General features: G+C 47.3%; 226 protein-coding genes, 7 tRNA genes and 4 pseudogenes (2 of these 237 cut by a window edge). 114 read left to right on the top strand and 123 right to left on the bottom strand.

What is annotated here, in order from left to right; all coding sequences use genetic code 11:
* The 6 genes in view from fabG to yceD are tightly spaced (at most 29 nt apart) and all read right to left on the bottom strand, a layout consistent with a single transcriptional unit that may run on beyond the window.
* A protein-coding gene (gene fabG / locus H4F65_RS04875; RefSeq protein WP_010276180.1) for a 3-oxoacyl-ACP reductase FabG crosses the window boundary here: on the bottom strand, positions 1-400 show its 5' portion. 335 nt of this gene lie to the left of the window's left edge; the window shows 400 of its 735 coding nt (coding positions 1-400); the start codon lies at positions 398-400; its stop codon lies beyond the left edge, outside the window.
* A gap of 14 nt (positions 401-414) precedes the next feature.
* Positions 415-1,344, bottom strand: a complete 930-nt coding sequence (gene fabD, locus H4F65_RS04880; RefSeq protein ID WP_010276177.1) for an ACP S-malonyltransferase — start codon at positions 1,342-1,344, stop codon at positions 415-417.
* A 17-nt stretch (positions 1,345-1,361) separates the two neighbouring features.
* On the bottom strand, positions 1,362-2,315 hold the full coding sequence (locus tag H4F65_RS04885; RefSeq protein ID WP_010276174.1) for a beta-ketoacyl-ACP synthase III: 954 nt from the start codon (positions 2,313-2,315) through the stop codon (positions 1,362-1,364).
* A gap of 6 nt (positions 2,316-2,321) precedes the next feature.
* Complete coding sequence (gene plsX, locus H4F65_RS04890; protein WP_010276171.1) at positions 2,322-3,368, bottom strand: phosphate acyltransferase PlsX; 1,047 nt, start codon at positions 3,366-3,368, stop codon at positions 2,322-2,324.
* A 29-nt stretch (positions 3,369-3,397) separates the two neighbouring features.
* Positions 3,398-3,568, bottom strand: coding sequence for a 50S ribosomal protein L32 (rpmF, locus tag H4F65_RS04895; protein WP_005970518.1), 171 nt, complete (start codon positions 3,566-3,568; stop codon positions 3,398-3,400).
* A 16-nt stretch (positions 3,569-3,584) separates the two neighbouring features.
* Positions 3,585-4,106, bottom strand: a complete 522-nt coding sequence (gene yceD / locus H4F65_RS04900) for a 23S rRNA accumulation protein YceD (protein ID WP_005970520.1) — start codon at positions 4,104-4,106, stop codon at positions 3,585-3,587.
* 140 nt (positions 4,107-4,246) lie between these two features.
* Here yceD and H4F65_RS04905 point away from each other — a divergent pair, with 140 nt between their 5' ends.
* Positions 4,247-4,831 (top strand): Maf family protein, encoded by a 585-nt coding sequence (locus H4F65_RS04905; protein WP_010276149.1) that lies wholly within the window; start codon positions 4,247-4,249, stop codon positions 4,829-4,831.
* A gap of 77 nt (positions 4,832-4,908) precedes the next feature.
* Here the strand turns inward: H4F65_RS04905 and rluC are convergent, their stop codons facing one another.
* On the bottom strand, positions 4,909-5,865 hold the full coding sequence (gene rluC / locus H4F65_RS04910; protein ID WP_010276147.1) for a 23S rRNA pseudouridine(955/2504/2580) synthase RluC: 957 nt from the start codon (positions 5,863-5,865) through the stop codon (positions 4,909-4,911).
* A 594-nt stretch (positions 5,866-6,459) separates the two neighbouring features.
* Here rluC and rne point away from each other — a divergent pair.
* Positions 6,460-9,804, top strand: a complete 3,345-nt coding sequence (gene rne, locus H4F65_RS04915; protein WP_039319774.1) for a ribonuclease E — start codon at positions 6,460-6,462, stop codon at positions 9,802-9,804.
* Between the two features lie 59 nt (positions 9,805-9,863).
* On the opposite strand, the gene H4F65_RS04920 is transcribed toward rne, so the two are convergent.
* Positions 9,864-10,151: a putative quinol monooxygenase gene (locus tag H4F65_RS04920; RefSeq protein WP_010276140.1), complete on the bottom strand. Its 288-nt coding sequence runs from the start codon at positions 10,149-10,151 to the stop codon at positions 9,864-9,866.
* A 184-nt stretch (positions 10,152-10,335) separates the two neighbouring features.
* Here H4F65_RS04920 and pyrC point away from each other — a divergent pair, with 184 nt between their 5' ends.
* The 6 genes from pyrC to H4F65_RS04950 all read left to right on the top strand — a co-directional run bounded on the left by pyrC (position 10,336) and on the right by H4F65_RS04950 (position 14,186).
* The gene (pyrC, locus tag H4F65_RS04925; RefSeq protein WP_010276136.1) at positions 10,336-11,379 is read left to right on the top strand and encodes a dihydroorotase; all 1,044 of its coding nucleotides are present in this window, start codon (positions 10,336-10,338) and stop codon (positions 11,377-11,379) included.
* A 106-nt stretch (positions 11,380-11,485) separates the two neighbouring features.
* Complete coding sequence (dinI, locus tag H4F65_RS04930; protein WP_010276133.1) at positions 11,486-11,725, top strand: DNA damage-inducible protein I; 240 nt, start codon at positions 11,486-11,488, stop codon at positions 11,723-11,725.
* Positions 11,726-11,813: 88 nt separating this feature from the next.
* A complete protein-coding gene (locus H4F65_RS04935; protein ID WP_010276130.1) occupies positions 11,814-12,071 on the top strand; it encodes a hypothetical protein in 258 nt (85 codons plus the stop codon).
* A gap of 241 nt (positions 12,072-12,312) precedes the next feature.
* A complete protein-coding gene (gene bssS, locus H4F65_RS04940) occupies positions 12,313-12,567 on the top strand; it encodes a biofilm formation regulator BssS (RefSeq protein ID WP_010276127.1) in 255 nt (84 codons plus the stop codon).
* Between the two features lie 459 nt (positions 12,568-13,026).
* On the top strand, positions 13,027-13,581 hold the full coding sequence (locus H4F65_RS04945; protein WP_010276123.1) for a cytochrome b: 555 nt from the start codon (positions 13,027-13,029) through the stop codon (positions 13,579-13,581).
* Between the two features lie 29 nt (positions 13,582-13,610).
* A complete protein-coding gene (locus H4F65_RS04950) occupies positions 13,611-14,186 on the top strand; it encodes a YceI family protein (RefSeq protein WP_161503050.1) in 576 nt (191 codons plus the stop codon).
* Between the two features lie 73 nt (positions 14,187-14,259).
* On the opposite strand, the gene trhO is transcribed toward H4F65_RS04950, so the two are convergent.
* The gene (gene trhO, locus H4F65_RS04955) at positions 14,260-15,339 is read right to left on the bottom strand and encodes an oxygen-dependent tRNA uridine(34) hydroxylase TrhO (protein ID WP_010276116.1); all 1,080 of its coding nucleotides are present in this window, start codon (positions 15,337-15,339) and stop codon (positions 14,260-14,262) included.
* Between the two features lie 216 nt (positions 15,340-15,555).
* Between trhO and H4F65_RS04960 the strand changes: the two genes are divergently transcribed.
* Positions 15,556-16,650, top strand: a complete 1,095-nt coding sequence (locus H4F65_RS04960; RefSeq protein ID WP_010276112.1) for an NADH:flavin oxidoreductase/NADH oxidase — start codon at positions 15,556-15,558, stop codon at positions 16,648-16,650.
* A 258-nt stretch (positions 16,651-16,908) separates the two neighbouring features.
* Complete coding sequence (locus H4F65_RS04965; protein ID WP_010276108.1) at positions 16,909-17,829, top strand: Kdo(2)-lipid IV(A) acyltransferase; 921 nt, start codon at positions 16,909-16,911, stop codon at positions 17,827-17,829.
* A gap of 117 nt (positions 17,830-17,946) precedes the next feature.
* Here H4F65_RS04965 and mdoH read toward each other — a convergent pair whose 3' ends face one another.
* Positions 17,947-20,511 (bottom strand): glucans biosynthesis glucosyltransferase MdoH, encoded by a 2,565-nt coding sequence (mdoH, locus tag H4F65_RS04970; protein ID WP_010276103.1) that lies wholly within the window; start codon positions 20,509-20,511, stop codon positions 17,947-17,949.
* Positions 20,504-22,006 carry a glucan biosynthesis protein G gene (locus H4F65_RS04975; protein ID WP_085996918.1) on the bottom strand — a complete coding sequence of 501 codons (1,503 nt, stop codon included), beginning with the start codon at positions 22,004-22,006 and terminating at the stop codon, positions 20,504-20,506. The genes mdoH and H4F65_RS04975 overlap by 8 nt, the downstream gene beginning before the upstream one ends.
* Before the next feature lie 443 nt (positions 22,007-22,449).
* Between H4F65_RS04975 and H4F65_RS04980 the strand changes: the two genes are divergently transcribed.
* Positions 22,450-22,950, top strand: coding sequence for a DUF2946 domain-containing protein (locus H4F65_RS04980; protein ID WP_072013571.1), 501 nt, complete (start codon positions 22,450-22,452; stop codon positions 22,948-22,950).
* 102 nt (positions 22,951-23,052) lie between these two features.
* The gene (locus H4F65_RS04985) at positions 23,053-24,576 is read left to right on the top strand and encodes a PepSY-associated TM helix domain-containing protein (protein WP_010276094.1); all 1,524 of its coding nucleotides are present in this window, start codon (positions 23,053-23,055) and stop codon (positions 24,574-24,576) included.
* 109 nt (positions 24,577-24,685) lie between these two features.
* Here the strand turns inward: H4F65_RS04985 and H4F65_RS04990 are convergent, their stop codons facing one another.
* From H4F65_RS04990 to H4F65_RS05000, 3 genes are all read right to left on the bottom strand, one after another.
* Positions 24,686-26,350 (bottom strand): methyl-accepting chemotaxis protein, encoded by a 1,665-nt coding sequence (locus tag H4F65_RS04990; protein ID WP_039319769.1) that lies wholly within the window; start codon positions 26,348-26,350, stop codon positions 24,686-24,688.
* 857 nt (positions 26,351-27,207) lie between these two features.
* On the bottom strand, positions 27,208-27,489 hold the full coding sequence (locus H4F65_RS04995) for a hypothetical protein (RefSeq protein ID WP_010276086.1): 282 nt from the start codon (positions 27,487-27,489) through the stop codon (positions 27,208-27,210).
* Between the two features lie 140 nt (positions 27,490-27,629).
* The gene (locus H4F65_RS05000; protein ID WP_072014205.1) at positions 27,630-27,947 is read right to left on the bottom strand and encodes a hypothetical protein; all 318 of its coding nucleotides are present in this window, start codon (positions 27,945-27,947) and stop codon (positions 27,630-27,632) included.
* 155 nt (positions 27,948-28,102) lie between these two features.
* Between H4F65_RS05000 and H4F65_RS05005 the strand changes: the two genes are divergently transcribed.
* A complete protein-coding gene (locus H4F65_RS05005) occupies positions 28,103-28,288 on the top strand; it encodes a GhoT/OrtT family toxin (protein ID WP_010276082.1) in 186 nt (61 codons plus the stop codon).
* A gap of 67 nt (positions 28,289-28,355) precedes the next feature.
* Here the strand turns inward: H4F65_RS05005 and H4F65_RS05010 are convergent, their stop codons facing one another.
* The 4 genes from H4F65_RS05010 to H4F65_RS05025 form a co-directional block, all read right to left on the bottom strand.
* Positions 28,356-28,784 carry a universal stress protein gene (locus tag H4F65_RS05010; protein WP_010276079.1) on the bottom strand — a complete coding sequence of 143 codons (429 nt, stop codon included), beginning with the start codon at positions 28,782-28,784 and terminating at the stop codon, positions 28,356-28,358.
* A gap of 165 nt (positions 28,785-28,949) precedes the next feature.
* The gene (locus H4F65_RS05015) at positions 28,950-29,405 is read right to left on the bottom strand and encodes a GNAT family N-acetyltransferase (RefSeq protein WP_010276075.1); all 456 of its coding nucleotides are present in this window, start codon (positions 29,403-29,405) and stop codon (positions 28,950-28,952) included.
* A 4-nt stretch (positions 29,406-29,409) separates the two neighbouring features.
* Entirely contained in the window at positions 29,410-29,934 is a 525-nt protein-coding gene (locus H4F65_RS05020) for an isochorismatase family protein (protein ID WP_010276073.1), read from the bottom strand.
* 87 nt (positions 29,935-30,021) lie between these two features.
* Positions 30,022-30,444, bottom strand: coding sequence for an NUDIX hydrolase (locus H4F65_RS05025; RefSeq protein ID WP_010276071.1), 423 nt, complete (start codon positions 30,442-30,444; stop codon positions 30,022-30,024).
* Positions 30,445-30,928: 484 nt separating this feature from the next.
* On the opposite strand from H4F65_RS05025, the gene H4F65_RS05030 reads away from it, so the two are divergent.
* Positions 30,929-31,183, top strand: a complete 255-nt coding sequence (locus H4F65_RS05030; RefSeq protein ID WP_010276068.1) for a biofilm/acid-resistance regulator YmgB/AriR — start codon at positions 30,929-30,931, stop codon at positions 31,181-31,183.
* Between the two features lie 387 nt (positions 31,184-31,570).
* On the opposite strand, the gene H4F65_RS05035 is transcribed toward H4F65_RS05030, so the two are convergent.
* Positions 31,571-31,658: transfer RNA gene (locus H4F65_RS05035), tRNA-Ser, on the bottom strand.
* A 280-nt stretch (positions 31,659-31,938) separates the two neighbouring features.
* On the opposite strand from H4F65_RS05035, the gene yccA reads away from it, so the two are divergent.
* A complete protein-coding gene (yccA, locus tag H4F65_RS05040; RefSeq protein WP_010276064.1) occupies positions 31,939-32,598 on the top strand; it encodes an FtsH protease modulator YccA in 660 nt (219 codons plus the stop codon).
* Between the two features lie 110 nt (positions 32,599-32,708).
* On the top strand, positions 32,709-33,038 hold the full coding sequence (tusE, locus tag H4F65_RS05045) for a sulfurtransferase TusE (protein ID WP_010276060.1): 330 nt from the start codon (positions 32,709-32,711) through the stop codon (positions 33,036-33,038).
* 10 nt (positions 33,039-33,048) lie between these two features.
* Here tusE and yccX read toward each other — a convergent pair whose 3' ends face one another.
* Complete coding sequence (gene yccX, locus H4F65_RS05050) at positions 33,049-33,327, bottom strand: acylphosphatase (protein WP_010276055.1); 279 nt, start codon at positions 33,325-33,327, stop codon at positions 33,049-33,051.
* A gap of 226 nt (positions 33,328-33,553) precedes the next feature.
* On the opposite strand from yccX, the gene hspQ reads away from it, so the two are divergent.
* Positions 33,554-33,862, top strand: coding sequence for a heat shock protein HspQ (hspQ, locus tag H4F65_RS05055; protein WP_010276051.1), 309 nt, complete (start codon positions 33,554-33,556; stop codon positions 33,860-33,862).
* 82 nt (positions 33,863-33,944) lie between these two features.
* Here the strand turns inward: hspQ and H4F65_RS05060 are convergent, their stop codons facing one another.
* Positions 33,945-34,358 (bottom strand): CoA-binding protein, encoded by a 414-nt coding sequence (locus H4F65_RS05060; RefSeq protein ID WP_010276047.1) that lies wholly within the window; start codon positions 34,356-34,358, stop codon positions 33,945-33,947.
* 194 nt (positions 34,359-34,552) lie between these two features.
* On the opposite strand from H4F65_RS05060, the gene H4F65_RS05065 reads away from it, so the two are divergent.
* Together H4F65_RS05065 and H4F65_RS05070 are read left to right on the top strand one after the other, a co-directional pair.
* Positions 34,553-35,077 carry a DUF2057 family protein gene (locus tag H4F65_RS05065; protein ID WP_010276044.1) on the top strand — a complete coding sequence of 175 codons (525 nt, stop codon included), beginning with the start codon at positions 34,553-34,555 and terminating at the stop codon, positions 35,075-35,077.
* A 137-nt stretch (positions 35,078-35,214) separates the two neighbouring features.
* Complete coding sequence (locus H4F65_RS05070) at positions 35,215-35,673, top strand: methylglyoxal synthase (RefSeq protein WP_010276040.1); 459 nt, start codon at positions 35,215-35,217, stop codon at positions 35,671-35,673.
* Between the two features lie 77 nt (positions 35,674-35,750).
* Here the strand turns inward: H4F65_RS05070 and helD are convergent, their stop codons facing one another.
* Positions 35,751-37,808, bottom strand: coding sequence for a DNA helicase IV (gene helD / locus H4F65_RS05075; protein WP_010276036.1), 2,058 nt, complete (start codon positions 37,806-37,808; stop codon positions 35,751-35,753).
* A 197-nt stretch (positions 37,809-38,005) separates the two neighbouring features.
* Between helD and H4F65_RS05080 the strand changes: the two genes are divergently transcribed.
* Positions 38,006-38,452: a YccF domain-containing protein gene (locus H4F65_RS05080; RefSeq protein ID WP_010276031.1), complete on the top strand. Its 447-nt coding sequence runs from the start codon at positions 38,006-38,008 to the stop codon at positions 38,450-38,452.
* Positions 38,453-38,472: 20 nt separating this feature from the next.
* Positions 38,473-40,608 (top strand): YccS family putative transporter, encoded by a 2,136-nt coding sequence (yccS, locus tag H4F65_RS05085; RefSeq protein ID WP_010276026.1) that lies wholly within the window; start codon positions 38,473-38,475, stop codon positions 40,606-40,608.
* Between the two features lie 14 nt (positions 40,609-40,622).
* Here the strand turns inward: yccS and H4F65_RS05090 are convergent, their stop codons facing one another.
* Positions 40,623-41,243 (bottom strand): TfoX/Sxy family DNA transformation protein, encoded by a 621-nt coding sequence (locus H4F65_RS05090; protein ID WP_010276020.1) that lies wholly within the window; start codon positions 41,241-41,243, stop codon positions 40,623-40,625.
* Positions 41,244-41,466: 223 nt separating this feature from the next.
* On the opposite strand from H4F65_RS05090, the gene sulA reads away from it, so the two are divergent.
* Entirely contained in the window at positions 41,467-41,973 is a 507-nt protein-coding gene (sulA, locus tag H4F65_RS05095; protein WP_010276016.1) for an SOS-induced cell division inhibitor SulA, read from the top strand.
* A 362-nt stretch (positions 41,974-42,335) separates the two neighbouring features.
* On the top strand, positions 42,336-43,421 hold the full coding sequence (ompA, locus tag H4F65_RS05100; RefSeq protein WP_010276011.1) for a porin OmpA: 1,086 nt from the start codon (positions 42,336-42,338) through the stop codon (positions 43,419-43,421).
* 152 nt (positions 43,422-43,573) lie between these two features.
* On the opposite strand, the gene matP is transcribed toward ompA, so the two are convergent.
* A complete protein-coding gene (matP, locus tag H4F65_RS05105; RefSeq protein WP_010276007.1) occupies positions 43,574-44,032 on the bottom strand; it encodes a macrodomain Ter protein MatP in 459 nt (152 codons plus the stop codon).
* A 177-nt stretch (positions 44,033-44,209) separates the two neighbouring features.
* On the opposite strand from matP, the gene H4F65_RS05110 reads away from it, so the two are divergent.
* Together H4F65_RS05110 and fabA are read left to right on the top strand one after the other, a co-directional pair.
* Complete coding sequence (locus H4F65_RS05110; RefSeq protein ID WP_039319764.1) at positions 44,210-45,979, top strand: AAA family ATPase; 1,770 nt, start codon at positions 44,210-44,212, stop codon at positions 45,977-45,979.
* A gap of 91 nt (positions 45,980-46,070) precedes the next feature.
* Positions 46,071-46,589, top strand: a complete 519-nt coding sequence (gene fabA, locus H4F65_RS05115) for a bifunctional 3-hydroxydecanoyl-ACP dehydratase/trans-2-decenoyl-ACP isomerase (protein WP_010276001.1) — start codon at positions 46,071-46,073, stop codon at positions 46,587-46,589.
* Positions 46,590-46,683: 94 nt separating this feature from the next.
* Here fabA and H4F65_RS05120 read toward each other — a convergent pair whose 3' ends face one another.
* The 4 genes from H4F65_RS05120 to betI form a co-directional block, all read right to left on the bottom strand.
* On the bottom strand, positions 46,684-47,337 hold the full coding sequence (locus tag H4F65_RS05120) for a tellurite resistance TerB family protein (RefSeq protein WP_010275999.1): 654 nt from the start codon (positions 47,335-47,337) through the stop codon (positions 46,684-46,686).
* Positions 47,338-47,483: 146 nt separating this feature from the next.
* Positions 47,484-49,163: a choline dehydrogenase gene (gene betA, locus H4F65_RS05125; RefSeq protein ID WP_010275997.1), complete on the bottom strand. Its 1,680-nt coding sequence runs from the start codon at positions 49,161-49,163 to the stop codon at positions 47,484-47,486.
* A 19-nt stretch (positions 49,164-49,182) separates the two neighbouring features.
* Positions 49,183-50,655 carry a betaine-aldehyde dehydrogenase gene (gene betB, locus H4F65_RS05130; protein ID WP_039319761.1) on the bottom strand — a complete coding sequence of 491 codons (1,473 nt, stop codon included), beginning with the start codon at positions 50,653-50,655 and terminating at the stop codon, positions 49,183-49,185.
* A 68-nt stretch (positions 50,656-50,723) separates the two neighbouring features.
* Positions 50,724-51,311: a transcriptional regulator BetI gene (gene betI, locus H4F65_RS05135; RefSeq protein ID WP_010287197.1), complete on the bottom strand. Its 588-nt coding sequence runs from the start codon at positions 51,309-51,311 to the stop codon at positions 50,724-50,726.
* Positions 51,312-51,663: 352 nt separating this feature from the next.
* On the opposite strand from betI, the gene H4F65_RS05140 reads away from it, so the two are divergent.
* The 3 genes from H4F65_RS05140 (at position 51,664) to H4F65_RS05150 (ending at position 54,858) form a co-directional block, all read left to right on the top strand.
* Positions 51,664-53,697, top strand: a complete 2,034-nt coding sequence (locus H4F65_RS05140; RefSeq protein ID WP_010287194.1) for a choline transporter — start codon at positions 51,664-51,666, stop codon at positions 53,695-53,697.
* A 215-nt stretch (positions 53,698-53,912) separates the two neighbouring features.
* On the top strand, positions 53,913-54,551 hold the full coding sequence (locus H4F65_RS05145) for an RpiB/LacA/LacB family sugar-phosphate isomerase (RefSeq protein ID WP_010287191.1): 639 nt from the start codon (positions 53,913-53,915) through the stop codon (positions 54,549-54,551).
* A 217-nt stretch (positions 54,552-54,768) separates the two neighbouring features.
* Positions 54,769-54,858 (top strand) — tRNA-Ser (locus tag H4F65_RS05150).
* A gap of 263 nt (positions 54,859-55,121) precedes the next feature.
* On the opposite strand, the gene phoH is transcribed toward H4F65_RS05150, so the two are convergent.
* The 11 genes from phoH to H4F65_RS05205 form a co-directional block, all read right to left on the bottom strand.
* Complete coding sequence (phoH, locus tag H4F65_RS05155) at positions 55,122-55,910, bottom strand: phosphate starvation-inducible protein PhoH (protein ID WP_010279663.1); 789 nt, start codon at positions 55,908-55,910, stop codon at positions 55,122-55,124.
* A 531-nt stretch (positions 55,911-56,441) separates the two neighbouring features.
* Positions 56,442-56,957 carry a flagella biosynthesis regulatory protein FliZ gene (fliZ, locus tag H4F65_RS05160; protein ID WP_010279662.1) on the bottom strand — a complete coding sequence of 172 codons (516 nt, stop codon included), beginning with the start codon at positions 56,955-56,957 and terminating at the stop codon, positions 56,442-56,444.
* Positions 56,958-57,161: 204 nt separating this feature from the next.
* Positions 57,162-57,884, bottom strand: coding sequence for an RNA polymerase sigma factor FliA (locus H4F65_RS05165; RefSeq protein WP_014915881.1), 723 nt, complete (start codon positions 57,882-57,884; stop codon positions 57,162-57,164).
* Positions 57,885-58,408: 524 nt separating this feature from the next.
* Positions 58,409-59,158, bottom strand: a complete 750-nt coding sequence (locus tag H4F65_RS05170; RefSeq protein WP_010279658.1) for a class I SAM-dependent methyltransferase — start codon at positions 59,156-59,158, stop codon at positions 58,409-58,411.
* The gene (locus H4F65_RS05175) at positions 59,155-59,607 is read right to left on the bottom strand and encodes a GNAT family N-acetyltransferase (RefSeq protein WP_010279655.1); all 453 of its coding nucleotides are present in this window, start codon (positions 59,605-59,607) and stop codon (positions 59,155-59,157) included. The genes H4F65_RS05170 and H4F65_RS05175 overlap by 4 nt, the downstream gene beginning before the upstream one ends.
* A complete protein-coding gene (locus tag H4F65_RS05180; protein ID WP_010279653.1) occupies positions 59,595-60,563 on the bottom strand; it encodes a glycoside hydrolase family protein in 969 nt (322 codons plus the stop codon). The genes H4F65_RS05175 and H4F65_RS05180 overlap by 13 nt, the downstream gene beginning before the upstream one ends.
* Entirely contained in the window at positions 60,563-61,522 is a 960-nt protein-coding gene (locus H4F65_RS05185) for a glycoside hydrolase family protein (RefSeq protein ID WP_010279651.1), read from the bottom strand. Before H4F65_RS05185 ends, H4F65_RS05180 begins: the two co-directional genes overlap by 1 nt.
* 2 nt (positions 61,523-61,524) lie before the next feature.
* Entirely contained in the window at positions 61,525-62,226 is a 702-nt protein-coding gene (locus H4F65_RS05190) for a WbqC family protein (protein WP_010279650.1), read from the bottom strand.
* Positions 62,227-62,345: 119 nt separating this feature from the next.
* Positions 62,346-63,458, bottom strand: a complete 1,113-nt coding sequence (locus H4F65_RS05195; RefSeq protein WP_010279649.1) for a DegT/DnrJ/EryC1/StrS family aminotransferase — start codon at positions 63,456-63,458, stop codon at positions 62,346-62,348.
* Positions 63,459-63,773: 315 nt separating this feature from the next.
* Entirely contained in the window at positions 63,774-67,193 is a 3,420-nt protein-coding gene (locus tag H4F65_RS05200; RefSeq protein WP_039319757.1) for an O-linked N-acetylglucosamine transferase family protein, read from the bottom strand.
* Between the two features lie 225 nt (positions 67,194-67,418).
* Positions 67,419-68,291, bottom strand: coding sequence for a flagellin N-terminal helical domain-containing protein (locus H4F65_RS05205; protein WP_010279647.1), 873 nt, complete (start codon positions 68,289-68,291; stop codon positions 67,419-67,421).
* 268 nt (positions 68,292-68,559) lie between these two features.
* Here H4F65_RS05205 and fliD point away from each other — a divergent pair, with 268 nt between their 5' ends.
* The 3 genes from fliD to fliT are packed head-to-tail and all read left to right on the top strand — an operon-like array spanning position 68,560 to position 70,805.
* A complete protein-coding gene (fliD, locus tag H4F65_RS05210; RefSeq protein WP_010279642.1) occupies positions 68,560-69,984 on the top strand; it encodes a flagellar filament capping protein FliD in 1,425 nt (474 codons plus the stop codon).
* A 30-nt stretch (positions 69,985-70,014) separates the two neighbouring features.
* Positions 70,015-70,425: a flagellar export chaperone FliS gene (gene fliS, locus H4F65_RS05215; protein WP_010279640.1), complete on the top strand. Its 411-nt coding sequence runs from the start codon at positions 70,015-70,017 to the stop codon at positions 70,423-70,425.
* Positions 70,425-70,805 carry a flagella biosynthesis regulatory protein FliT gene (gene fliT, locus H4F65_RS05220; protein ID WP_010279637.1) on the top strand — a complete coding sequence of 127 codons (381 nt, stop codon included), beginning with the start codon at positions 70,425-70,427 and terminating at the stop codon, positions 70,803-70,805. The genes fliS and fliT overlap by 1 nt, the downstream gene beginning before the upstream one ends.
* A 270-nt stretch (positions 70,806-71,075) precedes the next feature.
* Here the strand turns inward: fliT and fliE are convergent, their stop codons facing one another.
* Positions 71,076-71,390: a flagellar hook-basal body complex protein FliE gene (gene fliE / locus H4F65_RS05225; protein ID WP_010279635.1), complete on the bottom strand. Its 315-nt coding sequence runs from the start codon at positions 71,388-71,390 to the stop codon at positions 71,076-71,078.
* A 260-nt stretch (positions 71,391-71,650) separates the two neighbouring features.
* On the opposite strand from fliE, the gene fliF reads away from it, so the two are divergent.
* The 13 genes from fliF to fliR all read left to right on the top strand — a co-directional run bounded on the left by fliF (position 71,651) and on the right by fliR (position 82,532).
* Positions 71,651-73,375 (top strand): flagellar basal-body MS-ring/collar protein FliF, encoded by a 1,725-nt coding sequence (gene fliF, locus H4F65_RS05230; RefSeq protein WP_010279633.1) that lies wholly within the window; start codon positions 71,651-71,653, stop codon positions 73,373-73,375.
* A complete protein-coding gene (fliG, locus tag H4F65_RS05235; RefSeq protein WP_010279631.1) occupies positions 73,372-74,364 on the top strand; it encodes a flagellar motor switch protein FliG in 993 nt (330 codons plus the stop codon). Before fliF ends, fliG begins: the two co-directional genes overlap by 4 nt.
* Positions 74,357-75,082, top strand: a complete 726-nt coding sequence (gene fliH, locus H4F65_RS05240) for a flagellar assembly protein FliH (protein ID WP_010279630.1) — start codon at positions 74,357-74,359, stop codon at positions 75,080-75,082. Before fliG ends, fliH begins: the two co-directional genes overlap by 8 nt.
* Positions 75,082-76,452, top strand: coding sequence for a flagellar protein export ATPase FliI (gene fliI, locus H4F65_RS05245; protein ID WP_010279628.1), 1,371 nt, complete (start codon positions 75,082-75,084; stop codon positions 76,450-76,452). Before fliH ends, fliI begins: the two co-directional genes overlap by 1 nt.
* Before the next feature lie 8 nt (positions 76,453-76,460).
* Positions 76,461-76,907 (top strand): flagellar export protein FliJ, encoded by a 447-nt coding sequence (gene fliJ, locus H4F65_RS05250; RefSeq protein WP_010279625.1) that lies wholly within the window; start codon positions 76,461-76,463, stop codon positions 76,905-76,907.
* Positions 76,904-78,199: a flagellar hook-length control protein FliK gene (locus H4F65_RS05255; RefSeq protein WP_010279622.1), complete on the top strand. Its 1,296-nt coding sequence runs from the start codon at positions 76,904-76,906 to the stop codon at positions 78,197-78,199. Before fliJ ends, H4F65_RS05255 begins: the two co-directional genes overlap by 4 nt.
* A 155-nt stretch (positions 78,200-78,354) precedes the next feature.
* Positions 78,355-78,834 carry a flagellar basal body-associated protein FliL gene (gene fliL / locus H4F65_RS05260; protein ID WP_010279620.1) on the top strand — a complete coding sequence of 160 codons (480 nt, stop codon included), beginning with the start codon at positions 78,355-78,357 and terminating at the stop codon, positions 78,832-78,834.
* A gap of 5 nt (positions 78,835-78,839) precedes the next feature.
* Entirely contained in the window at positions 78,840-79,853 is a 1,014-nt protein-coding gene (gene fliM / locus H4F65_RS05265; RefSeq protein WP_010279618.1) for a flagellar motor switch protein FliM, read from the top strand.
* On the top strand, positions 79,846-80,259 hold the full coding sequence (fliN, locus tag H4F65_RS05270) for a flagellar motor switch protein FliN (RefSeq protein WP_010279616.1): 414 nt from the start codon (positions 79,846-79,848) through the stop codon (positions 80,257-80,259). Before fliM ends, fliN begins: the two co-directional genes overlap by 8 nt.
* On the top strand, positions 80,259-80,681 hold the full coding sequence (fliO, locus tag H4F65_RS05275) for a flagellar biosynthetic protein FliO (RefSeq protein WP_014915900.1): 423 nt from the start codon (positions 80,259-80,261) through the stop codon (positions 80,679-80,681). The genes fliN and fliO overlap by 1 nt, the downstream gene beginning before the upstream one ends.
* A 77-nt stretch (positions 80,682-80,758) precedes the next feature.
* The gene (gene fliP, locus H4F65_RS05280; protein WP_172645005.1) at positions 80,759-81,454 is read left to right on the top strand and encodes a flagellar type III secretion system pore protein FliP; all 696 of its coding nucleotides are present in this window, start codon (positions 80,759-80,761) and stop codon (positions 81,452-81,454) included.
* A gap of 20 nt (positions 81,455-81,474) precedes the next feature.
* Positions 81,475-81,744, top strand: coding sequence for a flagellar biosynthesis protein FliQ (gene fliQ / locus H4F65_RS05285; protein WP_010279609.1), 270 nt, complete (start codon positions 81,475-81,477; stop codon positions 81,742-81,744).
* Between the two features lie 2 nt (positions 81,745-81,746).
* Positions 81,747-82,532 (top strand): flagellar biosynthetic protein FliR, encoded by a 786-nt coding sequence (fliR, locus tag H4F65_RS05290; RefSeq protein ID WP_010279590.1) that lies wholly within the window; start codon positions 81,747-81,749, stop codon positions 82,530-82,532.
* A 384-nt stretch (positions 82,533-82,916) separates the two neighbouring features.
* Here fliR and flgL read toward each other — a convergent pair whose 3' ends face one another.
* The 11 genes from flgL to flgB form a co-directional block, all read right to left on the bottom strand.
* The gene (flgL, locus tag H4F65_RS05295; RefSeq protein ID WP_010279587.1) at positions 82,917-83,870 is read right to left on the bottom strand and encodes a flagellar hook-associated protein FlgL; all 954 of its coding nucleotides are present in this window, start codon (positions 83,868-83,870) and stop codon (positions 82,917-82,919) included.
* Between the two features lie 31 nt (positions 83,871-83,901).
* On the bottom strand, positions 83,902-85,596 hold the full coding sequence (gene flgK, locus H4F65_RS05300; RefSeq protein WP_010279584.1) for a flagellar hook-associated protein FlgK: 1,695 nt from the start codon (positions 85,594-85,596) through the stop codon (positions 83,902-83,904).
* A gap of 125 nt (positions 85,597-85,721) precedes the next feature.
* The gene (gene flgJ / locus H4F65_RS05305; RefSeq protein ID WP_010279581.1) at positions 85,722-86,684 is read right to left on the bottom strand and encodes a flagellar assembly peptidoglycan hydrolase FlgJ; all 963 of its coding nucleotides are present in this window, start codon (positions 86,682-86,684) and stop codon (positions 85,722-85,724) included.
* Positions 86,684-87,793, bottom strand: a complete 1,110-nt coding sequence (locus tag H4F65_RS05310; RefSeq protein ID WP_010279578.1) for a flagellar basal body P-ring protein FlgI — start codon at positions 87,791-87,793, stop codon at positions 86,684-86,686. Before H4F65_RS05310 ends, flgJ begins: the two co-directional genes overlap by 1 nt.
* Positions 87,794-87,809: 16 nt before the next feature.
* Positions 87,810-88,523: a flagellar basal body L-ring protein FlgH gene (flgH, locus tag H4F65_RS05315; RefSeq protein WP_010279575.1), complete on the bottom strand. Its 714-nt coding sequence runs from the start codon at positions 88,521-88,523 to the stop codon at positions 87,810-87,812.
* 180 nt (positions 88,524-88,703) lie between these two features.
* Positions 88,704-89,486, bottom strand: a complete 783-nt coding sequence (flgG, locus tag H4F65_RS05320) for a flagellar basal-body rod protein FlgG (RefSeq protein ID WP_010279572.1) — start codon at positions 89,484-89,486, stop codon at positions 88,704-88,706.
* A 27-nt stretch (positions 89,487-89,513) separates the two neighbouring features.
* Positions 89,514-90,269 carry a flagellar basal body rod protein FlgF gene (locus H4F65_RS05325; protein WP_010279568.1) on the bottom strand — a complete coding sequence of 252 codons (756 nt, stop codon included), beginning with the start codon at positions 90,267-90,269 and terminating at the stop codon, positions 89,514-89,516.
* A 21-nt stretch (positions 90,270-90,290) separates the two neighbouring features.
* Positions 90,291-91,493 carry a flagellar hook protein FlgE gene (flgE, locus tag H4F65_RS05330; protein ID WP_010279564.1) on the bottom strand — a complete coding sequence of 401 codons (1,203 nt, stop codon included), beginning with the start codon at positions 91,491-91,493 and terminating at the stop codon, positions 90,291-90,293.
* Between the two features lie 74 nt (positions 91,494-91,567).
* Positions 91,568-92,251 (bottom strand): flagellar hook assembly protein FlgD, encoded by a 684-nt coding sequence (gene flgD, locus H4F65_RS05335; protein WP_010279557.1) that lies wholly within the window; start codon positions 92,249-92,251, stop codon positions 91,568-91,570.
* Positions 92,252-92,266: 15 nt separating this feature from the next.
* Entirely contained in the window at positions 92,267-92,671 is a 405-nt protein-coding gene (gene flgC / locus H4F65_RS05340) for a flagellar basal body rod protein FlgC (RefSeq protein WP_010279553.1), read from the bottom strand.
* A 28-nt stretch (positions 92,672-92,699) separates the two neighbouring features.
* On the bottom strand, positions 92,700-93,116 hold the full coding sequence (gene flgB / locus H4F65_RS05345) for a flagellar basal body rod protein FlgB (RefSeq protein ID WP_010279550.1): 417 nt from the start codon (positions 93,114-93,116) through the stop codon (positions 92,700-92,702).
* A 165-nt stretch (positions 93,117-93,281) separates the two neighbouring features.
* Here flgB and flgA point away from each other — a divergent pair, with 165 nt between their 5' ends.
* The 3 genes from flgA to H4F65_RS05360 all read left to right on the top strand — a co-directional run bounded on the left by flgA (position 93,282) and on the right by H4F65_RS05360 (position 94,832).
* A complete protein-coding gene (flgA, locus tag H4F65_RS05350) occupies positions 93,282-93,950 on the top strand; it encodes a flagellar basal body P-ring formation chaperone FlgA (protein WP_010279546.1) in 669 nt (222 codons plus the stop codon).
* Between the two features lie 142 nt (positions 93,951-94,092).
* Positions 94,093-94,389 (top strand): flagellar biosynthesis anti-sigma factor FlgM, encoded by a 297-nt coding sequence (gene flgM, locus H4F65_RS05355; protein ID WP_010279542.1) that lies wholly within the window; start codon positions 94,093-94,095, stop codon positions 94,387-94,389.
* A gap of 5 nt (positions 94,390-94,394) precedes the next feature.
* Positions 94,395-94,832: a flagella synthesis protein FlgN gene (locus H4F65_RS05360; protein ID WP_010279539.1), complete on the top strand. Its 438-nt coding sequence runs from the start codon at positions 94,395-94,397 to the stop codon at positions 94,830-94,832.
* A gap of 55 nt (positions 94,833-94,887) precedes the next feature.
* Here the strand turns inward: H4F65_RS05360 and H4F65_RS05365 are convergent, their stop codons facing one another.
* The 15 genes from H4F65_RS05365 to H4F65_RS05435 all read right to left on the bottom strand — a co-directional run bounded on the left by H4F65_RS05365 (position 94,888) and on the right by H4F65_RS05435 (position 111,359).
* A complete protein-coding gene (locus H4F65_RS05365; RefSeq protein WP_010279536.1) occupies positions 94,888-95,295 on the bottom strand; it encodes a flagellar protein FlhE in 408 nt (135 codons plus the stop codon).
* 8 nt (positions 95,296-95,303) lie between these two features.
* Positions 95,304-97,301: a flagellar biosynthesis protein FlhA gene (gene flhA / locus H4F65_RS05370; protein WP_205536102.1), complete on the bottom strand. Its 1,998-nt coding sequence runs from the start codon at positions 97,299-97,301 to the stop codon at positions 95,304-95,306.
* Positions 97,294-98,445: a flagellar biosynthesis protein FlhB gene (flhB, locus tag H4F65_RS05375; protein WP_010279529.1), complete on the bottom strand. Its 1,152-nt coding sequence runs from the start codon at positions 98,443-98,445 to the stop codon at positions 97,294-97,296. Before flhB ends, flhA begins: the two co-directional genes overlap by 8 nt.
* A gap of 244 nt (positions 98,446-98,689) precedes the next feature.
* On the bottom strand, positions 98,690-99,334 hold the full coding sequence (gene cheZ, locus H4F65_RS05380) for a protein phosphatase CheZ (RefSeq protein ID WP_010279523.1): 645 nt from the start codon (positions 99,332-99,334) through the stop codon (positions 98,690-98,692).
* Positions 99,335-99,343: 9 nt separating this feature from the next.
* Positions 99,344-99,733: a chemotaxis response regulator CheY gene (gene cheY, locus H4F65_RS05385; protein WP_010279519.1), complete on the bottom strand. Its 390-nt coding sequence runs from the start codon at positions 99,731-99,733 to the stop codon at positions 99,344-99,346.
* A gap of 38 nt (positions 99,734-99,771) precedes the next feature.
* Positions 99,772-100,824: a protein-glutamate methylesterase/protein-glutamine glutaminase gene (locus H4F65_RS05390; protein WP_010279517.1), complete on the bottom strand. Its 1,053-nt coding sequence runs from the start codon at positions 100,822-100,824 to the stop codon at positions 99,772-99,774.
* The gene (gene cheR / locus H4F65_RS05395; RefSeq protein WP_010279513.1) at positions 100,824-101,696 is read right to left on the bottom strand and encodes a protein-glutamate O-methyltransferase CheR; all 873 of its coding nucleotides are present in this window, start codon (positions 101,694-101,696) and stop codon (positions 100,824-100,826) included. Before cheR ends, H4F65_RS05390 begins: the two co-directional genes overlap by 1 nt.
* A 512-nt stretch (positions 101,697-102,208) precedes the next feature.
* Positions 102,209-103,894, bottom strand: coding sequence for a methyl-accepting chemotaxis protein (locus H4F65_RS05400; protein ID WP_010279510.1), 1,686 nt, complete (start codon positions 103,892-103,894; stop codon positions 102,209-102,211).
* 135 nt (positions 103,895-104,029) lie between these two features.
* Positions 104,030-104,527: a chemotaxis protein CheW gene (gene cheW, locus H4F65_RS05405; RefSeq protein WP_010279509.1), complete on the bottom strand. Its 498-nt coding sequence runs from the start codon at positions 104,525-104,527 to the stop codon at positions 104,030-104,032.
* A 31-nt stretch (positions 104,528-104,558) separates the two neighbouring features.
* The gene (gene cheA, locus H4F65_RS05410) at positions 104,559-106,562 is read right to left on the bottom strand and encodes a chemotaxis protein CheA (RefSeq protein WP_172645003.1); all 2,004 of its coding nucleotides are present in this window, start codon (positions 106,560-106,562) and stop codon (positions 104,559-104,561) included.
* A 39-nt stretch (positions 106,563-106,601) separates the two neighbouring features.
* Positions 106,602-107,657 (bottom strand): flagellar motor protein MotB, encoded by a 1,056-nt coding sequence (gene motB / locus H4F65_RS05415; protein WP_010279505.1) that lies wholly within the window; start codon positions 107,655-107,657, stop codon positions 106,602-106,604.
* Positions 107,654-108,541 carry a flagellar motor stator protein MotA gene (gene motA / locus H4F65_RS05420; protein ID WP_010279501.1) on the bottom strand — a complete coding sequence of 296 codons (888 nt, stop codon included), beginning with the start codon at positions 108,539-108,541 and terminating at the stop codon, positions 107,654-107,656. Before motA ends, motB begins: the two co-directional genes overlap by 4 nt.
* 134 nt (positions 108,542-108,675) lie before the next feature.
* A complete protein-coding gene (gene flhC / locus H4F65_RS05425; protein WP_005970730.1) occupies positions 108,676-109,254 on the bottom strand; it encodes a flagellar transcriptional regulator FlhC in 579 nt (192 codons plus the stop codon).
* A 3-nt stretch (positions 109,255-109,257) separates the two neighbouring features.
* Complete coding sequence (flhD, locus tag H4F65_RS05430) at positions 109,258-109,608, bottom strand: flagellar transcriptional regulator FlhD (RefSeq protein WP_010279486.1); 351 nt, start codon at positions 109,606-109,608, stop codon at positions 109,258-109,260.
* Positions 109,609-110,426: 818 nt separating this feature from the next.
* Positions 110,427-111,359 (bottom strand): DMT family transporter, encoded by a 933-nt coding sequence (locus tag H4F65_RS05435; RefSeq protein WP_039311745.1) that lies wholly within the window; start codon positions 111,357-111,359, stop codon positions 110,427-110,429.
* Positions 111,360-111,668: 309 nt separating this feature from the next.
* On the opposite strand from H4F65_RS05435, the gene H4F65_RS05440 reads away from it, so the two are divergent.
* Entirely contained in the window at positions 111,669-113,390 is a 1,722-nt protein-coding gene (locus H4F65_RS05440) for a methyl-accepting chemotaxis protein (RefSeq protein WP_010279482.1), read from the top strand.
* Between the two features lie 159 nt (positions 113,391-113,549).
* On the opposite strand, the gene dsrB is transcribed toward H4F65_RS05440, so the two are convergent.
* Positions 113,550-113,753 carry a protein DsrB gene (gene dsrB / locus H4F65_RS05445; protein ID WP_010279481.1) on the bottom strand — a complete coding sequence of 68 codons (204 nt, stop codon included), beginning with the start codon at positions 113,751-113,753 and terminating at the stop codon, positions 113,550-113,552.
* Between the two features lie 210 nt (positions 113,754-113,963).
* Between dsrB and H4F65_RS05450 the strand changes: the two genes are divergently transcribed.
* The 3 genes from H4F65_RS05450 to H4F65_RS05460 all read left to right on the top strand — a co-directional run bounded on the left by H4F65_RS05450 (position 113,964) and on the right by H4F65_RS05460 (position 116,453).
* On the top strand, positions 113,964-115,379 hold the full coding sequence (locus tag H4F65_RS05450; protein WP_039311747.1) for a diguanylate cyclase: 1,416 nt from the start codon (positions 113,964-113,966) through the stop codon (positions 115,377-115,379).
* 275 nt (positions 115,380-115,654) lie between these two features.
* A complete protein-coding gene (locus H4F65_RS05455) occupies positions 115,655-115,873 on the top strand; it encodes a KTSC domain-containing protein (protein ID WP_010279476.1) in 219 nt (72 codons plus the stop codon).
* A 223-nt stretch (positions 115,874-116,096) separates the two neighbouring features.
* The gene (locus tag H4F65_RS05460; RefSeq protein ID WP_010279475.1) at positions 116,097-116,453 is read left to right on the top strand and encodes a hypothetical protein; all 357 of its coding nucleotides are present in this window, start codon (positions 116,097-116,099) and stop codon (positions 116,451-116,453) included.
* Positions 116,454-116,568: 115 nt separating this feature from the next.
* On the opposite strand, the gene H4F65_RS05465 is transcribed toward H4F65_RS05460, so the two are convergent.
* Together H4F65_RS05465 and H4F65_RS05475 are read right to left on the bottom strand one after the other, a co-directional pair.
* Complete coding sequence (locus H4F65_RS05465; protein WP_010279472.1) at positions 116,569-117,798, bottom strand: GIY-YIG nuclease family protein; 1,230 nt, start codon at positions 117,796-117,798, stop codon at positions 116,569-116,571.
* Positions 117,799-118,110: 312 nt separating this feature from the next.
* The gene (locus tag H4F65_RS05475; RefSeq protein WP_199559759.1) at positions 118,111-118,311 is read right to left on the bottom strand and encodes a hypothetical protein; all 201 of its coding nucleotides are present in this window, start codon (positions 118,309-118,311) and stop codon (positions 118,111-118,113) included.
* Between the two features lie 65 nt (positions 118,312-118,376).
* On the opposite strand from H4F65_RS05475, the gene H4F65_RS05480 reads away from it, so the two are divergent.
* Positions 118,377-118,541: a hypothetical protein gene (locus H4F65_RS05480; protein WP_010279468.1), complete on the top strand. Its 165-nt coding sequence runs from the start codon at positions 118,377-118,379 to the stop codon at positions 118,539-118,541.
* Between the two features lie 687 nt (positions 118,542-119,228).
* On the opposite strand, the gene H4F65_RS05485 is transcribed toward H4F65_RS05480, so the two are convergent.
* The 8 genes from H4F65_RS05485 to H4F65_RS05520 form a co-directional block, all read right to left on the bottom strand.
* Complete coding sequence (locus H4F65_RS05485; protein WP_010279463.1) at positions 119,229-120,062, bottom strand: DUF4942 domain-containing protein; 834 nt, start codon at positions 120,060-120,062, stop codon at positions 119,229-119,231.
* 117 nt (positions 120,063-120,179) lie between these two features.
* Positions 120,180-120,500, bottom strand: coding sequence for a TA system toxin CbtA family protein (locus tag H4F65_RS05490; protein WP_010279460.1), 321 nt, complete (start codon positions 120,498-120,500; stop codon positions 120,180-120,182).
* A 69-nt stretch (positions 120,501-120,569) separates the two neighbouring features.
* Positions 120,570-120,905 (bottom strand): type IV toxin-antitoxin system YeeU family antitoxin, encoded by a 336-nt coding sequence (locus H4F65_RS05495; protein WP_010279457.1) that lies wholly within the window; start codon positions 120,903-120,905, stop codon positions 120,570-120,572.
* A 39-nt stretch (positions 120,906-120,944) separates the two neighbouring features.
* Positions 120,945-121,418, bottom strand: a complete 474-nt coding sequence (gene radC / locus H4F65_RS05500; RefSeq protein ID WP_010279454.1) for a RadC family protein — start codon at positions 121,416-121,418, stop codon at positions 120,945-120,947.
* Between the two features lie 205 nt (positions 121,419-121,623).
* A complete protein-coding gene (locus tag H4F65_RS05505) occupies positions 121,624-122,229 on the bottom strand; it encodes a hypothetical protein (protein ID WP_010279451.1) in 606 nt (201 codons plus the stop codon).
* A 28-nt stretch (positions 122,230-122,257) separates the two neighbouring features.
* The gene (locus tag H4F65_RS05510) at positions 122,258-122,812 is read right to left on the bottom strand and encodes a hypothetical protein (RefSeq protein ID WP_010279446.1); all 555 of its coding nucleotides are present in this window, start codon (positions 122,810-122,812) and stop codon (positions 122,258-122,260) included.
* Positions 122,813-123,109: 297 nt separating this feature from the next.
* Positions 123,110-123,985 (bottom strand): GTPase family protein, encoded by an 876-nt coding sequence (locus H4F65_RS05515; RefSeq protein ID WP_010279443.1) that lies wholly within the window; start codon positions 123,983-123,985, stop codon positions 123,110-123,112.
* Positions 123,986-124,058: 73 nt separating this feature from the next.
* A complete protein-coding gene (locus H4F65_RS05520) occupies positions 124,059-124,880 on the bottom strand; it encodes a hypothetical protein (RefSeq protein WP_010279440.1) in 822 nt (273 codons plus the stop codon).
* A gap of 812 nt (positions 124,881-125,692) precedes the next feature.
* Here H4F65_RS05520 and H4F65_RS05525 point away from each other — a divergent pair.
* The 13 genes from H4F65_RS05525 (at position 125,693) to H4F65_RS05585 (ending at position 137,305) form a co-directional block, all read left to right on the top strand.
* Complete coding sequence (locus tag H4F65_RS05525; protein WP_010279436.1) at positions 125,693-126,286, top strand: inovirus Gp2 family protein; 594 nt, start codon at positions 125,693-125,695, stop codon at positions 126,284-126,286.
* 189 nt (positions 126,287-126,475) lie between these two features.
* Entirely contained in the window at positions 126,476-126,682 is a 207-nt protein-coding gene (locus tag H4F65_RS05530) for a helix-turn-helix transcriptional regulator (protein WP_010279434.1), read from the top strand.
* A gap of 585 nt (positions 126,683-127,267) precedes the next feature.
* Positions 127,268-127,786, top strand: a complete 519-nt coding sequence (locus tag H4F65_RS05535) for an Hcp family type VI secretion system effector (protein WP_005967076.1) — start codon at positions 127,268-127,270, stop codon at positions 127,784-127,786.
* A 121-nt stretch (positions 127,787-127,907) separates the two neighbouring features.
* Entirely contained in the window at positions 127,908-130,217 is a 2,310-nt protein-coding gene (locus H4F65_RS05540; RefSeq protein WP_010279424.1) for a type VI secretion system Vgr family protein, read from the top strand.
* Positions 130,218-130,226: 9 nt separating this feature from the next.
* Positions 130,227-130,838, top strand: coding sequence for a DUF4123 domain-containing protein (locus H4F65_RS05545; RefSeq protein ID WP_010279422.1), 612 nt, complete (start codon positions 130,227-130,229; stop codon positions 130,836-130,838).
* Positions 130,825-131,235: a hypothetical protein gene (locus H4F65_RS05550; protein ID WP_010279420.1), complete on the top strand. Its 411-nt coding sequence runs from the start codon at positions 130,825-130,827 to the stop codon at positions 131,233-131,235. The genes H4F65_RS05545 and H4F65_RS05550 overlap by 14 nt, the downstream gene beginning before the upstream one ends.
* Positions 131,236-131,244: 9 nt before the next feature.
* Positions 131,245-132,210 (top strand): HNH endonuclease, encoded by a 966-nt coding sequence (locus H4F65_RS05555; protein WP_010279417.1) that lies wholly within the window; start codon positions 131,245-131,247, stop codon positions 132,208-132,210.
* The gene (locus H4F65_RS05560; protein WP_010279414.1) at positions 132,211-132,735 is read left to right on the top strand and encodes an SMI1/KNR4 family protein; all 525 of its coding nucleotides are present in this window, start codon (positions 132,211-132,213) and stop codon (positions 132,733-132,735) included.
* A gap of 46 nt (positions 132,736-132,781) precedes the next feature.
* Positions 132,782-133,546, top strand: coding sequence for a cell division cycle protein 123 family protein (locus H4F65_RS05565; protein WP_010279411.1), 765 nt, complete (start codon positions 132,782-132,784; stop codon positions 133,544-133,546).
* A gap of 8 nt (positions 133,547-133,554) precedes the next feature.
* Positions 133,555-133,854 carry a PAAR domain-containing protein gene (locus H4F65_RS05570; protein WP_010279407.1) on the top strand — a complete coding sequence of 100 codons (300 nt, stop codon included), beginning with the start codon at positions 133,555-133,557 and terminating at the stop codon, positions 133,852-133,854.
* A 437-nt stretch (positions 133,855-134,291) separates the two neighbouring features.
* Entirely contained in the window at positions 134,292-135,746 is a 1,455-nt protein-coding gene (locus H4F65_RS21995) for a flagellin N-terminal helical domain-containing protein (protein WP_039319750.1), read from the top strand.
* Between the two features lie 49 nt (positions 135,747-135,795).
* On the top strand, positions 135,796-136,341 hold the full coding sequence (locus H4F65_RS05580; protein ID WP_010279401.1) for a helix-turn-helix transcriptional regulator: 546 nt from the start codon (positions 135,796-135,798) through the stop codon (positions 136,339-136,341).
* Positions 136,342-136,429: 88 nt separating this feature from the next.
* The gene (locus H4F65_RS05585; protein ID WP_010279399.1) at positions 136,430-137,305 is read left to right on the top strand and encodes a phosphorothioated DNA-binding restriction endonuclease; all 876 of its coding nucleotides are present in this window, start codon (positions 136,430-136,432) and stop codon (positions 137,303-137,305) included.
* Between the two features lie 95 nt (positions 137,306-137,400).
* Here the strand turns inward: H4F65_RS05585 and H4F65_RS21830 are convergent.
* Both H4F65_RS21830 and H4F65_RS05595 read right to left on the bottom strand, forming a co-directional pair.
* Positions 137,401-137,634 (bottom strand): annotated as a pseudogene (locus tag H4F65_RS21830) (transposase); the annotation flags it as partial.
* 520 nt (positions 137,635-138,154) lie between these two features.
* Complete coding sequence (locus H4F65_RS05595; RefSeq protein WP_010279394.1) at positions 138,155-141,670, bottom strand: AAA domain-containing protein; 3,516 nt, start codon at positions 141,668-141,670, stop codon at positions 138,155-138,157.
* Positions 141,671-141,916: 246 nt separating this feature from the next.
* Between H4F65_RS05595 and H4F65_RS05600 the strand changes: the two genes are divergently transcribed.
* The 4 genes from H4F65_RS05600 (at position 141,917) to H4F65_RS05615 (ending at position 149,321) form a co-directional block, all read left to right on the top strand.
* Positions 141,917-142,699, top strand: a complete 783-nt coding sequence (locus H4F65_RS05600) for an HNH endonuclease (RefSeq protein WP_010279391.1) — start codon at positions 141,917-141,919, stop codon at positions 142,697-142,699.
* Between the two features lie 140 nt (positions 142,700-142,839).
* Positions 142,840-144,012 (top strand): DNA cytosine methyltransferase, encoded by a 1,173-nt coding sequence (locus tag H4F65_RS05605; RefSeq protein ID WP_010279388.1) that lies wholly within the window; start codon positions 142,840-142,842, stop codon positions 144,010-144,012.
* A 483-nt stretch (positions 144,013-144,495) separates the two neighbouring features.
* Entirely contained in the window at positions 144,496-147,522 is a 3,027-nt protein-coding gene (locus H4F65_RS05610) for an ATP-binding protein (RefSeq protein ID WP_146235392.1), read from the top strand.
* On the top strand, positions 147,519-149,321 hold the full coding sequence (locus tag H4F65_RS05615; protein WP_039319748.1) for a response regulator receiver domain: 1,803 nt from the start codon (positions 147,519-147,521) through the stop codon (positions 149,319-149,321). The genes H4F65_RS05610 and H4F65_RS05615 overlap by 4 nt, the downstream gene beginning before the upstream one ends.
* A gap of 147 nt (positions 149,322-149,468) precedes the next feature.
* On the opposite strand, the gene H4F65_RS05620 is transcribed toward H4F65_RS05615, so the two are convergent.
* The 7 genes from H4F65_RS05620 to uvrY all read right to left on the bottom strand — a co-directional run bounded on the left by H4F65_RS05620 (position 149,469) and on the right by uvrY (position 154,454).
* Complete coding sequence (locus tag H4F65_RS05620; RefSeq protein ID WP_010279377.1) at positions 149,469-150,728, bottom strand: tyrosine-type recombinase/integrase; 1,260 nt, start codon at positions 150,726-150,728, stop codon at positions 149,469-149,471.
* A gap of 202 nt (positions 150,729-150,930) precedes the next feature.
* Positions 150,931-151,017 (bottom strand) — tRNA-Leu (locus H4F65_RS05625).
* A gap of 8 nt (positions 151,018-151,025) precedes the next feature.
* Positions 151,026-151,099, bottom strand: a tRNA-Cys gene (locus H4F65_RS05630).
* A gap of 51 nt (positions 151,100-151,150) precedes the next feature.
* A tRNA-Gly gene (locus H4F65_RS05635) sits at positions 151,151-151,226 on the bottom strand.
* 139 nt (positions 151,227-151,365) lie between these two features.
* Positions 151,366-151,914 (bottom strand): CDP-diacylglycerol--glycerol-3-phosphate 3-phosphatidyltransferase, encoded by a 549-nt coding sequence (pgsA, locus tag H4F65_RS05640; protein ID WP_010279374.1) that lies wholly within the window; start codon positions 151,912-151,914, stop codon positions 151,366-151,368.
* 58 nt (positions 151,915-151,972) lie between these two features.
* Positions 151,973-153,805: an excinuclease ABC subunit UvrC gene (uvrC, locus tag H4F65_RS05645; protein ID WP_010279371.1), complete on the bottom strand. Its 1,833-nt coding sequence runs from the start codon at positions 153,803-153,805 to the stop codon at positions 151,973-151,975.
* On the bottom strand, positions 153,798-154,454 hold the full coding sequence (gene uvrY / locus H4F65_RS05650; RefSeq protein WP_010279369.1) for a UvrY/SirA/GacA family response regulator transcription factor: 657 nt from the start codon (positions 154,452-154,454) through the stop codon (positions 153,798-153,800). The genes uvrC and uvrY overlap by 8 nt, the downstream gene beginning before the upstream one ends.
* Before the next feature lie 643 nt (positions 154,455-155,097).
* On the opposite strand from uvrY, the gene H4F65_RS05655 reads away from it, so the two are divergent.
* Entirely contained in the window at positions 155,098-155,322 is a 225-nt protein-coding gene (locus H4F65_RS05655; RefSeq protein ID WP_010279363.1) for a DUF2594 family protein, read from the top strand.
* A gap of 93 nt (positions 155,323-155,415) precedes the next feature.
* Here the strand turns inward: H4F65_RS05655 and H4F65_RS05660 are convergent, their stop codons facing one another.
* On the bottom strand, positions 155,416-155,703 hold the full coding sequence (locus H4F65_RS05660) for a basic helix-loop-helix domain-containing protein (protein ID WP_010279359.1): 288 nt from the start codon (positions 155,701-155,703) through the stop codon (positions 155,416-155,418).
* A gap of 467 nt (positions 155,704-156,170) precedes the next feature.
* Positions 156,171-156,246, bottom strand: a tRNA-Lys gene (locus H4F65_RS05665).
* Between the two features lie 336 nt (positions 156,247-156,582).
* Here H4F65_RS05665 and cycA point away from each other — a divergent pair.
* The gene (gene cycA / locus H4F65_RS05670; protein WP_010279356.1) at positions 156,583-157,995 is read left to right on the top strand and encodes a D-serine/D-alanine/glycine transporter; all 1,413 of its coding nucleotides are present in this window, start codon (positions 156,583-156,585) and stop codon (positions 157,993-157,995) included.
* Between the two features lie 171 nt (positions 157,996-158,166).
* Here the strand turns inward: cycA and iraP are convergent, their stop codons facing one another.
* Both iraP and H4F65_RS05680 read right to left on the bottom strand, forming a co-directional pair.
* Complete coding sequence (gene iraP / locus H4F65_RS05675; protein ID WP_010279353.1) at positions 158,167-158,433, bottom strand: anti-adapter protein IraP; 267 nt, start codon at positions 158,431-158,433, stop codon at positions 158,167-158,169.
* 392 nt (positions 158,434-158,825) lie between these two features.
* Positions 158,826-159,095 (bottom strand): annotated as a pseudogene (locus H4F65_RS05680) (LysR family transcriptional regulator); the annotation flags it as partial.
* Between the two features lie 379 nt (positions 159,096-159,474).
* On the opposite strand from H4F65_RS05680, the gene H4F65_RS05685 reads away from it, so the two are divergent.
* A tRNA-Asn gene (locus H4F65_RS05685) sits at positions 159,475-159,550 on the top strand.
* A gap of 161 nt (positions 159,551-159,711) precedes the next feature.
* Positions 159,712-160,983 carry a tyrosine-type recombinase/integrase gene (locus H4F65_RS05690; RefSeq protein WP_039319747.1) on the top strand — a complete coding sequence of 424 codons (1,272 nt, stop codon included), beginning with the start codon at positions 159,712-159,714 and terminating at the stop codon, positions 160,981-160,983.
* Positions 160,984-161,116: 133 nt separating this feature from the next.
* Here the strand turns inward: H4F65_RS05690 and H4F65_RS05695 are convergent, their stop codons facing one another.
* Both H4F65_RS05695 and H4F65_RS05700 read right to left on the bottom strand, forming a co-directional pair.
* On the bottom strand, positions 161,117-161,431 hold the full coding sequence (locus H4F65_RS05695) for a helix-turn-helix domain-containing protein (RefSeq protein ID WP_039319744.1): 315 nt from the start codon (positions 161,429-161,431) through the stop codon (positions 161,117-161,119).
* Between the two features lie 185 nt (positions 161,432-161,616).
* Positions 161,617-161,931 (bottom strand): helix-turn-helix domain-containing protein, encoded by a 315-nt coding sequence (locus H4F65_RS05700; RefSeq protein ID WP_039319862.1) that lies wholly within the window; start codon positions 161,929-161,931, stop codon positions 161,617-161,619.
* A gap of 147 nt (positions 161,932-162,078) precedes the next feature.
* Here H4F65_RS05700 and H4F65_RS05705 point away from each other — a divergent pair, with 147 nt between their 5' ends.
* From H4F65_RS05705 to H4F65_RS05730, 6 genes are all read left to right on the top strand, one after another.
* Complete coding sequence (locus tag H4F65_RS05705) at positions 162,079-162,351, top strand: helix-turn-helix domain-containing protein (RefSeq protein ID WP_010287755.1); 273 nt, start codon at positions 162,079-162,081, stop codon at positions 162,349-162,351.
* Positions 162,352-162,768: 417 nt separating this feature from the next.
* Complete coding sequence (locus H4F65_RS05710) at positions 162,769-163,683, top strand: hypothetical protein (RefSeq protein ID WP_159398230.1); 915 nt, start codon at positions 162,769-162,771, stop codon at positions 163,681-163,683.
* A 153-nt stretch (positions 163,684-163,836) separates the two neighbouring features.
* A complete protein-coding gene (locus tag H4F65_RS05715) occupies positions 163,837-164,031 on the top strand; it encodes an AlpA family transcriptional regulator (protein WP_025918863.1) in 195 nt (64 codons plus the stop codon).
* Between the two features lie 16 nt (positions 164,032-164,047).
* Complete coding sequence (locus H4F65_RS05720; protein ID WP_159398231.1) at positions 164,048-164,632, top strand: DUF2857 domain-containing protein; 585 nt, start codon at positions 164,048-164,050, stop codon at positions 164,630-164,632.
* Positions 164,622-164,831 carry a TraR/DksA family transcriptional regulator gene (locus H4F65_RS05725; protein ID WP_039320792.1) on the top strand — a complete coding sequence of 70 codons (210 nt, stop codon included), beginning with the start codon at positions 164,622-164,624 and terminating at the stop codon, positions 164,829-164,831. The genes H4F65_RS05720 and H4F65_RS05725 overlap by 11 nt, the downstream gene beginning before the upstream one ends.
* Positions 164,832-165,116: 285 nt before the next feature.
* Positions 165,117-165,905 carry a hypothetical protein gene (locus H4F65_RS05730; protein WP_010287209.1) on the top strand — a complete coding sequence of 263 codons (789 nt, stop codon included), beginning with the start codon at positions 165,117-165,119 and terminating at the stop codon, positions 165,903-165,905.
* A gap of 385 nt (positions 165,906-166,290) precedes the next feature.
* Here H4F65_RS05730 and H4F65_RS05735 read toward each other — a convergent pair whose 3' ends face one another.
* Positions 166,291-168,477 (bottom strand): AAA family ATPase, encoded by a 2,187-nt coding sequence (locus H4F65_RS05735; RefSeq protein WP_010287203.1) that lies wholly within the window; start codon positions 168,475-168,477, stop codon positions 166,291-166,293.
* A gap of 497 nt (positions 168,478-168,974) precedes the next feature.
* Here H4F65_RS05735 and H4F65_RS05740 point away from each other — a divergent pair, with 497 nt between their 5' ends.
* The 16 genes from H4F65_RS05740 (at position 168,975) to H4F65_RS05815 (ending at position 183,574) form a co-directional block, all read left to right on the top strand.
* A complete protein-coding gene (locus H4F65_RS05740; RefSeq protein ID WP_010287613.1) occupies positions 168,975-169,196 on the top strand; it encodes a hypothetical protein in 222 nt (73 codons plus the stop codon).
* A gap of 68 nt (positions 169,197-169,264) precedes the next feature.
* On the top strand, positions 169,265-169,930 hold the full coding sequence (locus H4F65_RS05745) for a lytic transglycosylase domain-containing protein (protein ID WP_010287612.1): 666 nt from the start codon (positions 169,265-169,267) through the stop codon (positions 169,928-169,930).
* Positions 169,927-170,208: a TrbC/VirB2 family protein gene (locus H4F65_RS05750; protein WP_010287611.1), complete on the top strand. Its 282-nt coding sequence runs from the start codon at positions 169,927-169,929 to the stop codon at positions 170,206-170,208. Before H4F65_RS05745 ends, H4F65_RS05750 begins: the two co-directional genes overlap by 4 nt.
* A 9-nt stretch (positions 170,209-170,217) precedes the next feature.
* Positions 170,218-172,965, top strand: a complete 2,748-nt coding sequence (locus H4F65_RS05755; RefSeq protein WP_205536103.1) for a VirB4 family type IV secretion/conjugal transfer ATPase — start codon at positions 170,218-170,220, stop codon at positions 172,963-172,965.
* A 23-nt stretch (positions 172,966-172,988) separates the two neighbouring features.
* Positions 172,989-173,705, top strand: a complete 717-nt coding sequence (locus H4F65_RS05760; RefSeq protein ID WP_010287000.1) for a TrbJ/VirB5 family protein — start codon at positions 172,989-172,991, stop codon at positions 173,703-173,705.
* Positions 173,706-173,715: 10 nt separating this feature from the next.
* A complete protein-coding gene (locus H4F65_RS05765) occupies positions 173,716-173,940 on the top strand; it encodes an EexN family lipoprotein (RefSeq protein ID WP_010286998.1) in 225 nt (74 codons plus the stop codon).
* Positions 173,941-173,951: 11 nt separating this feature from the next.
* Positions 173,952-174,992, top strand: coding sequence for a TrbL/VirB6 family protein (locus H4F65_RS05770; RefSeq protein ID WP_010286997.1), 1,041 nt, complete (start codon positions 173,952-173,954; stop codon positions 174,990-174,992).
* 87 nt (positions 174,993-175,079) lie between these two features.
* Positions 175,080-175,220 carry a hypothetical protein gene (locus H4F65_RS05775; protein ID WP_010286996.1) on the top strand — a complete coding sequence of 47 codons (141 nt, stop codon included), beginning with the start codon at positions 175,080-175,082 and terminating at the stop codon, positions 175,218-175,220.
* Positions 175,213-175,896 (top strand): VirB8 family type IV secretion system protein, encoded by a 684-nt coding sequence (locus H4F65_RS05780; protein WP_010286993.1) that lies wholly within the window; start codon positions 175,213-175,215, stop codon positions 175,894-175,896. Before H4F65_RS05775 ends, H4F65_RS05780 begins: the two co-directional genes overlap by 8 nt.
* A complete protein-coding gene (gene virB9 / locus H4F65_RS05785) occupies positions 175,896-176,786 on the top strand; it encodes a P-type conjugative transfer protein VirB9 (protein ID WP_010286991.1) in 891 nt (296 codons plus the stop codon). Before H4F65_RS05780 ends, virB9 begins: the two co-directional genes overlap by 1 nt.
* On the top strand, positions 176,783-178,006 hold the full coding sequence (virB10, locus tag H4F65_RS05790) for a VirB10/TraB/TrbI family type IV secretion system protein (RefSeq protein WP_159398232.1): 1,224 nt from the start codon (positions 176,783-176,785) through the stop codon (positions 178,004-178,006). The genes virB9 and virB10 overlap by 4 nt, the downstream gene beginning before the upstream one ends.
* Positions 177,996-179,012: a P-type DNA transfer ATPase VirB11 gene (virB11, locus tag H4F65_RS05795; protein WP_159398233.1), complete on the top strand. Its 1,017-nt coding sequence runs from the start codon at positions 177,996-177,998 to the stop codon at positions 179,010-179,012. The genes virB10 and virB11 overlap by 11 nt, the downstream gene beginning before the upstream one ends.
* A 43-nt stretch (positions 179,013-179,055) precedes the next feature.
* Positions 179,056-179,358: a TrbM/KikA/MpfK family conjugal transfer protein gene (locus tag H4F65_RS05800; protein WP_010287717.1), complete on the top strand. Its 303-nt coding sequence runs from the start codon at positions 179,056-179,058 to the stop codon at positions 179,356-179,358.
* A gap of 725 nt (positions 179,359-180,083) precedes the next feature.
* Complete coding sequence (locus H4F65_RS05805; protein WP_159398234.1) at positions 180,084-181,946, top strand: type IV secretory system conjugative DNA transfer family protein; 1,863 nt, start codon at positions 180,084-180,086, stop codon at positions 181,944-181,946.
* A gap of 8 nt (positions 181,947-181,954) precedes the next feature.
* Positions 181,955-182,701 (top strand): MobC family replication-relaxation protein, encoded by a 747-nt coding sequence (mobC, locus tag H4F65_RS05810; RefSeq protein ID WP_039320867.1) that lies wholly within the window; start codon positions 181,955-181,957, stop codon positions 182,699-182,701.
* 378 nt (positions 182,702-183,079) lie between these two features.
* Positions 183,080-183,574, top strand: a complete 495-nt coding sequence (locus tag H4F65_RS05815; protein WP_010287542.1) for an Lrp/AsnC family transcriptional regulator — start codon at positions 183,080-183,082, stop codon at positions 183,572-183,574.
* On the opposite strand, the gene H4F65_RS05820 is transcribed toward H4F65_RS05815, so the two are convergent.
* Entirely contained in the window at positions 183,571-184,431 is an 861-nt protein-coding gene (locus tag H4F65_RS05820) for an EamA family transporter (protein ID WP_010287540.1), read from the bottom strand. The two genes, H4F65_RS05815 and H4F65_RS05820, sit on opposite strands and share 4 nt — an antisense overlap.
* Positions 184,432-184,616: 185 nt before the next feature.
* Between H4F65_RS05820 and H4F65_RS22125 the strand changes: the two genes are divergently transcribed.
* The gene (locus tag H4F65_RS22125) at positions 184,617-184,871 is read left to right on the top strand and encodes a hypothetical protein (protein WP_039320862.1); all 255 of its coding nucleotides are present in this window, start codon (positions 184,617-184,619) and stop codon (positions 184,869-184,871) included.
* 33 nt (positions 184,872-184,904) lie between these two features.
* On the opposite strand, the gene H4F65_RS05830 is transcribed toward H4F65_RS22125, so the two are convergent.
* The 3 genes from H4F65_RS05830 to H4F65_RS05840 form a co-directional block, all read right to left on the bottom strand.
* Positions 184,905-185,219 (bottom strand): CcdB family protein, encoded by a 315-nt coding sequence (locus H4F65_RS05830; protein WP_010287537.1) that lies wholly within the window; start codon positions 185,217-185,219, stop codon positions 184,905-184,907.
* 2 nt (positions 185,220-185,221) lie between these two features.
* Positions 185,222-185,458 carry a type II toxin-antitoxin system CcdA family antitoxin gene (locus tag H4F65_RS05835; RefSeq protein WP_010287535.1) on the bottom strand — a complete coding sequence of 79 codons (237 nt, stop codon included), beginning with the start codon at positions 185,456-185,458 and terminating at the stop codon, positions 185,222-185,224.
* Between the two features lie 319 nt (positions 185,459-185,777).
* Complete coding sequence (locus H4F65_RS05840) at positions 185,778-186,722, bottom strand: ArdC family protein (protein WP_159398235.1); 945 nt, start codon at positions 186,720-186,722, stop codon at positions 185,778-185,780.
* Between the two features lie 385 nt (positions 186,723-187,107).
* Between H4F65_RS05840 and H4F65_RS05845 the strand changes: the two genes are divergently transcribed.
* The 5 genes from H4F65_RS05845 to H4F65_RS05865 all read left to right on the top strand — a co-directional run bounded on the left by H4F65_RS05845 (position 187,108) and on the right by H4F65_RS05865 (position 193,308).
* Positions 187,108-187,830 (top strand): MurR/RpiR family transcriptional regulator, encoded by a 723-nt coding sequence (locus tag H4F65_RS05845; protein WP_072014229.1) that lies wholly within the window; start codon positions 187,108-187,110, stop codon positions 187,828-187,830.
* Between the two features lie 177 nt (positions 187,831-188,007).
* Positions 188,008-189,435 carry a glycoside hydrolase family 1 protein gene (locus tag H4F65_RS05850; RefSeq protein WP_010284508.1) on the top strand — a complete coding sequence of 476 codons (1,428 nt, stop codon included), beginning with the start codon at positions 188,008-188,010 and terminating at the stop codon, positions 189,433-189,435.
* 44 nt (positions 189,436-189,479) lie between these two features.
* On the top strand, positions 189,480-190,841 hold the full coding sequence (locus H4F65_RS05855) for a PTS transporter subunit EIIC (RefSeq protein ID WP_010284507.1): 1,362 nt from the start codon (positions 189,480-189,482) through the stop codon (positions 190,839-190,841).
* Positions 190,842-191,464: 623 nt separating this feature from the next.
* Positions 191,465-192,031, top strand: coding sequence for a TetR/AcrR family transcriptional regulator (locus H4F65_RS05860; RefSeq protein WP_052051620.1), 567 nt, complete (start codon positions 191,465-191,467; stop codon positions 192,029-192,031).
* A gap of 80 nt (positions 192,032-192,111) precedes the next feature.
* Complete coding sequence (locus H4F65_RS05865) at positions 192,112-193,308, top strand: MFS transporter (protein WP_039320401.1); 1,197 nt, start codon at positions 192,112-192,114, stop codon at positions 193,306-193,308.
* Positions 193,309-193,542: 234 nt separating this feature from the next.
* On the opposite strand, the pseudogene H4F65_RS05870 reads toward H4F65_RS05865, so the two are convergent.
* Positions 193,543-194,532 (bottom strand): annotated as a pseudogene (locus H4F65_RS05870) (IS630 family transposase).
* A 458-nt stretch (positions 194,533-194,990) separates the two neighbouring features.
* On the opposite strand from H4F65_RS05870, the pseudogene H4F65_RS05880 reads away from it, so the two are divergent.
* Positions 194,991-195,304, top strand: a pseudogene (locus tag H4F65_RS05880) (helix-turn-helix domain-containing protein).
* 33 nt (positions 195,305-195,337) lie between these two features.
* On the top strand, positions 195,338-196,225 hold the full coding sequence (locus H4F65_RS05885) for a L,D-transpeptidase family protein (protein WP_039320398.1): 888 nt from the start codon (positions 195,338-195,340) through the stop codon (positions 196,223-196,225).
* A 305-nt stretch (positions 196,226-196,530) separates the two neighbouring features.
* Here H4F65_RS05885 and H4F65_RS05890 read toward each other — a convergent pair whose 3' ends face one another.
* Positions 196,531-197,550, bottom strand: a complete 1,020-nt coding sequence (locus H4F65_RS05890; protein WP_010284496.1) for an alpha/beta hydrolase — start codon at positions 197,548-197,550, stop codon at positions 196,531-196,533.
* 314 nt (positions 197,551-197,864) lie between these two features.
* Between H4F65_RS05890 and H4F65_RS05895 the strand changes: the two genes are divergently transcribed.
* Positions 197,865-199,015, top strand: a protein-coding gene (locus H4F65_RS05895) for an IS3 family transposase (RefSeq protein WP_085996947.1) whose coding sequence is annotated in 2 segments (ribosomal slippage) — positions 197,865-198,123 and positions 198,123-199,015 — 1,152 coding nt in all. Because the reading frame shifts where the segments join, the coding sequence is not laid out codon by codon here.
* Between the two features lie 837 nt (positions 199,016-199,852).
* Here H4F65_RS05895 and H4F65_RS05900 read toward each other — a convergent pair.
* From H4F65_RS05900 to H4F65_RS05950, 11 genes are all read right to left on the bottom strand, one after another.
* Positions 199,853-200,812, bottom strand: a complete 960-nt coding sequence (locus tag H4F65_RS05900; protein WP_010284481.1) for a YbgA family protein — start codon at positions 200,810-200,812, stop codon at positions 199,853-199,855.
* A gap of 13 nt (positions 200,813-200,825) precedes the next feature.
* Complete coding sequence (locus H4F65_RS05905; protein ID WP_010284469.1) at positions 200,826-201,353, bottom strand: DUF3833 domain-containing protein; 528 nt, start codon at positions 201,351-201,353, stop codon at positions 200,826-200,828.
* Positions 201,350-201,877, bottom strand: a complete 528-nt coding sequence (locus H4F65_RS05910; RefSeq protein WP_010284468.1) for a hypothetical protein — start codon at positions 201,875-201,877, stop codon at positions 201,350-201,352. Before H4F65_RS05910 ends, H4F65_RS05905 begins: the two co-directional genes overlap by 4 nt.
* Positions 201,874-202,359: a DUF2878 domain-containing protein gene (locus H4F65_RS05915; RefSeq protein ID WP_010284465.1), complete on the bottom strand. Its 486-nt coding sequence runs from the start codon at positions 202,357-202,359 to the stop codon at positions 201,874-201,876. Before H4F65_RS05915 ends, H4F65_RS05910 begins: the two co-directional genes overlap by 4 nt.
* Positions 202,356-203,576, bottom strand: coding sequence for an SAM-dependent methyltransferase (locus H4F65_RS05920; RefSeq protein ID WP_010284461.1), 1,221 nt, complete (start codon positions 203,574-203,576; stop codon positions 202,356-202,358). Before H4F65_RS05920 ends, H4F65_RS05915 begins: the two co-directional genes overlap by 4 nt.
* On the bottom strand, positions 203,573-204,295 hold the full coding sequence (locus H4F65_RS05925; RefSeq protein ID WP_010284459.1) for a DUF1365 domain-containing protein: 723 nt from the start codon (positions 204,293-204,295) through the stop codon (positions 203,573-203,575). The genes H4F65_RS05920 and H4F65_RS05925 overlap by 4 nt, the downstream gene beginning before the upstream one ends.
* Position 204,296: 1 nt before the next feature.
* Positions 204,297-205,559 carry an NAD(P)/FAD-dependent oxidoreductase gene (locus tag H4F65_RS05930; protein WP_010284457.1) on the bottom strand — a complete coding sequence of 421 codons (1,263 nt, stop codon included), beginning with the start codon at positions 205,557-205,559 and terminating at the stop codon, positions 204,297-204,299.
* Complete coding sequence (locus H4F65_RS05935) at positions 205,556-206,275, bottom strand: SDR family NAD(P)-dependent oxidoreductase (RefSeq protein ID WP_010284455.1); 720 nt, start codon at positions 206,273-206,275, stop codon at positions 205,556-205,558. The genes H4F65_RS05930 and H4F65_RS05935 overlap by 4 nt, the downstream gene beginning before the upstream one ends.
* Positions 206,272-206,706: a nuclear transport factor 2 family protein gene (locus H4F65_RS05940; RefSeq protein WP_010284451.1), complete on the bottom strand. Its 435-nt coding sequence runs from the start codon at positions 206,704-206,706 to the stop codon at positions 206,272-206,274. The genes H4F65_RS05935 and H4F65_RS05940 overlap by 4 nt, the downstream gene beginning before the upstream one ends.
* A 228-nt stretch (positions 206,707-206,934) precedes the next feature.
* Positions 206,935-207,663 carry a MerR family transcriptional regulator gene (locus H4F65_RS05945; RefSeq protein ID WP_010284450.1) on the bottom strand — a complete coding sequence of 243 codons (729 nt, stop codon included), beginning with the start codon at positions 207,661-207,663 and terminating at the stop codon, positions 206,935-206,937.
* A 98-nt stretch (positions 207,664-207,761) separates the two neighbouring features.
* Complete coding sequence (locus tag H4F65_RS05950) at positions 207,762-208,652, bottom strand: oxidoreductase (protein ID WP_010284449.1); 891 nt, start codon at positions 208,650-208,652, stop codon at positions 207,762-207,764.
* A 290-nt stretch (positions 208,653-208,942) separates the two neighbouring features.
* Here H4F65_RS05950 and H4F65_RS05955 point away from each other — a divergent pair, with 290 nt between their 5' ends.
* A complete protein-coding gene (locus tag H4F65_RS05955) occupies positions 208,943-209,278 on the top strand; it encodes a gamma-glutamylcyclotransferase family protein (protein WP_010284448.1) in 336 nt (111 codons plus the stop codon).
* Positions 209,279-209,405: 127 nt separating this feature from the next.
* Here H4F65_RS05955 and H4F65_RS05960 read toward each other — a convergent pair whose 3' ends face one another.
* Positions 209,406-209,651: a YmjA family protein gene (locus H4F65_RS05960; protein ID WP_010284447.1), complete on the bottom strand. Its 246-nt coding sequence runs from the start codon at positions 209,649-209,651 to the stop codon at positions 209,406-209,408.
* 452 nt (positions 209,652-210,103) lie between these two features.
* Between H4F65_RS05960 and H4F65_RS05965 the strand changes: the two genes are divergently transcribed.
* Positions 210,104-211,081: a DUF1852 domain-containing protein gene (locus tag H4F65_RS05965; protein ID WP_010284445.1), complete on the top strand. Its 978-nt coding sequence runs from the start codon at positions 210,104-210,106 to the stop codon at positions 211,079-211,081.
* A gap of 30 nt (positions 211,082-211,111) precedes the next feature.
* Positions 211,112-212,143 (top strand): methionine synthase, encoded by a 1,032-nt coding sequence (locus H4F65_RS05970; RefSeq protein ID WP_010284442.1) that lies wholly within the window; start codon positions 211,112-211,114, stop codon positions 212,141-212,143.
* Positions 212,144-212,255: 112 nt separating this feature from the next.
* Here H4F65_RS05970 and H4F65_RS05975 read toward each other — a convergent pair whose 3' ends face one another.
* The 5 genes from H4F65_RS05975 to H4F65_RS05995 all read right to left on the bottom strand — a co-directional run bounded on the left by H4F65_RS05975 (position 212,256) and on the right by H4F65_RS05995 (position 217,229).
* Entirely contained in the window at positions 212,256-212,795 is a 540-nt protein-coding gene (locus H4F65_RS05975; protein ID WP_010284440.1) for a DUF2058 domain-containing protein, read from the bottom strand.
* A gap of 179 nt (positions 212,796-212,974) precedes the next feature.
* The gene (locus H4F65_RS05980) at positions 212,975-213,457 is read right to left on the bottom strand and encodes a cold-shock protein (RefSeq protein ID WP_010284438.1); all 483 of its coding nucleotides are present in this window, start codon (positions 213,455-213,457) and stop codon (positions 212,975-212,977) included.
* Between the two features lie 562 nt (positions 213,458-214,019).
* Positions 214,020-214,628 carry a hypothetical protein gene (locus H4F65_RS05985; RefSeq protein ID WP_236146231.1) on the bottom strand — a complete coding sequence of 203 codons (609 nt, stop codon included), beginning with the start codon at positions 214,626-214,628 and terminating at the stop codon, positions 214,020-214,022.
* Between the two features lie 506 nt (positions 214,629-215,134).
* Positions 215,135-216,571 carry a glycoside hydrolase family 1 protein gene (locus tag H4F65_RS05990; RefSeq protein ID WP_010284433.1) on the bottom strand — a complete coding sequence of 479 codons (1,437 nt, stop codon included), beginning with the start codon at positions 216,569-216,571 and terminating at the stop codon, positions 215,135-215,137.
* 202 nt (positions 216,572-216,773) lie between these two features.
* Positions 216,774-217,229 carry a helix-turn-helix domain-containing protein gene (locus H4F65_RS05995; protein WP_039320430.1) on the bottom strand — a complete coding sequence of 152 codons (456 nt, stop codon included), beginning with the start codon at positions 217,227-217,229 and terminating at the stop codon, positions 216,774-216,776.
* A 66-nt stretch (positions 217,230-217,295) separates the two neighbouring features.
* On the opposite strand from H4F65_RS05995, the gene H4F65_RS06000 reads away from it, so the two are divergent.
* Complete coding sequence (locus H4F65_RS06000; protein WP_010284426.1) at positions 217,296-218,531, top strand: MFS transporter; 1,236 nt, start codon at positions 217,296-217,298, stop codon at positions 218,529-218,531.
* Between the two features lie 49 nt (positions 218,532-218,580).
* On the opposite strand, the gene H4F65_RS06005 is transcribed toward H4F65_RS06000, so the two are convergent.
* Both H4F65_RS06005 and H4F65_RS06010 read right to left on the bottom strand, forming a co-directional pair.
* A complete protein-coding gene (locus H4F65_RS06005) occupies positions 218,581-219,216 on the bottom strand; it encodes an NAD(P)-dependent oxidoreductase (RefSeq protein WP_010284424.1) in 636 nt (211 codons plus the stop codon).
* 56 nt (positions 219,217-219,272) lie between these two features.
* Positions 219,273-219,698, bottom strand: coding sequence for a DoxX family protein (locus H4F65_RS06010; RefSeq protein ID WP_010284422.1), 426 nt, complete (start codon positions 219,696-219,698; stop codon positions 219,273-219,275).
* Between the two features lie 89 nt (positions 219,699-219,787).
* On the opposite strand from H4F65_RS06010, the gene H4F65_RS06015 reads away from it, so the two are divergent.
* A complete protein-coding gene (locus H4F65_RS06015) occupies positions 219,788-220,180 on the top strand; it encodes a winged helix-turn-helix transcriptional regulator (protein ID WP_010284420.1) in 393 nt (130 codons plus the stop codon).
* 15 nt (positions 220,181-220,195) lie between these two features.
* Here the strand turns inward: H4F65_RS06015 and H4F65_RS06020 are convergent, their stop codons facing one another.
* Positions 220,196-220,534 carry an ArsR/SmtB family transcription factor gene (locus tag H4F65_RS06020; protein WP_010284418.1) on the bottom strand — a complete coding sequence of 113 codons (339 nt, stop codon included), beginning with the start codon at positions 220,532-220,534 and terminating at the stop codon, positions 220,196-220,198.
* A gap of 52 nt (positions 220,535-220,586) precedes the next feature.
* Between H4F65_RS06020 and H4F65_RS06025 the strand changes: the two genes are divergently transcribed.
* The gene (locus tag H4F65_RS06025) at positions 220,587-221,591 is read left to right on the top strand and encodes a threonine ammonia-lyase (protein WP_010284416.1); all 1,005 of its coding nucleotides are present in this window, start codon (positions 220,587-220,589) and stop codon (positions 221,589-221,591) included.
* A gap of 37 nt (positions 221,592-221,628) precedes the next feature.
* On the opposite strand, the gene H4F65_RS06030 is transcribed toward H4F65_RS06025, so the two are convergent.
* Entirely contained in the window at positions 221,629-221,931 is a 303-nt protein-coding gene (locus H4F65_RS06030; protein ID WP_010284412.1) for a helix-turn-helix domain-containing protein, read from the bottom strand.
* Positions 221,932-221,935: 4 nt separating this feature from the next.
* A complete protein-coding gene (locus tag H4F65_RS06035; RefSeq protein ID WP_010284411.1) occupies positions 221,936-222,289 on the bottom strand; it encodes a type II toxin-antitoxin system RelE/ParE family toxin in 354 nt (117 codons plus the stop codon).
* A 437-nt stretch (positions 222,290-222,726) separates the two neighbouring features.
* Between H4F65_RS06035 and yghU the strand changes: the two genes are divergently transcribed.
* Positions 222,727-223,566: a glutathione-dependent disulfide-bond oxidoreductase gene (yghU, locus tag H4F65_RS06040; protein WP_010284408.1), complete on the top strand. Its 840-nt coding sequence runs from the start codon at positions 222,727-222,729 to the stop codon at positions 223,564-223,566.
* 59 nt (positions 223,567-223,625) lie between these two features.
* On the opposite strand, the gene H4F65_RS06045 is transcribed toward yghU, so the two are convergent.
* Positions 223,626-224,870: a multidrug effflux MFS transporter gene (locus H4F65_RS06045; RefSeq protein WP_010284407.1), complete on the bottom strand. Its 1,245-nt coding sequence runs from the start codon at positions 224,868-224,870 to the stop codon at positions 223,626-223,628.
* A 93-nt stretch (positions 224,871-224,963) separates the two neighbouring features.
* On the opposite strand from H4F65_RS06045, the gene H4F65_RS06050 reads away from it, so the two are divergent.
* Together H4F65_RS06050 and H4F65_RS06055 are read left to right on the top strand one after the other, a co-directional pair.
* Positions 224,964-226,250, top strand: coding sequence for a TetR family transcriptional regulator (locus H4F65_RS06050; protein WP_039320386.1), 1,287 nt, complete (start codon positions 224,964-224,966; stop codon positions 226,248-226,250).
* Positions 226,251-226,432: 182 nt separating this feature from the next.
* Positions 226,433-228,622 (top strand): TonB-dependent siderophore receptor, encoded by a 2,190-nt coding sequence (locus H4F65_RS06055; RefSeq protein ID WP_010284403.1) that lies wholly within the window; start codon positions 226,433-226,435, stop codon positions 228,620-228,622.
* A 160-nt stretch (positions 228,623-228,782) separates the two neighbouring features.
* Here the strand turns inward: H4F65_RS06055 and H4F65_RS06060 are convergent, their stop codons facing one another.
* Positions 228,783-229,748, bottom strand: coding sequence for a chemotaxis protein (locus H4F65_RS06060; RefSeq protein WP_010284402.1), 966 nt, complete (start codon positions 229,746-229,748; stop codon positions 228,783-228,785).
* 541 nt (positions 229,749-230,289) lie between these two features.
* Here H4F65_RS06060 and H4F65_RS06065 point away from each other — a divergent pair.
* Positions 230,290-230,686, top strand: the 5' portion of a protein-coding gene (locus H4F65_RS06065; RefSeq protein WP_039320383.1) for a DUF3313 domain-containing protein. It continues 266 nt past the right edge of the window; the window shows 397 of its 663 coding nt (coding positions 1-397); the start codon lies at positions 230,290-230,292; its stop codon lies off the right edge, out of view.

Consider the following 230,686-nt stretch of genomic DNA (forward strand, 5'->3'; position numbering starts at 1 on the left):
TGATCCGGCCAAAACGTTTCTTCATCATGGCACGCATCACTGCTTTAGACATGCGGAATACCGACGTTAAATTGGTATCCAGAATATCGTGCCATTCATCATCTTTCATGCGCATCAGCAGGTTATCACGTGTGATGCCCGCGTTATTGATAAGAATATCAATTTCCCCGAATTCTGCGCGAATTTCTGCTAATACGCTTTCTACTGATGCTGCATCAGCAACATTCAGCATATAACCTTTACCGTTCTCACCCAGCCAGCCGCTAATAGCTTCAGCACCTTTTTCGCTGGTTGCGGTACCAATGACTTTTGCCCCGCGGGCAACCAACGTCTCGGCGATGGCACGCCCAATACCACGGCTTGCACCGGTAACCAGTGCAATTTTCCCCTCAAAACTCATTGTCTTCTCCGTTCTTATTTCTCAATCGCCGCTGATAGAGAAGCAGGATCGTTCACCGCAGCTGCTGTCAGGGTATCGACGATTCGTTTGGTTAAGCCAGTCAATACTTTACCCGGCCCGACTTCTAACAGCGACTCGATGCCCTTAGAAGCCATAAATTCAACACAGTCAGTCCAGCGTACCGGGCAATGAAGCTGGCGCACCAGCGCATCGCGAATGGCTTCCGGCGTGGTTTCGATGCGTGCATCAACATTATTGACAACGGGGATGACCGGAGAATTAAACGTCACGGATTCCAGCGCAACAGCGAGTTTCTTCGCTGCTGGCTCCATCAACGCACAGTGTGACGGTACGCTGACAGGCAGCGGCAGCGCACGCTTCGCCCCCGCTGCTTTACACGCAGCACCAGCACGCTCAACGGCGTCTTTATTGCCCGCAATCACCACCTGACCCGGTGAATTGAAGTTTACCGGAGACACCACCTGCCCCTGCGCGGATTCTTCACACGCTTTGGCAATGGCCTCGTTATCAAGCCCGATAATGGCATACATCGCACCCGTGCCTTCTGGCACGGCTTCCTGCATCAGTTTGCCACGCAGTTCAACCAGACGGACGGCCTGTTGGAAATCCAGCACACCCGCGCAAACCAGTGCGGAATATTCGCCGAGGCTATGACCAGACATCAGAGCAGGCGTTTTTCCTCCCTGCTGCTGCCAGACACGCCAGATAGCAACAGAAGCGGTCAGTAATGCAGGCTGCGTCTGCCAGGTTTTATTCAACTCTTCAGCCGGCCCTTGCTGGGTAAGCTGCCACAAGTCATAACCTAACGCTTCAGAAGCCTGAGCAAACGTTTCAGTAACGATCGGGTATTCTGCTGCAAGTTCAGCTAACATCCCTACCGTCTGCGATCCCTGACCGGGAAACACCATTGCAAATTGCGTCATATCACAATCCTGTTTAATTAAAAACGAACCAGCGCGGAACCCCAGGTAAAACCGCCACCGAAGGCTTCAAGCAGCACCAGTTGTCCTGGTTTAATACGCCCATCGCGCACCGCTTCATCAAGTGCTGAAGGCACAGAGGCTGCGGAGGTATTACCATGACGATCTAGCGTCACAACCACCTTGTCCATCCCCATACCCAGTTTTTTCGCCGTGGCACTAATGATGCGCAGGTTAGCCTGATGAGGCACCAGCCAGTCTAATTCACTTTTATCCAGTTGAGCCGCTTGCAGCGTTTCTTCAACGATATGTGCCAGTTCAGTCACTGCCACTTTGAAGACTTCATTACCCGCCATCGTCAGGTAAGCAGGCGTATCAGTATGATTACGATCCTGATGCGGCAGCGTCAGCAGTTCGCCATAACGGCCATCGGCGTGCAGGTGGGTAGAAAGAATACCCGGTTGCTCTGACGGCGTTAACAGCACGGCACCCGCACCATCACCGAACAGAATCAGCGTGCCGCGATCTTCAGGATCCAATGTACGAGACAACGTATCAGAACCGATCACCAGTGCATATTTCACCGCACCACTTTTAACATATTGATCGGCAACGCTCAGCGCGTAGGTAAAACCTGCACACGCAGCGGCCAGATCGAAGGCAATCGTATCTTTGATCCCTAGCAGTTGCTGAACCTGACAGGCGGAGCTAGGGAAAGCATGGCTTGATGATGTTGTAGCAACAATCAGAAGACCGACTTCAGAAGGATCGACATTCGCCATTTCTAGCGCTTTCTGCGCGGCACGATATCCCATGGTCGCCACGTTTTCATCCGGCGCAGCAATACGGCGCTCACGGATTCCAGTACGTGTGACGATCCATTCGTCCGTCGTTTCCACCATCTTTTCTAAATCAGCGTTCGTCCTGATTTCTTCAGGCAGGTAGCTGCCCGTTCCGATTATTTTTGTATACATGTACGCTTAGTCACTCTTGGGTAATATCGCTTCTAGACGAGCGGCAATCCGCTCAGGAAGCTGCCGCCGTACCGTCTGCATTGCCTGTTCAATAGCAACCGCAAACGCTCTCTGGTTTGCTGCACCATGGCTTTTGATTACAGTTCCCCGTAATCCTAGCAGGCATGCGCCATTATATTGATCGGGATTCAAATGACCGAAACGCTTTGATAAGCGTTTTTGTAACAAACGTCCTAACCATTTCAACCACCAGGATCGTTTTTGTTTTTGCCCTGGGCCTGAAGCTGAAGATTTCAGCAGTGACAGGAACATCCTTACCACGCCTTCCACCGTTTTCAGTGTGACATTACCGACGAAGCCGTCACAGACCATCACATCCGTTTTCCCAGTCAGCAGATCGTTGCCTTCCAGATAACCGATGTAATTGATTGATGGTGCCTCTTTTAGCTGTGCCGCTGCTTCACGGATAGTGCTCAGCCCTTTGCTTTCTTCTTCACCGATATTCAGCAACGCGACCCGAGGATTTGTCAGTTCCAGCACTTCTTCTGCCATCACTGAACCCATCACGGCAAACTGAACCAGCATCGTACTGTCACAGTCAACATTCGCCCCCAGATCCAACACAACTGTTTTTCCGTGTTGCTGGTGAGGTAATACTGACACCAATGCGGGTCGCTCAATTCCTTCCAGTGGCTTAATCAAGAGCTTGGCTAGCCCCATAAGCGCACCCGTGTTGCCAGCGCTCACACAGGCCTGTGCCCTACCGTCTTTAATCAACTCAAGTGCTATACGCATTGAGGTACCACGGCTCGCACGAATAGCCTGCGATGGCCTCGCATCACTAGCAATAACCGACTCCGCCGGAACAATCTCTAAGCGGGAAAGTAAATCAGAATCGACTTTGGCAAGTAATGGCGTTATTGCAGCAGGATCGCCGACTAATAACAAATTGAGAGCTGGATTAGAAGCCAGTGCCTGCAATGCAGCAGGCACTGTTACGCAGGGACCAAAATCCCCGCCCATCGCATCTAACGCCAGAGTTAGGCGTGTCAAGGTATTGCCTTGCAAATAATTCGCAAGAATTACTTAGCAATGACCTTGCGACCGCGGTAGTAACCATCCGCAGTGATGTGGTGACGCAGGTGAGTTTCGCCAGAAACTTTATCTACGGATACAGAAGCGGTAGTCAGCGCATCATGTGAACGACGCATACCACGTTTGGAACGGCTAGGTTTGTTTTGTTGTACGGCCATGGACCTTACTCCTTAATTACTTACGCTTTAAACTGGCTAATACGGCAAACGGATTCGGTTTTTCCGCCTCTGCAGGCAGTTGACCAAATACCATATCCGCTTCGGACACTTCACAGTGTTCAGAATCATGCACCGGGGCGATAGGCAACATCAGAATTATTTCATCTTCAATCATTGCCAGCAGATCGACTTCGCCAAACTCATCAACACCGATCGGCTCATACGCTTCCGGTAACGCTTCGGCCTGCTCATCATTGACGACCGGGCTGAAACAGAATGTCGCATGGACTTGATGTTCAAACGGCTTTCCGCAACGCTGACACATCAGTGTGACCGTAACGTCAGCGTTACCGTCAATCACCGCCAGACGCTGATTATCAATATTGAAAGATAAAGAGGCCTGAACATCACTATCCACACTCACCACTGATTCGGCAACACGCTCTACTTGTTCAGCTGAATAGATACCAACGTAATCTAAACGCTTCTGAGCAGTGCGGACCGCATCAAGGGTTAAGGGTAATTTTACCTTTTGCATAGGGCGCGCATATTAACGTCGTAACGACATAGAGTCAAAGAAAAAGGCAGTGATGCACCACCTTTCACCAATATTCGCTTCCAGAGCGGCGCACAGTTTAAAATGCCTTTCATCATTACGCTACGGTTTATCAAAAAATTATGCAGCAGATTATTCTCGCCTCAACCTCACCTTATCGCCGGGCCTTGTTGGAAAAGCTGGCGCTCCCCTTTATTTGCGCATCGCCAGACATCGATGAAACTCCTTATCCCGGCGAAAACGCCGTTGATCTTGTGATCCGTCTTGCTGAAAACAAAGCGCAAACACTGGCCGCGCACTACCCTAATCACCTGATTATCGGTTCCGATCAGGTTTGCGTTCTTGAGAACGCAATAACAGGAAAACCACATAATAAGGGTAACGCCACACGTCAGTTACAGCAGGCCAGCGGAAAGTGTGTTTCCTTCTTTACGGGTTTAGCGCTCTTCAATAGTGCAACTCAGGAAATACAGAGCATTGCTGAATCATTTGACGTGTATTTCCGTAGGCTAACGGAAGCGGAAATTGACGGTTATCTGGAGAAAGAACAGCCGTGGAACTGCGCGGGCAGCTTTAAAAGCGAAGGATTGGGCATTACCCTTTTTGAACGACTATCCGGGCGCGATCCTAATACACTCATTGGATTGCCATTGATCGCGCTAACGCAGATGCTACAAAAGGAAGGCGTGAATCCGCTGACGATGTAAATTGACGATGTAAAGTAAATCGGGATAGCCCAATAAAGCGGCTATCCCGACAGATAAAAGCATATAGGTGTATGTGGTTATGCTTTTGTCTTACGCAGCACCTGCAGACAGCGACGCAGTCCGCTATCCAATGGGGCTTCGACTCTCAGTGTCTCACCCGTATTCGGGTGTTCAAAACGTAGCGCCTGCGCATGCAGGAAGAGACGTTTTAAGCCCGTGTCCGCCAGTTGCTGATCGAATTCGCGATCGCCGTAACGGTCATCGAACGCTATCGGATGCCCAGCATGTTGGGCGTGTACACGAATTTGATGCGTACGCCCGGTAACAGGGCTCGCCCGCACCAGCGTCGCGTGTTCAAAACGTTCTTCTATTTTAAAGCGCGTTTCTGACGGTTTACCGTCGCTGTTTACCCGTACGATGCGCTCACCGCTTTGCAGGATATTTTTCAACAGCGGTGCCTGAACAACCTTGCAGTGAGACTGCCACTGACCGCGAACCAGCGCCAGATAGTCTTTTTGCATACCTTTCAGCCGCAGCTGTTCGTGCAGAGAACGTAAGGCCGAGCGTTTTTTTGCAACCAGCAAAACGCCAGAGGTATCGCGATCGAGGCGGTGGACTAACTCCAGAAAACGCGCTTCCGGGCGTAAAGCACGCAGCCCTTCAATCACGCCGAAACTTAGACCACTGCCGCCATGCACGGCCGTCCCCGAGGGCTTATTAAGCACCAACAGGTAGTCATCTTCATAAATAATGCACTCGGCCAACGCCGCCACTTTACCAAGACTGGCAGAAACAGGGGTTTCATCGCGTTCGGCCTGTCGAACAGGCGGAATACGGATGACATCACCATCGAGCAATTTATACTCCGGTTTGACCCGTTTCTTATTTATCCTTACCTCACCTTTTCGCAAGATACGGTAAACCATGCTTTTAGGCACACCCTTTAAGTGGGTATGCAAAAAATTATCGATGCGCTGCCCCGCTTCATCTGCGGAGATCGTCACAAATTGTACTGAAGGATTATCTGTTTTCATGATGCGCGATTCTAAATAGAGCAACCCGATAGCGCCACTTCTTTTTCTGTGCTTAACTGTGTGTCTGACTTATGAAGATATTGTTGCATTGTCGAGTAAGTGGACAGGTGAGTTGGGCTGTAGCATCAAACCCTGTCCGTTTTGGTGATAACAACAGAACTATCTTTATACAGACAGGCAAAGTCACCTTGCTATAACGGTATCAGCAGTGGAATAATGCTTTTGCGTTTCCCACGCGGATTTCCGATAAAACAAGGGGAAATTGCGAAATTATTAAATTTGCCTGATGACGCACACACGCAGCAATGGCGTAAGACGTAATGTGAAATCAAGCAGTTAGCGGGCTGCGGATTGCAGCTTGGCCGGCAAATGGAATCAGATCTGGCGACATAATTCAGAAGCTGTTCCCTCAGTAAATGCGCTGTTTTCCATCAGGAAACACAGGCTACCGAAACATGCGTCTCTATGCAGGCGACAACCGGGAGGTTGACGTCCCTGCGATAAGCCACGAGGCCATCGGTTCACTCCGGTCATGCGGTTCTTTTGTCCGCAGCTCTATCAATAATGCAAGTAAAAATAACGAGTAAGTTGAAGATGAAAAGAATGTTAATTAACGCAACTCAGCAGGAAGAGTTGCGTGTTGCCTTGGTTGATGGTCAACGGCTGTATGACTTGGATATCGAAAGTCCGGGTCATGAGCAGAAGAAAGCAAATATCTACAAAGGTAAAATCACTCGTATTGAACCTAGTCTTGAAGCGGCTTTTGTTGATTACGGCGCTGAAAGACACGGTTTCCTCCCTCTTAAAGAAATCGCCCGCGAATACTTCCCTAGCAACTATTCTTCCCACGGTCGTCCTAACATCAAAGACGTGTTACGTGAAGGTCAGGAAGTCATTGTTCAGGTAGACAAAGAAGAGCGTGGCAACAAAGGCGCTGCACTGACCACCTTTATCAGTCTGGCAGGCAGCTATCTGGTCTTAATGCCAAACAACCCTCGTGCAGGCGGTATTTCACGCCGTATCGAAGGTGACGATCGCACCGAGCTCAAAGAAGCGCTGGGATCGTTGCAACTGCCCGATGGCATGGGGCTCATTGTTCGTACCGCTGGTGTGGGCAAATCCGCCGAAGCGCTGCAATGGGATCTGGCTTTCCGTCTGAAACACTGGGACGCGATCAAAAAAGCCGCCGAAGGTCGCCCTGCACCGTTCCTGATCCATCAGGAAAGTAACGTGATCGTCCGCGCCTTCCGCGACTATCTGCGCCCGGACATTGGCGAAATCCTGATCGACAACCCAAAAATTCTCGATCTGGCGAAAGAGCATATTTCTGCGCTGGGTCGCCCTGATTTCAGCAGCAAAATCAAATTGTACAGTGGTGAAATTCCGCTTTTCAGCCACTATCAGATCGAATCGCAGATCGAATCGGCTTTCCAGCGTGAAGTTCGCCTGCCGTCCGGTGGTTCTATCGTTATCGATACGACCGAAGCGCTGACAGCAATCGATATCAACTCCGCCCGTGCGACGCGCGGTGGTGATATTGAAGAAACCGCGTTCAATACCAACCTTGAAGCCGCAGACGAAATTGCCCGCCAGTTGCGCCTGCGTGACCTCGGTGGCCTGATCGTTATCGACTTCATCGATATGACTCCGGTTCGTCATCAGCGTGAAGTTGAAAACCGCCTGCGTGACTCCGTGCGTCAGGATCGTGCACGTATTCAGATCGGCCGGATTTCCCGCTTTGGCCTGCTGGAAATGTCGCGTCAGCGTCTGAGCCCTTCACTGGGTGAATCCAGTCACCACGTCTGCCCACGCTGTAGCGGTACCGGTACGATTCGTGACAATGAATCACTTTCACTGTCTATTCTTCGTCTGATCGAAGAAGAAGCGCTGAAAGAAAACACCAAAGAAGTCCACGCGATTGTTCCAGTCCAGATTGCATCTTATCTGCTGAACGAGAAGCGTGATGCCGTTAACGCCATTGAGAAACGTCAAGGCGGCGTGCGCGCAATCATCGTGCCACACGACGGTATGCAAACGCCGCACTACTCCGTTGTTCGCGTCCGTAAAGGCGAAGAAAAACCGACGCTCAGCTATTTACTGCCTCAGCGTTTGGAAACGGAAACGCAGCAGTTGCAAGACGAACAGACTATCGAGCGCAAACAGCCTGAACAACCCGCGTTAGCAACGTTTAGCATGGCTGAAATGCCAGAGGAAACTGCACCGTCGATTGCCAAAGCAGCGCCTGCGGCGGCGAAACCGGCGGAAGTCGCTCAACCAGGCCTCGTTAGCCGCTTGTTCAGCGCCTTAAAAAGCGTCTTTGCTTCCGAGCCTGCGGTAAAAGCAGCGGATAGCGTTGACGATAAGAAGGCCGAAGAAGAGAAGTCCACCGAAGGTCAGCGCCCTGAACGCCGGAACTCACGCCGTCAGGGTAATAATCGCCGCGATCGTGGATCTCGTGACAATCGTGACAATCGTGACAATCGTGACAATCGTGAACAGCGTGATGAGCAGCGCCGTAATAAGCGACAAAACGAGGAAGCGATTACTGACACCCGCGCTGCGGAAAATGCGGAGAAGTCCAGTTCGGAAGAACAGCCGCGTCGTGAACCACGTGCTGAACGTCAGCGTCGTCGTCAAGATGATCGCCGTCAGGCTCCAACTGAGGCAAAAGCACAGCCGGTTATTGATGATGCTGATGACAGTGCAGCCGAGCAGGATAAACCGACTCAGGTTATGCCGCGTCGCCAACGCCGTCAGTTGACGCAGAAAGTACGCGTTCAGTCCGATGCTCAACAAGATACCCTCTCCGATAGCACCGCACCCGTCGCTGCACCATCTGAGCAGGTTCAAACTTACGTCAAGCCAAGCGATGCTGCGGTAGACAATAACGAGGTCGATAACGAGCAGAACGATGCAAATCGTGCCAATGGCGAGAATGGCGGTATGCCGCGTCGTTCACGTCGTTCTCCGCGTCACCTGCGAGTCAGCGGCCAGCGCCGTCGCCGCTATCGTGACGAGCGTTACCCGTCTCAGTCGCCAATGCAGTTGGAGTTTGCCGCTGCATCACCGGAAATGGCATCAGGAAAAGTGTGGGTTAGCTATCCTCTTGCACAACCACAGCAGGCTGAAAGCCAACAGCAGGACGAGAACGTTGCAGCAATTGAAACACCGCTGTTACCTGCCGTTGTCGAAGCCGCAGTGACTGCACAAGCTGACACAGCAGAATCCAACACAGTTGAAAACGTTGCGATTACTGAAGCCGTGGTTCAGGAAGAAGCCGCTGTAACCGCTACAGCACAATCTGCCGACGTTATTCAGGATAGCAATGTAGTGGATGTCGAGGTGAGTACTGCAGGCGAAGAAACCGTCGAGCCAGTTACCGAGAACACCGCTATCGATGATGCTATCGCTGCCGTTGCTGTGAATGCCATTGAGGAAGTACAACCTGCTGATACTGTGGCGACTCAGGTCGCTGAAGAAACCGTTGACGCTGTTGCTTCTGAAAATACAGTGGCTGAAAACGCAGCTATCGAAGCGGTCGCAGAAGAGCAGCAAGCAGATAGCATCGCTGATTCAACTGAGAAAGCCGATCTGGCAGAGCCGGTTTCTACCCCTGCGGTTTCCGCAGTACAGGAAGTCAGCTCGCCGCAACACATTCAGGATGAGCCGGCACCTGCTATCAGCGCACAACCGATTGTGGAAACGTCTGTATCGAGCGTAGCAAAAGCAGCAGGCGTTGCTGAGCAACCTCGTTATAAACTCCATGCGACAGCACCAATGACTAAAGCGCCAGCACCGGCATACCAGGCGGAGCCTGCTCGACACAGTGATTGGGTTCGTCCTGCCTATCCTTTCTCAGGAAAAGGTTCAGCAGGTGGTCATGCCGCAGTTAACCAGTCAACTGCGCCGGCAACCAAGCCTACACCGGCCAGCGAGTAATTCTGGTTTCTATAGACAAAACCCGCCAATTGGCGGGTTTTTTTATGAATAGCGTTTTGTTAGCCTAAAAGATTCAATAGCTTGATATCCACACTGTCCGTTTTGCCATCCAGCTCCGCCAGCAGATTTTTGAAGTGATCGCTCTGCTCATGTGATGCCAGCGCATCTCGATCTTTCCAGCGTTCGAAAAACACAAACGAACCGGGTTTATCCACGACTTCATGCAGATCATACTGCACATTACCCACTTCCTGTCGGCTAGGTGCCACCACGCGTTTCAGCGTTGCGGTAACGTCTGCAACGAACTCTGTTTTTGCCTGAATAGTAGCGACAATACGAATTTCCATATACATCCCTTATTTATCAATGAAAAGATAATGCTATCAGATGCCAATCCACGGTTAATTTCAAGCATTCATCAACAAACGGATGCATTCAAATAGCTTTGCGCTTATCCTTATCCCCCGCCGTATCAGTCCCAAAACCGACCGAAAGATGATGTTTTTCTACTGACCGCCGGAGCGCAATTCCATGACCGCACAGCCCACTATTCTTAAAATCCGTCGCCCTGACGATTGGCACATTCACCTGCGTGACGATCGGATGCTGGAAACCGTTCTCCCCTATACCAGTCGTTTCTTTGGCCGTGCGATTGTTATGCCTAACCTGACGCCACCGATTACCAGCGTAGCCAGCGCAATAGCGTATCGTGAGCGCATTTTAGCCGCGGTCCCGCAGGGTGATGATTTTCATCCGCTGATGACGTGCTACCTAACTGATGCGCTTGATGTCAACGAAGTCGTGAGTGGTTTTGAGCAAGGCGTCTTTACCGCAGCCAAGCTCTATCCAGCCAATGCCACAACAAACTCCAGCCATGGGGTCACCAGCGTCGCCAATATCTCTGGCATTCTGGAACAAATGCAGAAGATTGGCATGCCGTTACTCATCCACGGCGAAGTGACCGACTCTGCCGTCGATATTTTCGATCGAGAAGCACGCTTCATCGAAACGGTGCTGGAACCATTACGCCAACAGTTCCCTGAGCTGAAAGTCGTTCTCGAGCACATTACGACGAAAGAAGCCGCGCAGTATGTTGTTGAAGGTAATGATTATCTCGCCGCAACCATTACACCGCAGCATCTGATGTTTAACCGTAATCATATGCTGGTTGGTGGCGTTCGCCCTCACCTATATTGCCTGCCTATCTTGAAACGCAATACACATCAGCAGGCACTGCGTGAAGCCGTCACTAGCGGCTGTGACCGGCTTTTCCTCGGCACTGACTCCGCGCCGCATGCAAAACACAGAAAAGAGTCCAGCTGCGGCTGTGCCGGTGTGTTCAATGCTCAGGCTGCATTAAGTACCTACGCCACCGTTTTTGAAGAAATGAACGCGCTAGATAAACTCGAAGCATTCTGCTCCCTGAATGGCCCGCGTTTTTATGGCCTGCCGGTGAACAACAGCTGGATTGAGCTTCATCGTGAAACCGTCACGTTCCCTGAAGAAATCACTCTCGGCGACGAGTCGCTAATCCCCTTCCTGGCCGGACAAAGCCTCAACTGGTCAGTCCGTTAACCGACAAGCCCATCCGCATTGTGCCGATGGGCTAAATTTTATTGCGCGTCTTGTTCTCCACTTGCAATAACTGTATAAATAAACAGTTTAAACTTTGGAGGTCAGCATGCGCGTAGAAATCACTCTTGCAAAGACAACGCCTTTACCCGCCGGTGCAGTCGAAGCACTCAGGCATGAGTTGGAAAAGCGTATTCACAAAATTTATCCCGACACGCCCATTCAGGTGCGTTATGCGTCCGCAAATAACCTGACAGTCATGGGAGCTGGCAAAGAGGACAAAGATCGTATCTCTGAAATCTTGCAGGAAACGTGGGAAAGCGCCGATGACTGGTTTACCGCAGAGTAATCTAAAGCTTGAAAAATAACGAAGATATAGGCTGTAATGGCAGCTTAAAGCGGCATTTCGCCATGTGCTATGACCGAGGGTATCTGTTATGACGGTAGAAAAACCAGAAGAGGCAATGACATTTGGGGAATTGCTGGAGCTGATTGGCGAGCAACAACGCAAGATCGACGCTCTGGAACTTGCCTTTTCATCGTTGGCATTCTGCCTTGATGAGAAAGCAAACAAGCTGATGGTTCACAATCTGGCACTCGAATCTCAAAATGAGAATCGGGATCCAGCGATGAAGAAATACCTTGCCAGGCTTGCTGCCGCATTGGAGAAAAATGCAGGCTCTGGCGTGGAATAATGTTCTGCCGCTCCTGCTAACAACACCTTCGGGATGAAAGATTATTCGTCCCGATATTTTATCCGATGCATCGCTCCCCCCTTTATCTATACCGTCTGTGTAATATTTTTTACGAAAAACTGAAAATATTTCCCATAAATTAAATAAGCAGCAGTATACTGATAATGCTCGTTTAAAAATAATGATCCACCTGAAGCCTCGTTAGTCACTCATGTTAGTAACTAGTCAATAAGGGGTATTTATGGATAGAAAAAATGAAGTTATTCAGACACATCCTCTTGTAGGTTGGGACATCAGCACCGTTGACAGTTATGATGCCATGATGATCCGTTTACACTATTTATCCACCTCGGATCAAGCACCAGATGAAGCACATGTAGACCGGACACTTTGGCTAACGACCGATGTTGCACGGCAGTTGATACACATACTCGAAGCCGGTATTGCAAAAATCGAATCAACAGACTGTGACGCCAGTGATTATCGAAAACATTAGTAATTGATAACGTTATTAATATTATATTCAATACCATTGATTTTCTTAAAAAATAACAACACCGCTAATAAAGCGGTGTTGTTATTTTAGGGCTATTCTCATTTCTTTTTATATCAGTCAATACATTCATTCGTGCCTATCTGTTTTTATACTATCACCGCCCTGATACTAATAATCACCCGCTATATCATTATTCACCTAATAGAGTCGTTTTCCAGTGCAATTAATTTATCTCACTGCCGTCTTTATTCATCTTTCTCCTGAAAACAGGCATTAGAAATATCTATTTCCAGTAAAGAACTTCCATAACCAAACTGAATAAATTATGAATTTAAATTCAAAAAAATTGTTCATGTTTATGATAATGTTACAATTTGAAAGTTTATATTGATTTTATGTTTCTTCCTGTTAAATTTCGCCGAATTGACTGCGTTACCGATCTGATAAGGAGTTATCACCATGCTTTGGCGTAATACCTCTTCTCGTTATGGCCATATCAGCATTCTTTTGCACTGGATTGCAGCGTTAACCGTTTATGGCATGTTCGCTTTAGGGCTGTGGATGGTCACATTAGGGTACTACAATATTTGGTATCACCGTGCCCCAGAGATTCACAAAGCTATTGGCGTGTTGTTCTTTGCCATCTTAATCTTTCGCGTGGTGTGGCGTTTTATCTCCCCACCGCCTCCGCCGTTGAAAAGCTACTCCACATTAACCCGCGTCAGCGCGACGCTGGCTCATATTGCGCTTTATGTCATTCTTTTCGCCATTCTCATTAGTGGATATCTCATTTCCACTGCCGAAGGGCATTCCATTTCAGTTTTTGGCTGGTTTTCTGTTCCGGCCATTGTCAGCGGCTTGACGGATCAGGCCGATATAGCAGGCGACGTGCATCTTTATCTTGCATGGGCGGTGGTTGCCTTATCAGCGCTGCACGGTTTAGCCGCATTAAAACACCACTTTATCGATGGTGATAACACGTTGAAACGGATGTTGGGTCGCAACGTTCCTTAACTTTCTGGATTTATGGAGAAATACCAATGCTGAAGAAAACACTACTGAGCCTGACCGCAGTATCCATGCTTGCCTCTGCCGGTTCTGCACTGGCGGCAGAATACAAGTTCGATAAAGAAGGCCAGCACGCGTTTATCGAATTCCGCATTAAACACCTCGGTTACAGCTGGCTTTACGGCAGCTTTAACGACTTCGATGGTGCCTTTACCTTTGATGAGAAAAACCCATCAGCGGATAAAGTGAATGTCACTATCAACACCAACAGCGTTGACACTAACCACGCTGAACGTGACAAGCACCTTCGCAGTGCAGAATTTTTAAACGTTACCAAGCATCCGCAAGCAACGTTTACGTCCACTGAAGTGAAGAAAGACGGTGAAGATTACGATATTACTGGCAACCTGACCTTAAATGGCGTCACTAAGCCCGTTAAGCTGGATGCCAAACTCATTGGTCAGGGTGATGACCCGTGGGGTAACTATCGTGCTGGATTCCAAGCCGAAGGCACTATCAAGCTGAAAGATTTCAACATTACGACCGATTTAGGTCCAGCTTCACAGGATGTAGAACTGATTATTGCCGTTGAAGGCGTTCGCCAGAAATAAAGCAGCACCACGCATCAACACGACACAGCCCTTTCCGTTGGAAAGGGCTTTTTATTGCACGATAAGCCGTTCGCTATTCAGCCTTATCTTTCGCTGCAGGGGCAGGGGCAGGGGCAGGAATATGCAACGTTGACTGCAATAATCCTTTGGATTTATTGAAGATCTTCATTCCATTCTCACGCCCGCTGCGTATCGCCCTTTGTTCTTCCAGCGGAAGCTTCATCTCGTCCTGACACTGCGTACTGCAACAGCCTTCGTATTTTGCGGCACAGCTCGGACATTGGATAAACAGAAGATGGCACCCTTCATTACGGCAGTTAGTGTGGCTATCACACGACGCTCCGCACTGATGGCAATGCGCGATGACGTCATCAGAGATACGCTCTCCCATCCGTTCATCGAACACGAAATTCTTACCGATAAACTTCAGCGGCAAGCCTTGGGCTTTAGCCTGACGCGTATACTCAATAATACCGCCCTCGACGTGATACACGTTCTTAAAGCCGTGATGCAGCATGTAGGCACTGGCCTTTTCGCAGCGAATACCGCCCGTGCAGTACATGACAATATTTTTATCACGCGCCTCGTCCAGCATTTCAACCGCCATCGGTAGCTGCTCACGAAAGGTATCCGAAGGCACTTCCAGCGCATTCTCGAAATGCCCGACTTCATATTCGTAATGATTACGCATATCGACAAACACGGTATCAGGATCGTCAGCCATCGCATTGACCTGATCGGCTTTCAGGTATTGCCCGACATTCGCTGGGTTGAATGTCTGATCGTCAATCCCATCGGCGACAATCCGTTCGCGTACTTTCATACGCAACACCCAGAACGATTTCCCGTCATCTTCCAAAGCGATGTTTAAGCGAATCTGATCGAGTGCCGGATGTGCACTGAACAATGCGGTTTTAAAAGCATCGAACTGATTATTAGGTACGCTGATTTGGGCATTAATTCCTTCAGTGGCAATATAAATGCGTCCGAAGACCTTATATTGCTCAAGCTGAATATACAGACGATCGCGAAAGGCTTTTGGATCGTCAATCGTAAAATATTTATAGAAAGAAACTGTGGTACGCGGCTCGGTTTCCGCAAGCATACGCGCCTTCAGTTCCTCATTAGAAATTCGGTTATGTAACACTGGCATGGTGTACGTTCCTGTCTTCATTGAGGTTAGCGTGTGACATTCATCATCGAGCGATGGCTCGACATACTGAATCGCCCGGCATCATACCTGATAGCGCTGAGGCTGTCAGGGCATGAAATGAATAGCGCAACGAGAAAGAGTGATCTACCGTAACCCCATGACCTCTGGGATTCATTTTCTCTTTCATGAAGTATCATCATCGAAGGATCTGTCATTATGAGTCAGCTTTTCTCCCCAGTATCGCTGGGTAAACTCGAACTGCCCAACCGAATCATCATTGCCCCCATGTGTCAGTATTCAGCGGAGGATGGCAAGGCGACAGCCTGGCATACCATGCATTTAGGTAACCTGTCACATTCTGGCGCTGGGCTACTCATTATTGAGGCGACCGCAGTCTCACCAGAAGGGCGGATTTCCCCGCACGACCTGGGTTTGTGGGATGATGCGACGGAGCAGGCTCTTGCTGGTGCGGTTCACGCAGTCAAAACCTATTCTACCATGCCTCTGGGCATACAGCTGGGGCACGCGGGTCGCAAAGCATCAACAGGCGTGCCGTGGAGCGGACGAGCATTTCTGCGCCCGGAACAGGGCGGTTGGCAAACTATTGCACCATCGGCTGTTCCTTATAATGCCAGTGATGCGCCACCTCAGGCCATGTCAGAACCGCAAATCCGTGCGCTAATTGACTCGTTCGTTGACTCCGCTAAACGTGCGGATCGTCTGGGCTTTGATCTGATAGAGATTCATGCTGCCCACGGCTATTTACTGCACCAGTTCCTCTCACCGCTGACAAACCAGCGCACGGACGGCTACGGCGGATCGCTTCAAAATCGGATGCGTCTGGTCATTGAAATTTACCGTGCGATACGCGACGTTTTCCCTGAACATAAAGCCGTCGGCGTACGTATTTCTGCAACAGATGGTGTGGAAGGCGGTTGGGATCTGGAACAGTCCGTACAGCTCAGTAAAGCGCTGCACGAATTGGGCTGTGATTTCATCCATGTCTCCAGCGGCGGGCTATCGCCGTTACAACAGATTCATCCTGCGCCGAATTATCAGGTGCCCTATGCGCAGCGGATTAAGCAAGAGGTGGGTATTACGACCATCGCCGTTGGATTGATAACCGAACCCGAACAGGCAGAAGCGATCGTTGCGACCGGTGAGGCAGACGCTATCGGGCTGGCTCGTGCGATACTCTTCGATCCTCGCTGGCCGTGGCATGCAGCCGCCAGACTCGGCGCACAGGTCTCCGCCCCTGCACAGTACTGGCGTAGTGAACCACGCTACGCCAGAGGTATTTTCAAGCAGTAACGATGAATACGATGTGTCAGGCGATCCTATCTGGGTCGCCGCTTCCCCCTATCACCACGCGGTATGCCAACAAAAGTTAAAACTCATTCTCTGAAGATGGTACGATCAAGTCCGCTTTTTGTATAAAAATCAGTCAATAACACAACGGTAATTTGTTTTATTGGCAAAGCACCGCAATAATCTATCTTGCAGTTGACCATTAACTCTTTTTTTAACGGTTCGCGTGCTGACCAGCACCAAAACATTGATATTGAGGCCATGACACAAATCCCTTCTTTTAATAGTTCATTGCTACATCCGCGCTACTGGCTCACCTGGTTGGGCATCGGCATCCTGTACCTTATCGTTTTGCTTCCCTACCCCGTTATTTATCGTATCGGTACCGCACTCGGCTATCTGGCTATGCGTCTGCTGCCAAAGCGCGTCAAGATCGCTGCCCGCAACCTTGAACTGTGTTTCCCCGACATGCCACAGGCTGAGCGTGATGGATTAGTCAGGAAGAATTTCGAATCTGTCGGCATGGGCGTAGTTGAAACAGGCATGGCCTGGTTTTGGCCGAATTGGCGTATCGAGCGCTGGTTTACGGTGACAGGCGTTGAACACATCCTTCCTGAGAACGAACGGAAGCAAGGGGTACTGCTTATCGGGCTGCATTTTTTAACATTGGAACTCGGTGCGCGAGTTTTTGGCATGTACAATCCGGGGATCGGCGTCTATCGTCCGAATGATAACAAGCTGATTGACTGGTTACAGACGTGGGGAAGAATGCGGTCCAATAAATCCATGCTGGACCGAAAAGATCTGAAGGGCATGATTCGCGCTCTCAAACAGGGCGACATTATCTGGTATGCCCCAGATCATGATTATGGCCCACGCAGCAGCGTATTCGCACCTCTGTTTGCCGTAGAGAAAGCAGCGACAACCCGCGGCAGTTACATGCTGATAAAAACGGCACGCCCAGCAGTCATCCCTTTCGTGCCTCGCCGACTGCCTGACGGCAAAGGCTATGAACTACTGATCCAGCCAGCGGAACAGGATGCACCTGTAGATAATGAAACGGCGACTGCCGTTTGGATGAACAACGTGGTTGAACGGAACATTCTGCTCGCACTGGATCAATACATGTGGCTGCATCGCCGTTTTAAAACACGCCCGGAAGGCGAACCGTCCCTTTATTAACGAATGCACTCCTGTAGTTTCGGAGCTGCGACACCTTATGACAGTCGAAAAAAAAGCAACGGCATTGATTGCCGTTGCTTTATCTTTCACACCACTCATTTTCTACACTACAAGCAGTTAGCTTTTGATATGAGGTGCAGGAAGTTTCTGGTAAGACTCAACCCACGCAGCATACGTTTCCGGCTTTTGCCACACATGGTAGTGCAGGCGCGAGATCGTCACAGGATCGCTAAGCAATGCCAGACGCTGATTATTGCTCACCTCTTCAGGCTTGCGATTCAAGGCATCATGCACATTCTGCTCACGTACGTCTTCAATCGCTCGGCTGAAGCGATGTCGCGCCGTCGCCATTGCACTGGCAAGGGCGTTAATTGACGGATCAAAGACAGCCTGCATAAACCCGTTATCGAGTCTACGCTGGTGGTTCAACCGGCAATATTCATCCGTAGCGACCAGTTCGCGCGGCGGATTAAACTCTTCCGGTATCATCAACAGCTTGGCACGCTTACAACCCAGACCCAATGACGCGCGGCTCGAATAAACCGAAACGAACGGCGACAAAATCAGCGAGAAGACAATCGGAGCCAGCCACCACAGGAAGCGTAGATCCAACCATGCCATGCCAATCGCCCAGACCAGACCCAGAATCAACTGAGAACCGTGGCGCACAAACGCCTCACTCCACGGGGTCGCATCGTCGTCACGCTGTGGAGAATTCCACTGTACCGACCAGCCGAGAAACGCACTGACAACAAATACCGTGTGGAACAGCATTCGAACCGGAGCCAGCAGAACCGAGAACAGCATTTCCAGCAGCAGAGAAAGGAATACCCGGACAGCGCCGCCGTACTCTTTTGCCCCTTTCGCCCACACTAGAATCACACTCAACAGTTTTGGCAAGAACAGCAAGACCAATGTCGTCGAGAAGAGCGCGATAGCCAGTTCCGGCCGCCACTGTGGCCAGACGGGGAACAGCTGCCGAGGCTGCAAGAAGTACTGTGGTTCCATCAGCGTATGTACAACCTGTAAGGCTGTAGAGAGCACCAGGAACATAAACCACAGCGGTGCAGACAGATAAGACATCACACCGGTAAGGAAAACGGCACGGTGAACCGGATGCATACCTTTAACCAGGAATAACCGGAAATTCATCAGGTTACCATGGCACCAGCGACGGTCACGTTTCAGTTCATCCAACAGGTTAGGCGGTAGCTCTTCATAGCTTCCCGGTAGGTCGTATGCAATCCATACGCCCCATCCCGCACGACGCATCAGCGCAGCTTCAACGAAGTCGTGAGACAGAATCGCACCAGCGAACGAACCTTCACCCGGCAGCGGTGCCAAAGCACAGTGCTCAATGAACGGTTTAACGCGGATAATGGCGTTATGTCCCCAGTAGTGCGACTCACCCAGTTGCCAAAAATGCAGGCCCGCGGTGAACAGCGGCCCATAGACACGCGTTGCAAACTGCTGGCAGCGTGCATATAGCGTATCCATACCCGATGCTTTCGGCGAGGACTGGATGATACCAGCGTTCGGATTTGCTTCCATCAGTCTGACCAGAGACGTCAGACATTCACCGCTCATCACGCTATCGGCATCCAGAATCACCATGTAGCTGTACTGGTTACCCCAACGGCGGCAGAAATCATCGATATTACCGCTCTTACGTTTGACGCGACGGCGACGGCGACGATAGAAGATACGCCCTGCTCCACCAACATCACGACACAGCTCCATCCAGGCTTTTTGCTCTGCTACGCAGATATCGGGATCGTTACTGTCGCTCAGGACGTAAATATCAAAATGCTCAAGGTTGCCCGTCGCTTCAACTGATTCATACGTCGCACGTAATCCCGCAAACACCCGTTCTACGTCTTCATTACAAATCGGCATGATTAACGCAGTGCGATGCTCGGGATTCAGCGCCTCGTCACCCACTGTCGTGGAAGAGATACTGTATTTATCTCGACCAATCAGCAGTTGCAGGAATCCCATCAGTGCGGTCCAGAATCCGGCCGACACCCAACAGAACAGCACCGCGAACAGAACGAGTATGCCGCTTTGCAACACATAAGGCAGCAACTGCATCACCGAGCGCGTCCACGGCTGACCCGCCATTTCAAACGGATCGATCAGCGCCCAGCCCTGATAAGGAAGGATGGTTTTCATGTACCAGGTGGCGATCGCCGTCTGGAACAACGTCAACACCAGCAGAATATAGCGGCGGATTGTCCCCACCAGACGCCAGCGGTTTTCGGAAATTTTCTCTTCCGGGCTGTAATGAGGACGAGGCGGCACGGTACGGCCCAACAGACTTTCCCACCAGCGGATCAGTGGATTCGTCCGCCAGACATCAGGGAACATCGAAGCGCGGGTAATAACAGGCATAGCTTTTAACGCCGTCCGCCCTTCCCTGTCTGTGCCGAGCTGCTTACCGTTGTCCAGACCATCAGCCCAGGCCATTTCAAGACGAGCCTGCACAGAATGCAGCGCAGCATCGTCTTCTGCCTGAACATTGACCTGGCTGCCTTCAGACTGGCTACCTTCAGACAAAGCCTGATGCAAAACGGCCTGATCGTTCCAGGCCGCTTGCGGTAATTTTTCGCGAAGAACCTCTGCCTGCGGAGCAGGCAGAGGTAGTTTCTCAATATAATCGAGAGAAGAAGTTGACTTATTCATTAGCAGGCAGCTGATTGCTCCAGGTTTCAGTCAATGTCGTCTCGCCATTAACCAACGCAGCTCTCATTTCGGTCGGCTGTTTCGCATCTTTCACACGCAAACGCAGCGTCAGACGCCAACCATGAGTTACCGGGTTATAGCGAACATTATTTTCTACAATCTCGCCGTTGTCGCCAATGCTGACCTGAGAGGCTACTGGAGCGTTCTCATCCAACTCTTTTAAATTCGGTCCAACAAAATCCACAATGTAAGCGATCGTGCCGTCAGGCTGGCGGATCAGGTTAGATTGTTTAACATCACCGGCAGAGCGGCGAGTCTGTTGAACATAGGCAATGTTCGGGGAATGCAGTTGATCTTCGTCGCGCGTGAAGTGCAGACGATATTTAATATCCAGCGGTTTGCCCGTTTCTGGCAACACGTCCGGTGTCCAGAAGGCAACGATATTGTCGTTGGTTTCATCCGCGGTAGGGATTTCAACCAGCTCAACTTTTCCTTTGCCCCACTCGCCTTTTGGCTCAACCCAGCCACTTGGACGCAGATCGTAACGGTCATCAAGATCTTCGTAAGCGGCGAAATCACGGCCACGCTGCAGCAGACCAAACCCTTTCGGATTTTCTACCGCATACGTGCTCACGGACAGGTGCTTAGGATTATTCAGCGGACGCCAAATCCATTCGCCATTACCAGCATGAATTGACAGACCGTTAGAATCGTTCAGTGCCGGACGGTAGTTCAGCGTTGGCGACGGCTGGTTCGGCCCAAACAGATACATACTGGTCAGCGGAGCGATACCCAGCTTGCCCACTTTGTCACGCATGAACACTTTAGCCTGAACGTCTACGACGCTGTCACGCCCCGGATAAACGGTAAAACGGTAAGCCCCTGCGGCACGTGGCGAATCCAACAGCGCATAAATCACCAGGTGTTTATCATTTGGTTTTGGACGTTCAATCCAGAATTCACGGAAACGCGGGAATTCTTCACCAGAAGGCAACGCCGTATCGATCGCCAAACCACGCGCAGATAAGCCATAAATCTGGCCTTTACCTACCACACGGAAATAGCTGGCACCCAGCATGCTGACAATTTCATCGTTCTTATCAGCTTTATTGATCGGATAGAGAACTTTAAAACCGGCAAAGCCGAGATTTTTAACCGTTTCAGGATCGTGATTGACGGAACCAAAATCAAAATACTCAGGAGAGTATTTAATCTCATCAACCGTTGTCGCCGTCACTTCATTAATTTTCACCGGGGTATCGAAATACATGCCCTGATGGTAAAACTGGAGTTTGAAAGGCGTCTGTACATTATTCCAGTATGATTTGTCGTTATTGAAACGAATTTGCTGATAGTCCGCAAATTTCATATCACGGAATTGCGCAGGAAGATTACTTTTCGGCGCTTCAAAACTCTTTTCAGCCAGCTTTTCGGCCTGCTGTGCCACATCATCAATAGAGAATGCCCAAGCTGGCACTGCGCTCACTGACAGCATAACGGCGGCGGACAGCCAGCGAAGGCTAGCAACCCGCTGTTTAAACCCAAATTTATTATCCAGCACAGCTCCCCCTGTTCGTGTGCTTCAATCAACTAAAATCCATATTAATGGATAAGTTAGCTTTCCGACAACTTGATAAAGATATTGTTCATCATAATAGGTCAGCGTTTAAACAACGAGAACGCTAAAGCATGATAAACCGGGTTGTCAAAATGGAAAACAGCCACGGACTATAGCGAATATCGCCCTGCGCGGGCGTAGGATTATTCCGTTTACGCCCGTGCAATTTCCTGACGTGTCATTGATAGAAATCAGAACGGATAGCAACAGCACTTCACATGTCACTAGCAGTATGTCGGGTATAAACATTTGTGTAACAATGCGGGGACAAGTAAAGTACACTCCTTGGCTGAACCCGGTATTGTTGAATTAAGACTGCTATGCTTTTGTCCGCACTACGACGGCGAAGTTTCCCAGCCTGGGTCGGCATCTTCGCTATTTTGACCATCTTCATTGCCCCAGTGATTTCACAAACACTGGTGCTTCATGGGGCCCATGCTCATGAAAATGGTACAAACACGCATAGCTCGACGGTACATACTAGTGCTACTGCACATACGGCCGACGCGCATGATACAACCGCGTCCACCAGCCACAGCGGCAGTATAGCCGAACCGCACCATAATCATACCGGACATCAGATGTCCGGGCATCACGCGACGCAATCACACCATTCTCCCTCATCGCCATCCATGATGATGGACCATGCTGCTTGCGGTTACTGCGTACTCTTTTCGTATACGCCAGCGCTGTTCGCAACAGGCACTCCCAATCCCATACTGAGCGCGTCTTTATCGGAAGCGCTGGTTATTCATTTTATTTCCCGAATTGTCCTTCCTGAGCGTTATGCTTCTCCTGTAGTCCGCGCTCCGCCTTTCTGAATCACGCATCATCATGCTCATGTGCATTTATAACGCATCGCGCTATATCCTTTCAGGTGTGGCGTTTGATCATTTTTTTGCTAAGTGATTTCAGAGGGGTCTATGTCACACCCTAATCAGGCATCAGCCACTGCTGCCGCCTCCGTTTCACGCCCAGCCGGAGAAACGGCGTCGGATAAACACGCGATGGATAACGTATCGCCACGTGCTGCGATCGTTGCCCTGTTCATCCGACTTCATTTTTATATCGGTATTTTTGTCGGTCCTTTTATTTTTGTCGCCGCTCTGACAGGGACGCTGTATGTCCTGACGCCGCAGATTGAAAACCGACTGTATTCACACCAGCTTTTTACCGAGAGTCAGGGCACGCCACATTCTCTGTCTGAGCAAATCCATGCGGCACAGGCGGGGCTCGCTCACCGTCAGGATGCAAAACTGCTTGCGATCCGCCCTGCACCGGTAGCCGGAGAAACCACCCGCGTCATGTTTGCCTTGCCGGAATTGGGGCCATCGGAAAGCCGCGCCGTTTTCATCGATCCGGTTTCGCTGGAAAATCGCGGCAGTGAGATTGTTTACGGCACCAGCGGCATTCTGCCATTCCGTACCTGGCTTGATTACCTGCACCGCGGGCTGCTGTTAGGCGATGTCGGGCGTAATTACAGCGAGCTGGCAGCATCCTGGCTGTGGGTTGCAGCACTGGGCGGCATTGTTATCTGGTGGTCAACTCGACATCTGTCGTCAGCGACCAAACGACGGAAATTGAAGAATAGCCAGACGACAACAGCCAAGACGCAGCGTCTGCGCCACTGGCACGCCACAATGGGGCTGACGCTGGTGCTTGGTTTGCTCTTTTTCTCCGTAACAGGGTTAACCTGGTCGCAATGGGCGGGAAGCAATATTTCTGTCGCACGTACCGCACTAGGATGGCAGACCCCATCGGTGAACACGCAGTTGCCCACACCGATGTCTCATCACGACATGATGCACGGTCACGATATGGCGATGACTACAGATGAACATGCAGAGCACCATGCGTCGATGCCAATGGAGGATGTCGAAGCCGCTTCACCCGCGTTATTTGATGAGGTGCTGGCTGCCGCACGCGATGCTGGAATTGATGCCAATAAAATCGAAATCCGCCCTGCCACCAAGCCGCACCGTGCCTGGACCGTCAGTGAAATCGATCGTTCCTGGCCAACGCAGGTTGATGCCGTATCGGTTAACCCAGATACGCTGGAGATTATCGACAAAACTGATTTCAACACCTTCCCGCTTGCCGCCAAGCTCACCCGCTGGGGAGTGGATGCACATATGGGCGTGTTATTCGGTTTGCCAAACCAACTCATCCTCGCGGGATTTGGTCTTGGGCTCTGTACGATGATTGTGTGGGGTTATCGGATGTGGTGGATACGTCGTCCAAAATCTCGCCATGACGCTAATCCGGTCAACACGCTGACGGCGGCATTGTTAAGGGTTCCTGTCTTGCAGCGTGTGTTGATTGCGCTTATTACGCTGCTGCTGGCAGTGAGTTTGCCCGTCATGGGGATCAGCCTGCTCATCTTCCTGCTCATTGACGTTGTTCGGTGGTATATGAATCATCCTAAGCAAACTATCGCTAAAAGCTGATTTCCGTCCTGTCATCATTGTCCGACGCGGCAATAAAAAATCGCCATTGTGTTACACAACGAGTGCACACAATGGCGGTCAATCAGCAATACCGTTTAACGACAAAACGTTAGAACGTGGTCCAATCCGCTAACTCACCTTTGGCTGCTGTTTTTTCTGTACGACCATTTTTAGGTGCAGCCAGCGCGGGCGTTTCTGCTTTTCTATTTAATGCCGCACTTTTGTACGAAGCACCAAGATTGAATACGCTGACCGTACGCGCGAGGCTATTGGCTTGATCCTGCAAAGAGAGCGCAGCGGCAGCAGATTCTTCAACCAACGCGGCATTTTGCTGGGTCGTCGTATCAATCTGCCCAACGGCCAGGTTGATCTGGTTGATTCCATCACTTTGCTCACGGCTGGCCTGCGCAATTTCGCTGATGAGTCCCGTTACGCCCTGCACATTCGCCACCAGCGAATTCATCGTGACGCCGGTTTCTTCTACCAGCCCCATGCCGTCCTGCACTTTCTTGAACGAGTCATCGATAAGCTCTTTGATTTCTTTTGCCGCCGTAGCGCTTCGCTGAGCCAGCGCACGCACCTCACTGGCAACAACGGCAAACCCTCTACCCTGTTCACCCGCTCGCGCCGCTTCAACGGCCGCATTCAGCGCCAAAATGTTAGTTTGAAATGCAATGCCATCAATCACACCGATAATTTCTGCCATCCGCTGTGATGAATCACGAATACCACGCATTTCCTGCGTTACCGTTTCCATCATGGCACCGCTTTTTTTCACGGTTTCAGACGCGCTAGCCGCAAGGTCTGTCGCCTGCGTCGTATTATCGGCAGTATTTCTTATCGTCGACGTCAATTGTTCCATCGATGACGCCGTTTCTTCCAGCGAGCTTGCCTGTTCTTCGGTTCGGGCAGATAAATCCTGGTTCCCCGCAGCAATTTGCGATGCGGCACTGGAGATCGTTTCTGCCCCATCGCGCACCTGGCTGACAATCTGCCTTAAGCTGCTGTTCATATTATTCAAGGCGGATAACAGCTGACCGGTTTCATCTTTACGCTCGGTATAAATTTCAGAGGTCAGATCGCCTTTCGCGACATTTTCGGCAACGCCCAGAGCTTCCTGTATCGGCTGAGTTACGCTGCGGGTAATCAATGAAGCAATAATTAATCCAGCCAGCGCACTGATGATAATGATCGTAGCGAGGACCATCAGCGCATTTTTATAACTATCACCCACTTCTTGCGCTGAGGATGACATCTTATCATCTTGTATATCGATAAACTCGTTGACTTTGCTGGTGTATTTCGCCTGAGTAACACGCGTTACGTTGAAGTACTCTTCGGCAGCGGCGTCGGCATTACCTGCTGAGACCAGTGCAGAGAGTTTGTTCGCTGAACCAAGGAAATCACGGCGAATATCGCTAATATCACGTAGTACTGCAACAGATTTATCGTCGCTTACCGATTGGTTCAGATACTCCATGAGTTCAGATATTTTCCCTGAACGCTCTTTGTTCAGCGCCAGCTGTTTATTGATTTCATTTTCTGATTTGAGTAATAACAATAGCTGCTGATTATTGAGGTAACCGTTCAACTCATCAATGAGCTTGTTACTTTTGACGGTGAGTGGGTAATTTTGCGAAACAATCTCATCCATTTTTTCGTGAAAGTTACTTAGCTTTGAAATTGCCACACTACCAATTACTAAAAGCATTAATACCAAAAAAGAAAATCCCGCCCCTAATCGATATCCTATACGCCAGTTGGACAAACTCATTAACATCTCCTTAATTAATTTTCTCTATCTGTATAAAAACATATAATTAAAAAATTAATATTTATTTAATAAATACAGATAGCTCCAATACTCTTTTTCATAACAAAAGATACATATCTCGGGACAGATTATTTATATGCCCTGATGAGAAACATAAACAATATGTAGATAGACATGCTCACCAAACCACATCCATCACAGCGCGGTCGAATGGGTCTAGCCAGATAAAGCGCTCGGTACAAGACATCTGCACATACTGGCAGTGGAAAACACGTCATCCTTTATCCCTCATCTTTCACCGCACGCTCTCGTCCATAGCTGATTTTTTACATTCCCATATGATCGATAAAACCCAGGAGCATTAACTCCACTAAAATTAGGGTTAAATAGCAGCGATAAGGGTGAATAAAAAACCAGAACACGTCTCCCTTGCGCCGAAGGTGGTATCGGCCTTTTGTAGATAATCTTTATATTTTCTAACTTATGGCATTAATATCTATTAAATCGATCATTTTTTTATAATCTATCTATTTATAAGATATGTTTTTCCAGGGAGGATAAATATTGCATTTAGGATGTAACAATAAACTCAAAAACAAAAGGTAACAATTCATTATAAAATTAAATAAACACAACCTGAGTTTATATTATGGCGATCGAGGAGAGTGGGTATATATGGGATTAGACGAATAAGGTGCAATAGTATGTGATTCTCACTTTCTATACTAGCAGCATTACAGGCTAGGTACTTTGAGCAAAGAAACGCACCCAGAGGTCTTTTTATCAAGACCTCTGGGTGATTTAATTTTATTATTTACTTCTTGAATCAATCAGAGATTCAACGTCACATTTCAGTATTACTTTTTCTTGGAAGCCGCTTTGGATTTACCTTTCAGCAATTCCCGAACTTTCTTTAGCTCTTTCTGCGTCAACGGCGCTTCTGTTCCGACTTCTTCTGTACCCTGACTGTCCACTAATTCAGGAGACAACTCAGAGGTCTGGTGGCTTTCATCAAAGCTTCTCAGTAATCGGGCGCTGACTTCTGCACTGATAGATACTTCGTTTTCCAGGGCAGCCGCTTTGATTTTTTCTTTCAGCTCTGGGGAAATCTTCAGAGACAAACTAGATATCTCACTCATTTTATTACCTTTCTCATGGGGTAAAATAGTAAGCTATGACAGCCAGCAAGTAATGTCCATACTGAAATAAAAATTTAATATTTCTGTCACAGAAACAGCTTAATCAGACTATTAGCAAAGAGATTATTATTTCGCTATTTTTATTTCCCTGCCGAATACGATCTATTTCCGTTTTTCATTCTCCAATCGTCAATCATTTTCCGAGTCACTTCGTCTTTGTAACAGATTGGCGAATATCCTCCTACCCGACTCCATGCGCTACGTTTACCACACTTACTGCCATTACGTGCTGAATTATAAGGGCAAGGGCAATGACCAGAATAAGACAAAATCGACTCCTGAATGATCTGTTCTTTGATCTGCTCATCAGAAATTCGGGCAATTTTCGCCATACTAGGCCTAGAAATAGAAAGCAGAGCCACAGCACATACCATCGCAACAGCCAGCGTTGTTTTCATACCAAGGGTCTCATTTTAACCAAAGGATAATAACTGCAGTACAAGATACGAGCAGCAGAACAATGTCACCCAACTACCCATTAAGAGTTAAAAAATTGATCGTAAAATATTAACAACATAAAATGCAGGTGCTGCGAGGATAAAAGGAAACAAACGTGCCACATCATTCCCCATGGGAACTCATTAAACTGACCTACATGATCGGCTTTGTCATTTCCCTGATCGTTACGTTCTTGTTAAGTAAAGACAAATCCCTGCTCATCCGATTCTTTGCTTCGTTGATAGTTGGGCTAACCTGGCCGTTGAGCTTTCCCGTTGTCCTGCTGTTCTCCATCTTTTAAAGCGGCCTCACCGTAGAATTGCTGCCCCGTCACCAATCTCAGACGAGGCAGCAGCGTTATGCAAAAACTAGCGGACAACTAAGACTGACATTTTCGCATGGCGAACGATTGCTGCGGCATTTGAACCAAGTAGATAGGTTTTCACATTCGGTCGCCGCGAACCGATGACGATTAAATCTGCATTAATCTCTTCCGCCAGCGCTAACACTTCGTCTCTGGCCGAGCCAAAACTGACGCTACATGATAAACGCGAGGCAGGAAGGTCGATCGTTTTCATCAGTGATTTCAGCTTGTCATTCGCTTTCACCACCGCCTCATTCTCCAGCTCTTTTATGCCAAAAGAATAAGCAGACAAAAACGCCGACGCATCTGGGAGGGAATGAAAGAGGTGGATTGCGGCACCCGACATTTTGGCCAACCTGACTGCATGCGTAAGCGCGTGTTTGGTGAGTTCATCTTCTTCTATATCTACTGGCACCAGAATGTTCGTGTACATAATCACCTCTCCCCTACGTGGATAACTGATTACCTGTCAGTCTTAAGAAGCGTAGTCTGCCCCTCGTCAGCAAAATATGATCCCGTTCACTTTTACGCATGTTGCCTGCAACTTTTAGCCCAATTGACGCATAAAGTGAGCCGTTAGCTCACCTGTTATTTTCCTTTAAAGCGATCGTGAATAGATACGTGACGATTCACCCCAGGGGTGATAGCCCATTCCGGTAAAGTGAAATCCATACCGTTCATAAAAACCGAGTAACTCGGTGCATAAATGCAATGCAGAAAAACCAGCACGGCGAGCTTCCTGAGCAAGATGTTCAATCAACCGCCCCGCATAACCTTTGCCACGATAGTTTTCTTCAACGTAAAGCGCGCACAACCAGGGATAAAGATCCATGCGGCTGATGAAATCATTGGTAATTAACCCTGCACCGCCAATAATTTGCCCATCCTTCTCCAGCAGATACCAATCTGGCAATGGGTTTTCCGCATCAATGCAGTGGCTGATACAATCTTCGTAAAGCATCAGCGTCTCATCTGATGCCCAGTGGCGTTGGAAGTACTGGATCGCCTGCTCTTTGTATTCGGGGCGATTTCTAACAGAAATAATATTCAGCATGGAACTAGCGACTCGTCTTCAATGAAGCAACGATGTGCTCCGTGGTTTCTACTGTAATCGTGTTGCCCGGAATAATAAAATTCCGCCACACGTCGTTGTAATGCGTAATTAGCTGTTCAGCTTTCAGTTCGCCGCGATTCGCCGTCGTGTGCGCATCGGCTGCAATCGTCAGCGCATAGCCTCGGCTGGCTGCATTTTTGATGGTTGCATCAACGCAATAATCCGTCGCACACCCGCACATCGTAAGGTGGTTAACACCCAATTCAGCCAGCACATCGGCTAACGACGTACGGTAAAATGCATCGCACGCCGTTTTGGTGATAAACACGCTCCCCTCTGGCTGGTGCAGTTCAGGTAATAGCTGCCACCCATCGCTGCCAGACAGCATGCCGTCTTCTTCATGCTGAATAAAAATCGTCCGATCTGCTGCATCTGAAAGCTGGTTTATCAATGCGACCGTCTGTGCTTGTCGCGCTCTTGGCGTTGAAAACACCGCATTTTGCATATCAATCACAACCAAAACCTGCATCTTTTTTCCTTATTTCGACGCTTAACATCGGCACGGATTATCATCACAGAGCCGCGGCATGCCATCATCCCAACCCGTCAATTCCGATTAGATCATGTCCACTATACCATGAGGATAAAACTTGATTTCCCCTGAGCGCAGCAAATCAATATCAAACCAGCGAGTCACGATCGGAACACCGTTTGTCTCTATACCATGAATGATATCTTGTTGATAAAGTGACTCATCCTGAAATCGGGCCTCATAAACAAAGACGATCTCATGACCCGGTTTGCCATTGTAGGAGAAAATATTCTCTGAAACGCCCAACAGCGAAAAGTCCTTGGTCGCTGCACTGATTTCCTCCTGAACCTCCCTCTCCGCTGCCGCCTGAGACAGTTCGCCAAAATCGATACCACCACCAAGCGGCAACACATAATGCTCGTCCTTTATCGGATCATACCCCTCAGCTAACAGGATTTTTCCATTATTGCGGAAAAGACAAACTGCTTTTGCTCTGATCTTTTGCATGCCAACGCTCCAGGTAAACTACGGCACTATGTTCAATAAACAGGCCTTTTTGATAAGCAGACATTTTTGCTAAAACGACATGTACCACAGAAAATATCATCTCCTTGTACAGATCAAAATCTTATAGGTCGCAACCAAAATGCATTAATAGTCTTTATGTTCATTTACTGTTTTCCCCTGCATCCTTTTCTCTTGTTATGTTTAACTTATTGAAGTCACGCATCTCACATAATTATTTCAAACATAATATTTTTGGGAAACGAACAATTCATATTTATCCGCCTGACTATTGATCACCGTCATCCTTTCACGTTTGGAAGCATTGCTGAGTAACGCAGTGTTTATTTATCTTATCGACTGGTTTTATGCGTATGTTCGACTAAAGTTAAGTAACCGTTTCTTCATGTCTGGCGGATAGCGCGTTCGTGCTGTCTGGCAAGGCGTGCATTCACTCTGTCAGAAAGCGCTAAAGGGAGGAAGAGCAATGCATTCAGAGGTGCCCCAAAACGAGCTCCCGTTATCTGATGTCCTCAGTCTTGACTCTCAGATCAGCGATATGGAAATGCTTGGCATCATTGTGGAAGAGATCATTCAATCTGGTCATTCCGTCAGTAACAAGGCCATCATCGCTAAATTAGTCCACAAAATTGAAACAGAGGCCAATGCCGCTTTTCAGGAAAAATATCGCACATTGCTCGATCTGGTTGTTTATAAAACTCAGGATGATTTCCTGATTTAATCTGTAGTCAATACATCGACCTATCGTTTTCAGTCACATTCATGTTTTCCAGTTCAGCGTTTTATTTAATGTACGCAAGGCTGAACAGGAATATGTAAGCAGTAAATAATACCAATATTTATATTGTTATTATTGAGCAATAACTATCGATTTATTAATGATGAATAACGCGATGCTTATTTATTTTTTACCCATCGTTAGTATTCATTTCTGAATGAATAGGTGATGGGAAAAATTCGCATCGTGCCTTCGCTACACGTTTCAACATGCTCAGCGCGGAGGTTGTTACGGACAATAACCACATCAACACCATAATGTAAAAAACGATTCTGGGATTTGATAGCAGAAACGAAAACGGGCTAGCCTAAGCTAACCCGTTGAATTTTGTGGCGGAGGAGTAGAGATTCGAACTCTAGAACACTTTCGCGTCGCCGGTTTTCAAGACCGGTGCCTTCAACCACTCGGCCACTCCTCCGCAATGACGCGAACTATAAACAGTGTGTGAGATCTTGTAAAGCATCACAGCGCTCAATTGCCTGAAAAATAGCCTAACGCAGCGCAATTGGACGCAAAAACATCACGTGGCAGATAAAATAGTGCAATTTATTTCCGGTACCACACCACTTGCTGAACAAAACACAAGTGCTGGGCAGAAAAATTTCAGCGTAAAGAAGGGTAAACCACCTTTAATAACGTCATGAAACTATTTATTCTTCGACATTGGATAATAGCACCCTGAAGAGAGAGTCGCTGATATGGATCGTATTGTTGTTTCTTCTACCCGTGAAAGCTCGCTACTCAGCACGCACAAAGTGCTGCGCAACACCTACTTCCTGCTGTCGCTGACACTGGGTTTTTCAGCCGTTACCGCGACGGCAAGCACCGTACTCAACCTACCTGCCCCAGGCTTAATTCTGATGCTGGTTGGGTTTTATGGTCTGATGTTCCTGACGCACAAGCTGGCTAACAGCCCCGCAGGCATTCTGGCCGCGTTCGCACTGACCGGATTCATGGGTTATACGCTGGGCCCAATTTTAAGCTCACTGATTTCCACCGGCGCAGGCGATATTGTCATGCTGGCCCTCGGCGGCACGGCGGTGGTGTTCTTCTGCTGTTCAGCTTATGTCTTAACGACACGTAAGGATATGTCCTTCCTGTCAGGCATGATGATGGCAGGGTTCGTTGTTCTGGTTGTTGCCGTTATCGCCAATCTGTTCTTGCAGATTCCGGCTCTGCATCTGGCAATCAGCGCCCTGTTTATTCTGTTCTCTGCAGGTGCCATCCTGTGGGAAACCAGTAACATCATCCACGGTGGTGAAACCAACTACATTCGGGCGACGGTTAGCCTGTATGTCGCGATATACAATATTTTCGTTAGCCTGTTGAGCATTCTGGGCATCATGCGTAACGACTAAGCCTCGTCTATCGCCGCACCAAGAAAGCCCCATCTGGGGCTTTTTTTTATTCCGGTGCAGATAGAAAAATTTGGTAAACTACGGGCTGAACTATCGCAGTCGGAGAGAAGATGTTGGAGTTTGAAGGGCGAATAATCGCAACTGACGCGCAGGGTTACCTGATGGACAGCACCGCATGGAGTGAAGCATTGGCTCCCGTGTTAGCGGAACAGGAAGACATTGTGTTGACTGAACCACATTGGGAAGTCGTCCGGTTTGTGCGGAATTTTTATCAGGAGTTCAACACGTCACCCGCGATACGCATGTTGGTTAAGGCGATGGCGCAAAAGTATGGTGAGGAGAAAGGAAATAGCCGCTACCTGTACAAACTGTTCCCGAAAGGCCCAGCCAAGCAGGCAACTAAAATCGCTGGCTTACCCAAACCGGTGAAATGCATCTAGCGTCACAGGTTCAATAGCGGATCGTAAAACCGTCATAGTCCGTCTTGCCATGTGGCTCAATAAGCACCTTATCCACTCTGGCGCTTCGTGGGCCTCCTTGCTTCAGCCACTCAATCAACGCGTCTACCGCATGAGGTTTACCGCTTGCTACCACCTCCACGCTGCCATCATCACAATTGCGTGCATATCCATCGAGCCCAAGCTGCCTAGCCTGATGCTGCGTGCTGTAACGAAATCCAACGCCCTGAACCACACCATAGACATAGGCGACCGTCGCTATCTTTACCATCTTCTTCCCCCTTTCCTACCCTGCGGCCACACAACATTTCATTAGCAGACCTGTATCTTCTAAAAATTTACACCATACTGTTAATAATGTGTTCAGCCAGCGATTCATCAGCGAGCGCATGACTTGAAAAAACGCTGTACGCTAAAAGGCGTTATCGGATGCGGTCATTTTTCCTTCACGCCATCCGCAACGAGTAGAAAGTGTAATCTATTTCCAGGGGGTTGATATGATCATCTGTAAATTTGGCATCGGACAACAGATTCGTCATAGACAACTGGGATTTCCAGGGGTTGTGATTGATATCGATCCCGAATACTCATTAGACACGCCCACCTGGGAAGAAATTAGCGGCAATGACACGCCGCGGTCCGAACCGTGGTACCACGTTGTGATGGAAGATGACGAAGGCCAACCGATTCATACTTATCTGGCAGAAGCACAGCTGATGAAGGAAGAGCTTTCTGAGCATGAGCATCCTTCGCTAAACGAATTAGCCGAGGTCATTCAACGCCGCGCGCCACAGCTGCGCCATTAGTTTTTCACTAAAAGCAGATGCTGATGACCAAAGGCAGGTATTGGCGATGTTGTGATATTCAGCATCGCCAAATATCTGCAACTTATTTCTCCAACCCCAGCCGCGGGATTTCAATTTTCGGACAGCGATCCATTACGACTATCAGCCCAGCATCGTGAGCCAAAATTGCGGCTTGCTCGTTAATGACGCCAATCTGTAGCCACAGAACGGTAGCGCCGATGGCGATAGCCTCTTTGGCAATCTCATAGGCCGCTTCCGGCTGGCGAAAAACATCCACCATATCAACCGGTTTAGGAATATCCTCTAAGCTGGCATACGCTTTTTGACCTAAAAGTGTCTGGCCGGCCAGTTTGGGGCTAACGGGGATAACGTCGTAGCCCTGCTTAAGCAAATACGCCATCACACCATAACTCGGGCGGGATGGATTATCGCTGGCACCCACTAGCGCAATGGTTTTTACCGTTTTCAGTACAGACTCAATCTCTTTGTCATTCATGCTATTCAGCCTCTCTTGCGTGATTGATTACAGTGTATCGCACATTCTACGAATAGCATGAAATGGCTTAAGACCACCTCCATCTGCGCCCTATAGCGAGAAAAATGCCATAACAGCCTGTTTCAAATTGAAACCTTTGACACATTCAGACAATTCCTCAACAATACTCGGATTACGTTCCATCTGGGAAAATTATGAAATTCGGCTTCATCACTGTCTGCCTTGTTATTGCAGGTTTAAGTACCTCTGCAATGGCGGCAACAACGTTGAAATTAGATCAGAAAATCGATCTCCTTATGGTTGACGGGCAAAAGATGTCAGGCTCGTTGCTGAAAGGTGCCGATAGCCTCGAACTTGGCAGTGGGCAACACCAGATTCTGTTCAAAGTCGTCGATACTGTCGATGCCCAGACCGGTGCGCCAGCGACCTATTTCCCTGCAACCTTTATTGCGACCTTTAACACGGAAAAAGTGGCATCGGTGTCATTTAAGCTACCGCCGCTGCAAACCCCTCAGGATCGCAAAAACTTTACCGCCCAGCCTCAATATCAATTGCTTGATGAAAAAAATCAGGCGATCCCCGTGCGTACTGATGCGCTTGTGATCGCAGACAATGAGCTACTCGATATAGAGCGAAAAATGTCAGAGTACAACGCAGCGGCGAACGGGGCTTCGGTTGCTGGCTTTGCTACCACACTGAATGAATCTGTAAGCTGGTGATTTTACGCGCAGTCACATCTGATTTTTGATACCCGTTCGCCTTTTCCTGCTTTTATCGCTTTGCACTGAAACTACGTTTCCGTAATCTGTCTGTACCCTAGCGTCAGCTTTACTACACCAGATTGAAGGACGTAACCATGGAGTTCACCACCCGTACCATCCCCGCGCAAAAACATATCGCGCTGGTCGCACACGACCACTGTAAGCAATCTTTGCTAGATTGGGTTGGTACGAATAAACAACAGCTCACAGAGCACACGCTTTACGCTACCGGAACCACCGGCAACCTGATTCAGTTGAACACGGGTCTGCCCGTAAAAAGCATGCTAAGTGGACCGATGGGGGGTGACCAGCAGGTTGGCGCACTCATATCCGAAGGGAAAATCGATTTAATGATCTTCTTTTGGGATCCACTTAACGCCGTACCACACGATCCCGATGTGAAGGCGCTGCTGAGACTGGCTACAGTTTGGAACATTCCTGTTGCTACCAACCGGGCAACGGCAGATTTCCTGATTAACTCAGCGCTATTTAAAGAACCCGTTCAAATCGCCATTCCTGATTATCAGCGCTACTTGCAAGATCGTCTGAAATAATATCAGTACATCACAATGGACCAGCGGCGTACTACGCTGTCGACGCTGGTCTCTTCTGTTCTACTTCTCTCTTTTCGTTACCCCGGCTTACGCTGCGTCGGTACACCTAAACGATGAAGATGTTCAATAAACACCGATGGATTCGCCACATCCTGTAGCAACCACACGCGATGTTTCGCTCTCGTCAACGCCACATAGAGCAAACGCCGCTCTTCCGCATCGGGGAAGTCCTCCGGTTCAGGTAACAGCACCGTCTCAATCACAGACTCTCTTGCCGGTGCTGGGAATCCGTCCTTCCCTTCATGCATACCCACGATAATGACATATTCCGCCTGCTGCCCTTTACTGGCATGCACCGTCATGAAATCAATGTGCAAATTCGGCCATTTGGTTGCTGCCTTCTCTAAAATCGCCGGGCGTAAATGGTGATAACGCGCAAGCACGAGAATGCGTTCATCAGCTTTCACAAAACCGCTCAGTTTATCCAGAAGTGGCTCAAGCTGCTCCTGAGGCAGAATAGTCACCGCTTTTTTATCTCCCTTACTCAGGCTATTAAGCGGTTTCTTCAACTGATACGGGTTTTGCTGTATGAACGTATTTGCAATTTCACCAATGCGTTCATTAAAGCGATAGGTGGTATCCAGCGCGCATTGCTCGCCTACGCCAAAATGCTGTTCAAATGCCGTCGTCAACGCCAGCTCAGCACCGCTAAAACGGTAAATTGCCTGCCAGTCATCCCCGACGGCAAAAAGACAGGTGCGGCTATTTTGTCGACGCAGTGCCGCAAGTAAGCTCGCACGCTGTGGCGAAATATCCTGAAACTCATCCACCAGAATGTGCTTCCAAGGGCTGACAAAGCGCCCTTTGTCCAGCAAATTCACAGCCTGATGGATGAGGCCAGAGAAGTCGACGGCGTTCTCGTCCTTAAGCGCTTTTTTCCAGGCTTTCAACAGCGGTGCCATTAAGCGAACACGCTGCTGAAATTCGGTCCGAATGGATTCTGGTGCCAGCTCAACCATGTCACTCTGGCTGCCGCCATGCGTACGCATCAATCCCAGCCAGCGCTCAAGCCGCCCGGCCAGCCGCCCCGCCAGCTTCGGGTCATTCCAGAAATCGCCTTCTGGCACATCCCATTCCAGCTCTTCCGTTAACCAGCGTCGCCACCCGTTAGCCTGCGTTTTTTTCTCTGCACACTGCTGCTGCCAATGAGAAATCAGCAGTTCGCGACGCTGCTTCGCATCACTTTCCAACTGGCTGATCATCGGAGCCTTGCGGCTAGCCTGCTGAATAATGTGCAATGCCAGCGCATGGAACGTCTTAGCCTGAATCTCATCCGTATGAAGCCGTTCCCGAATGCGATCGTTCATCTCTTCTGCTGCTTTACGACCAAATGCCAGCAGCAAAATTTGATCGGGTGTGGCCTCTTGTCGGTGCATTAACCACGCCGCTCGGGCCACCAGCACGGAGGTTTTTCCACTGCCCGCCCCAGCCAATACCAACACGCCCTCTTCGCCATTGATCACCGCTTTACTCTGCGACATATTTAATGGCGAACTCTCCACCGTTTCAAAGAAAGGCTGCTCTGCCGTCAGCGTGCGATCCATCCATGCCTGATTCACCGCAGTGCGCATCTCATCACCCTGCTCAAGCCAGCGTAAGCAATGCTGGTAGTTATCACGGCAGTTATCAAAAGTTTCGAGACGAGAAACAGGCAGAGGCAAAGCCCCCAGCGAATCGCGAATAGCATTCTGCAGCGTAGCCAGAGCCTGGCGGCTAAACCATTTGTCCTGCTGCGTCAGCGTGTGAATAGTGTCCGTTTGGCGCTGCAAAACTTCAGCGCTGATCAGACTCATCTCCTCACTCCAGTCGAGCCAGGATTTAAGAAGATGGCGGTAAAAAGCCTGCGTTTCCTGCCACTCTGTTCCGTGCAGGCGCACCACTTTTCCGGCTGGCAATTCAAATTCCAACTCTCCCCACACCAGCCCTCTTTTACAATGAATACTCAACAACTGATTAAAGGGGATCAGGTATTGATGTTTATCGCCACTCACTTCGACACCGGCATTCAGTAACCGCACCCGATTGTAGGGATGCTGGGCCAGATGTTTACCTAACGAGGTAGATTTCAGTTCCATGATGTTCGCGCCATGACTATGTGAGAGGTTATTTGTCCATTTTTTGTCGTTTATCTGTTCCCTAGTTTACCCGTTATCGGACTTCACGCTCTAGCCTTAAAAACAGGTTAGGATATCCTGATGCTTAATGTGATAATTCTTTTACCATCAGCGAGTTTGGGACGTTATCTGGTTACCTTACAAGTACAGGAGAGACTATGCGTACTGTGTTGAATATCCTTAATTTCGTATTAGGTGGTTTTTTCACCACGTTAGCCTGGCTGCTGGCGACAGTCGTCAGCGTGTTGCTGATTTTTACTTTACCGCTAACGCGTTCATGCTGGGAAATCACCAAGCTGTCGCTCTTGCCTTATGGTAATGAAGCGATCCATGTTGATGAGCTACGTCCAGATGAAAAGAGCGCAATTCTCAGCGCTGGCGGATCGCTACTGAACATCTTCTGGTTCATTTTCTTTGGCTGGTGGCTTTGCCTGTCGCACATCATTACAGGCATCGCACAATGCATTACGATCATTGGCATTCCTGTTGGCATCGCCAATTTTAAAATTGCCGCCATCGCGCTGTGGCCAGTAGGGCGTCGCGTGGTTTCCGTCGAACTGGCGCAGGCAGCACGGGAAAACAATGCCCGCCGCCACTTTCGCTAACGCCATCTAAGGATATTACGTTGTTCACCTTCGCCCCAGGAATTCGCCGCTATGTGTATAACAGCAGTTGGCTGTATACCATTCGCATCCTTATTGCACTGAGTGGTGCGGCGGCAGTTCCCTGGTGGCTGGGTCAGCCAACATCGACAATCCCCGTCACGCTTGGCGTCGTCGCGGCCGCCCTCACCGACCTCGACGATCGCCTCACCGGGCGTCTGCGTAATTTGTTCATTACGCTGGCCTGTTTCTTTGTCGCTTCCGTCTCGATCGAACTGCTTTTCCCCCACCCCTGGCTATTTGGTCTTGGTCTGGCAGTATCGACCTGCGGCTTTATTCTGCTCGGCGCATTAGGGCAACGCTATGCAACCATCGCATTCGGCGCGCTGCTGATCGCGATTTACACCATGCTAGGCATATCCCTTTACGACAACTGGTATCAACAGCCCATCATGCTGCTGATCGGGGCCTCCTGGTACAATCTGCTGACGCTATTCGGCCATCTGATTTTCCCCATTCGCCCGTTGCAGGACAACCTCGCGCAGTGTTATCAGCAGTTGGCCCGCTATCTGGATGCCAAAGCCAACCTCTTCGATCCCGATATTGAGGAAGAAACCGACAAGCCCCTCATTGACGTCGCGATGGCAAACAGCCAGCTGGTTGCGACGCTCAATCAGACCAAGTCATCGCTGTTAACGCGCCTGCGTGGCGATCGCGGCCAGCGTGGAACGCGTCAAACGCTGCACTACTATTTCGTCGCGCAGGATATTCACGAACGGGCCAGTTCGTCGCATGTTTACTATCCGCAACTGCGTGAGAAACTGCGTTATAGCGACGTCCTATTTCGCTTTCAGCGCCTGCTGAGTATGCAGGCCAAAGCCTGTCAGCAACTGTCGCAATCCATTCTGCTGCACCAAAAATATCAGCATGACGGCCGTATTGAGCGGGCTTTCATACATCTTGAATCCGCTATTGCGCGTATCGTTGCCAACAACATGGCGGATGCCTCGCAAATTAAGGCACTCACTTATCTATTAAATAATTTACGCGCTATTGATGCCCAGTTAGCGACTATCGAATCCGAACAGGCCATTGAGCAAGAGAACAACCCAGAAAACACGCTGGCAGACGACAAAATCATGGGGTGGAGCGACATTCGCTTACGCATTAGCCGCCACCTGACGCCGCAGTCAGCACTGTTTCGTCATGCCATCCGTATGTCCGTGCTGCTCTGCAGCGGCTACGCATTAATTCAGATAACGGGCTTGCAGCACGGTTACTGGATTCTGCTCACCAGCCTGTTTGTTTGTCAGCCCAACTATAACGCCACTCGGCGGCGGCTGACGTTGAGAATCATCGGGACATTGACCGGTATTTTGCTCGGTTTACCCATCCTGTACTTCGTTCCTTCGCTGGAAGGACAGCTAACGTTGATCGTTATTAGCGGCGTACTATTTTTCGCCTTTCGCAACGTGCAGTACGCCCACGCGACCATGTTTATTACGCTGCTTGTCCTGCTCTGTTTCAACCTGTTGGGTGAAGGCTTTGAGGTTGCGGTGCCACGCATCATTGATACGCTACTCGGGTGTGCCATCGCATGGGCGGCGGTGAGTTTTATTTGGCCGGATTGGCGCTTTCGCGGTCTGCCAACCGTCATCAATAAGACATTGGACGCCAACTGCCGTTATCTTGATGCGATCATGGTTCAATATTATCAGGGGAAAGATAATAGCCTGCCTTATCGTATTGCCCGCCGCGATGCGCATAACTGTGATGCCGAACTGGCATCCGTTGTATCGAATATGTCTTCAGAGCCTCATGCGACCAGAAGTAAGCTGGACAGCGCATTCCGCTTTATGTGCCTGAATCATACGTTACTAAGCTATATTTCAACGCTCGGCGCACACCGCGGGAAAATTACCTCAACGGAAACGCTGCAATTGCTGGATGATGCCGTTTGTCATGTTGATGATGCGCTACACTGTAGCGAAGAGGAAAGTTTGCGTATCAATCAGGGATTGAAAACCATTACCGCCAGTCTTCAATCCCTTTCACCCGAGTCAGACAGTAAAGAATCATTAATTATTCAGCAAGTCGGCCTGCTGATCGGTCTCTTACCTGAACTCGTACAGCTAAAAAATGACATGATGACACAGTGAAATAGACACATCCCTTAGTGCTTTGGCCCTTTGGAGACCGCATTGTTTTTATACCATTCCAACAGTTCATTGCGGATACCGCGAGGGAGTGCCGCCTGATGTGTGCCACAAATGGCACCAGCAAGCGCCAATAGCACGTTAACACTCAGATTAGCGCGAACCTTCCGCAACTCGAGATAGCTGTTTTTCGCACCGTAATGCTGTAATTCATCGACATTCTTGATCCCTGCTTTCCACAGCAGCCGTTCGATATCGTGATTAAGATTCGGAAGATCCTTTAACCGCCCGTTGGTACTTCTGACTGCTTTATCATACTGCGCCCCGCCCAACGCCAGATGGGCGAAATACAATAGCTGATCAGCTTCTTGCCATAATGCTTCATCGACAAGAAAGTAATTCAACGGAACGGGCATACCGCGCTTGGTATAAATCAGATTAGGCATATCACGCTGCTGAAAATATTTTTCATCCTTCTTACTGGCGCGAAGATAAAGTTCCCCCTCCGACACCAGTCCAAAAATCGTTTTATTTGCTGCGATGCTGTAGCCACCAAATTGGGAACGCGAAGTGATGTCCCCCAAAGATGAAAAAGACTGCTGAGATTGCAAAATCCTTTTTTTGCATAATTGCTTCATTGCCATAATCCTTAGTATTGAAATGATCTCGTCCTGAACAATCCAAAATATCTGTAGCAGGAACAAATAATTAACCACAGCCCCGATGCGGCTTCAAACAGTAAATGTGTTTACTGTCTCTTGCATAAGGAATATGCGAAGCGCTTTCAAAAAATCAGGTTGATTTTCACGCACACAGCATATACTGTATGTTCATACAGTAACACTATGGGTAGAACTCATTATGCGTACGCAATCAATCCGCTCTCACAACATCGAGCCGTCATCATTTTCTGCAAATCAACACGCTGCGGAGCCCTCGGTTGCCACAGGTGGAATTATCAGCGAAATCGTGTACAACGCCGATCAGCCCATAGTCACACACCTGTTATTACCGCTCTTACAGCAGTTAGGCACGCAGTCTCGTTGGCTGTTATGGCTTTCACCGCAGCAAAAATTGAGCCGCCCTTGGGTCCAGCAATCTGGGCTGCCGCTGGATAAAATGGTGCAACTCCACCACATCAATCCGCTGTTTACCGTTGATGCCATGGAAAGAGCCTTGCTGACAGGGAATTACAGCGCTGTTTTATGCTGGTTACCGCACGAATTGACGGAAGAAGAGAAGGTTCGGTTACGGCACGCCGCACAGGCAGGAAATACGTATGGCTTTATTATGCGGCCAGAAAGTGCTGGCGCTGACGCCTATAGACTGTTTCCTAGCCTTAAAATTCATTCGACATTGTATCATTAAGTAAATTAAGAATTTTCTCAGCCCATTCAGGTTATATGTCTTGTCGATCGCCGCAGAGCGGTATTCTGCGGGCTTTTTGGATATATTTGATACAGCTAAAAGGCGTAAGATCTGTCAAAAGCATCTACTATTTGTTAGCAAGTATGTATGAATCGTGCGATTTTCTTATGACGCAAATCACATCATACTTGTAACTTTCTCATCACGTTGTAGACTTTAACTCGCTGGAGTTGCTCTTTTATAACGTCAGTTGACTGACAGTGAGTCATAAATAAGGGCAAAGTCTCCGACCAAAGGATTTTAACCAAAGGTTTATTAGCCCTCCGGGTTAATTGCCGATTTGGATGATAATGAGGCGTAAAATGAAAAAAACAGCTATCGCAGTTGCAGTGGCACTGGCTAGCTTCGCGACCGTCGCGCAAGCAGCTCCTAAAGACAATACCTGGTACACCGGTGGTAAACTGGGTGTGTCTCAATTCCACGATACTGGTTTCTACGGTAATGGTTACACCGGTATCAATAACAACCCGATCAAAAGCAAGTTAGGCGCTGGTGCGTTTGTTGGTTATCAAGCCAACCCGTACCTGGGCTTTGAACTGGGCTATGACTGGCTGGGCCGCATGAAGTATGCAGGTTCTACTGCTAACGCAGCAGACAGCGCGAGCTTCAAAGCACAGGGCATCCAACTGGCTGCTAAACTGAGCTACCCAGTTCTGCCTGATCTGGACGTTTATAGCCGTCTGGGTGGTATGGTATGGCGCGCAGACAGCCACGCGGCTATCGGCGGCGGCGACATCAACAACGACGACACTGGCGTTTCTCCGCTGGCTGCAGTTGGTGTTGAATACGCTATCGACAAAAACTGGGCTGCACGTGTTGACTACCAATGGGTAAGCAACATTGGTGATGCTGGTACCGTTGGTGCCCGTCCAGACAACCTGCTGATGAGCGTTGGCCTGTCTTACCGTTTCGGCCAGGATGACCGCGTAGCACCAGTTGTTGCTCCGGCTCCAACTCCAGCTCCGGCTCCAGTTGTTGAAACCAAGCGTTTCACGCTGAAATCTGACGTCCTGTTCAACTTCAACAAAGCAACGCTGAAAGCAGAAGGCCAGCAATCTCTGGATCAACTGTACACCCAGCTGAGCTCTCTGGATCCGAAAGACGGTTCCGTTGTTGTTCTGGGCTTCACTGACCGTTTAGGTTCAGAGCAATACAACCAAGGCCTGTCTGAAAAACGTGCACAGAGCGTAGTTGATTACCTGGTTGCTAAAGGTATCCCTGCGAACAAAGTCTCTGCTCGTGGCCTGGGTAAATCTCAACCAGTTACCGGTTCTACCTGTGACAACGTGAAGCCTCGTGCTGCGCTGATCGACTGCCTGGCACCGGATCGTCGCGTAGAGATCGAAGTTAAAGGCATCAAAGACGTTGTAACTCAGCCTCAGGCTTAAGTTATTAACGAAAAAAACCTCGCTCCGGCGAGGTTTTTTTTATGATGTGTATCCTTGTCCGTCACCCTGTGGGCCGTTGCTCCGCAACGTTGAAAAACGCTCCCTGCGTTTTTTATGCATGTTTGTCAGCGCAATAAATGACAAAAAACAGATCACGTCTCGTCTTTATTCAGAATGGCTTTAAGATCCTGTTTAAGCAGCGACATCTGGCTTGCATATTTTTCTTTGTGCTCGGCGTCTTCGATTAACTGCACAATCGTTTCTGATAAGGTCACTCCACGTCTCTGAGCGAGAGCCGCAAGGCGCTGCCAGACCAGGAATTCCAGATCGATCGATTTCTTGCGAGTATGCTGGTGCTCTGCGTTGAAATGGCGTTTACGCCGTGCACGAATCGTTTGCTTCATCCGGTTTTCTAAAGAGGGATTCATACATTGTGCAATCCACTCCAGCACTTTTACCGGCTGATTTTCCATTTTAAGCAATGCCTGTACAGCGTCATCCGCAGCGCTTTGTTCGAGAAAACGCGTAATCTCTTCTCCCTCACGATGCTTCTTCACCAGGTATTTCCATTTCCACCCGCACTCAAGATTTTCTAGTTGTTGATATTTCATATTAAATTCTTCAGTGACCGCGTAACGTGACTTTCAGCATAACAGTTTTCCCTGATTTTGACCGCTTTCTGGCAGCTTTCTGACAGCTTTTAAGATGATTAGCCAAACGTGGTCTGAGCTTCAACGTATGAAAGATGACGGAGAGATGACTCTCCTTATGCGAAGTCTAGATTATTCTTGTATAATCACGCTTTTCCTTCAGACGATTACATTGATACTTTGACCAGTAACCGACTCTCATGGCAGCATTTACTGCCCAATAATACGCCTTATCAAACGCTATTCACTCAGGCAGCTCAACTTGCTCCTGCTGAATTCTCCGCTATTCAGTCGCGTCTGGCAGACAGTCTGACGCTCTTTTGCCACCCTCGTTCCCCTTCCCGCTTTATGCTGTTGAAAGCGCAAGAGAATGATGAATATATGGCATTGATCGCCCGTGCGCTAAGCGCCATCTGGCCAGACTCCGGGGCGATACATGGCAGTAAATATATCATTGAGGGTCGTCATATCCGGGTCGAACCCGCCACACAGCCTGCAGATAATTTTGCCGCACAGCAGTTCTGTGGCTATCAGGAATGGATTGAGCCTGAACAACTCTTCGGCTGCGTACGCAGTTTTCACGATGAAATCACGCTGCACCCAGGGCTGATTCATCAGCTTAACGGCGGCACGTTGATCCTATCAGCCAGAGCGCTGCTGGCTCAGCCGTTGATGTGGCTACGCCTGAAGCAGATTATGGCTGAAGGCATTTATCGTTGGCAGTCACCAGACGAGCGCAAGCCACTTCCTGTTGATGTGCCACCTATGCCGCTTGATATTCGCCTGATCATTCTCGGTGACCGTGAAAGTCTGGCAGATATTCATGATATGGAGCCGGAATTAGGCGAACACGCTATTTACGGCGAGTTCGAAGCGCAATTGCAGTTGATTGAAACGGATGACATGGCGCGCTGGTGTTCCTACATCAACGCACTATGTAGCGAAAATCAACTACCGTTGCTGGACGCCGATGCCTGGCCGGCATTAGTGAACGTTGCAATACGCTACAGCGGCGATCAGGGTAATTTGCCATTATGCCCACGCTGGCTAATTAGCCAGTTAAAATATGCATCGCTATACGCCAGAGATGGTCAAATCACGGAGCAGGCGCTGGTTGACGCCGTTGCCGCTCGCCAATGGCGTGAAGGCTACCTTCGTGAACGTATGCAGGATGAAATAGAATTAGGCCAAATCCTGATCGAAACGGAAGGCGAAGTCGTCGGTCAGATCAATGGGCTTTCCGTACTGGAATTCCCTGGCTATCCCGTTGCCTTTGGCGAGCCGACACGTATCAGCTGCGTGGTTCACGCTGGCGACGGTGAATTCACCGACGTTGAACGCAAAGCCGAACTTGCTGGCAATTTACACGCCAAGGGGATGATGATTATGCAGGCGTTCCTGATTACGGAACTGGAGCTTGATCAACAACTGCCTTTCTCGGCGTCCATGGTCTTCGAGCAGTCGTACAGCGAAGTCGATGGCGACAGCGCCTCACTGGCGGAGCTGTGCGCGCTGGTTAGCGCCCTCTCCTTGCGGCCAATCAATCAGCAGTTCGCTGTGACCGGCTCCGTCGATCAATTTGGTCACGTGCAACCCATTGGCGGCGTGAATGAGAAAATTGAAGGTTTCTTTGAGGTCTGCCAGCGTCGTGGATTGACGGGAACACAGGGCGTGATTTTACCTGCGGCTAATTTACGTCATCTCTGTTTACAGGAAGATGTCGTTGAAGCGGTACGCGAAGGGAAATTCCATCTTTTCCCGGTAGAAACGGCGCCGGAAGCGTTGTCATTATTGACCAATTGCGCTTATGACGATGAACAGCAGCCAAACCTGCTGTCCGCCATTCGTGAGCGAATTGGGCAACTGACACCGCAAGAACGTAGACGTTTCCCTTGGTTTTTCCGTTAAACCAACTGGTTCAACCAGACGCAACAGACTTGCCCAGCGTACAGGTGTACGCTAATCTGCGTGCTTCATTAAAACAAGGCTTACAGAGACCATGGTAGATAAACGCGAATCCTATACAAAAGAAGACCTCCTTGCCTCCAGTCGTGGCGAACTGTTCGGCCCGAACGGCCCTCAGTTGCCTGCCCCTAACATGCTCATGATGGACCGCGTCGTTAAAATGACGGAAGACGGCGGTAAATATGGCAAAGGCTATGTGGAAGCCGAATTGGATATCACGCCTGACCTGTGGTTCTTCGGTTGCCATTTCATCGGCGATCCGGTGATGCCAGGTTGCCTCGGTCTGGATGCCATGTGGCAATTGGTCGGCTTCTATCTGGGCTGGCTGGGTGGCGAAGGCAAAGGCCGCGCGCTCGGCGTGGGTGAAGTTAAATTCACCGGACAGGTGCTGCCAACAGCGAAGAAAGTGACCTATCGCATTCACTTTAAACGTGTGATCAATCGCCGTTTGGTGATGGGGATTGCTGATGGCGAAGTGCTGGTTGACGGTCATCAGATCTATACCGCTGACGAGCTGAAAGTCGGTCTGTTCAAAGACACCAGCGCTTTCTAAGCATCAGATAGCACTGCGGGCGAAAAACCTTTCGCCCGCGTTATCCATTTATTTCTCCGACATTATCTCACCACCGCTTAAACCACTCGCCCTACTATGATGGACTTTTCAGTTCATTGGTGATCGACTGCCGTACATCTTGTGGTATCTTCAATTCGGTCGCTAACGCATCCAGATAGCTTTTCTCCATGAAGTGATCGACATCAATGACCGCGCAGCTCAAGAAGTAGACTTCAAGCGCCTCTTCCTCATTTTTCACATCTTTCGCCAGCAAAATTGGATCAAGCGGTTGTTCTATGGCTTCCTGCACCCAGCGCTGCGCTTCACTGCCCAGTTGCAGCTGCTGAATATTCTCATCAATACGCTGTTTCTCAGTCGCATCAATATGGCCGTCACTTTTTGCAGCAAAAACCAGAGCCTGGATCAGACGACGGGCACGAATATTGTCGCCCGAGGACTGAGTACCAAACTGCGGATCGTCCTGATGCGTATCGCGAACGCGTTTTTTGTACTGGTTCCACAACACCACGCCCGCCGCGGCACTACCGCCAATAATCAACGCATTTTTACCCAACGACCCCATGATTTTCCGCGTGGACTTATTCGATAACAAGACGCCCGCCAAACCGCCCAGCGCAGCAGGCTTTAGCATATCGCCCAAATTGCCGTTTTTCCCCCCTTGATGCTGATTTCCCTGCTTGCTACCGGAGCCCAATAAGCCCTGAATCTGTTGCAGCCAATTATTCATTTTCATTCCTCAAGGAAAAGTGACATCACTGATGGTGTTGTCACCCATAGTAATGGTGCGGAAGGCGTTTGTTTGTCAGATTGTGTATAGCAATGAAAAGTATGGACCGCGCTTTCTCTACGGTCCATCTGGCTATGCAGGAAGCGTCACGAAACCGACTTCAGCGGCGCTTTTCTCACAGGGGTATTTCCGGAAACATAGTAGCGCGCTTTGCTGCGCGGCAGCGGCTGACGCCGGCGGATTCGGTCGGCAATTTTCTCGGCAATCATGATGGTTGTCGCGTTCAGATTACCGGTAATAATCTGCGGCATGATGGAAGCATCCACCACGCGTAGCCCTTCCATACCGTGAACGCGGCCTTGCCCATCGACCACCGCCATCTCATCCTCTCCCATTTTACAAGAACAGGAGGGGTGGAATGCTGTCTCAGCATGAGTACGGATAAACTCGTCCAGTTCCTCATCAGTCTGAACCTCCAGCCCAGGGCTGATCTCTCGCCCACGGTATTTATCCAGTGCGGGCTGCGCCATGATTTCACGCGTAATGCGGATCGCATCGCGAAACTCCTGCCAATCCTGCTCCGTCGACATATAGTTGAACAAGATGCTAGGGTGCTCGCGGGCGTCTTTGGATCGCACTTGTACACGCCCCCGACTGAGTGAACGCATGGAGCCGACGTGCGCCTGAAATCCGTGCTCTTTCACCGCATTGCTGCCGTTGTAATTAATCGCGACGGGCAAGAAGTGGTACTGAATATTCGGCCAGGCGAACTCATCCCGACTGCGAATAAAGCCACCTGCTTCGAACTGGTTGCTAGCCCCAACACCAGTGCCATTGAACAACCATTCCGCGCCGATTTTTGGCTGGTTAAACCACTGCAACGCTGGATACAGCGATACCGGTTCTTTGCAGGCATATTGCAAATACATTTCCAGATGGTCCTGCAAATTCTCGCCGACGCCGGGCAAATCGTGCACCACGGGAATATCAAGCCCCTGAAGCAAGTCTTTCGGCCCCACGCCAGAACGTTGCAAGATCTGCGGCGAGGCGATTGCGCCCGCACACAGCAGCACCTCGCGGCGTGCCTTCGCCGTCTGCGCACTTTCCCCTTTAAAGTAAGCCACGCCGACGGCCCGTTTTCCCTCGAAGAGAATCTTGTCGGTTAAGGCATGCGTCACGATGGTCAGATTTTTACGGCCTTTTGCCTGATCCAAATAGCCTCTCGCGGTACTGGCTCGACGCCCCTTCGGCGTGACGGTTCTATCCATCGGGCCAAAGCCCTCCTGCTGATAGCCGTTAAGATCATCCGTACGCGGATATCCGGCCTGTACGCCAGCTTCAACCATCGCATGAAACAGTTCATTGTTTCCCATCTTCGGCGTTGTCACTGAAACAGGACCGCTTGCGCCATGGTAGTCATTCGACCCCACGTCTCGCGTTTCTGCTTTACGGAAATACGGCAGGCAATCAAGGTAACTCCAGTCTTCCAGACCCGGCATGGTTGCCCAGTTATCAAAATCCATCGCATTGCCACGGATGTAGCACATGCCGTTAATCAGCGATGAACCCCCCAGCCCTTTGCCGCGACCACATTCCATACGGCGATTATTCATGTGAGGTTCTGGGTCGGTTTCATAAGCCCAGTTATAGCGCTTCCCCTGCAATGGGAAAGCCAATGCGGCGGGCATTTGCGTGCGAAAATCCAAACGATAGTCCGGGCCACCCGCTTCGAGCAGCAGCACGCTTACGTCGCTTTCTTCTGTGAGACGCGTTGCCAGCACGTTGCCTGCCGAACCAGCTCCGATAATGATGTAATCATATTCCATTAGGCTTTCTCCCCTTCGTTTAAAATACCGAGTGGAATTCACCCAGTTCAACCTGTACCGATTTAATTTGCGTATAGTGTTCCAATGTTGTTATGCCGTTTTCACGTCCGACACCCGAATGTTTGTAGCCGCCCACAGGCATTTCAGCCGGAGACTCACCCCAGGTGTTGATCCAGCAAATTCCTGCCTCAAGCTGATGAATCACCCGATGTGCCCGATTCAGATCGCAGGTCACGATGCCAGCAGCCAGTCCATACTCGCTCTCATTAGCGCGGCGGATAACCTCATCCTCATTCTGATACGTCAGAATACTCATGACCGGGCCAAAGATTTCCTCACGCACAATCGTCATATCGTCCCGGCAATCTGTGAACACGGTAGGGGCAACGAATGCACCTTGTGCATATTTCTCGTCAGTCATCGGTTCGCCGCCCACCAGCACGCGAGCACCTTCACGTTTTCCGCTTTCGATATAGCGCAGTACGGATTCTCTGTGGGGGAAGCTGACCAGCGGACCAAAATTCACCTGCTCGTCAGTCGGGTCACCAATACGAATGCGCTGAACGCGCGCCAGAATCTTTTCCTCAAACTGTGCTTGCAATGCCTGCGGGATAAAGACGCGTGTACCGTTAGTACACACCTGCCCTGAGCTGAAGAAATTCGCCATCATGGCGATATCCGCTGCCCTATCCAAATCGGCATCATCAAAAATGATTAGCGGTGATTTTCCCCCTAACTCCATCGTGACGTCTTTCAGGGTCGAACCTGCGGCATTGGCCATTACCGTTTTCCCGCTGGCAATCCCACCGGTGAAAGAGACTTTGGCAATACCCGGATGCGTGGTCAGCGCCTGACCAACCGATTTTCCCGTCCCCGTCAGCACGTTGAATACGCCAGCCGGCAGCCCAGCCTCGGTATAGATTTCCGCCAGTTTCAGCGCGGTGAGCGACGTGACTTCACTAGGCTTGAAGATCATCGCATTGCCTGCCGCCAGCGCAGGGGCAGATTTCCACAATGCGATCTGAATGGGGTAGTTCCAGGCACCGATACCCGCGACCACGCCAAGCGGTTCACGACGGGTGTAGGCGAATGAGGTATCACGCAGGGGGATCTGCTGACCTTCCAGCATAGGAATCAGCCCTGCGTAGTACTCCAGAACATCAGCACCAGTCACGATATCCACAGTGCGGGTTTCCGAGAGCGGCTTACCAGTATCGTGCGTTTCAAGCAAGGCGAGTTCATCATTGCGCTCACGCAGGATATCCACGGCGCGACGTAAAATGCGCGAGCGCTCCATCGCCGTCATCGCTGCCCATACTTTCTGCCCTGCGGTTGCGGCACTGACCGCACGGTCAACATCAGCAGCAGTGGCCGACTGAATGTGAGCAATGATGTCGCCATTCGCGGGGTTAATCGCCTCAAACGTATCGTCACCCGTGCTATCGACATAAGTGCCGTTGATATAAAGCTGTTGTAAACCGTAGTGAGACATAAATTCTCCTGTCTGATGGCTGCCCGAACAAACGTTCCGGCAGAAAAGGCAAAAATGATAAGGAAGGATTACGCGCGGACGAGCTGCTGTTCGATATAGTCGTAGGTAATGCTCAGCGCTTCTTCGCGGTTGAAGGCCTCATGGTTTAGCGCCCCACGTAGCCACAGCCCATCGATCAACCCTGCCAACCCTTTCGCTGCAACGCGCGCGCGATCCTTCTGCAAACAGTGGCTGAATTCGACACACAGGTTGGAGTAAAGTCGCCGATCGTTAACCTGCTGTAACCGATGGAGCATGGGGGAATGCAGGCTACTGGCCCAGAACGCCAGCCAGGTTTTCATCGCTGCGCTATTCGTCTGGCTATCATCAAAATTCCCCTGAACAATTGCTCGCAAACGTTCACGCGGCGTATTTTCTGTCAGGTTCAGCAATCTTGATTTCACCGCCAGCCCCAGATGACTAATCAGATAACGCATCGTCGCTTCCAGTAGGCCATTTTTATCGCGGAAGTAATGACTGATGATTCCATTCGACACGCCCGCACGTCGGGCAATCTGTACGATTGAGGCATCATGCATCCCCACATCGTTAATCGCGGCCAGCGTTGCTTCGATGAGTTGCTGCCGTCTGATGGGCTGCATTCCGACTTTAGGCACCACACGTCCCCTTCATTGTCTTCCCTTCATTTTTGGGTGATGAATCACGGTAAACGACGGTGATTCATGATCCGATTTGTCCCATTAAACTTTTTTTTGATTGAACGTTCAATAAAAAATGAATATCTTTTATTGCTGAAAGGTTAAAAATCTGTATCAATTATCATGAAAAATGGTTTAAGTTCAGATGATAACTCTACCTTAAAAAGAATAATTTCTTTTTTGTTCTGATGACCATCTTCAACGGAAAGCGTACTCAGCGGATGTCCAGCGTCGTATTCTTTATATGCGCTAAGCGCGCTTCGTGGAGAGAGGAATCAGAGTATCTGTTCACGTCACGCAAGGGATAACCATGCCAGCATCAGAAACAACCACCCAACAGGATCGCCTGAATCCTGTCGTGTTCTACACATCCGCGGGATTAATCCTGACCTTCTCGCTGATGACTATGTTGTTTAATCAAGAAGCGAATGCCTGGATTACCCACGCGCTTAGCTGGGTTTCCGCCACATTTGGTTGGTACTATCTGCTAGCCGCCACGCTCTACATCGTTTTCGTCATCTTCATTGCGTCATCTCGATTTGGATCGATCAAGCTCGGGCCAGAACAGTCGAAACCTGAATTTAGCCTGATGAGCTGGGCAGCGATGCTATTTGCAGCGGGGATCGGCATCGATTTAATGTTCTTTTCCGTTGCGGAACCGATCACGCAATATATGATGCCGCCGGAAGGACAAGGCCAGACGATAGAAGCGGCACGGCAGGCCATGGTCTGGACGCTGTTTCACTACGGGTTAACCGGCTGGTCAATGTACGCACTGATGGGAATCGCGCTGGGCTACTTCAGCTACCGGTATAATTTGCCGCTGACGATTCGCTCTGCCCTGTACCCTATCTTTGGTAAACGTATTAATGGCCCGATTGGTCACAGCGTTGATATCGCGGCCGTACTCGGAACCATTTTCGGTATTGCGACCACACTGGGCATCGGCGTCGTTCAGCTTAACTACGGACTGAAAGTCCTGTTCCAGATCCCAGAAAATCTCACCGTTCAAGCCTCACTCATTCTGCTTTCCGTGATCATGGCGACCGTTTCCGTAACGTCTGGGGTCAATCGCGGTATTCGCTTCCTCTCCGAGCTTAACGTCCTGCTCGCGCTAGGCCTGATTCTTTTTCTGCTTTTCTGGGGTGATACCGAGTTTCTGCTAAACGCACTGGTCCTGAACGTCGGGGATTACATCAATCGCTTTACGGGCATGACGCTCAACAGCTTTGCGTTCGATCGCCCAACCGAGTGGATGAATAGCTGGACGCTGTTCTTCTGGGCATGGTGGGTCGCATGGGCACCGTTTGTCGGGCTGTTTCTGGCGCGTATCTCACGCGGCAGAACGATTCGACAGTTTGTTGTCGGCACATTGATCATTCCGTTTGTCTTTACGCTGCTGTGGCTCTCCATTTTTGGCAACAGCGCGCTTTATCAGGTGCTCCACGGTAATCTGGATTTTGCCAATGAAGTCATGCAGCACCCGGAGCGCGGATTCTACAGTCTGCTAGCGCAGTACCCCGGCTTTAGCTTAAGCGCCTCTGTCGCGACCATTACCGGCTTGCTGTTTTATGTCACCTCTGCCGATTCCGGCTCTCTGGTGCTGGGCAATTTCACCTCTCGCCTTGGCGACATCAACAATGATGCACCAAACTGGCTGCGAATTTTCTGGTCAGTCGCCATTGGCCTGCTGACGTTGGGCATGCTGATGACAAACGGTGTGTCAGCCTTACAGAACACCACCGTTATTATGGGCTTACCGTTTAGCTTTGTGATGTTCTTTATTATGGCGGGATTGTACAAATCACTGCGGGTTGAGGATTACCGTAAAGCCAGCTCCTTACAAACCTCAGCCCCGATGCCAATCTCCGGTGACGACCGTCTGAACTGGAAGCAACGCATCTCACGCGTCATGAATTTCCCCGGCACAACGCATACGCAAAAAATGCTGGATAACGTCTGTAAAGCCGCTATGGAGGATGTCGCGCGTGAACTGCGCCTGCGAGGGACCAGCGTTGAAGTCAACGACTTGCCGCCTGTCGAAGATGAGCGCTTGAACCATCTCGAACTGTTGGTTGATTTGGGAGATGAACAGAATTTCCTTTATCAGATTTGGCCACAGCGCTATAGCGTCCCGGCGTTTACCTACCGGGCCCGCTCAGGTAAATCAGATTATTACCGCCTTGAAACCTTCCTGTTGGAAGGGAGCCAGGGGAATGACCTGATGGATTACAGCAAAGAACAGGTGATTAACGACATTTTGGATCAGTACGAACGACACCTGAATTTTCTTCATCTTAATCGAGAAGCGCCGGGCAATACGCTGACCTTCCCTGACGCCTAACCCCTCCCCTATGGCGCTGAAATACAGCGCCATTTTCAATACGTTATGCTTTTACTCTCCCTTTTCCTTGTATCGTATTTTTCCTGAATCTATGTGCTGTGCCGCATTCTTTGCTTCCACGATTTGCGCTTTATTTTTGAAACGGTATACTGCACACATCAAATTGAAATACAGTTTTAAAAAATGTATTTGTCCGTCACAGAAAAGGAACGAACATGAAAATTGCACTGATTAACGAGAACAGCCAAGCTGCCAAAAACGCCATCATCGCCGAGTCTCTGACCAAAGCGGTTGCACCGTTGGGCCACACTGTACACAACTACGGCCAATACGCCGTTGAAGATGCAGCGCAGCTGACCTACATCCAGAACGGTATTCTGGCAGCTATCCTGCTGAACTCTGGCGCGGCTGATTTCGTTGTGACCGGTTGCGGTACTGGCCAGGGCGCAATGCTGGCTTGTAACTCTTTCCCAGGCGTAATTTGCGGTCTGGTTGTTGACCCATCTGATGCTTACCTGTTCTCTCAGATCAACAACGGTAACGCGGTATCCGTTCCTTACGCTAAAGGCTTTGGCTGGGGCGCTGAACTGAACCTGGAAAACCTGTTTACCCAGCTGTTCAAAGAAGAAGGCGGCCGCGGCTATCCGAGCGATCGCGTTGCACCTCAACAACGTAACAAGAAAATTCTGGATGCCGTAAAAGCAGTGACCTACAACGATCTGATCACCATCCTGAAAGGTCTCGATCAGGATCTGGTTAAAGGCGCGATTGCTGGTCCTAAATTCCAGGAATACTTCTTCGCTAACAGCAAAGACGAAGCACTGACCAGCTACATCAAAACGCTGCTGGCGTAATCGTCAAAAGCTGAAAAAGAACCACAGGCCATCGCGGTCTGTGGTTTTTTTATGCCAATTCCCTATTTATTTTGCCTACATGTTAACGACAGGATTACGCGGACTATCCGTTACCGTTCAATGCTTAGCCATACGCACCGTTCGTGCTAAATACTGCTTGACCGAAGCTAAGCGACTCCCTATAGTAGCGCCCCGTTGCCCCTTGCAGGCAACCCCCGGTGAGGTGTCCGAGAGGCTGAAGGAGCACGCCTGGAAAGTGTGTATACGTGAAAACGTATCAAGGGTTCGAATCCCTTCCTCACCGCCATATAAAAGAAAACGCCCTTAACGCAAGTTAAGGGCGTTTTCTTTTATGGTGATGGGACGGATGAGAAACCTTGACTGGGTTCGACAAAACGACAGGACTGGCGTTTGGGACCGACAACGGCGGCCCGCAGAGCAAGCGGCATAACGCCGCGAGTCACTCCATCCAACATCTACATACCTGATATTAAAGCGCCCCTGATGCAAATCAGGGGCGCTTTTTTATGGTGATGTCATAGGAACGTTCATTCCTATGTCACACAAACATCAGCCATAGGCATGGAGCGTACGCTGGCACAGCGCCGAGCGCACGCAGTCCTCTTTACCAAAAGAGACCACGCCAATCATGTCATCTTCAACGAAACGCTCCAGTGCGTCGCGCAGGCCGGATTTAACCCCAGATGGTAAATCACACTGCGTGACATCGCCATTGACGATAACCGTGACATTTTCACCTAAACGCGTCAGGAACATTTTCATTTGGTTCACTGTCACGTTTTGCGCCTCATCCAGAATCACAACTGCATTTTCAAATGTCCGCCCGCGCATATACGCAAAAGGCGCGATTTCGACTTTGGCGATTTCCGGCCGCAAGCAGTACTGCATGAAAGAGGCCCCCAGTCGACGCAAAAGTATGTCGTAAACCGGGCGGAAATAAGGCGCAAACTTCTCCGCAATATCTCCAGGTAAAAAGCCAAGATCCTCGTCGGCCTGTAATACTGGCCGCGTAACAATAATACGCTCAACCTCTTTATGGATTAGTGCCTCCGCCGCTTTCGCAGCGCTCAGATACGTTTTACCGCAGCCAGCTTCGCCTGTGGCAAAAATCAACTGTTTATTTTCTATCGCAGACAAGTAATGTTCCTGGGCAACAGTACGAGCTTGAATAACAGAATTATCACGATTTTCACGCGCCATTCCGATTGCTTCAATCCCGCCCATCTGTACCAGAGAAGTGACCGATTCTTCCTCACGCTGACGGTGGCTACGCGACTCACGACGGATAACGCGTTTGGCTTCACGACGAGCTTTGATCACTGCTTTTTGTCTTCCCATAGTGGCACCTTACAGTTTGTTTCACTTACCGCACTGCTCTACAGCGCGTGACGTTTAACTCACTAACGAGGTTAGGCTTCCTTATTAAGCCAATAGCAGACAGAGAATACGCATGATTCATCCACGAACAGAGTGAAAAACGGGTCAAGTGCTCATGGATAGAAAAAGAAAATATACGGAGAGTTTGGGTAACAAGAGAATGGCGCAGTGTTGAAAATAAGTGGGAGGAAAATCCCTCGCATCGGCGAGTCGGCGGTGTAGAATCTTGGCATCGACTACAAAGTCCAGAAAAGGACATTACCATTCGCGTTCCTCACTGTGACAACGACTATTCCACTGAATAATGATTGATCGCATCGTAGAACTACTGCTAACCATTGCCTAAAAATTAGTGCCGAATGATTTCAGTAGTATGACAGTGCAATAATTTGCCTCTGCAATGCAAGCATTTTTTACACTGTCATAACATTTACGTATAGTCAGTATTCCATGGTTTGGCAATATCAGCCTGAGAACGACGCATGATGTGCGTCAGAAATGCCGCTGCCAGTCCAGATATTGATCGTATTTTCGTAAGGCGCTGCGGTAAATATTTTGCTCAATACCGGGAAGGTAATCACATACGCGCTGCTGTACCCCATCGCGGTGTCGGGAAAAAGTTTCTGCGGGATAATTATTAGCGGCAAGCAGCTCATCCAGGCGCCGCAAGCGAATGACATACTCGCGCATCGTGCTATGGCGGACTTCAGTCTGCTCAATCAGATACTGTGTGAAAGCTTTAATATCGAAATAGCTAGCAGTGGTATTGCATAATATTTCGCTACAAAAGCGGCAAAGTGGGATTAATTCTTGTTGCAGACTGGACCATGTGTCGTCGTCGATAAGCCGGTCGATGCTGCCGATCGATTTTTTATTGATGAGCTGATTGCGAAATACCAGTGAAACGCGGTCGAGCTCTTTATCACACTGGGAACAGTTGGTTTGTCTGTGTTTGAAGTCTTTCAGATAACGGCTTAGGAGCTGTTTCTTCCGAATTGATGGGTGCATGAATCCATTCCATGACAATATATAACTTCAATGTGAAGCGATAGCATCGTTCATTACACCAGAGAGCCTGGTATGCTAAAAACAGGTGACATGATTCATGTAAATACTGATGCAAGACACGCATCGATATTCAAACAAGGTCATAGCCCTGCTACTTCAGTGACTGAAGATATACTTTGATAACAGTATTCCTACGCAGCGCAATTAAACATCGTTCATTAATTTCACGCGCAGGCGCTTTATCGCCTGGCTATGCAACTGACTGACTCTCGACTCTCCGACTTCAAGAACGGCACCGATCTCTTTCAGGTTCAGCTCTTCCTGATAGTAAAGCGTCAATACCAACTTCTCACGCTCTGGCAGGCTTTCAATCGCATCCATTACACGATGACGCAAATTGCCTTCCATCAGTTGATGCAATGGATTCGCATCTTCATTGCCTTCCAGTAACGCCTCTGCGCTGTCACCATGTTCTTCACGCCATTCATCGTAAGAGAAAAGCTGGCTGTTATTCGTATCCAGCAATATCTGACGATAATCCTCAAGCGTGATATTCAAGGTCTGCGCAACTTCCTGCTCCGTTGGAGTACGACCGAGCTGCTGTTCAGCCTGTTGCATTGCTTGTGCCACTTCCCGCGCATTACGCCGTACACTGCGTGGAGCCCAATCACGACTTCGTAATTCATCCAGCATCGAACCGCGAATTCGTTGGACGGCATAGGTGGTAAACGCCGTACCTTGTAACGAATCATAACGCTCAACTGCGCTTAGCAAGCCGATACCGCCAGCCTGTAGCAGATCGTCAAGCTCAACACTCGCGGGGAGACGAACCTGTAAACGCAAGGCTTCATGGCGCACTAGTGGTACATAGCGCTTCCAAAGGGAATTTTTATCCATTGTGCCTTCGGCGGTATACAAATCGCTCACAGTGACAAATACCTACGATGATAATGTTATCGACACTATTATGCTTTTAGGTAGGGTAGCCAATCGTCTGAATAGCGTCAAAAAAGGAGGGTTATTCATGCTATGCATGACAGGACTGAGTAAGGCGTCTGCGGAGAGAAACACAGACGGCACGTACATATGGTGTAATGCGACAGAAAATCTGTGATGTATATCTCTTTCGAAGGAGAAGATTCTAGCGCAGACCTCTGGCAGAGGAAAGGCTGTTTTATGGAAAGGCAGATCAAACCGGGGATCGTTGCAGATAATTGTCTGACAACAGAATGCGGCCATTTTATATATTACAGATGCTTGGCAAGGCCGAGCACACTAAAAATAATGTCGCTACAGTTAAACTGCATCCGTGATATCGATGAATACAATGACATTACAGATGTTATATCGGATGGCATGCAGTGAAAAAATTCAAATAAAATGTGATCTGGCAAATGGCTATAAAAGCCAGCAGCAACTGCCAGATCAGATCTAAATCAATGCGAATAATATTATTGATTTATTCCTTTCTCGCAGAGTAAAAATATACTTGCGCAAAGGTCAGGGTATTGTTGACCAAGCTGGTAGCAACCGTCCAAATATTCTTTTGATAAAATATCCGTTTGCAATATTTGATCCCATTGAAAATTAGCCAGCGCTTTAAAGAAAATACCTGAACGATATGTAACATTTAACCCCGCACGACTCGCATCACGTTCCAGCGTATCTAATGCATACGTACAGCGATGCCCGTGAGCAAATTCAGCTTCAGTCACCGCCGAATTATGGGAAATAATGCCCATTTTTACTGCTATCTGACGGGAAGCTGCATTAGCATTAGGACAAACGAGGAATAAACGCCCACCCTCGGCTAACCATTCGTCGTTAATACGCTTAAGTAGAGCAACGGGATCGTCAATATGTTCAAGCACATGCGTCAGAATAATATTGTCATAACGGCGAGGCAATTGAACATCTTCAAAACGTGAGTGGATATAGGTAATTCCGTCTTTTAACCGGCCTTGAGCATGTGAAATAGCCTCTGCAGAAGCTTCAACGCATGTGATATCGTTGAAATGTTCCTGTAGTCGTGAAGTGAAATCACCTTTGAAGCTCCCCAACTCCAGTAAATTTCCTGGCCGAAAGAAAGGGGTAAATGCACGTACCATAAAAGGATGCATTACATCAAAGTCGAAATTATAGGCGTATTTATGGTCTGCTGCATCCTTAATTTCCTGATCATAATTTCTGCTGGCTGTCATATTTTCTTCTCACAATGTCGGATCATCTTTAGGATATTGCCGATAATTTCTGACTGAATAAAGGCGTGTTTTAGATAAAAGCTTCTGGCAACCTGATTACTTTCTTCAACTTCCAAACGTATTTCTATCGCGCCCAGATCTTGCATTTTCGTTATACACTGTTCCAACAGAATGCCACCAGAACCTACGCCCTGAGCTTCTGCTAATACCGAAACATTAGTAATAAATGCAATCCTTGTTTGCGCATTAAAATATGCAGCGACAAGGCCGACTAAACGTTCGTCTCTCCACCCTTCAATGCAGTATGCAAGGCGAGCGATTTTATCTGCATAGGCCGCTATTTCAACCCTGCTCTCCAGCGCACGGACAAATACATCATCACAGGCACGCAGATGTGATGCGATCTCCTCAGCGGTGGCGCTATTCTGACGTATAATCATTCGCTGCATGCGGTCAACTCAGCCAAACCGAAACCTTCTTTTCCGAATGCGTTGCCGTTATAGAGCAAATAAACCTTCTCATTGCATTGGAAAAGGTGAGGATAACATTGCATTTCACTATCCCACTCGCCTGATTCCGAAATGGCAGGCACCTGAGTATCATCTCTATGCCATGTAATAAGATCATTTGACCAGGCATAACCAAGACGATATCCACGCCCGGCACCTAAGCGGAAATCGAAGCACTCGCGATAACAAAAAATCATGTGATAGCGATTGCCCACTTTGATCACCGTAGGCAGCGCCTGGCATTCATCATCACCGAGCCGATCGGCAATAATAGGCTTACTCTCTCGTACCCAGTCGATGCCATCATCAGAAACAGCATGTGCAATTTTATAAATACGGTCTGGTGGAGAATCAGACTGTTGCTTTTTCCAACCCACACCGTAGATGTACCACATATGGAAGCGCCCTTCGATATGCAGAACAAAAGCGTCCCCGACCAAGTAAGGTTCGTGCAAAGAGGCTGACATTACAGGGCCAGTCGCATGTCGTTGAAACGTATTACCGCCATCACGGCTAATTGCCAAACCTATCGAAGTATCAACAGAAACAGAGACCCGGCGATTCCACCCTGTCGTCCAAGCCATCACCACATCATTGTGGCGCAAGACGTTAAAGGGGAAGATACCATGTTCATCAAACGTGCCTAATTCAGCGTGGGCAATGACAGGTGCCGGGCTGACTTTAAGGATTTCCTGCAGATTTTTATCCATATCTACATAGGCAACTCGGCTGATAAATTTATCATTTTTCTCATCTATTTCGCGAGTAGAAAAATAGATACGAACAAAGTCATCATATACTAAGGCCTGAGGGGATTGGGCATACCCTGCCCCACCAATCAAAGGTGGATGCGCCTGAGGTGAATAGATGAGCCCATGTTTACGCCATGTCAGCATTAGCGCAATTCTCCTTCTAACTGTGCCAAACCAAAACCATAGCGCCCAACTTGATCGCCTAAATATGCCATATAGACTTTGCCATCAAGCTCAAACACATGGGGATAGCTGATCATTTCCGAGTCCCATCCTGTTTCAGACACGTCAACTCCTGCCTTTTCATCATCACGGTGCCAGTCAATAAGATCGGAGCTCCATGCGTATCCAATACGGTACCCATGCTTTTTCCCTCGATAATGTTCGCTATAGCGGTAGCAAAAAAACATATGGTACTTACAGTTCGCATAAAACACATCCGGACTCGCCTGCGCTTCATCCTCTTCAATTCGACTGCTTATTAAATCTTTATTTAACTTCCGCCAATTTATGCCATCGCTCGATACCGCCATGCGGATTTTATAAACAGGCTCTGCGCGACCATCAACGAGTTTCCATCTACGACCGGCAATGTAGAATAGCTGCCATTCACCATTAAAGCGGCGAACTTTTGGCCCACTCATAACAAAGGGTTCTTCAGGGGAATAGCTAATAATTGGCCCTGGTCCAGCTTTGCGGAATACGTCCCCATCATCACTAGTAGCCATACCAATAGCAACATTGAAAGGTACTGATTCACATCGGGTCCATCCAGCATAATATGCGCGAAAAATATTTTCATCGCGAACGACGGACACGGGATAGGTACCAAATTCGTCAAACTCACCTGATTGCCCCAGCGGTAAAATAGGGTTTTCAGAAACACGTAATACTTTGAATAGGTTATTGCGATCTAGATCAACCCAGGCTGAATAACTAACATACATACCCTGTTCATCAGCAGGTGGGCGACAAGAGAAATAAACACGAACAAAATCATCAAAAACAAGCGTTGCAGGTGCTTGTGCAAATTCTTTAAGCCAAAGGCGATCATTAACATCTTGTGGGGTAAAGACCTTGCCTAGCTTTTTCCACTTAAACATACTTATATCAACTCATATTCATTAGTAATAAGGTGAAATACCTCATCACTGGAATTAAACATCATGACATCAATGATTGATAACCAAGCCACAAAAGGTTCATCAAATTGTTTATAAATAATATTATTTGGCTGGATAAAATTCAGAGTCATTCCGTGCAAAGAAAAGGCCTCTTGGGAGTACAGAGAAATACCACCTGGTGGATTGCTATACGATTTCGCACCAAGGGCATTCCCGAAGGCAAGAACTTTGTCTTGAGATTTTAGTGAGTGGTCGATGTTAATAGAAGATGATACTTTTATATCACATGTTAAACCAAGATATCCCTTAATACTCTCCAAGGAATATAATATATAATTAAACAAATTATCATCCCGATAATTTATTATGCTTTCCAGCAATGGGAAAACATTTTTAAAGTAAGGTGCGCGCCGATAAGCCCCACGAATCTTGTTGATTAAATCATCTCTATTAAATGTCTCTGATAACACTCTATCTTTAACATCTAAAAAATCAGAATCTTTCTTCAATGGTAAGCTAAATGTACTATCCTTCCCATTTAATAAAATGCGATTTCGATTTATCCATCCCTTTTTAGTATATTTTATATTATCGTAAACCACAAAAACGTCTACTTCGGCCATCAACTGAAAATAGCCAATGTAAGGGAAGAAATAAGGTTGCATTACCGCATATTTTATCAACGCTATCTCCTGATAAAACTAAAATACTAACTAATATAAATTTCGCATTGTAAATTAAAAATTATATTTTACTGAAAATAATAACTCACTCTATTACTTTCTTCGACCTAAAATACTTTTCAGTTTACACAGTCAGAAATACACCTAACAACATCCAATATACTTTCATCTGACAAATCAGGGTAGATTGGAAGACAGAGGACATTGTCGGCTATATGAGATGCTGTGGGTAGCCCACCTTCTTTAGCTGAGTCTAACCCTCGATACATAGGGAATGTGCTAATCAGAGGATAAAAGTATCGACGAGCATATATATTATTTTCCCTCAGGATATCGTAAACCTCGTCCCTTTTCTTCGGGAAAGTATCAGAGAAGAAAATAGGGAAATAGGCATAATTCCAGGTCACATCATCAGGAATACTCAACACCTTAATTCCTGATATATTTTTCAAAAGATCACAATATCTTGAATAGATATTTTTACGCTGATTTAATGCTGAATCAATATGTTTTAATTGAAGCAATCCAAATGCGGCCTGAACCTCATTCATTTTTGCATTAATGCCAGGAGCCACAACTGTCACTTCATCAACAAAGCCAAAGTTCTTAAGATAATCAATTCTTTTTTTCGTTTTTTCATCTTGAGAAATAATCGCACCACCTTCAATAGTGCTAAAAACTTTCGTTGCATGAAAGCTGAGGATAGAAAGATCCCCATGATTTAGTATGCTGACATCATCCTTTTTAACACCAAAAGCATGAGCCGCATCATAGATCACTTTTAAACCATATATATCAGCAATATTTTGAATTCGGTCAACATCCGCAGGCAAGCCATAACAATGCACGGGTAAAATGGCAGATGTTGCTGGCGTAATAGCCTGTTCTAATTTCGAGGGATCAAGATTGCATGTCACGGGATCGATATCAACAAATACTGGTTTTAATCCATTCCATAGTAATGTATGCGATGTCGCTACAAACGAGTAAGGTGTAGTAATTACCTCACCGGTGATACGTAACGCCTGCAAAGCAGTGAGTAATGCCAGCGTACCATTAGAAAACAAACTAAGATACGGAACGCCCAGATACTCAGCCAAAGCTTGCTCTAAACGCTGATGGAAGGCGCCATTATTCGTCAGCCACTTATTTTCCCATATTTCTTCAAGATAAGGAGTAAATTCATCCAAAGACGGTAATAACGGGCTTGTTACATACACTGGTTTTTTCATTTCACCATCTTCCGCTTATAGATTATTCGCAATCAACGCTACCGCCCTTGACTCGCAGCTACCAAAGCGCTGAAACTTCACCCATATTAATGATATAAAAAGAAAATGTTCAGGTTTGGCTTAGTGCTCCTGACAAAAATAACAATGCTACATTCTCTTTCTATAATATCGCAGCCGACTTCCACTTATTCGGCAGTACGTTTGAACATCAACTTTTAGAGATAATGGCATAAACATAAATGCCATTATCTTATCCATTTACCAATCAACCTGGTGACATTCATCCGTGACAAACTATCACTTACATGACATCAGTTAGTGACCTATCGAATAGCTTTTAGGCGGCTCACCAGCACAGTAGGCTTTCCATACCGTTCTTAACGCCTGTTGAAAATACGTTGAAGACGTTACGTCTGCAGTATCGATGTCATGCTCCATTTTCTTGCGTAAACTATGGCGAATTTGATTCAGTTCATCCAACCGGTTATTCCAGGAAATGGCCTTGTCGATATAGTCTGCTTCTGAATCTGCAATAAACTCATTCAAACCAGCCTGACCAAGGTTGACCACCCCTTGGCGAGCAGCATAGGTTTCACCGGCCAGCGTCAGAGTCGGCACGCCCATCCACAAAGCGTAGTTCGTCGTGGTTCCCCCTGTATAGGGGAACGTATCCAACAACACATCGATTTCCTGGTGCATAGCGAGATAATTCATTATGTTGACGCGTTCACGGAAAATTAGCTGCTCGGGCTGAACGCCCTGTGCCTCTAGCTTTTTACGTATATGTTCCCTTGTCTGCATGCTAGGCAACGCACCAATGATCATCTTGCTCGTTGGCAACTGAACGAGGATCTTTCCCCATGCCGATAATACGGTATCGTTAATCTTCGTCGGCCTGTTAAAGCTAGCGAAAGTGAGATAACCGTTTGTCAGTGCGGGAAGATCGTTGACCTCAGGACCATTGACCACGGGCTCAAACTGTCGGTCAAATAGCACGTACAGTAATTTTTCAGTAAATTGATGGGCTAAAACCTCTGGGTATGGGGCATGGTTCATAACCAGATAGTAATCCATCGCCTTTAATCCAGTCGTTCCCGGATAACCAATCCAGCTAATTTGGATCGGTGCAGGCTTCATAGCAAACATTGATAAACGGTTGTCGCCAGTATGGCCGGAAAGATCGAAAAGAATATCTATCTCATCCCGTTTAATTAACTCGAATAATTCAGTATCGCTGCTACTCGCTACGTTACGCCATGCCGCTGAACTTTTTTCCAGCATGCGAGTGACATCATCATAATGATGTGATGTGGAATAGGCATAGAGGGAAAAATGCTGATGATCGATGTCATTCCATACAGGCGATAAGAATTTGCTGACTGGGTGTGAATATAAATCGCCAGACACAAAGCCAACGCGCAACACTCTATCGGGATCTTTATTTTGCAGATAATGCACTGGAGCAAGTGCGCCATTCCGTTTTTCTACTACTTCACCATATAACAAGTGTTCAGCAAAAATCTCTGAAGCAGGAATCTTAGCATTATGCAGTAAAGCGAACAGAAGATTGCTGTATAAACTTAAATCTTCAGGAGCATTAGCAACAGCCTTGCGATAGTACTCAATTGCACTTTCGACATCAGATTTTTTATCCAACACCATCGCCATTGCATTTAATACCGCCGCATCGTTAGGTAGAAGTTTTATTGCTTTTTCTATGCATACTTCTGCACCGGCCATATTTTCAAATTTTAAATAAACGAGCGCCACCACATTCCAGGCAACAGCAACATTTCCATCGCAGCGAATAATCCTGTAGGCCAGGTTAATTGCTTCCCAGTAATGATATGTATTATGCAATAGACTGGCCAACTCGCTGTAGACCAACCATGCATTGCTATGCATAGAAATGACTTTTGCTAACGAGAAAATTGCCGCATCTTTATCGCCAGTAACGAAGTTGATTCTTTCTAGCGTGATCCAATTTTGCAGATTATTCGGTTGTTTTACCGTCAACTCTTCAGCCAGAGCGCGCGCTTCATCGTATTTCTGTTTCTGTAATAAATCATATAATTGACGCTTAACTTTCGCATCAATAGGATCGTTAACGAATTCTTTTCTACTTTTCTCAACTTTTATGACATCACTAGCCTTGAATAACCCCCCACCGCTCGCATTACTGGAATACATAATCAGCGGGCTTACATTGTGGATAACCTCGTTAACATCCTTGGCTAGTTCCATACGTTTTTGGAAATAACGCTGCCATGCCAACGCACTTCCAATCATCAAACCTTTATGGTGCAATTCATCTAACAGCGCTAATGAGCCCTCTTCCGGCTCATCCAGTAAGCCCATTGGAATTTTCAGCCCCTGAGCCGCTAATGGCAGCGTGAAAGACTCATACCAATAGTTAAATGCAGGATAAATATCCCCACAGTTCGGTAATACTCGCAGTGCGCTGAATTCACTTTTACGATAAGCACATTCACCGACGCAGAAATGAATGCTCGACATTCCCTGCTTTAATAAAGCATAAAGAGATTCACGCACATTGTTTTCATGTTCTTGCTCATCGTTTTCTCTTTCAGGAAAATGCGTATTGAATATCAGTTGCTTAAAGGAAACACTCGCTGGCCACGCATTACCTAAGACATCCAGAATTTGCTGTGTCAGTTCGTGATCGGTCGATATCTGTATACCGGTATTGGTAACATACGAATTAGACGCCAGCCCTTTATTCAGCATTACACGGCGGAAACTACCGGCCCAAGACAATTTATCCAGTCGCGAGACATCAATTTCCGATTCCAGCTTTTCCGCGCGTTCAGCAGCGACCAGCAGACTAAATCGACGTTTGCGCCCGACGTTAAAATCTAGATACTGCTGTTTTAATATCTTATTGCCAGCTGGACAGATTGTGCGCAGTAAGTTATCTACCTGCTCACCATAGTGAGAGGCTATCTCAGTGTGAGGCTCAATTTCGCCAACATAAGCCAAGCCTTCTTGCGTAATCTGCGCATTAAAGTCGAGCAGATAGCAGGGTTGATTCAGGCCTTGTAAATAGTTGAGCGCGAGTGACACATCTCCCAGTTGTTCAGCTTCTTCAACCAGGGTCGCAATAGCGGTTCTCTGAGGATTACCTGCTGACATACCCAGCGCTAAGTAACTCAACATGGCTCTGGCGCTGGCTTGCTGTTGTTCCGGTGTTTCTGCCAGGCTGGCATGCAGATTTAAGGCATCCTGCAGGATTTCTTCTGTTTTCCCACCTGGATAAGTCGAATAGGAAAAACACACCACGCCTTTTGCACTTAAGTGGCGTTGACAATATGCCAGCAACATCGAGCGTGCTTCGCCGCTGATCAGTCCAAAAACACCATTAACAATAATATAATCAAATTTGCCAAGATCGCTGTCCAAAAGCGATGCCAAATCCATTGCCTGAAGTTGCAGGTTGGTTAGCCCATACTGCTGTACCCACATCTGCCCTTGGGCAATTTTTTCCTCGTCAAGATCGATACCAATAGCCTGTGCCTGCGGATATGCAGTGGCAAATGGCAGCAGATTCGCGCCACTCATGCATCCCAGTTCCAGTACTCGCGCCCTGTCAGGGTCCGCTGCCACAATGCCATGCAAGTATGCCACGGCTTGCAAATGCGTCGGTGAGGTATAAGGCAAAGGACAACGATCAGCCGCGCTCATTGTTGGATGGCTGGCAGCAGTATCTAAAGTCATCAGAAGGGAAAACCTTTCATGAGAGGAAAAATGAATTACTACTATCGTATCAACTATTAAGATACGCAATCTTATAAATAGAGGGAAATATTAGGCGTATAACATACGTTAGGGAGAGGTAGTACGGTTTCACAACAGCATTAACGCACAGAACGTTTGCCATAAAAAAACCAGTCCCGGAGGACTGGCTTATGATATAAGTTACAGCGTTTGTCTGGCTGGGGATTAACGCAGCAGAGACAGAACAGTCTGTGGAACCTGGTTTGCCTGGGACAGTACAGAAGTACCAGCCTGCTGCAGAATCTGGCTACGGCTCATGTTTGATACTTCAGTTGCGTAGTCAGCGTCTTCAATACGGCTACGAGCAGAAGACAGGTTGTTGATAGAGTTGTTCAGGTTAGTAATGGTAGATTCGAAACGGTTCTGAATCGCACCCAGGTTACTACGTGCAGCATCAACAGCTGACAGAGCAGTATCCAGAGAAGTGATCAGAGCCTGAGCTGCTGAGTTAGCAGAACTACCGGTAGCAACAGCGCCCAGAGAAGTGATTTTAGCTGCAACATCACTCATTGAACCAGTACCGCCAGTGGTGGCGTTGATCAGTGCGGTGCTGTCGATGGTAATAGTTTCAGTTGCACCAGTGTTAGCGCCAACCTGAATGATGATGCCAGCACTTGCAGAACCGTCCAGCAGTTTAGTACCGTTGAAAGAAGCGCTCTGAGCAACACGGTTAACTTCGTTAATGCGCTGAGTCATTTCCTTGACGATAGAGTCACGGTCAGTTTTACCGTTAGGATCGTTCGCTGCTTGCGTTGCCAGTTCACGGATACGTTGCAAGTTGTTGTTGATTTCGTTCAGGTTGCCTTCAGCAGTCTGAGTCAGGGAAATACCATCGTTGGCATTACGTGCTGCCTGAGTCATACCTTTAACCTGAGCGGTCATACGGTTAGCGATCGCTTGACCAGCTGCGTCATCTTTCGCGCTGTTGATACGCAGACCAGAAGACAGACGCTCAATAGCGGTACCCAGAGCAGACTGAGATTTGTTCAAGTTGTTCTGAGTAGTCAGAGACATGATGTTAGTATTAATTACTGCCATGATAGCGTTCCTTAATCAGTGGTTATCGGTTTCGGGTTAGACCCACGGGTTCATCCCCGTCGCTAACATTTATCGGAACGCTTTCCAGAAGCTTTAACTTTTTTTTTAGCCTAAATTCATTTTTATTGTTTAGAAGGCAATTCTGATAGCCCCTCTTCTACAACATTAACTAGCAATAAAGATGACTATTCTTTACTGCTAAACTTATTTTCTATCCTGCCGATAATGGCTTCATAGCTCATCGAACTCTGAATAAAAGGATTCTATCATGGCAAGCGTTTCTTCATTAGGTGTAGGTTCAGGTCTGGGTTTAAACGAATTGCTCACGCAGCTTAGAACCGCTGAAAATCAAAGGCTTGTACCAATAACAACTCAGCAATCCAGCTTCAAGTCACAGCTAAGCGGCATCAGTGCCCTCAAAGGCGCCCTTGATAAACTTAAAACAGCGAATGATGCTTTAGCCATCTCTGAATCTTTCGGCATCGTTAAGGGTTCGATTGATGGTATCACATCAACCAAAGTCACCAGCACGAACAAAGCGTTTACGACAACCACTGATAGTAAAGCCGTTGCCGGCACCTTCAGTATTGAAGTGAAACAATTGGCGCAAGCACATTCCATAACGTCAACAGCCAAAACCAGTGCAACAGAGCCCTTAAGTGCAACAGATACAAAACTCGTTATTGCTCAGGATAATGGTAAATTCACCAAAGTGGGTGATGACTACTTAAAATATCTGGAAATAGATATTAAAGCGGGTGAAACCTCATTAAACGATGTTCGCGACGCGATCAACAAAGTTAATGGCACCGTGACGGCGAGCGTCGTCAAAGCGAAGGATAATGAGTACTACCTGATGCTAACCGCAAAGAACAGCGGTACTGAGAGTAAAATCTCCATCGGGGGGGACGACACAAACGTCTTTAATGGCGCGCCAACAGAAAAGGTAGCAGCCAAAAACGCGCAAATCACGGCGAATGGTATTGATATAGAAAGACAAAGTAATTCTATTTCTGATGCTTTTGAAGGTGTAACGATCAATCTTCTTGCCCAAACTGAGGCAACCAAACCGGAAACCCTGACGATTGAGCAGGATATCACCGGAATGAAGGATACGATCAAAGCCTGGGTTGATGCTTACAATGCGCTGCAAGATACCATCGCAGCTCAAACAAAGTACACTGCGGTTGAGGCGGGCGAATCCCAATTAAGTAGCAATGGTGCGTTGCTGGGAGATTCTACTGTTCGTGGTATCCAGAATAAACTCAAGGCGCAGCTCACAACGGTACAAAGTGACAGCGATGAATTCCGTATTCTGGCAGATCTTGGTATTACACAAAACTTCAAAACCGGGAAGTTGGAAATCAGTGATACCAAGTTAGACAAAGCGTTGAAAGAAGAACCCGGCAAGGTTCGAGCGTTTTTTGTTGGTGATAACGACAAAACCGGATTTGCGACCCAAACACGTACATACCTGAAAGAAATCCTCGATACGAGTGAGGGTCTAATCAAAACCAAGGAAGATGGTATTAATAGTACGCTGAAAAAGTTGGATTCTCGGGCAACTCTCGTCAAAAATGGCATAGAAGATACCATTGCCCGTTATCAAAAACAGTTTGTTGAACTGGATAAAGCCATGAGTGAAATGAATAGCACCATGGGCCGTTTAACGAGCATGTTCTCTAAACTCTAAATTTTCGCTGAAAGAAAGATAGGTAACGTGATGTACAACATGAAAGGCAGCCAAGCCTATGCTCAAGTAGGCCTCGAAAGCAGTGTGATGAGCGCAAGCCCTCACCAGCTTATCGTCATGCTGTTTGATGGCGCGCGCAGTGCGATGGTGCGCGCGCGCATCCTCATGGAGCAAGGCGACATCCAGGGTAAAGGTATGGCGTTATCTAAAGCAATCAACATTATCAATAACGGACTAAAAACCGGATTGGATATGGAAGGAGGGGGCGAACTTGTTGAAAACCTGTCTGCCCTTTACGACTACATGTCTCAACGTTTGTTGATTGCCAATTTACATAACGATGCAAAAGCGATAGAGGAAGTCGAAGCATTGTTGGAAAATATCGCTGATGCCTGGCGGCAAATCGGCCCTAATTACAAACCAGAGCAGGAAGTACGCTAATGGCCTCCCCCCATCGGCTTCTAAAAGATTACCAACAGCTTTTGTCTCTGAGTCAAAAAATTCTTCATTTGGCCGTCAGCGGCCAGTGGGATACGTTGGTTGAGCAAGAGATTGTTTATGTTCAGTCTGTTGAAGGCTTGGTTAACACGCCAATTCCTGACGAAATTGACAGCGTGATGCGTTTGCATCTGCGACAAATTTTGCAGGAAGTGATGGATAATGAAGCGAAAGTAAAACAACTTCTGCAGAAGCGGATGGACGAGTTAAGTTCGTTAATGGGGCAATCACTGAAGCAAAAGTCAATTAATACGACTTATAGCGAATTTGCAGGGCAGCGACTGCTACCAGGTGAACCCGCTCCAGGTGAACCAAGCTCATAATTTCATATTCGTTATGTATACGCGCCCTATCTTCACTTGATACGGGCGCGTTTTTTTACCCACAAACGATGCTTTTACTCTACATGCTCAGACTATTGGCATAACGAAATCAGTACGCGTTAAGCATTTAAAGATTAGAGAACGTGAAGACAGGGAATAGACACAGGTGGGAAGTCGGTACAAATAAAGATTGTGCGTAATTCCATTGCATTAGCAGTGAGATTACGCACAATGACTTTGCTAGTTGCAGATTGATGTCATTAGACAACATCAAACAGACATATTCATCACTTCCTGATACGCAGATACCAGTTTATTACGCACCTGAATGCCCATCTGCATTGAAATGGATGATTTCTGCAAATCCACCATCACATCATTCAATGCTACGCCTGGCACACCCAAGGTAAATTTTTCAGCCTGCGTACGAGCCGTCTGCTGCGTGTCGCTGATCTTATCGATCGCGGCCTTCAGCTCACTGGCAAAACCAGGTTCTACCGATGGTCTGGCTATTGGCGTATCAGCAGCCTGCAGAGCTTTGACCTGCATTTGCTGTAAAACACCATCTATACCTTGAACTGACATAACACCTCACTACATCATACAGAGTAGACTGCTTATGCATTTTCTATGACAGCATTACCCTACCACACCGCTTTTCAGATAAATCGCACAATTAGCGCGAAAAATGCCACCTTATCGACCCATCGATTTTTCTTTTACGGAAAATAATGACATGCCGATAAATGTAGGCGAAATGTTTTATTGATTGCGCAATCAGGGAGTTCTGTTTTGTCACGTCACAACGTTAAGTATATCGTTCAACAACCAAGCAGAGATAGAGTATGAACGCCTCATTAACCGGCTCCGCTACCGGTAAAAATAGCTTTGGCGAAATACTCAACCGGTTACGCGCCAATCCGAAAATTCCGCTATTGATCGCAGCCGCTGCGACCATTGCGATCGTCGTTGCGTTGACGCTATGGGCCAAAGGCCCAGACTATCGAGTGCTTTATAGCAATATAAATGACCGTGACGGTGGTGCGATTGTCGGTGAATTAACGAAGCTGAATATCCCCTATCGCTTTGCGGAAAATGGCGGGGCGATCATGATTCCTGCCGCAAATGTCTATGAGACCCGACTCCGACTTGCCCAATTGGGGCTGCCAAAAGGCGGCGCAGTTGGCTTTGAATTGCTCGACCAGGAAAAATTTGGCATCAGCCAATTCAGTGAGCAAATTAACTATCAGCGTGCACTGGAAGGTGAGCTGTCCAGAACGATAGAAACACTCGGCCCCGTTCAGAATGCGCGAGTTCACCTTGCTATACCGAAGCCTTCACTGTTCGTTCGTGAACAAAAAGCCCCCTCTTCGTCCGTCACCCTGACATTACAGCCGGGTCGTGCATTAGATGAAGGGCAAATCAATTCCATCGTTTATATGGTTTCCAGCAGTGTTGCTGGCCTGCCACCAGATAATGTTACGGTCGTCGATCAGACCGGACGCCTGTTAACCCAGGCTGGCGGCAGCGGCCGCGACCTGAATGCAGCGCAACTGAAATACAGCAACGAAGTCGAGGCGATGTACCAACGCCGCATAGAGTCAATTATCGCGCCAATGGTTGGCATGGGTAACGTACATGCCCAGGTCACCGCACAAATCGATTTTTCTGCTCGTGAACAAACTGATGAGCAATATCAACCCAACCAACCGCCAGATAAAGCGGCAGTTCGCTCTCAGCAAACCAGCCAGAGTGAGCAAAGAGGAGGCCCTAACGTCGGTGGCGTTCCTGGTGCATTAACCAATCAGCCCGCACCAGCTCCTACAGCGCCTATCGCAACGCAGCCAAATAATGCCAACGCCAATGCGAACAATCAGGCTGGCCAGCAGAACCAAAACAATGCGGCAGGTGCGCAAGCTAATGCGGCAAATGCGAATACCGTTATTCAAACATCAAATGTTCGCAATGATGCAACAACCAACTATGAAGTCGACAAGACGATTTTACATACCAAACACAGCACGGGTGGTGTGAAGCGCTTGTCTGCGGCCGTTATTGTTAACTACCAGCCTCCTGGTGAGGATGGCAAACCGGTTGCACTGACGGAAGAGCAGATCAAACAGATTGAAACGGTAGCACGCGAAGCAATGGGCTTCTCTGCTGAACGCGGCGATACATTAAATGTCGTTAATACGCCATTTATGGACAGCACCGACGGTTCTGGCGAACTCCCGTTCTGGCAAAAACAGGCATTCTTCGATCTCCTGATGGAAGCTGGCCGTTGGCTGCTAGTTCTGATCGTTGCCTGGATTCTGTGGCGTAAGCTGGTTCGTCCGCAATTGCAAAGAAAAACACAACAACAAGAAGCGGCACTGGCGGCGGCTGCCCTGTCTCAAGGTGCAGACAGCGATGTTATGGTCAACCTGAGTAGCTCGGAAGTTGAACAGCAGCGGAAATCGCAGCAACGCGTCAATGCAGAAATGCAAAGTAATCGCATACGTGAAATGGCAGAGAACGATCCACGCGTTGTCGCTCTGGTAATTCGTCAATGGATGAGTACTGAACTATGACCCTGACAGGAACAGAAAAAAGCGCCATCTTATTGATGACCATTGGTGAAGACCGTGCGGCAGAAGTGTTTACTCATCTTTCGACTAAAGAAGTACAGCACCTTAGTTCTGCAATGGCGAACATGCGACAGGTCTCACAACAGCAGTTGCTCGAAATCCTGAGAGAATTTGAGGCTGATTCAGAGCAATATGCCGCGCTCAGTGTGAATGCAGGTGACTACCTTCGCTCAGTGCTTGTCAAAGCACTTGGTGAAGAGCGAGCGTCTAGCCTGTTGGAAGATATTCTGGAAAGCCGCGACTCTACGAGTGGAATGGAAACACTCAACTTCATGGAACCGCAGATTGCCGCAGACCTTATTCGCGACGAACATCCGCAGATTATCGCAACTATCCTGGTACACCTGAAGCGTGCTCAGGCTGCCGATATCTTAGCCCTGTTTGACGAACGTCTTCGTCATGACGTTATGCTACGTATCGCGACCTTCGGCGGCGTTCAACCTTCCGCACTGGCAGAATTGACAGATGTTCTGAATGGCTTGTTGGATGGCCAGAATCTCAAACGCAGCAAAATGGGTGGTGTTCGTACTGCAGCTGAGATTATCAACCTGATGAAAACCCAGCAGGAAGAAGCGGTTATCGATGCAGTACGCGAATTCGATGGCGAGCTGGCGCAAAAAATCATCGACGAAATGTTCTTGTTCGAAAACTTGGTGGACGTGGACGACCGCAGCATCCAGCGCCTTCTACAAGAAGTCGAGTCCGAGTCTCTGCTGTTGGCATTGAAAGGTGCCGAAGAGCCATTACGCGAGAAATTCCTGCGCAATATGTCTCAGCGTGCTGCGGAAATTCTTCGCGACGACCTTGCAACTCGTGGTCCAGTGCGTATGTCGCAGGTCGAAAACGAACAGAAAGCTATTCTGCTTATCGTCCGTCGACTGGCAGACAGCGGCGAGATGATTATCGGTGGCGGCGAGGATGCTTATGTCTAACGCCCCCAAAAACCTGGCTTGGCAGCCCTGGAAACTCAACGACCTGGCTGCCCCCGCTGTTGCAAAGCCTGTTCCAGCCTATCAGGTCAATGATGAACCTGAATTGCCGGACATGGAGCGTTTCTCTGAAGAAAACGCCCTTTCTGCTGCAGAGGACGAACTCGCATCTCTGCGTGAAAGCACAATGCAACAGGCACGAGAAACGGGTTTTGCGCAAGGTCATCAACAAGGCTATGACGCCGGTTATCAGGAAGGCTTAGCCAAGGGACAACAGCAGGGTTTGCAGAACGCCTTACAGCAGCAACAGCCGATCATCGAACAGATGCAGCAAATGGTCACTGAATTTCAACAATCGCTGGATACGCTCGACAGTGTAATTCCTGCACGTCTGATGCAACTGGCTTTGACCGCCGCTAAGCAGATTCTGGGACAGCCTCCGGTATGCGATGGCAATGCACTGCTCGGCCAGATACAGCAATTGATTCAACAAGAACCTATGTTTTCAGGTAAAACGCAGTTGCGCGTCCACCCTTCAGATCTGGAACGTGTTGAACAATATTTGGGCCCAACTCTCAGTCTTCATGGCTGGAGATTACTTGCCGATAGCCAACTTCACCCTGGTGGCTGTAAGGTCAGCGCAGAAGAAGGCGATCTGGATGCCAGTCTGGCGACACGCTGGCATGAGCTTTGCCGTTTAGCCGCACCGGGAGAGCTATAATGACTTCACGCCTCGGACGCTGGCTTTCTTCTCTCGATTCATTTGAGAAGCGTATTGATGACACGCCTTCGGTGCGTCGTTACGGCCGCTTAACCCGGGCGACAGGTTTGGTATTGGAAGCGACAGGGTTACATATGCCACTGGGCGCCACCTGCCTCATTGAACGACAGAATGGCTCGCAGGTTGAAGAAATCGAAAGCGAAGTTGTCGGTTTCAACGGGCAAAAACTCTTTCTTATGCCACTGGAAGAAGTTGAAGGTATTACCCCTGGAGCTCGTGTCTACGCCCGCGTCGGCCAGGACAGCAGCAGTCAAGGAAAGCAATTGCCCTTAGGCCCTGAATTACTGGGTCGTGTACTGGATGGTAGCGCAAAACCGCTTGATGGTTTACCCGCGCCAGATACAGGCTATCGCGCACCGCTGATTACGCCGCCGTTCAACCCATTACAGAGAACGCCAATCGAAAGTGTTCTGGACGTGGGTGTTCGAGCCATCAATGCCTTGCTTACCGTAGGTCGGGGGCAGCGAATGGGCCTGTTTGCAGGTTCAGGGGTGGGTAAAAGTGTGCTGTTGGGCATGATGGCACGCTATACTCAAGCTGACGTTATCGTTGTCGGCCTTATCGGTGAACGTGGCCGAGAAGTAAAAGATTTTATCGAGAATATCCTGGGTACTGAAGGACGGGCACGCTCCGTCGTTATTGCTGCACCAGCCGATGTTTCTCCATTATTAAGGATGCAGGGTGCCGCGTATGCCACGCGTATTGCTGAAGATTTTCGCGATCGCGGGCACCACGTTTTGCTCATCATGGATTCGCTCACACGCTATGCCATGGCACAGCGTGAAATTGCGTTAGCCATTGGCGAACCGCCGGCGACCAAGGGGTATCCCCCTTCTGTCTTCGCTAAATTACCCGCGCTAGTAGAACGCGCAGGTAATGGTATTCATGGAGGTGGTTCAGTCACCGCCTTCTATACTGTTCTAACAGAAGGTGACGATCAGCAGGATCCTATCGCTGACTCCGCACGCGCCATCCTTGACGGACATATCGTGCTGTCACGTCAATTAGCTGAGTCTGGCCATTATCCGGCAATAGATATTGAAGCATCGATTAGTCGTGCGATGACAGCGCTGATCGATGAAGGGCATTATGCTTCTGTAAGGCAGTTTAAACAGTTACTATCCAGCTACCAACGTAACCGTGATTTAGTCAGTGTTGGTGCCTACGCCGCAGGCAGCGACCCTATGCTTGACAAAGCAATTCGGCTTTACCCGCATCTGGAAGCCTTTTTGCAGCAGGGTATGTTTGAACAAAGTAACTATGAAGAATCCTGCCAGGCGTTGCACACTATTTTCCCTCGTAACGAGTAGGAGAGCAGATGAAAACCCAGTCACCGCTGGTTACACTACGCGAACTGGCGCAGAAGGACGTTGAGAAAGCTGCAGGCCAGTTGGGGCAAGTGCGTCAGGCACATCAACAGGCTGAGCAGCAGCTCAATATGCTGTTAAACTATCAGGATGACTATCGTCAAAAATTGAACTCGACGATGTCCTCTGGTATGGCGAATAATAGCTGGCAAAATTATCAGCAGTTCATCCGAACGCTGGACAGTGCAATTGAGCAACACAGACAACAGCTCTCGCAGTGGACATCACGTTTAGATTTAGCAATGAAGACTTGGCAAGAAAAACAGCAACGCTTGAACGCATTTGAAAAATTGCAGGATCGCGAACTGACAAGACAGCTTGCCAAAGAAAATAAAATAGAACAAAAACAAATGGATGAATTTGCCCAACGGGCCTCACAGAGGAAAGCAGAATCATGAATCTGTCCGCGTTACCTATAGCTACCACTGCCAGTGATACAAGCAGTTCTTCTGCTTCATTACTGACACAGGGTGAGCTGCCAAAAGATTTTGTTGATCTGTTGAGCAAACGCATATCACAAGTAGCCGATACTTCGGGTAAAAAAACGCTCGATAAAGTAGACGAAGAAGCCCTGTTAAGCGCATTAGGGAAAGATAATGCTTCGCTTAGCCGTGACGATTTAAATGCCCTGCTTTCTTCCTTCAGCTCTCTCACGGGAGCAACGATGACAGCGGGTAAGCAAAATCCAGAAATTGTAGGGCTGGCGAAGTTGAAGAGTCTGGATAAAAAAGAGAGTGGCAGCACGACAGATGACACTATCGCCATGCAGGCACTGCTTGCCATGTTGCAGACAACGCCGCTTCCTACACAACCTGCCGCTGATAATATTGCAGCGAATGCCGTAAATGCAGGGTTAACGATTCCGGGATTCATTGACGCTAAACGCCAGAATGAGACCTCCGCATCAGCACTAAACAATACGGGTGACAGTGCTAAAGGCACACTGGCAAAATTGCTCGACGCGTCAGTGACGCAAGATAAAGATGCAGGCATATCACGCGATCTGCATCATGCAGCCAAGCAAACCTCATCAACAACAACCGAGTCTGCTGATGAGGCTGCAAAGTTTGCGCTAACGACGCCAAATTCCCTTGCGGGCGATCGCAATATGTCTGAATCAGTCTCTACATTAGGCAACAGCGCGTCTCAAACAACGCCACCTGTTGCACAGGCTATGCATATTCAGCCAGCATCGGTGGGAACGACTACGCCAGCCCCTCAGGCAGCGAGTGCTCAACTAAACGCACCATTTGGTTCACCGCAATGGCAAGACGCATTGGGCCAGCAAATCATTATGTTCAGCCGTAATGGTCAGCAGACCGCAGAGTTACGTTTGAACCCACAGGAATTGGGTGCCCTGCACATCAGTCTAAAAATTGATGATAACCAGGCTCAAATTCATCTGGCTTCAGCAAACAGCCAGGTTCGCTCAGCGCTGGAAGCTGCGCTGCCTCACCTGCGTAATGCGATGGCAGAGAGCGGAATTAACCTTGGTCAGAGCAGCGTAGGCAGTGATTCATCTGCCTGGCAGCAGCAAATGGCGGGTAATAACAACGATGGCAATAACCGTGGCCTGTCTTACCAACAACAATTTGGTCATTCATCAGAAAGCACAAGTGAATTATTAGACGTACCAGAACAGCTAAGATCAATGGCATCATCCGTCAACGGCGTTGATATCTTTGCCTGAAAGTGAAGTAAACGAATAAGTTAGCACGATTTTCCCTGCCTATTCTCTGTATTGAACATTGCAATAGGCAGGATAATCATCGACATTACGCATTTATTTATTGCTGGTTCCATCCGGCAGTAAATATCGATAAGTAACGGGAACTATCTTTGGCTATGTCTGATATGCAAGTTCGACCAGGACGTAAACGGTCTATTTGGCTAATACTACTGATTATCGTTGCTCTCGCTGCAACTGGTGCTGCGGGCGCCGCCTGGTGGCTATTAAATCAGAAAAATGCAGCAACGGCTGAGCAGGAAGCACCGCCACCGCCAGAGCCTGTTTTCATGCCACTGGATACTTTTACCGTTAACCTCGTTAATGCAGATAATGATCCTGACCGGGTGTTGTATGTTGGATTCACGCTGCGTTTACCAGATGAAGCTACGCGTACACGGTTTACTAATTATCTGCCAGAAGTGCGCAGCAGACTGTTATTACTGCTTTCTCGTCAGGACGCGATTGCACTTGCCAATGAGCAAGGTAAACAGAAGCTGATAGAGCAAATTAAGCAAGTGCTAAGCCCACCATTAGTTCCTGGTCAACCTAACCAGGTCGTTACTGATGTTCTGTTCACGGCCTTTATACTGCGGTAACCATTATGGGCGATAGCATTCTTTCACAAGCAGAAATTGATGCATTATTAAATGGCGACAGCGGCGATAGCGGCGCTGATGCGAATGCGTCGTCACAAGTGGATGGGGGCGTTAAGCCCTATGATCCGAATACTCAACGACGTGTTATCCGCGAGCGTTTACAGGCATTAGAAATCATTAATGAGCGCTTTGCGCGTCAATTCCGTATGGGGTTGTTTAACCTGTTACGCCGTAGTCCTGATATCACTGTAGGTGCGATCAAGATCCAGCCTTATCATGAGTTTGCCAGGAACCTTCCCGTACCGACAAACCTGAATCTGATTCACTTAAAACCACTACGTGGTACCGCATTATTTGTATTTTCACCAAGCCTGGTATTTATCGCCGTAGATAACCTATTCGGCGGTGATGGGCGCTTCCCGACAAAAGTTGAAGGGCGTGAATTTACCCACACAGAGCAGCGTGTCGTTAAGCGTATGTTACGCCTTGCTCTGGAGGCTTATGGTGAAGCCTGGAATGCGATTTACAAACTTGACATCGAATATGTGCGTTCAGAAATGCAGGTCAAGTTTACCAACATTACGACGTCACCTAATGATATCGTCGTGACGACACCGTTCCATGTTGAGATCGGTTCGCTGACTGGTGAATTTAACATCTGTATTCCTTTTTCAATGATCGAGCCGCTGCGTGAACTGCTCGCGAATCCACCATTGGAAAACTCACGTCAGGAAGATCAGAGCTGGCGGGACACCTTAGCCAAGCAGGTGCAGCATTCCGAATTGGAATTAGTTGCAAGCTTTGTGGATATTCCGCTGCGACTTTCCAAGATTCTGAAGCTACAGCCCGGTGATGTCTTACCGATCGACAAACCTGACAAAATCGTTGCTCATGTTGACGGCGTGCCCGTGCTGACCAGCCAATATGGCACATTAAACGGGCAATATGCCCTACGTGTTGAACATTTGATTAACCCTATATTGAATTCTCTGGATAACGAGGAACAGCCCCATGAGTGACACCAAGAAACCGTCCGACGACAAGGAATCAGTGGACGATCTGTGGGCTGATGCATTTAACGAGCAGCAGGCTGCAGAAAAACCGGCCGCGACAACGGAAGGCATTTTTAAGTCGCTAGACGGTCATGATCCGCTGGGTGCTCTGCAGGATATCGACCTGATTTTGGATATTCCTGTCAAACTCACCGTTGAGCTTGGCCGGACCAAAATGACGATCAAAGAGTTACTGCGGTTGACTCAGGGCTCCGTTGTTGCACTTGATGGCTTAGCAGGTGAACCGTTGGATATCCTGATCAATGGCTATCTGATCGCCCAGGGCGAGGTTGTTGTTGTATCTGACAAGTACGGTGTCCGTATTACAGATATCATTACGCCATCCGAACGTATGCGCCGCCTGAGTCGTTAATGGCAATAGCCTCGATATCATCTCCGGCCCCAGTAGCAAGTCAGCAGTCAACACTTGTCACTGAGCCACCACTTACCGGCAGCATGTTACTGACACAGGTTGGTAGCGTGCTAGCTGGTATTTTATTATTTATTCTGCTGATTGCCTGGCTAGCTCGCAAACTCGGGTTTGCTCCCCAAGCCAAGCAAAACAAGTTGTTAAAAGTCGTATCCAGTTGCCCTGTCGGGCAGCGTGAACGTGTCGTTATTGTAGAAGTTGATAATACCTGGCTGGTGTTAGGTGTTACAGCTCAGCAAATCACGCCGCTGCATACGCTTCCAGCACAACCAACCAACGACAGTTCCTCAACTGGTGACACCAAGCCGGTAGATTTCAATCAACTGTTAAAGAAAGTTTTAAAGCGTCCGGAAAAATCGGAATGAGTGCCTTGCCTAATTATTTTCGTATCACCGCCCTGCTTCGCACACTGCGTTACGGTTTAGCCATCGGTTTATTGTTCATGGCGCCATCGGTATGGGCACAGCTTCCCGGTATTGTGACGCAACCTCTGCCTAACGGTGGACAGAGCTGGACGTTATCCGTACAGACGCTGGTTTTACTCACGTCATTAACGTTTATTCCTGCTGCATTATTAATGATGACCAGCTTCACCCGAATCATCATTGTACTGAGCTTGTTACGTAACGCGCTGGGTACCCCAACCGCACCACCGAACCAGGTATTACTCGGATTAACACTTTTCCTGACATTTTTTGTCATGTCGCCCGTATTAAACCGCGTTTATGACGAAGCTTATCTTCCATTCAGTCAGGATCAAATCAGTATGGAAGTCGCCATCGAACGTGGCGCGGAACCCGTGCGTGAATTCATGCTGCGGCAAACCCGGGAAACCGATCTGGCGTTATTTACCCGACTGGCAGAAATCCCAGAGATTCAGGGACCTGAAGCAGTGCCCATGCGTGTGCTTCTCCCCGCATTTGTGACAAGTGAGCTAAAAACTGCTTTCCAAATTGGTTTCACCGTGTTTATCCCTTTCCTCATCATTGACCTCGTTGTTGCCAGCGTATTGATGGCGCTAGGGATGATGATGGTTCCTCCGGCAACTATTTCATTGCCTTTTAAACTCATGCTTTTCGTATTAGTCGATGGCTGGCAGCTGCTACTCGGTTCATTAGCCCAGAGTTTTTATAGTTAGACGAATAGAGGAATGCGACTATGACACCAGAATCGGTGATGGCGCTTGGCTATGAGGCAATGAAGGTAGCATTGGCGTTGGCGGCGCCTCCGTTGATGGCAGCACTACTCAGCGGGCTGCTTATTAGTCTCCTGCAGGCAGCCACTCAGATAAACGAAATGACGCTATCGTTTATCCCTAAAATCCTAACGGTCTTCTTCACCTTAGTGATCGCTGGCCCTTGGATGTTAAACCTCATGCTGGACTATATGCGTACGCTATTCGGCCAGTTACCTAACATTATTGGGTAAGCATGCTGACGTTTAACAGTTGGGACATGGTGAATTGGGTTAGCCAGTTTTTTTGGCCCTTTGTCAGAATTCTTGCGCTGATCAGTACCGCACCTGTCTTTAACGAAAGAGCGATTGGTAATCGGGTAAAGATCGGTCTGGGCGCGCTGATTACCCTACTCGTTGCGCCTTATTTACCGTTAAACACTACGCCTATTTTTTCCGTCGCAGGTGTATGGCTCTTAATACAGCAAATACTTATCGGCGTTACGCTCGGTCTGTCAATGCAGTTAGCATTTGCCGCTATTCGCCATGCTGGCGAACTCATTGGCTTACAGATGGGGCTCGCTTTTGCGACCTTCTTTGATCCCACTGGCGGTCCGAATATGCAGGTAGTCGCCCGTTTCCTGAATATTCTCGCAATCCTACTGTTCTTAACCTTTGATGGGCACCTCTGGATGATTTCGCTATTAGCAGATAGTTTCTATACTCTGCCCATCAGCGCCAACCCTATCAACAGCCATGCATTTCTCGCTCTTGCGCGTGCCGGCGGGTTAATTTTTATTAATGGATTGATGCTGGCGCTGCCAATCATAACCCTATTGCTGACCATCAACCTGGCATTAGGTATGCTTAACCGCGTCGCCCCCCAACTCTCGGTATTTGTCGTTGGCTTTCCGATTACCCTCACGGTGGGAATCATGACGCTAGGTTTATTACTTCCACTGGTCCCCCCCTTCGCGGAGCATTTATTCAGCGAAGTATTCGATTTACTCGCTGATATTCTCACTCAGCTAGCAAGTTCTTAGCCGTTCCCTATATAAATCCGTAGTGGTCGAAGTGAGGCCAATACGGATACCAGGCGCATATATTTATTCCCCATTTAACATCCTTACAGTTGCTACTGTAGCTCGGCGTGTGGCTATACGAAGCTGTAATTTTTGCCAGATCGCGCCAGGAAAGTGCATCAGGCTGCGATGTACTAAAACAGTCCATGCACTAAAACAGTCAATGCACTAAAACAATAGGTGTTATATAAAAGAGAATGTCAGAGGGAATTGAGGATGTTGGGGGAATAAAAAATGGCATGTCATCCATTCAATATAATGAAAGGAGTGACACGCCTAAAAAATACGCCCGGTTTAAGCGTATTCAAACCGTAAAGTAGTATAGAAAAATATCGTCTATGACTACTATCTCATCTGGAATAACGACATTCCTTGCATATTCTGGAAAGCCGTATAAGAGGCCTGCAGAGAAGACTGCTGCATGATGTAGGATGAAATCGCCTCATACCAGTCAGTATCTTGTAATTGCGACAGCGCTGTCTTATTCGCTACATCACGGTCTTTACCCACTGCATCGAGATTATCAATCTCATTGAGCTGGATACCCAACTCTGCACGAACGGCTGAAATATTATTAAATGAATTGTTTAAACCACGGTTTGCAGTTTCTAACGCTGCTGCAACACTAGCTTTTGTTGCATCATTCGCACCATCCAGCGGCGTTTCAAGAGCTTTAATTGCAATGTCTAGTGTTTCAAATAAGTCGGACTGAACACTACCATCCGGCTCTTTCTTGGCATCACCCGTCACGCCATTGAAAACCGTAGAGCCAACATGGCTAACCGTCATATCTCGAGCGGCATCGACACGCTGTGAAATGGCCTGATATCCGCCCTGATATGCAATACCTGCGCCACCGTCAACAAAGGGGACCTTATCCGTGTCATAGCCAGAAAAAATATAGTTACCATTACCATCAGTACTGTTAGCCATATTCAGCAATTCGGCTTTCATACCGCGAAGGGCAGTCGCGACCGATTTCCGGTCATCATCATTCAACACACCGCCACCTTTGATGACTTCGGTCAATGCGCTGCTAATGGTGTTAGTACTTTTACTCAGAATAGATTCTTCCAGAGACATACTTTGCTTGGCAAAGGTACGAGCCAGCGTGTACTGACCATTCTCCGACTGTGCCTGGCCAAGCATAATCGCACTGGCCGCTGCTATCGGATCATCTGATGGATTTACAACGCGCTTGCCGCTTGACAGCTGCTCGCCCGTTTTTTGCCACGTGGCCTGACCATTAATAATGCCTTGCATATTCTGCTGGTACATCATGCTAGTACTTAAGCGCATGGTATCAATTCCTCTTTCTTAAATGGTCAAACTAGCTACGGGCCGCTAAAAGGGCATCAAATATGGATTGTGCTGTTTTGATGACCTGAGCATTTGCCATGTAGTATTGCTGATAACGCATCAGATCGCCGTATTCTTCATCCAGGTTCACACCGGATACGGACTGTTGTTCTGCTGTCAGTTGCTTAACAACGTTTTGCTGAGATGTATTATTTATCTTCAGGGTGCTGGTTTGGTTACCAATCGCACCGACCAGGCTGGCATATGCCCCGGAGACGCTGGCCTTTCCACCCACAATTTTCTCATTTTGTAGGGCAAGTAGAGCCTTGGCGTTGGTATTATCACTCACGCCGCCAAACACGGGATTACCACTTCCATCCAAAACTGGGGCACCATTTTCATCAAGCTTAACGGATGCCGCCGCAATTTTATTAGGATCGGAAACAGCCACTGCCATATCGATAATGACATCATTAACTGGCTTAAGCAGGAAGCTGTCATTCGTTGCAGGTGTGCCTGTGATAGCCATTTTGACGCCATCAAAGTTCAGGCTGTTATCAGAGGTATCCACCGCCGCCGTGAATTTTGAATTATCAGACAAGCGTGTTACTTGCCAATTAGCGCCATCGTATTTAATCGAATAATTAGTTGCCTGCACATCTTTAGTATCGGTGTAAGACGGAGTTAACACCGCGTTACCCGCATTTTTGCTGTCGTTCAGAACTACAGCCTTACCAAAGGAGAAGAAATCGCCGCCTTTAACACCATTACGATCATAACCTTGCTGATGCTGAGTATTAAACGCATCAGCAAATGCCAGCGCTAGCTGCCCTAACTGGCCACGAGCTTCATCTAGCGTTTCAGTACGGAAAGAAAGCAAGCCGCCTAATGAACCGCCAGTTAACGTGCTCTCATTTAATGAGACCACATCGTTTGTCTGGTCTTTATATCCAATAGTCAGACGCGTTGGATCATTGCTTGAACCGATGGCTACCAGCTCATTGCTTGTTCCAGCCTGAACCAGGTTGGTACCATTTTTCAATGCTACGTTATAGACGATTCCATCCTGAACGGTAACCTCAACGCCGACCAATTTGTTCAGCTGATCGACAAGAACATCACGTTGATCAAGCAAATCATTAGGCATTGTGCCGCTATTCGCGCCCATTAGCTTCGTGATTTCATTATTTAAAGACGCAATCTGATCGGTATACGTATTAACTTGACCGACAATACTTTGAATCTGAGTATTCAGCCCGCTGTCCATGTCACGCAAATATTTATCTGTGACTTTAAATTGGTTTACCAACCCTTCAGCTTTGCCCAGTACGGTCTGGCGAGTCGACGAGTCGCCCGCGTTGCTGGTAAGGTTTTGCAGGTTCGAAAAGAACCCCTGAATCGTTGATGACAGGCTCGTTGTGCTGCTAGCCAACAGGTTATCAATCTTGGAAATTTGCTCGTAGTAAGCAGAAACCGAGCTGCTTGTCGTTTGCGCAGCACGCAGCTGATTAGTGATGAATTCATTGTACTGGCGATTAATGCTAACAACATTGACACCGTTACCAATATATCCAGCAGATGTGCTGCTGCTAATAGCCTGCTCAAGTATCGCATTCTGCCGACTATAGCCAGTAACAGCCTGATTACTAATGTTGTTACTCACTGTACTCAGCGCAACCTGTGCACCTTTTAAGCCACTCATCGCGGTGTTAATTAAATTGGACATAGGGTGTTGTTCCTTTTACACAGGCTTTTTTCGCCCTGCGCGATTAACCAAATGCTGAAAGCAGCAAATACGCTACATAAGTTAATTACTTTATCGGTCAGGATGCGCAAATCTTGAATAAAAAATTAAAATAGCCGACTCAAATCGTGAGTGTAAGCTTTCGCCACTTTTTCACCAGAACTCTTCATTTGCTGGATCATACTAACCAGCTTCTGGGCATATTGTGGATCCGTTGCATAACCTGCCTTTTGTAAGGCATGAGCCGCTTGCTCAGCCGTTCCAGCGCTCATCACCGCAGAGTAGCGTGGGTTATTGGTGAGTAACTTCACATAGTCGCCAATAGCCTCAATATAGGAATCGTATACCCTGAAGCTGGCTTTTACTTTTTTGGCTACGCCTTGCTCATACTCTGTCGTCGTTATCTCTGTTGTCGGCCCATTCCAGCTACTGCCAGCTTTGATACCGAACAGATTATGACTTGGACGCCCGTCCTCGGTAGGGATTTCACGTTGGCCCCAGCCAGATTCAAGCGCTGCCTGAGCGATGATAAGGTGATGAGGTATACCGCTATGCTGGCTGGCAATCTGAGCAGGTAAGGAAATCTGAGACACAAAATTACTATTGGATAGCGGTAACGCTGAACCCGTAGTGGGCAATTTGGGCAGCGCTTTACGTACCATCTGTTCCACTGCAGCCGTTGGCATGCTTTTGAGCACATCACCATCGAACGTTAATGGAACAGAGGGAACAGCAGCTTTAGCCGCCGTAGCCTCTGGGGATTGTCGGGTCAATTGCTCAACCATAACATCCGCGAGCCCAAGCCCCTTGCCCTTAGTTGAGATCTCTTGAGCAATTTGCTGGTCATACATTGAGGTATACAGACGCGTCTGATCGCTGTTGAAGAGCCCGTCCTGCGGAATCGCAGAACGCATGCTTTTCATCATCAATTGTACAAACACGCCTTCCATTTGTTGCGCAACTGCTCTAATGCCCTCTTTACTTTGAGGATTACCTGAAACCTCACGTTTCAGCGTATTTAGAGACTGCGCATCATAGGCCGCATTATTCAGCGTCTGTATATCACTCATCAGATAATTTCCAGTTTGGCACGCAAGCAACCTGCGCTTTGCATCGCCTGCAGAATAGACATCAGTTCCATCGGTGTCGCGCCCAGAGAATTCAGTGCACGCACGACATTGTTGAGGTTGGCGCTGGAATTGACTCGTTGTAAAGAACCGCCTGCTTGCTGAACCGAGATCTCTGTCTGCGGTGTTACAACCGTCTGACCACCACCAAATGGTGTATTAGGTTGGCTGACGTTGGCCTGCTGATTGATTGTCACAGAAAGGTTACCCTGGGCGATAGCACAGCTATCCAGCGTAACATCGCGATTCATCACGACAGAGCCGGTACGAGAATTAATAATGACCTTGGCATCCTGAATACCGACGTTGACTTCAATATTCTGGATATCGGCCAAAAAACGAACCTGAGAGCTGTTGCCGTGTGGGGCAAGAACCTGAATAGTACGAGAATCAAGCGGGCTTGCGGTACCGCCGTATCCAGAACGGTTGATCGCGTCACTCACCTTCTGCGCCATCGAAAAATCGTCGTTTTTCAACTGCAGCATTATCGTATTTGACGTACCAAACGTGCTAGGCAACTCTCTCTCGATGACGGCACCATTGCTGATTCTGCCGCCGGCAAGCTGGTTAACCTGAACACTGCTTCCACCGGCAGAAGCGCCAGCACCACCAACCAAAACGTTACCCTGAGCAAGGGCATAGACCTGGTTATCGACCCCTTTCAATGGGGTCATTAACAGCGTTCCGCCGCGCAGGCTCTTCGCGTTACCGAGTGATGACACCACGACATCAATATTTTGGCCTGTTCTGCCAAAAGGCGGAAGTTCCGCCGTTACCATCACCGCCGCCACATTCTTCAACTGCATGTTGGTTCCAGCAGGAACGGTAATTCCCAACTGGGAAAGCATGTTAGTTAAGCTTTGCGTCGTAAACGGCGTCTGCATGGTCTGGTCACCAGAACCATCGAGACCAACGACTAAACCATAACCAATTAACGCATTACCGCGTACGCCCTGGATATTCACCAGATCGCGAATTCTCTCTGCCGACGCAGGGGCGATATTCAGCGTCAGTAACGTCAGCAGTACAGTGAAAAATGATGCAATCCGCATGGCAGGCCTCTTAAGCTTAGAACGGAGAAACATTGAGGAAGAACCGCTGTAACCAGCCCATGTTTTGCGCTTCGTTAATATAGCCATTACCGACATATTCAATACGCGCATCCGCAACCTGGGTTGATGGTACCGAGTTGTTACCGCTAATGGTTCTCGGATTAACTACCCCAGAGAAACGGATAAACTCTGTTCCCTGATTAATTGCAATTTGTTTTTCGCCAACGACCTGTAGATTGCCATTAGCTAATACCTGACCAACCGTAACGGTAATCGTACCGCTGAAGGTGTTGTTTGCATTCGCACCACCTTGCCCAGTGAAGTCATTCGTTCCTGTCGCATTCAGCGATGCACGATTATTACCCAACGGCCCGTCCAGATAACGCGGTACCACCGTTGCACCGAACGTTGACGAACCATTACGAGCGGCATTGGCTGACGAGCTTTTACTGGCGCTCACATTTTCCTGCAACACGATCGTCAATGTGTCACCAACATTACGTGGGCGACGATCCTCAAACATCGGCTGGTAGCCATAATTCATCGGCTGTACAGTTTGGAAAATAGAGCCATTAGGACCCGCTAACACGGGCGATCCAGGCTGAGCAGTCGTAGGCCCAGTGACAACTTTATCATGCGGAATATAGGCGCAACCGTTAAGTGCTAGCATCGCGATCAATGCCAACAGACGGCGTCGGCGGAGTGGTTTGATAACCGACTTTGCATTCATTATCACTGCGGATATCGCCTTAAATTAATCTATTTCACATATTCACGGGGTAAATCAAAACCATACTGGCCCACTCATCGGGTGCCTATGGTCATCATTACCCCGTTAAACACTCTCTACATTGCTACTACCAGGCAGCCAGAGCACCCGCTCTCGCGCCTGAAATTAGCGGGTTACCCATTACAGCTGGGTCAATTTCTGCAACATTTGGTCAGAAGAAGAAATTGCTTTACTGTTGATTTCGTAAGCACGCTGAGTCTGAATCATCGATACCAATTCCTCTGCCACATTGACGTTGGAGGTTTCGACATATTTCTGATACAGCAGACCTGCGCCATTCAAACCTGGGTTCGTTTCATTTGGCGCACCTGAACTCGCCGTTTCCAGATACAGGTTCTCGCCAATGCTTTCAAGGCCACTATCGTTAATAAAGGTTGTCAGCGTCAATTGGCCAATCTGGTTTGTTGCTGCCTGCCCCTGCACTTTAACGCTGACAATACCGTCACGGCCGATATTCAGTTCTGTCGCATTCGCCGGAACAGTAATAGCAGGCTGGACCTGATAACCACTGGACGTCACTAACTGGCCGTTACCATCAAGCTGGAAGGCACCGTCACGCGTGTAAGCCGTTGTACCATCAGGCAATTGAACCTGAAAGAATCCCTGCCCTTTAATCGCAACGTCTTTAGAGTTACCCGTTTCGGAAAAGGTCCCTTGGGTATGAATACGCTCTGTTGAGACCGGACGAACACCCGTACCTAGCTGCAAGCCGGACGGTAGCATGGTTTGCTCTGAAGATTGAGCCCCAGGCTGACGAACTGTTTGATACATCAAGTCTTCAAATACCGCACGCTGACGCTTGAAACCATTGGTGCTGACGTTTGCCAAGTTATTGGAAATAACGTCCATATTGGTTTGCTGAGCATTCAAGCCGGTTTTTGCAATCCACAAAGAACGGATCATTTATTCACTCCTGTGCGCACTCGGCGCTTAACCCATTGCTAATATCTGATTAGCGCGTTGTGCATTATCGTCGACGCTGCTAATGATTTTCATCTGCATTTCAAAGCGACGAGCATTGGCAATCATATCGACCATAGTATCGACCGTGTTCACATTACTGCCCTCGATCACCCCCGGCATAATACGCACGGTAGGATCGTTTTGCAGAACATTACCACGTTGTTGCTGAGCCTGTTGCGTCAAGCGGAATAATCCGTCATCGGACCGCTCAACTTCTTGTCCGGTAGCCTTAACAAGCTTCAAACGCCCCAACTGGGCAATCGTATTCGGCGGATCCCCAGCATTAAGCGCAGAAATCGTACCATCAGGAGAAATACTTATCTGGGCCTGCGGCGGCACATCAATCGGCCCGCCATCACCCATCACAACACGCCCCTGGATAGTCAACTGCCCATCAGCGTTGATCTCCATATTACCATTACGGGTGTACGCTTCACCGCCATCAGCCGCTTGCACTGCCAGCCAACTCTCTTTCGGTAAAGCGACATCCATTGCACGGCCAGTATAATTCATCACGCCTTCAGTCATATCAGCGCCAGGCGTTGAAGCGACAACCAACGTTCGGGTGGGCAGTGTCAACCCATTTACAGGTACAGCGCGCAGTGCGGAAAGCTGTGCCCGGAAACCCGGCGTTGAGGCGTTCGCCAAGTTGTTCGCAGTAATCGCCTGCTTTTCCAATGACTGACTCGCGCCACCCATTGCTGTATAAATCGCGTGATCCATGCAATGTCCCCGTTAGGATAATTAACGCAGGCTAACCAGCGTTTGCAGAATGGAATCCTGCGTTTTGATGGTTTGCGCATTCGACTGGTAGTTACGCTGCGCAACAATCATGTTGACCAGCTCTTTACTCAGGTCAACGTTTGAGCTTTCGGTAGATTTGCCGATCAGTTTACCCAGACTTCCGGTACCTGCCAGACCAACAACAGCCTGACCAGAGCTCGCAGTTTCAGACCAGGCGTTATCCCCTTCAGGTGATAAACCTTCTGGGTTAGCAAAACTAGCCAGCAGGATCTGACCCAGCGGCTGTTTCTGACCGTTGCTGTAGCTACCTTCGATCGTGCCGTCATCATTGATAGCAAACCCAGTCAGCGATCCTGGAGCAAAACCGTTCTGGGTTGGGCTCTTATAGCTATATTCGGTATTTTGCTGCACGCTGCCAGTCAAATTAAGCGTAAACACTCCATTTGCCGCACCATTGGTCCCAGTGAGGTTGATGTTGAAAGGCGTATGCCCCGTTAACGCACCATTAGCAGCAAAGTTCAATGTTCCTGCGTTTTGATAAGTAGCAGGACTAACAGAGTCATCCTTGGCATAGGTTTGCCAGGTATTATTCGCCGTTTTGACAAAGTACAGCGTAAAGTTGTGCACGTTACCCTGACTGTCATAGGTTGTTAGCGCAGTCTTGCTGTTATAAGTGCCTTCAGCGCCAGGATTGGTAGCCCAGGCCGTTGCTGGAACAGCATCTGAAGATTTCAGGTTAGCAACAATTGACGCCGTTGTTGTTTGGCTCGCCAGCATGTCCCCATCAGGAACAGTCAACGGAACCGGATCGGCACCCGTTTGAACGACTGGTGGTGTACCAGCAACCGGATAACCCGTCAGTTGCATACCTTGCGCATTGACGATATTACGACCATTCAGCATGAACTGACCATTACGGCTGTAATAAGTCGAGCCATTGGTGTCTTGCAGACGGTAAAAACCACCGCCGCTAATCGCAATATCCAGGTCTCGTGAGGATGAAGTTACCGTACCGTTACCAAAATCCTGCAATACCGATGCGACCTTCACACCCATACCCACTTTAGAACCCGCAAACATATCCGCAAATGTGACGGTCCCGGATTTAAAACCTACTGTCGCTGAGTTAGCGATGTTATTACCGATAACATCCAGGTTATTAGATGCCGCGTTTAAACCACTGACCGCCTGAGAAAAACCCATGTCGCTCTCCAGAAAATTGATTAAGTCATATTCCAGATAGTGAATTTCACTGGAATAACATGAAATTTACACCGTTACAGAATCTGCCGGACATCGTCCATGGTGGCTCTGCCGCGTAGCCCTAAATCCAGTAATGCACCGTTCTCGCCGCGAACGACACTATTTACAACCGCATAACTCAATGGCTGAACAACTTGCTGTGCACCGCCAGTACTGGCAGCAACAGTGAAGGTATAAGCCCCATCAGGCGCAACCGTGCCATCAGAAAGTTTGCTATCCCAGTTGAATGAGTGAACGCCGGCAGAAAGCGTGCCCAGTTCGATCGTACGAACAGCTTTACCTGTCGCATCATTAACGGTGACGGTAACAACCTCTGCGGCTTTTTCCAGTTCCACGCCAAACGGGGTGCTGGTTTCTTTACCAACGAGAATGTCTTTTCCAGGGATCATGACACTGTGACCAATCAGCGTTGTTGCCTGCATAGATTGGTTGTTATTGATCTGACCCGAGATAGAGCCCAATGTGGTATTCAACTTTTCAATACCGCTGACCGTATTAAGCTGAGCAAGTTGGCTTACCAACTGATCGTTGCTCATCGGGTTCGTCGGGTCCTGATTCTTCAACTGCGCAACCAGAAGGGTCAGAAACTGATTCTGTAGGTCAGCGCTGCTGTTCTTCTCTACCGCCGTTGTCGATGAAGTACTCGACGTGCTCTGTGTTCTCGTTGCCGAGGACGTATCATTAATTGTTACAGACACTATTTCGTCTCCCGATTATTGCCCGATCGTTAACGTCTTCAGCATCATCGATTTTGTTGTATTCAACACTTCGACGTTTGCCTGATAACTGCGCGATGCAGAAATGGTGTTTACCATCTCAGCCACTGGGTCAACATTCGGCATGCGAACGTATCCCTGCCCATCAGCCAGCGGATTGCCCGGTTCGTAAACCAGACGAGCAGGTGATGGATCTTCAATAACATTGGAAACGCGTACGCCACCCGTAGATTGCCCCGGAGCGGCATTCACTTCGAATACCACCTGTTTGGCGCGATAAGGCTCGCCATCAGGGCCCGTCACGCTGTCTGCGTTAGCCAGGTTACTGGCACTCACATTCAGACGCTGAGATTGCGCAGAAAGCGCTGAGCCTGAAATTTCGAATATATTTAATAACGACATGAATCTTTACCTTCCTATCGCGCTACGATCACGAACCTGACTGCAGGACTGACATCATGCCTTTAATCTGTCCGCCCAGAACGGTCAGGCTGGATTGATATTTCAGGCTATTATCGGCAAAATTAGTGCGTTCGCGGTCCATATCGACCGTATTGCCATCCAACGCAGGCTGATCGGGTACGCGATAGAGCAAATCAAGTTCCGGCGGCTGAAAGTTCTGTGCCGGTATATGCCGTACAGATGTGGTTTTCAGCGCGATACCCGTACCGTTCACCCGCCCTTGCTCCATCGTTTTACTGAGCTGGCTGGCAAAATCGATATCCCTGGCCTGATAGCCCGGTGTATCCGCATTGGCAATATTCGCGGCCAGAATTTCCTGCCGCTGGGCACGCAAGTTCAACGCTTCCTGCTGAAACCGCAACGAGGCGTCTAATTTATCAAGCATGCTCCCTCCGCAAGTTAGAATTTGGAGTGAGTAGGATAATTCTCATGATGGCTATGCCATCGAACGAATAGACACCAAATGCAGCGCTATTTATTGCCTTAACCTCACGCTGACACCGTTACACTTAATGCCCGATATAATCAGGATCAGGAGAGCCGAACAGGAATGAAAACAATACATTATTACCTCTATCTGGCGGCGTCCTGTTTTTTCACCCTTTGTGCCCCTGTCAGTGCGAACGACCTTCCTGCACAGATCAATCAATTTTTTGCCTCACGCTTTCAGGGAAGCACGAATACCGTAAACGTTGTGGTAAAATCGCCAGAATCGCAATGGCCACAGTGCGAAGCGCCGCAAATCACGATGCCTGGAAATACGAAAATGTGGGGTAATGTGAGCCTGTCCGTACGTTGCGGGCAACAGCGTCGCTTCATTCAAACCGAAGTTCAGGTAACTGGGAATTATGTCACCAGTGCACGGCTTATAAATCGGGGAACCACGCTGACGGAAAAAGACATTCGTTTGACAAAAGGCAGGCTCGATTTATTACCGTTGCGCCCTATACTGACGTTACCAGGCGCACAGGGCGCAGTCCTTTTGCGCGATCTCACACCTGGTCAGGTTATTACCGCGTCTATGATCAGACGCGCCTGGGTCGTAAAGGCCGGTCAGTCAGTGCAAATTATCGCCCAAGGGGAAGGCTTCACAATTAATGGCGAAGGAAAAGCCATGAACAACGCGGCAGCCGGACAAGCGGTCAGAGTCAGAACGGCAAATGGACAAATAGTCAGCGGAATCACAAACGAAGATGGGATTATTCTGATCTCACAGTAATTAATTAAAGATTTGCTCATGTTTGCCGATGATAATTACTAGAGTCATTACTGATGACGTTTTAAAATTGAACACCAATGTGATGGATATTCCGTAACACATTGATGATTAACCATTTATCCTCAAATAAGAGGGATGTATTATGAGTATTGATCGCACCCAGTCACTGAAGCCGGTCAGTCAAGTTCAGCAACGCGAATCTGGCGATGTCGCTAAAGCTAAACGGAAACAAGCTGAAGCTCAGTCTGAAGTTAGCGCAACACAGGTAAAACTGAGCGACGCACAGGCAAAATTGATGCAACCGGGTACGCAGGACATCGACATGAACCGCGTTGAAACCTTAAAGCAGGCAATTCGTGATGGCTCACTTAAAATTGATGCCGGAAAAATCGCAGATGCGTTGCTTAAAGAGACTCAGGATTTTTTAGCAGGTAATTAATAGTTATGGAAAATCTGCAATCGATTTTGGATCAACTGCTGAGCAACCTACGTGAGCTCGATGTTGTTATGTCCGAAGAGCAAACACTGCTTTGCGCTGGCCATATTAATAGCATCGCACTACAACAGGTAACAGAGAATAAAACGTCTTTGCTGGCGACGATGCAGCATTTGGAAACACAGCGCCATAAAACTGAATCGACTCTTAAGTTGCAAGCGCCTTATGACGGCATTGAAAAGCTGTCGGCTCACTGGCAGCAAGTGCAAGAGTTAACCAGACGTTTGAACGATCAGAATCAGCACAATGGTCTTCTGCTTAGCCGGCATATTGCCTACACGAACGAAGCTATCAATATATTGAAGCCCCGCCATGGTCAGGGACTGTATGGTCCAGATGGTCAGTCTAAAGGTGTAACAGTTGGCGGTAGGAAAATTGCATTCTAAAAGTCTCTGTGTTTTAGGCAGAGACTTTCGATTATCTAAACAGTGACTTAGAAAACTACTTATAGTTTACCGCAATATCGATCGTACGCACGCTGAAGGTGTTATTAATACGACCATTCCCTGCAATGTAGTATACAAAACGAAACTCATTATTAGCTGCTAACCCGTCAAATGCTTGGGTTTTCCCGTCACCACTTCCGTCTAAGTCAACACAGCGCTGCGGCGATTGTGAACACAATTTCACAACAAGACCTACTGGTATCGCTGAATCAATCACTTGCCGCCAATATACTGTCGTAATCGTTTCATCTGGATTAACGGCTATGTTAGGAACAAAAGCTGACGTCGTAATCATTTCACCACGATGATCAAGTTTTATCCCCGTCATACTTCCGTTCCAACTACCTGGCGTCGCGATAGCACAGAGCGGGAATGCCAGCACGACTGCAGCCAGAGAATGCATCATCTTCCTCACTTCTGAGCTTCCCCTATCACTGATGTCATGCGAATCTGGCGATGATCGCTGATTTCTAAATTAGAAAGTACGGCCATGTTTGGCAGACTACGGTGCAGGAACCGGGCAAGCAAGCGATCGGCAAGCCCCGGTTCGAGACCGCCACCTCCTTGAAGCGCCTGTAACAGAAGGCGTTCCAATGAGCCTTCCAAACCGATAACCTGAAGTTCACTATCTCCAGGGAACCACTGCTGGGTAATCGCACGTCCCAAAGCGACCCTAACCACCGTAGTGAGTTCATAAGGATCTGGTTGCACCGGCGCATGTTCAGCCAATGTCTCCATGATGGTACGCATATCCCTAATCGACACCCTCTCGCTAAGCAAATTCTGTAAGACCTTATGCAAAGTCGTTAACGTCACTACGCCCGGAATGAAATCTTCTGTCAGTTTTGGCATTTCCTGCGCAACGCGGTCCATCAATTGCTGAGCTTCCTGCCGTCCAAACAGTTCACTGGCATGCAATGCAATTAAGTGGTTCAGGTGCGTTGCTACTACCGTACTTGCCTCTACGACCGTGAACCCTTGAGCCTGAGCTTGATCTTTGAGAGCATTATCAATCCAAACCGCTGGCAGCCCAAACGCCGGATCCTGCGTGATATCCCCAGACAAAGAGCCAACCGCATTGCCCGGATTGATCGCCATCCAACGACCTGGATGAGCCTCACCGCTACCCACCTCAACACCTTTCATCAATATACGATAGCTGGCAGGCTGAAGTTCCAAATTATCCCGGATATGAACCACTGGCGGTAAGTATCCCATTTCCTGGGCAAACTTCTTTCTGATACTACGAATCCTGCCCAGCAGCTCGCCATCTTGCTGCGCGTCAACCATTGGGATTAATCGATAGCCAACTTCCATACCTAGCGGATCTTCAAGCTGTACGTCAGACCAGCTGGCTTCAATAACCTGATGCTTCTCCATTGATGCTGGTATAGGTTGCATCACGGGTTCTTTTTGCTGTTCTCCACGCATCCACCAGGCAAGCCCTAACAAAGATGCTGTAAATAGCAGAAAGACAAAGTTGGGCATTCCTGGAACCAGACCAATAAGTCCAATAACCGCCGCACTCAGCACCATCACTCGTGGGTTATTGAATAGCTGGGTGACCATCTGCTGGCCAACGTCCTGATCGGTACTCACGCGAGTAACAATGACACCCGCGGCGGTAGAAATAATCAGAGCAGGAATCTGGGCAACCAAACCATCACCGATAGTAAGCAGCGTATAGCTTTCTGCGGCCTGCCCTACCGGCATGTTGTGCTGAACAACACCGACGATTAACCCACCAACGATGTTGATGACCATGATAATCAGTCCGGCAACAGCGTCACCGCGCACGAATTTACTGGCACCGTCCATTGAGCCGTAGAAGTCTGACTCCTGAGTGACTTCAGCACGGCGCTTTTTCGCTTCTTCTTCACCAATGATCCCAGCATTAAGATCGGCATCGATCGCCATCTGTTTGCCTGGCATACCATCCAACACAAAGCGGGCACCGACTTCAGCGATACGTCCAGCACCTTTGGTGATAACCATGAAGTTGATTAAGACAAGAATGATAAAGACCACAATACCAATGGCAAAATTTCCGCCTACCAGAAAGTGACCAAATGCTTCAACAACTTTACCCGCGGCGGCCGTCCCTGTATGCCCTTCCAGTAAAATGATACGGGTAGAAGCAACGTTGAGCGAAAGACGCAATAAAGTAGAAAACAGCAGAATCGTAGGAAACGCAGCAAACTCCAGCGTCCGCTGCGTAAACATTGCAACCAGCAATACCATGATGGACAGTGCAATGTTAAAGGTAAATAACAGATCCAGAATGAATGGCGGCAGCGGCAATACCATCATGGAAAGTATCAGCAGGATCAGTATTGGTCCGGCTAATATTTGCCATTGGGTACCTTTCATATTACTCGGTAAACGAAGCAAAGAGGCCAAATTAGCCATCAGTAGTATTCTCTTTAGCAAAATCCAGTGCATCCGGCACTGGTAGATGTTTCGGTTTTCTAGGAATTAATCCACCTTCCCGCTTCCAGCGTTTCAGTTGATAAACCCAGGCTAAGACTTCTGCAACGGCGGCATACAGCGCAGCCGGAATATGCTGTCCGACCTCTGAATGGCGAAATAACGCTCGCGCCAACGGAGGAGCTTCTAAAATAGGAACGCGATGTTCGGCCCCTAACTCACGAATACGCAGCGCGATCTCACCAGCCCCTTTAGCTAGCACTCTCGGCGCATTCATTTTTTTCTCATCATAACGTAATGCTACCGCATAATGCGTCGGGTTAGTGACTATCACATCAGCCTTAGGCACATCAGCCATCATTCTACGCTGAGCTATTGCTCTCTGCTGCTGACGAATGCGGCCTTTAACATGAGGGTCGCCTTCGTTCTGTTTATGCTCATCACGAATTTCCTGCTTGCTCATTCGCAGCTTTTTGATGTGGCTCCAAACTTGCCAAAACACATCAAAAGCAACCATGGGAATGAGCCCCATGATGATAAGGAAACCACACATCACGGCCAGTTCCAGCGCATCCCCCATCGCCGTAATCGGCGCTTCGGATACCAGATGCAATATCTTCGGCCAGTTATGAATCAAGAAGAAGGTACTAATGATTCCGACCATGACTGATTTCAATATTGCCTTGAAAAGCTCAGCCAGTGATTGGGCGGAAAACAACCGTTTCAGCCCAGAAATAGGATCTAATTTTTTGAAATCAACCTTTAATGATTTGGTACTAAATAATATCCCACCAAGCAGCAAAGGCGCAGACAACGCAACCAACACAGCCCCTAGCAAAATAGGTATCAACGCCGATACCGCCTGACGCAGTAATGAGCCAACATGCCGTAGCATTTGAGTGTCATCACCAATCGTTGCGTAATCAAAATTTAACGACTGTGAGACAATTCTGGCCAATCGGCCAGCCATGGCTTCGCCTCCCATCCACAAAATAGCCAGACCTGCGACCATCATCAGAACAGAAGTCAGCTCTCGCGATCGCGGGATCTGCCCTTCTTCACGCGCCTTTTCCTCTTTTTGGGGGGTGGGGGCTTCTGTTTTTTCTAGATCGCTATCTTCAGCCACTATGGCGTTCCTGTTACGACTTTCGGGATAGGAATTTGCTGCCTAGCATGACAAATACGAGAAAGTTTTATGGCTGGAACAACGAGAAAAACTAACGCTTCTTTAACGCATAGTAAGAATTAAGGGGGAAGGGAAAAACGATTTAGCTATTTATGGCCATAAACACAGGCCATAAATAACCGAGTCATGGTGTTCGTCATCTTTTCAAGAAAGGGAGTGACTTCCTTTCTTGAAGAAAGATTCATTAGAACCCAAGACTATCCAGAAGATCATCAACCTGATCCTGATTGGCAACAATACCTGCGGCACCTTTATCCAACTGAGGTCCATTAAGCAGACCATCATTTGCACGCTTAGGTGCATCTGGTTTTTCTGGAATATTTTCCAGCAACACCATCAGCAGTTGTTTTTCAATCTCCTGGACAACATCCATCATACGCTTGATTACCTGACCAGTAAGGTCCTGGAAATCCTGCGCCATCATAATTTCCAACAACTGAGCATTGGTAAACGAGGTATGCTGTGGTACATCCTCAAGATAGCTACGCGTATCCGTCACTAATTCACGCGCATCTGCCAGTTCAATTGGATTTTCAAACCATTCATCCCAACGGGTTTTCAGGGATTTGGCATCCGCTTCTAGTTGGTTTTGACGTGGTTGTGCAGCTTCTACGCAGTTCAGAGCACGCTCTGCAGCTTGCGCAGTCATCTGGACAACATAGTCAAGGCGATCGCGGGCATCAGGAATAGCCTCTGCTGCTTCTGCTATCGCATTATCCAGACCCAGCTCTTTCAAACTGTCGCGCAGCATACGAGTCAATTGGCCGATACGCGAAATGATCTCGGTTGCTGAAGCTGTGTCGTTCACGGACGGCATATGTGGCGTCATAAGATCCCCTTACATACCCAGTTTTTCGAAAATCTTACTCAGTTTTTCTTCAAGGGTAGCTGCAGTAAATGGTTTAACTACATAGCCGCTAGCACCCGCTTGTGCCGCAGCGATAATGTTTTCTTTCTTCGCTTCTGCCGTTACCATCAGCACGGGAAGGCTGGAAAGCGCGCCGTCAGCACGAATAGTCTGTAATAACTCCAGTCCATCCATATTGGGCATATTCCAGTCAGAAATGACGAAATCAAAAGCACCAGCGCGAAGCTTGTTCAGTGCATCTGCGCCGTCTTCTGCCTCTTCTACGTTATTAAAGCCCAGTTCCTTCAGCAGGTTACGGACAATTCGGCGCATCGTCGAAAAATCATCCACTACCAGAAATCTGAGTTCTTTATCGGCCATACCTACTCCTAAAATATTTATTGCTCACCGAGAGCTGCTTATATACGTAATGCCTGTCCGGCAGAGATTTGTGCCAACATACGCTGGCTCACCTGGTGCAAATCCACCACTTCATCGACGCCACCCATCGCAATCGCTTCACGTGGCATCCCGAAAACCACACAACTTGCTTCATTTTGGGCCAAAGTATAAGCACCAGCCTGATGGAGTTCCAACATGCCGGCAGCCCCATCATTCCCCATCCCAGTGAGGATTACCCCTACGGCATTTCGCCCGGCGTATTGCGCAACCGAACGGAATAACACATCGACTGATGGACGATGCCGATTGACGGGAGGTCCATCATTTAAACGTACTTGATAGTTTGCCCCACTACGAGCCAGTTCAAGATGGCGTGCGCCTGGTGCAATGTATGCATGGCCAGGAAGCACACGTTCCCCATCTTCTGCTTCTTTCACCGTAATCTGACATAGCTTGTTCAAACGCTCGGCGAAAGACTTCGTAAAGCCAGGTGGCATATGCTGTGTGATCAGTAATGCAGGGCTTGTCGGTGGTAGAGGCTGTAATACATGCCGTATCGCTTCCGTTCCCCCCGTTGACGCACCAATCGCGATCAATTTCTCACTACTTAACAGTGGCGTATGCTGAATAATTTTTGTCGGCTCTGCCCCAGTGCTACGTTGCGGCAGACGCGCCTTCGCGGCCATACGAATTTTTTCCGCAATCAGTTCGCTATATGCCAGCATCCCCTCACGGATACCTAACTGAGGCTTGGTGACAAAATCAATCGCACCAAGCTCCAACGCGCGCAGCGTAATTTCTGAGCCTTTTCCCGTCAGGGACGACACCATGACAACAGGCATCGGACGCAAACGCATAAGCTTCTCAAGAAAATCCAACCCATCCATACGAGGCATTTCAACATCAAGAGTTAATACCTGGGGATTGAATTTTTTAATCAAATCACGAGCAACTAATGGATCCGGCGCGGTTGCGACAACTTCCATATCAGAATGGCTATTAATTATTTCAGTCATGATCTGACGCATTAGGGCAGAATCATCAACACATAATACTCTTATCTTGCTCATTATCTTTCCTTAGCCAGTCCATATACAGTTTGCCCACGCAAATAGAACTCGCGACTGATCTGGCTGAAATTCTCTGAATGCCCGGCAAATAACAATCCTCCCGGTTTAAGCATCGGGACGAATCGACGGAGAATACGCTCTTGAGTTTCTTTATCGAAATAAATCATTACATTACGACAAAAAATAGCATCAAATGGCGCAGGAACGGACCAATCAGGTGCGAGCAGATTTAATTGTTGGAAATGCACCATTGACGCAAGCTCAGGGCGAACACGAACCAAACCACTATGTGGCCCAGTACCGCGTAAAAAAAACCGCTGTAATTGCTGTGGAGAAAGAGAGCGCAACTCTTCCTGACGATAGATGCCAGCCGTTGCCTTTTCTAATACCTGAGTATCAATATCGCTGGCCCATACCTGACATCCACTCGCTTTATTACCTAAGACTTCTGCAAGTGTCATCGCCAGCGAATAAGGTTCTTCCCCTGTAGAGGCGGCCGTACTCCAGATGGTGTAGCCATTTGGACGTTTCCTGGCATGCTCAGCCAATATAGGAAAGTGGTGAGCTTCGCGGAAAAACGCCGTCAGGTTAGTGGTTAACGCATTAACAAAGGCTTGCCATTCTGCACTATTAGGATCTGACTCTAATAATGCTAAGTACTGACCGAAATCATTGATTCCAAGCAAACGGAGACGTCTAACCAAACGGTTATAAACCATTTCACGTTTGTGATCGGCCAGAACAATGCCGGCACGCTGATATATTAGTTGACTGATTCGCCGGAAATGGGTGTCCGACAACGGCAATCTATCAACCATCTGCGTCAGAATAGAGGCAGATTCAGGGCGATTTTGTGACGGTGAACTTTTCATATCAAACCGCTCGAATAGTGTTTTTTGCTATGGTTTTTTTCAATCTGAACTTTCCTTTACAGCTAACGCAGGTTTTTATTGTCATTCGCCAATTACTCATCGCATTACGATTAAAACTGACACTGTATTGGTAATACACCCCGCAAGTTCTGCAAACTGAACAGGTCAGCGTGTTCGTTCTACCAAAGCCACATGCTGTCGGGTGGCGTCGTCCCTCTCATCACAGCTGTGCTACCTGCTTTATTATTTGGCTTTAATACCAAAACCAGCCTCACCCCATCATATCCATAACATAAGTTACAGATTGAACAATATCATGAATTACCCTGCTTCAAAGCACCGTGTGCTGTATTACTCACCAATCTCAAGTGTGCACCGATCAATTACTCGCATGTTCATTTTTCTAAATTATGGCGAGTCAACAATCACCCAGCCACCTACACGTAAGCGGCTGGGGATTAGCTCAGTGTCCCTACAGCTTGAGTTACTTATAGCCTATATGACGATTCTGATCAGAACGTTTCCCAATTATCATTTGATAAACCTTCTTTCGCTTTCTTACCACCATTCGCTGATGAAGCTAACAATGCAGGTTTTTGGCCTGCTGTCGCCGGTGTCGTCCTTCTAAACGAACCCGCATCTTCAGAGAGGCGGAATACGGCAACAGCCTGATTCAACACTTTCACCTGTTCTTCCAATGCAACAGCCGCAGCGGCAGATTCTTCAACCAAGGAGGCGTTTTGCTGCGTAACCCGATCCATCTCAGTTACCGCCTGGCCGACCTGATCAATACCTTTGCTTTGCTCATCAGAAGCCGAGGCGATTTCACCCATAATATCCGTTACACGAGTGACAGCACTGACGATTTCACCCATCGTCTCGCCCGCACTTTCAACCAGTACAGAACCTTCATCGACTCGGCTGACAGAATCTTCAATCAAACTTTTAATTTCTTTCGCAGCCTGCGCACTACGCTGTGCCAAATTACGGACTTCACCTGCCACAACCGCAAACCCACGGCCTTGTTCCCCTGCTCTGGCTGCTTCAACCGCCGCATTCAGCGCAAGAATGTTGGTCTGGAAAGCAATACCATCAATCACACTAGTAATATCGGCAATTTTTTGCGAACTTCCAGCAATATTGTGCATGGTTTTGACAACATTATCGACGACCTTGCCGCCCTTCTGCGCCGTCTCTGAGGCACTCAGCGCCAACTGGCTGGCCTGACGAGCATTTTCCGCATTCTGTTTAACTGTTGCGGTCAACTGCTCCATGCTTGCTGCCGTTTCTTCTAATGAAGCAGCCTGTTGCTCGGTACGCGATGAAAGATCGTTATTACCAGCGCTAATTTCTGTAGCACCGGTATAAATGGCATCGGCACCTTGTCGAACCGCACTAACCGTTGAAACAAACTCACTTTGCATATGGCGAATACTGTCAGCCAGAATGCCCATTTCATTGCTGCTGTGGAAGTTAGTCGTTTTTGTCAGATCGCCTTTCGCAATATGACGAATATGTTCAACAATATTATTTAGCGGCCTTATTAATAGCTGTTGAATACCAACCCAGGAAATCAGCGCTAACGCAAAAACCAACACTATAATGAAGCCAAGGATCCAGAGCGCCGAGTCGTAAGCTGCATCATTTTTAGCTATACCAGCCTGATAAAGTTTGTCGCTTTCAGCTTTATAGGCGTAATACGCTTTTTCAAAGTTGTCTTGAAAACTCTGTGTTGGTTGCTCAACGAACTTCTTAAATTCCCCTGCATTCAAAAACTGAATTAATTCAGTTAATGCACCGTTCAGAGCCACATAATTCTCTTTTACGCCCCGAGTAACGCTTTCGTCCTGACGCGCATCCTGCGGTACTTTTTCATAGCGGGAGAAAAAATCATTTGCGACAGACAGTTGCCTTTGAGCAGAGACCAGAAGCTCTTTACCGCCAGCACCCGCACCCGTACCGCTTGCATCGAGTGCAAAACGCGTCCCCGCGCGGTTAAGTGTATTGCGAGTCTGTAATAAATATGACCATGCTGAATCAAGCTCGGAACGCTTTTGGTTAATAATCTGCGTTGAACTGAAGATATCCTTATCATTTTTTAATGCACTGAAGAATAAACCACCAGAAATAAGCTGAAGTGCTCCAAACAACACCAGTACAAGCATCAGACCTGTAACAACTTTTATACGGTTAAACATATAACGCCTTTTGAGTAGACCAACCACCGATGATATCGGCATTATTCTGGATATCTTTACGAATTTCTGAACTGACAAGGATATGACTAAGGAAGGTTTTCGGGGCCACTTTCGTAGCCCCTGAAGGCCGATAGATTAGACTTTCAATACGCTATCAACCAGCGCCATTTCTTCGCTACTCAACAGTTTCTCGATATCAACCAGAATCAGCATTCTCTCGCCCAGAGAACCTAAACCAGTCAGGTATTCTGTTGACAGCGTTACAGCAAACTCCGGCGCGGGACGAATTTGGTCTGCGGTCAATGACAACACATCAGACACGCCATCTACAACAATCCCGACAACGCGCTGACCAAGGTTGAGAACAATAACAACCGTGTTGTCATCGTATTCAACATCCTGCTTGGCGAATTTAATGCGCAAGTCAACGATCGGTACAATGACACCGCGTAGGTTGGTGACACCTTTAATGAAGGACGGTGTGTTGGCAATACGCGTTACCTGGTCATAACCGCGAATTTCTTGTACTTTTAAAATGTCAACGCCGTACTCTTCGTCACCCAGCGTAAAAATCAGGAATTCCTGTCCTACTGTTTCGCCAGTTAATTTCGTGACGCTTGCAAGTCCAGTCATGTTTTCCACCCTTTATTAACGATCTGTTTTATTAAGCAGCAGTTTCAACCGCACGCTTTTCACGATTAAGCGCTTGTAACGCTGAAACATCCACAATCAGCGCAACGCTGCCATCACCAAGGATGGTAGCGGCTGAAACGCCTGGCACCTTGCGATAATTACTTTCCAGGTTTTTGACGACAACCTGATGCTGCCCAATCAGCTGATCGACCAGCAAGGCATAACGTCGACCCGCACTTTGCAGAATAACGACAATACCCTGAGTAGCATCCGTCTTAGCGCCATCCACATCAAAGATATGGAACAGTTCAACGAGAGGTAAATATTCACCACGAACCTGCAATACCCTTTCTCCGCCAGCTAACGGATACAGGTCTTCCGACTGCGGCTGCAAGGATTCCATCACGGCATTAAGCGGTAGAATAAAGACTTCGTTGTTAACTTTAACGGACATGCCATCAAGGATCGCAAGCGTTAATGGCAACAGGATTCTGATCGTCGTGCCTTTTCCAGCCTGGAAGTGGATTTCGACATGACCACCCATTTCCTGAATATTTCGCTTCACTACGTCCATGCCGACACCACGGCCAGAAACGTCCGTGACTTTCTCCGCGGTTGAAAAGCCTGGAGCAAAGATCAACATGCCCACTTCTTCATCAGACATCGAGTCATTCACCGCTAAACCTTGGGACAAGGCTTTAGCCAGAATTCTCTCGCGGTTGAGTCCTGCCCCATCGTCGATAACCTCAATACAGATGTTACCGCCCTGATGTTCCGCAGAAAGCGTCAAGTTACCCACCGCAGACTTACCTGCAGCTACGCGTTTATCTGGAGATTCAATACCGTGATCGAGACTGTTACGCACCAGGTGCGTCAGAGGATCGATAATACGTTCAATCAAACTCTTATCCAGCTCAGTCGAACTCCCCATCAGCGTTAGTTCAACCTGCTTATCCAATTTCGCAGCCAGGTCACGAACCAATCGAGGGAAACGGCTAAATACATATTCCATCGGCATCATACGGATGGACATAACCGATTCTTGCAGATCGCGGGCGTTACGTTCCAACTGGCCCATACTGTTGAGCAGATCGCCGTGTGCCACAGGATCGAGTTCACTGGAGCGCTGCGCCAGCATGGACTGCGTAATCACTAACTCACCAACGAGGTTGATAAGCTGGTCAACCTTCTCAACTGCTACACGAATACTGGTATCACCGGTTTTTGCTTTATTTTTTCCATTTTCCGGTGCAGCTTGCGGTTTTGCAGCAACTGGCGCAGACGGGGCCACCGGAGCAGCGGCGACGGGTGCTTCAACTACAGCTAATGTCTCTACGGCTTCAGCAACGGCAGGTTGGCTGGCCACGGCAGATTTGAAGCTGATTTGCTCAGGTTCAAGTACAAAACACAGTACTGCGCTAATATCGTCTTCGCTTTCAGACGTGACCAATGTCACTTCTACGCTAGTGTCAGTCTGGTGAGGATCTTTAACCGTCCCCAGATTGCCAAGCTCTTCCAGCATCTGAGGTATTTCCTGAGACTTCAGGCCAGTTAATGCGATACGCATTTCACCTTTACCTGCACCGTTAGATGCTGAGCTGGCAGAGTGCTGTGTTGCAGCCGGCGCATCAGTCTGTGCAGCATCACCATCGGCTTTAGACTCCAGAGCAAGCTGGCGCAAGGCCTGACAGATATACTCAAAGCTTTCAGCATTGGGTTCCTGTGCGGTTTTATAAGCGTCCAACTGATCCTGCATAATGTCTTTTGTTTCCAGAAACAGGTTGATGATATCAGTGCTAAGACGCATTTCGCCACGTCTTGCCCCATCGAGTAGGTTTTCTAACAGGTGCGTAGTTTCCTGCAGTACTTTAAAACCGAATGTGCCAGCCCCCCCTTTTATGGAGTGGGCAGCACGGAAAATCGCATTCAATTGCTCGGTGTCGGGTTCTGACGGATCTAACAACAATAAGTGTTGTTCCATATCGGCCAGTAATTCATCTGCTTCATCAAAGAACGTTTGATAGAAAGCACTCATGTCCATGCTCACGTGGTCACCTCTGCTGTGAATCGCGGCTTATTGAGAAGGCGTCGCCTGGCTATCGGGCGCAGCAGGCAACGCGGTGGTTGGCTGCTGACGCTCTGGAGCAGGAACTCCATTAGTTGGTTGTGGCGATGCCCCACCACTTCCACTCGTATTGTTGTTATCACTATTTTCGGCAGCCGGAGTGGTAGGTTTAGGCTTATCCAACTCCATATTTTGTAAATTTTCCACCTTGTCTATATTTACAGCAGAGCTTTCTGCATTTTCTTCTTCAATATCTTTTTGAGCTTGCCTGCTCAACACCAGCAAACTGATGCGTCTGTTAATCGCATCATTTCCACCTGTCGCCTGTTTGAGGCTCATTGTCGCAGCCATACCCACAACGCGCAAAACTTTTCCATCAGACAAGCCCCCAAAAATAAGTTCTCGACGTGATGCATTGGCACGATCTGCGGACAATTCCCAGTTACTATAACCACGTTCCCCTGTCGTATACTGAACATCGTCGGTATGGCCTGAGATACTCAGTTTATTAGGGAAATCGTTCAGGATAGGAGCTATCGCACGCAGGATATCTCGCATATAGGGCTCAACCTGCGCGCTCCCGGTTTTAAACATGGGGCGATTTTGACTATCGATGATTTGGATACGTAACCCTTCATCAATCATTTCAATTAACAGATGTGGACGAAGTGCACGTAAGCGAGGATCGGCCTCAATTAACTGATCCAGACGTTCACGCAATCTATTGAGTCGAACCTCGTCCAGCTTCTTTTCTACATTATCTGTCTTGATGGCCTTTTTCACTTCACCATCTTGCTGAGTGGGGTCATTCCCCCCCCCCGGAATCGGGCTGGAACTGTCGCTTGATTTAGAACCTGAAGTTAACGCAACCTTTAATGGAGTACGGAAGTACTCTGCGATTTGGGCTAGCTGCATTGGCGTAGAAATTGCGATAAGCCACATTACAAGAAACAATGCCATCATTGCTGTCATGAAGTCAGCGTAGGCAATCTTCCAGGAGCCACCGTGGTGGCCCCCATGTCCAGACTTACGCTTCTTGCGAATAATGGGATGCTGATGTTTCATGCGTTACTGTCCGACGCTTGCTGAGTCGGCGATTTCACACGACGAATGTGCTCTTCCAATTCGGTAAAGGAAGGACGCTCCGTTGAGTACAGCGTTTTACGACCGAATTCAACGGCAATTTGCGGAGCGTAACCATTGAGGCTCGACAGTAAAGTGACTTTAATGCACTGCAATACTTTGATTTTTTCTGCATTTTTTTGACGCAGCAACGCGGCTAATGGGGAGACAAAACCGTAGGCAAGTAGAATCCCCAGGAAGGTACCCACCATGGCGTGAGCGATCATCATCCCCAACTCAGCTGCGGGCCGGTCAACATAGGCCAGTGAGTGAACAACCCCCATAACGGCAGCGACGATACCAAATGCAGGAAGACCGTCACCCATCATCGTCAAGCTGGACGCTGGCACTTCACTTTCATGTTCAATAGTCTCGATCTCTTCATCCATCAGCGTTTCAATCTCAAACGCATTCATGTTACCGCTGACCATCAAACGCAAATAATCGGTAATAAACTCAACAACGGTGTTGTCAGCAAGAATATTCGGATAGCTTGAGAAGATTTCACTCTCACGAGGATTATCAATATCAAACTCCAGGGAAAGCATCCCTTGCTGGCGGGATTTGGCCATCACTCGAAAGAGTAAGGCCATGAGGTCCATATACAGTGCTTTATTGTACTTGGAACTTTTGACCAAAAGAGGGAGTGCACGTAGTGTTGCTTTTATCGCCTTTCCATTGTTACCAACGATGAAAGCACCTAACGCTGCACCACCGATGATCAGCAGCTCCGAAGGTTGATAAAGCGCACCCAAGGCCCCACCGACCATGAGATAACCGCCGAGTATCGAGGCCACAATTACGATATAACCCAATATAACCAGCACAAGAAATCCTTATAATAAAAAAGGTGGGCGGAAAGAGAGATAAAACTGCGGAGCCGTAGCCAGGACGTTCTAGAGGAAGAAATCTATCACCGCCTTCACAACCAACAGTGATAGATTCACAAATCGCTACAGGCTCAGACTGCGTGTTTTACCTGTTCATCCAGCAGTTGAGGTATTATATCGGCAAGATTTTGCGAAAGTTTACGCCTTTTTACCGCTCTAGAAGGGGGTTGGCACAAACTACAAACAAAACTGTTTTTAGGTTGATGAGCGTGAGTAATGAACATCCCTTTGCAGCAATTGCATGACGATAGTTGCAGCATGCCGCTGTCAACAAAACGGACTAATGTCCAAGCCCGCGTCAATGCCAACAGTGGAGAATCGCTCTGCGGCGCACACTGTTCCAGGTAAAGTCGATAAGATTTAATAACCGCTTCAACACCGCTACACTGCCCATTCTTGATTAAAAAACTGTAAGCGTTGTAGAACATTGATGAATGAATATTCTGTTCCCAGGTCATAAACCAATCCGTTGAAAAAGGTAGCATTCCCTTGGGCGGCGGACTTCCTCTAAGTTCTTTGTACAGTTTAATCAAACGTCCGCGACTTAACTGAGTTTCACTTTCCAGCATCTGTAAACGAGCACCGAGCGAAATGAGCTCCATCGCCAATTGGATGTCTTTCGCCTCCTGAACAATACTTTTCTCCGCCATTACTTATGCCCTTTTCTTAGGCAGGTTTTCTTCTTTCGAAGTTAACTGTTGTAATAAGTTACTCGACAACAAAATCCCCGTATGAATTTGTTGCAAATCATCCACACGTGATTCCTGAGTCAAGACTTTGATTGTATTGTGATCGTTAAAACGAAAATGGCATATCAGTTGGTTAGTTTCTGCCAGTTTCACCATCTGCGGTAAAGTCAGTTGCATCAAGATATCTGCCATCTCGTCATTGATTCCAAGACGAAACATCGCAGAAGCTTTTTCATCATTAATTAAGCGTTGCGCCAGTAACAAATAAGACAGATTAATGTCATAAATGTGTTTGAGTAATTCAGAGGTACCCATATTTCCCATCCCGACAGGCTATGTTTAAAACATAAGTTAGGTGATAGACCATATCGCCCAGTTCGAAAATCACTCTCCATTGATGGCATAAAAAACTATCGGTGCCAGATACTGCGAGTTACTACTTATCATTTCTTATTCGGGCAATCGTTACTTGCCAACTTTGCGCATCACGCTGAGAATCCGTTCATCCGTTGCTTTTTAGTTCCACCCTGAAGACTTGCTTCAACCAAAGCATAGGATTAATCCTAAAACAGCGCAACTGTACCGCCTAATCCGTAGCACATACAACGCGACGGAAGAATGATTTTGGCCATTATGTGATACAGATCACACAAATGAAAGCATTATGAGCTAAACCCTGTCTGGTCAGATCACTTTTATGCCTATTTTCCCGCCAAAACCGCACACTAAACGTTACAAAAAAAGAGCATTGAAAATAATAAAAAAGAAACAATTTGCTTGCTATATAAATGATAGATATACAAAAAATCCCTTGCGCTCAGAACACACTCCTTTATGTAAGTTTATACCTTTCACGAAAAACTTACACTTTTTACCCAAAAAACTCTTAACCACATGTTATGAAGCAACATTTATCTATCCTCTGCCAGGACACAGCCGCAACGACAACAAATCATACCGCTCTCGTCGCAAAAGGTGGTTAAACATTACGGTATTGATATTAAAGAAATTAGTGATTGCCAGGGATTCAGTACAAGCACTGCAGCATGACGTTACTCACGGCTTCAACGATCTCAAACATCACGCTACAGACAGTCCCTTCAGGAGGATAGATGAATGGGTGATAAGGGTATTTACCGATCGCTTTTAACAATTCGATTAACCAGCCAAATACCTGAGCATACCAACACCAGTGCAAAGAAATATTTCCACTCCAGAATGCTTTCATTAAGAAACAGTGCTGACAACAGCGTACCAGAGACCGGGATAAGGAAATTAAATGGTGCGACCATACCGACCCGATTATATTTCAGCAATTGGCTCCATAATGAAAAAGCGACTGAAGAAAGCAAAATAAGGTAGCCTAGCATCAGTACGGCTTTCCAATCCGGTATGATGAGTGTCCCGCCAGTACAGTACCCTGATATCGTTAAAACGATCCCGCCAATAGCCAGTTGGTAACCGGTCATTACGGTTGGATCCATCGTTTGTGATATACGCTTACCATATATAGTAGATGCAGACAAAATAAATGCGGCAATAACAACGAAGCCATCACCTAACAGCGTAAAACCAATATTCATTCCGTTGCTGTTGATATTAACAACCATTACACCGGCAAAACCTAATATACAACCAATTAGCTTGTTGATATTTAATTTATCATTTTGGTATAAATAATGAGCAAGCAGTACGCTGAAAAAAGTACTGGTTGCATTCATGATCGAACCTTTAACGCCGGTGGTATAAGCCAGACCGATGTAGAAAAAAACATATTGCAACGATGTCTGGAATATTCCCAGTGTGGTCAACTGAACTAACTGTCCACGCTGAAATCGCCCGATGGAACGTCCGCTTAGCACAGCAAGTACCAAAAGCAACAGCCCAGCGAACGCGAACCGGTAGCCTGCAAAAACGAGTTTTCCAGGAATATCATCATCTGCAATGTGAAACAGCTCATAGCCATTTTTAATTGCCGGATAAGCACTTCCCCAGAGCAAACAGCATAATGTGGCGATAAAAAAAACAACTTTTTTATCAGAAAAAAAATGCGTGCGCTTTTCCAAGAAAAATTCCTCCGAAGATAGATTTGCCATAATAGCGTTGAACCTCAAACAAATAAAGTTAGGAGGTAGACTCTTTATTTTTTATTATCAATCTGTATGATTTCGCATCACGTATTTCTCTTTTCTTTTTAAAGAGTTAAAAACGTGATCGGGATCGCACCGAATTTGATTAAGGTTTCTCAATATATGCCGATTATCTTTTACATTGGCTGTTTAGCTAATGAATTGTCATTAATGTAGACACTAAAACCTAAACGCCAATGCCGCAGCGAGTGGCATGGTAAATCATAAATTCCTGAGAATGAGCGAATGGATATGAAAATAACGTCAAGGTCTGAGCAGCACGCCGAGGCCGGCATGCTGAGCAATTTACGGCTAGTTCCCTTATTCATCATTATTCTGGGTGGTATCATGCTGTTATTTGCAGCATCTATCGGCACATCCAGCTATTTTCTACAAAGCAGCAATCAATCATTAGACGACGTCACACAAGAAATCGATACCCGAATGGGGATCTCAAACAGTTCCAACCACCTTCGCACCGCACGTCTGCTGCTCATTCAGGCCGCAGCGGCGGCTCGTATTGGCGACTCTCAGGTCTTCAATGACAACCTGAAACAGGCTGAGCAGCGCCTGGAACAATCAAAAAAAGCCTTCCTTGTCTATGAACAACGCCCGGTTAAAACACCTCAAGATATGGCGTTGGACGGCGATCTGCGTAAATCCTATGACGCTTATGTCAATCAAGGCCTTATGCTGATGCTCACTGCAGCAAAAGAAGGGCTGTTTGAAGAGGTCATCACCCTCGAATCCGAAGAAACCCGGGTTTTAGATTTGGCCTATAATAAATTTTTGCTAGAGGCTGTCGCTTATCGCACGCAAAGAGCGAAAGAATTAAACGAAACAGCGCATAAAAATGCCCTGCTTGGATATTCGTTGATGGGCGGCAGCTTTGCGCTGGCCACTATTTTAACGCTTCTGACGTTCTTCCTGCTCCGCAGTATCCTCATCAAACCAATAAATCAATTGGTCCTGAGAATTCAGCGTATTGCGCAAGGCGATTTGACTCAACTATCTGACCGTTATGGCAGGAATGAAATTGGCACGCTAGCCAGCAACGTTCAGCAAATGCAGTCTTCTCTGGTCACTACCGTCACAACCGTTCGGGAAAGTGCAGACTCTATTTATCAAGGTTCTACGGAGATTTCATCCGGTAACACCGACCTTTCCTCGCGAACCGAACAGCAAGCCGCAGCACTTGAACAAACTGCGGCAAGCATGGAGCAATTAACCGCAACCGTGAAGCAAAACTCAGAAAATGCACACCATGCCAGCCAGCTCGCGGCAAATGCTTCAGGAAAGGCCAAACAAGGCGGTGAGATCGTTGCAAATGTTGTGAACACGATGAACAGTATTTCAGGTAGCTCAAAAAAAATATCTGAAATTACCAGCGTTATTAACAGCATTGCTTTCCAAACGAATATTCTCGCACTAAATGCGGCAGTTGAAGCAGCCAGAGCGGGAGAGCAAGGTCGCGGTTTTGCCGTCGTAGCAAGTGAAGTTCGCAGCCTCGCACAGCGCAGTGCACAAGCCGCAAAAGAGATAGAAACGCTGATTTCTGAATCGGTAAATCTGGTCAACAGTGGCTCTGTTCTGGTTGATAACGCGGGTCAAACCATGAAAGAGATCGTCGATGCCGTCACTAACGTCACCGACATCATGGGGGAGATTGCTTCCGCTTCTGACGAACAAAGTCGGGGAATTACTCAGGTTGGTCAGGCGATATCCGAAATGGACAGCGTGACACAGCAGAATGCTTCGCTCGTGCAGGAAGCCAGTGCTGCAGCGGCATCGTTGGAAGAGCAAGCAGCATTGCTCACGCGTGCCGTTGCGACATTTAAGTTATCCAGCCATTTATCAAGTAGCCATTCAGCTCCTGTTCGGCCAAACGCTCTCGCCGCTAAGGACCGCTCATCACTCGCCCTGCCCCGTCAGGCTAATACAGAAAACGGTAACTGGGAAACGTTCTAATACTGGAGAAAGCAACAAGCGCATGCCCCGGCGGAAGCTTACTCAAGTAGGTGACCGGGGTGAGCCAGAGAAGCCAACGCACATGCAGCTTGAAGTATGACGGGTATAACAGCGAGCATTGTTCACTCGAACAATGCTCGTATATCGACATGTTCCCCTTTACTCTTTTTCTGGCAAGACCTTTGGCTCAACAAACGTCCCGTCTTTGCTGTCAACCTCATTGAAAAACCAGACACCAGCTGGGTAATCTTTTAATGCAACTAAATACATAATCCCTTCCTGAAACGTTTCTACAGCAAGAATCGTCCCTTCCCGGCGCGCCTTTCCATCAGTTTTAACCGTAACCAGATCATTAACTTTCATAAATTTATCTCAAAATAGCTTCTAACATCAAAAAAACAGCATTATCATTTACGACTACGGTAGGAATAGTACCTGCATGAAATGATTAATTTTATTTGTTTTTAACAACGCCATATTGACCCTCTCTGTCATTACATATCAATTATTCAGGCAAAAAATTGATCGTTTCTATCCTAGTACATCCGACATATTCGCAAAAGAGATTAAAAGTTGAACGAACTATTGAACGTTAATGAACAGAGAGATAACGGTGAGTCAGACTACAATCAAGTCATAACATCAGAATGGATGCAATTGATAGCCACAACCTCACAAAAATCTTTTAATCTACTGCGAACCCTCGCCGCTCAGAAAGCCTCCGAGTTTGCTGACGCGTTCTACTCCTACATGCTCCAAGATCAAGACGCTTCCCTGTTTCTTTCCAGCCAGCAAGTCCACGATCGACTCCATGGTTCGATGAGCAAATGGATAGTGGATATTTTAACGAATACCGGAGATAGTCTGGCTGACCTGATTAATCATCAAAAGAAAATTGGTCAAATTCATGCGCGTATTGGTATTCCCGTCGATCTGGTTGAGCGCGGAGCCCGGCGTTTAAAATGGCACCTTTATGAAGACATCGCACAGGTGACAGAGGATAAAACGCTATGCTTTGATGCGATGCGTTTTGCCTCTATCTCTATGGATATTGCCATCGAGATAATGAGCAAAACCTATTCACAATCGCACGATCTGGCAGCCAAAAATGAAGAATCCTATCGGCTATTTTCTATTCTGGAAAATTCCAGCATGGAGAGAGAGCGTCAAAATGCATCGCTGTTAAATTGGGAAAATGCCTTTATTTTTAGTGTTGCCACTGGTACGCCTCTTTCCAGTATCCAGGACCTGAGTGATTCAGAGTTTGGCCTGTGGTTTAACCATAAGGGGAAATCCAGTTTCAGTAATATTAAGGGTATACGCACTATCGCCTCAATCATGACGGAAACGGATGACTATATTCGCGATCATAGTACTACCGCACTACTGACACAGCAGGATTACGCCCCGCTACTTAAAACGGTCAGAAGCAAAATTTATAAAATAAATATGCTGCTGGGATCGCTATTTGACGAAGTCCAAAAACTGGAAAGCGGTAAGGATACATTGACCCTTCTGTTAAATCGTCGCTTCCTGCCAACCATCCTTAGACATGAAATATCGCTGGCAATGCACTCAAACACCTCGCTCAGCATCGCCATGATTGATATTGACCATTTTAAAACCGTGAATGACACATATGGCCATGCCGCTGGCGATAGCATCCTGAAAAGGATTGCAGAAGTGCTATATGGGAGCACGAGGAACAGCGACTATGTTTTCCGTTACGGCGGAGAAGAATTCATGATCGTGCTTATTGAAACGCCTAAAGTCGCCGCCCACACCATCATCGAGCGGCTGAGGAAGAAAATCCAGGATCACCCTATTTATCTTCAAAACGGTGAAAGCGTTACGATGACCATAAGCGCAGGCATCGCTGTCTATAGCGGTCATCCCGATTATGAATGCTTGATAAAGGCAGCAGACGATGCGCTCTATCAGGCCAAGGCCAACGGCAGAAACAGGATCGAATACGCGCCGGAAGAATAATCATTTTATCTCGTTGCAAACCTGCACTTCAGGTCATAGCTGAAAAGAATAGCCCGCTATTCATCATCGCAGGTTTGCACCATTCCCTCACCAAGCAGATGAATTCCCCTTCATTGAACAAATTCACAGCATGAAAACGATAAACCAACGATTTTACTAACCAACCCGCCAAAAATTTGATACATATTCAATAAATAAGCATGATCGTCGACAATATGTCATGCAGTGAATCTTTTTATAGTTTGATCTTATTTTGCACAAGGGAGGAACGAGCATTGCAGCGACAGCAGGTTTTATCGTCACGAATTTATTCCATTGGATACGATCCAAAGACGCACAACCTTGAGATAGAATTTCATAATAAAGATATCTATCAATATGTTGGCGTGCCTGAGTCTATCTATAAAAAATTTATTTCTGACGCTGTCGTCTCTAAAGGCCGTTTCTTTGATGGCGTGATAAAAGATAAGTTTTTATGCCGTAAAATCAGATAGATAAGAAACAACCAATAACAACACTGGAATTTATCGCCGTTCCCTAACGGCGATGTAAAACGTCGCTTTACGCAACATCTGTTTGCTAGTTAATCTCTACCACCTTCCAGTTCCACTATCACAACTAATCCGGTGAATTTACCATACATGCAGGTGGTATCTTTTCGATAGCATCCCGTCAGACTATGTGAGTATCTAGTCTGTCTGACTATGGAGAGTTCACATGGTCACATCGGATATTCAGGGAGCGAATCTTTTATTTTCCCAAGCCAGTAAGCACACTATTGCGCCAAATGAAGATACTTTCAAAATAGCACTTGAGAAAGCAAAGGATAGCGGGCAGACCTCCAGACACGAACCCAGCGCTAAAGTTGAACCTCAGCGTTCGAAAGCAGCACAGGAGTTTATGGATTGGGTCTCCACGCCTCATGAAGAAAGATTATTCTTCTCCGTACTCGCCTCCATGGGAATATCCAAGGAGCAATACGAGACAATGCCAGCAGAAGAACGCATGGCATTGGATCTCAAAGTACAAGAACGTATAAAAGAAATGGCGGAACAAGGTCAACAGCTCGCGTAATGCCTCTCCTCCGATAGGTATACGGGCGACACCTTAGCGTCATTAACCTTGCCGCCCGCCAAAGCGAGTCTGTGTATGAAGGGGAAAACATTACCATTTTCCCTACGCGAAAAATTCAAGAGGCTACTGAAAGCTCTTTATTTCTCTGAATTTCTTCGCTGAGTTCTTGCGAACGATAATATTGCAGCGCAGCAGGATCAGCAACGTATTCCACCTTACCGTGGTGTTCTTCAACGCATTGAATAATTTTGCTAAGGTCAGTTTTAAAGAACTCTTTGCGAAGATTGACTTTATTCATTCGCTCACCACTCAGCTTATTATGCAGTGCATATTCAAGAGCAGGAGCGTCGTCACAACTGATCATGGCATGTACGTCAAACTCAAATGGCACGCTAGCGCCACTTAGTTCACTAACACGATCGAGAGGCTCAAGGCGGCGAGTCATGCCGATTTTGTAGACGTTATCACCAAAAGATCCGATATTGGAAATGACATAAACATGTCCTTGTTTAGTCATCTGAGCCATCGATTTTGCACGCTCATATTGCTTATGGACATCTTCAATTTCTTGCACTAATTTCTGGCGAGTTTCTTCAAGTTCCTGGCGATGCTCTTCGTCAGCGGCCAATAGAGCTTCTTCCACAGCTTTACGGCGAGCTTCCAGCTCCTGCTCTTTTGCTTCCGCTTCCTGCTGCTGCATTTCGAGTTCTTCAGCCCTCTGACGTTCTTCACGCATCTGTCGTTTTATCTCGTTCTGAGCATCTCGCTCGTCCTGAGCGGCCTGAAGTGCCAGAACCTTATCACGAAACTCTTGTTCTACAGTTTTCCAATTGGAATGATCGCGAAGCTCAAAGAAATCATATTTCGCAATTAACGTTTGATAAATCGTTTTTTCTTTTTTGATATCTTCGAGTTTCTTCTCAAAGTTTTTTAGTGTTACAGATGCCAGTAGTGTTTTGCGTTTGTAACGGTAAGTATCATCGAGGACCTTCTGTATTTCTTCCTGCGCAGAGTGATGCTGCTCACGAAATACACTCTCAAAATCGAACGCAAAATCAACAGCTTTTCCAAAAATCGCTTTGCTTCTGCTTCTGTTTGATTCAATTATCTGCCTGAGCTCGTTTTTCAGATTATTATGTTCAACTTCACGAGCAATATCGCGATTTTTATATTTTTCAATTACTTCTTCTTTTTCTTCGATCTCAGCCGCGAGCGATTTTTTATTCCTTATTTCAAGATCTTCGACGACGCGAGCATGTTTGTTTTTCAAATATCGATACGTGATATAAGAGCCGATTAAAGCCCCTACACCCAAGACGATTAAGATTGGATAAAGTGCTTCCATTACAATTACCCCAGGGTTGGTCATAAAAATGGTCGCAAAAATATACCATAACCTCATCTGCAGCGCCCTACAGTCTGTTAAGTTGATTATTGATACATGGTTTGGCGTTCTTTCGTGGCAAGAGGTGCGCGCTCAAGAGTCCAAAGATCGCTCGGGCTTGACTAAATAGGAACCTAGTTTTGATCTTGGGCCACACCAGAAATCTATCGCCCTATTATTCATGGGAAACATGAAGATCTGTTTGCATTAGCGAAGAGGCATGGCATTAAACCCAACCCGCTCTATGAGCAGGGGTGTATCGAGATATAAATTTCACTCCATTGGCAGCGGCGGCGCTATTTCACTATGCACGTTGGATTCTTCCATACTGTTGACATGGGCGAAATTAGACGCGCCAGTAATTATCGTGAAGAAAAATTCACTCTGGAACGAATGGTTGCCCAATTTATGCAATTGCCAGATTTTCTCGATCTCGCGAGTGAAACGCAAAATGACTACCGTAAATATCTGCAAAAATAGTTCCAATTTTTGGAGGAATATCGCTGGATTCGATTAAGCCTGAGCACGTTAGGAAATACATGGATAAACGGTGGTGTGAAAAGCAAAACGCAGGCGAACAGGGAAAAGGCACTTATGTCCAGAGCTTCCCGGCGGTTGGTGATGAGAATAAAAACTCAAAAAATCGCATATTTAACAAACAAGCAAAAATCATCTTAGGAAGAATATTAGGAAAGGGGTTTTAGGCACAAAAAACCGCCTCTCGGCGGTCTACGACATTGCACATAAGCGATTGTTTTAATTCATTTTAAATCAATGGTGCCGGGGCGGGACTTGAAAAACAAACCCATCTTATTGAAAATAAAGATACATCATAAGTGAACATAGACGATATATCCTCATTTGTATACTCAGTCTTTTTCCCTTCACACCAGTGACTACTCGCCACACAATTCAACAGTGATGGTAAAAATGTTGCGATGCAAAATCTGATGTATAAATAACATCGGTACAACTTCATTCAGCGGTTAGATGCTATCGTGGTTTACTCTAGATAGCAAAACCGTTATCAAGACAGCGAGTGCATTTCTGGCAATCGGTTCACCGCCATCATCAGGTCTGAGATTCTTTAGGTTGCTCCCTAACCTCCATAAAATCAGAAGTAGCCACCTCGGTAGCAAACCAACTATCCCAGCCCTCCTCCGATGACGTAGTAACACGCAAGTGATCGATCGCAGTCGTATCTGCGTCTTTCACATCATCGGTTAATGCAGCAGTTTTTGAGATACTACTATTCCCTTTTCTCATTATCGCCCTTCTCCCGCCAAACGACACACAACATGCCGCATCCTCTTTTACATTACCAGATTAGCACTACAGACATCGTAGCCAAGAGATGAGTAATCTCCATCCCACATCCAGCCGGTCGATCACTACCTCGCCGCCAACATCCCCGGATAGTGTTTGGCGATAATATCGTTCATCCGATCGATCAAGTCAGGACGCTTAAAGATGAGATGCCCGGTGCCTTTCTGAAAGTAACGCACACTAAAGAACTCATCCTCGTATTCCTGCTGATGCGGATTATCACGGATATGGTCCATCATCCGAATGGTGACATCGCCCCGATTGTCGGGGATCGGTTTGCTATCCAGCAGATACAGCATACGCTCTAGATCGGCCAGTTGATCTCTTCGCCAGCCCCAGTTCAGGCCAAAGCCCCAGCGGTTATATGTCACCAGATTGCTGATGATGATTTTCTTGCCGAAGTAACAAGGGTGATTGCTCTTGTAATCCCACGATAGCCCTTTGAATACATTAAGCACGCCTCGTTCGAATACTTCATGCTTGCTCTGGTGAAGCCGTTCAAACGTACTAAGAATATTGGCTTCGCTGATAGCCGGGAGGTCACCCTCTTCCAAATTTTTGTGCCACTGGCTGCGGGCCTCGGCATCCATCAGCGACAGCATGCCGGATTTCAGCATCAGGTCGCGCCAGATATTGCGATCCAGCGTGCGGATGATGGCTGGCATCGCCTTGTTGGGTGCTTCTGTTAGCCAGCAATTATAGCGATGCCCCTGCTTTAACGCCCAGTCTTCAGCGGTGCCGCCACCAATAGTCGCTGTTAGTGTTGAAATCGCCTGTAGCTGGTTGAGGAGCTGTTCTATCTGTTGCAGCGCGGTATCACGTCCGATGAAAATGCGTTCGATATTGGTCGAGCAAATCAGCTCGGTGTGTTCGGTCAAAACCTCGGGTTCAATGTGCATAGTTTGTGGTCCATACATAAAAGCAAATGCGCCAGCCGGTAAGGGCTGGCGCATTATGCATAGGGTAGAAGGATAAACAGGTTTGGTGCGATGTGACTGGAAAGCGGTTCGCAATCTTTATGCCTTGAGCAAGCCGGTAGCACGTCTGGCACGGAGAACATCAACGGCGGTAAGAAAGGGCGATTGCTCCTGCCAGTTAAAGCCGTTGCGATCGATACGCACCAGTTCGTATTTTTCCACCAGAAAATTGATAGTATTTACCAACGTGATGCCAGCATCGATATGCGCCTGAATCACGTTCTCCTCGCAGAACGGCGTGTCGTTCAGCGTCAGGCCGTAGTGCTTTTCCAGCAGGTAGGTCAGGAGTTGTTGCCAGACGGCTATAGGTGACGCGCAGGATTGATCCTCCCGTGACGGGATTACAGGTGATGTTTGCATGGGAATACTCTCTTCAGGTTAAGTCGATAAAATCAGGGAAACGTTCAGAATGGGGAGAGAAGCAGCGGATTATTGTGTTGCCGCTGAAGAGGGATAAATAGCAATATACACGTAGCCAAAACTGCCCAGCGTATCGGCTTCACAGGTCCATTCGTTGCAATACAGCGTGACGCAACCCTGCTGCCGGGGATTAAGCTCACCCGTGCGTAGTTTCTGCTCCAACTGCTTAATCAGCTCAGGGAAGCAACATTCCAGACTTTGGGCTTCTGTTTTGCTAAACGTACCGACAATGCTGGCACGGTCTGCCAGATAGTGCAGACGGTTACCTTCCTGCACCAGTCTGGCTCCGAATCGCGGCGTGACGGCACGTTTTAGTCCCCATTCAGGGGTATCCGATGATGGCATGATTGTTTCCTTATAAAAGAGCGGTAATAAATGTGATCATCACAACCAGCCACGTTCAGCGAATGACACTACCTCAGCACCGCCGACAACCAGATGATCGAGGACTCTGACGTCGAGTTGTGACAGTGATTCCTTCAGCTTGTCGGTGATATGGCGGTCAGCCTGACTGGGCTCGGCACAGCCGGAAGGATGATTGTGTGCCAGTATCACGGCGGCGGCATTATGGCGCAGTGAGGCTTTGAGGATTTCACGCGGATGCACTTCGGTACTGTTGATACCACCCAGCGCGATAACTTCCTTTTCTATCAGACGGTTTTGGTTATCCAGGTACAGCACCATAAAGACTTCACGCTCCAGACTGCTGAGTTCCAGCAGTAACCAGCTTTTGGTGTCCTCAGAGGTTTTGAACTGTCGCGCATTTTTACGCACGCGTTTTTCCAACAGGCACAACGCCATCTGGATGATGCGTTGCTCTCTGGACGCAATACTGCCTGCCAATGAATTGCATGACATGGTGATTCCTTGTAATTGAACAGAAAGAGAGGAATGAATAGAAAAAGAGCAGGTCAGAGTAGCAATCCTATTCTTTTCAGTAACTGATATCCCTTGGCGTACTCATAGCAGCCAGTGACTGCTATGGCGCAAGGGAAAGCACGTGAGTTGGCCCATCAGATAACCTGTGGACCAGTAATTTTCAGAGCAAATAAACAACACAACGTTAGGGGGCGGCAAGTGCAGAAAGCGAGCTGTATCCACGTTTGATATCACAGTGCTTTGCATTAGCATCAATCAGGGACTGTCCCAACTTTTTGACAAGCAACGTTGCTGGATACTGATAGCTCCACCCCATTGGGTTATGATCAAAGGTGCCATCGTTATAATAGAAATGAAAAACAAATGAGCCTGTTCGATAATCCAGCATATTGGAAATCGCTTTTGCCAGATTAGCCGAATGCAGACTATCCATGAGCGTTTTAGCGTGGTCAGCATTGTTATTCATTTGATGAATACCATCAGGATAATACTGCACGGTCATTCCTGTTGCGCCTTCGACATTATCACCGTAAATACCTTTCAGGTAGTACCGAATATTTAACTGATTGTCTTTGGCATAACACGTCAGAACGAATTTCTCCGTGTTGCGTCCCTTTTTTCCGACAATGACAAAATCATCAACACCTGCCGCTATTTGGTTGTGTCTAACATCAACGGTGTCAACAACCGCGTTCTTATAGCTAATTGGCTTGGGATCATAAGCAGCGGCATACAACTGAGAACTCCATAGCGATATAGCCAATAGCGTGGTTATCATTATATTTTTCATATAAATAGTTCCTTATAATGCCCTGTTGTTATTTTTCATCTGCGAGCGTGACATAGATGGCGTTGTCTGCTCGTATCTCAATCGTTAACGGTTGTTTAAAACCGGAATTCATCAATGCATAGGCCTGATAAAAACGCCCTTTAACTTCTTCTTTTACATCAGTAACACGAATGCAATGCTCTTCAATTCCCTGACGTTTCATAATTTTTGTAACAACAGGGCAGGCACTTTGCGCCAGACGATCTGTCCCTGACTGACTTTTAAAATGGTTACCAATCAACACTGAGAGGACAGTACAAAGCAGCCATACCTGCAATAAACGCCACGGTTTTCCTTGCCTTTCATCACGCTGGCGCAGATAGACCATTGGCAATACAAACCACCAGACTGCCGGTGCCTCTTTTTCCTGTTTCATCAGTTGCAGACGATCCAGTAATACCCAAACCAGAGAGAAGGCGGTATAGAGCGTTAGGGCTATTTGTTGTGGCAGAAAAATTGCGGAAATGGCCCAGATAGCGGGAAGCCCGATAGCCATAGACCAGGCGTGACTATCATATTTGGAAAGCGGATACGGTTTAAACATAGTGAAGTTACCCTTTGAAAGTGAAAAAATGAATGAAATAGGAAAATAATCCTTATTAACCAGTTAATTGTATTGAGTGGCAGAAGGAGTGGCTTTAGCTGGCTGATGAAAGATCGTATAGGGATAGCGCAAGGAGAGATAATCGTTAATTCAGATCGATATATATAAATCGATCGTCATTATCTATCATAAAAACGATCGATAATTATTTATCAATCGACATAAACTATCATAAATCAATGTTCGATCGTTAAAACAGATCATAACGAAAGTGATAACGCCACCATAGAAAAGGAATTAAAAGAAGATATGCCAAAGTGATTTAGCCAGTGAAATCAGACGTTCTCTTACTGTTAACAGAACTGTTGAAAATGCCTTGGAAGTAAGTATGTTGCCGATTGTCTCATCAAATATGTCGCCAACCGCATCGGCAAAACGCTCACGTGCACTGCCAATCACTTTTTCTGTTCTATACACGGTTCCCAGTCGGCCGACAACGACACCACTGGCTCTGGCTGGTAATGCCATGATGAATGTTTCCACCCACTGGTGCAGGTTGTACCCTTCCGAAGCAGAAACAGCCAAAACAGGGTGTACAGGTTTAAAGGTTGATTCCACTCGCCCTGTCTTGAGCGTCAGATTTTTATACTGACTCTCAGAAGGGCGATTATTCTTCCACTCGCGACAAGGTTCAATTTTGTCCGCCTGGCTGAGCACAAAAAGAAATCTGGCCGGGTCAGCACCAGCCTGAAGGAGTTTTCGGTAACATTGGATATCCTCATTCCAGGCGCGTTCATCTGCTTTCAGCACCCAGATAATCAAATCCAACTTCTCAGCCCATTCCTGATAAAGACGAGAATAGACTTTGTCGAGCCCTGGCGTTTCACCCACACCAGGAAAATCAATAAGGCTGAGGGTATGTAACTTGTAACTTACCTGATAACGTTGAATGCGCCGGGTACAGCCATTGACAGCATCCACTTTGGCAGGAGGAGGACTGAAAAGAGTATTACACAGGCTGGACTTGCCAGCGCCACTTTTTCCCATCAAACCAATAACAGGAGCATAATAAATAACCTTATCAAGCTGATAGCAAATACGGCCAGCGATATCATCGGGTAACGATGAAAGTACAGGTGTAAGTAATACGAATGGTTGAGATATCTGTTTCATTTTATATCCTGCAATAATTACATTATCGAATATCACAGGAATAATGTATTTCTAAAAAATAATTCAACTGCAATTAGGATAATTTATAAAGTTCTTTGAATAACTCACGACCTTTTAAATTAAACCTTTCCTTATTAGATGAAACCGTAACACCCAGAATAGCATCTTTATTCTGAGATAGATTCTTTTGAATTTTTTTATCGTTAATTATTTCTTGCCAAGCTTGAGGCTCTCGCAATACGGGAATAAAAAAGCAGCCCTTATCATTACCCAGTTGTTTCCTATCAAAAATTGGTGCAACGCCTACATACCTATTAGGGATGGTCCGCTCCCACTGTTTATTGATAAGATCCGTTTGTCTCAGATAGCGAATATTGAAAAAATCATAACGACCATCATGCTTATCCCACAAATCTTGAGTAATAATAAACGGTTGATATACTAAATGATATGCTATATTTAATGCATTCTTATCGATTAAAGATATCCTTCCCTCAAACTCTGTTTTTAGCAAAATAATATAATATTCATTTTTTGGTAATGGAATGTACTTTTTTGTTACTTCCCCATAAAAATCATCATATATAGCAGCATTGATACTTTCATGAATCATGCCATTGTAATATTCGTTACGTTTGGTTTCAAGAGTTAAAGGAGAAATAGCAAGGCCGAATTGCTCCGATAATAGAAAAGATTGCGGTTTTGGTCTGTAGACTTCATAAATCATTAGCCCTGATTTTATTATCGCTTTTTCCCGATTGCGTTCCATTTCCTGCCTGATTAACCCTTCGAGATATCCTGACTTTGTCACCCCCTGTTCTGCTGCAGCCTTTGTCACCCAGTCATAGGTTGTCGTATTGGAAAAGTAGGTTGTAATTTTATGCTTGCTTGCCATGTTCGATTGACCTTTAACTGCTAGATACTTCGTTATAGTAAGTCACTTTATTATATAAATCAAATATAAAGTAGGTCACTAAGAAGTGGCCTACTTTTAAACAAAACTATTTTATACAATGAGTTGTAATTAATCACACTGTTAAAAGCTGACGATAAAGCATATCCAAGGAAAGTCACCTTTTCCCCCGCAGATCCTTGCTCAGTAAGCGGTTCTGTAAAAAATTACGCCACAGACCATCAGTTGTAATCACAGAAATGCGGCTCCTCCCCACTAATGCGTCAGACGAAAAATCGGTGCTATGGCTAGGCAAAAAAACGATCATTCACAACATCAGAAGCCCGATGTGCAAAACCATTACTGGCAAAGAGATGCGCCTGCACGTAACTTCCTTAAAGTTTTTATGGGAGAGCAAGAATAGATAACTCCAGAGTAAAAATTCGTCGTCAAAAGGCAAAAATCGGGTACAGAGGCCAGGTAATACCGCGCTTCTTCGATTTTGAGGGTAAGGAACATCTATCGGATTGGATAATATCTATTAAAGAAGAGATTAATATACATAACGCTATGATGATAAGCATTAGACCCTATTTTAATCATCATCAATGACAAGTAAGACATCGTACATGCATACCTTATGCTGGGAGGCGTAGATACTTGAGTCATATGGGGTGGGACAACCTTGGTATCAGGTGTACAGCAGTCATTTATAGTAACAGAACGATGAGTACTGACCATTACCACTAACCTCGATATTTTATTTTTCAAAGGAATGTGCATTGTCTGAAACCAACATTCATTGAGACAATGCCATGAATAAAATTCCCCCTGAAAAATATAATAATTATTACCTTTATAAAATTAAAAAGACGCTGGAGTTAGCGGTGCTAGCTCACCATAGAACTCTTGTTGTTCGCGTTGATTTGCATTTCCCTGATAATGTTCATATTGAAAATAATAAGGCCATTAGCGCCTTTACACCGGCCCTAGAATCTCGACTCATAGCCAAATACAAACGACAGGTAAAGAAAAATCCCGGTAAACAGATTCATCAGTCAGACCTGCACTACGTCTGGGTCAGGGAGCAAAATCAATGTGGTACCAAAATCCATTATCACGCACTGCTCATGTTCAATAAAGATGTGTTCTATACGCTCGGTGATTACACACAAAGAGGAAATTTGGCTGATATGATCATTCAGGCATGGTGCAGCGCATTGAATCTGGATGCAGAGAAACACCGCACACTTGTCACATTCCCCACAAATCCTTGTTATTACCTGTATTGGGCAGACGCAAGCAAAGGTACCAACTTTGACGCCATAAATAGCCGCATTGAGTATATGGCGAAACACCGAGACAAGCAGTACAGCAGGAAAGTACGCACAATGGGATGCTCAGCCTAATGCTAAGCAATTCATAGAAACAATCCGCATCTTAATGATCACACTGGCTATTATCGAAAACGTAGCCAGTGGATCATCACATTTGGTATTTAGTTTTTTACGCAGTCTTCCATCCACTGAGGAGGGCTGTATTTTACATCAATCATCAGTCATTCCTCCTTTAACTTACTGACTTAAAGGAGATTTATCATGAGCAATACTACATCCTTATTGAACGATCAGCTTGTCGACATGGCGTTTATCACGAAATTTACACAACTTACCGATAAGTGGTTTTACAAACTGATTCAGGAAGGTGCATTCCCAAAACCGATCAAGCTCGGACGTAGCTCCCGCTGGCTGAAAAGTGAAGTAGAAGCCTGGGTGCAGCAGCGTATTGAACAATCTCGCCAGTAGTCACGTCTTCATTCTCCCCTTTTTACCAAAACGCGAATAGCAGGACACCATCCGATGTTATTCAGCGAAGATTGGCTGTCTGTTATTCAGCATATTGGAGACATTTTTCAAGTGATACCTAACACGACGCTATCCACGTTGCTTGATAAGTACCAGAGGCATTCTGCCAGTAAAGGTCAGTCACCAGCCAACCCTTTGGGCAATGATTGACGAATAGGTTTTCTTCGCCTGCTTTGGTTACTGGAGAGATTATTACCCTGCTTGATATTGATAAATTTATAAGGACACCCTGCCCATCCATCGTCAATACCTTACAAATAGACGGCCATCTCACAACCCTAACGCAAACTTTCAGCATAACTGCGCATTCTGCGCAATTTCTTGCTCACTTTCTGGTGGAAATCACTTTTTGCGCAATGGATGCCGTTTTTTCACGAGGTCTGCGCAATTTATTGCTCAAATTTGGCTTAGGGAAAATTTGAGTTAAGAAAATTAACAGTAAAAACAATCAAATGAAAATTGGCATACGAATTGCTATGCAGAGCGTGAAGTTACTCATTACGTTCAACAACAAGGAGCAAGACTATGCCAACTCCATGCTATATCAGCATCGAAGGTAAAACGCAGGGCAACATCACCGCAGGGGCTTTCACGTCTGATTCTGTCGGCAACATCTATGTGGAAGGCCACGAAGACGAAATGCTGGTTCAGGAATTCAAACACATCGTCACCGTACCGACCGACCCGCAGTCTGGTCAGCCCTCCGGCCAGCGCGTACACAAACCGTTCAAATTCACCGTGGCACTGAACAAAGCCGTTCCGCTGATGTACAACGCCCTGGCCTCCGGTGAAATGCTGCCGACCGTGACCCTGAAATGGTATCGCACCTCGGTGGAAGGGAAGCAGGAACATTTCTTCTCTACCGTGCTGACCGATGCCACCATCGTGGACATCGACTGCAAAATGCCACACTGCCAGGACCCGTCAAAACTGGACTACACCCAGTTAATCGAAGTGTCGCTGGCCTACCGCAAGGTTGACTGGGAACACACGGTTGCCGGTACCTCCGGCTCTGACGACTGGCGTACACCGGTCGAAGCGTAATCTTTCTGTTTCTTTACCCGGGCTTGTCCCGGGTTTTCTGCGTGCACTACCCTGAGGTCTGATTCTCCCAGACCTGAGTGCAGACAACACGGTGTTCATCACGGGAAGCGAGGGAATAAACGTGGCAAACAGTACAGGATTACAGTTTACGGTAAAGGTCGGTGCATTGCCCGCCTCGACGTTTGCCGTGGTGGATTTTCAGCTCAGCGAGGCGCTTAACCAGCCGTTTGCCCTGTCGCTGAATCTGGCGAGTGCCTTGTCGGATGTCGATTTTGGCGCCGTGCTCGACCAGCCGTGCGAACTGCTGGTGTGGTACGAAGGCGAACTGAAACGGCGCGTCAGCGGGATTATCAGTGCCTTCGCACAGGGCGACACCGGCTTTCGCCGCACACGTTATCAGGCAGAGGTTCGCCCGGCACTGTGGCGGCTGGGGCTGCGTACCAATGCCCGCATCTTTCAGGCGCAAAAGCCGGAGGCCATTATCGGTACGTTGCTGGAAGAGTCTGGCATTACCGATTATGCCTTTGCATTGCGTCACGACCACGCCCCGCGCGAATACTGCGTACAGTATCGTGAGAGTGATTTGGCGTTTGTCACCCGTCTGGCAGCGGAAGAAGGGCTGTACTTCTTCCATGAGTTTGAAGAAGGCAAGCACCGCGTCGTCTTTTCGGATGATGCCGGGGCGCTCAGCAAAGGTCCGGAATTGTTCTTCAACCTCGCCACGCACGGACTGAGCGAAGGCGAATATGTCCGCCGCTTCCGCTACGCCGAAGCCGTCAGTACCGCCGAGGTCGCCCTCAAGGATTACAGCTTCAAAACCCCCGCCTACGGCCTACTGCACAGCAAGATGAGCGGCGAATTAGTGCACCAGCGCGAAAGCTATCAGCACTTCGATTACCCCGGTCGTTTTAAACAAGACCCGAGCGGTAAGGCTTTCACCGGCTATCGGCTGGATGCGTTACGCGCGAATGCCATGACCGGTTCGGGTGAGTCTAATGCCGCCATGCTGATGCCGGGCAGCAGTTTTACCCTGACTGAGCACCCCAATCCGACACTCAATGCTGTCTGGCAACTGGTTGCCATCACGCACAGCGGGCAGCAGCCGCAGGCGCTGGAAGAAGAAAGCGGCGGTGAACCGACCACCTACAGCAACAGCTTTGAGGTCATCAGTTCCAAAAGTACCTGGCGTGCCGATTTACCGTACAAACCGATGGTGGATGGTCCGCAAATTGCCACCGTTGTCGGCCCGGCGGGTGAGGAAATCTACTGTGACGAATATGGTCGCATCAAATTGCAATTCCCGTGGGACCGCTACGGCTCCAGTGACGACCAGAGCTCCTGTTGGGTACGCGTTAGCCAGGGCTGGGCGGGTGGTCAGTACGGCTTGATTGCCATCCCGCGTATCGGCCATGAAGTGATTGTCAGCTTCCTTGAAGGCGACCCGGACCAGCCCATTGTGACGGGCAGAACCTTTCATGCCACCAATCCCTCGCCGTATACGTTGCCGGAGCATAAGACCAAAATGGTGATTCGCTCCGACACGCATCAGGGAGACGGCTACAACGAACTGTCTTTTGAAGACGAGTCAGGGCGGGAGAACATCCATCTTCACGCCCAGAAAGACATGTCGGTCAAGATATTGCACGACATGACGACGCGGGTCGATGCCAGCAAGGTAGAAAGTATCGGCGATAACCGCAGTACCGAAATCGGTCAACATCACCAGCACCGGGTCGGTGGCAATATGAACCTGACGATAGGCGGCCAGGGGCTCGGGTTGCTGGGCGGGTTGTTCAGCCTGATAGCCAACAGCGGTAAATTCATGAAAAAGGAATCGGCCAAAGTGGGTGAGCCCGGTGTGGAGCAGTTCGCCGATGATATCAATAAGGTGGGTGCAGCGGCAGAAACGTTATCATTGACGGCGGGAAAATCGTTTACCGACGCCGGCGGATTCAAAAGTAAAGCCGGGCTGGATTTGGCCTCAAAAGGCACCTCATTGGCCGGACTGCTTTCCAGTCTGATGCCCGGTTCCGGTATTTTTAACACCGTCGTCGAAAAGTTTCGCTCGGATACCACCGGGATTGCCAGTACCGAACAGGTTGGCCTATATAAAAACACGCTGGTAGGTCACACCCAGACGCTGTCGGTCGGACAGGTGCTTAAACTGCTGGTCGGCGATAAGTACGATATCGAGAGCAAAAGCTCCATCTTCTCCCGTACCAAAAAACATACGCTATACGCCAAAGAGAAAATGGTGATTGGCGGGCCGGGCGGCACAATTACTATTGATGACAGCGGTATCACTATTCAGGCGAAAAGCATCAAGCTGAAAGCGCCGTCTATCGACATGTCTGGGGGAGCCGCAGAGCAGGCGGCAGCGCTAAGCAGTGACAAGCCGTTCACGGAAGAGTGTCCGTACAAGAAAAAATAAGGAGTCAGGATGCTGGAAAATCCCTATGACGCGGTGAGTGACGGCCTGAAACAGGTGGTATTTACCCCGGCGACCACAATGGTGGATGAACAAGAACACGCTCTCTATACCTATCTGTTGCTCAATGCAGCAGCCAGCCCGGACATCGCCATCTGTCTGGAGGGGTTCGCGCCACCTTACCGTTCGCTGTTTGATGTATCGGTACTGGATAGTCTGGGTCACGTTGCGCCGTATCTGGTTCAGATTGACGCCCACAGTGATGTGCTTGACTGGTGGCTGGCCGAAGGCTATATGCAGCAATGGGGCATAATGGTGCGTAGCACGCTACCGCTGATACCGCTGGTCAGGCATTTCAAAAAGTTCACCAAAGTCATCAATAACGGCAAAACCTACTTTTTCCGCTTTTATCAGCCTAAAACCTTTAATCAGTTTATTCCGCAACTGACGCCCGCGCAGCAGACAGACTTCTTCGCCCCGCTGTATGCCGTCTATGCCGAAACGCTCAATGAGCCAGAACAACTCATGCGTTACACCCATGATGTCGGCGGATTACAGACGGCGCAACTGATAGTACCGGTTACGCTATCACCTGAGGAGAGCATGACGCATGTGGCAGTTTAATGACCTGCAAATGGAATCACACCTGATGAGTGACGAGGATTTCTCCCGCTGGTTTGTTGATGAGGTGATGGAGGAAACGCTGCCGGAGCACAAAGAGGGGCATACGCCAGAAACGCTGTACACCATGACGCGGAATGGTCGGGAGATAGCGAAAAAACTCGATATTCATAAACCGACCAATCAGGCGAAGTTTTTGTATTTCATGTGGGGCGTCGGGTCGAATTTCTTCGAGTTTGACGGCTTTAAGCAAATCCTGGCGGATACGACGCGGAAGGAAGATGAACGTCTGGACGCGCTGTTTACCGAAGTCAGCGAAGACCAGGGTGTAGATGCCCTCATGAACAGCCACCCTAATTACTGGTTTCCGAGTCTGAAAACATTTATCCGTCTGGATTAAGGGACAATCATGGCGAATATCAGAAAGCAAAGCGACAGCCCAGCACTGGAAGCCGATCGCAAGAAACTGGCTGAGCTTGAATCACAGTATGGTGAATTGCTGGTTGATGGTGGTCTCGCCGTTGCTGGCGCAATCCCCCCGCCAGCTGGAACGGTAGCCGATGCTGCTGCATTGGGACGTTCGTTATACAAATTGGACTGGAGTGGTGCCGCACTAGATGCTCTGGGGTTTATCCCAGTTATTGGTGACGGTATTAAAGGCGGCAAAATAGCAGCCAAGGTAGAGAAGCTTGCAGAGGCTGTCTCCGCAGCGAAAACAGCATTAACAAAAAAAATATTTACAACAACAAGAAAAAATGCAGAGAAGTACTGGAAGGAGTTGATAGCAAAGAGAAAAAAAGAAAAACTAGATAAAGAATTGAGTAATTGTAAAGATGAGAAATGCAAAAAACTGGCTCGTGAAAAATTTGAAAATGATAAATCCATGGACCCTGGTCGATTACCTTCTTCCGATAAAGGGAAGTGGGTAGACAAAGATGGCAACCCTAGTCCTCCAGGGACTGGGAAATATATGCCAGACCCAGAGAAAAATCCAAGTCTGTATGCTGCCGTACAGCGGCATGGAAAAGATGGGATCACGTTTAAAGACGGACATCCAGACTTCTCAGATTTTCCTCCACTAAAGGACGGAAAAGTGATGGGTAAGGACGGTAAACCTTACCAAGTAGAAGTTGATATGCAGGGGAAAAAATCGGATTTTACCAAAGCTAAAAACGCATTAAAGGAAAAAGAAGATGTAACCCTTACTAAAGCAGATTCGGAATATGGTGTCTGGCATCATGAACCTGATGGTGTAACAATGAGTTATGTTGATAAAAGAGTGCATCATTCCTTTAAGGATGCCGAAACTGGGACTGTTAACTCGGGAACTCCTCATAAAGGTGGAGATTCGATGTGGCGTAGCGAGGATTATTAAATGACTATTGAAAAATCTGATCTTGATAACTGGGATATGGATGAACCCGATTTTACTCCAGATGTGAATAGAGTAAATGCATCTATAGCGTTTATTCAAAACGAGTTGGGGGTAGTGCTTTCTAACGAAATGCAAGAGCTGATGTTTTTAACAAATGACAAGCCTATTGGTCCGGTTGATGATATTGACAGTGTTTTGGCAAAATACAACGATGGAAGCAGAATTATCGGAATAGATATTATTTACAGTAGTAATTCCATTGTAGAATATACCAGGCTATCTCAGGAGTCTATTTACGAATCCCGTTCATTATTGCCCAATGGATTAATAGTTATTGGTTCTAGTTATGATGGAGCATCAGACTCCAGTATTGTTTATGACATTAGGAATAGTTCACCAACCTATCAACACATTTTTAATTGGCGATATTATGTCGATAATCTGGTTGTAGGTGAAGGGTTAGGGCTTATTGCTCGTTCATTGAAAGAGTTCTTAAGTATGCCAACATCGGAAGATGAGTTGTAATTTATACTCATGGCTCATCAATACAGGATGTTAAGGTTGGTCGAATATGTATTCTGAACATAAGGCGACATTTATTGAGAACTGGCCGAAAGAGTTGTTGGATTTATCGTTTTTGAGTGAGGGGTTTGAACTTCATGAGCGAGACGTTATTGCCATCGGAGCCAATACTCATGATTTTATGAATGCTAGAGGGCTACTGGAAAAACCACTATATTCTGCACAATTACGTGAAGATATCGAATATGCCTTGTCGGTGTTGAATAAACCGGCCTTTTTGCGATTCGGAGGTGTTAGCTACCACGATTATGCGCGTCCTCGGTTAGAGACGGTTGATGGCGTGATTGAACAACTCGCGGTCTCAAATCGTCGTGTCGCCTCCTATCTTTGGGATTGCCTGCAATCGTCAACACCCGTTTGGCTGTATCTGAGAGAGTGGCGTGAAATTCTCCGCTGGGGAGAATTCAGGTGCTTTATCAAAGAGGGCAAAGTGATTGGCGTTTCTCAATATCACTGTCTGGAATACTTTCCGTTTATCAAAGAAAAGGAAAACGAAATACGCCTTCAACTCATCGCTTTTTTACAAAAGCTCTTACCTGTATTACACGTTGATTCCGTGGTCGCAGATGTGGCGATAACTTATCAGGACAGCAAGTTTGCTACCACGCTGATTGAGCTCAACCCGTTTATTCAGCGGACGGATGCCTGCCTTTTTTCCTGGATAAATGGTGGTGATTTTAATGGCCGTATTCGCATCAATCTAAGTGATGCAGATGCGCAAGCGGAAAAACAAAGAAGACCCTATTTATTATAGGAGGGAGTATGGGAAAGCCAGTGGCAATACTGGGACACATGCACGTTTGCCCGAAAGTCGAGCCCGGCCCAGTGCCACACGTGGGCGGACCGATTATTGATGCCGGACAGTCGATTGTTACTATCAACGGGATCCCTGTTGCTGTGGTAGGTGGTAAAACATTGTGTACAGGAGTCGGGATACCAGATGGATTGGTCGCGGGCTCATCTATCTTCACTATAGAAGGTAAGCCCGTCGTGAGAATGGGAGATAGTTGTGCCCACGGTGGTAAAATCGTGCAAGGATGGCCTACAGTGACATCAGATTAATTTCTTAAGTCTGTGAGTGAATAGTCCTGTGCCGTTTCTCTTCGCATAACCTATGTGGCACAGGCCATTTCTGTTATCGCCCGAATGATCAGCCACACATTCCCCATCAAAATCTCCGTTGCGAATATATCTCCTTCGCCTGCTTTGCTTACTGGGCAGACCACCAACCCGTTTAATTTTCATGCCGTTACGTGAACACTGCTTCAGAGCACTTTTGATCGGTAACGCCGATCGATACGATCGCATCGATCTATCAAAACGATTATCTTTTGATCGCCACCGTCGATAAGCTATTGCCGAGAATAACCATAACGTAATGTTTTATCTGTTTTTATTTCCACTATCGGGAAAGGTTAACTATTGCCTGTTATCCGGTAAATCAATAATCAGTAGATAAAAACCATTCGTTATTTTTGCCAAATCAGGACTGGTGTGCAATGACTCCGATTACCTCTCTTCATCTAACGATACGGAATCAACAGGATAAATCGGCGACTCGATTGAGCCAGGCGATTGAACGGCTTTCATCGGGTCTGCGTATCAACAGCGCGAAGGACGATGCCGCTGGTCAGGCTATTGCCAACCGGATGACCGCTAATCTGAATGCCAACAGCGTCATCACTAACGGAATGAAAGATGGCCTCAGCCTAATGCAAACGGCTGAGAGCGGGCTTAATGCCATCAATAATCTGCTACAACGTGGCAGGCAACTCGCGGTGCAGGCGGCAAATGGCACGTTGTCAGATACCGACCAGACCAGCCTAAACGGTGAGTATCAACAAATCAGGGAAGAGATCGACCGCATCGCCTCATCGACACAGATCTTTGGCCGCTATCCGTTGGCTCCTGCTGAACCAGGCCCCCTGCCTGCCAAACTGGGCGACACGTTGCCACTGGCTGAAAAGTTTCCTGTCCCCAATATCAATCATCAATTTCCTTCTGGAGTGATTTCGCTTGCTTACATTCCTGCTGGCGCAAAAAATATTACCATTACCATCGACTCATTAAGCGCCGATGACGATATTCAGCTCTTTGCGCGAGATGGCAGGCATCTGGCCGGTACACCCGCAGAAGGTGCAGACGCCGATATCGTCTGGTCAGCAAATGGCGTAACGGATGAAAACACCATGAATACCGCCGTGATTACGCAAGACAACGGCTTTTTACCTCATGCCACCTACTCGGCAGATTCATTACTACAAGCCGGGGAATACAATATCAATATAGGGGCACAGACCACTTATCAGGGCATGACCATCACCTACAGCGGTGATGGCGACCGCTTTGAAGATGCCAACACCGGGGGTTTTAACGATGGAAATGTGGGCGCAGCAAACCGACTGGAAAAAATTCATATTGATGAGGTAACGGAAGATCTGATTGTCATTGTGGTTGGCAGCGGCGTATTCAATAGCAGCGCAAGCTGGGATGAACTTCCCACACCGACAGAGCCTGCCCCGCCACTGCCGCCCTCAGTACCGATCAGCAAAGAAACGACGTTTGTCGTCGGAGCGAGTTTCGGTGACGCATTGCAAACGGTCACCCTCAACCCAACGCCAGCAGATAGCCAATCGCTGGGGCTTTCCTCTGTGACTCTGGGTACACCTCAACAGGCAAGTGCGGCATTAACCACGTTTGATAATGCACTGAAAACGCTGGACGGTTACCGCAGCGAATACGGCAGCCAGATGAACCGTTTTGAATCCGTCACTGCCGTGCTGTCGCAGGAAAAGGTTGCCACGGCTGCCGCCCGCTCTCGCATATTGGATGCGGATTATGCCCTTGAGGTTTCCGCGATGACAAAAGCCCAGATCCTACAGCAGGCATCGATGGCCGTCTTGTCGCAAGCCAATCAGCAGTCGGGAAACGTATTAAAGCTGTTACAGGGATGATGCGTCGTCAGATATCACTTTGTTATTTTTCTACTGAATCACTATCGTCATGAGCATTGAAATATTCAGCCGCTGCCCTTTTACCACGGCGGCGTTTACCTGTCTGGGACATAGGGATGGCGTTAATGTACCCATCACTGTTGTTGATATTGAACACGGTATCGACATGACGCTATTGACGCACATCATTACCGCCAGTCACCGAACATTCATCATTATTCTCAACAACCGCAAACATGCGCCCGTGATGGTGGCTAAAAAGGTATTGCTGTTATCAAAACATGCACCGATGAGTACGATTAAAAAAGTAATTTCTGCCCTGTCATCGTTCAGAGAAATAAAAGGCAAGACGATATCGTTATCACCGAATGAGAAAATATTCTTTGGCTATTGGCTGGACGGAATTGCAATAAAAACCATCGCAAAGAAAATGGTAATAACGCATAAAACCGCCAATAACATGAAAAATAATATCTACAGAAAATATGGCATAAAGGACCTGCTCACCTTTTTACTCATTGCCAGAATCTCACATATGCAAAGTATCGCTGACGCCGAACATCACAGGGTTATCTACGTTGATAAGGTGGCTTGAGATAACATTCTGAGAGCAACAGGAAGCTTGAATCCCTCTGATTTTGCGAGCATTATCGCAAGATATTCCCTTTCAGTTTGTGTTGTGTATGCCATCTGTCCAAGAACTTCAAACAGCAATTTCCAATATGTCTATATGGCGTAAAGGCGATCAACGTGCGCCTCATAAGCCATTGTTGCTGCTTTATGTTCTATCGGCCTATCAACAAGGACACCCGCGCCTGTTTCACTATGGCGACGAAATCCGTCCGCAGCTCTTGGCACTTTTGAACAGCTTTGGGCCACAGCGGCGTGCTCATTACCCTGAAATGCCATTCTGGCGACTGAAGGGAGATGGTTTTTGGCAGTTGCAGAACGACGAGCATTGTTCACCGCAGAAAGGGAATAAAGAGCCGCCAAACCGCGAGCTGATTCAGCACAGTGTCATGGGGGGATTTGATGAAGTCAGCTATCAACTATTATGCAAACAACCTCAACTTATCGATAAACTGGCTCAGCAGATTTTAAGCGAGCATTTTCCTGAAAGTGTTCAGGAAGTCATTGCCAACCGCCTGGAACTGTCGCTAGATGATGTACGCAAGTCTCGCGATCCTCATTTCCGTCAAACGGTACTACGTGCATATCAATATCGCTGTGCGGTCTGCGGTTATGATTTACGACACGATACAACACCTGTCGGCCTCGAAGCGGCACACATCAAATGGAAGCAATACGGTGGCCCTTGCACCGTGACCAACGGATTAGCCTTGTGCTCAGTACATCACTCTGCGTTTGATATTGGCGTTATCGGTATTGATGACAGTATGAAGTTGATGGTTTCTGAAGGCGTGAATGGCAGCAAGATCGTCGAAAGGCTATTCTGGGATTTTGAGGGAAAAGCGCTGTTTCTGCCTAAAAAGCGGGAGTATTACCCGCTTGAGCAGTTTGTGGAATGGCATCGAGGGCAGGTTTTTAAAGGTCTCTGAGTTGCTTACTATCAGGAAAATAATACCTAGAGATTAAAAATTTATTGGCTGCAAACCAGTTGGGGTATTCAAAATGCTATGCCACGGTAAAAAGATTACAACGCAATCACGTTATCCAGTCGCTCGTCAAAATAGATGGCTAACTGCGACAATGTTAAATTCCTGTTCTGGATAGGCATTGTCCACTTCACCTGCTCCTTCGCCAATCCCAGATAAAGCCGCTTTAACATGCTATTCTCGTTAGGGAAGGTATCTTTGATTTTCGTCAATTTACGAAATTCTTGGTGAATCGACTCAATATCGTTAGTCATGTAAATGGCCTTGCGGATAGGTACAGTTGCCACTGTTTGAGTTCAGAGATAGAGATAACCTTGTCGGTGGCGTCGCTAATCGTAGCGGTTAAGATACTGAAATCGTGCAAATTTTAGCCCCTCTAACTGATGCCGGCGTAATTCATTCTTTGCGTGAACAGACTGATAATTTTCTACTTAATCTCCTCTGACGGCGTAGCCTAGAACCACTTAACCAGTTGAGACTCAAAATTGCCGTTACAGTCATGCTGCGTAGCAGGTTCGACTGCCTATTGTGGCTTTGGTAATCTTCTTGTCAGAACCATTTTTACGGTTCGCGTCCACATCCTGAGCCAGCCAGGATTCGAATTCAGTAGCCAGAACTGATTCTCGTTAACTATTTAATTAATAGCATTAATATGCAATATTTTCCGGCCTATGCTTGGCCGAACTGGTGCGTTTTGTCGAAATCGAAAGGCTAGGACCTGTGCCATTCATTTTTCTGAACAGATGACTGGAATGACACAGAATCTTAACTCTCTAAAATGATGATCCTGAATTAGAATTCACGTTGCTCCAAATTGGTATATATAGTTTTAATTTCACCTTTTAAGGTTTCGCCACGGTATACCATCGATGTATCGTATCGTTGAAATTTCTCATCCCGTGCGGCACTGAACCAGTTATACGACCCTATGCAGAGTAGCCCTGCGTCACCAATCACAACTTTACTGTGAACACGATTGACTAATTTCGTCACGATGCCCATCTCATTGAGCTTATCCACAGAATAATTAAGGCGCTGCTGTTTCTCTTTACGCTTTTCATTATCGGCATCCTCGGTATTAAAACTTTTGTCCGTTACCACCGTAATGTCGATTCCACGAGCGCGTGCATGGACAATCGACGCCAGAAAACCTGTCTGTTCCAGCTTTTGCCAAGTGAGCCACGGGGAAACGATTGTAATGCTCTGATTAATGGCGTCAAAAGTCTGGTTTAGGAACGCATCATGTTGCTCCACCCCGTGTAGGGTTGAAATCTGCGTTTGTGAGGTATTTAAATCCTGGCGCTCCTGAAACTCAAACTGCAATGCATTTTGGCTTGAAGCAAACAGGTATTTCGCCAGCAGTCCCCGAGGTGATGATCCGGGTTGGATCTCAAACAGGTCCATATCGCCAAATACCAAGAAGCTATCTTTAGCACGCGAAACGGCAACGTTCAGCATGCTGCTGTCTCTGTCGATAAATCCGCCATCCTCATGTTTCGAATACACGGGAGAGAAAAGCACAATTGCCCGTTCTGCTCCCTGTAATGAGTGAACCGTACCTATTGTCAGCGAGCTTTCGTCACCATTGCAATTGATATCCAACTTACGCAATGATGACTTTATCGCATTGACCTGCGCCGAAAATGGGGTCACAACACCTACTAATTCATGTAACGGTTTTTTATAGTGCCGCTCAATCTCGTCCTTGTGCGCTGCAAGCCATGCCGCTATCGTCTTTGCTTCAAAGTCGTTAAAACGACTTCCACCACTTGCCTGCATACCTTTACCATCTATATGCAGATAGCCCATTGCAGGAAATATTGTATCTTTTTCTTGCCCTCGTTTGGGCTGCAACTTACCGTGATAGCAGAGAGTGTTACAGTAGCCAATGATGTTATCAAAGCAACGACGGTGTTCGTACAAGTACATCCCCCTAGCCAGGTCAGGATCGTACTGGTAGCGAGAGTTAAACTGTGCAACCTTCATAACACTGCCAGATGCAGCACTTTTTCCAGAATCACACACCAGGGCATAAGCTTCAGTAAGTTCTTCCTGAGTACCTCCCTGAAGAATGTTCTCCTCAACCATGTTGCCGATATCAATACCAGGTAGGCTGTTCCAGATAGGCGCAATCTGTTCTGTGTCGCCAATCACCAGGGCTTTCTTCACCAGCGCGAAAGAAGCTGCCGCAACCTCAGACAACACCTGCCCCGCTTCATCGACAATCAGCAAATCGGCAAAGTTATATAAATAGCCATCATCAAACTTCTTGCCACCAACATGCTCCCTGATGAGCATATGGTGAGGAAGCATAAAGCAGGTCATCACGACACAAGGGGTTAGTTTCATTCTACGCAGCCAGCGGGCTTTAATGGCCTTCGCCCCTTTGAGACCTTTTTCTTTTTGAAGGTTATCGATAGCAGCCATATCCATCAGCCACCGGCCTTCCCAGTAATGCGTAGCCAGCAGAAACGCAGGGAAACGGAGCTGTGTATCTGCAAGCTCATCGGCTTCGCACAGACTCAGCTCCGCCTCGCTTTGATTCCCCAGCGAATGGGTAATCTCGCGCCAGCGTATGGCAGCTTCGTTTTCACGTTGGGAAACGTCCTCAGCAAGTTCGATCTGCTGCTGATACTCAGCCTGCTCATTAAGCACCTGAGCAATCAGACCATCGATAAATACATCAACGCCATCAGGCAGAGAGCCCTGGAATGATGTCATTCTTTCACCAAACGTAGCCTCCAAAAACAGCTTCATTTGATAGTGACGCTTAGTACGAACGGCGGGAAGCCAGGAGAAGAGAGCGAACATGATCGACTCACCGGCTCGATATTGTTCCCACTGTTTTTTGCCCTGCGTTAATAGCGAGATTTCATTTGTGCTATTGAGCAGTAAAGTTCTCTTATCCTGAATATACTGTTCGAGATCGTCACTGATGGCATGCCGCTCCTGACGGATTGCGTTCAGCTCATCCCATGCAGGCTCGATTTGCTCAAGCTCTGCAGAGAGTTCAACCAAACGCTGATGCAGGAGATCCACAACCTGTTCAGGTAAATGACATTCCTTATTCGGAAAAGCTGCCCTTGCCTTTTCAAGGAAGAAGCACCGGGCATCTTCAACATATTCAAGGGATTCAACACGGTTAAAAAAGTCTTCCGTCTGGTATTTTTTTACCGCCTCGGCTCTCCGTCCCGAAGACGGGAAGTAAGCGCCAAAGCTTTTTACTTCAGGTAACCAACGCCCGGCCATAGGCCCAGTGCCGATAGCAAAATCTTTACCGAAGGCCTCGATAATGTTGGTAACGGCCTGATTGTTGGTTGATGTCGCAATCATCACTGGCGGTTCGGTTTTGTTTAAAGCAGCTCTCGCCCACTCAGTAGCAATGATTGAGAGAACCAGAGTAGTTTTCCCGGTTCCCGGAGGACCGTTCACGGCAAGAATATCGCCCGGCTGTTGAGTGAGATAATGGCTAAGGGCATCGCGCTGCGCCACAGCCAGCGGAAATTTATCACCGGAATGCCCCAGACGCTCGCTGAACATAGCATTACTGGCAAGGAGCGGCTCAACAGGAAACTTATCTTTCGAGGCAAAGCGCGCCAGCAATGGCACCTCTTTTTTGCACGACAGCAGATGATCGTACATAGGCAGGATATGGATGCTGGCCCCTCCAGGCTGGTTGGCTTTAATAATGTAGCCATATCCAGCTGGTTCATATTGCTCAGGTGATGCGAGCCATCTGCCAGCAATATTTTTTAAAAGTTCATCAGTGTCTTTAAGGTACTTTTGCCACAACTGCTGATAACGAGCATATCGTTCCACTCGTTGTTCATCAGTCTCCTCACGCAGCTCATCCCCATTACCGGGACTAAAAGTGATTGAATTATGCGTGGTTTTGTACTTGTCATATTCCGCCATCTCACCAATAGAAAAGGTGCCTTTAGGGAGAGGTTCGAGCAGGTCACGGGGAATGGTGGCAGGAGATGTAGGGAATAAAAAGCCTTCGCGGTTCAACAGTGCGGAAGTCACCAGAGGCGTAACTATACCTGGTGCGCCTGCCGTACGTTCCTTGCCATGCTTTAACAGGCGAATCCATACCTGCGGCCGTAACAACACCTCGACGGTTTTAGCCTGCTCGTCTTCGCCCTCGAAGAACGATTGCACGATCTCTTCACCCAACCTTCCATGTTCAACGTTCATCCATTGCGTGAATGAATCTTCATCTCTGCGCTCAAATGCCCCTTTTCCAGACTCGGCATCAGCTAAAGCATTACGCCAGTATGAAGTGAATCCTTGAGTATTACTGTCCATTCCTCATCCCATAACTTAAATAAAACTATTGATTTCGTTGATATAAAATCATCATGGTTAAACATTGTCCACGATGCGAGAACGATCGCAATGATTTGTTTATATGGCAAGGGGTATTAAGTTATCTGGTACTTGATTGAAAAAACCAAGGAACATACTTGTAAGAACTAAGCATTACTTAGACACTATAAGTTTAATGAATGTATTGTAACATTATGTAATGTGGAAGTTTGAGCGTACACGAAAATGAACCTTGCCGAAGAAGAGTTGCTAGAAGTTGCGTGGTACTTGTCAAAATATGGGTACAAGAAGCCGCCAGTAGCGCTAGGAGTTGAGAAATGGAAAGAGGCTGTTGCTCTATTTTATCCCCGATTTGGGGCGGGTAAATCATTCACGGAGTTTTATAATAGTCTGAAAAATCATCGTGATCACTACGATGCTTGGATGAGCAATGTACGTATTGGCTGGCGCAATGAAGATGGATCGCCACGAGGTCTCCCCTCAGCGTCACAAAGAGTGTTGCAAAGGATGAGTTTGTTATCTGATGCTCAAATTGAACAAAATATTCTAACTAAGCTTACTGATATAACTGATATTCAAGAGAAACACGATATTGAATTAATAGTTACAGATCAATCAATTGATAATACCACAAAAGAACGCCTGATTGCTGCCAGGCTTGGCCAAGGGGTCTTTCGACAGAGATGTTTAAAACTTTTCCCAGCTTGTGCAGTGACAGGATATGCATTCCCTCCATTACTTCGGGCAAGTCATATCAAACCTTGGTCTGCATGTGAAAGCGCCAAGGAACGCCTTGATCCTTACAATGGTATTGTACTAGCTGCGCATATCGATGTTCTTTTCGATAAAGGTTGGATTTCGTTCAGTAACGATGGTTACATTTTGCTTAGCGAAGAGCTTGATGGGACGATCGTAAATCAACTTTCTTTAGCAGGACGAAAAATTAAAGAATTCCCCTTTCTTTCACATGGTTACCTGGAATGGCATAGAGAAAATCTGTTAAGATAGACAACTTAAAGTAAGCGATATAGATACAGCGACTCACTGCTATCAGATACCTTGCCTCTACCTTCATAAACATCGCTAAGGAATAGTTTTTTTCGGGACAAATCTGTATAATGCCCGGTCCTCAATATGTGGGTGTTAGAATGACAGTTAAAGCTATTGATTTGTTTGCGGGTGCTGGTGGTTTCACTCTTTCGGCTATTGAAGCTGGTGTAGACGTGATTGCTGCAGTCGAGTTTGATAAGTCAGCAGCAGAAACCTATCGTAAAAATTTCATTGAAGGAAAGAAAAGAAAAATTGAACTTAGGTCTGGTCCCCAAAAAGGGGATATCAATAATATTACACCACTGGAACTAAGGCAAAGCTTAGAGCTCGAACGTGGAGAACTAGACATCATACTAGGTGGGCCGCCGTGCCAAGGATTTTCTACACATCGAATCAAAAATGCGGGTGTTGATGACCCTCGAAATGCTCTATTGCTGAAATATTTCGAATTTGTGCATGAATTTCAACCAAAAGCTTTTTTAGTTGAAAATGTGACTGGTTTACTGTGGAAACGCCATGAAAAATATTTTCATCAATTTATTGACTTGGCTCAAAATAGTCATTACACCTTAAAATTCAGTAATATAATTAATGCTGTCGATTATGGTGTACCTCAAAATCGTAAAAGAGTATTTATCTTTGGTATCCATGAAGATCTAAATAACAGTACAATAAAATTCCCACCAAAGCCAACTCATCATTCACCTAATTCAGGTGTGGAACCTTTTTGGATACCAGCATCATCAGTCTTTGAAGATATTCCTAGCAATATCAAAAAACGATACATCGATGAATACTTCGTTGGTAAATTCAATCTCTCCGAGGAGGAAGGATATAATATATTAAATAATCTTCCTATTGGAGAACCTGTATCAGAAAATGAAATTTTCATGAATCCCACACCGAAATTAGTGGAAAGATTTATGGATACTCCCCTTAATGGGAGTAGAGTTGATGCAGGAGAAAAGCATCTTTTAAAATGCCACTCTAATGGATATGAAGGACACAAGGACGTTTATGGAAGAATAATGATACATAGACCAAGCAATACTATTACCACTGGTTGTAATAATCCATCAAAAGGAAGATTTGTTCACCCCTGGAAAAACCATGGTATAACCCTACGACATGCCGCACGTCTACAAACTTTTCCTGACTGGTTTGAATTTACCGGAAGTTCAACACACCAAGCAAAGCAGATTGGTAATGCAGTCCCACCTAAGCTAGGGGAAACTCTTATTAGATCAATATGCCAAATATTAAAAAAATAGCTTTTATTGATAAATCGTATATAAAGAAATTTATTCCAAATATAATTAAATAACCATAAAAAGAGAATGATTTTCAGTCGCCAAGGAAAGAGGAAGTGCATGGAATACGAATTCCTCTAATTTTTGATATATCAATCACCAACACATTCAATTATCTTATCCAGTACTTATGATTTTAAGCAATTTTATTCATGAACTATCTATCTAGCGTATAGTGACATAGATAGTGCCGCTCTGGTGTTATCCCGATTGAGTTCCCTAACAGGAACAGAGTCAGGCAGCGGATGAGCCGTCTTATAAGAGTATGCTTCTTCATATGCTCATCCTCACATTACTGAGGTAAGCATCATAATGTTAAAGACTGTCGCTCCTCTATGATTTATGCAATCCCGACCATTCCCATTTGTATAGATTAATATTAGTATCATACAATCATCGAGTTAGGCACTTAAGTTTGAACGGAGGGTAAACAACGTGGCCCAGATGAAAGTAAGTGCAAGAACTGTCGATATGCTAGGAAGGCAGCAAATTGCAGGCATCCCTACAGCTATCCACGAACTGTTTAAAAATGCACATGACGCATATGCTTCAAATGTAGAAATAGACTTTTTTGAGTCCCAAAATTTACTCACCTTAAGGGATGATGGAATTGGGATGACAAAAGAGGATTTTATTGGAAAGTGGTTAACAATCGGCACATCCAGCAAGCTTGGCATCAACAGAAAACCCGTATTCATTCCTGAGGGTATGGACGAACGCCCATTAATGGGTGAAAAAGGTATAGGACGGCTTGCAATAGCTTCTATTGGGCGACTAGTACTTGTTCTTAGCAGAGCTATTCGAGATGATGGAATGCACGATATGGTTGTGGCCCTAGTACATTGGACACAATTCGAAATACCTGAAATTAACATATCGGACATAGTAATACCGGTCCGTACATTTAATTTGGGTAAGCTCCCAAGTCAAGATGATATCCAGTCGATGTCTAATGAGATAATAAATAACCTTGATAAATTAGAAGAAAAAATACCGGAAGAATTATATAACATAATTAAAAATGATTTATGTTCATTTGATTTTTCACCAGAAATGCTGTTTAATAATTTAAAAAATATTACATTAGCTAATTTTAAAAAACCTAATAATCATAAAGATAGCAACGTCATAAATCAATTTTCCCCTGTACTAGATGGTTTTTCTCATGGTACTCATTTTGTCATTATGCCTTGTGACCCTGCGCTTGAGTTAGACATTAAGCAGGATGAAAATGATACCACTGAACTTCAAAAAATCCTTGTAGGCTTTGCAAACTCATTAAGTGGTCAATCCGAACAAGTAATGGCAACAAAATTTCGTACTCATCGAGGAAGTGCAGAACCAGAGGAACTCATCGAGGAGGGTTTTTTCACTCCAGAAGATGCTCTAAGTGCAGATCACTATATAGAGGGTGAATTTGATGAATATGGTCAGTTCAAAGGAGCTGTAACAGTCTATCGAGGGAAGCCAGTAAATCACATTATCAACTGGAATGAAAATTATGGAACCAAAACTCGTTGCGGTAGATTTAAAATAAAGTTCTCATATTTGCAGGGTGATGCAAGTGAAAGTACTGTACCTACACAAATATACACAGAAATTAAAGCAAAATTAAATATGTATGGCGGTGTTTATCTTTATAAAGATGGCATTCGAGTATTGCCTTATGGCAAACCCGAGTTTGATTTCCTAAGAATTGAAGAAAGAAGAACTAAGCGTGCTGCAACAGCATTCTTCTCCTATAGATGGATGTTTGGTGCAATTGAAATTGGCCATGATAATAACTCAATGCTGATTGAAAAAGCAGGTCGGGAAGGTTTAATAGAGAATATTGCCTACCGTGAATTCAAAAGCATACTTAATAATTTTTTCGATCAGTTAGCAGCTGATTTTTTCCGTGAAAACTCAATAAACGATCGTTTTTGGGAAATTAAAGAAGTTTTTAAAGCCCAAGCCAAGAAACAAAAACTCACGTTAGATAAGAGAAGGAAAAGCGTTAACTTAAAAAAATCAAACTTCCAAGCCGAACTTGAAAACTTCTTTTTAAATTATGATAAAAATATTTATCTTGAAAATATAGAAAATATTATCAAAGACACAAAAAATATTATACTAACCAGTAGAGATAGCTGGCCTACCCCTCAGAAATATAATTTTATATATAACATAATGAGGGATGTTAAGAATAAAACAAATGACGTCATCAAATCAATAAAGATAACAAAGCCTAACGTTGGCCTCAATAAAAACTCACTAAAGCAATGGGAAAGTTATCTCATTATAAAAGAAAAAATCACTGAGGAAATCATTGAACCAGCAAAAAAAAAGCTGGAGGAGTTGATATTCTCCTATATGAACTATCACTCCCTCTCATTTAGTAAAAGAGAAAAAATCACAGAAACAGTTAATGATGAACGAAAAAATCTTAATGATAGTGTTAATACCTTCAAGAAAAAAATGAAGGACAGTGTTAATACTTTAGATGGCTCGATTAAGGAAAAGATCAGAGGAAAAACTTTAGAATTCACTAATACAATCAATTTTGTTATGAGTGAAATTAATACAACTTCATTAGACACTATTTCTGATAATGAAGCGAATAAAATGATTATTTCATGGGAGAAACAACTGGATAATGTATCCAATAAAACTGACGAGTATTTTAATAAGATAAAAGAGTCTCTTGAAATAATCATAAATGACTTAAAAGGCGATGAAGTTACCTCCATTGATACACTTGTAGCCTTAGAAACTGAAAATGAGCAAGTAAAGGATTCGCTCAACCAGTATTTCGACTTTGCCCAATTAGGTATGTCAATCGGTATAATTCAACATGAATTCAGCAGCACAATTAAATCCGTTAGACAAAGCATCAAAATGTTAAAACCTTGGGCGGAAAAAAATCCAAATTTAAATACTATATTTTTCAATATTAGCCACAGTTTTTCACATTTAGATGGCTATCTAAAAATGTTCACACCACTGAACAGAAGGCTTTACAGGTCAAAAGTTGAACTCAGTGGAAAAGAAATAGAACGATATTTAAAAGATATTTTTGATGTTCGAATGAACAGACATAGCATATCTTTAGTGTCCACTGATGATTTTTCTAATGTTATTAAAGAAGTGTATCCATCCACATTCCTTCCTGTATTTATTAATGTTATAGACAATGCTATTTATTGGTTAAATACTCAACGAGAATCAGAAAATCCAGATAAAAAAATAATATTAGCTACTCAAGGAAATGCATTAACAATTTCTAACAATGGCCCAGCCATTCCAACTATTGATAGAGAAAGCATTTTTGAATTTAGTTTTTCCCGTAAAGATTCAGGAAGAGGGATGGGGCTATATATATCAAAAGAAACCCTAAATCGAGAGGGTTTTGACATTAGATTAGTTGATGGAGATGTTAATGCATCTCCTTGCTTTATTATTGATAATTTAGATACAGGAGTTTCAGAATGACTTCATTTTCTAAACACTGCCAAGAAGTAGTAAAAGAATATGTGCAGACGGTAATGATTATTGATGATGGCGCGGGTTTGAATAGTGAGCCAGTTCCAGTTACTATTACTCCATTAACTTCCAATCCATTTATGGCTGGTTTCATTCAGGCCCCACCTCCTGAGCAAATATCTACTCCGGAACCATCCAAAATTTTTCATCAGCTCGATACACTTGAACTGACCAATGCATTTTTTGAAAAAGGAATCGTTGCAGGGATTTATCAACCTAAAATTGATAATTCTCAACAACCAGAAGAATTTGCAGAAAAAGCGCGTTCAGCATGTGAGAAAGCTGATATTATTATTCTAGACTGGATACTTAAGGATCGCACTTCTGTTTATAGTAAGGCGATAGTTAAAGAGATTCTCCATAGCGATTATATAGGAGGTGGCCGAATAAGAGCTATCATGATATACACTGGAGAATCTAAACTGAATGATTTGAGAAATGAACTTTGTGATTATTTAAGCGATTATGAATTGAATAAAGATGTTGATTTTGAGATACGAGCTAAAAACCTCATAATTTCTTTTTATAATAAAAATCATGAAGGCTATTCTTTCTCTCCAGATAGAGCCGTTAGAGAGTCGGAAATTCCGAAAGTGGCATTAAGTTCTTTTGCTATTTTAGTTCAAGGATTAACTCCAATTTTCGCCATGAAATCAGCTGCAACTATTAGAAAAAACACAGGGAGAATTATCTCTCGCTTTGATAGTAGCTTAGACTCTGCTTATTTAGCACATCGTGTACTTCTACCTGAGCCCCAGGATTCTGAAGTATTCATGCTTGAAAATTTCGTTTCTTACACAAGAAATATTTTAGCAATTTCTCGCGTTGACAATTTAACCCTTGGTGATAAATCAATTGAGTTTTGGATTAAGGAGAATAATGATAAACTTGATAAGAAAATCAAAAACGACCAAGGGGAATATAGTTTAGAACTCGATGAAATAATCCAGTTAGCTCAGATTGGATTTTCAAAAAAATTGTATTCTATTTTGGAGCAAAAAAAAGAATCAATGTGTAAATCCTTTAAAGATACTAGCAATACACCATCTTTGAATGCTATAAATATATTTAATAGTGATAAATTTGATGTTATTGAATCATCAATTGAATTATCAATACTATCTTCATTTAGAAGAACGTTTAAAGATATTGCTGGCGCGAATGAAACTCCTTATCTGACTCAGGGGTCTCTAATATACTCAAAAAGCAAAGACTTATTTCTTTTATGTATCACGCCAAAATGTGATACTGTCAGGATTGAAAAAGAACAAAAGTTTTCCTTCGTTGTATTGAATGAGGCGCCAGGGAAAAAATTTGACATCATCATTCCCGAAAATCGCTTTGTAAATTCTAATAAAGATAAATTTCGAAAGAAATTGCGAGAACAAATAGTACATTCTTTAATTGATTATCGAGATCTAGATGACAAGAATGAGATAAAAGTAAAACTCAATGAACAGCTCAAAGCCATTAATAGCAAGGGGTATAGCGGTTATATTTATTTGCGTACAACTCCTAAATTCCACGAGTTAGAACATATCATTTTTGAGAGTGATGATAAAAAAAGAATACCATCTAACAATAGAGGGCCTGACTTAATTGAGTTTTGGGATTCTGATCTCAATGAATACATATGGATAGGCGATCTTCATGACCTTAATACAATTTATCGCGTTGGTAATCTAGTATCAAATTTGAATAGAACAGGTACTGATGAAGTAGAGTGGTTAAGACGTCATTATCAATAATCTCCAAGCTAAGAAAGAGGTTATACGCAATAAGTATAACCTCAAGAAAAACATGAAAATAAATAGAATATAAGCTGGAACGCATTTTTAATTATTCTATATCAAATAGTATCCTAACATTAAATACGTAGATCCGACTCTCTAATATTAATTATCATTACGTATCCCAAAATCAAACGGACTAACTCCCCTTTCCCGATTTGCATCCAGAAAATCTGCCCACCATTGCAGCATCAGTTTACGCTCATCCAAATGCTCCGCCTTATGAATGTACGCAGCACGAACGCCATTACGCTCCTGATGGCTCATCTGCCGCTCTACCGCATCCCTAGACCACAACCCTGACTCAATCAAAGAACTACAGGCCATAGTACGAAATCCGTGGCCGCACACTTCCGTTTTCGTGTCGTAGCCCATCGTTTGCAGTGCTTTGTTTACCGTCCCCTCACTAACAGGCTTTCGTGACGAATGATCGCCAATGAATACCAGTTCACAATGCCCACTCACCTCTCTGATCTTTTTAAGGATCTCCAGTGCCTGACGGCTCAGCGGAACAAGATGTGGTGTGTGCATTTTTGAACCGCGTTCGGAGAATTTCACTCCAGGAATCAGTTCACGTTCAGGGGGAATCGTCCACAACGCTCGTTCAAAGTCGATTTCCGGCCAACGGGCAAAACGGAGTTCGCTGGAACGAATGAAAATCAGTAAGGAGAGATTAATAACCCATTTGGTGAATTCACGACCTTTGTAACCGTCAATCCGGCCAAGAAGTTCAGGCAAGCGTTCAAGTGCTAATGCCGGGCGGTGTTCAACTTTGCCAGGCATTATCGCCCCTGCCATATCCTGCGCCGGATTATAGTCAATCAGGCCGTTTTGTACGGCATAGGTCATGATGGCGGTCACACGTTGTTTTAGGCGTTTAGCGACTTCTAAGCGTCCTGAACGTTCAACGATTTTGATCGGTGCCAGCAAGTCGCGTGTTTTCAAATCTGCGATATGTATGCTGCCAATAGCGGGGAAAATATTGTCGCTCAGGCTTTTCAGGATACGTTCGCCATGGGATTCAGACCATTTCTTGTTGTCGGCATGCCAGTCGCGAGCCACAACTTCGAAGGTCTTTTCATCCTCTTCCTGTTTGGCTTTTACCGCTTTCTTATGTTCGCGGGGATCGATGCCCGCAGCGACCTGCTTCCGAGCTTCATCCCGTTTCTGACGCGCTTCAGAAAGAGAGACTTCAGGATAAACGCCTAATGCCATGAGATGTTGCTTGCCACCAAAACGAAAGCGCAGCCGCCAGTATTTGGAACCATTGGGATGAACCAGCAGAAACATCCCATCACCGTCAGTCAGTGAATACTCTTTTTCTTCTGGTTTTGCCGAACGCACTTTGATATCGGTCAGAGCCATTATCAATATCCTCATTTGTGCTTACGGTGAGTATACAGAGCAAGATAGAACCAACATATATACTCAGATGTATACTCACAAGCAAGTTGATGTAGGTTGAATTGCGTTGACGTTGGGAGAGTATGGAATGAAGGGAAAGCCAGTAAAACCGTGGGTTTTAGACAAAAAAATAGACGTCGGTTGACGTCTATTGATTTATCAATGGTGCCCGGGGCGGGACTTGAACCCGCACAGCGCGAACGCCGAGGGATTTTAAATCCCTTGTGTCTACCGATTTCACCACCCGGGCTTAAATATTGGAGGCGCGTTCCGGAGTCGAACCGGACTAGACGGATTTGCAATCCGCTACATAACCGCTTTGTTAACGCGCCAAAATATTCAGGTCTTAGTGACCAACATCCGCAATTGCCGATGTTTTAAATTGGAGCGGGAAACGAGACTCGAACTCGCGACCCCGACCTTGGCAAGGTCGTGCTCTACCAACTGAGCTATTCCCGCAGCACAGAACTCACTGATTCTCTTAACTTCTTACAAACCAGCGTTGCTGTTGATGCGGTGCATTCTACTGACCTGACGCAATGAGTCAATAAAATTATCAAGCAACCGCGTTCGTTTGCTGGTTTTTACGGCGCTTCGATCAAGGTTCAAGCAGATCGTGTCTCGCGGCGTTCAAATATTGAAACATGGACCAGAAGGTCAGTACGGCGGCGATGTACAACGCCACAACCCCAACGCCTTCAACAATGCGTTCTGGGCGCCACAGCAAAGCAAAAAGCGCCATCATCTGAGCCGTGGTTTTAACCTTCCCTATCCACGACACGGCAACGCTACTTCTCTTACCAATTTCAGCCATCCACTCGCGCAATGCTGAAATGATGATTTCCCGCGCGATCATTGTCGCGGCAGGCAGCGTAATCCACCAGGAGTGATAGTATTCCGCAACTAGCACCAACGCGACAGCCACCATCACTTTATCCGCAACAGGATCGAGGAAGGCACCAAAACGCGTGGTCTGTTTCCAGCGGCGGGCAAGGAAACCATCAAACCAATCCGTAACGGCAGCAAACACGAAAATCAACGCGCAGAGCAGCGGTGCCCAGACGAATGGAAGATAAAACGCCAGCACGAAAAACGGAATAAGAGCAACACGAAACAGGGTAAGCAACGTCGGTATATTAAATTGCATAGCGCTTAGGTAACTATCTGGCTGGAGTGGATACTAAGAGTATGTTGCAACATTGTCCCTAGTGTTTCAATGCATGGAAGATTTTTTCTGCCAATGCATGCGAAATTCCTGGAACATTTGCAATCTCCTCAATACTGGCATTCATCAAAGGTTGCAGCCCTCCCATGTATTTCAACAGGGTTTGACGCCGTTTAGGGCCGACACCTTCGATAAGCTCCAGCGTACTGGTATTTCTTACTTTTGCTCTCTTCTTACGATGTCCGCCAATTGCATGGTCATGCGAATCATCGCGAATATGCTGAATAACGTGCAATGCGGGAGAATCAGGCGGTAGTGCCATGCCCTCGCCCGTCGACTCAAAAAACAGCGTTTCCAGCCCAGCTTTACGATCGCTGCCTTTCGCGACACCAAGTAGCAGAGGCTTGTTTTTATCCCACGATACTTGCAGCGAGTCAAACACGTCCTGAGCCTGGCCGAGCTGCCCTTTTCCGCCATCGATCACAATGACATCCGGTATTTTGCTGTCATCCAGCGCTTTACCATATCGACGTCGGAGGACTTGCGCCATAGCGGCATAATCATCGCCTGGCGTAATGCCACTGATATTATAGCGGCGATATTCCGAACGTAACGGACCATTGGCATCAAATACTACGCAGGATGCCACAGTCTGTTCGCCCATCGTATGACTGATATCAAAACACTCCATCCGATGGATTTCTGGCAACTGCAAAACGTTAGCTAACGCCGCCAGTCGCTGGTGAATGGTGGACTGCTGAGACAGTTTTGTGACCAGCGCCGTCGCAGCATTTGTCCGCGCCAGTTTTAAATAACGCGCACGATCGCCGCGGGGTTTCGTTTGAATCTGTACTTTTCTTCCCGCAACTGCTGTTAGAGACTCCGTCAGCAAATCCTTATCAGGCAAAGTAAAGTCGAGCAGAATTTCTGTAGGAAGCGTTCGGCCTAAGCTTCCCTGTAAATAGAATTGCCCGACAAAAGTCTGCACGACCTCCCCCAATTCCGTACCGCCAGGTACTTTGGGGAAATAGCTCCGGCTGCCAAGCACTTTTCCCTGTCGGATGAAAAGGACATAGACGCAGGCCATGCCAGCATCAAAGGCAACACTGATAACATCCAGATCTTCGCCGTCGCCGGAAACAAATTGTTTTTCCGTCACCCGCCGAACCGCCTGAATCTGATCGCGTATCCGGGCTGCATCTTCAAAATGCAGATCGCGACTGGCCGCTTCCATACGGGAAATGAGTTGATTCAGTACTTGCTGGTCTTTGCCAGACAAAAACAGGCGAACATAATCAACCTGCTGTTGATAATCTTCTTCACTAACCAAGCCACTAACGCAAGGCCCGAGACAGCGACCAATTTGATATTGCAGGCAAGGACGAGAGCGATTGCGATAGACGCTATTTTCACACTGGCGCACCGGAAACAGCTTTTGCAGCAATATTAGCGTTTCACGCACGGCATTCCCGTTGGGAAACGGGCCGAAATATTCGCCCTTCGCATGCTTAGCGCCACGGTGAACAGCCAAACGTGGATGCGCATCACCGCTCAGGAAAATCATGGGATAGGATTTATCATCGCGCAACAAGACGTTATAACGCGGCTGATAAAGCTTGATGTAGTTGTGTTCCAGCAGTAAGGCTTCAGTTTCTGTATGCGTGATCGTGACATCAATATGCTTGATGCTTTTGACTAATGCCTCGGTTTTACGGCTGGCGACATGACTGCGGAAATAGCTGGCAAGTCGTTTTTTTAAGTCTTTTGCCTTACCGACGTAGATGACCGTATTACCGGCATCATACATCCGGTAGACGCCAGGCTGGCTCGTTACCGTTTTTAAAAATGCCGAAGCATCGAAACTCTCACTCACTACTTAACAATGTCTCCGCGGTAAAAAGCCCATGCTTGATAGCCAGATGAGTCAACTCTACATCGCCGTTGATATTCAGCTTGCTGAACATACGGTAGCGATAGCTGTTCACTGTTTTAGGGCTAAGATTAAGCTGATCTGAAATTTCAGTCACTTTCTGCCCCTTCGTTATCATTAGCATAATCTGTAATTCGCGTTCAGACAAACACTCAAGCGGCGCATCCGTCTGCGGCTCCAACTGGCTTAATGCCATCTGTTGAGCAATATCAGAAGCTATGTACCGTTTACCGGCATGTACAGCGCGAATGGCGGAGATCACTTCCTGAGGGGCGGCGGCTTTACTCACATATCCCGCGGCACCGGCCTGCATCACTTTAGCAGGTAACGGATTCTCAGTATAAATAGTGAGCATGATGACTTTTATATCTGGCGTAAAACGTAGGATCTTGCGCGTTGCTTCAAGCCCACCGATGCCCGGCATGCTCATGTCCATCAGAACAACATCTACATCATTGCTTCGGCACCATTTGACAGCATCTTCACCGCAGCATGCCTCACCAACCACTTTCAGACCTTTGATATCGTCAAGAATGCGTCGTATCCCTGCCCGCACCAGTTCATGGTCATCAACAAGAAAAACGCTAATCAAAGAATAATTCTCCAAAAAAGGGAGTAACACTTACATAAAAAGTTGCTTGCAGGTGATACTACGTTGGTTTCAAAAAATAATGAACACAGATTTATATGAATATGTATTTTAAAATATACCGAGAAGGAATAAAGCGCATTCCCGATCATAACAATATATCGTTAACCTGATGGTGTATGTTGATCACATTCTTAACATTTCAAACACGCCACACAGTATAAACACGTCGGTGGCACAAAATGTATAAAAAACAATGCAAATCAAATGGCATGCAATTGGCTTTACATCTTGAATGTCAATAAAAAGTCACTATTGTAATCAATATGTGGTTAGAAATTTTATCATCGTCTGCCACGATATTATACAAATAATATATTCAGTGAAAAACGTCCATAGTGAACATCATATGTATTAAACAAAACACATCTATAGCCTTTACCATCAAAGAACATCCAAAATATAGACGCTATTTAAATAAGTTAAATGCATAAAAAACAGTCACTAAAATGGCTTTATCCGCGAATAATATCAATCCACAATATGCTTTATGTTATACTCTCGTCCATCTGGTTCTGCCTGTCGCGTCAGCGGTAACGCCCGCAGCAGGCGAAGGAAAACATCTTTTTCTTGTTGAGGACAAAACATGAGCAACGCAGATTTTTCTACTGCTGCATCCGCTGAAACACTGGCCCATGAGGTTACCTGCCTGAAGGCTATGGTTACGCTGTTATTAAAAGCAATCGGCCAGGCAGATGCTGGTAAAGTTATCATCAATATGGAAAGATATATTGCTCAATTGGAAGATGCCGAGCAAGCCGCTGTCTTTGATAACACGATTAAACAAATCAAAACCAGCTACCGTAAATAGCACTATTTGCTACACCGCCATCTTAATAATTTGATCTGGCGGTGTAGTGATATTAAGCATTGTCTTCCTGATCTAAAAAATAGAGACGCTCGTCTATTTATTTCCGATACTGATGAGTTTCAAAAGCAGTGCCTCTTCTTTCTTTTTATAACGAGTTAATTCCATCACCAACGCTTTATCCAGGAACTGTTTTCTGGAAAGTGCTTTTCTTTCGTCAACCAGTTCCCTCAGCTCAGTGAAGCATTGATTTATTTTGTACTCTTTTGAACTTTCCGTACAAATTATCTCATGGATTGCCTGGCTCAGTTCAGACAATGAGATAACCGATTTTGGATCCTGGTGACTTTTTTCTATGACAGCCAGTAATTTTTCGAATCCCATATGAACCTCCGAAATCAAGCAGAAACTTGCTTATGGCTAACCAGGAAACTCCAGCTACCTCTAAACGCCGCCCCAGTGGATATGAACACAACCCTGTGCAAGCAACTCGTCACATCATAAACGATGTGTCAACTATTCCATCTGTTAAGCATAGCATCTTCTCGCCACTCTTCAGGACGCATGGGGCACATTCTCGCCATCAAAAGTGATAACGTTCAGCGATATCATCAGACACCCTATGTATCCACATAGCATGACAGCAGAATATCAATAAAACATGATCGAAAAAGTCACGGCTATTAAGCGAGGGGGATTTGTTATGAAAGTGATAAAAATAGAATAGAGCGGGGAAAACCAACGCAGGAAATACGGCTAACGTTAAGGACGGATATAATTAAAAATAAATTAACCAAAGAAAAAAGAAATAATAACAAACTGAAACCAATATCATAACTCATTGAAATTGTTGGTGGGTCGTGCAGGGTTCGAACCTGCGACCAATTGATTAAGAGTCAACTGCTCTACCAACTGAGCTAACGACCCAACGGTGGGGATTATTCTCCTCCCCAGCGTGCCTGTCAAATACTTCATATTAATTTTTTATGCGTAATAATAGGATTGTTAGCGATTGGTAATTTTGTTAACCTGCTCAGCCTATTTATCTCTGCTTCTCATCATTTTATATCCTCTTCATTTTAGGGCGAAAAACATACAGCGTCGTCTTACAGCATTAGCTACCCTCTTTATGCCTGGCTATCTCAGACATCCGCTGTAATAAGTACTGCGGTTGCGCTATCTTATTCGTTTCGATTTTCGTAAACGAGAGCCGCCAAAGAGCTCAAAAAAACATCACAGACAGAAACAGGAAAGTGTACTTACATGGTCGAACAATCAAAAGAAACCGCAGGCCTTGCCTCTGAACAGGGAGAGGGACTGCAACGGAATCTGACTAATCGTCATATTCAGCTCATCGCCATCGGCGGAGCGATCGGTACCGGGCTATTTATGGGCTCGGGCAAAACAATCAGCATGGCGGGTCCTTCGATCATCTTCGTTTATATGATCATTGGTTTTATGCTGTTTTTTGTCATGCGCGCAATGGGAGAACTATTACTCTCCAACCTCAACTATAAATCATTCAGTGATTTCGCTGCTGACCTCCTTGGGCCATGGGCGGGTTTCTTTACCGGCTGGACGTATTGGTTCTGCTGGGTCGTAACCGGGATCGCCGATGTCGTAGCCATTAGTGCCTACTCGCAATTCTGGTTCCCCGATTTATCGCAGTGGGTCTCTTCCCTGCTTTGCGTCCTGCTATTACTGACGCTAAATCTGGCAACAGTGAAGCTGTTTGGCGAGATGGAATTCTGGTTCGCGATGATCAAAATTGTCGCTATCGTTGCGTTAATCGTGGTCGGTGCCGCGCTGGTGATGATGCAATTCTCTTCCCCATCAGGAAACGTCGCCTCCTTTACCAACCTTTGGAATGACGGTGGCATGTTCCCTAAAGGGATAAGCGGATTCTTTGCCGGATTCCAGATCGCCGTATTCGCATTTGTCGGTATCGAGCTGGTTGGTACAACTGCCGCTGAAACGAAAAATCCGAAAGTCGTGCTGCCCCGCGCAATTAACGCCATCCCGATTCGCATCATCATGTTTTATGTTTTTGCGTTAATTATGATTATGTCCGTCACCCCGTGGGGCGCAATTACTGCGGATCGCAGTCCTTTCGTGGAAATGTTCGTACTGGTTGGCCTGCCTGCAGCCGCCAGTATGATCAACTTTGTCGTGCTGACGTCGGCGGCATCCTCGGCTAATAGCGGCGTATTCTCCACCAGCCGCATGCTCTTTGGCCTGGCGAAACAAGGCGATGCACCGAAAAGTTTCGGCGTGCTCTCTAAACGCGCGGTTCCTTCGACTGGATTGATGTTTTCCTGTATTTGTTTGCTTTCGGGCGTGGTGCTGATCTACCTGATTCCGAACGTGATGACGGTCTTTACACTGGTGACCACCGTCTCCGCGATTTTATTCATGTTCATCTGGAGCATCATCCTGTGCTCTTACCTGACATACCGTAAAAAACGCCCTCAGCTACATGCAGAGTCATCCTATAAAATGCCGTTGGGTATTTTCATGTGCTGGATATGTCTGGCCTTTTTCGCTTTTGTTATTGTACTGTTAACATTACAACCAGATACACGGCAGGCGCTTATTGTCACGCCGCTGTGGTTTATTGTTCTGGCTATTGCTTATCAGTTTATTCGTCGGAAAAAGCAGGCTGTTGATGTGAAGTAAAAGGTATAAACGCAAGAAAGGCGCGGACAAACGTCGGCGCCTTCAATTTTTTTCAGCAAAATCACGCATAGCACAAGTCTTCTCTATTATTGGATATAAACAATTCTCAATTGGATATACGAAAATTAATATGCGAACAATTAATGTCGTCACCATTGATATATAAGAAAGTTATTCCCGTAATGAAACGGTTGTGATTCGATTGATGTTTTTTGCCAATAGTTCGAAAGCTAAGTAATTATGTTCATCCTGCCGCTGTGAAGCATCAGCAACGACACCCTCTATCTTTCTATTTAATTCATTGATTTTACTGTCATCAAGTGTTGAAACAATAGCAGAAATCAGCATCTCTAACGATTCAATCTTCGCGTTAAGCGCTTTTTCTCCAACTTCTTTTTCTGCCAGCTTTATTAAAAGATGAGAGAGGATATTATTCATTTGAACTCCTTAATCAAAAAAATAACCGTCATACACCCATGAGGCAACACCTGTTCTTGGTGCACAGGATAGAGAAAACATAACGAAGATTAATGTAACACTGTGAATGGCCTGACCGCTAGTGTCTATTATCATTTTAAGGAAATCATATTCACACAGCGGCAATAAAATGAAGTTGCAGATAAATAAACCAAATAAATAAAAAAACTAAAAAACCATTTTACTTTTAAAAGCAAAAATTCCTGCTTTGAGGAAGATCGATAATGCTATGAGTTGTGATTAGCTTCACAAAAAAATAAGAAAGATCTCCATCTTGATCGAACATCTGACACAAAAATCTAATGAGTAGCCAGCCATCGGGAAATGGCTGGCTCTATGGCTAACGCTTACGCACTCATTGACTGCCGTGCGCCACTCACCGCATCCTTTGCCTGCTCGCACTGTGACAATATCGTCTGTGCATGAGAATAAAGAATTTTCCCCGCCTCGGTGGGCGTCACACCACGCCGACTCCGTACCAGCAGCTGTTTTTCGAGTTCACTCTCCAGCGTCGCGACCTGCTGGCTCAGCGCCGGTTGTGCAATATGCAACAACTCAGCAGCCTGTGTCAGGCTACCGATATCAACGATTTTCACAAAATACTTGAGCCGTCTAAGATTCATGTCTGCCTCCTGAGTAGTTACTCTAAAGAGGTAGCAAAAAGCGCGCCATATTATGTTTCTATGCCTAAGAAAAAGTGATACCTCATTGATAAGCCACAGGTAAAATAAGGAAAAGCAATGATTCTGCTAACCCAAATACCTGATTCTGCCTAGGAATCCCCTCAGCAAGCCCATACCAACCTGCACCATCTTAAAGCACCCCGTGCTATTTTAGGGTGCAAACCCGTCCGCGACTCCGCGTATTTAATTGCTTTCCAGTGCTCAACTTGAGCAATAATTTCAATATGTTGGTTATTAGTTCGGCAATCAAACGCACCAAGCGATAACAGCCTTTGACAACCCGAAACGCTCCCGCTATTATCCATCGCACTTAACCGATTCCTCTGTAGTTCAGTCGGTAGAACGGCGGACTGTTAATCCGTATGTCACTGGTTCGAGTCCAGTCAGAGGAGCCAAATTCTTGTTTTCATGTTTCTTTGCGAATCCCTATATGATTTAGATTCAATAAGTTAATGTGAAAAGTCTTCCCGATGCATTTTCAGTTTACCCTCCGCATCGGGAGAATTTGGTGGTCAGATTTGGGGTCTTTCCGGTTCGATAATGGAGTGACCCGCATATGTCCCTTAATGACACTAAAATCCGCAACTTAAAACCACCTGTTACCCCCATAAAACTATCCGATTCACACGGCCTATATCTTCACGTTAAACCTACTGGCTCGCGTCTCTGGTACTTCAGATATTATTTTTGTGGCAAAGAGACCCGCATAGCGTTGGGCGCTTATCCGTTAATCAGTCTGTCAGAAGCACGCCAGAAACGTGATGAACTCCGCAAACTGCTGGTGCAAAATATCAACCCGGCACAGCAACGTGCAGCTGAGAAGGCGGCTCGTTCTCCTGCAAAGAGTTTCAAGACCGTTGCATTGAGCTGGCATAAAAGCAACCGAACCTGGTCAGAGAATCATGCCGCCCGTCTGCTCGCCAGCATGAATAACCATATCTTCCCGATAATTGGACACCTGCCAGTCACAGAACTGAAAACTCGCCACTTCATCGACCTGCTGAAAGGGATTGAGAAAAAAGGTTTGCTGGAAGTGGCGGCACGAACCCGACAGCATATGTGCAACATCATGCGTCATGCCGTGCATCAGGAGTTGATAGAGCACAATCCGGCGGCAAATTTGGATGGCATTATCGCCCCTCCAGTTAAACGTCACTACCCTGCCCTTCCGCTGGAGCGACTGCCGGAACTGTTGGCTAGCATTGAGGACTACAAGCAAGGACGTGAATTAACCCGCTTGGCAGTCTCACTCACCCTGCACCTGTTCATCCGTTCCAGCGAATTGCGTTTTGCCCGTTGGTCTGAGATCGATTTCAGAAACAAAATCTGGACCATTCCAGCCACCCGCGAAGCCATCCCCGGAGTGCGTTATTCCGGGCGTGGGGCCAAAATGCGCACGCCGCATATCGTTCCCCTCTCCCGTCAATCCGTCGCTATTCTGAAACAGATACGGGAAATTTCCGGGCATCAGGAACTAATATTTCCCGGTGATCATAATCGGTATAAGCCGATGTGCGAAAACACAGTCAACAAGGCGCTGAGGCTGATGGGTTATGACACGAAAGATGAAATCTGCGGTCACGGATTCCGGGCAATGGCCTGTAGCGCCCTAATGGAGTCTGGCCTATGGTCGCAGGATGCCGTTGAACGTCAAATGAGCCATCAGGAACGCAATAGCGTTCGAGCGGCTTACATCCATAAAGCTGAATATCTCGAGGCACGTAAAGCGATGATGCAATGGTGGTCAGATTATTTGGATACCAACCGAGAAGGATATGTTGCGCCATACATTTATGCTCAACAACATAAGACGGCTGGAGCAGCCTGATCGATAATGCATCTAAGAGCAGATCCTGATAACAGGATCTGCTTTTCAGACTGCGAGAAAATCTTGCCTCAGCATTTCACAAAAAATCGAGAAACGTCAGGAAATTACTCAGGCCGGATACAGGAATGAAGGCCTATTGCGGGGTAATCAACAACGTAGAATTAGGGTTACTTTTCTTATAACGATGGTACTGCAAGATTAGCGTTGCGAGATCTTCATCGACAGCATAAAAATAGGCTTCCGGCACATCTAGCACCGCCGCAAAACGGCAAACCAGACCAAAATCCGGCGAACTGATTTCCCTTTCATATTGGCTTACGCGAGAACTCGCTGTCTCTTCATCCAGCCCAGCGAGACAACCGAGCTCGACCTGTTTTAATCCTGCATTCACTCGGGCCAATCTTAATCGTTTACCAATCACGGCATTACCTGCTTCGCAGATTAACATAAGCCGATTATCGCCGTTCCCGTCATGCCTCTCTTGAAGTGGTTCTTCATCCAGTAAATTTAAAATTTATTTTTGGTTATTTTAAGATCAAAAATGAAGATTTAATTTATTTAGAGTAGGAATAATTAAATTTAGGAGGGTAAACGCACAGAGATTGAACACCATGACGCATTAGGGAATCAACCTTACTGAGGTGTGATGAGCAGCGTGGAGTTTGGGTTGGCTTTCTTGAAACGGTGATACTGTAGGATCAAGGTGGCGAGATCGTCATCGACAGCATAGAAATACGCTTCAGGAACATCCAGCACTGTAGCAAACCGAGAAACCAACCCAAAATCTGGCGCACTGACTTCTCTTTCATATTGGCTCACACGAGAGCTTGCCGTTTCCTCATCCAAACCAGCTAGGCAACCAAGCTCTGCCTGCTTTAATCCCTTGTTCACTCGGGCTAGTCTTAATCGCTTACCAATCACGGTGTTATCCACGGCGCTGATCAACATAGACTGATTATCGCTTCTCTCAGTAAGCCCTTCTTGAAGCATTTCTTTCCTAAATAAATTTTATCTTTATTTATGGTTGTTTTTTCACCTATAATAAAGATATAGTTTACTGGAAGAAGTAAAGTTTTAATCCAAGAGGGGGGAAGTATGAACATTGAACAACAGGAACAACGAATGGACTGGCATCCTGCCGATATCATTGCAGCACTGCGTAAACGAAAGACGACGTTAGCAGCCGTATCACGTGAGGCGGGTCTTAGTTCATCAACGCTTGCAAATGCACTAAACCGACCCTGGCCGAAAGGTGAACGACTGATCGCAGACGCACTGGGCATTCCAGCGAGTGAAATCTGGCCGAATCGTTATTTCGATTCACAAGGGCAGCGCATTCCGCGAGAAATTCGTCATAAAAAAAATTAGATCACTTGCTGGGCTTAAGCGCCAACAACTAGGGAAAACAAGCTCTTATCTCAACTCAGTTCAACCGTACCGCATCATCAATTGGTTCGTTAATGACTTAGAACCAATTGATATGCCGTAAATCATGATATTTTCATTCCTTTTTTGATGCGGAGCTTTGGTTGTATTGCTCTGAATAAAATCAGCAACGCACAGAATAAAAATCGACATGAGGAAGTTAGCCCATCTGCTGATAGCATCCTAGTTGGAACATTTTTGTGACGGCCAGCGAAAAGCGATCAATAACATCATCGTTATCCCAACAACCCCTCACTAATCCTATTCCTCATTTTCAGAATCCTATCTATACGTCATGGCTGCATAAGGAAACGTTAGCCACCTATGCAATATATCATTTTCATATAAAGGAGATGAATCATGATAACGAAAAATAGGATATTTAATACCACGAGTGATGAATTTAGCTGGATTACGATACCAGAAGCCATAGTTATCGCGGCTCAGATAAGAAACTCGCTGTTAACAGAAGCTGATATTTATCGCCATGCCTTATACGGAGATATCAACCTTTCGATCTACTTCCAATCTCCAGTGATCTTACGAAGAATCAAAACATCAAATGCTAAGGCAAAGCTTAAGCCTATAGGCAATCATTTGATTAACCAGCTATGCATTCTCGAAAAAAACTGTTTCATCAATAACAGAAACTTAATCGTCACCACCGAGGGTAAATATACTTACCCCACTCGACAAGTGATTGATACAACGCTTATCGGCTATGAATATGTTCTGGTCCAACGTTTATTAGCGAGATCTCTGGGTATTCCACTACCTGTAATCGGAGAAAATCACGTTAACTATGGTCTTACTGTCAATATCGGCGACGATCACTTTCAAATATTTGAGAAAATCAGGTATCGCGAAAGGATAAAACAGCAAATCATGAGACTTCCTAAAAATATCGCATCACATATTACTGAAAAAATCCCATACCAGAAAACAAAGCAGTATAGCCATAGAGAATATTTTCCGATTCATGATTTGCCAAAGGATGCCTGTTTTGTCATCAAACATGCCGAACTTGAGAAATTAATTAACATGCCCGCCAAAAACGATACATCTCCCCCCTCCTCGACACGTATATCCACGCCATTATCCAGACTGTTCTGGCTTGCCTGTAAAAACAATGAAGCTATCAGCCCATTAATCAGGCAACCCTATAAGCTTCTGTCCATCTTTGAACAATGGGCATCAGACGAAGGCATGACCGACCGATTCAGCGGCGATACGTTAAAAACGGCGCTTGAACGTGGTTCACCTACGTCCGCTTAGGCACCCAATTAAAATGACATTACACGCTTCAATCTAAAAACCCGTATTAAGGATTGTGGTGTCCGTAATACGGGCTCTTCAACTTTCACTCCTTTCCTCACTGTGTTTCTTTGTCATCTCCGGGCATATCCCATTTCTGCACTGGAGGTATTTATGACATCGCATCAGTTATTACGCCTGAAACAAGTGGAAGTAAAAACCGGCCTGAAACGCTCGCAAATCTACCTGTACATGAAAGAAGGTGCCTTTCCCTCTTCAATAAAGATTGGACCTGCCAGTGTGGCTTGGCTTGAATCTGAAATTGACGAATGGATTAACTTCAAATTATCTAACCGCTTAACGCGCTGAAGGGAGATATAGCATTATGTTCCCCTCACTGAATTACGCGGTATTAACAAACGCCCTTGCCGCACTCAAGGAAGGTAATTTTCGTTATTGTGAAACGTTAGGATTCACATTCGACGAATTGAATGCCCTCAATCAGCTATCCCTCGACGAACTGTTTATCGTCAGCCGGGCATCCGCACAGTTTATGTCGATCACTGTCCGTCACGACGTTCTACAACAGATTCTGGAGTTGTCCCGCCGAGAGGCGCAACGCCAGCAGCAGATAAATCGCGCAGTCAGATTGGGAGGATCTATTGCACTCCTTAATCATTTTTTTGGCCTCACCTCGAATGAAGTCTGCGCTCGTCGCCGGTTGCTGGGTGTCACTATCCCTTATGGCCGAACGCCTATCCCAGATGAAGACATTGATGCAGAAATTTGGCTGTCATGGAAAAAGAACCGCGCTGAAAACCTTGATACACCTGACGCACTAGAAGCAATGATGCAGGTTACTGAATCATTGTCTTCCCGCGAAAAAGGGCATTCCCTGACCGCAGTCTGGAACCGTATCACCCTTTGTGAGAAAGAAGCACTGAACAGGAGGACATCGCATGCCAGATGAGATCGATCGCGATCAAGAATTTAATGAGCAACGTCTGGAAGAGATGATTGAACAGAACCGTTTCAAGCCAGCAACTACGCCCTCATTACATTACTGCCGTTTATGCGGTGAATCAATTCCCGAGCAGCGACGGCAAACTCTGCCGGGCGTGACAACCTGTACGGAATGCCAGACTATTCTTGAGCACCGTCAGCGCTGATAATATGCAAGAATATGCGCAGGGAAGAGCTTCCTCTGCGCATTTTTTATTATCTGAATCAACCACTATGCATATTATAAGCAGTGAGATACTGAATAGAAAATTGTCACCATTATTACTTATATATATTGGCTCAGATTTGATCTGACAGCTTACTCTATTAGAAAGTGATTAAACCTGACAGTCGGCAAAGAGCGAGAAAAAATCGTTGCCAGCTCGTTATTCATGTTACTGGATGAATGCGTTAACATCTCGTCAAGAAATAAGGAATTACAGGGGAAAAGAGTGAAAATTAAAGCCGGAACTCTACTCGACTATCTAAACGCAACACTTGAAAATTCGAGTGTTCATGCACAGGAACATCCTCAGCTAATGTATATGGTTATTCAGATGGATCAGATATTCCAAGAAGAGATTTTTGGTCATGAATTTGATGTGGACCCAATTGCAGGCCTTCTAGCAATAAATGCCTATACGATGCTATTGAGTGCGGTAAAACAGGCGCTATCTGGACATACGGTGTCAACCTTTCCAATCGTTCGTACCGCACTCGAATCAGCCTGTTATGCCTATCTGATAGCCCATGACGAAGCGATGGGGAAAATTTGGTTAAACAGGCACACCTCTAAGGGGGCACTTCAGAAATGTCGCAAAATGTTCACCGTGAAAAAGGCTTCAAATGAATTAAAGTCCATTTCCCATGAAATGGCTGAATATGTGATGGCTCACTATGAAGCGGCTATTGACCTCGGAGCGCATCCAAACCAAAAAGCGGTGTTTAATCACTTGACGGACATGGGTGAGGTAGATACTAGGTTTCATGGCTTCGAGCTTACCGGTGTTTACGGACAAAATAGCTGGCATGTGAACTACGCACTACTTGTCTGCACTGAGGTAGGTCAAGCCATTGCATTCCTACTTGCTGCATCTGTCAAGAATCACCCTCTAATTCATGATCGCTTAAAGGTGTTCACGAGCTGGCTTGATGAAAAGAATCGGATTGCTGATGAACTCAATGGTGAACCTATAGACTACACTGGGCCGATGTATTGTTCAGTTATACCACCAGAGTAAAAATTAGTCAGTATTTACAGCATTATTGCCAAAGACAAACCTTTGGAGGGTAATATTTACTAACAGAGCAACATTAAGATAGAAGATAGACCATGACAGCCCAATTTCAATGCTTAACATTTTGAAACAATCACGGACTGTTGTATAGTATATCGGTCACTTCTTTCCGGACCCTAGTCTCTGCACGATAGTCACGCTTGTACGAGGTGTATGAGGCCAGCCGGCGGTTCGCCGGCGTCAAGAGGACTTCGGTATGGAACTTAAACCAGTGCTGGTTCGCCAGTATATGCGTTTTCGTCTCGGCCGCTGGGAAAGCGTGTGCATGCACACGCGCTCCCTGCCAACCCGCTGATGGATAAATCCGGAAGAAGTGACAACCCTTATCTTAAGCCGTATCTCGACCCATCATTAGTTCATAATGTTCTAAATCCTCGACAGCTTCAAATACGCGTTCAAACCATGCAAGATAATTCATAACAGATGCGGTTTCGAGAAGCCTGATGTTACGCGCATCAGCATGCGAATGCCGATTTATATAACGAGCGAATGCCTGAAATCCTGGCTCACCCCGTTCACGGGCGAGTCTATCGAGCATCACGCTCAGTTTGGCGTGCTTGCCCGAAAAACCGAAGTAATATTCTAGGATCTGCCTCATGGTATTTGGAATTACAACCGAAGCAACCAGGTCGTCACGGGATTCTCTCAGTACATGCCACATCGCCTGATAATCGTTTAATAGCGCATTACCTGAGATAAGACTTGCCACACTGTGGATACTCTTTGAAACGCGGTATAGTAACCATCCAGGGGGCAAACCATTGGCATCTTTTTTCCCCTGAGCAGAAAGCAACATCTCTTGGAAAAAGAACAAACTGTGAGTAAGTATGATCACTCTCGCGGCAATGTGGCTCTTAATTACACGCTGTTGTATCAATGAAGCTATTTCAAAAATATAGTTTTGCGACAGACTAGATATAGGATCATCAATGACTATCAGCTTTTCGCGAACATCATGCTCATCTCGGCTGGTTCTGCCTTCACATGTTTCCAAGAAGTATAAAAAAGCAATCAGGGTTTTTTCGCCTTCGCTTAGAGTATCAAATACCCCTTCATCACTCCCCCTGTCAGGGCGCTCAAGCCTATATGAATCTAGTGCAGCATCATGAATAGCGATTTTGAATCCGTTAACGCCAAGAGCTTCCAAACCGAAATTGATATTTTCGACAGTATCACTGCAGTTAATGATTTGAGCATTTAGAGAACGTATCTGCTCGAGCAGCTCCTGCAATCGGTTTTGGAGGACTCGCCGATCCCTATCGAGTTCTCTGGATGCATCAGCCAATTCTCTAAGCTGAGCATCATGGCTACTGATAGCATCTGTGGATAGCGCGCGAATGTGACTACGAAGCCTATGTCCCATTTGGTTATATTCAGTCTGATAGTTATCCGCCCGGTGGTTATGAGTAGTTATACGCTCGGCTAATGCAACGTATGCATTGTTGAAATTTTCTGCCTCGCTGAGAGTATCGTCCAGTACAATCTGTTCAGAGGGTGCAGATATTTTACTTTCAACTAGGCGGAGGTTCCCAGACCACTTTTGAATGAGTGCATCTAGTGTGAGCAACACAGGGTCTGTAACGTCAATAAGTGTGCAGGCCTGCGCTTGTGTTCTCCAAAGATTTGCATTATCGAGCCATATCCTGATTTGTGAAGCAATAGCTTCAAGACGTATCATTTTATCCTCCCAACTGCGATCAAAGAGAGAAGTAATTTCTCTACGTAGATGACCAGCATCCACTCTGTTCTGGCAGAACGGGCAGATATCCTCAGTGAGCCAAGCCCTACCTGCAGCTACCCATTCTGCATTTCCCAGTTGTGCTATCGCGGTTGCAAGCTGGCTGTCACCTGACGGGACTAATACCAAAGCCAGCAGGGCAGCCTCTTCTTTAGTAATAAGCAACATATTCAGTTCAGCTAGCGATGATAAACGGTTGCCTTGACTTGACTGAAGCTGTCGAAAAACTGCATTTAGCTCTGCTGTTGAAGTATTGACTGTGTCTGTATGGCTGATGATAGCCTGATAAAGACGAGGTCCTTGTTTCACACCTTCCATAAGATCCCACAGAGATGTCTTTTTAATTTCGGCTACACAGCCCTTAATGGCTTCTTCGCATTGGGATCTTACGCGCGTGGCCATTTCATTTTTTTCCTGATGCTCACTTTCATTAGTCTGGATTCTTTCTCTGAATCGACTAATTTCATCATCAAGCGCTGCAATCTCCTCTCTTACTGCAGCATTTTCCTCGCTTAGAGAGAAAACACCAGGCTGGAAAGGTGCACTGAAAATATCTGTTACGTATTCCTGGCTAAAGACAAGAGTGCGCATATCTAACGGAGGAATAAGCGAACAACCAGCAAAATCAGGATGATTAGGCCTGTAAAAATAACCCGAAATGGTAGATTTTCCTGCACCATTTTGCCCGTAAATCATGGTAACCGGGTTGCTAAAATCAAATACCACTGGCTCTGAGCTACGATAACTTCGCACACCATTTACAGACAGAATGCTCATACTTTATCTCCTCTTGAGAATACAGTTTAAAACTCACAATTTATTCGCTTTAATATATGCAATAATGACTATAACTAGTTATGGTCATTACATATATACCTGTAATTCTGCCTAGGCATTATTATATTAAGTGGTTTCACTGCTACTACCGATTAGGTGTAGCCTTGAACCACAAAAGTACCAATCAAAATCTAACACAGCCCATCCAGAAATAATTACCACGCTATATATATTCTCTCTCATTCCCATTTTGATTTTCTCATTCTCATCCTAACGCCGATATCGCACTCTTATCGCGCCACCTTCCACTGGCGAGCTTGATGGACGTTCATTCGTCCGGGACGAGTATTGCTCTTTAACAAAATGAGTCGGGCTGTCACACAACCACAATTCAGGGTGCCGCTGAATGTTCTCGCTGACCCGTTGAAACCGGAATGCAGAATCGGGATGTGATCAATTGAGTTAATTCACCATGACTTTTTATTAAAGGAAATAGCATGAGAAAACCTACCTATCACGTGTTTGTCACGCAGGAAAGCCAACCCGATACCAGCAGAGAGAAGATCACATATTGGACAAAAGTCGGCGTAGCATTCGCTCATAACGGCAAACCTGGATTGAACATCGTACTGACGCCCGGCATTGCTGTCTCCGGTAAGCTGGTACTTCTTGAACCGAGAGACGATAGCGACATACCGCAAGCCCCCCAGCACGATTAACACGCACCTTTCTCATGCCACCGACAGTCTGATGGCTACGTGTGGCTATACTTGTTACCGAGGCAACCATGCTTTCACCCACTGCTTTTCTGGCGGCGGTCATGCAGTGTGCCGCCACAATTCACCCATCCACCGCATTTGATGTAGCTAAAGTGGAATCCAGCTTTAATCCTTACGCCGTCGCTGAGATTGTGCCAAAGGAAGAAAGAGCGCCCGATAGCGTAGGCGTCATTTCTCATCAGCCCACCAGCAAACAAACTGCCATCAACATCATCAAGCAGGTAGTCGCAAGAGGTCGTCGCTATTCGGTCGGGTTGATGCAAATCACCAGTACCAACTTTCGCCATTACGGCGTAACAGCAAATGACTTGTTAGACCCCTGCACTAATCTGTCCGTTTTTGAGCGTATCCTCACCGATTGCTACCAGCGAGGCGGCACGCTGAGAAGAGCGCTCAGTTGTTACTATTCTGGCAATTTCGATACGGGTCAGCAGCCAGAATCTGCCTTTAACCAAACCAGTTATATTCAACGTATTGGCTATGCGGTCCCGTCAACGCGGGAAGATCTCAAGCGCAGTACCACCTATAAATCCACTTCAGATATTCATTATCCGACCACCGTCCTGCGCGGTGAAATCACCGATAAAACCACACCGGTTTTGACCTCCTTGCACTATCCCGTTGCCATCCTTCGCGGCGATGTATCCCTGCCTGTGATTAATGAGGAACAATGACGATGCAAAAACGTAAATACTGGCCTGCGCTTTCTTCCCTGTTGATATCGACCCAAACGCTGGCAGCAGGGAGCGGATTTAATAAAGCCAACGACACGCTGAGTAATACCTCCTCCGGCTTGCTCGGGCTGGCCGCCGTTACGATAACGCTGGCAACCATGTGGGTAGGTTACAAGGTGTTGTTTGACGGTAAAAGCTTGCATGACATGCGCAACGTCATTATCGGAGCCATCCTGATTGTCGGCGCATCGGGCTTTGGTGCCTATTGGGCATCCTAGGGGAAACCGATGACCACCTTGAACAAAGCACTGACCCGCCCTGCCGCCATTATGGGTATCCCTCTCGTCCCGTTCGTGATCGTCAGCGGAGCTATCGTCCTACTGTCGGTTTACACCAGCTATTACCTTTCACTGTTACTGATCCCAGCCTGGCTGGAAATGAAGGCAAAAGCTCGAACGGATATTCATTATTTCGGACTGCTTTGGCTCGCCTTTAAAACTCGCGGGCGGTTTGCCACGAATCGCCATTTCGGTGCCAGTGCCGTGCTGGCAAACCACTATGACGCCGTCGATGTTTCGGAGTTTACCGCTAAGATGAAATTAAACGAGCGCATCACGCTGGATAAGTACATTCCTTATTCCTCCCACATTCACCCACACATCATAAGAAATCGCGCCGGTGATTTAGTCACTACTTGGGAATTGGGCGGTACTGTATTTGAATGTGAGGACGAACATCACCTAACACTGCTGGCAAGCCACCTCAACAACTTGATCCGCTCGTATGAAGGGCTACCGATCACCTTCTATATTCACCGCATACGAGAGAAATATCAGGATGGCTTTGACACCAGCTCGGGCATCCCCTTTTCGGATGAAGTCACGGAACGCTATTACCAGCCACTAAAAGAGAAACCACTCTGGCGGCATCGGCTGTTTTTCACCGTCTGTTATGCCCCTTTCTCCACGCTGGAGAAAAAAGTCATGAAGGCGCAGACCGCCGGAAAAAGGAAAGCGGCGCTGGATGATGCCCTGAAAGGGATGCTGGAGCACCATGAAGCCATCCACACCGCCCTGTCACGTTATGTGGCAACTCCATTGGGCCTTTATGAGGAAAAAGGTCGGGCTTACTCTTCACAACTGGCTTTCTATCATCGGCTAATTACAGGTAAATGGCAGAACGTGCCGGTGACACGCACACCGTTTTATCACACACTCAGCACGCCGGATGTATTCTTTACCACCGATACCGCCGAATGTCAAATGGTCGGCGGTTCCCGCTTCTTCCGCAGTCTGGAAATTAAAGACTATTCACCGGAAACCTATACCGGCCTGCTGGATGCGCTGCTGTATGCCGAAAGCGAGTATGTACTGACGCAGTCTTTTACCTGTATGGCACGGGATGAAGCGCAAAATCATATCCGACTGGCGGAAAAACGGCTGAACGCAACCGACGATGACGCCATTTCACAGCGTGAAGAATTAATCGTCTTACGCGATCTGCTCCAGTCCGGGCATGTGTCTTGTGGCAAGTATCACTTCTCCCTTCTGGTCTCGTCCGCCAGCGCCGATCAGGTGGTAAAGGAGACCAATGCGCTGGCCCAGCCTTTTAACGACCTCGGCATCATGACATCCCTGTCCACGCTGTCGTTACCTGCCGCCTATCTGGCTCAACTCCCCGGCGTCTACTCGCTGCGACCGCGTCTGGTGGTGGTCAGTAGCCAGAACTACGCAGATATGGGGAGTCTGCATAACTTTCATCCTCACAAGCGTAATGGCAATCCGTGGGGTGAGGCTATCGCCATCCTGAAATCTCCCGGTGGTGGCGGTTATTATCTGAACGTGCATGACAGTCAGGCAGGACGGAATGACTTCAATGAGAAAACGCCGGGGAATACTGCCATCATCGGTAAAACCGGTTCAGGAAAGACCCTGCTGATGACGATGATGAAACAGTTGACGCAGAAGTACCGCAATCCGGCAACATTTTCCGCCTCTGCCACCATCAAACGGCTGACCACCGTTTACTTTGATAAAGACAGAGCGGCAGAGATGTCGATCCGCCAGATGGGAGGTCGTTACTTCCGAATCCGGACCGGTATCCCTACCGGATTTAACCCGTTCTCACTTCCGCCTACCCGGCGGAATATCAGCTTTATCAAGCGGCTGATCCGGATGCTGTGCCGTCGTGACAGTAAGCCACTCGATCCCCGCGATGAAGAGCGTATCAGCACTGCGGTGGACACCATCATGCTGGACTATCCGCCGGAATATCGCCGCTATGGTATTACCCGATTGCTGGAAGTGTTGCCCGAACCACCGACCAAAGAGGCACGAACTAACGGCCTGCGTATACGACTAAAACAGTGGGCGCAGGGTGGTGAATTCGGCTGGGTGTTCGATAACGAGGAGGACACGTTCAACATCAGCAATATTGATAATTTTGGTATCGACGGCACGGAATTCCTGGATGATGACGACATTCGCGGGCCGATCACCTTTTACCTGCTGTACCGCGTTACCAGCTTGTTGGATGGTCGCCGACTGGTGATGTTCATGGATGAGTTCTGGAAATGGCTGGCGGATGTCGAGTTTTCTAAATTCTCCCTCAATATGCTCAAGGTGATCCGCAAACTGAACGGCATTTTTATCCCCGCCACCCAGTCACCCGATGAAATCGTCAGGTATCCCATCGCTCCGGCGATCATTGAGCAGTGCAGCACGCAAATCTTTCTCGCTAACCCCAAAGCCAACCATGTGGATTACGTGGAGAAAATGAAAGTCCCTGAAAGCGTTTACGACATGGTTCGCAGCCTTGATCCCGGCGAGCATTATATGGTTGTCCTGAAAACACCACTACGTGCTGGTGAAACGCGCCCGTTTGTCGCCATGGCAAGGATGGATTTATCGGGCCTCGGGAACATCACCAAAATCCTGAGCGGCAGTGAAGACAACCTGAAAATATTTGATGCTATTTATCAGGAAGGCATGTCCCCTCAAGACTGGAAAGAAACGTTCCTTAACAACGCTATCTGATATTCACCTTGGAGGTCATCACCATGCAAACCAGAAAGATGTGTCTGGCGTTATCGCTATTGATGTCTACACCAGCGATAAGCGCCGGTATCCCGGTATTTGATGCCGCCAGTAATACCGAGTCGATTAACCAATGGGTACAGAAACTCCAGCAATGGCAGGACACAGTCACCCATTATAAAAGCGAGCTTGATGCCTATAAGCAGCAATTAGCGACCGCAACAGGTATACGAAATATTCAGGGATTTCTCATCGATGCTAAAAACCTAAAAAACGATATCGAACATCTCCGTAAAAATAGTATTTCACTGGATGACCTGCTGACCAACTCAAACGGTTATTATTCTTCTGACCTTCAGCGCCTATATAACAAATATCACTCGTTTGATATTTGTAATCAGTCCAGTTCATCGCAACGTTATCTTGAAAGTTGCAAACAACTTGTCCTCAATCAGGCAGTCTCAATTGAGAATACCAGCGATGTCCAAAACAAGATTAATAGCACATTAAACGATATATCAGACTTATCCGACCGCATAGCCAACGCCAAAGACTCGAAAGAGTCACAGGACTTGGCTAACGCGGTGGCAGCCAAAAGCGTACAATTGAATGCATTAACCAGCCAATGGGAAATGTCAGTCAAGCAGGCTGAACAGCGTGCCGCGATGTTGACTCTACAGCGGCAAAAAGCATTCAATGAACAACAACTCGCCGCTCCGATTCCTGACTTTAATTATTGAGAGGGTAAGAATGAAAACGTCACTTTGCATTTTTCCGATTATTTTAAGCTCATTATTTCTGGCGGGGTGTGACAACCCAAAATCAACGCAGTGGTACAAAGAACATCCGGATGAAATGAACCAGCGATATAAAGCGTGTGAATCATCCGGTGATGACTCCCAAGATTGCAAAAATGCACGAGAAGCGCGATTTGAACTCCGTCAGGAAAATGCCAAGGTTCCCGATTTGAATTAAAGGGGTCATCTATGTCAGGTGGTATGTTTGTTGGAATGAACAACACGATCACTGACGGTTTACATGCCGTACTACGGGGACAAACCTCCGTGTACGGCGATATGGTAAGCGTTATCGCCGTCAGTTCCTTCACGTTATTTGTCACGTATCGGGGTTATCAAACCCTGGCTGGAAAACTCCAAACGCCTGTAGAAGATGTCATATGGGATGTCGGGCGAATGTTATTAATCATGACATTCGTTTTAAATCTCGATGGCTGGCTGGATTTAGCCATTTCTTCCATTAACGGATTAACTGACGGCGTCAGCGGTGATGACAATGTCTGGGTGTTACTGGATACCGTCTGGGCGAAAGCGCAAACGATAGGACAAAAGCTTTATCAACAGGATGATTCCACCTATGTAAAACTCAACGGCGGTATTGCCCAACTGCTGGTCTGGGGAGGTGCAATCGTCACTCTGCTATTTGGTTCGGCAGTTAACCTGTTAGCCGGAATTATCATTGTATTAATGACCACCACTGCACCGTTATTTATTTTCTGCCTGCTGTATGGATTCCTTATTCCAATGTTTAACAACTGGCTGAAAATTATCTTCACGGTGATCCTGACGATTATGTTTTCCGCGTTATCCATCAGGATTGTCATTAATTATCTCAATGGCTTATTAGATAAAGCGGTTAACTTTGCAGATAGCGCCAATATCATCACACTGGGTGTTCAGTGCTGCGTTGCGGGTGTTATTTCCGGCGTCATTATCTGGTTTTCAGCCAAAATCGCGAATGCATTAGGTGGCGTTGCCGTTCAAGCAGCACTACAGGGTGCCGCTATGGGCGGCCTACGTGGGCTGGCGAAACCATCTTCTGACGTAGCGAAACCGGTCATGAAAGCCGGTGCGACAGGTGCGCGACTTGCGACAAAAGCGGGCGTCAGCGCCGCTACTGCAACAGGTTCACTTATCGCCGCAGGCACCAGCAAAGCCCTATCCGCATGGCAAAAACGTGCGGCGTCTATCGATAGCATGAAGCGTTTCAACCAACAGCGTAACCGCTAATCTCCTCCTAACGCAGTCTCTCCACCGCGTGCCGTGGCAACCGCCGCCGGTACGGCATTTCTGTCTTCGACAAACACAGGAATCAATATGAAATCCAGCCTCATCTTTCTGATGCTATGCGTCCTCATGGGCTGCGCACAGCGTCAGCACGATCTCCCGCCAGTATCTGGCGATCCCCAACCGGTTAATTCTCCCGCGATTATTCAGGAGCTGACAAAGCATGTCTGAAACAGAAAGCATCATTGCGTCATCCCGCGCCTTTGAATCTGTCCTGCTGGAAAAGGATGAACGGGAAAAAAAGATGGCGTGGCGAATAGCGGCCATAGGGTTTGCTCTGGCCGCAATGGCGATCACCGCACTGATTATTCTGCTACCGCTGAAAACCACCGAAATCGAATTATGGTCGGTGGATAAACAGACCGGACGTTATGAATATATGACCCGGATTAAAGAGCAGAGTATTTCCGCAGAGAAAGCACTGGCTCAGGCGTTAGCGGCGCATTATGTCAGGCTCCGCGAGGGCTATAACTATTTTGCTCTCCAGCGCGATTACGACGATGTGCAGTTATTCAATAGCGACAGCGTGAACCGGGATTATCTCGACGGGTTTAACAGCAATCAGGCACCCGATATCATTTTCAATAAAGCGGAATATGTCGTGTCTATTGACATTATTTCCAACGTTCACGCGACTGCTACAGCACCTGACCATCTGGCGACTCTACGCATTAAACGGACTATCCGCCGCATTGTCGATAACTCGGTTAAAACAGATGTCTGGAATATCCGACTGACTTATCGCTATCTCCCCCGCAAACAACTCACAGACAGCCAGCGAGAAGTGAACCCGCTGGGGTTCATCGTGACCAGCTATCAACGCGATAAAGAACTAAGGGGCGAATAATGCTGAAAACAACCGTGATCTTGTGTCTCCTTCTGATGTCATCCACAGCCTGGAGCGCGGCGATACCGCGCAGCAGCACGTATGACAGCCGAATGCAGAATGTCACCTATAACAGCCAAAATGCGACTATCGTCAACACCCGCCCCGGCTACCTCACCACACTCCTGTTTGATGACGATGAAGAAGTCATCGACGCGCAGGCGGGGTTTCCTAAGGGCTGGAAAGTCACAAAAAGCGATAACCGGGTCGGTATCAGCCCAAACCCTATCACCCAGCCGGTAACCGATGATAACGGCAACAACGTCAATAAAGTGTTTCTGCCAACGGCGAGCGAGTGGAGAACCAATCTCTTTGTCGTGACATCGAAGCGCGATTACAGTCTGGAACTGAACGTACTGGAGAATGACTCGCCTTCACAGGCCTTTATTATTCGTTTTCGCTATCCGGATGTCGAGCGCAGGCGATCAGAGGCAGCCAGCGCAGCGCGTCTGAAACTCCTGCGTGAAACACAGGAAAAGCAGCAGATAGAAACGGCATTTGAGCAGTCAACCACGCCGCGTAACTGGCTCTATACCAAGCGAGTCGCAGCCGGTTCAACGTCCATTGCACCGGATTTCGCTTACGATGATGGCCGCTTTATCTATCTCGGTTTTTCTCCCGTCAAAATCCTTCCATCGATCTTCCGGATCATTAACGGGCAGGAACAGACCGTAACACCCCGCATAGCCAAACATGGAAACTACACAGTCGTCGTCGTGCGTGCGCTGTCGCCACAGTTGGTGTTGCGCTACGGCAGCGCGGTGGTCGGGATTGAGAATACATCATTTGGCAACGCCACCGTTGGCAGCGGTGACACCGTTTCACCTGTCGTTACGCTGGAGGCTAAATGACTGATAAATCCATCCCAGAAACAACGGAAAAAACTGTGGCAGAGCTGGAGGCTGAAGCCCGTGAACGCGCCCGTTCAGCGATGGCGAGTCAGGCACCAGAGCAAAACACACCTCCCGGCCAACCTGAAGTGACCCGCTTCAAAAAAGCCTCCAGCCGCCGGACGCTGCTGGTCAGCCTGCTGAGTCTGGGCGCACTGATTGCACTGGCATTGGGTGGAGATCGCTTCCTTGTCGCATTAAAGCAACGCGATAATAAGGCGGTTGAAACCCCAGCACCGCCATCAGCCAGTACAGGGCAACATGAGCGTAAAAACCTCGGTATGGACAACAATCCGTTCGGCCTGTTCAGCCAGGACAAACAGGAAACCGCAACAGATAATCACCCAATACAGACGGCATCACCGTCAGAGCCACCTGCTTTAAATAAGGCGGCGGCACTGGTCGATAGCCCAAGTAGTGCCGCTGAGTCCACACAACGCGGTAATACTCAGGCTTCACAAACTGCACCTTCCGGCACACAGAGCAAAGACACACCTGCGACCATGTCTGGCACAGAGACTAACGACGTCAATCCCGGTGTCGCAAAAGTGACCAGTGTCAGGCGGCTTGGTCTCGACCCCAATCTCTACCTACCGGTTGATCGTTATATTCCGTGCTCAATGATGCAGCGTTTTGTCTCTGACGTGGGTGGTCGTATTTCCTGCCTTATCGGCGAAGATGTCTACAGCGCTAACCATTACGTGAAGTTGCTCCCTGCCGGAACCGTCGCCAGAGGGTTCTACCGCACCGGGGCGCTGCAACATGGCCGGAGCCGGATGTTTGTCATCTGGACGGAATTACGCACACCGGAACCCGGTAGCCTGCAAATTCCGCTGGTTGATACCGAAGCCACCGGCCCGTTGGGTGAGGCTGGGATTAGCGGCTGGATTGATACCCATTTCTGGGAACGGTTCGGCAATGCGTTGATGTTGAGCACCGTACAGGACGTGGCGGCAGCCGCATCAGATTCAGCACCGGGGAAAGACCGCAATACCGACTACACCGAAAACACCCGCGCTGCCGCGTCAGAAATGGCGAAAACGGCGCTGGAAAACAGCATCAGTATCCCGCCCACGATGTACCTCAATCAGGGCGATGTGATCGGCATTATGACCGGTACGGATATCGATTTCTCTTCCGTTTATCAACTACATCTAAAAAAGAGGTGGTATGAGCGCTGAAAACCTGTCGCTGGATTTTATGAAAACTCAGTTGTTCGGCGATTATCTCAAACTGGATGGCCTGACGGAAATTGCCATCAACCGCCCCGGAGAGATCCACACCAAAATAAACGGTCGATGGAAGAAGCATGATTCTCCGGTTACGTTGCGTCAGTGTCATGCGTTTGCCAAAGCGTTGGCCTCATGGAACGAGGACAATATCGATGATACCTCCCCAATCCTTTCCGCCACATTAGGATCAGGTGAACGTGTCCAGACCATTATTCCCCCGGCCTGTGAGCGGAATACCGTATCGATTACGCTGCGAAACCCGTCATTTGAGCAAAAAACACATCAGTCCTGGATTGATGCCGGTTTTTATAACCGGATAGCGGGTAAGGAGAGAAACGAAAGCAAAGATGATGAACTGACCCGATGCTACAACAATGGTGATATTCCAAGCTTTATCGAAAAGGCCGTTGAGTACGGTAAAACGATCTTTATTGTTGGTGAAACCGGCTCCGGTAAAACCACCTATATGAAGACGTTGCTGCACTATATTCCGCCACATCTCAGGCTAACCACGATTGAAGATAATCCCGAAATCCGTTTTTACCATCACGCCAATTATGTGCATCTGTTTTACCCGGCAGATGCCGGAGATGATGCGATTATCACGCCCGGTCGATTAATTCGGGCAAATTATCGAATGAATCCGGATCGGATTCTGCTGGCGGAAATTCGTGGACGGGAAGCGTGGGACGCGCTGAAAATTATCGGTTCAGGGCATGAAGGCCTTATCACTTCCCTGCACGCAGGCAGTCCGGAAGAATGTATAGAAGGGATCATTGACCGCTGCTATGAGAACCCTGACTGCAAAAATATCCCGTTCGATGTGTTGTTACGCAAGGTGCTTAAATGCGTGGATATCATCGTCAGCGTAGATATTCACGGTGATATCCGTCGGATGGGGGATATTTATTTCAAACCGATACACCTTCATCAAATGAAAGAAACCTTCAGATAAAAAATAGCTAAATCACTTGTTATTTCCAATAAAGGTATTTGATATGAAAACGATCCTATTCACCGCCTGCCTTTTCTGCATGAATTTACTACTGCCCTCTATCGTAATGGCCGCTGATGCCTGTGAGATTGTTTTATGTCTGTACGGTAAAGCAACCGGTAACGGCGGAGGAAATGAATGTCAGTCCGCTGAACATTCCTTCTTTACTATTGTGAAAAAGAACAGACACGGATTTCACCCTAGCCGTACTGCCGATGCCCGAAAAGCCTTATTACTCGAATGCAAATCAGTCGACCCCAAAATTATCGACCAGATAATTAATAAATTTGGCCGCGTGCGTAACTGAATTCAAAGAAAAACGGTAATAGCAATATCGGGATTATTACCGTTCCTCCTGTCAGCTCTGGATGGAAAACTCGACACCGATCGTGACGGTTTTAGGCTTTTAAATTTATGCGAATAGCAGAAATTTAAAAGTGGCGTAAGGCGAGTAAATTCTATTTCGCAGAAATAGCTAATTTGCGTCGCTGAACCCATCTGCAAACAGCCGCGCCCACGCGGATTTTGCAGGCCGGGGGGAGCCGAATAAATTTCGCCGCCCCAGCGAGCGAAAAGCTATCGCCCACGATAGCGGTTTATTTGGGGGGCTTGCCCCGCACACCGTCGCAGCTAAGTCTCCGGCCAAAAGCCGGTAGCGTGGCGCGACCACCCGCTTTGAAGGCGTTTTCCCATTTTTTCGCTTGGCCGGAACGGACAAAAGAAAAAATAGGCGAAAAACGGCGTCTCAAAGGGGGTGGTCGCGCGTAGCGGGCGACGGTGTGCCGCCTTTGACCTTGGGGGTTTTGGCGCGGCGTCCAGCCACGACATTACCCCCATGTGACAGGGAATAAGGGCGTCCAGCCCGCATGTACTGGCGCACGCCGTTTAGTGCAGGGAAGCATGCTTTCCTGCACATGGCCGCACAGCGGCCACCTTCTTCGCCCCAGACGTTCGCCCCGCCTTTTCGCCCAACACCGTGGGGCGAATTGATGGGGCGATGCGTTGGGGCGAGTCGCGGACAAAGGAGGCACCATGATGTTAAATAAGCTTGCCATTTCACTGTCGCCGATAGTAAATGGTGTGCTGTCCTTTATTGATGTTATGCAACAGCATCAATTGATGCTGGCGCTATTATCGGGCCTGACTCTGCCGTTTTTCGCTTCAATGAAAATCGACGATCGGCAGAAAGCCCCGTTATGGAAAAAGTTGATCATTACTTTTTCCCTGCTGTGTTTCCTGTTTGGCACAGTCGGCCCCTTACTTATTAGCGTTTTCAGGTGGCTTTATAACGTTCGGATACTTACCCGCATTCCCATTCTGGACTGGTCAATATTAATTATATTTACCGTGGCAGGGCTTATTCTCCATATTAGTCTGCGTCGGGCATTAACGCCTGAACTGGATAAAATAAAAAAACGACTCATCAAAAAGACCAGTCTTGAACGGGAATTACGCACCGATGTTCGCACGGTAAAATCCCTGCTGCCGGAAACGCTGCATTATAATCCGCTGGATTATATCAACCTAAATAAGGGTATTTTTATCGGGATAGACCGTGATGAAAAACCGATGTATCTCCCGTTAAAAGACTGGCAAAGACAACATGCAGATATTATCGGCACCACCGGAGCCGGTAAAGGTGTAGCAACCGGTATATTGCTTTACCAAAGTATCCTGGCTGGTGAAGGTGTATTTATTATGGACCCAAAAGATGATGAATGGGCACCGCATCTTTATCGCAAGGCCTGCGAGGATGCAGGCAAACCCTTTGCCTTAATTGACCTGCGAAAACCGCAATACCAATTAAATCTGATTGAAAATATTACACCTGACGAACTAGAGGAATTGTTTGTTGCGGGATTCAGCTTGGCGGAAAAAGGTCAGGAATCCGATTTTTATCGTATCGACGACCGAAAAGCGGCACGTATGGCGGCACAATTTGTCAGCAGTCATACATATTCGACTATCCGCGATATTTATAACGGCGAATATGTTCAAGGTATCGCGGGGGATATCAAAGCCTTTTTCGGCAAGATTGAAGAGCTGGCGTTGCTCAATGCCATCAACGCGCCGACAGGATTTTCACTCCAATCGGTTTTTGATGAAGGTGGCTGCTGCTATGTCATCGGCTCAATGCGCAATAGCAAGATTATCACCGCCCAGCGAATGCTGCTGGTACGACTTTACCAATTAGCAGAACGACGTGACCGGGTAAAAGAAACGCCCCGTCCCATAGCCATCTTTCTCGACGAACTGAAATACCATCTGTCAAAACCAGCGCTGGAGGGGTTAGGCGCAGCACGGGATAAAGGCGTACATATCATCATGGCCCATCAGTCCGTCGCCGATTTGAAAGACTGCCCAGCGGATTTAAAAGGCGATGCAGTTGTCGGTGCAGTCGTTGAAAACGCTAAATTCAAGCTGGTATACCGCGTTATGGACCCGGATACAGCGGAATGGGTAGCGAGAATGTCTGGCACCGTCTTAGTGGATGATGAAATCCGCAAAGCCAAAACTGATGCCGTACTGACGGAAACCATCGACGGTGAACGAACTATCAGACAGGCAGAGCGTTTCTTTATCGACAGCAATATGATCCTGAACCTGCCCGACTTTGTCAGCTTTATCTTTACGACGAGAACGCTTCCCTCCGCCTCACTGATTTCCCCCATTAAGGTACAAAAACGCGAACTGGAGATCTATTCCGTGTCTCCGGATATTGCCGCGTCGGCAGTACCGGCAAAAATTGCGCTGGACTTCGACGAGGAAGGAGCGACATCCGCTTCAACAACCAATGTCGCGGCAACCCAGCCTGATCTTTTCTTTGAAGGGGAAAGTAAATCAGCAAAACCGAGATCTGATGATGACGAAACACCATCCTTGCTCAATTTTTAGGAGGCATAATGCTTATCGCCACGCATAGCGAGCGCACCGCCCGCAACAGCGAAAAGATAAAAAGGCTGCTGAATTTCCTGAAGGAAGAAACCTACAGCGACTTTAAAACGCTGATGCTGCTGTTTGGCTTCAGGGATCACAAATCGCTGTATACTCTGCTGACAAAAACTGAACGAATGGGGTTAATACAAAAGCATGTTTTTGAATCACGGACGATGAAAATGTCGTTGTGGGGCATAACCAGCGACGGACTGGCTATCGTTTTAACGCCGGGCGATGACATTTTCCCGGCACGCTTTGAACCGTCAAAAATCACTGGCTGGACGCTGGAGCACCACCTTGATAATCAGGTGGCTCGGCTGATTCTGGAGAAAAAAGGCGCATCCGGATGGGTAAACGGCGATCGCTCAACGTTCCTCAGCCAGTATCAGGTCAAACACCGTCCGGATGGACTCATCACACTCCCTGACGGACAGGTCATCGCAGTAGAAACCGAGCGCCGCCTGAAGACCAAAGCCCGCTATCAGTCGATTATCGCCAGCCACTTACTGGCCCGGACGCAGAAACACTGGATTTACGTCTTTTATATCGTACCGGACCTACAGAAAAAACGCGCCCTTGAACTGCTGTTTGGCAGCGTCAAACACGTCATCGTTAACCATCAATCTATCCCTCTGGAAGCACGTCACCGCAATGTTTTTCGTATTTATACTCTCGACGAGCTGCGACAACTGGAGCCGAGGCAATATTCATAAGCTGGACTGGCGCTGCCAAATTTTATGGGCGGCTAAGAGCGAGGAGCGGACGTTGCCGTTATCCTCAAATTTTGATGACTGTATGACTCAAATCTTGGTGTATTGATCAACAGAGGGCATGTCCATTGCCGATACATCTGTTTTGAGGCTACACAGTCAATCTGAGCCCGTTCATCAGGTGAGTGAGTAGCAAATAAGAATTGAATACATCAAAACGACACAAATCACAGTACCGATCACTATCCGGCTTCCCTCTTTCATGGCATCTCCTTTCAGGTAAATTCTGCAAATCAGGTATTGCTATGATAAATTACAGTAGCTAATGAAATGATTCATTTGCTCATCCCAATAGCCGTATTTACTCATTTAGGCCCCCCAATGAGAAAAAAAATCACGCGAGACAACCTGGACCGTTTTGATTTGTCCATCCTGGATATGTTGCAGACGAATAATCGCCTCCCGCATTCGGCCATAGCTGAAAAAGTCGGGCTTTCAACCCCCTCCGTTCAGCGTCGTATCAGCAGACTTGAGGATAAAGGAGTTATCAGGGCAAATATTGCGCTCATTGAACCGGCATATGTGGGTAATCCGGTTACGGCCGTGATCGAATCACGGCTTACTGAGGATCGGAGCATCGTCATGGACAGAGCCAAGCGCTATTTTCGCAACGTTGATGAAATCCAGCAGTGCTACTTCGTTAACGGGGGCGTCTCATTCATCATTATTATGATCGCTCGCGATTTACAGCATTTTGAACGCCTCGTCAGACAGCATTTTGCTGATAATCAGGACATTCTGACCTACAAAACGCTAATCGTTCTTGACCCGGTCAAAACGGGAATGAAGGTTCCTCTGTTCGGTCTGAATGATTAAGCATCACCATAAGGCAGTTTACGTCGGCGTGCGAACAGCGAACATCCTGTGCAAGCGGCCATAACGGACAGTATACCGCTGCACTGCGTCAGGCTCAGTTCTTCATGAAGAATAATCCACCCGGCAAACGCACTTACCGCCGGAGAACCGCTCAGCAGAACGCCGAACACACGCGAGGGAAGCAAGCGCATAGCATACATATCCAGCAGAAAAGGTAACATGCTCGACAGCAGCGCCACACAGATCCCTGTAAGAAGCACGCCAGGCATCAGCAGCGTAACTCCTGCCTGAGCGGTTCCGAGCGGAACCGCAATCAGTGCGGCAACCGTCATGCCCGCCGCAACAGAGCGCCCACCGCCGCCTGATACTCTCCTTCCTATAATGATGTAGAGCCCCCAAAACATTGCAGCAGCAAGAGAATAGGCAACGCCCCGTATATCAATGGCATTGTGTATGTCTCCTGCTGCCAGCAGGAACATGCCGAAAGCGGACAGTAGTATCCAGAGCAGATCGATTTTCTGTCGGGACGTAAACAGGGCAACTGTCAGTGGCCCCATCACCTCGATTGATATAGCGATACTTACTGGAATATAGGAAAAAGCCCGATAAATAAGCAGGTTCATCAGAGCAAGGACAGTGCCATACAGAGTTATTGCACTCCAGGAGATCTCATTTTTGCATAACGTCCACGGGCGAAACACCACAAGTAAGATGACAGCGGAAATGCCAAGCCGCAGCGCAGCCACTCCTTCACTACCGACTACAGGAAACAGCGTCTTGGCGAAGGCAGCACCAGTCTGCACCGAAACCATACCGGAAAATGCAGCCAGAAAAGGAAGATTTTGATTTGTTCGCATGAGCATATATTTCTGAGAGGTTGGGCTCTAAATTTTACAGCTTGAACATGATCAGTTTTCTTATAAAGCTCCTCTGAACAAGCTTACTGATTGATATTTGCCAGCACTTTGACCAAAAAACTCTTAATGGTCATGCTATGCCAGTACAACAACATCTTAATTTTTTGAGCGGCTATTCTGGGATCATGCAAGCAACATCCGCTTCTGGCACGGAGCGGACAGAGAGTAAAGCCACCAAGCACCTTGAACAGCGCCGTCTGATGCTGCAATGGTGGACTAATTTTCTGGATGCTAACAGCAACGGTCTGGTTAGGCTGTTTGACAGTATCAGGACGGTGGTAAGTAACGGAATTTCAGTTCCGTTTGATGCGAAAAACCGGGAGATGTTTCTCTTCCGCACGATAGACGAACTTGAACAGGCTCCCGTCAGCCACGATTAAAGGCATGCCTGTTTCACAGCATAGAAAGAAACGTCAGAACCCATCGATGAGGAAGTCTATTGCAGCCTTTACCTGAGAACGGTACTGCGACGCATCACAAAACACCGCACCCAGAGCCTGGACAGGGATACTAGCCAGTTCGTGGGTCATTACGGCGTATTCTTTGCCGTCCGTCAGCCTGACGACGGGGACAAGTCGATCCGGTCGGCGGCCTGCCGGATACTTTTCAATAGGGAGCAATGGGATCGCTATCCGACGATTCAATTGCCCAATAATATCGCTCGTGACATCGAGCAACAGCGGGTAAACGACGCTTTTCCCAGTATTACCGTATACAGTGAATTGCATGGTTAAAACGTCCTGTATTCATCGCTGAAACAACCCTGCTCATCATGAAAACGGTTTAATGCGTCGATGGCTTCCCTGTTCTCTTCCTGCCATTTTTTCGCTTCATGGTGGCGAAGCTCTGCATCCAGGGCGGTTGTCAGGGTGGCACTCAGGTTAATGCCCGCTGCACGCGCCCGGACCAGTAAGGCACGCTCTACTGTCATGGTCACGCTCTGCGTGTTGCGTTGTTTCGCGGTCATGGTTTCTCTCCTGCATGAAATACGTGTGAATTACACGGCACAATACACTTATCATAACACTAAAAACAGGCCCTGCTACCGTTGCAGTCCTGCAAACTTCAAAGTCAGTCGTCATACCTGAGCTGTCGTTTACAGCAATTACCGCTGTACAAACGCCGTTTGCGGGATGCGCGGGCTCTTTGCCGCCCGCACCCGCAGCCTGCGAATTTTCCGGGCATTGAATGCCCGGAAAATTCGCAGGGAAATTTAAACATCTCTCACCTTCCCTACCCCGATATAAGGTTAAAGCCGCACTCCTTTGCGACTTATCATCTCCGACTCAAATCTTATCCATCAGATAACGATGCGCTTTTGAGGCGGCGCTGGCCGCTTTGAAAACATAGCGCTTATCGTTTTTCAGCGCCTGGAGCCATGAGGCAATATAGCTTTCATGCTGCACCTCTCCAACAATCCCCAAATCCGCCATCAGAAAAGCACTTCCCAGCTCCGCCACTAATTCCTCCTCCGCATAATCTGCACTGCCAAACTTCCCTTTCATTTCACGGTTAAGTCGTTTTTTATCACCGCTCCAGTGAACCAGCTCATGTAGGCCAGTAGCATAGAAATTGGCTGCATCTGAAAACAGATGGCGCTCCGGTAGCCAGACTTCATCGGTTGAGGGTCTGAAAAAGGCGTTTTGTCCTTTCTCAATGATGTTTGCGCCGCTCTTCTGGAACAGATTTTCAGCCTCCGGCAACGGGTCAAAGGTTGCTTCCGGGCTGACTGTTTCAGTTGTCAGAGGCAAGCCGTCAATTTGCTGAACGTTAAACACGTTGAAAGTTTTCAGCATCGGGATCTGGTCGATTTCACCGTCTTCGTTTTCCTTCTCTAAGGTTGTATAGAAAATGGCTGTCGTGCCGTGTTCGCCTTTGCGAACCTGCCCGCCTACTGCCTGCGCCTGTCTGTAGGTCATCCAGCGTGGATCACCGAAGCCCTGTTCTGACGCACTGCACCACAACAGCATGATATTCATTCCGCTATACGCAATACCGGTTGCAAAGTTGGAAGGTAAACCAGACATGCCCGGCACTCGCTGCCACGGACACGTCCAGGGCTTCACGCCAGCTTCCAGCGCGGTGATGATGCTGTCGGTGACGGTCTGATAAATATCTGTTTTGGTTTTAGAAAATTTCGTTTTTGAGGAGCCTGACTGCTCCAGCGGGGATACGCTGGTCGCCGCTGCGGTGTTAGGGGCGCTAGTCTGGGTATGCAGGGAAGTCGTCATGTTTTTTCTCCGTCAGTGGTGTGAATTTCGTCTTCGTATCGCCTGACGGTTCGCTTTGCCGACATCGTTCCGGCACGCAAGGGCGCAGAATGCGTGCCATTTACCCTTGCGGGACGGGTTGTGTTGGGAAACGATTAGCCGGAAGCTGATACGGGTACAGAAATCACGCGGGAGACAAAACAGACTCTGCATAGGCAGGCGTAGCGCCCCTTACTACGCAGTGGTGAAATGGGTTTGGGGTTGAATTTAATGGTATGAGTTCAGACCTGAACTCATAGTATTTTGAGGTTGAAGACAATATAGTTGATTTTATAGTATCAACATTTAAATTATGTGGTTATGTTGATTCTTTAATACTTCCATTTAATAACATGTGAGATAGCTGATGTTCGAAAAAGATAGGGTCAAAAACTTTTCAGACAAAGAAATGGAAGTATATGATTTTGTTATAAAAAACCATGCAAAAATTCCATTCATGACTATCCGAGAGTTTTCTTCTTTATGTGGTTATTCCACGACAGTAATAATCAAATTTTGTCATAAATTGGGATGTGGATCATATAAGGAATTTAAAAACAAGTTAAATGAGCATTTCAAAAATAATGATTTTTCTAAAGGTAAAATATTTTCAGAGGAGTTGCTGGGTTTTTTTAGAGTGTCTAATAACTTAGAGTTAGGCAATTCTATAAATGATTTCTATACTAAAATTAATAATAGCCAAGCTGTCTTATTCATCGGTTTAGGCACATCAGGAATTCTTTCAGAGTACAGTGCAAGGGTTCTCTCAAATGTAGGAATCACAGCGCATTTTATTAATGATCCGGGCTTTCCTATTGATGTAAACTTTTATAAAAATTGGTTAGTTGTTTTTCTTTCTGTTTCAGGAGAAACCCCAGAGGTAGTGGGATTAGCTCGAAGATTTACGTTTTCAGGAATAAATACAATGTGTATAACAAGTAATCCATCATCATCAATAGTTACGAATACTTTATCATCTATAAGCTATAACATGAAGCAAACAAAACTTAATGATGATTATAATATTACTAGCCAGATCCCGGTTTTATATATTGTTGAAACTATTTGTCGCATGCGTAATACGCCATAAAAATATATGTTATTAAATAACGAAAAAATGTTTAAATAAAAAACAAGTTGTTTTTTCCTTTGCGATAAATGTGATTTATTTCACAACTTAAAATTATTGGATTAGTTTACGCACAACTAACACGATAGTTTCAGGTTTGAATATTAATTACTGCCATGCTCGGCGAAGTGAGGGAAAATGAAATTTGATAATTTAAAGCCATTTCCACAAGATTTCTATTGGGGGGCTGCAACTTCTGCATATCAGTGTGAAGGTGCATGGAATGAAGATGGTAAAGGTCTGTCTGTAATTGATTCAGCTCAGTTCTCTGAGGGTATATCAGATTTTAAAGTTGGTAGTGAACATTATTATCGGTATAAAGAAGATATCGCTCTATTTTCTGAAATGGGAATGAATCTTTATCGGTTCTCAATATCGTGGGCAAGAATAATGCCTAATGGACGTGGTGAAATAAACTATAAAGGAATAGATTTTTATAATAATCTTATAAATGAACTAATTTCGAAAGGAATAACACCACTAGTAACATTATATCACTTTGACCTACCTCTTTCACTAGAAAAAAATGGTGGATGGTCAAACCCAGAGACCATTGATGCATTTTTAGAGTATTCTGAAGTATGTTTTCGTGAATTCGGCGATCGAGTTAAATATTGGCTCACTATCAATGAGCAGAATATGATGATTCTTCAAGGAGATGCTATAGGAACAAGTTCTCAAAATGATGAGAATAAATTCAAGAAATTGTATCAACAAAATCACAATATGACTGTAGGGCAGGCTAAAGTATATAATTTATGTCATAAATTAGTAATAAATGGGAAAATAGGCCCTGCTCCAAACATATCCTGTATTTATCCTGCATCAGCCAAACCAGAAGATTATTTGGCTGCTCAAAATTTTTCTGCTATAAGAAACTGGTTATACCTTGATCTTGCTTGTCATGGTGAATATAACGCTATAGCATGGGCGTTTTTTGAAAAGATGGGATATACACCAGATATATCAGAGAGTGATAAGGAGATTCTTAAGTCTGGTAAGCCTGATTTTATTGCTTTTAACTATTATTATTCTGTTACTGCATCTGAAAGTCGTGATGGCCATGGAGAACAACGTCATTTCCTTGAGGATAATATATCCGGAGTAGACGATTCAACGTTTGTACCCGTTGATAATAAAAATCTAGCTATTAATGATTTTAATTGGCTCATTGATCCTATAGGTTTTAGAATAACTTGTAGAGAGCTACATGACAGATATCACCTGCCTCTCATTGTAACTGAAAATGGAATAGGTGCTTATGATACACTCACTGATGACAATAAAATTCATGATGATATTAGAATTTCTTATTTGAGTGAGCATCTACAGCAACTTCAATTGGCGATAAATGATGGTGTTGATATTTTCGGTTACTGTCCTTGGTCAGCAATGGACCTTGTCAGCACCCATGAAGGTTTTAAAAAGCGTTACGGATTAATTTATATTAATCGAAATGAGAATAACGAAGGTGATCTATCAAGAATTAGAAAGAAAAGTTTCTTCTGGTATAAAAAAGTAATTGAATCAAATGGTTCAGACTTAAGCGCTGAAGTAAAATACTAAATTTCTAAGGCAGCTCACGCTGCCTTTCTTGAAGGTTAAATAATATGAAATACTCAATTCTAGCGAATGATATTATAGAATATGTTGGTGGTAAAAATAACATAGTCTCAGTATCACATTGTGCCACACGCTTACGTTTCACTATCAAAGATGATAGTCATACACACCAGGATAAGATTAAAAATTTGGATGGCGTTATGGCGGTTATCAATAGCGGCGGCCAGTTCCAAGTTGTTATAGGACAACATGTTTCAGAAGTCTTTTCTTTAATTGATTCAACCTTAAACAATATTTCATTATCAACTGAAGAAAATAATGACAAAGGAGTAAATAAAGTAAAAGTAATCCCATATATTCTTGATTTAATCTCAGGTGCTTTTACACCTTTGCTTCCTGCACTTTGTGGTGCAGGCATTCTTAAATCATTTCTAACAATGGCAATATTATTAGAATGGTTAACAGAACAGCAACCAACATATAAAGTTCTCTTCGCAGCTTCAAACTCAATATTTTATTTTCTACCAGTTTTCCTCAGTGTTACTATTGGTATGAAATTAAAAGTGAATCCATTCGTTTCTGGTGCAATCGGAGCCGCACTTTTAGAACCAACTTTTACGTCATTAATTACAGCAAGTACCGAGTCTACATTCATTGGGATTTCGATGCTTCCACTTGACTATGCTTATAATGTTTTTCCGGTATTTGTAAGTATTTTTATTTATGCTCATCTTGAAAAATTCTTGAAAAGAATTATACATCAAGACTTACAGCTTTTCCTTGTCCCTATGTTAGCAATGGTGATAGTCGTCCCTCTAACTATCCTCTTTTTTGGACCATTCAGTACTGATGCTGGTAGATTTATTGCTTCTGGCATTACAAAAATCATTGATTTTAACGGTATTCTTTCTGGCGCATTTCTTGGTGCTACTTATCAATTTCTTGTTGCACTCGGGCTCCATTGGGGGCTGGCACCAATCCAATTAGAGAATATTCGCACTGGAGGTGATCCTATAGGTGCTATAGGCGAGGCTGCATCTGTTTATACGCTTATGGGAATCGCAATAGGGGTCTGGATTCGTTCACGTAAAGAAAAACAACTAAATGCTTTATCAGGTTCTGCTGCTGTCACAGCAATGCTTGCGGGTGTAACAGAACCAATTCTTTATGGAATTTTATTAAGATATAAACGTCTTATTCCAATTTATATTATTGCTGGAGCTACAGGCGGTGCTATTAATGGATTCTTTAACGTTAAGATGACAGCACTAGTATTCCATAATTTGTTTTCTATACCCGCTGAGAAACCGATGCATTTCTTTATTATCGGTGCATTTACATCATTATTACTTGGCGCAATTCTTACAGTTATATTTGGTTATGAAAAGAAAATGACTAAAAGCGTATAGGCTATAGAATCTCAATAAACCATGGTATACTATTAATGCTTGGATCCGGTATTAACCCGGATCCTATACTTTCAGTTTGATTACTTAATATTTTAGTCATAAGACGAGTTTTATTAATTATGTAGATTATTTTTCAATTTTTTAACCTCTCATAGTCGTCAGTTAATATTTATTTAAGCCTGATAATTTCTTAGTAGAAATCTACTCATTACTTTCACATATAAGATATATAAATTGTTCCACAGTTGGAGAAAATATAGATTTCTCATGCTCTGTGTCTTTTGAAGAATTCTATGATGCAGCTATTCATACTCTTTTCCTGACGATTTTCAACGTTTTTAAATGATCATTTTCGTAGTAATAGGTTGTTTGTTTTAACTAGGAATCATTAGTCTTACGGATAGGTATGCCATCAAATTTGTTAACCGTTCATGATGTTTTTTAATATATGAAAACTCATTGATTCCTACAGTTACCGAAATCTCTTATCAGGGGCTACAGAATAAAACATATACTATATTTAAATTATCCAATTAAATCAACCAGTTAAATGGATAGACTTTTGTATTAGATTTCTATGGTATGCTTGTTGCTAGTTAATGGCTATGGGGCAGATATATCCGATGAATGGAATTAAAACAGGCTCAACAACTAAAGATCATATTGTTGATGCGGCGCTTGAAGTAATCCTCGATACAGGGGTCATTGGCGCGACCTTCAGGCGTATAGCAACCAAAGCAGGTGTATCCCCTGGTACGATGACATACTATTTTTCCAGTATTAATGAGATACTTGACGCTGCTTTTCGCAAAATGGTTTCTCAGATAGCAGTAGTCTTCCGAAAACGTTTGATGGATGCTCGCAAACCCGATGAAGCCGTCGAAGCTGTAGTTGATTTGATTTGTGGTGACATTTGGGCGACTCCCCGTCACATGCTACTAAGTTTTGAACTCTATGCTTTTGCCTCCCGGCAGCCTCAATACCAGACGGTCATGACTGAATGGATGGATAAATCCCGTGATGCATTATACCAACATTATGATCTTAAAACAGCCAGCTCTCTTGATGCAATGATTGAAGGATTCACTATACATCGTCATTTGAATCCCGATGTGATTTCCAGAGAAGAGGTTCGTCGTTGTGTTTCTCTCATTGCTAACGCTTCCTCTAAAAATAAAGCTGAACTCTAAAAAATAGTTTGACTAATACCGTACACCTGTACGACGATATGCGTCGTACGGGTGTACGGTATTTTTTTTCAGAGGTCTTCATGAAATTACAGAAACTGAGCTTATTATCCCTGTGCGGACTGTTCCTATTGCCGGGGTTTGCTCTAGCGTCTTGGATTACAAGAACTCCTGCACTGAGGGATACATTATCTGCCTCAACGGAAGAGATGGGGTTTATTCTGTTTGGATTTTCTTCAGGTGCAATGTTAGGTGTGCTCAGTTCTAGTAAGCTCATCTCTATTTTCCACGCGAGAATAGTAATACTAACTGGGTTGCTTATGCTGTCTGCAGGTCTTATGGTTATTGGTGTCAGTAGTACCCAACAGCATATGCTCTCTGTATTTGCAGGTATGGTAATTTTTGGAGTAGGTCTAGGCTGGACAGAGATTGCAATAAATGTTGAAGGAGCAACGACAGAGAAAGCCATTGGCCGAGGCCTAATGACTACCCTTCATGGTTGCTTTAGCCTTGGTACTTTTGTAGGAGCAGTAACTGGCATGATTTTTACAGCATACCAGATACCTATTGAACGACATTTATACTTAGTCTCAGCTTTTAATATGTTACTTGCACTGGTACTAATAATACAGGCACCACAGAATAGCCGATATTCTGGCACAGTGAAAACGGGAAAATCTGGTCTTGCAGCTGCTTTTACAGAACTCAAAGATCCTAAATTGCTTATCATTGGTTTTATTGTTCTTGCTATGGCCTTGGCAGAAGGTGCCGCTAATGACTGGCTACCTTTGTTGATGATAGACGGGCATGGGTTTGATGAAACTTCAGGTACCCTTATATATGCAGGTTTTACACTTGCAATGACTATCGGACGATTATCTGGAGGTCCGGTAATAAGAAAACTGGGTAAGAGTATGGTTGTTCGTCTGAGTGCATTGTTTGCAGCTGCCGGTTTGTTGATGGTAATTTATTCCCCATTTCCTGAGGCTGCGGTAGCTGCAGTGATATTATGGGGATTGGGGGCGTCTCTGGGCTTTCCTATAGCGATTTCTGCAGCAGCTGAAGGGAAAGGAAATAGTCAAATTCGAGTATCAATTGCAGCTACTCTAGGTTATGTTGCATTCTTGGTGGGGCCACCAATGCTTGGTTTTATTGGTGAACATAATGGACTTCGCCTTGCAATGTTGCCTGTAATGATTCTGGTTGTTATTGCCTTTATTATTGCACCGCTGATCATAAATAAAGAAAAAAAACATATAGCCCTAAAGTTTATTAAATAGACATATAAAAACCAATGAAATATATTGCACCCCAAAAGCTCAATATTGACTGAGTAAGGTGCATTTCATATTTTCATAAACAATAATATTTTCTCACAACTCAGTTTCGCTGATCATCAGTTTTTTTTCTCGAACGTGGTTATTCTAAAATAGGCAAGTGCAGGCCTGTCTACAGTATGACAGGCTTCCGGTTTATTAGCATATGAAAAAGCTAAATAGCTGCGCCTAATACCGCTACATTTTTGCCAGACCATGCTTTCTTCCGGGAAACGGGCTGGCGGTTTCCGTAAAATTGCGAACTTTTCTCAACAGTTGCCACATTGAACGGCACTGATGATTGTGGGTTATTGTATCGTGCAACACTTGCCATAACCGTTCAACATGATTAACCCATGGCGAGTAAACCGGCTGATAAATAACGTTAAATTTGGGATTATCTTTCAGCCAGTTTCGAGTTTTCTCACTCTTGTAAATAATGTAGTTATCCACGATAAGCGTGATCATTTTTGCCCTGCGGTATGTCGCTTTCAGGTGTTGCAGCAGGCTGATAAACAAAGACGAATCTTTGCTGCCGCCGCCCACGGAGCTCACTTTTCCTGTGCCACTGTGCAACGCGCCTGCCAGATAATATGTTTCATTCTGCCCCGGGGTGACCACCCGTTTTTGCCGCCCTCGGACCTGCCAGTCCGCACCCATTTTGGGATTAAGATGGATATCCACCTCATCTTCGTAAAACACCGGATGCTCAATGCTGCATTCATCCAGAGCCTTGCGGATGGCCGCCATTTTTTCATTCTTCTGTGGATCGCGTATATGCAGGATATGGGCTGCTCTGTGCCACACCAGCCCCGCAGAAGGTAGCAAGCGGCAGATCGTGCAGGGATGAAGTTTACAGCCAGTTATCTCGTTGATTTTTATTGCCAGAAGTTCAGTACTACAGCGGGAGCCTTGATAGCCAAAGTCAGCTGAACAGCGTCTGATAAGCTGTACCAATAGTGCGCAAATTTGCTAAAATGACCACTGGCGTTGACGACACGGACGCAGCGATATCAGACCTTCAGTGCCATAAAGAGTAAACCAGTTGAGCCAGCGCCCGACGGATGAACGGGCGCATCAGTGCGTTCTGGCAACGTCGGTAACACGATGACCCCGGTGTCGCATCAACATGGCTGTCAGTCTGCGGGCATGGTTCTTGTCGCGTGTTCTATGGATAGTTTTCTGCATCAGGCGTCGTTCGGTTCGGGGTATTGGTGCCTCAGTATAGAAGAACAGCGTTCGATGTTAGTCTTTAGATAAAGTAGCCTTTTATGCTAACATTGATAGGTGTAGTGCTACGCTGTTTTTAACGTAATATTGCACAATGAGTTACCGAATGAACTGCCTTATCTACCGCCACTAATCTGGCCGAAGGTGACTTGACTAATTTATATACTTAAAAGGAACGCAACTGCTTTACGTGAGCCAGACAGCAAACCTCTCCGTTATGGATTGTTTGATTTAAAAACGATGGGCACAGCACAGATGTTGCGAGAGGGCTTTATGTTTACCGAAAAGGCAGGCATATCTATCTACGCAGAGTTTTTCCTAAAAAGACACAAAAAATCCCATCGAGTGAGATAACAATGGCCTTTGAGCGTCTTGAGGAGATACTTGATAAAAAAGTTAAAGGTATCGCATGGGAGATGGTTAAGAGTGAATTAATATCAAACGCCGATGTACAGGCTGCCTATGAAGTTGAAGAACGTAAGGAAAGACTGCAGCTACGTTTGCAGAGTGGCGCAGTCATGCTGGATTAACAAGGACTCAGGTTGCTGAACGCATGGGTGTCACTCCGCCTACTGTATCACGCATGGAGTCAAATGTAATTCGAGCCAGTATTGAAACGTTGGCTAGATATGTAAGAGCATGTGGGATAAAACACGCTCAGATAACGTTACAGTTTTTAAGACGCTTTATGCGACTTTCAATTAAAAATTCTTTCGCACGTATGATATAAGGAGTGATTTTGTCTTTTTTCAATAAGATATTAATGATCGGCATTCTTTCGATAAGTAATACAGCTATGGGAGTATCATACGAATTACCGGGTAACGGTGGGCGTTTGGTTGGTGAAACCTTAACAATCACTACACCCGATAACAACATAAAATCTCTGGAGTTTTTTGCAGCTAAATATCAACAGGGCTTGAGCAACATGCTTGAGGCTAATCCTGGCGTGGATGTACTCCTTCCTAAATCAGGAATAGAGCTGAAGGTGCCGCAAAAATTAATTCTCCCCGACACGATTAGAGAGGGGATTGTTATTAATGTAGCAGAGATGAGGCTGTATTATTATCCTAAAGGGAGCAATACAGTTGAGGTTTTACCGATTGGAATTGGACAGGCTGGCCGTGATACACCAACAAACTGGGTTACCTCCGTAAAATATAAGAAAGAAGGACCAACATGGACTCCTACAGCCGCAACCCATAGAGATTATGCTCGGAGGGGGGAATCACTACCAGCTTTCTTTCCTGCAGGACCAGAGAATCCAATGGGTTTGTATGCTATTTACATAGGTAATTTATATGCCATACATGGTACCAATGCAAACTTTGGCATTGGTTTGAGAATAAGTCAGGGTTGTGTACGTCTGCGAAACGACGACATCAAATATTTATTTGAAAACGTTCCAAATGGTACTAGGGTTCAATTCATTAACGAGCCGATTAAAGTAAGCTTAGAGCCGGATGGAACTCATTGGATTGAGGTGCATGAACCACTATCCAGAACTCGTCAAGAATTTGAATCAAATATAAAGATCCCCACTTCACTTAACAAGAAAGTTAATGCCTTCATTAATGAAAGTAATATTGACTCCGTCATTTCAGATAGAGAGATTGAGAGACGCTCAGGAATCCCTACGCGTGTAAAGTAACATAGAGGAAGTGGTATTGAATAACGCTTAGTGTTGTATAACGTATTGTATTTGTGAATTTCCTATGGTAAAGATTGATGTGGCACGTATGGGTTATAACGAAAATTAGCTGTGGACACCTAGATGAAAATGCCAACATCAAATCGGAAGGAAATAACAACCCTATTTTACTCAAAATAAGTATTGTCTTATGCGGGATAAAACACTAAATTGGCGACGCACCCGCCTAATAATTAAATCTCTCATCCAATGAAAATGTGCGTAATTAAATTTAATTACGCACATTTAATATAAACTGCTTGGATTTATTTTATAACACAGGTGTCGCCATCTGATTTATCATTCCATATCCAGCGGAATGCATCACCTGTCAAAGAAGCCATGTGAAAATAATTATGCCCCCCGTCACCTTGCTCAAATCGATAATCATAGCCCTTATAATCTAAAGATGATGCCATTTGTTCATTGGCCAGTTTCCAGTTACCAAAAATCGTATCAATCTCATTCTTACCATCCTGTAAAAACACTTTTATTGGTTTTTTTTCTTCTTGCCTTACAGCAGAAATATAACGGTCTGCTCCCCGAATATTAACGTAGCTACCTATTGAGGAAATAACTTTCCGGAAAGCATCTGGTCGATGCCATGCAACACCAAAAGCTCCAGATCCTCCAGAACTAGCACCCATAACTGCACGACACGCAGGATCTTTAGCTATATTGTATTTACTCTGAATCAGAGGCAAAACTTCATCGACTAAGAAGTCAGCATACCTGCCATCAGCTGAGTCATACTCCAGGCTTCTATTATCCCTACCACCGTAAATAGGCAACCCATCCCCTTTACTACCTGGATCAATAAATACCGCTATAACTGGTGGGATTTGCTTTTGATAAATCAAATTATCTAAAGCATTAGGTATTGGGAATGAATATTTTTTCTCTTTCCCATACTCTAAATAAGATTTACCATCTAAAAACACCATCAATCTTGTGGGTTTTTTATCATTGTAATTAGCTGGTATATAAATCCAGTATTTATGTTCTGCATCAGGATATGCTTTACTCCTCACCAAAGTATGCTCGGTTATTTTTCCCTTAGGAACACCACTTACATTTAATAGTTCAGGCGCTGGTTTATAGTTACCACCGTCCTTTGAGTACTGCAACACATCCTTATCAGGAATGCCGGGAAAACCGAATTTCAATTGTTCCCTAACCTCATTAAATTCTTTATCATTCATGATATTAACCTGAGCTAGTAAAGTTTGTGGTAGTATAGAAAAAGATAAAATAGCCATAAAAGTTATTTTTTTTGAAGGCTTCATAGCAACCTCATTTTGTGATGAAAAATCATTAATCTTCCTTTACATATCTACTAATTTTCATTGAGTTAGCATCATTACTATTCATAATTTTTTGCAATCGGAGTTTCACTAAATGAACTCATAGAAGCCTCTGCATCCTTAACACTATTCCATTGAATAATAACTCAAAATCATGGTTATCACCAACAGCGTACTCCCTTGATATGAATCACGTCTACTTGGGAACATGCTGAACCTCAATGTAAGTGTGATCCTACCCAGCAATAGTGGACACGCGACTAAGTGAGTAAACTCTCAACCAGAGGTGATTACTCATGACAAAACCAGTACCAACCAGCAAAACACCCCGCAAACAGTACACACCCGAATTTCGCGATGAAGCCCTTAAACTGGCTGAGCGTATTGGAATCGCTGCTGCTGCCCGTGAACTCAGCTTGTATGAATCCCAGCTCTACAACTGGCGGAGTAAACAACACCAGCAGATGAACTCATCAGAGCGAGAGAATGAACTGGCTGCCGAAAATGCGCGTCTGAAGCGCCAACTGGCGGAGCGCGATGAAGAACTGGCTATTCTCCAAAAGGCCGCGACATACTTCGCGAAGCGCCTGAAATGAAGTATGTCTTTATCGAAAAGCATCAGGCAGAGTTCAGCATCAAAACCATGTGTCGGGTGCTTCAGGTTGCCCGCAGCGGCTGGTATGTCTGGCGCAGGCGTCGTTGTCAGATAACCCCGCGCCAGCATTTCCGGCTCATTTGCGATGAGGCTGTCCGTAAGGCATTCGCTGGGGCAAAACAGCGTTATAGTGCGCCACGTCTTGCTGATGAGTTGCCGGAGTACAACATCAAAACCACCGCTGCGAGCCTGCGCCGTCAGGGGTTGCGGGCGAAAGCCAGCCGTAAATTCAGTCCGGTCAGCTACCGTGAACATGGCCTGCCGGTATCGGAAAACCTGCTGAAGCAGGACTTCATAGCCAGCGGCCCGAACCAGAAGTGGGCAGGCGACATCACGTATCTTCGCACGGACGAGGGCTGGCTGTATCTCTCGGTGGTCATTGACCTGTGGTCACGGGCCGTTATTGGCTGGTCGATGTCGTCACGAATGACGGCGCAACTGGCGTGTGATGCGTTACAGATGGCGCTCTGGCGTCGGAAGCGACCGAAAAACGTTATTGTCCATACCGACCGTGGCGGACAGTACTGTTCAGCGGATTACCAGACTCTGCTGAAACGGCATAATCTGCATGGCAGCATGAGTGCAAAGGGTTGTTGCTACGATAATGCCTGTGTGGAAAGCTTTTTCCATTCACTGAAAGTGGAATGCATCCACGGGGAACGCTTTATCAGCCGGGAAATAATGCGAACAACGGTGTTTAATTATATCGAGTGTGATTACAATCGGTGGCGACGCCACAGTGCTTGCGGCGGTCTCAGCCCGGAACAATTTGAAAACCAGAACCTCGCTTAGGGCTGTGTCCACATTACGTGGGTAGGATCACTATAGGCCAAAACAGATGATCGTCGATGCCACCTTTCCCTTCACATTGCTCTCCCCGATTGATAGAGTGCGCGTAGGGAACTCCAGCCCAAGTATGATGCATGTAACGTTTTAAAACATGTGAATCTTCATTATTGCCATAACCCAATCACCACATTCAGCAAAGACAGCTCAAACTATCTATATGTAATCAGCAACTTTCGGTGGTCATTCTGGTGGTCTTGACAGACTAGCAATTCAGGTTTAGCTTATTTATTAGCCAGTTACTGGCAAAGGCGATCCCAGTCAGAGGAGCCAAATTTAGAAAATCCCGCTTAAGGAAACTTAAGCGGGATTTTTGTTTTTATCCATTTATTCAATATTTTCACGTGAAAATCCTTCCCTATGCTTTTTCAGTTTTCCCTCCTCATCGGAAGAATTTGGTGGTCAGATTCGGGGTCTTTCCGGTTCGATGACGGAGTGACCCCAAATGCCTCTTAACGACTTAAAAATCCGCAACGTGAAACCATCCGCAACCCCCTTCAAAGAAACGGTACGGAAATGCCCGAGACTGGCACCATGGCACACTAGCAAACCCTTTTCCCATTCGTGCCAGCGCTAGCTCTTTTGCGAGCCCATCCTGTCAGGCATACCTTTGTGAAATCACTTAACCTTTTATGCGATGGATGTCAGCACCTATCTGACAATGAAACGATGACGTTTACCCAGCCAGAGAAACATGACTGTTTCTGGATTAATGATTGCCAGCTCATCCATCTCTTTAAGTAATCTTTGACCCATTTATCATGGCCTTTCCCTCTTTTTCACTCAGTGAACCGGGAGGCGAAGACCCAAACTCTGCGGATAGGGGTCAAAGTAATTTTGAGTTAGCAGATAGCGGTCAGGGTATTCGGCCAGATAGTGCTTCAGCAGCGTAAGTGGGGCGAGGATGGGCAACAGTCCATCGCGATAGTGCAGGATCACCTCGCGCAGTTCACCACGCTGGCGGAGGGTCAACTGATTACGGAAATAACCCTGAATATGCATTAGCACGTTGGTGTGATTTTTCCGCGAAGCGGGTTTCTTCAGGATTGTCATCAGTTTTTCGCGATAGGCCACAAAGAAATCATCCAGGTTTTCCCATTCATGAAGCGACGCGACAAACGGCCCGATCTCACGGTAGCCCACCTGGTGGTGTGCCAGCAGTTGAAGTTTATAGCGGCTGTGGAAGTCCAGCAGCGCGCGGCGCGTGAGGCCGTTGGCACGCAGAGTGTTCAGCTCATGCAGGGCGAAAACACGCTCGACAAAGTTCTCCCGCAGCACCGGATCGTGCAGGCGACCATCTTCTTCAACCGGTAACCACGGGTATTTCTCCAGTAATGAAGCGGTAAAAAGACCAACTCCCTCTTTACGCCCGCGATTGCCTTTTTCGTCATACAGCCGCACGCGTTCCATACCGCAACTCGGCGATTTGGCACAAACGATAAAGCCCGACAGTTGCCCCAAATGTGAGAGGTAAGTCTCGGCGAAGTCGGCCATTTTCTCCGTTACATCGTCGTGTGGGGCATGACTGAAGCGCATGCGGATGTCGCCTTCCACCGTCTGTACCAGACGTAGAGCCGGACGGGGCACGGGCAGGCCGATGGACATCTCCGGGCAGACGGGTTTGAAGGTCACCCACTGCGCCAGCTCATCCATGACAAAGTTCATGCGTTTATGCCCGCCGTCAAACCGTACGGCTGAGCCGGTTAAACATCCGCTGATCCCAATGACGGGTTGAATAGTCATGGCACTCCCCTCTTTACTGCGTATTTCGGGTGAAGAAAAGCGTGACCGTCCCGACGGTGATCCCGAATTTCTTCATCTCTGTTTTATTAAAAAGATGCGTGCCATCCTGTAGGTACATCCAGTCGTCAAAGTGCAACAGCCAGGTACGACCGTCAGCTTTAACGTTCATACTGTAATGCCAGTTAAAAGCATTGCCCGCAGCCTGACCTGTCGCCACACCTTCAATATCGCCCGCGGTGCCCTCGTAGCGATCGGCAGCAATGCGACGGATATGCCACACGCGCTGCTGTTGCTCACCGTCGTCATAGACGAAATGCTCGTTAAGCGTCAGCGTGTCGCCGATGACATTACCGGTGATGTCGACGTGGAAGCGACGCAGCTGTTTACCGCTGCGATCCTGCACCATGCCCCACGCTTCGGTTTTCCCCTGAAAATACTGGAAGATATCTAGTGACGGCTGTTGATGTCGGTAGTCAGTAACCTCTGTGCTACAGCCTGTCAGCATTACCAGCATCAGGCACAGTGTCAGAATACGTTTCATTTTTTACCTCCGATCAGCTGTTGACGCAGTTCGGGATATTGCGTGCGAGGATCGAGCCAGATGGCCAGAAAATATGTACTGAAGGTTTCAGGCTGGCTCGGACCGAGCGGGACAAAACTTTTTTGTGATGCCGAGGCGCGGTACCAGAATTGCCCTTGCCTACCGTTAAACACAAAGGCCAGTTGCGCCCCCGGTGTGACGTCGGGCCAAAGGGAATGCAGCATACGCAGCCAGGATTCACTCTGCGGTTCGCGCGCCAGAATGCCCTGCGCCTGCCACTGATCGCGAGTGGCCTCGACCAGCTCGTCGCGGTCGATATTGCGTTTGTAGGTAATAATCAACGCCTGATCCTGTTCCGGACCGTTATACCGGCCGTCGGGCGTGAGCAGTTGGGAGGTATAGACGGTGAACGGCCCCCAGGTTAGGGTTGCATCACCCACTTTGCGCCAGCTTAACCAGTCGGCGGAATGGGCGACGGGCGTGATGGCCGTCAGCCACAGCAACATCAATAACGCGGTTCTCATTGTCGCTTCCCCATCAACATGTGGAAAAACAGCATCAGAATCAGCCAGCCCGACGCCATCCAACTGGCGACGATAATGTCAGGCTTCAGGAAGGTCATCGCGCCCAGACGTTCACCGATGATGTACGCCACTGGCCCGCCAAAGGTCGCCAGCAACGTCAGTAGCCACACCGGCAGCGTGGTCGTGCGGGTCAGTTCAGTCCAGACGGTAGCGAACATCAACCACAGCGCCACCATCCACAGCGGCAGCAGCATGTCGCCATCAAAGTCGATCAGCCCCGCCCACACCCAAAGCGCATCAAGACCGCTCCCCACCGCGGCGAGCAGGAGGGCGTAAAGACGGTGTGCAGGCGACAGCATCAGGCAGGCCAGTATCGCGAGAGCAAGCCACAAAAACAGGCCTCGTTCACGAAACAACACCACCAGCGTCCAGTAGAGATCGAACGCGATTGCCATCAGAAAGACCTGCACATAGCGCTTCATACGCGCTCCGCGGTCAGTTGTACCGCACTGATAGTGCGTGCATTAAATCCGGCTTCGCAGTAGCCAAAGTAGTAGAGCCACATACGACGAAACCGGTCATCAAAACCGAGTTTTTCAATATCCTGCCAGGCATGTACAAACCGCTGCCGCCACTGTGCCAGCGTGCGAGCATAATCAGGCCCCATATCGAACAGATTGCGGACGACAAAATCGGTGTGTCGCGTCATCAGCTCACTCATCACCGTAATGCTTGGCAAAAAACCGCCGGGGAAGATGTAGCGTTGGATAAAATCGACGCTTTTGCTGTAGTCGCGGTAGCGCTGATCCTGAATGGTGATGGCCTGAATCACCATTTTCCCTCCCGGGCGCAAACGTGCCTGACAGGTGCGGAAGAAGGCTGGCAGGTAGCGTTGCCCTACCGCTTCTATCATCTCGACCGACACCAGCTTATCGAACTCGCCAGTCAGATCGCGATAGTCACACAGCAGGACTTGCACTCGATCCTGCAACCCCGCGCGGGCAATCCGCGCTTTCGCCCAGTCGTACTGCTCCTGCGACAGCGTGGTAGTGGTGACGCGGCAGCCGTAATGACGAGCGGCGAACTCCGCCATCGCCCCCCAACCGGTGCCAATTTCTAGCAGGTGATCGCTGGCCGTCAGCGTCAGTTGTTCACACAGACGGGCCATCTTTGCCCGCTGGGCCAGAGTAAGATCCTGCTCGTCGGCGGTGAACAGCGCGCTGGAGTAGAGCAGTTCTTCATCGAGAAAATGTGCGTAGAACTCATTGCCCAGATCGTAATGAGCCGCGATGTTTTCCCGCGCCTGCTGCCGATGGTTGCGCCGCGTCCAGTGGCGAAGCCGCTCAATGGGCCTGCCCAACAGACGAAAGCCGCTTTCCATCTGCTCTAGCACCTTGCTGTTGAGCGCAAGAATCTGCAACAGCGGGGTGAGCTGATTCGTCTCCCACTCGCCGTCTATCCAGGCTTCAGCAGCGCCGAGGCTACCGCCAGTCAGCAAACGCCAGTACACGCTTGGAGCAAGGATCTGCACGTCGGCGCGCAGTGCGGCGGCGGCATCGCCAAAATGGAAAGTCTGTGCCCCTTCACGTACCGTGATCGCGCCCTCGCGGATACCACTTAGCAAACGAAAGAGCAGCCAGCGCGCGATACGAGCGTTGCGCGGGATGTCGGGTTCAAGCGCAAAGACGGGATCGGTCATGAGCGTTCACTCCTGCTAACGGGATGGTTGTACAGCGGCACACGCTTAAGCCACAGCCTCAGCGCCTGCCAATAAATAGCGAACACAGTTTTCAGCGTCATCAACGGTATACGCAGTAGAAGTGACGTCAGGTTTGCGCGCGTCAGTGGTTCACGGCGCAGCACCAACGTGGCATCGAATACTTTGGATTCCTGGTGATTTTCGATATGCATATGCAGCGTTTTACCGGGGCTGTTGAAACGCCAGTGGTAAACCATGTCCATCGGGTTAAAGGGGGAGACGTGGAACGCCTTTTCCAGCGGGCGAGCCTCCTGACCATCGACCGCGTAGTAATGGCGCTCGTTCCACGGAGTATTACGCACCTCGGCCAGTATCCAGCGCAGGATGCCCATATGGTCATAGCAGTAGTAAAAATTGACCGGATTAAAGTGGAACCCGAAATAGCGCAACTGGGTCAGAAGCATAACCCGACCATCAGGTCGCTCGCCGGTCAGGCTTTCAAGCCGGTCAAGGACGTTGTCTTTGAGCGGCGTGCCGAGCGGGTAGTCCGCATCGTGGAAAGCGGCAGCAGCAAATCGGTTACGGCGGATGCCTGCCGACGGCAGCACGTCGAGTTCATCAAGATCGAGCCAAGCCATAAACATACTGTAGCGAAAATGGTGCACTTTCGGCTGGAGCCGCCGATGGCGTAAAACTCCCTGATACAGGCAACTGTTCATTTCAGTTCCCCTCTCCTGCGGCGGCGATCCCCTTCACCACATCGAGTGCACTACGTACGCCATCTTCATGAAAACCGTTGTACCAGTAAGCCCCGCAATACCAGCTCCGCTGACAGCCGTTAATCTCACCGCGGCGCGCCTGTGCGCGCCAGCTTTTGGGGTTAAACAGCGGGTGTTCATAGACAAAGCGCTTCCAGACATAGCGCTCGTCAATCGGTGTTTCCGGATTCAGAGTAACGCAGAACAGGGGGCTACCCTCTGGCAACCCTTGTAAGATATTCATGTTATAGGTGACACAGGCGCTATCCTGTTCACGCTCACTCAGGCGATAGTTCCAACTGGCCCAGGCGCGCTGGCGCACCGGCAGCCAGCGCGGGTCGCTGTGTAACACCACCTCGTTACGCTGCCAGCCGATATCCCCCAGTACTTCACGTTCGGCCGGCGTCGGCTCGTCAAGCATCGCCAATGCCTGCGCAGAATGGCAGGCGAAAATCACCTGATCGAACGTATAGCTCGACTCCTCAAGCTGGATCTGAACGCCTCCGTCGTGGCGTATCACCTTCTGTACCGGCGCGTTGAGATGAAGGGTCAGGCGATCGCCCAGCTGTGCCAGCATAGCGCGAATGTACTCCCGTGAACCGCCGGGCACCACGTACCACTGCGGACGATGAGCGATATCCAGCAGACCGTGGTGCTCAAAGAAACGCAAAAACAGCGGCAGCGGGAAGCGGCGCATCTCCTGAAGCGACGACGACCAGATAGCGGCTCCCATCGGCAAAATGTAATGACGGGCGAAAAAACTGCTGAAATGGTGCTGATCGAGGAAAGTCTGTAGCGTAGCGCTCTCGTCCACCTCACCCGCCAACGCTTCTTTTGCCAATCGATTAAAACGTACGATCGATTTAAGCAGCCCCCAGAATGTCGGATTGACAAGATTACGACGCTGGGCAAACAGCGAAGCGACAGTATGGCCGTTATACTCCAGACCGTTCTCTGGGTTATGCACGGAGAAGCTCATTTGCGTTTTTTGCCCACGGATGCCCAACTCGCTGAGCAGGCCCATAAAACGCGGATAGGTGCGGTCGTTATAGACGATAAACCCAGTATCGATGGCATACATCCCTTGCGGAGTGGTGACATCAACCGTAGCGGTATGCCCACCTAACGTGGGTTCAGCCTCGAAAAGCGTAACCTGATGGTGTCCGGCCAGTCGCCAGGCACTAGTCAACCCGGCGATACCGCTGCCGATAATAGCAATGTTCATGAACGCACCATCCTGCGCAGCAACGCGCGCTGAAGAAAATTAGGCAGCCCTGCCAGCAGGCGCAAAATCAGGCTGAAGCCTGTCGGGAACGCGATGTGGTCTTTCCCTTTAGCCAGACCACGACGGATAGCCTCCACGGCGCTGTCCACGCTCACCTGACCGGGCATGGAAAAATCATTTTTGCGGGTCAGTGGCGTGTCAACAAAGCCCGGCGAGACGACCGTGACGGCAATCCCTTTTGGTTCCCAATCCAGACGCAGGCTATTGGCAAACCAGGTCAGCGCCGCTTTCGATGCACCATAAGCCTCTGCCCGTGGGAAGTGCAGCCAGTGCGCCATGGAGCTGACCAGCACCACGCGGTTTCCCGAAACTAGCTGCCCCTGTAGCGCGGCCAGACAGTTTACCGGCCCCAGAACATTGGTGGTCATCACCCGTTCCACCAGCGCGGCATCCACAACGCCATGATCCAGATATTCACAGGTTCCCGCACAGAGAATAACCAAATCGGCAGCACAGTTGGACAGCGCCTGACGGCAGGCCTCAGGATCGGTCATATCGAACGACCTAGCGGTGATGTTTGGGCTGTATTGGTGTAACGCCTCCAGCCGATCTGGATCCCGCCCGCAGGCGATGACGCGGTAGCCGTCATCGGCCCAGGATTTTGCGAGCCCCTCGCCTATGCCAGAGCTTGCACCCGTGATGAGGACCGTTTTCATGAACGCACCCTCCTTTTCACACCGCGTACCGCCCAGCCCAGTAACGGGAGGTGTTCGTAGATCATCTCTCCAGCGTCGTAATAATCGCGCTGACGAATAATCAGATCGTCCTGAATATCCACGATTGAGCATCCTTCCAGGGTAAGCGCGTCTCCCCCGGCAACTCGCGGGTGGGCCCAGTGCATGGTCCAGGTTACGGCAAAGCGATGGCCGCTGCTGAGGGAAGGGTTAATGGAAAAGCGGCACTGCTCAACGTTAGCCAGCAGATGGGTGAAATACCGCTGGATCGCAACCAGCCCCTCATGTTCACCAAACGGATCGATAAGCGAAGCATCCGGATGATAAATCGCGGCCAGCGCCGATGGCTGCTGGGTATCCAGCTCGGCGTAGTAATCCACAAATCGGTTGATGACGGATGACAATGTGTTCATGAGTCTCACCTGGGCTTTGAACAACGTGGCGTAATCGCATAATTAAAATCTACACAATTATTTTTATTTGTCCAAGTTTTACCGAGGTTATTTTTTATTTGATAATAATATCAATATATTGCTTATGTTCATTTTACAGGTGAAACTTTCTATTCTTAGAAAGCGTTACCCGTCCGCCACCTTTGCAGGTGGCAGCGAAGTGAAGGATTGGGAGATGAAAAAGCGGAATTACAGAGGAATGACGTCTAAGGAAGCGACGTGCTGTTGCCAAAGGTCAATCTGTTTTTTGCGAGCCGCGGTGAGTTTACAGGTGGTGACCAGCAGCCATTTTCGCTCCGGGAAAACCTCCGGAGCCAGAGTGGCTGGCGGTACGGGAAGGACGTCAATGCGAAGCCCCTGACCGGTGCGCATGAGCGCTTCGAGCCAAATTTCGCATGGATCGCTCAGATGCCAACCGGTAATCAGATAGTTATCACCTGGCGCTCTTTTATCCCCTTCAAGGCAAAACGACGTGTAGGAGATGATGATGCCGTCGAGGATTTCGCGCAGGGTCATCATCGCCGGAATATTGGCCGAGACTTTGCTGCGCAGCGGACGCAATACCTCACTGACCAGTTCCGTACGCGGATACTCGCGGCCCGCGTCGTAAATCAGCTGGCGCAGGGATTCGATTTTTCCCTCTTTCAACCGTTGCAACATGCTTTCCTGCAGGGCAAGCCAATTATTTGTTCGACGCGTGCCTGGGCGAGCCAGCAGCGGTTTCACCTGGCTGACCGGGACCCCTTTTTTCACCCAGTCGAGAATTTTTAACGCCTGTTGGACATCGTCATCGCTGTACAACCGGTGGCCACCCTCTGTGCGCATCGGTTTGAGCAGGCCGTAACGACTCTGCCAGGCGCGGAGCGTCGTCGCATTTATCCCACAAAGCCGGGAAAATTCACCGATGGAGTAAGACATGTACTCAGCCTGATAGTAAACAATGCTCTCAATATACTACGAATAACGTCAGGTTGAATGACGGCGTTGTCTTACAAACACGCCTACCGTTCACGGAATCAACCCGGCCCTTCGCTCCCTGCCGCCAGCAGCGGGACCAGAACATCGCTAATAGGCGTAGGAATACCCCGCGCACGACCATAACGTTGTACCACACCGTTGCGGATATCCCATTCCAGCGGGCGGTTAGCCTGTCGGTCTGCAAGAATTGACGTGCCTAAATCCGCAGGCGCACGCTGAAAATTATCCACGATTTCCTGCGCAACCCCATCATCCAGCGCAGCCCCCTCGGCACGAGCTACCGCAAGACACTCGCGCAAATAGGCCAGAGCCAGCTCAGTAACATCGCCGCGTGAGAACATACCGGCACGGCGATTAGCAAGCACCATCAAGCCTGCGACCGCATTTTGCAACAGTTTGCGCCATGCGACAGATAAAAAATCCGCGGACAGCTCAACTGCGCAGCGTGTACCACTGAGCGCCTCAGCGACGCATTTTGCTTGCGGTACATCCGGCAGCGTCAGACGCGGTTTGGCGCGCAGCCAGACTGAAGCATCCGGCTCGCGCTGAGCCGGAAACCAGACCACTGAAGGCAACACCGTTGCGCCATTGACCCAAGGTTCAAGTTGGGTTTTCTGCTCGACGCCATTTTGCAGAGCACAGACCACCGTATTTTCATCGCATAACGCATTCAGCCACTCGGCGCTGTCGACGTTTTGGGTGGTTTTCACCGCGACAAACACCAGATCGAATGGATGGCTGATAGCCACCGGATTGCTCAATACCGGGCCCGGCACCACAATTTCACCATCATCGTGACGCAGAACTAATTGCGGATGCGCAGTGCGTCCGCAAAGGACTGGCGTACGGTTAACGTCATGCAGTACAGCGGCAATAGTAGTACCGATTGCCCCCGGCCCAAGAAGAGCAATAGTGGGATGATCTGACATCTTGTGTTCTCCTGATTTGATTAACCCATCATCAGTGTGCCGACGGCAATCACCGGGCACACCCGCATTTTCTCCGCGTTATCGATCTCGGTAAATAGCATCATTCACTTTTAGAGATCTTCCGACATCCTGACCACATGCCTCTGAAAAGATCGCTATGCGGAAAACACGATTCGCTCCGCACCCGCTCATCAGCGGTGAAGATCCTGTTGCGAAGCGCTTTGTTAAGCCCTAACGTGAGCACTATTCTTCACCCGTTGGGTATTCATTACTTTGATTGACGAGGGAAAATGGAACGCTTGTTTGTCTACGGGACGCTGCGCCCAGGCCACGAAAATGCCTATATTCTGGAAAACATCGGTGGAGAATGGCTGCCGGGTGATGTGGCTGGCACATTTTATGAGAGTGGCTGGGGCGCTGCCGAGGGGTTCCCAGGGCTCGTATTGGACGATCACGGGCCGCGCGTCAGCGGTTATCTATTTTTATCTGACAATCTTGAAGCGCACTGGCCAATGCTGGATGAGTTTGAAGAGGGTTACGATCGCGTTGAGGTTATGGTTACTACAGCGGAAAACCAGCAGGTTACGGCATGGGTTTATCAGTTGCAGCCACAGACAGGCCAGTAGCGTTACAAATCAAATACCCCCATCGCCCTGCCCCAGCCAAATTGAAAAATCCCGCTTACGGCTACCTAAGCGGGACGCGACCATCACAACCTCAATGTTGCTTGTTTCCAAACGCCCTTAACAAGCGTTATTCATTGCCCCATTGATTCAGGAACGTCGCGATCTCATCAATACGAAACGCGTCGATCCCAGCTTCACTGGCCATCTCTTTCTGCGCCTCTTCACTGATCTCTTCGTTATTCATTAAGCGGGTGATCAGCAGTTGGAAATAATGCGCCAGAGCGTCACGTTCTGACTCGCTCACCGGCTTTTCAGATTCCGTCGCATACTCATCCGTGATGTCATAAAATTTAAGCGGTATTTCATTGTTCATCAGTCGTCCCCAAGGGTTAAGGTCTATGCCGTTGATGCCTGCATCATCTGACCTGAATAATACCATTCTTATGTCATTTTTCTGTCATCCGTGTGGGACAAGGAACTAAACGAGGACCGTTTTAGCCTCTTAGGCGCGAAAGGCAGGGTGAGCTTTTCGTTTTAGCCTTACCATAAGGTTATGCAGTCAATCGAAACTAACTAATTGAATTATAAATTTAAATATAGCTTTATAAGGGATACCGCAACAGCACCAATTCGCACCGTACACCAGGTCATGAAGATGGCTCATGTCTATTGAAATTAAATCACTTTTACTCACTCAATGACTCTGGCATAAATTGTGCAGTATTATAGACAATATGAAACCTGCAAAATTATAAGACCTGAAAACCTTGGAAAAACAAGCAATAAATTCAGGTTTTATATCAAGAATTAGGATGCAAGACCGCGATGAATAAGAATTTTGCCTTTACGATTAAGAACACGTGTTTCGATGAAAATTATAACCCCTCCGAAAACACGCGTATCACGACCAACTTTGCGAATCTGGCGAGAGGAAAAAACCGCCAAGAGAACTTGCGCAACGCCTTAACGATGATTGACAATCGTTTCAATTCCCTGGCGAGTTGGGATAACCCCAAAGGGGATCGCTATTCTGTCGAACTTGATATCATTTCCGTTGAGGTTGATATAGAAGGCAATGGCGACAGCTTCCCCGTTATTGAAATACTGAAAACCAATATTGTTGATAAAAAAACTAACGAGCGCATTGAAGGCATTGTAGGAAATAACTTCTCCTCCTACGTGCGAGATTATGATTTTAGCGTCTTGCTGTCAGATCATAATAAGAATCACCCCGGATTTAGCACCCCCGATAACTTTGGCGATCTGCATGGCAATCTATTTAAATGCTTCGTAAATTCAGATTGTTACAAAGAGAACTTTAGTAAATCGCCAGTTATCTGCCTGAGTGTTTCAAGTAAAAACACCTATCATCGGACTGGCAATCAGCACCCTGTATTAGGCGTCGAATATCAGCAAGATGAATATTCATTGACCGATCAATACTTCCATAAAATGGGATTGCAGGCTCGCTATTTTATGCCGCCAAATAGCGTCGCGCCTTTAGCTTTCTATTTTTCTGGTGACTTACTGAGTGATTACACGAATCTTGAGCTGATCAGCACCATCGCCACGATGGAGACTTTTCAAAAGATTTACCGACCTGAGATTTACAATGCCAATTCTCCGGCAGGCCAATGCTATCAGCCAAGCCTGAATCATCAGGATCATTCATTCACTCAAATTGTTTACGATAGAGAAGAACGTAGCCTGTTGGCTATCGAGCAGGGAAAGTTTACTGAGAAAAACTTCATCAAACCATACCAAGCTATTCTTGAGCAATGGTCTGCTAATTACGTTCTTTGATTAACCAAACACACAAGGTCACCGATTATTATGAAAATATTATTACCCACCTCCACTGCTGGCAGCTTACCGAAACCTTCTTGGCTGGCGCAGCCTGAGACACTTTGGTCCCCTTGGAAATTGCAAGGCGAGGAACTGATTGAGGGCAAACAAGATGCGTTGCGTTTGAGTCTGGCGGATCAGCAACAGGCAGGCATTGATATTGTCAGCGATGGTGAGCAAACGCGCCAACATTTTGTCACGACGTTTATTGAGCATCTCAGCGGTGTTGATTTCGAGAAACGTGAGATCGTTAAAATTCGTAATCGCTATGACGCGAGTGTACCGACAGTCATTGGTGCGGTGGTTCGCCAGAAGCCCGTTTTTGTTGAAGACGCCAAATTTTTACGTCAGCAAACCACGCAACCCATTAAATGGGCACTGCCTGGCCCAATGACGATGATCGATACGCTCTATGATAGCCACTATAAAAGTCGCGAAAAACTCGCCTGGGAATTCGCCAAAATTCTTAATCAAGAAGCCAAAGAGTTAGAGGCTGCGGGTGTCGACATTATTCAATTTGATGAACCCGCCTTTAATGTGTTTTTTGATGAGGTGAATGATTGGGGAATTGCCGCTTTAGAACGAGCCGTTGAAGGGCTTAAATGTGAAACTGCGGTACATATTTGCTATGGCTATGGCATCAAAGCTAATACCGATTGGAAAAAGACGCTGGGGTCCGAGTGGCGTCAATATGAAGAAATTTTCCCTAAACTGCAAAAATCGGCTATCGATATCATTTCACTGGAATGTCAGAACTCTCGTGTTCCAATGGATCTTATTGAACTCATTCGCGGTAAAAAAGTGATGGTAGGTGCCATTGACGTGGCAACCAATACCATTGAGACGCCAGAGGAAGTCGCTGATACGTTACGAAAAGCCCTTCAGTTTGTGGATGCTGACAAACTCTATCCGTCCACCAACTGTGGCATGACCCCTTTATCTCGTCGCATCGCAAGAGGCAAACTCAATGCGTTAAGTGCCGGCGCGGCAATCGTCCGAAAAGAACTCTTGGCTAAATAACGTCGCCATATAGATCGCTTGAAGCAGGTTCAGCCCGAGTTGAGTGATACATAAGCCTTAATGAAAAGCCCGTAAGGGCTTTTCATCTATATACGCATCGGCAAAACGTTAATTACCACATTAAATCATCAGGCACTTTAAAATCAGCGTACGGATCGTCTTCGTCTTGCTCTTCCTGACTCAGCGCACTATTTAATACAATACTACTCGCATCTCGCTGCGCAATTTTATCGGCTACGATCGCGGGAATAATTGCGTATTCGTTCTCACCGCTGCTATCAATCACCAAACGAGCAATGGCGAGGCGACCGCTAATCAGCTGAGCCTGAGTCAGCTTATCCACCGTTATTTTTTTAATTAAATTATTATCTGTGAAGTTAAAACCAATATCGCCTTTTGCAATATTGATCCTGTTCATTTCAATAAGCTGCTTCACCTGAGCTTTATACTCTTTAGATAAAGCAGCTTGTTTTTGTTGTTCGCTTAGCTGTTTATCACGCTCAAGCTGTGCTTTTTTATTTTCTTCCACAGCCTCTCTTGCTTCACGAGCCTGAACGCGTGATTTCTTCGCCGTTCTTTGGACTTTGGCCATTTTTTTGCTGGTCACTAATCCCGCTTTTAGCATCTGCTCTTGTAAGGTGAGCTTTGTCATCTTCGTTCCTAAACCCGTTGAATAATATGTGGGATTATACCTGTAATTTTTGAGGCTGCACCAGGTTGCAGGATCCGATCGCGGTGTGGGGTGAGTTTGGAGGGGGCTAGCAGAAACAATGCCGAAATTCTGCTTATGAATGGCGCAGAGATTTCGGCACAGGAACAGTCCGAATGATGTCAGACCTTGAGCAGTTTCGCCGTGGCATCGATGTCTATCTCATCTTCCGAGAAGATTAACGTCGTTCCCTGGAAGGTGGTGATCGCCAGTTTTTTCAGCGAGCGCATTTCACCCGGCTTAGCGGTTGATTTCGGCCTGATACTATTCATCAGGATCCCCACAGACAGCACCACATTTTCTTTATCAATGCCAGTGTCGGCGGGCACTTCTTCGCTGTAAACCAGATAAGACTTGATCGACGTAAGCTTAAGGCGCTCACCCGCGATATAGATGTATTTGCTTTCCGGCACCACTTTCACAGCATAAGCTGACAACCCCTTGTTATTCGTGGTGGGTTCGAAAGTGACCTCCGCATCTTTCTTAATCAGATCAGGATTGGCGACCTTAATCACATGAAAATAACGGTTATCGCCGTTTTCATCTTTGATAAATCCAAAACCTTTATCTTTAAACCAGGTTGTGATCGTTCCGTTCATCGCCATTGTCGCCTACTTAATCGTTTATCTGCTCAGTTTTTGCAGCGCGCAGTGTAAAACACAATGCCTGCGCAGACTACGTCTTTGGGTTAAGTTTTGATGATAAATGTCTGCTCAGCCAGGGAGCATCCAAAATTTGACACAACGCTCGGTTAGTAATGAGCACTTTGGCATGCGACTGTCAGAAACCCTTGCTTCAACACCAAAAAAAGTGGCAAGGAACCCTTGATTGCTACTACAACTGTAAGTTAGATACCTCTTTCTAAGAGGGCTATTTTTTCAATAGCTTCGAGTCTAAAGCCACCAAGATAGGTGTGAAGTAAACGATTTAGATCTTTGCGATTCAAGCAGATAAGATAAATAATCTCAACCAGATATAAATTTAGAAATCCTACTTAAGGAAATTTAAGTATTTTTCCCATTACAATACATTGCCTTGGCATGACACCATCACATACTCAGAAAATGCTGGATAATCTTTTACTTTTCATAGTATTGTTCGATTGGCAGGTACGAAGGCATGCCATTTATTCAACGACACGCCTGTATTATCATCAAAAAAAGGTGACTAAATCACAGCCGCACCTTTCGTATACCAGGGTTGTTGTCCCAAACAGTTTTTTACATCTAAGATTTCCACATGCTTAAGCTTTTTCTTCCCTATACTGTCGTCAATAATCTGATAAATCCTAAGATATTTTCCTGTTTCAAGATTCTGATTTTCAAAGTCAACCGTAACATAATAGAATGCACCGGATTGAGGTTTAAAAGTAATTACGCTCTCAGACACAGTTGCTTTAGGTGAAAAGAAGTTTTTACTACCTGTTTCCCCAGTGTAGATTACTCTTATAGCAAGATTATCATTAGCACTGACCCAGAACTCCTGACTACCTTTTCCCATTCCTTCAGCTTCAGGAACACCTATTTTTTTACTGTCAGAAAACGAACTTCCGCCAAAAATAACTCGCGGTACAAAACCATTATTTTTTGAATATAAATCAATACAATCTTTGGTTTCTGGATAGACCCTAACTTGATTAAAGCCAATATTAAATGCAATTCCAGATTTTTTGTTCCCTGAATAATCCGTTAAGCTTCTATTATAGTCGCGCACTGTAGAAAGTGTTGAGCAACCTGTTAATAATAAAACCCCAACTAATCCCATCAAAAATTTCAATTGAAATACTCCTGTTTAAAATTAATGCTATCCTGCTCATCACACTGCCTTTCTCTATCGGGACCAAACCCGTGTTCCCCATCAGCACCTTCTTTTTTGAAACATAATATATCAGAGGGAAGTATCTCCGAATGAGATGATACTCTAATCTATGCATAGTGAATGGTTGAACAGCTATTCATTCTATTTTTGATTTAGGCTATATACTGCAATGATTTTTCTTCCCCAATTGCAAGCACATTCACCTTTTCGGCATAGTCCGCAATCGTATATAGCTTTGTTACTGCACCAAACGAAGGAAACGAACAGTCACCAGTAGCAGAAAGTGCCACGTAATGCGGCAATTGCAGTACTACAAAAATAGTTTTATGCCTCAGTGAGCGTGGCTTTAACACTATTATCACGATTACAGAGGCATAGGACGCCCTCACATTGAGGACATACGTGGCTATAAAATATCAATGCCACGATCCACAAATGAATGCAAAACAACGTGCCAAGGCTATTTAACTGACATCACCACCGTTAGTAGCAATCACTTTCTTATACCAGTGGAACGATTTCTTCTTATAGCGATTGCCGCTGCCGGAAATCGTGTCATCCAGTTCGACATAGATAAAGCCGTAGCGTTTGCTCATCTCGCCGGTAGACATGCTGACCAGATCGATGCAGCCCCACGGGGTATATCCCATCAGCTCAACGCCGTCGGCAATCGCGTCAGCCATCGCTTCGATGTGCTGACGCAGATAGTTGATGCGATAGTCATCGGCGATGTAGTGCTCTTCATTCGGCTTATCCACCGCACCCAGACCGTTTTCGACAATAAATAGCGGTTTTTCGTAGCGGTCATACAATTGGTTGAGCGCAATTCGCAGCCCCACCGGATCAATTTCCCAACCCCACTCGCTGGCTTCCAGAAACGGATTACGCGCCCCACCCAGCAGGTTGCCGTGGGCTGCTGCCGCATCCGGATCAGTTTTGTAGGTGGTGGAAGACATGTAATAACTGAAGCCGATATAGTCGACGGTGTGCTGCTTAATCAGCTCCAGATCTCCCGGTTGAATATCCAGCGTGACGCCCAGCGACTGCCACAGGCTTTTCGCGTAGTAGGGATATTTCCCGCCCGCCTGCACGTCCGCACAGTAAAAGTTAAATGACTGCGTCTCTTTCAGCGCCGCCAACTGATTGATGGGGTTACAGTCATAGGCGTAGTTAGTGGCAAACAGGATCATGCAGCCGATCTGGATCTGCGGATTAGTCTCATGCGCAATTTTCACCGCCAGACTGCTGGCGACAAACTGGTTATGCCACGCCTGGAATTTCGCCTGTGGATCCAGCGCGCCGGTTTGTACCGTCAGCCCCTGACTCATGATCGGGAAGTGGGCAGCGCTGTTGATCTCGTTAAAGGTCATCCAGTACTTCACCTTGTGGCCGAAGCGCTCCAGCACCGTGCGGGCAAAGCGCTCGAAGTGACCGATTAACTCACGGTTTTTCCAGCCGCCAAAGACGGTGGCAAGGTGCAGCGGCATCTCGTAGTGAGAGATCGTAATCACGGGCTCAATGCCGTGGGCAATGCAGGTATCAATCACCTGTTCGTAATGACTCAGCCCCGCTTCGTTGGGCTGCTGCTCAACGCCGTTCGGGTAGATGCGCGTCCAGGCAATGGAAAAGCGATAGCATTTGAAGCCCATCTCGGCAAACAGCGCAATATCTTCACGGAAGCGATGATAGTGATCGATGCCTTTATGGTTAGGATAGGTGTAGCACTGTTCATCGAGCGTGAAGTCAAATGCGTCGGAAGCCACGATATTTAAACGCGCTTTACCGCCGGGAATGGCATCCACAATCGACAACCCTTTGCCGTCGATATTGTAGGCTCCTTCGACCTGATTCGCTGCGGTGGCCCCGCCCCACATAAAGCCGTGCGGAAATCTTTCGCTCATGGCACTTATCCTTTATCAATGCTGATTATTTATCGATGGTGATTCTTTAATGTCGTGGTTCTGCCTGACGTTGCTTTGATTCAACACGACCCGAATGGCGGAAATTCTAGAGGAAAAGAGAGGGTATGAACAGAAATAAGGAACCGGTTGCATATCCGGTACAAGCGGGTCTGGCGGCGTAGCCCCCCCGCCCCGGACAGCGTTATTTTTTCGTTTTCTGAGGCGCTTTTCGCGTGGCTGACTTGCTCGTTTTATCGCGCATCTGGCTCTTTCGATGCGTGGTCTCCACGAGTTTCCTGAACGTCGGACACTCCATATGCGATGGCGCAGAACAGTCGGCAACGTGCCGCAACGTGTCGCGCAATATCGTCAATTCATGGATTTGCCGATCGATGTCGTCGGCCTTCTGATGCAGCGCAGTGCGGGGCAAGTCCGGCATCCCATCCTTGTTAAACATGCCAGCGATTTCTTGCAATGAGAACCCCGCGGATTTCCCCATCGTAATCAACCTGAGTTGCAGCAGCACGTCGGCAGGAAACTGCCGCCGAAGCCCATGGCGGGACACCGAAGCAATTAGCCCAATTTCCTCGTAATAACGCAGCGCCGAAGGCTTGATTCCACTCTTCTCCGCGATTTCGCCTATATCCAGAAATTTCATGCTTGACCTCAAGTCGACTTTAACTTGTAGCATGCTCTGGAACCCACATTCTGACAAGGATAAAAAATGACAATTAACCCACCGGGCGAACCAGAGCACGCCAAATCGGGGGTCACTATCACACTGGCACTCGCAATACTGTCGGCCTCACTGGGAACAAGCATTGCCAATATTGCCCTACCGACACTGACAGAGGCATTTTCTGCGCTCTTCGCGCAGGTGCAGGCCGTTGTCATCGCCTATCTTGCAGCCATGGCGCTTTCGGTTGTGATCGCGGGTCGCCTTGGCGATCGCTATGGGCTGAAACCCGTTTTCATTACAGGTCTTGGACTCTTCGCCATCGCGTCGCTGCTGTGCGCCATTGCCCCCCAGCTGTGGCAACTTATCGCGGCAAGAGCATTTCAGGGGATCGGCGCAGCCTTCCTGATGACGCTCGGCATGGCACTGCTGAGGCAAACAGCCGGTGAGAAGCATGTCGGGCGAGCGATGGGGATATTGGGAACGGTATCTGCACTGGGTACCGCACTTGGCCCTTCTGTCGGCGGCTTCCTGCTTGCGATAGCAGGATGGCGTAGCCTGTTCTGGATACAGATCCCGCTGGTCACGATCGTGTTGTTCATGGCTTTTACCCTACTGCCAGCCACGCCGGTGAAGGAAAAGGCTGTGTTATCAGGGGGATTGCAGCTACAGAACACGACGCTGTTGCCGAACCTCACGATCAATGCCGCCGTCACCGCCATTATTATGACGACGTTAATCGTCGGACCTTACTACCTTGGTCTGGGTCTTGGACTGAAGGAAACGTTGGTGGGACTGGTGATGGCCATTGGCCCTGCCGTTGCGACCTTTAGCGGAATTCCGTCAGGGCGGCTGGTCGATACCTGGGGATTTAGACGGGCACTGATCGCCGGACTTTCTCTCGTGATTGCTGGCACCTTTATGCTAGCAATCTTGCCAACAATGCTTGGCGTCACGGGTTATATCCTTGCCATTATTGTCCTGACGCCAGGCTACCAGCTCTTTCAGGCGGCAAACAACACCGCCACCCTTGCCGAGGTTCCAGGAAATCAGCGCGGTACGGTCTCTGGCCTGCTTAACCTGTCGCGCAATATTGGGCTGATCGTCGGAGCATCGCTTATGGGACAGATTTTCGCTTTGGGTGTCGGTACGGAAGATTTTGCCCATGCCGCCCCCACTTCCCTCGCACATGGCATGCAACTGACCTTCTTTCTGGCTGGCGGTATGGTGGTTGTCGTCCTTGCCTTCACCCATTTGCCAATCTGGAAGCGGATTACTCAATAATCTGTGGGTCTGTTTTCAGGTCACACGCACACACTAATCTAGACGTATTTCATTTCGTGCTAATTCCCGGTGCCATGTTTATGAATTGATCATCCAGTAATTGATCGAACATAAACGTAGCTAATGCTTCACGGGATAACGTCATGGTGTGTTTGGTCTTACCATAAAGCCCCACATTAAGGTGACTCGATGTGGGATGGTTATTAAGAAAGGCGACGCGGACCAACGTCCAATCTAATTCCGAGGCACGGATTGTTTTTGCGAGAGCAATAATGTCCTGATAAGCGCTCGCCATCATTATTTTGATCAACCATGCAGGAATCCGAATTTTCCAGTCCGAACCGTCGTCTGGGTCAGTCGCTGTTCCGGTCGATATCGCAATCAGACGGGTGACATTCTCCTGTTTCATCACCGCAATGATTGACTGCATCGCTCGGGTAATCGGTAACGTTTTAGGGTGCTTCAACGCGGTTGGGCCAAGCGCGGACAGCACCGCATCTGCTCCTTGAATCGCATCTTTCAGCGCTTCTTTGTCAGTTAATTCACCGCGAATAACACGGACGTTTGGATCGTCAAATAAAGAACCTGTACGCGCAAACACCGTCAGTTCTAGTCCGCGCTTAAGGCCCTCGGAAATCAAATAACGCCCTGTTTTCCCCGTCGCACCAAACAGTGTCACTTTCATGTTGTTCCCTTATATATTGATAAAATGTGAAAGGCCAAAAAGAACGAAACTTCAGGTCAGTACGTACTCTCCTTACCGCAACTCGCCAGATGGTGCTCTGTGACGATATCGCCATAAGGCGAAAGGGTGTCACGCGCTGCATTTTGGGTAGCAAAGGAAGCGATCAAAAATACGAGCCCTAGCCCTGCCGGTAAGGCACCGCTAGGCTTACGAACGCCAATGTGCGCAATAGCCGAAAGAAGCAGATGAAAAAACATGCCCGCATAGACCAGATCGCTGAGCGGCACGCTAATACGGGAGAGGATGGCCGCGACAGCAAGGAGCTTCACTGCGGTGAGGATCGGCACAAGATAGCCGGGATAACCAAAGTTAATTATCGTCTGGTGGACCCACTCCTTTTTGGTGATGTATATCGTCGCTGAGGCGATATACAGCAGTGACAACAATGCGGTACTGATCCAGTAAATGTAGTGTGCTTGCATAGTGTTTCCGCAAAGGTATCTTTCAATGTTGGTGCAGAATGTCTGCTAACATGAATCACCGCAAGTAGGATGAAATAGTGATAGTTAGTATGGAAAATAAGACTAATGGCGATCCTGAGATCAACATGCACGAGGAAATGCGCCGGGCATTTGGGCTGCTGGCAGGCAAGTGGAAGCTAGAAATTATGTGGCTGCTCAATCAGCGGATTTATCGCTTTGGAGAGCTCCGAAAAGCGATACCTGGCATTACGCAACACATGCTGACGGCTCAACTGCGCGAGCTGGAAACGGACGGTCTAGTATCTCGCACTGTTTTCGCGGAAGTCCCTCCACGCGTCGAGTATGAAATTACGGATAAGGCTCGGGGGCTTGGACCGACAATGCAGGCGTTAACCGCATGGTGGATGGAGTACGGCCAAACGGTGCCCGTCAAATCTGCTGTGCGGGGACGCACAGCCAGGCCAAAATCGCAGGTAAAGTAATACCTTGAGCACCCCTTACTGCTGGCGAGAGGCGACCTTTGCAAGCTCAGACAATACCGAGGTCGCCTCCTCTAAACGCTCAGGGACGAGCTTGTAGAACACCCAGTTTTTGATGCGCTTCGATGTGACAATCCCGGCTTTCGCAAGATATTGAAGATGACCGGTGACGGTTGGCTGGCTCAGGCCGATCTTCTCGGTGATAAAACCGACACAGACCCCATCGTTAACCAGATCCCCGTCCTGCTGTTCCGGGAAGTGCGCGCGGGGATCGGCCAGCCATTCCAGAATGATGAGTCGTTGCTCATTGCCGAGCGCTCGCAGCAAATCGGCCGTTGTCGCCACATGCTTGTTCATATAGCCAAATACCTATATAGTCATTTCCATATACAGTTGATAGGGAAATACTATGACAAGCGAACACCAAAGGGCAACCGACTCTGTAACGTTGAAAGATATTTACGCCGCCGCTCAGCAAATCAAGGGAACAATAAACAGGACACCGCTGGATCCTTCGTCATCGCTATCCGCCCTTGTCGGTGCCGAAATCCGACTCAAAATGGAAAACCTCCAGCAGACCGGTAGCTTTAAGCTGCGTGGTGCGGCAAACGTTCTTGCCAATCTGGATGCAGAACAGCGCCGTGCTGGCGTTATTGCCCCCACAGCAGGAAATCATGGATTAGGACTCGCCTATGCCGGGCAGGTCGCAGGCATCCCCGTAACCATCTTTTTGCCACGCGCGGCAGATCCAATGAAGGTCGCAGCCATGAAAGGCTGTGGCGCACGTATTACGTTCTTTGATGATATCGAAGAAGCGAGGCAGGCAGCTATCGCCGCTGCGCAGCAGTCAGGTGCCACCTTCGTTTCTGCCTACGACAACCCGCATATGATTGCAGGCGGTGGCACTGTCGGTCTTGAAATCATGGAAGACTGGATGGATGCAGAGATCATCCTGGTGAACATCGGCGGCGGCGGGCTCATCTCAGGAATTGCGACAGCGGCCAAAGCAATCAATCCAGCTATCGAAGTATGGGGGATACAAAGTGAAGCGAGCCCAACGTTCGCCCGCTGGAAAGAAGCGGGTGAAGCGATTCCCGTCGATCTGGCTCCCTCCATCGCCGAGGGCGTGAGTGGCTATATAGAGCCCAGCGCGATGACCTGGCCGCTGGTTCGCGATCGCGTCGATCGTGTGCTCACCGTCTCTGAAGACGAAATCAAAGCCGCGATGCTATCAATGCTCGATCTGTATCGCCATGTCGTCGAGCCTTCAGGGGTGCCCGCTGTCGCGGGAGCCCTTCGCTACGCGAAAGAGATTGGCGGACGCAAAACCGTCTGCGTCATCACCGGCAGGAACATCTCAAGCCAACGCTATCTCACGCTACTTAATGACGCGAAACCCCGTACGGACAAATAGGACAAACATCGTCTTTTCGGCAATACGGAATGAGACGTTACAGCGTGAACCCGTAGTGAGAACCGTCCGGCAGTTCAACATCAAGGCGTAGTTTACTGCCGGTCGCCTCAACATAGCGTTTGAGTGTGGAAAGTTTCAAATCGCGACCGGGCTTCTCCATTCCCGCAATGGTCGGTTGCTTTAATCCAAGCACCTGCGCCATTTCCACTTGCGTTTTTTGCACCCTCTCACGCAGTTCGGCGAGATGAATATTGAGTAACATGTCTGCCGCTATAGCGTGAGCCTCAACGACGACGTCTGGTTTTTCATCCGCAAGAAGCTGTTCCAGCGTTCTGCCCATAGCATTACCCCTTCTTCTCTGATTTTTTCAGATACGTTGTGAACTCCCGATCGGCAAGCGGAATCATCTCATCATAAAAGCGCTTTTCATTGCCGGACTTATTCCCCGCACAGAGGAGGATCCCCGTGCGATGTGGATCGAAAGCAAAAAATGCCCGGATTGGCATCCCTCCGCTCTGAATACGTAATTCTTTCATGTTGCTATACCGGGAGCCTTTTACCGTATCAGCATAAGGCCTGGATAGCATTGGGCCTTTTTCCCGTAACACGATAAGTGCTGCAAGCACATATGCGCGATCCCTATCGTTTAATGTGCTGAACCAGCTATCAAACACGTCCGTCGTTTCAATTTTCCACACAGGGCTACCTCTAATATAGCTCAAATGCTATATAGGTTAAAAGCAATAATGTGAATAATGACGTGGTATAAAACGACATGCACCGACATAACTAAAGAAGCCGAAGCGGCATTCCAGATTTACGATGCAAGTGAAATGACATGCTGCCTCATGCGAACAAGGTCGCATAATGCCGTGATATGTGGGCCGTGGTATGTAGATTGAGTCGATATGGCGATACCATCCGCTAAAACTCTGCGTCTTTTGCGCTAACGCTTTACCACCAGCGAGTCAATTCTGACGACGATCCGCATAGTGATCAGCCCTCTCAGCAATATGCGAGTCTTTCGTTATATCAATATGAATAAGAGATAGAACGGAACGGTATCAGCGAGCTGTGTGAGTTTGTTATGGTATTGACTTAACTCGCTCTCTTTTCATGCATAAGGAGTTTTTGAATGGCTACCTCCCCAACGTATGTGCCGCCAAAAGTCTGGCAACCAGCCTCTTCCGGCGGTGCTTTTGCCAATATTAATCGTCCGATAGCTGGCCCAACGCACGAAAAAGCACTGCCCGTTGGCAAACATCCGCTTCAGCTTTATTCGCTGGCAACGCCGAACGGCGTGAAAGTGACGATCATGCTGGAAGAGCTGCTGGCACTGGGCCATTCAGGTGCCGAGTACGATGCCTGGCTGATTAAGATAGGCGATGGCGATCAATTCTCCAGCGGGTTTGTCGACGTCAATCCGAACTCCAAAATCCCGGCGCTGCTTGACCAAAGCGGCGAGAAACCGATTCGCGTGTTTGAGTCCGGTTCCATTCTGGTGTACCTGGCAGAGAAATTTGGTGCGCTGCTGCCAAACGACCTCGCCACGCGCACGGAAACCCTGAACTGGCTCTTTTGGCAGATGGGTTCCGCCCCTTACGTTGGCGGTGGATTCGGCCATTTCTACGCCTACGCGCCGGAAAAATTCGAATATCCAATCAACCGTTTCACGATGGAAACCAAACGTCAGTTGGATGTGCTCAACCGCCAACTGGCAGAGAATCGCTATCTGGCCGGCGACAGCTATACGATTGCCGACATTGCGGTTTGGCCGTGGTACGGCGGGCTGGTACAAAACGCGCTTTACTCTGCCGGAGAGTTCCTGTCTGTACACGAATATGAGCATGTGATTCGTTGGGCTGACGAGATTGCCGCCCGTCCAGCGGTGATCCGTGGCCGCAAGGTCAACCGCACCTGGGGTGAAGAGTCTGAGCAGGTCGCCGAACGCCATCAGGCATCCGATCTGGATTAATCTTCTGCCGCCTGCCGATCAATGCAGGCGGCATTCTACTTTGTCTTCAGCGCCCTTCTCTATTCCGGCGCGCGACTATCGGTCAATGTTTCTTCCATACTATCGACACCCGCCTGCCGTGAGGCATACCACCCGCTCAGCAGTGCGCCTATCGCACAGACGGTTAATAGCATCACCGGCGGAAGCAGCGTGCCGTCATGTATAAACCCCATAATCACGCCAGCTACCCCGCCAAAAACATACTGCAATACGCCGAGCAGCGAGGAAGCCGAACCGGTCTGACCCGGTGCCGCATTCATCGCCACCGCCACCACATTGCCGAATACCAGACTCAGGAAGCTCATGGTCAGGAATAACAATGCAGTGACAACCCACAGCGATGCAATGCCAGCCAGCAGCACACCGGATAGCACCAGCCCTCCCGCGACATGCAAGGCAATTCCGACAGGCAAGATTTGATATTCACGCCAGCGATTCAGCAGAAAGATATTAATTTGTCCCAGCGCCACCATGCCCAGCGCATTCGACGCAAAAATGTAGCTGTACGTCGTGGGCGACAGGTGAAAGTATTCAATAAAGATGAAGGCAGACGCGCCAATATAGGTAAACAGGCCACCCATCACAAAAGAACCGGACAGCGTATAGCCCATGAATTTTCTCTGCCGTAATAGTGCGGCAAAGCCGGTTAACGCTGACAACGTGCCGCCGGCGACGCGGTCACGCCGCGGCAGGCTTTCCGGTACCCAGCGCCAGGTGGCAAACAACATCAGCATGCCGACAACCGTCAGTACCCAGAAAATGGCTGACCACCCCAGCGAGCCAAGCAGCAGGCTGCCCAACGGCGGCGCGACAATCGGCGCTATCGCCATCACCTGCATGAGCAGCGAGAACACTTTTGCAGCATCGCGCTCCGAGTATAAATCCGCCACGATGGCACGCGGAATCACTAATCCGGCGGCCCCCCCGAGGCCTTGCATGAGGCGGAAAAAGACAAACCACGATAGCGTGGAAGCATGGGCGATCAGCAAGGAAGACGCGGAAAACAGCACAATGCCCAGCAGCAGCGGCCCTTTTCGACCATAGCGATCGGTCAGCGGACCATAGACCAGTTGACCAAGCGCCAGCCCGATCAAAAAGACCGACAGCGAGGTCTGCATTCCCGCCGCGTCCGCCCCGATATCCTGCTGGATCGCAGGGAAAGCCGGGAGATACATATCAATCGACATAGCATCAAACGCACACAGAATGCCTAAAATGCCGATGAGAATAAAACTGCGCGACGCCAATAAAGACGAATCAGACATCGATAACACCTCAAAAATGGACCACTCAATGGTGAATAACCGACAGCAAAGGGGGTGCGAATCGGATAAGATGCGTATTGCTGAGCGCAATATATGACTGACAAGTCGAAAATACAAGGCAATGTGATGGCGCGCAAAAAAACCATTGAAAACGATCTGATTCTGGATGCTGCGGAAAAGGTGCTGCTACGTGATGGCGTGCATCGTTTCACGTTAGATGCGGTTGCCGCCGAAGCAAGCATTAGCAAAGGCGGACTGGTTTACAGCTTTCCCAGTAAAGACCAATTGATCATGACTATGCTGTCGCGTGAGCTCACGCGTTTTGAGCAGGAGGCACAGCAGCAAACCGCACGCTACGCCAACCAGCCTCACGCCGATGTGTTGGGCCACATTACAGCGATTGGTCAGGAAGAAGACGAGACAACATCGCGCGCGGTGGGTCTGCTTACCGCTCTGGTTCACTCCCCTGCGATGCTGGAACCCGTTCGGGAATTTTACCGCACCCGACTGGATCGGTTACGTGACGCTACACCGACCATGCGGCGCATCCGCCTGGCGTTTCTCGCCACAGAAGGCGTTTTTCTGTTGCAGGGACTGGGCTTCGTGGCGCTGGATCGCGAGGAACGGCAGACGATGATTGATGATGCCAAATCGTTGTTTCAGTCGGACGATAACGCCAGTACGCTGACGGCATATATCACTGCGGATCACCGCGTCACATCGTCAGCCTCCATCACCACTTATCAGCAAGAAACGTCTTTCATCCCCACAGGAGAAACGATCTCCGAACAGGCAATCGCCTGGCTGGCAAAGAAAGGCGTTACGCCGAGCGTCACAGGATTGGAAGCGGTGCATTCCCGTGCGGCACATATTGTCGAAACGGCCACAAACATCATCAAACGTGACGGTATCAGCGCCTTAACGCACCGCGCCGTCGCAAGTGAAGCCCACGTGCCGTTAGGGTCGACGACCTACCATTTTAATAGCCTGGACGACATGCTAAATGCCGTGATGAGCAGTGCGATTGCGCTGTTTCGCGATGATATGTTTAGCTGGTTTCACCAGCGTCGCCACGACGACCCGCGCGATGTCCTGACCGATTTTGTCATGCGCGGCATCGAAGATATCGACGATCTGGCGCGTGAGTACGAGCTCTTTACCGCCGCCATTTCACGCCCTTCCCTGCGCCCCATCGCGCTCGAATGGTCTAACACCGTTGTCGCCATCATCAAAGTCGTCACTCCCGACAGCGCCGCGCTGCCGCTGGGTACGCTGCTGAACGGCTTTTTCATCCGTGCACTGCTGGAAAAACACGAACGCACGCTGCCACGCGATCTGATTTATCAGTCGATTTCTGCGCTGTATAACGCCTTCCGCTAAACCATACGGTTTTCTCACGGGAAAGCCGTTTACCCCTCAATGATTGTCGATTTCCTTTTCTCTCTATCTGCCCGCCACAATAAAAACTGTACATATGTACTATTTTTTGCCAAATTATCAAACGCAAATAACTCTCGTTTGCATTCGTACATATGCGCGTCGTTAGGGATGAAAAATAAAAAATGCACAAACCTCAATTCCATACCATAAAACCACTGGCACTGATCGTTGCCGGGCTACTTGGCGCACACGTCGGCACGGCGCAGGCCGCCGACGAGGATGTGATGACCGTCAAGGCCACTGCCGAGCAGGAATTAAAACAGCAGCCAGGGGTGTCGATCATCACGGCGGACGATATTAAAAAAGCGCCGCCCGTTAACGATCTCTCCGACATTATCCGCAAAATGCCGGGCGTGAATCTCACCGGCAATAGCGCTACCGGGGCCAGGGGCAACAATCGCCAGATCGACCTGCGCGGAATGGGGCCGGAAAATACGCTGATTCTTATTGATGGTCGTCCGGTGACCTCACGTAACGCGATTCGCTACGCCTGGGACGGTGAACGGGATACCCGAGGCGATACTAACTGGGTACCAGTAGAAGAAGTGGAACGCATTGAAGTTATCCGTGGTCCGGCGGCGGCACGCTACGGTTCCGGTGCGGCTGGCGGCGTGGTGAACATCATCACCAAACGTCCATCCAACGTCTGGACCGGTTCACTCTCGCTGTACGGCAATCAGCCAGAAAACAGCAAAGAAGGTGCCACACGTCGCGCCAATATCAACCTGAGCGGCCCGCTGGCCGGTGATGCGCTCACCATGCGCCTGTATGGCAATATCAATAAAACCGATTCTGACAGTTGGGATATCAACCGTAACCAGAACGGTTCTGCCGCCGCCGGGCGTGAAGGCGTGCGCAATAAAGACCTCAATACGCTACTGTCCTGGAAACTCTCACCACAGCAGATCGTTGATGTTGAAGCGGGCTATAGCCGTCAGGGCAATATCTATACCGGCGATACACAGTTCAGTGGCGGAGGGGTCATCCCCGAAAGTCTGGCAAAAAGCGGAGCGGAGACCAACCGACTGTACCGCCAGAATTATGCCATTACGCACAACGGTATTTGGGATTGGGGACAATCCAAGCTGGGTCTCGCTTATGACCAAACCAATAACACCCGGCTTGACGAAGGATTATTCGGCCGCTTTGAAGGCTCAATCAATAGCGATCGCTACAGTACCAGCCGTTTGAAAAATCTGCGTATTAACAGTGAGTTGAATATTCCGCTTGATCTTTGGGCCGAACAAACGCTCACACTGGGTGCAGAGTGGAATCGGGAGCAGCTAAACGATCCCTCCGCCAGCAGCTACACAGGAACGACTGGCGATACGATCCCCGGCACATCCGTCAACCCTGCTCAGCGCAGCAGCAAAAATAGCGCCGAACTCAGTGCGCTCTATTTTGAAGACAACATCGAAGTCGTACCCGGCACCAAAGTGATTCCCGGCCTGCGCTTCGATTATCACGATAAATTCGGCGGTAATTACAGCCCCAGCCTGAACATTCAGCAGGAGTTGGGCGAGATGTTCAGCGTGAAAGCCGGTATCGCACGCGCCTTTAAAGCACCAAATCTTTACCAATCCTCTACCGGTTATTTGCTCTATTCGCGCGGTAACGGCTGCCCGTTCGGCGTAGATTATAATAACGGCGGCAGCTGCTACCTGGCGGGCAATGACAATCTGGATCCCGAGATCAGCGTCAACAAAGAAATCGGTCTGGAATTCAAACATGCCGGCTGGCAGGCAGGTGTGACCTACTTCCGCAATGACTATAAAAACAAGATTGTTTCTGGCACCGATATTCTCGGGCTGACGCAGTCAAATGCGGCGATTTTACGTTGGGAAAATGGCGGTAAAGCGCTGGTAGAAGGGCTGGAAGCCAACCTGCTGGTGCCGGTGATTGAGGACACGCTAGACTGGAGCACCAACGCCACCTATATGATTGAGTCAAAAAATAAAGATACCGGTAATCCGCTGTCGATCATCCCGAAATACACCGTCAATACGATGCTGGACTGGCAGGCTACGGATAAACTGTCCGCCAACGTCAGTTGGACGATGTACGGCAAGCAAAAGCCACGTCAGTACGCGACGAACCATATAGAGAGCCAGGCTGGTGGGCTTTCTTCGCGCGAAATCGGCAGCTACTCCGTTGCGGGCGTGGGAGTGAACTACCAGTTTAGCAAGAACCTGCGCGTCAATGCTGGTATCAGTAACCTGTTTGATAAGCAGATTTATCGCGAAGCAAAAGGTGCGTCGACCTACAATGAGCCGGGACGCGCCTACTATGCGGGGGTCACTACCTCATTCTAATCGTCATATTTTTCTGGCAGTAACACCTTTCTGGTTCGGCGTATTCAGGAGCCAGAAAGCACACTATTCAGATAATTAGCGACTAAAAAAAATCGGCCTCTGCCCTCTCCCGTCAAGGAGGAGGCAAAGGCCGAATGTGGTCACACCATCGCTCGGCTACTTATCGGCGTACTTTGTTCAGCACGGTCTGAATCGCAGACGACAGTTCGTTGATCTCGAATTTCGCGACGTAAGCATCCGCACCAACATTGCGTACGTGATCTTCGTTCGCGCTGCCGGACAGTGAAGAGTGAATCACGACGGGAATATTCTTCAGATATTCTTCACGCTTGATATTTCTTGTCAGCGTAAAGCCGTCCATTTCCGGCATTTCCAAATCGGTCAGAACCAGTGAGATCTTATCCGAGATAGGTCGGCCTTCTGACTGTGCTTCTTGCGCAATTTGTCGAATCTTGTTCCAGGCATCCTGTCCGGTGATGTGCATACTAAACGGAATGCCCATCTGGGTTAGCCCCTGCTCAAGCAGCGAACGAGCGACTTTGGAATCTTCCGCCACAATCGCAATCGCACCTGGCGTATAAGGGTAAATTTTCTCTTCTGCGTTCTTGAGCTTGGTTTCGCGATCGCCAGGAATGATATCAAACAGAATCTGTTCAACATCCAGCACCAGCGCCAGACGGTTACTGTCTTTATCGTTATCAAGACGCGCAATACTGGTGATATAAGAGCTGCTCACGCCTGCTTCAGCGGCCAGAACCTGACTCCATTCCAGACGCACGATATCGTCGACTGATTCTACGGCAAATGCCTGCGTACTACGTGCATACTCTGTGATAAGGAGGATGTTCAGGCCGGTTTCTGATGAACTGCCGACTACGGCAGGAAGATCGATAACGGGAATGATTTGTCCACGAATGTTGACCATGCCCAGCATCGGCGATTTCATGCCAGCCGCTTTGGTCAGCGTAGGCATCGGCACTATTTCACGCAGTTTAAACACGTTGATGCCAAACAGCTCAGATTTGCCACCTTCAGGTGATTTGCCCAGTTGGAATAATAAGAGTTCAAATTTATTAGCAGAGGTGAGGTTTGTTCTCTCATCAATTTCTTTTTGAAAATTATCCATGCTTTCCTCAGTGCGAGTCATTGTCATTATAGGTACACCGTAACAAGGCAACATTCGAGATGTGAGCAAACAAGAACCAACATCCGACCGCTCCACTGTACGTGATAGTCGTGTTCTTCAATCTTATCCAGCGTCAAACGTAAATATTTATTAAGTGTGTCAACCTTATCATCCAACGATGCTAATCATCGGACCAGTAGACGGATATCAGCCCTCTTCAGTATCACTGTCGGCTAGCATCCTTAAAGTGTAGATAACATTCCCTGAATCATTAATATCGGCAGAATTTGCCAACACCTTATCCCAAATCGTGACAGAAATGTTGCCTGAGAAGAAAACCTCACCCCTCTCTTGACACCGCGGTCAGAAAAAACTAAAAACATACCGTACAGTTTAGTTTTAAAAAGGTACGCATGCCGACATTTACGCATAGCAACAGTGAAGGTGCTCTGGTACCTAAGCGGCTGGCGTGACTGGACGTCGTGTGGCTAAGGCTGCGTGTTCTCACGCTATTTCGCGGTTCTCTTTACAGGATTCTCATATGTTCACATTATCCCGGATTGCATGTCCTACCGTATTGGCGCTGGCTGTCGTACTCGCGGGCTGCGCGAGTAATCCCCCCGTGCGCTACAGCGGCATCGCATCGTCTTCGCAATTGACGCAAAACTCAGGTGAGCACGCGGATCGCATTCCTTACCGCTACACCACGCCCGTCGACTGGACGCAATACACTCACATCATCATTGATCCGGTCAGCATTTATCAGGGCAGCGATAACCAGTTCAAGGACATGTCACAGCAGGACAAGCAGTCGTTGGCCACCTATATGCAGGATACGTTCAGTAAAACCTTGCGTTCTCGTTTCAACGAAGTGACTTCGCCTGCCCCCGGTACATTACGGCTGAAACTGACGCTGACGGGTGCCGACACCACCACGC

It is taken from the genome of Pectobacterium brasiliense (genome assembly GCF_016950255.1).
In the GTDB taxonomy this organism is placed as follows: Bacteria; Pseudomonadota; Gammaproteobacteria; order Enterobacterales; family Enterobacteriaceae; genus Pectobacterium; species Pectobacterium brasiliense.

What these genes read in the sequence shown, in the direction of transcription:
- fabD (WP_010276177.1), bottom strand. Translation starts at nt 1,344, where the DNA reads ATGACGCAATTTGCAATGGTGTTTCCCGGTCAGGGATCGCAGACGGTA.
- H4F65_RS04885 (WP_010276174.1), bottom strand. Translation starts at nt 2,315, where the DNA reads ATGTATACAAAAATAATCGGAACGGGCAGCTACCTGCCTGAAGAAATC.
- rpmF (WP_005970518.1), bottom strand. Translation starts at nt 3,568, where the DNA reads ATGGCCGTACAACAAAACAAACCTAGCCGTTCCAAACGTGGTATGCGT.
- yceD (WP_005970520.1), bottom strand. Translation starts at nt 4,106, where the DNA reads ATGCAAAAGGTAAAATTACCCTTAACCCTTGATGCGGTCCGCACTGCT.
- H4F65_RS04905 (WP_010276149.1), top strand. Translation starts at nt 4,247, where the DNA reads ATGCAGCAGATTATTCTCGCCTCAACCTCACCTTATCGCCGGGCCTTG.
- rluC (WP_010276147.1), bottom strand. Translation starts at nt 5,865, where the DNA reads ATGAAAACAGATAATCCTTCAGTACAATTTGTGACGATCTCCGCAGAT.
- rne (WP_039319774.1), top strand. Translation starts at nt 6,460, where the DNA reads ATGAAAAGAATGTTAATTAACGCAACTCAGCAGGAAGAGTTGCGTGTT.
- H4F65_RS04920 (WP_010276140.1), bottom strand. Translation starts at nt 10,151, where the DNA reads ATGGAAATTCGTATTGTCGCTACTATTCAGGCAAAAACAGAGTTCGTT.
- pyrC (WP_010276136.1), top strand. Translation starts at nt 10,336, where the DNA reads ATGACCGCACAGCCCACTATTCTTAAAATCCGTCGCCCTGACGATTGG.
- dinI (WP_010276133.1), top strand. Translation starts at nt 11,486, where the DNA reads ATGCGCGTAGAAATCACTCTTGCAAAGACAACGCCTTTACCCGCCGGT.
- H4F65_RS04935 (WP_010276130.1), top strand. Translation starts at nt 11,814, where the DNA reads ATGACGGTAGAAAAACCAGAAGAGGCAATGACATTTGGGGAATTGCTG.
- bssS (WP_010276127.1), top strand. Translation starts at nt 12,313, where the DNA reads ATGGATAGAAAAAATGAAGTTATTCAGACACATCCTCTTGTAGGTTGG.
- H4F65_RS04945 (WP_010276123.1), top strand. Translation starts at nt 13,027, where the DNA reads ATGCTTTGGCGTAATACCTCTTCTCGTTATGGCCATATCAGCATTCTT.
- trhO (WP_010276116.1), bottom strand. Translation starts at nt 15,339, where the DNA reads ATGCCAGTGTTACATAACCGAATTTCTAATGAGGAACTGAAGGCGCGT.
- H4F65_RS04960 (WP_010276112.1), top strand. Translation starts at nt 15,556, where the DNA reads ATGAGTCAGCTTTTCTCCCCAGTATCGCTGGGTAAACTCGAACTGCCC.
- H4F65_RS04965 (WP_010276108.1), top strand. Translation starts at nt 16,909, where the DNA reads ATGACACAAATCCCTTCTTTTAATAGTTCATTGCTACATCCGCGCTAC.
- mdoH (WP_010276103.1), bottom strand. Translation starts at nt 20,511, where the DNA reads ATGAATAAGTCAACTTCTTCTCTCGATTATATTGAGAAACTACCTCTG.
- H4F65_RS04975 (WP_085996918.1), bottom strand. Translation starts at nt 22,006, where the DNA reads ATGCTGTCAGTGAGCGCAGTGCCAGCTTGGGCATTCTCTATTGATGAT.
- H4F65_RS04980 (WP_072013571.1), top strand. Translation starts at nt 22,450, where the DNA reads ATGCTTTTGTCCGCACTACGACGGCGAAGTTTCCCAGCCTGGGTCGGC.
- H4F65_RS04985 (WP_010276094.1), top strand. Translation starts at nt 23,053, where the DNA reads ATGTCACACCCTAATCAGGCATCAGCCACTGCTGCCGCCTCCGTTTCA.
- H4F65_RS04990 (WP_039319769.1), bottom strand. Translation starts at nt 26,350, where the DNA reads ATGAGTTTGTCCAACTGGCGTATAGGATATCGATTAGGGGCGGGATTT.
- H4F65_RS04995 (WP_010276086.1), bottom strand. Translation starts at nt 27,489, where the DNA reads ATGAGTGAGATATCTAGTTTGTCTCTGAAGATTTCCCCAGAGCTGAAA.
- H4F65_RS05000 (WP_072014205.1), bottom strand. Translation starts at nt 27,947, where the DNA reads ATGAAAACAACGCTGGCTGTTGCGATGGTATGTGCTGTGGCTCTGCTT.
- H4F65_RS05010 (WP_010276079.1), bottom strand. Translation starts at nt 28,784, where the DNA reads ATGTACACGAACATTCTGGTGCCAGTAGATATAGAAGAAGATGAACTC.
- H4F65_RS05015 (WP_010276075.1), bottom strand. Translation starts at nt 29,405, where the DNA reads ATGCTGAATATTATTTCTGTTAGAAATCGCCCCGAATACAAAGAGCAG.
- H4F65_RS05020 (WP_010276073.1), bottom strand. Translation starts at nt 29,934, where the DNA reads ATGCAGGTTTTGGTTGTGATTGATATGCAAAATGCGGTGTTTTCAACG.
- H4F65_RS05025 (WP_010276071.1), bottom strand. Translation starts at nt 30,444, where the DNA reads ATGCAAAAGATCAGAGCAAAAGCAGTTTGTCTTTTCCGCAATAATGGA.
- H4F65_RS05030 (WP_010276068.1), top strand. Translation starts at nt 30,929, where the DNA reads ATGCATTCAGAGGTGCCCCAAAACGAGCTCCCGTTATCTGATGTCCTC.
- yccA (WP_010276064.1), top strand. Translation starts at nt 31,939, where the DNA reads ATGGATCGTATTGTTGTTTCTTCTACCCGTGAAAGCTCGCTACTCAGC.
- tusE (WP_010276060.1), top strand. Translation starts at nt 32,709, where the DNA reads ATGTTGGAGTTTGAAGGGCGAATAATCGCAACTGACGCGCAGGGTTAC.
- yccX (WP_010276055.1), bottom strand. Translation starts at nt 33,327, where the DNA reads ATGGTAAAGATAGCGACGGTCGCCTATGTCTATGGTGTGGTTCAGGGC.
- hspQ (WP_010276051.1), top strand. Translation starts at nt 33,554, where the DNA reads ATGATCATCTGTAAATTTGGCATCGGACAACAGATTCGTCATAGACAA.
- H4F65_RS05060 (WP_010276047.1), bottom strand. Translation starts at nt 34,358, where the DNA reads ATGAATGACAAAGAGATTGAGTCTGTACTGAAAACGGTAAAAACCATT.
- H4F65_RS05065 (WP_010276044.1), top strand. Translation starts at nt 34,553, where the DNA reads ATGAAATTCGGCTTCATCACTGTCTGCCTTGTTATTGCAGGTTTAAGT.
- H4F65_RS05070 (WP_010276040.1), top strand. Translation starts at nt 35,215, where the DNA reads ATGGAGTTCACCACCCGTACCATCCCCGCGCAAAAACATATCGCGCTG.
- helD (WP_010276036.1), bottom strand. Translation starts at nt 37,808, where the DNA reads ATGGAACTGAAATCTACCTCGTTAGGTAAACATCTGGCCCAGCATCCC.
- H4F65_RS05080 (WP_010276031.1), top strand. Translation starts at nt 38,006, where the DNA reads ATGCGTACTGTGTTGAATATCCTTAATTTCGTATTAGGTGGTTTTTTC.
- H4F65_RS05090 (WP_010276020.1), bottom strand. Translation starts at nt 41,243, where the DNA reads ATGAAGCAATTATGCAAAAAAAGGATTTTGCAATCTCAGCAGTCTTTT.
- sulA (WP_010276016.1), top strand. Translation starts at nt 41,467, where the DNA reads ATGCGTACGCAATCAATCCGCTCTCACAACATCGAGCCGTCATCATTT.
- ompA (WP_010276011.1), top strand. Translation starts at nt 42,336, where the DNA reads ATGAAAAAAACAGCTATCGCAGTTGCAGTGGCACTGGCTAGCTTCGCG.
- matP (WP_010276007.1), bottom strand. Translation starts at nt 44,032, where the DNA reads ATGAAATATCAACAACTAGAAAATCTTGAGTGCGGGTGGAAATGGAAA.
- fabA (WP_010276001.1), top strand. Translation starts at nt 46,071, where the DNA reads ATGGTAGATAAACGCGAATCCTATACAAAAGAAGACCTCCTTGCCTCC.
- H4F65_RS05120 (WP_010275999.1), bottom strand. Translation starts at nt 47,337, where the DNA reads ATGAATAATTGGCTGCAACAGATTCAGGGCTTATTGGGCTCCGGTAGC.
- betA (WP_010275997.1), bottom strand. Translation starts at nt 49,163, where the DNA reads ATGGAATATGATTACATCATTATCGGAGCTGGTTCGGCAGGCAACGTG.
- betB (WP_039319761.1), bottom strand. Translation starts at nt 50,655, where the DNA reads ATGTCTCACTACGGTTTACAACAGCTTTATATCAACGGCACTTATGTC.
- H4F65_RS05140 (WP_010287194.1), top strand. Translation starts at nt 51,664, where the DNA reads ATGCCAGCATCAGAAACAACCACCCAACAGGATCGCCTGAATCCTGTC.
- H4F65_RS05145 (WP_010287191.1), top strand. Translation starts at nt 53,913, where the DNA reads ATGAAAATTGCACTGATTAACGAGAACAGCCAAGCTGCCAAAAACGCC.
- phoH (WP_010279663.1), bottom strand. Translation starts at nt 55,910, where the DNA reads ATGGGAAGACAAAAAGCAGTGATCAAAGCTCGTCGTGAAGCCAAACGC.
- fliZ (WP_010279662.1), bottom strand. Translation starts at nt 56,957, where the DNA reads ATGCACCCATCAATTCGGAAGAAACAGCTCCTAAGCCGTTATCTGAAA.
- H4F65_RS05170 (WP_010279658.1), bottom strand. Translation starts at nt 59,158, where the DNA reads ATGACAGCCAGCAGAAATTATGATCAGGAAATTAAGGATGCAGCAGAC.
- H4F65_RS05175 (WP_010279655.1), bottom strand. Translation starts at nt 59,607, where the DNA reads ATGCAGCGAATGATTATACGTCAGAATAGCGCCACCGCTGAGGAGATC.
- H4F65_RS05180 (WP_010279653.1), bottom strand. Translation starts at nt 60,563, where the DNA reads ATGCTGACATGGCGTAAACATGGGCTCATCTATTCACCTCAGGCGCAT.
- H4F65_RS05185 (WP_010279651.1), bottom strand. Translation starts at nt 61,522, where the DNA reads ATGTTTAAGTGGAAAAAGCTAGGCAAGGTCTTTACCCCACAAGATGTT.
- H4F65_RS05195 (WP_010279649.1), bottom strand. Translation starts at nt 63,458, where the DNA reads ATGAAAAAACCAGTGTATGTAACAAGCCCGTTATTACCGTCTTTGGAT.
- H4F65_RS05200 (WP_039319757.1), bottom strand. Translation starts at nt 67,193, where the DNA reads ATGACTTTAGATACTGCTGCCAGCCATCCAACAATGAGCGCGGCTGAT.
- H4F65_RS05205 (WP_010279647.1), bottom strand. Translation starts at nt 68,291, where the DNA reads ATGGCAGTAATTAATACTAACATCATGTCTCTGACTACTCAGAACAAC.
- fliD (WP_010279642.1), top strand. Translation starts at nt 68,560, where the DNA reads ATGGCAAGCGTTTCTTCATTAGGTGTAGGTTCAGGTCTGGGTTTAAAC.
- fliS (WP_010279640.1), top strand. Translation starts at nt 70,015, where the DNA reads ATGTACAACATGAAAGGCAGCCAAGCCTATGCTCAAGTAGGCCTCGAA.
- fliT (WP_010279637.1), top strand. Translation starts at nt 70,425, where the DNA reads ATGGCCTCCCCCCATCGGCTTCTAAAAGATTACCAACAGCTTTTGTCT.
- fliE (WP_010279635.1), bottom strand. Translation starts at nt 71,390, where the DNA reads ATGTCAGTTCAAGGTATAGATGGTGTTTTACAGCAAATGCAGGTCAAA.
- fliF (WP_010279633.1), top strand. Translation starts at nt 71,651, where the DNA reads ATGAACGCCTCATTAACCGGCTCCGCTACCGGTAAAAATAGCTTTGGC.
- fliG (WP_010279631.1), top strand. Translation starts at nt 73,372, where the DNA reads ATGACCCTGACAGGAACAGAAAAAAGCGCCATCTTATTGATGACCATT.
- fliH (WP_010279630.1), top strand. Translation starts at nt 74,357, where the DNA reads ATGTCTAACGCCCCCAAAAACCTGGCTTGGCAGCCCTGGAAACTCAAC.
- fliI (WP_010279628.1), top strand. Translation starts at nt 75,082, where the DNA reads ATGACTTCACGCCTCGGACGCTGGCTTTCTTCTCTCGATTCATTTGAG.
- fliJ (WP_010279625.1), top strand. Translation starts at nt 76,461, where the DNA reads ATGAAAACCCAGTCACCGCTGGTTACACTACGCGAACTGGCGCAGAAG.
- H4F65_RS05255 (WP_010279622.1), top strand. Translation starts at nt 76,904, where the DNA reads ATGAATCTGTCCGCGTTACCTATAGCTACCACTGCCAGTGATACAAGC.
- fliL (WP_010279620.1), top strand. Translation starts at nt 78,355, where the DNA reads ATGTCTGATATGCAAGTTCGACCAGGACGTAAACGGTCTATTTGGCTA.
- fliM (WP_010279618.1), top strand. Translation starts at nt 78,840, where the DNA reads ATGGGCGATAGCATTCTTTCACAAGCAGAAATTGATGCATTATTAAAT.
- fliN (WP_010279616.1), top strand. Translation starts at nt 79,846, where the DNA reads ATGAGTGACACCAAGAAACCGTCCGACGACAAGGAATCAGTGGACGAT.
- fliO (WP_014915900.1), top strand. Translation starts at nt 80,259, where the DNA reads ATGGCAATAGCCTCGATATCATCTCCGGCCCCAGTAGCAAGTCAGCAG.
- fliP (WP_172645005.1), top strand. Translation starts at nt 80,759, where the DNA reads ATGGCGCCATCGGTATGGGCACAGCTTCCCGGTATTGTGACGCAACCT.
- fliQ (WP_010279609.1), top strand. Translation starts at nt 81,475, where the DNA reads ATGACACCAGAATCGGTGATGGCGCTTGGCTATGAGGCAATGAAGGTA.
- fliR (WP_010279590.1), top strand. Translation starts at nt 81,747, where the DNA reads ATGCTGACGTTTAACAGTTGGGACATGGTGAATTGGGTTAGCCAGTTT.
- flgL (WP_010279587.1), bottom strand. Translation starts at nt 83,870, where the DNA reads ATGCGCTTAAGTACTAGCATGATGTACCAGCAGAATATGCAAGGCATT.
- flgK (WP_010279584.1), bottom strand. Translation starts at nt 85,596, where the DNA reads ATGTCCAATTTAATTAACACCGCGATGAGTGGCTTAAAAGGTGCACAG.
- flgJ (WP_010279581.1), bottom strand. Translation starts at nt 86,684, where the DNA reads ATGAGTGATATACAGACGCTGAATAATGCGGCCTATGATGCGCAGTCT.
- H4F65_RS05310 (WP_010279578.1), bottom strand. Translation starts at nt 87,793, where the DNA reads ATGCGGATTGCATCATTTTTCACTGTACTGCTGACGTTACTGACGCTG.
- flgH (WP_010279575.1), bottom strand. Translation starts at nt 88,523, where the DNA reads ATGAATGCAAAGTCGGTTATCAAACCACTCCGCCGACGCCGTCTGTTG.
- flgG (WP_010279572.1), bottom strand. Translation starts at nt 89,486, where the DNA reads ATGATCCGTTCTTTGTGGATTGCAAAAACCGGCTTGAATGCTCAGCAA.
- H4F65_RS05325 (WP_010279568.1), bottom strand. Translation starts at nt 90,269, where the DNA reads ATGGATCACGCGATTTATACAGCAATGGGTGGCGCGAGTCAGTCATTG.
- flgE (WP_010279564.1), bottom strand. Translation starts at nt 91,493, where the DNA reads ATGGGTTTTTCTCAGGCGGTCAGTGGTTTAAACGCGGCATCTAATAAC.
- flgC (WP_010279553.1), bottom strand. Translation starts at nt 92,671, where the DNA reads ATGTCGTTATTAAATATATTCGAAATTTCAGGCTCAGCGCTTTCTGCG.
- flgB (WP_010279550.1), bottom strand. Translation starts at nt 93,116, where the DNA reads ATGCTTGATAAATTAGACGCCTCGTTGCGGTTTCAGCAGGAAGCGTTG.
- flgA (WP_010279546.1), top strand. Translation starts at nt 93,282, where the DNA reads ATGAAAACAATACATTATTACCTCTATCTGGCGGCGTCCTGTTTTTTC.
- flgM (WP_010279542.1), top strand. Translation starts at nt 94,093, where the DNA reads ATGAGTATTGATCGCACCCAGTCACTGAAGCCGGTCAGTCAAGTTCAG.
- H4F65_RS05360 (WP_010279539.1), top strand. Translation starts at nt 94,395, where the DNA reads ATGGAAAATCTGCAATCGATTTTGGATCAACTGCTGAGCAACCTACGT.
- H4F65_RS05365 (WP_010279536.1), bottom strand. Translation starts at nt 95,295, where the DNA reads ATGCATTCTCTGGCTGCAGTCGTGCTGGCATTCCCGCTCTGTGCTATC.
- flhA (WP_205536102.1), bottom strand. Translation starts at nt 97,301, where the DNA reads ATGGCTAATTTGGCCTCTTTGCTTCGTTTACCGAGTAATATGAAAGGT.
- cheZ (WP_010279523.1), bottom strand. Translation starts at nt 99,334, where the DNA reads ATGACGCCACATATGCCGTCCGTGAACGACACAGCTTCAGCAACCGAG.
- cheY (WP_010279519.1), bottom strand. Translation starts at nt 99,733, where the DNA reads ATGGCCGATAAAGAACTCAGATTTCTGGTAGTGGATGATTTTTCGACG.
- H4F65_RS05390 (WP_010279517.1), bottom strand. Translation starts at nt 100,824, where the DNA reads ATGAGCAAGATAAGAGTATTATGTGTTGATGATTCTGCCCTAATGCGT.
- cheR (WP_010279513.1), bottom strand. Translation starts at nt 101,696, where the DNA reads ATGAAAAGTTCACCGTCACAAAATCGCCCTGAATCTGCCTCTATTCTG.
- H4F65_RS05400 (WP_010279510.1), bottom strand. Translation starts at nt 103,894, where the DNA reads ATGTTTAACCGTATAAAAGTTGTTACAGGTCTGATGCTTGTACTGGTG.
- cheW (WP_010279509.1), bottom strand. Translation starts at nt 104,527, where the DNA reads ATGACTGGACTTGCAAGCGTCACGAAATTAACTGGCGAAACAGTAGGA.
- cheA (WP_172645003.1), bottom strand. Translation starts at nt 106,562, where the DNA reads ATGAGTGCTTTCTATCAAACGTTCTTTGATGAAGCAGATGAATTACTG.
- motB (WP_010279505.1), bottom strand. Translation starts at nt 107,657, where the DNA reads ATGAAACATCAGCATCCCATTATTCGCAAGAAGCGTAAGTCTGGACAT.
- flhC (WP_005970730.1), bottom strand. Translation starts at nt 109,254, where the DNA reads ATGGCGGAGAAAAGTATTGTTCAGGAGGCGAAAGACATCCAATTGGCG.
- flhD (WP_010279486.1), bottom strand. Translation starts at nt 109,608, where the DNA reads ATGGGTACCTCTGAATTACTCAAACACATTTATGACATTAATCTGTCT.
- H4F65_RS05440 (WP_010279482.1), top strand. Translation starts at nt 111,669, where the DNA reads ATGGATATGAAAATAACGTCAAGGTCTGAGCAGCACGCCGAGGCCGGC.
- dsrB (WP_010279481.1), bottom strand. Translation starts at nt 113,753, where the DNA reads ATGAAAGTTAATGATCTGGTTACGGTTAAAACTGATGGAAAGGCGCGC.
- H4F65_RS05460 (WP_010279475.1), top strand. Translation starts at nt 116,097, where the DNA reads ATGGTCACATCGGATATTCAGGGAGCGAATCTTTTATTTTCCCAAGCC.
- H4F65_RS05465 (WP_010279472.1), bottom strand. Translation starts at nt 117,798, where the DNA reads ATGGAAGCACTTTATCCAATCTTAATCGTCTTGGGTGTAGGGGCTTTA.
- H4F65_RS05480 (WP_010279468.1), top strand. Translation starts at nt 118,377, where the DNA reads ATGGATAAACGGTGGTGTGAAAAGCAAAACGCAGGCGAACAGGGAAAA.
- H4F65_RS05485 (WP_010279463.1), bottom strand. Translation starts at nt 120,062, where the DNA reads ATGCACATTGAACCCGAGGTTTTGACCGAACACACCGAGCTGATTTGC.
- H4F65_RS05490 (WP_010279460.1), bottom strand. Translation starts at nt 120,500, where the DNA reads ATGCAAACATCACCTGTAATCCCGTCACGGGAGGATCAATCCTGCGCG.
- H4F65_RS05495 (WP_010279457.1), bottom strand. Translation starts at nt 120,905, where the DNA reads ATGCCATCATCGGATACCCCTGAATGGGGACTAAAACGTGCCGTCACG.
- radC (WP_010279454.1), bottom strand. Translation starts at nt 121,418, where the DNA reads ATGTCATGCAATTCATTGGCAGGCAGTATTGCGTCCAGAGAGCAACGC.
- H4F65_RS05505 (WP_010279451.1), bottom strand. Translation starts at nt 122,229, where the DNA reads ATGAAAAATATAATGATAACCACGCTATTGGCTATATCGCTATGGAGT.
- H4F65_RS05510 (WP_010279446.1), bottom strand. Translation starts at nt 122,812, where the DNA reads ATGTTTAAACCGTATCCGCTTTCCAAATATGATAGTCACGCCTGGTCT.
- H4F65_RS05515 (WP_010279443.1), bottom strand. Translation starts at nt 123,985, where the DNA reads ATGAAACAGATATCTCAACCATTCGTATTACTTACACCTGTACTTTCA.
- H4F65_RS05520 (WP_010279440.1), bottom strand. Translation starts at nt 124,880, where the DNA reads ATGGCAAGCAAGCATAAAATTACAACCTACTTTTCCAATACGACAACC.
- H4F65_RS05525 (WP_010279436.1), top strand. Translation starts at nt 125,693, where the DNA reads ATGAATAAAATTCCCCCTGAAAAATATAATAATTATTACCTTTATAAA.
- H4F65_RS05530 (WP_010279434.1), top strand. Translation starts at nt 126,476, where the DNA reads ATGAGCAATACTACATCCTTATTGAACGATCAGCTTGTCGACATGGCG.
- H4F65_RS05535 (WP_005967076.1), top strand. Translation starts at nt 127,268, where the DNA reads ATGCCAACTCCATGCTATATCAGCATCGAAGGTAAAACGCAGGGCAAC.
- H4F65_RS05545 (WP_010279422.1), top strand. Translation starts at nt 130,227, where the DNA reads ATGCTGGAAAATCCCTATGACGCGGTGAGTGACGGCCTGAAACAGGTG.
- H4F65_RS05550 (WP_010279420.1), top strand. Translation starts at nt 130,825, where the DNA reads ATGTGGCAGTTTAATGACCTGCAAATGGAATCACACCTGATGAGTGAC.
- H4F65_RS05555 (WP_010279417.1), top strand. Translation starts at nt 131,245, where the DNA reads ATGGCGAATATCAGAAAGCAAAGCGACAGCCCAGCACTGGAAGCCGAT.
- H4F65_RS05560 (WP_010279414.1), top strand. Translation starts at nt 132,211, where the DNA reads ATGACTATTGAAAAATCTGATCTTGATAACTGGGATATGGATGAACCC.
- H4F65_RS05565 (WP_010279411.1), top strand. Translation starts at nt 132,782, where the DNA reads ATGTATTCTGAACATAAGGCGACATTTATTGAGAACTGGCCGAAAGAG.
- H4F65_RS05570 (WP_010279407.1), top strand. Translation starts at nt 133,555, where the DNA reads ATGGGAAAGCCAGTGGCAATACTGGGACACATGCACGTTTGCCCGAAA.
- H4F65_RS21995 (WP_039319750.1), top strand. Translation starts at nt 134,292, where the DNA reads ATGACTCCGATTACCTCTCTTCATCTAACGATACGGAATCAACAGGAT.
- H4F65_RS05580 (WP_010279401.1), top strand. Translation starts at nt 135,796, where the DNA reads ATGAGCATTGAAATATTCAGCCGCTGCCCTTTTACCACGGCGGCGTTT.
- H4F65_RS05585 (WP_010279399.1), top strand. Translation starts at nt 136,430, where the DNA reads ATGCCATCTGTCCAAGAACTTCAAACAGCAATTTCCAATATGTCTATA.
- H4F65_RS05595 (WP_010279394.1), bottom strand. Translation starts at nt 141,670, where the DNA reads ATGGACAGTAATACTCAAGGATTCACTTCATACTGGCGTAATGCTTTA.
- H4F65_RS05600 (WP_010279391.1), top strand. Translation starts at nt 141,917, where the DNA reads ATGAACCTTGCCGAAGAAGAGTTGCTAGAAGTTGCGTGGTACTTGTCA.
- H4F65_RS05605 (WP_010279388.1), top strand. Translation starts at nt 142,840, where the DNA reads ATGACAGTTAAAGCTATTGATTTGTTTGCGGGTGCTGGTGGTTTCACT.
- H4F65_RS05610 (WP_146235392.1), top strand. Translation starts at nt 144,496, where the DNA reads ATGAAAGTAAGTGCAAGAACTGTCGATATGCTAGGAAGGCAGCAAATT.
- H4F65_RS05615 (WP_039319748.1), top strand. Translation starts at nt 147,519, where the DNA reads ATGACTTCATTTTCTAAACACTGCCAAGAAGTAGTAAAAGAATATGTG.
- H4F65_RS05620 (WP_010279377.1), bottom strand. Translation starts at nt 150,728, where the DNA reads ATGGCTCTGACCGATATCAAAGTGCGTTCGGCAAAACCAGAAGAAAAA.
- pgsA (WP_010279374.1), bottom strand. Translation starts at nt 151,914, where the DNA reads ATGCAATTTAATATACCGACGTTGCTTACCCTGTTTCGTGTTGCTCTT.
- H4F65_RS05655 (WP_010279363.1), top strand. Translation starts at nt 155,098, where the DNA reads ATGAGCAACGCAGATTTTTCTACTGCTGCATCCGCTGAAACACTGGCC.
- H4F65_RS05660 (WP_010279359.1), bottom strand. Translation starts at nt 155,703, where the DNA reads ATGGGATTCGAAAAATTACTGGCTGTCATAGAAAAAAGTCACCAGGAT.
- cycA (WP_010279356.1), top strand. Translation starts at nt 156,583, where the DNA reads ATGGTCGAACAATCAAAAGAAACCGCAGGCCTTGCCTCTGAACAGGGA.
- iraP (WP_010279353.1), bottom strand. Translation starts at nt 158,433, where the DNA reads ATGAATAATATCCTCTCTCATCTTTTAATAAAGCTGGCAGAAAAAGAA.
- H4F65_RS05690 (WP_039319747.1), top strand. Translation starts at nt 159,712, where the DNA reads ATGTCCCTTAATGACACTAAAATCCGCAACTTAAAACCACCTGTTACC.
- H4F65_RS05695 (WP_039319744.1), bottom strand. Translation starts at nt 161,431, where the DNA reads ATGTTAATCTGCGAAGCAGGTAATGCCGTGATTGGTAAACGATTAAGA.
- H4F65_RS05700 (WP_039319862.1), bottom strand. Translation starts at nt 161,931, where the DNA reads ATGTTGATCAGCGCCGTGGATAACACCGTGATTGGTAAGCGATTAAGA.
- H4F65_RS05705 (WP_010287755.1), top strand. Translation starts at nt 162,079, where the DNA reads ATGAACATTGAACAACAGGAACAACGAATGGACTGGCATCCTGCCGAT.
- H4F65_RS05710 (WP_159398230.1), top strand. Translation starts at nt 162,769, where the DNA reads ATGATAACGAAAAATAGGATATTTAATACCACGAGTGATGAATTTAGC.
- H4F65_RS05715 (WP_025918863.1), top strand. Translation starts at nt 163,837, where the DNA reads ATGACATCGCATCAGTTATTACGCCTGAAACAAGTGGAAGTAAAAACC.
- H4F65_RS05720 (WP_159398231.1), top strand. Translation starts at nt 164,048, where the DNA reads ATGTTCCCCTCACTGAATTACGCGGTATTAACAAACGCCCTTGCCGCA.
- H4F65_RS05725 (WP_039320792.1), top strand. Translation starts at nt 164,622, where the DNA reads ATGCCAGATGAGATCGATCGCGATCAAGAATTTAATGAGCAACGTCTG.
- H4F65_RS05735 (WP_010287203.1), bottom strand. Translation starts at nt 168,477, where the DNA reads ATGAGCATTCTGTCTGTAAATGGTGTGCGAAGTTATCGTAGCTCAGAG.
- H4F65_RS05740 (WP_010287613.1), top strand. Translation starts at nt 168,975, where the DNA reads ATGAGAAAACCTACCTATCACGTGTTTGTCACGCAGGAAAGCCAACCC.
- H4F65_RS05745 (WP_010287612.1), top strand. Translation starts at nt 169,265, where the DNA reads ATGCTTTCACCCACTGCTTTTCTGGCGGCGGTCATGCAGTGTGCCGCC.
- H4F65_RS05750 (WP_010287611.1), top strand. Translation starts at nt 169,927, where the DNA reads ATGACGATGCAAAAACGTAAATACTGGCCTGCGCTTTCTTCCCTGTTG.
- H4F65_RS05755 (WP_205536103.1), top strand. Translation starts at nt 170,218, where the DNA reads ATGACCACCTTGAACAAAGCACTGACCCGCCCTGCCGCCATTATGGGT.
- H4F65_RS05760 (WP_010287000.1), top strand. Translation starts at nt 172,989, where the DNA reads ATGCAAACCAGAAAGATGTGTCTGGCGTTATCGCTATTGATGTCTACA.
- H4F65_RS05765 (WP_010286998.1), top strand. Translation starts at nt 173,716, where the DNA reads ATGAAAACGTCACTTTGCATTTTTCCGATTATTTTAAGCTCATTATTT.
- H4F65_RS05770 (WP_010286997.1), top strand. Translation starts at nt 173,952, where the DNA reads ATGTCAGGTGGTATGTTTGTTGGAATGAACAACACGATCACTGACGGT.
- H4F65_RS05775 (WP_010286996.1), top strand. Translation starts at nt 175,080, where the DNA reads ATGAAATCCAGCCTCATCTTTCTGATGCTATGCGTCCTCATGGGCTGC.
- H4F65_RS05780 (WP_010286993.1), top strand. Translation starts at nt 175,213, where the DNA reads ATGTCTGAAACAGAAAGCATCATTGCGTCATCCCGCGCCTTTGAATCT.
- virB9 (WP_010286991.1), top strand. Translation starts at nt 175,896, where the DNA reads ATGCTGAAAACAACCGTGATCTTGTGTCTCCTTCTGATGTCATCCACA.
- virB10 (WP_159398232.1), top strand. Translation starts at nt 176,783, where the DNA reads ATGACTGATAAATCCATCCCAGAAACAACGGAAAAAACTGTGGCAGAG.
- virB11 (WP_159398233.1), top strand. Translation starts at nt 177,996, where the DNA reads ATGAGCGCTGAAAACCTGTCGCTGGATTTTATGAAAACTCAGTTGTTC.
- H4F65_RS05800 (WP_010287717.1), top strand. Translation starts at nt 179,056, where the DNA reads ATGAAAACGATCCTATTCACCGCCTGCCTTTTCTGCATGAATTTACTA.
- H4F65_RS05805 (WP_159398234.1), top strand. Translation starts at nt 180,084, where the DNA reads ATGATGTTAAATAAGCTTGCCATTTCACTGTCGCCGATAGTAAATGGT.
- mobC (WP_039320867.1), top strand. Translation starts at nt 181,955, where the DNA reads ATGCTTATCGCCACGCATAGCGAGCGCACCGCCCGCAACAGCGAAAAG.
- H4F65_RS05815 (WP_010287542.1), top strand. Translation starts at nt 183,080, where the DNA reads ATGAGAAAAAAAATCACGCGAGACAACCTGGACCGTTTTGATTTGTCC.
- H4F65_RS05820 (WP_010287540.1), bottom strand. Translation starts at nt 184,431, where the DNA reads ATGCGAACAAATCAAAATCTTCCTTTTCTGGCTGCATTTTCCGGTATG.
- H4F65_RS22125 (WP_039320862.1), top strand. Translation starts at nt 184,617, where the DNA reads ATGCAAGCAACATCCGCTTCTGGCACGGAGCGGACAGAGAGTAAAGCC.
- H4F65_RS05830 (WP_010287537.1), bottom strand. Translation starts at nt 185,219, where the DNA reads ATGCAATTCACTGTATACGGTAATACTGGGAAAAGCGTCGTTTACCCG.
- H4F65_RS05835 (WP_010287535.1), bottom strand. Translation starts at nt 185,458, where the DNA reads ATGACCGCGAAACAACGCAACACGCAGAGCGTGACCATGACAGTAGAG.
- H4F65_RS05840 (WP_159398235.1), bottom strand. Translation starts at nt 186,722, where the DNA reads ATGACGACTTCCCTGCATACCCAGACTAGCGCCCCTAACACCGCAGCG.
- H4F65_RS05845 (WP_072014229.1), top strand. Translation starts at nt 187,108, where the DNA reads ATGTTCGAAAAAGATAGGGTCAAAAACTTTTCAGACAAAGAAATGGAA.
- H4F65_RS05850 (WP_010284508.1), top strand. Translation starts at nt 188,008, where the DNA reads ATGAAATTTGATAATTTAAAGCCATTTCCACAAGATTTCTATTGGGGG.
- H4F65_RS05855 (WP_010284507.1), top strand. Translation starts at nt 189,480, where the DNA reads ATGAAATACTCAATTCTAGCGAATGATATTATAGAATATGTTGGTGGT.
- H4F65_RS05860 (WP_052051620.1), top strand. Translation starts at nt 191,465, where the DNA reads ATGAATGGAATTAAAACAGGCTCAACAACTAAAGATCATATTGTTGAT.
- H4F65_RS05865 (WP_039320401.1), top strand. Translation starts at nt 192,112, where the DNA reads ATGAAATTACAGAAACTGAGCTTATTATCCCTGTGCGGACTGTTCCTA.
- H4F65_RS05885 (WP_039320398.1), top strand. Translation starts at nt 195,338, where the DNA reads ATGATCGGCATTCTTTCGATAAGTAATACAGCTATGGGAGTATCATAC.
- H4F65_RS05890 (WP_010284496.1), bottom strand. Translation starts at nt 197,550, where the DNA reads ATGAAGCCTTCAAAAAAAATAACTTTTATGGCTATTTTATCTTTTTCT.
- H4F65_RS05900 (WP_010284481.1), bottom strand. Translation starts at nt 200,812, where the DNA reads ATGACTATTCAACCCGTCATTGGGATCAGCGGATGTTTAACCGGCTCA.
- H4F65_RS05905 (WP_010284469.1), bottom strand. Translation starts at nt 201,353, where the DNA reads ATGAAACGTATTCTGACACTGTGCCTGATGCTGGTAATGCTGACAGGC.
- H4F65_RS05910 (WP_010284468.1), bottom strand. Translation starts at nt 201,877, where the DNA reads ATGAGAACCGCGTTATTGATGTTGCTGTGGCTGACGGCCATCACGCCC.
- H4F65_RS05915 (WP_010284465.1), bottom strand. Translation starts at nt 202,359, where the DNA reads ATGAAGCGCTATGTGCAGGTCTTTCTGATGGCAATCGCGTTCGATCTC.
- H4F65_RS05920 (WP_010284461.1), bottom strand. Translation starts at nt 203,576, where the DNA reads ATGACCGATCCCGTCTTTGCGCTTGAACCCGACATCCCGCGCAACGCT.
- H4F65_RS05925 (WP_010284459.1), bottom strand. Translation starts at nt 204,295, where the DNA reads ATGAACAGTTGCCTGTATCAGGGAGTTTTACGCCATCGGCGGCTCCAG.
- H4F65_RS05930 (WP_010284457.1), bottom strand. Translation starts at nt 205,559, where the DNA reads ATGAACATTGCTATTATCGGCAGCGGTATCGCCGGGTTGACTAGTGCC.
- H4F65_RS05935 (WP_010284455.1), bottom strand. Translation starts at nt 206,275, where the DNA reads ATGAAAACGGTCCTCATCACGGGTGCAAGCTCTGGCATAGGCGAGGGG.
- H4F65_RS05940 (WP_010284451.1), bottom strand. Translation starts at nt 206,706, where the DNA reads ATGAACACATTGTCATCCGTCATCAACCGATTTGTGGATTACTACGCC.
- H4F65_RS05945 (WP_010284450.1), bottom strand. Translation starts at nt 207,663, where the DNA reads ATGTCTTACTCCATCGGTGAATTTTCCCGGCTTTGTGGGATAAATGCG.
- H4F65_RS05950 (WP_010284449.1), bottom strand. Translation starts at nt 208,652, where the DNA reads ATGTCAGATCATCCCACTATTGCTCTTCTTGGGCCGGGGGCAATCGGT.
- H4F65_RS05955 (WP_010284448.1), top strand. Translation starts at nt 208,943, where the DNA reads ATGGAACGCTTGTTTGTCTACGGGACGCTGCGCCCAGGCCACGAAAAT.
- H4F65_RS05960 (WP_010284447.1), bottom strand. Translation starts at nt 209,651, where the DNA reads ATGAACAATGAAATACCGCTTAAATTTTATGACATCACGGATGAGTAT.
- H4F65_RS05965 (WP_010284445.1), top strand. Translation starts at nt 210,104, where the DNA reads ATGAATAAGAATTTTGCCTTTACGATTAAGAACACGTGTTTCGATGAA.
- H4F65_RS05970 (WP_010284442.1), top strand. Translation starts at nt 211,112, where the DNA reads ATGAAAATATTATTACCCACCTCCACTGCTGGCAGCTTACCGAAACCT.
- H4F65_RS05975 (WP_010284440.1), bottom strand. Translation starts at nt 212,795, where the DNA reads ATGACAAAGCTCACCTTACAAGAGCAGATGCTAAAAGCGGGATTAGTG.
- H4F65_RS05980 (WP_010284438.1), bottom strand. Translation starts at nt 213,457, where the DNA reads ATGGCGATGAACGGAACGATCACAACCTGGTTTAAAGATAAAGGTTTT.
- H4F65_RS05990 (WP_010284433.1), bottom strand. Translation starts at nt 216,571, where the DNA reads ATGAGCGAAAGATTTCCGCACGGCTTTATGTGGGGCGGGGCCACCGCA.
- H4F65_RS05995 (WP_039320430.1), bottom strand. Translation starts at nt 217,229, where the DNA reads ATGAAATTTCTGGATATAGGCGAAATCGCGGAGAAGAGTGGAATCAAG.
- H4F65_RS06000 (WP_010284426.1), top strand. Translation starts at nt 217,296, where the DNA reads ATGACAATTAACCCACCGGGCGAACCAGAGCACGCCAAATCGGGGGTC.
- H4F65_RS06005 (WP_010284424.1), bottom strand. Translation starts at nt 219,216, where the DNA reads ATGAAAGTGACACTGTTTGGTGCGACGGGGAAAACAGGGCGTTATTTG.
- H4F65_RS06010 (WP_010284422.1), bottom strand. Translation starts at nt 219,698, where the DNA reads ATGCAAGCACACTACATTTACTGGATCAGTACCGCATTGTTGTCACTG.
- H4F65_RS06015 (WP_010284420.1), top strand. Translation starts at nt 219,788, where the DNA reads ATGGAAAATAAGACTAATGGCGATCCTGAGATCAACATGCACGAGGAA.
- H4F65_RS06020 (WP_010284418.1), bottom strand. Translation starts at nt 220,534, where the DNA reads ATGAACAAGCATGTGGCGACAACGGCCGATTTGCTGCGAGCGCTCGGC.
- H4F65_RS06025 (WP_010284416.1), top strand. Translation starts at nt 220,587, where the DNA reads ATGACAAGCGAACACCAAAGGGCAACCGACTCTGTAACGTTGAAAGAT.
- H4F65_RS06030 (WP_010284412.1), bottom strand. Translation starts at nt 221,931, where the DNA reads ATGGGCAGAACGCTGGAACAGCTTCTTGCGGATGAAAAACCAGACGTC.
- yghU (WP_010284408.1), top strand. Translation starts at nt 222,727, where the DNA reads ATGGCTACCTCCCCAACGTATGTGCCGCCAAAAGTCTGGCAACCAGCC.
- H4F65_RS06045 (WP_010284407.1), bottom strand. Translation starts at nt 224,870, where the DNA reads ATGTCTGATTCGTCTTTATTGGCGTCGCGCAGTTTTATTCTCATCGGC.
- H4F65_RS06050 (WP_039320386.1), top strand. Translation starts at nt 224,964, where the DNA reads ATGACTGACAAGTCGAAAATACAAGGCAATGTGATGGCGCGCAAAAAA.
- H4F65_RS06055 (WP_010284403.1), top strand. Translation starts at nt 226,433, where the DNA reads ATGCACAAACCTCAATTCCATACCATAAAACCACTGGCACTGATCGTT.
- H4F65_RS06060 (WP_010284402.1), bottom strand. Translation starts at nt 229,748, where the DNA reads ATGGATAATTTTCAAAAAGAAATTGATGAGAGAACAAACCTCACCTCT.